221 protein-coding genes and 4 tRNA genes are annotated in these 226,397 nt (G+C 65.5%); 90 read left to right on the forward strand and 135 right to left on the reverse strand.

The window, feature by feature from the left end:
- Positions 1-317: 317 nt before the first annotated feature.
- Complete coding sequence (locus ACTJK0_RS00005; protein WP_223992154.1) at positions 318-1,424, reverse strand: IS110 family transposase; 1,107 nt, start codon at positions 1,422-1,424, stop codon at positions 318-320.
- Positions 1,425-1,835: 411 nt separating this feature from the next.
- On the opposite strand from ACTJK0_RS00005, the gene cpaB (ACTJK0_RS00010) reads away from it, so the two are divergent.
- Positions 1,836-2,564 carry a Flp pilus assembly protein CpaB gene (cpaB, locus tag ACTJK0_RS00010; RefSeq protein WP_440743810.1) on the forward strand — a complete coding sequence of 243 codons (729 nt, stop codon included), beginning with the start codon at positions 1,836-1,838 and terminating at the stop codon, positions 2,562-2,564.
- Positions 2,565-2,624: 60 nt separating this feature from the next.
- On the opposite strand, the gene ACTJK0_RS00015 is transcribed toward cpaB (ACTJK0_RS00010), so the two are convergent.
- From ACTJK0_RS00015 to ACTJK0_RS00045, 7 genes are all read right to left on the reverse strand, one after another.
- On the reverse strand, positions 2,625-6,992 hold the full coding sequence (locus ACTJK0_RS00015) for an AAA family ATPase (RefSeq protein ID WP_440743811.1): 4,368 nt from the start codon (positions 6,990-6,992) through the stop codon (positions 2,625-2,627).
- Between the two features lie 130 nt (positions 6,993-7,122).
- The gene (guaA, locus tag ACTJK0_RS00020; RefSeq protein ID WP_440743812.1) at positions 7,123-8,712 is read right to left on the reverse strand and encodes a glutamine-hydrolyzing GMP synthase; all 1,590 of its coding nucleotides are present in this window, start codon (positions 8,710-8,712) and stop codon (positions 7,123-7,125) included.
- 138 nt (positions 8,713-8,850) lie between these two features.
- The gene (locus tag ACTJK0_RS00025) at positions 8,851-9,357 is read right to left on the reverse strand and encodes a DUF3817 domain-containing protein (protein WP_440743813.1); all 507 of its coding nucleotides are present in this window, start codon (positions 9,355-9,357) and stop codon (positions 8,851-8,853) included.
- The gene (locus tag ACTJK0_RS00030; protein WP_440743814.1) at positions 9,354-10,244 is read right to left on the reverse strand and encodes an SURF1 family protein; all 891 of its coding nucleotides are present in this window, start codon (positions 10,242-10,244) and stop codon (positions 9,354-9,356) included. The genes ACTJK0_RS00025 and ACTJK0_RS00030 overlap by 4 nt, the downstream gene beginning before the upstream one ends.
- A gap of 69 nt (positions 10,245-10,313) precedes the next feature.
- Positions 10,314-10,802, reverse strand: coding sequence for a PTS sugar transporter subunit IIA (locus tag ACTJK0_RS00035; RefSeq protein ID WP_110541249.1), 489 nt, complete (start codon positions 10,800-10,802; stop codon positions 10,314-10,316).
- A gap of 40 nt (positions 10,803-10,842) precedes the next feature.
- A complete protein-coding gene (locus ACTJK0_RS00040) occupies positions 10,843-12,582 on the reverse strand; it encodes a glycerol-3-phosphate dehydrogenase/oxidase (RefSeq protein ID WP_110541250.1) in 1,740 nt (579 codons plus the stop codon).
- Between the two features lie 101 nt (positions 12,583-12,683).
- The gene (locus ACTJK0_RS00045; RefSeq protein WP_110541251.1) at positions 12,684-13,820 is read right to left on the reverse strand and encodes a GuaB3 family IMP dehydrogenase-related protein; all 1,137 of its coding nucleotides are present in this window, start codon (positions 13,818-13,820) and stop codon (positions 12,684-12,686) included.
- A 71-nt stretch (positions 13,821-13,891) separates the two neighbouring features.
- Between ACTJK0_RS00045 and ACTJK0_RS00050 the strand changes: the two genes are divergently transcribed.
- The gene (locus ACTJK0_RS00050) at positions 13,892-14,497 is read left to right on the forward strand and encodes a hypothetical protein (protein ID WP_440743815.1); all 606 of its coding nucleotides are present in this window, start codon (positions 13,892-13,894) and stop codon (positions 14,495-14,497) included.
- Here the strand turns inward: ACTJK0_RS00050 and ACTJK0_RS00055 are convergent.
- Positions 14,494-16,347, reverse strand: coding sequence for an ABC transporter ATP-binding protein (locus ACTJK0_RS00055; protein ID WP_440743816.1), 1,854 nt, complete (start codon positions 16,345-16,347; stop codon positions 14,494-14,496). The genes ACTJK0_RS00050 and ACTJK0_RS00055 overlap by 4 nt on opposite strands.
- Positions 16,348-16,648: 301 nt before the next feature.
- On the opposite strand from ACTJK0_RS00055, the gene ACTJK0_RS00060 reads away from it, so the two are divergent.
- Positions 16,649-19,342, forward strand: a complete 2,694-nt coding sequence (locus ACTJK0_RS00060; protein ID WP_110541254.1) for a GH32 C-terminal domain-containing protein — start codon at positions 16,649-16,651, stop codon at positions 19,340-19,342.
- A gap of 59 nt (positions 19,343-19,401) precedes the next feature.
- On the opposite strand, the gene ACTJK0_RS00065 is transcribed toward ACTJK0_RS00060, so the two are convergent.
- Together ACTJK0_RS00065 and ACTJK0_RS00070 are read right to left on the reverse strand one after the other, a co-directional pair.
- On the reverse strand, positions 19,402-19,695 hold the full coding sequence (locus tag ACTJK0_RS00065) for an antibiotic biosynthesis monooxygenase (protein WP_110541255.1): 294 nt from the start codon (positions 19,693-19,695) through the stop codon (positions 19,402-19,404).
- Between the two features lie 24 nt (positions 19,696-19,719).
- Entirely contained in the window at positions 19,720-20,718 is a 999-nt protein-coding gene (locus tag ACTJK0_RS00070; protein ID WP_110541256.1) for a LacI family DNA-binding transcriptional regulator, read from the reverse strand.
- Between the two features lie 163 nt (positions 20,719-20,881).
- Here ACTJK0_RS00070 and ACTJK0_RS00075 point away from each other — a divergent pair, with 163 nt between their 5' ends.
- The 4 genes from ACTJK0_RS00075 to ACTJK0_RS00090 all read left to right on the forward strand — a co-directional run bounded on the left by ACTJK0_RS00075 (position 20,882) and on the right by ACTJK0_RS00090 (position 24,899).
- Positions 20,882-22,000, forward strand: coding sequence for a substrate-binding domain-containing protein (locus tag ACTJK0_RS00075; protein ID WP_110541257.1), 1,119 nt, complete (start codon positions 20,882-20,884; stop codon positions 21,998-22,000).
- A gap of 24 nt (positions 22,001-22,024) precedes the next feature.
- Positions 22,025-23,074, forward strand: a complete 1,050-nt coding sequence (locus ACTJK0_RS00080; protein WP_440743817.1) for an ABC transporter permease — start codon at positions 22,025-22,027, stop codon at positions 23,072-23,074.
- Positions 23,071-23,865 carry an ATP-binding cassette domain-containing protein gene (locus ACTJK0_RS00085; RefSeq protein WP_110541259.1) on the forward strand — a complete coding sequence of 265 codons (795 nt, stop codon included), beginning with the start codon at positions 23,071-23,073 and terminating at the stop codon, positions 23,863-23,865. Before ACTJK0_RS00080 ends, ACTJK0_RS00085 begins: the two co-directional genes overlap by 4 nt.
- Before the next feature lie 98 nt (positions 23,866-23,963).
- Positions 23,964-24,899, forward strand: coding sequence for a carbohydrate kinase family protein (locus tag ACTJK0_RS00090; RefSeq protein ID WP_440743818.1), 936 nt, complete (start codon positions 23,964-23,966; stop codon positions 24,897-24,899).
- A gap of 63 nt (positions 24,900-24,962) precedes the next feature.
- On the opposite strand, the gene guaB is transcribed toward ACTJK0_RS00090, so the two are convergent.
- Together guaB and ACTJK0_RS00100 are read right to left on the reverse strand one after the other, a co-directional pair.
- Positions 24,963-26,474: an IMP dehydrogenase gene (gene guaB / locus ACTJK0_RS00095; RefSeq protein ID WP_440743819.1), complete on the reverse strand. Its 1,512-nt coding sequence runs from the start codon at positions 26,472-26,474 to the stop codon at positions 24,963-24,965.
- A 204-nt stretch (positions 26,475-26,678) separates the two neighbouring features.
- Positions 26,679-28,757 carry an acyltransferase family protein gene (locus tag ACTJK0_RS00100; protein WP_440743820.1) on the reverse strand — a complete coding sequence of 693 codons (2,079 nt, stop codon included), beginning with the start codon at positions 28,755-28,757 and terminating at the stop codon, positions 26,679-26,681.
- Between the two features lie 117 nt (positions 28,758-28,874).
- Between ACTJK0_RS00100 and ACTJK0_RS00105 the strand changes: the two genes are divergently transcribed.
- Positions 28,875-29,855, forward strand: a complete 981-nt coding sequence (locus ACTJK0_RS00105; protein WP_440743821.1) for a DUF389 domain-containing protein — start codon at positions 28,875-28,877, stop codon at positions 29,853-29,855.
- Between the two features lie 23 nt (positions 29,856-29,878).
- Here ACTJK0_RS00105 and ACTJK0_RS00110 read toward each other — a convergent pair whose 3' ends face one another.
- Positions 29,879-31,402, reverse strand: a complete 1,524-nt coding sequence (locus tag ACTJK0_RS00110; protein ID WP_440743822.1) for an ATP-dependent DNA ligase — start codon at positions 31,400-31,402, stop codon at positions 29,879-29,881.
- Between the two features lie 57 nt (positions 31,403-31,459).
- On the opposite strand from ACTJK0_RS00110, the gene ACTJK0_RS00115 reads away from it, so the two are divergent.
- A complete protein-coding gene (locus tag ACTJK0_RS00115) occupies positions 31,460-32,062 on the forward strand; it encodes a dihydrofolate reductase family protein (RefSeq protein ID WP_440743823.1) in 603 nt (200 codons plus the stop codon).
- Positions 32,063-32,148: 86 nt separating this feature from the next.
- Here ACTJK0_RS00115 and groL read toward each other — a convergent pair whose 3' ends face one another.
- The 3 genes from groL to ACTJK0_RS00130 all read right to left on the reverse strand — a co-directional run bounded on the left by groL (position 32,149) and on the right by ACTJK0_RS00130 (position 34,757).
- A complete protein-coding gene (groL, locus tag ACTJK0_RS00120; protein ID WP_440743824.1) occupies positions 32,149-33,759 on the reverse strand; it encodes a chaperonin GroEL in 1,611 nt (536 codons plus the stop codon).
- A 78-nt stretch (positions 33,760-33,837) separates the two neighbouring features.
- Positions 33,838-34,131: a co-chaperone GroES gene (groES, locus tag ACTJK0_RS00125; RefSeq protein WP_110541265.1), complete on the reverse strand. Its 294-nt coding sequence runs from the start codon at positions 34,129-34,131 to the stop codon at positions 33,838-33,840.
- A gap of 251 nt (positions 34,132-34,382) precedes the next feature.
- The gene (locus ACTJK0_RS00130) at positions 34,383-34,757 is read right to left on the reverse strand and encodes a hypothetical protein (RefSeq protein ID WP_440743825.1); all 375 of its coding nucleotides are present in this window, start codon (positions 34,755-34,757) and stop codon (positions 34,383-34,385) included.
- Positions 34,758-34,809: 52 nt separating this feature from the next.
- Between ACTJK0_RS00130 and ACTJK0_RS00135 the strand changes: the two genes are divergently transcribed.
- Complete coding sequence (locus ACTJK0_RS00135) at positions 34,810-36,054, forward strand: class I SAM-dependent methyltransferase (RefSeq protein ID WP_440743826.1); 1,245 nt, start codon at positions 34,810-34,812, stop codon at positions 36,052-36,054.
- Positions 36,055-36,084: 30 nt separating this feature from the next.
- Here ACTJK0_RS00135 and ACTJK0_RS00140 read toward each other — a convergent pair whose 3' ends face one another.
- Together ACTJK0_RS00140 and ACTJK0_RS00145 are read right to left on the reverse strand one after the other, a co-directional pair.
- Positions 36,085-36,903 carry a shikimate 5-dehydrogenase gene (locus tag ACTJK0_RS00140; protein ID WP_440743827.1) on the reverse strand — a complete coding sequence of 273 codons (819 nt, stop codon included), beginning with the start codon at positions 36,901-36,903 and terminating at the stop codon, positions 36,085-36,087.
- A 43-nt stretch (positions 36,904-36,946) separates the two neighbouring features.
- Positions 36,947-38,395 carry a glycoside hydrolase family 3 protein gene (locus ACTJK0_RS00145; protein WP_440744009.1) on the reverse strand — a complete coding sequence of 483 codons (1,449 nt, stop codon included), beginning with the start codon at positions 38,393-38,395 and terminating at the stop codon, positions 36,947-36,949.
- Positions 38,396-38,769: 374 nt separating this feature from the next.
- Between ACTJK0_RS00145 and ACTJK0_RS00150 the strand changes: the two genes are divergently transcribed.
- Positions 38,770-39,921: a glutamate--cysteine ligase gene (locus ACTJK0_RS00150; protein WP_110541271.1), complete on the forward strand. Its 1,152-nt coding sequence runs from the start codon at positions 38,770-38,772 to the stop codon at positions 39,919-39,921.
- A gap of 86 nt (positions 39,922-40,007) precedes the next feature.
- On the opposite strand, the gene tsaD is transcribed toward ACTJK0_RS00150, so the two are convergent.
- Genes tsaD through ACTJK0_RS00180 form a run of 6 tightly spaced genes read right to left on the reverse strand, consistent with a single transcriptional unit; the run spans position 40,008 to position 45,324 of the window.
- Complete coding sequence (tsaD, locus tag ACTJK0_RS00155; RefSeq protein ID WP_110541272.1) at positions 40,008-41,099, reverse strand: tRNA (adenosine(37)-N6)-threonylcarbamoyltransferase complex transferase subunit TsaD; 1,092 nt, start codon at positions 41,097-41,099, stop codon at positions 40,008-40,010.
- Positions 41,096-41,674 carry a ribosomal protein S18-alanine N-acetyltransferase gene (rimI, locus tag ACTJK0_RS00160; protein ID WP_440743828.1) on the reverse strand — a complete coding sequence of 193 codons (579 nt, stop codon included), beginning with the start codon at positions 41,672-41,674 and terminating at the stop codon, positions 41,096-41,098. Before rimI ends, tsaD begins: the two co-directional genes overlap by 4 nt.
- Entirely contained in the window at positions 41,671-42,342 is a 672-nt protein-coding gene (tsaB, locus tag ACTJK0_RS00165; RefSeq protein WP_110541273.1) for a tRNA (adenosine(37)-N6)-threonylcarbamoyltransferase complex dimerization subunit type 1 TsaB, read from the reverse strand. The genes rimI and tsaB overlap by 4 nt, the downstream gene beginning before the upstream one ends.
- Positions 42,336-42,941, reverse strand: coding sequence for a tRNA (adenosine(37)-N6)-threonylcarbamoyltransferase complex ATPase subunit type 1 TsaE (gene tsaE, locus ACTJK0_RS00170; protein WP_440743829.1), 606 nt, complete (start codon positions 42,939-42,941; stop codon positions 42,336-42,338). The genes tsaB and tsaE overlap by 7 nt, the downstream gene beginning before the upstream one ends.
- The gene (gene alr, locus ACTJK0_RS00175) at positions 42,938-44,176 is read right to left on the reverse strand and encodes an alanine racemase (RefSeq protein ID WP_110541275.1); all 1,239 of its coding nucleotides are present in this window, start codon (positions 44,174-44,176) and stop codon (positions 42,938-42,940) included. Before alr ends, tsaE begins: the two co-directional genes overlap by 4 nt.
- 56 nt (positions 44,177-44,232) lie before the next feature.
- Entirely contained in the window at positions 44,233-45,324 is a 1,092-nt protein-coding gene (locus ACTJK0_RS00180) for a carbohydrate kinase family protein (protein ID WP_110541276.1), read from the reverse strand.
- 90 nt (positions 45,325-45,414) lie between these two features.
- Between ACTJK0_RS00180 and ACTJK0_RS00185 the strand changes: the two genes are divergently transcribed.
- From ACTJK0_RS00185 to ACTJK0_RS00200, 4 genes are all read left to right on the forward strand, one after another.
- Positions 45,415-46,842 (forward strand): family 4 glycosyl hydrolase, encoded by a 1,428-nt coding sequence (locus ACTJK0_RS00185; protein WP_440743830.1) that lies wholly within the window; start codon positions 45,415-45,417, stop codon positions 46,840-46,842.
- Positions 46,843-46,918: 76 nt separating this feature from the next.
- Positions 46,919-48,184, forward strand: a complete 1,266-nt coding sequence (mshA, locus tag ACTJK0_RS00190) for a D-inositol-3-phosphate glycosyltransferase (RefSeq protein WP_440743831.1) — start codon at positions 46,919-46,921, stop codon at positions 48,182-48,184.
- 105 nt (positions 48,185-48,289) lie between these two features.
- On the forward strand, positions 48,290-49,966 hold the full coding sequence (locus tag ACTJK0_RS00195) for a formate--tetrahydrofolate ligase (protein WP_110541279.1): 1,677 nt from the start codon (positions 48,290-48,292) through the stop codon (positions 49,964-49,966).
- A 124-nt stretch (positions 49,967-50,090) separates the two neighbouring features.
- Positions 50,091-51,008 carry an endonuclease domain-containing protein gene (locus ACTJK0_RS00200; protein WP_440743832.1) on the forward strand — a complete coding sequence of 306 codons (918 nt, stop codon included), beginning with the start codon at positions 50,091-50,093 and terminating at the stop codon, positions 51,006-51,008.
- Between the two features lie 80 nt (positions 51,009-51,088).
- Here the strand turns inward: ACTJK0_RS00200 and ACTJK0_RS00205 are convergent, their stop codons facing one another.
- The 7 genes from ACTJK0_RS00205 to ACTJK0_RS00235 form a co-directional block, all read right to left on the reverse strand.
- Positions 51,089-52,174, reverse strand: coding sequence for an inositol-3-phosphate synthase (locus ACTJK0_RS00205; protein ID WP_440743833.1), 1,086 nt, complete (start codon positions 52,172-52,174; stop codon positions 51,089-51,091).
- 167 nt (positions 52,175-52,341) lie between these two features.
- Positions 52,342-53,382 (reverse strand): L-glyceraldehyde 3-phosphate reductase, encoded by a 1,041-nt coding sequence (gene mgrA, locus ACTJK0_RS00210; protein WP_440743834.1) that lies wholly within the window; start codon positions 53,380-53,382, stop codon positions 52,342-52,344.
- A gap of 95 nt (positions 53,383-53,477) precedes the next feature.
- Positions 53,478-55,247, reverse strand: a complete 1,770-nt coding sequence (gene treZ, locus ACTJK0_RS00215; RefSeq protein ID WP_440743835.1) for a malto-oligosyltrehalose trehalohydrolase — start codon at positions 55,245-55,247, stop codon at positions 53,478-53,480.
- Positions 55,244-57,571, reverse strand: a complete 2,328-nt coding sequence (treY, locus tag ACTJK0_RS00220; RefSeq protein WP_440743836.1) for a malto-oligosyltrehalose synthase — start codon at positions 57,569-57,571, stop codon at positions 55,244-55,246. Before treY ends, treZ begins: the two co-directional genes overlap by 4 nt.
- Positions 57,568-59,826, reverse strand: a complete 2,259-nt coding sequence (gene glgX, locus ACTJK0_RS00225) for a glycogen debranching protein GlgX (RefSeq protein WP_440743837.1) — start codon at positions 59,824-59,826, stop codon at positions 57,568-57,570. Before glgX ends, treY begins: the two co-directional genes overlap by 4 nt.
- A 69-nt stretch (positions 59,827-59,895) precedes the next feature.
- Positions 59,896-61,476 carry an NAD(P)H-hydrate dehydratase gene (locus ACTJK0_RS00230; protein ID WP_440743838.1) on the reverse strand — a complete coding sequence of 527 codons (1,581 nt, stop codon included), beginning with the start codon at positions 61,474-61,476 and terminating at the stop codon, positions 59,896-59,898.
- Positions 61,477-61,489: 13 nt separating this feature from the next.
- Positions 61,490-61,837: a holo-ACP synthase gene (locus ACTJK0_RS00235; RefSeq protein WP_013601780.1), complete on the reverse strand. Its 348-nt coding sequence runs from the start codon at positions 61,835-61,837 to the stop codon at positions 61,490-61,492.
- A 615-nt stretch (positions 61,838-62,452) separates the two neighbouring features.
- Here ACTJK0_RS00235 and ACTJK0_RS00240 point away from each other — a divergent pair.
- On the forward strand, positions 62,453-62,641 hold the full coding sequence (locus tag ACTJK0_RS00240) for a hypothetical protein (RefSeq protein ID WP_440743839.1): 189 nt from the start codon (positions 62,453-62,455) through the stop codon (positions 62,639-62,641).
- 59 nt (positions 62,642-62,700) lie between these two features.
- Here ACTJK0_RS00240 and glmS read toward each other — a convergent pair whose 3' ends face one another.
- Complete coding sequence (glmS, locus tag ACTJK0_RS00245) at positions 62,701-64,593, reverse strand: glutamine--fructose-6-phosphate transaminase (isomerizing) (protein ID WP_110541286.1); 1,893 nt, start codon at positions 64,591-64,593, stop codon at positions 62,701-62,703.
- Between the two features lie 117 nt (positions 64,594-64,710).
- On the opposite strand from glmS, the gene coaA reads away from it, so the two are divergent.
- The 3 genes from coaA to mscL are packed head-to-tail and all read left to right on the forward strand — an operon-like array spanning position 64,711 to position 66,995.
- A complete protein-coding gene (coaA, locus tag ACTJK0_RS00250; protein WP_181422323.1) occupies positions 64,711-65,706 on the forward strand; it encodes a type I pantothenate kinase in 996 nt (331 codons plus the stop codon).
- 5 nt (positions 65,707-65,711) lie between these two features.
- The gene (locus ACTJK0_RS00255) at positions 65,712-66,569 is read left to right on the forward strand and encodes a M15 family metallopeptidase (protein WP_440743840.1); all 858 of its coding nucleotides are present in this window, start codon (positions 65,712-65,714) and stop codon (positions 66,567-66,569) included.
- A 24-nt stretch (positions 66,570-66,593) separates the two neighbouring features.
- Positions 66,594-66,995 carry a large conductance mechanosensitive channel protein MscL gene (gene mscL / locus ACTJK0_RS00260; RefSeq protein ID WP_043454711.1) on the forward strand — a complete coding sequence of 134 codons (402 nt, stop codon included), beginning with the start codon at positions 66,594-66,596 and terminating at the stop codon, positions 66,993-66,995.
- Between the two features lie 61 nt (positions 66,996-67,056).
- On the opposite strand, the gene glmM is transcribed toward mscL, so the two are convergent.
- Positions 67,057-68,418, reverse strand: coding sequence for a phosphoglucosamine mutase (gene glmM / locus ACTJK0_RS00265; RefSeq protein ID WP_440743841.1), 1,362 nt, complete (start codon positions 68,416-68,418; stop codon positions 67,057-67,059).
- Between the two features lie 185 nt (positions 68,419-68,603).
- Here glmM and ACTJK0_RS00270 point away from each other — a divergent pair, with 185 nt between their 5' ends.
- Complete coding sequence (locus tag ACTJK0_RS00270) at positions 68,604-69,839, forward strand: glycosyltransferase (protein WP_440743842.1); 1,236 nt, start codon at positions 68,604-68,606, stop codon at positions 69,837-69,839.
- 8 nt (positions 69,840-69,847) lie between these two features.
- Complete coding sequence (locus tag ACTJK0_RS00275; protein WP_440743843.1) at positions 69,848-71,755, forward strand: ArnT family glycosyltransferase; 1,908 nt, start codon at positions 69,848-69,850, stop codon at positions 71,753-71,755.
- 54 nt (positions 71,756-71,809) lie between these two features.
- On the opposite strand, the gene rpsI is transcribed toward ACTJK0_RS00275, so the two are convergent.
- The 3 genes from rpsI to ACTJK0_RS00290 all read right to left on the reverse strand — a co-directional run bounded on the left by rpsI (position 71,810) and on the right by ACTJK0_RS00290 (position 73,143).
- Positions 71,810-72,316, reverse strand: a complete 507-nt coding sequence (rpsI, locus tag ACTJK0_RS00280; RefSeq protein WP_043454698.1) for a 30S ribosomal protein S9 — start codon at positions 72,314-72,316, stop codon at positions 71,810-71,812.
- 39 nt (positions 72,317-72,355) lie between these two features.
- Positions 72,356-72,799 carry a 50S ribosomal protein L13 gene (gene rplM / locus ACTJK0_RS00285; protein WP_015937805.1) on the reverse strand — a complete coding sequence of 148 codons (444 nt, stop codon included), beginning with the start codon at positions 72,797-72,799 and terminating at the stop codon, positions 72,356-72,358.
- 209 nt (positions 72,800-73,008) lie between these two features.
- Entirely contained in the window at positions 73,009-73,143 is a 135-nt protein-coding gene (locus tag ACTJK0_RS00290) for a hypothetical protein (protein WP_440743844.1), read from the reverse strand.
- A 94-nt stretch (positions 73,144-73,237) separates the two neighbouring features.
- On the opposite strand from ACTJK0_RS00290, the gene ACTJK0_RS00295 reads away from it, so the two are divergent.
- From ACTJK0_RS00295 to ACTJK0_RS00390, 20 genes are all read left to right on the forward strand, one after another.
- Positions 73,238-73,762, forward strand: coding sequence for a prepilin peptidase (locus ACTJK0_RS00295; RefSeq protein ID WP_440744010.1), 525 nt, complete (start codon positions 73,238-73,240; stop codon positions 73,760-73,762).
- Between the two features lie 280 nt (positions 73,763-74,042).
- On the forward strand, positions 74,043-74,234 hold the full coding sequence (locus tag ACTJK0_RS00300) for a Flp family type IVb pilin (protein WP_440743845.1): 192 nt from the start codon (positions 74,043-74,045) through the stop codon (positions 74,232-74,234).
- A 29-nt stretch (positions 74,235-74,263) separates the two neighbouring features.
- The gene (locus tag ACTJK0_RS00305; protein WP_440743846.1) at positions 74,264-74,455 is read left to right on the forward strand and encodes a Flp family type IVb pilin; all 192 of its coding nucleotides are present in this window, start codon (positions 74,264-74,266) and stop codon (positions 74,453-74,455) included.
- Positions 74,456-74,627: 172 nt separating this feature from the next.
- Complete coding sequence (locus ACTJK0_RS00310; protein ID WP_110541296.1) at positions 74,628-75,074, forward strand: TadE family protein; 447 nt, start codon at positions 74,628-74,630, stop codon at positions 75,072-75,074.
- A complete protein-coding gene (locus tag ACTJK0_RS00315) occupies positions 75,062-76,078 on the forward strand; it encodes a pilus assembly protein TadG-related protein (protein WP_440743847.1) in 1,017 nt (338 codons plus the stop codon). The genes ACTJK0_RS00310 and ACTJK0_RS00315 overlap by 13 nt, the downstream gene beginning before the upstream one ends.
- A 21-nt stretch (positions 76,079-76,099) precedes the next feature.
- A complete protein-coding gene (gene cpaB, locus ACTJK0_RS00320) occupies positions 76,100-76,840 on the forward strand; it encodes a Flp pilus assembly protein CpaB (RefSeq protein WP_440743848.1) in 741 nt (246 codons plus the stop codon).
- Positions 76,837-78,033, forward strand: coding sequence for an AAA family ATPase (locus ACTJK0_RS00325; protein WP_440743849.1), 1,197 nt, complete (start codon positions 76,837-76,839; stop codon positions 78,031-78,033). Before cpaB (ACTJK0_RS00320) ends, ACTJK0_RS00325 begins: the two co-directional genes overlap by 4 nt.
- Positions 78,030-79,466, forward strand: a complete 1,437-nt coding sequence (locus ACTJK0_RS00330) for a CpaF family protein (protein ID WP_440743850.1) — start codon at positions 78,030-78,032, stop codon at positions 79,464-79,466. The genes ACTJK0_RS00325 and ACTJK0_RS00330 overlap by 4 nt, the downstream gene beginning before the upstream one ends.
- Positions 79,467-79,645: 179 nt before the next feature.
- Positions 79,646-80,410 (forward strand): type II secretion system F family protein, encoded by a 765-nt coding sequence (locus tag ACTJK0_RS00335; protein ID WP_440743851.1) that lies wholly within the window; start codon positions 79,646-79,648, stop codon positions 80,408-80,410.
- 9 nt (positions 80,411-80,419) lie between these two features.
- Positions 80,420-81,328, forward strand: a complete 909-nt coding sequence (locus tag ACTJK0_RS00340; protein WP_110541302.1) for a type II secretion system F family protein — start codon at positions 80,420-80,422, stop codon at positions 81,326-81,328.
- 277 nt (positions 81,329-81,605) lie between these two features.
- Positions 81,606-81,833: a Flp family type IVb pilin gene (locus ACTJK0_RS00345; protein WP_440743852.1), complete on the forward strand. Its 228-nt coding sequence runs from the start codon at positions 81,606-81,608 to the stop codon at positions 81,831-81,833.
- Between the two features lie 841 nt (positions 81,834-82,674).
- On the forward strand, positions 82,675-82,899 hold the full coding sequence (locus tag ACTJK0_RS00350; protein ID WP_440743853.1) for a Flp family type IVb pilin: 225 nt from the start codon (positions 82,675-82,677) through the stop codon (positions 82,897-82,899).
- A gap of 83 nt (positions 82,900-82,982) precedes the next feature.
- A complete protein-coding gene (locus tag ACTJK0_RS00355) occupies positions 82,983-83,372 on the forward strand; it encodes a TadE/TadG family type IV pilus assembly protein (protein ID WP_440743854.1) in 390 nt (129 codons plus the stop codon).
- Positions 83,360-84,391 (forward strand): pilus assembly protein TadG-related protein, encoded by a 1,032-nt coding sequence (locus tag ACTJK0_RS00360; RefSeq protein ID WP_440743855.1) that lies wholly within the window; start codon positions 83,360-83,362, stop codon positions 84,389-84,391. Before ACTJK0_RS00355 ends, ACTJK0_RS00360 begins: the two co-directional genes overlap by 13 nt.
- A 38-nt stretch (positions 84,392-84,429) precedes the next feature.
- The gene (gene cpaB, locus ACTJK0_RS00365; RefSeq protein WP_440743856.1) at positions 84,430-85,179 is read left to right on the forward strand and encodes a Flp pilus assembly protein CpaB; all 750 of its coding nucleotides are present in this window, start codon (positions 84,430-84,432) and stop codon (positions 85,177-85,179) included.
- Positions 85,176-86,372 carry an AAA family ATPase gene (locus tag ACTJK0_RS00370; protein ID WP_440743857.1) on the forward strand — a complete coding sequence of 399 codons (1,197 nt, stop codon included), beginning with the start codon at positions 85,176-85,178 and terminating at the stop codon, positions 86,370-86,372. The genes cpaB (ACTJK0_RS00365) and ACTJK0_RS00370 overlap by 4 nt, the downstream gene beginning before the upstream one ends.
- On the forward strand, positions 86,372-87,871 hold the full coding sequence (locus ACTJK0_RS00375) for a CpaF family protein (RefSeq protein WP_440743858.1): 1,500 nt from the start codon (positions 86,372-86,374) through the stop codon (positions 87,869-87,871). The genes ACTJK0_RS00370 and ACTJK0_RS00375 overlap by 1 nt, the downstream gene beginning before the upstream one ends.
- A complete protein-coding gene (locus tag ACTJK0_RS00380) occupies positions 87,868-88,800 on the forward strand; it encodes a type II secretion system F family protein (protein ID WP_440743859.1) in 933 nt (310 codons plus the stop codon). Before ACTJK0_RS00375 ends, ACTJK0_RS00380 begins: the two co-directional genes overlap by 4 nt.
- 7 nt (positions 88,801-88,807) lie before the next feature.
- A complete protein-coding gene (locus ACTJK0_RS00385; RefSeq protein ID WP_440743860.1) occupies positions 88,808-89,692 on the forward strand; it encodes a type II secretion system F family protein in 885 nt (294 codons plus the stop codon).
- 93 nt (positions 89,693-89,785) lie between these two features.
- Positions 89,786-90,268, forward strand: a complete 483-nt coding sequence (locus tag ACTJK0_RS00390) for an Hpt domain-containing protein (protein WP_440743861.1) — start codon at positions 89,786-89,788, stop codon at positions 90,266-90,268.
- 3 nt (positions 90,269-90,271) lie between these two features.
- On the opposite strand, the gene ACTJK0_RS00395 is transcribed toward ACTJK0_RS00390, so the two are convergent.
- Entirely contained in the window at positions 90,272-91,048 is a 777-nt protein-coding gene (locus tag ACTJK0_RS00395; protein WP_440743862.1) for a response regulator transcription factor, read from the reverse strand.
- 254 nt (positions 91,049-91,302) lie between these two features.
- Here ACTJK0_RS00395 and ACTJK0_RS00400 point away from each other — a divergent pair, with 254 nt between their 5' ends.
- Positions 91,303-92,970 carry a sensor histidine kinase gene (locus ACTJK0_RS00400; RefSeq protein WP_440743863.1) on the forward strand — a complete coding sequence of 556 codons (1,668 nt, stop codon included), beginning with the start codon at positions 91,303-91,305 and terminating at the stop codon, positions 92,968-92,970.
- 48 nt (positions 92,971-93,018) lie between these two features.
- Here the strand turns inward: ACTJK0_RS00400 and truA are convergent, their stop codons facing one another.
- The 8 genes from truA to ACTJK0_RS00440 all read right to left on the reverse strand — a co-directional run bounded on the left by truA (position 93,019) and on the right by ACTJK0_RS00440 (position 98,280).
- Positions 93,019-93,933 carry a tRNA pseudouridine(38-40) synthase TruA gene (truA, locus tag ACTJK0_RS00405; protein ID WP_110541313.1) on the reverse strand — a complete coding sequence of 305 codons (915 nt, stop codon included), beginning with the start codon at positions 93,931-93,933 and terminating at the stop codon, positions 93,019-93,021.
- A 32-nt stretch (positions 93,934-93,965) separates the two neighbouring features.
- Positions 93,966-94,553 carry a 50S ribosomal protein L17 gene (gene rplQ / locus ACTJK0_RS00410; protein ID WP_110541314.1) on the reverse strand — a complete coding sequence of 196 codons (588 nt, stop codon included), beginning with the start codon at positions 94,551-94,553 and terminating at the stop codon, positions 93,966-93,968.
- A gap of 68 nt (positions 94,554-94,621) precedes the next feature.
- Positions 94,622-95,632, reverse strand: coding sequence for a DNA-directed RNA polymerase subunit alpha (locus tag ACTJK0_RS00415; RefSeq protein ID WP_009358719.1), 1,011 nt, complete (start codon positions 95,630-95,632; stop codon positions 94,622-94,624).
- Positions 95,633-95,754: 122 nt separating this feature from the next.
- The gene (gene rpsK, locus ACTJK0_RS00420; protein ID WP_018760435.1) at positions 95,755-96,156 is read right to left on the reverse strand and encodes a 30S ribosomal protein S11; all 402 of its coding nucleotides are present in this window, start codon (positions 96,154-96,156) and stop codon (positions 95,755-95,757) included.
- A gap of 54 nt (positions 96,157-96,210) precedes the next feature.
- Complete coding sequence (gene rpsM, locus ACTJK0_RS00425) at positions 96,211-96,585, reverse strand: 30S ribosomal protein S13 (protein ID WP_003803743.1); 375 nt, start codon at positions 96,583-96,585, stop codon at positions 96,211-96,213.
- A gap of 184 nt (positions 96,586-96,769) precedes the next feature.
- On the reverse strand, positions 96,770-96,883 hold the full coding sequence (rpmJ, locus tag ACTJK0_RS00430) for a 50S ribosomal protein L36 (protein ID WP_009358722.1): 114 nt from the start codon (positions 96,881-96,883) through the stop codon (positions 96,770-96,772).
- A 71-nt stretch (positions 96,884-96,954) separates the two neighbouring features.
- Complete coding sequence (infA, locus tag ACTJK0_RS00435) at positions 96,955-97,176, reverse strand: translation initiation factor IF-1 (RefSeq protein ID WP_009358723.1); 222 nt, start codon at positions 97,174-97,176, stop codon at positions 96,955-96,957.
- A gap of 171 nt (positions 97,177-97,347) precedes the next feature.
- The gene (locus ACTJK0_RS00440) at positions 97,348-98,280 is read right to left on the reverse strand and encodes a P1 family peptidase (protein ID WP_440743864.1); all 933 of its coding nucleotides are present in this window, start codon (positions 98,278-98,280) and stop codon (positions 97,348-97,350) included.
- Between the two features lie 216 nt (positions 98,281-98,496).
- Between ACTJK0_RS00440 and ACTJK0_RS00445 the strand changes: the two genes are divergently transcribed.
- From ACTJK0_RS00445 to ACTJK0_RS00455, 3 genes are all read left to right on the forward strand, one after another.
- A complete protein-coding gene (locus tag ACTJK0_RS00445; RefSeq protein ID WP_440743865.1) occupies positions 98,497-99,456 on the forward strand; it encodes a carbohydrate ABC transporter permease in 960 nt (319 codons plus the stop codon).
- Positions 99,453-100,373, forward strand: a complete 921-nt coding sequence (locus tag ACTJK0_RS00450; protein ID WP_440743866.1) for a carbohydrate ABC transporter permease — start codon at positions 99,453-99,455, stop codon at positions 100,371-100,373. The genes ACTJK0_RS00445 and ACTJK0_RS00450 overlap by 4 nt, the downstream gene beginning before the upstream one ends.
- A gap of 76 nt (positions 100,374-100,449) precedes the next feature.
- A complete protein-coding gene (locus tag ACTJK0_RS00455; RefSeq protein ID WP_440743867.1) occupies positions 100,450-101,796 on the forward strand; it encodes an ABC transporter substrate-binding protein in 1,347 nt (448 codons plus the stop codon).
- Between the two features lie 65 nt (positions 101,797-101,861).
- Here ACTJK0_RS00455 and map read toward each other — a convergent pair whose 3' ends face one another.
- The 23 genes from map to rpsJ all read right to left on the reverse strand — a co-directional run bounded on the left by map (position 101,862) and on the right by rpsJ (position 114,835).
- Entirely contained in the window at positions 101,862-102,689 is an 828-nt protein-coding gene (map, locus tag ACTJK0_RS00460) for a type I methionyl aminopeptidase (protein WP_440743868.1), read from the reverse strand.
- Between the two features lie 72 nt (positions 102,690-102,761).
- Positions 102,762-103,331, reverse strand: coding sequence for an adenylate kinase (locus ACTJK0_RS00465; RefSeq protein ID WP_181422375.1), 570 nt, complete (start codon positions 103,329-103,331; stop codon positions 102,762-102,764).
- Between the two features lie 5 nt (positions 103,332-103,336).
- Entirely contained in the window at positions 103,337-104,647 is a 1,311-nt protein-coding gene (secY, locus tag ACTJK0_RS00470; RefSeq protein WP_110541320.1) for a preprotein translocase subunit SecY, read from the reverse strand.
- 209 nt (positions 104,648-104,856) lie between these two features.
- Entirely contained in the window at positions 104,857-105,342 is a 486-nt protein-coding gene (gene rplO, locus ACTJK0_RS00475; protein WP_013601817.1) for a 50S ribosomal protein L15, read from the reverse strand.
- Positions 105,343-105,549, reverse strand: coding sequence for a 50S ribosomal protein L30 (gene rpmD, locus ACTJK0_RS00480; protein WP_009358731.1), 207 nt, complete (start codon positions 105,547-105,549; stop codon positions 105,343-105,345).
- Between the two features lie 2 nt (positions 105,550-105,551).
- Positions 105,552-106,268 (reverse strand): 30S ribosomal protein S5, encoded by a 717-nt coding sequence (gene rpsE / locus ACTJK0_RS00485; protein WP_043454622.1) that lies wholly within the window; start codon positions 106,266-106,268, stop codon positions 105,552-105,554.
- Entirely contained in the window at positions 106,265-106,648 is a 384-nt protein-coding gene (rplR, locus tag ACTJK0_RS00490; protein WP_018769141.1) for a 50S ribosomal protein L18, read from the reverse strand. Before rplR ends, rpsE begins: the two co-directional genes overlap by 4 nt.
- Before the next feature lie 2 nt (positions 106,649-106,650).
- The gene (gene rplF / locus ACTJK0_RS00495; RefSeq protein WP_110541321.1) at positions 106,651-107,187 is read right to left on the reverse strand and encodes a 50S ribosomal protein L6; all 537 of its coding nucleotides are present in this window, start codon (positions 107,185-107,187) and stop codon (positions 106,651-106,653) included.
- An 18-nt stretch (positions 107,188-107,205) separates the two neighbouring features.
- Positions 107,206-107,604: a 30S ribosomal protein S8 gene (gene rpsH, locus ACTJK0_RS00500; protein WP_110541322.1), complete on the reverse strand. Its 399-nt coding sequence runs from the start codon at positions 107,602-107,604 to the stop codon at positions 107,206-107,208.
- A gap of 82 nt (positions 107,605-107,686) precedes the next feature.
- Positions 107,687-108,268, reverse strand: a complete 582-nt coding sequence (rplE, locus tag ACTJK0_RS00505; RefSeq protein ID WP_110541323.1) for a 50S ribosomal protein L5 — start codon at positions 108,266-108,268, stop codon at positions 107,687-107,689.
- A complete protein-coding gene (gene rplX / locus ACTJK0_RS00510; protein WP_110541324.1) occupies positions 108,268-108,630 on the reverse strand; it encodes a 50S ribosomal protein L24 in 363 nt (120 codons plus the stop codon). The genes rplE and rplX overlap by 1 nt, the downstream gene beginning before the upstream one ends.
- Before the next feature lie 3 nt (positions 108,631-108,633).
- Positions 108,634-109,002, reverse strand: a complete 369-nt coding sequence (gene rplN / locus ACTJK0_RS00515; RefSeq protein WP_003803789.1) for a 50S ribosomal protein L14 — start codon at positions 109,000-109,002, stop codon at positions 108,634-108,636.
- 480 nt (positions 109,003-109,482) lie between these two features.
- A complete protein-coding gene (rpsQ, locus tag ACTJK0_RS00520; RefSeq protein WP_043454607.1) occupies positions 109,483-109,788 on the reverse strand; it encodes a 30S ribosomal protein S17 in 306 nt (101 codons plus the stop codon).
- Positions 109,785-110,114 carry a 50S ribosomal protein L29 gene (gene rpmC, locus ACTJK0_RS00525; protein ID WP_018769136.1) on the reverse strand — a complete coding sequence of 110 codons (330 nt, stop codon included), beginning with the start codon at positions 110,112-110,114 and terminating at the stop codon, positions 109,785-109,787. The genes rpsQ and rpmC overlap by 4 nt, the downstream gene beginning before the upstream one ends.
- A gap of 2 nt (positions 110,115-110,116) precedes the next feature.
- Positions 110,117-110,533: a 50S ribosomal protein L16 gene (gene rplP, locus ACTJK0_RS00530; protein WP_015937848.1), complete on the reverse strand. Its 417-nt coding sequence runs from the start codon at positions 110,531-110,533 to the stop codon at positions 110,117-110,119.
- Positions 110,534-111,364 carry a 30S ribosomal protein S3 gene (rpsC, locus tag ACTJK0_RS00535; RefSeq protein ID WP_110541326.1) on the reverse strand — a complete coding sequence of 277 codons (831 nt, stop codon included), beginning with the start codon at positions 111,362-111,364 and terminating at the stop codon, positions 110,534-110,536.
- A complete protein-coding gene (rplV, locus tag ACTJK0_RS00540) occupies positions 111,365-111,730 on the reverse strand; it encodes a 50S ribosomal protein L22 (RefSeq protein WP_009358304.1) in 366 nt (121 codons plus the stop codon).
- A gap of 38 nt (positions 111,731-111,768) precedes the next feature.
- Complete coding sequence (gene rpsS, locus ACTJK0_RS00545) at positions 111,769-112,050, reverse strand: 30S ribosomal protein S19 (RefSeq protein WP_003803803.1); 282 nt, start codon at positions 112,048-112,050, stop codon at positions 111,769-111,771.
- Positions 112,051-112,062: 12 nt separating this feature from the next.
- On the reverse strand, positions 112,063-112,902 hold the full coding sequence (gene rplB, locus ACTJK0_RS00550) for a 50S ribosomal protein L2 (RefSeq protein ID WP_159631363.1): 840 nt from the start codon (positions 112,900-112,902) through the stop codon (positions 112,063-112,065).
- A gap of 29 nt (positions 112,903-112,931) precedes the next feature.
- Positions 112,932-113,237, reverse strand: a complete 306-nt coding sequence (gene rplW, locus ACTJK0_RS00555) for a 50S ribosomal protein L23 (protein WP_011692807.1) — start codon at positions 113,235-113,237, stop codon at positions 112,932-112,934.
- Positions 113,234-113,854 (reverse strand): 50S ribosomal protein L4, encoded by a 621-nt coding sequence (gene rplD, locus ACTJK0_RS00560; protein ID WP_043454595.1) that lies wholly within the window; start codon positions 113,852-113,854, stop codon positions 113,234-113,236. Before rplD ends, rplW begins: the two co-directional genes overlap by 4 nt.
- Before the next feature lie 4 nt (positions 113,855-113,858).
- Positions 113,859-114,509, reverse strand: a complete 651-nt coding sequence (gene rplC / locus ACTJK0_RS00565; protein WP_110541328.1) for a 50S ribosomal protein L3 — start codon at positions 114,507-114,509, stop codon at positions 113,859-113,861.
- Between the two features lie 17 nt (positions 114,510-114,526).
- Positions 114,527-114,835, reverse strand: coding sequence for a 30S ribosomal protein S10 (rpsJ, locus tag ACTJK0_RS00570; protein WP_003803825.1), 309 nt, complete (start codon positions 114,833-114,835; stop codon positions 114,527-114,529).
- 397 nt (positions 114,836-115,232) lie between these two features.
- Between rpsJ and ACTJK0_RS00575 the strand changes: the two genes are divergently transcribed.
- Positions 115,233-116,669, forward strand: coding sequence for a GH1 family beta-glucosidase (locus ACTJK0_RS00575; RefSeq protein ID WP_440743869.1), 1,437 nt, complete (start codon positions 115,233-115,235; stop codon positions 116,667-116,669).
- A gap of 31 nt (positions 116,670-116,700) precedes the next feature.
- Here ACTJK0_RS00575 and ACTJK0_RS00580 read toward each other — a convergent pair whose 3' ends face one another.
- The 9 genes from ACTJK0_RS00580 to ACTJK0_RS00620 form a co-directional block, all read right to left on the reverse strand.
- Entirely contained in the window at positions 116,701-117,948 is a 1,248-nt protein-coding gene (locus ACTJK0_RS00580) for an Nramp family divalent metal transporter (protein ID WP_440743870.1), read from the reverse strand.
- Between the two features lie 107 nt (positions 117,949-118,055).
- Positions 118,056-118,181 (reverse strand): hypothetical protein, encoded by a 126-nt coding sequence (locus tag ACTJK0_RS00585; protein ID WP_440743871.1) that lies wholly within the window; start codon positions 118,179-118,181, stop codon positions 118,056-118,058.
- A 101-nt stretch (positions 118,182-118,282) separates the two neighbouring features.
- Positions 118,283-119,473 (reverse strand): elongation factor Tu, encoded by a 1,191-nt coding sequence (gene tuf, locus ACTJK0_RS00590; RefSeq protein ID WP_056334246.1) that lies wholly within the window; start codon positions 119,471-119,473, stop codon positions 118,283-118,285.
- 257 nt (positions 119,474-119,730) lie between these two features.
- Positions 119,731-121,845 carry an elongation factor G gene (gene fusA / locus ACTJK0_RS00595; RefSeq protein WP_110541331.1) on the reverse strand — a complete coding sequence of 705 codons (2,115 nt, stop codon included), beginning with the start codon at positions 121,843-121,845 and terminating at the stop codon, positions 119,731-119,733.
- Positions 121,846-121,914: 69 nt separating this feature from the next.
- Positions 121,915-122,385 carry a 30S ribosomal protein S7 gene (rpsG, locus tag ACTJK0_RS00600; protein WP_003803829.1) on the reverse strand — a complete coding sequence of 157 codons (471 nt, stop codon included), beginning with the start codon at positions 122,383-122,385 and terminating at the stop codon, positions 121,915-121,917.
- A gap of 1 nt (position 122,386) precedes the next feature.
- A complete protein-coding gene (rpsL, locus tag ACTJK0_RS00605) occupies positions 122,387-122,761 on the reverse strand; it encodes a 30S ribosomal protein S12 (RefSeq protein ID WP_009358312.1) in 375 nt (124 codons plus the stop codon).
- Between the two features lie 377 nt (positions 122,762-123,138).
- Positions 123,139-127,038, reverse strand: coding sequence for a DNA-directed RNA polymerase subunit beta' (locus tag ACTJK0_RS00610; protein ID WP_110541332.1), 3,900 nt, complete (start codon positions 127,036-127,038; stop codon positions 123,139-123,141).
- Positions 127,039-127,123: 85 nt separating this feature from the next.
- Complete coding sequence (gene rpoB / locus ACTJK0_RS00615; RefSeq protein ID WP_110542084.1) at positions 127,124-130,633, reverse strand: DNA-directed RNA polymerase subunit beta; 3,510 nt, start codon at positions 130,631-130,633, stop codon at positions 127,124-127,126.
- Between the two features lie 317 nt (positions 130,634-130,950).
- Positions 130,951-131,460, reverse strand: coding sequence for a hypothetical protein (locus tag ACTJK0_RS00620; protein WP_440743872.1), 510 nt, complete (start codon positions 131,458-131,460; stop codon positions 130,951-130,953).
- Between the two features lie 261 nt (positions 131,461-131,721).
- Between ACTJK0_RS00620 and ACTJK0_RS00625 the strand changes: the two genes are divergently transcribed.
- Together ACTJK0_RS00625 and ACTJK0_RS00630 are read left to right on the forward strand one after the other, a co-directional pair.
- Entirely contained in the window at positions 131,722-132,921 is a 1,200-nt protein-coding gene (locus tag ACTJK0_RS00625; protein ID WP_440743873.1) for an acetyl-CoA C-acetyltransferase, read from the forward strand.
- Positions 132,921-133,421, forward strand: coding sequence for an aminoacyl-tRNA deacylase (locus ACTJK0_RS00630; protein WP_440743874.1), 501 nt, complete (start codon positions 132,921-132,923; stop codon positions 133,419-133,421). Before ACTJK0_RS00625 ends, ACTJK0_RS00630 begins: the two co-directional genes overlap by 1 nt.
- A 111-nt stretch (positions 133,422-133,532) precedes the next feature.
- Here ACTJK0_RS00630 and rplL read toward each other — a convergent pair whose 3' ends face one another.
- The 9 genes from rplL to ACTJK0_RS00675 all read right to left on the reverse strand — a co-directional run bounded on the left by rplL (position 133,533) and on the right by ACTJK0_RS00675 (position 140,090).
- On the reverse strand, positions 133,533-133,910 hold the full coding sequence (gene rplL / locus ACTJK0_RS00635; RefSeq protein WP_009358316.1) for a 50S ribosomal protein L7/L12: 378 nt from the start codon (positions 133,908-133,910) through the stop codon (positions 133,533-133,535).
- Positions 133,911-133,987: 77 nt separating this feature from the next.
- Entirely contained in the window at positions 133,988-134,569 is a 582-nt protein-coding gene (gene rplJ / locus ACTJK0_RS00640) for a 50S ribosomal protein L10 (RefSeq protein WP_018769122.1), read from the reverse strand.
- A gap of 297 nt (positions 134,570-134,866) precedes the next feature.
- On the reverse strand, positions 134,867-135,985 hold the full coding sequence (locus ACTJK0_RS00645) for a GNAT family N-acetyltransferase (RefSeq protein WP_440743875.1): 1,119 nt from the start codon (positions 135,983-135,985) through the stop codon (positions 134,867-134,869).
- An 8-nt stretch (positions 135,986-135,993) separates the two neighbouring features.
- On the reverse strand, positions 135,994-137,151 hold the full coding sequence (locus ACTJK0_RS00650; protein WP_440743876.1) for an N-acetyltransferase family protein: 1,158 nt from the start codon (positions 137,149-137,151) through the stop codon (positions 135,994-135,996).
- 119 nt (positions 137,152-137,270) lie between these two features.
- Positions 137,271-137,978: a 50S ribosomal protein L1 gene (gene rplA / locus ACTJK0_RS00655; protein WP_110541337.1), complete on the reverse strand. Its 708-nt coding sequence runs from the start codon at positions 137,976-137,978 to the stop codon at positions 137,271-137,273.
- 178 nt (positions 137,979-138,156) lie between these two features.
- The gene (gene rplK, locus ACTJK0_RS00660) at positions 138,157-138,588 is read right to left on the reverse strand and encodes a 50S ribosomal protein L11 (protein WP_018760472.1); all 432 of its coding nucleotides are present in this window, start codon (positions 138,586-138,588) and stop codon (positions 138,157-138,159) included.
- Positions 138,589-138,717: 129 nt separating this feature from the next.
- Complete coding sequence (gene nusG, locus ACTJK0_RS00665; protein ID WP_440743877.1) at positions 138,718-139,536, reverse strand: transcription termination/antitermination protein NusG; 819 nt, start codon at positions 139,534-139,536, stop codon at positions 138,718-138,720.
- A gap of 114 nt (positions 139,537-139,650) precedes the next feature.
- Positions 139,651-139,935, reverse strand: coding sequence for a preprotein translocase subunit SecE (gene secE, locus ACTJK0_RS00670; protein WP_043456061.1), 285 nt, complete (start codon positions 139,933-139,935; stop codon positions 139,651-139,653).
- 82 nt (positions 139,936-140,017) lie between these two features.
- Positions 140,018-140,090: transfer RNA gene (locus ACTJK0_RS00675), tRNA-Trp, on the reverse strand.
- A gap of 275 nt (positions 140,091-140,365) precedes the next feature.
- Here ACTJK0_RS00675 and ACTJK0_RS00680 point away from each other — a divergent pair.
- Positions 140,366-141,583 (forward strand): pyridoxal phosphate-dependent aminotransferase, encoded by a 1,218-nt coding sequence (locus tag ACTJK0_RS00680; RefSeq protein ID WP_440743878.1) that lies wholly within the window; start codon positions 140,366-140,368, stop codon positions 141,581-141,583.
- A gap of 124 nt (positions 141,584-141,707) precedes the next feature.
- Here the strand turns inward: ACTJK0_RS00680 and ACTJK0_RS00685 are convergent, their stop codons facing one another.
- Together ACTJK0_RS00685 and ACTJK0_RS00690 are read right to left on the reverse strand one after the other, a co-directional pair.
- Positions 141,708-142,397 (reverse strand): response regulator, encoded by a 690-nt coding sequence (locus ACTJK0_RS00685; protein ID WP_440743879.1) that lies wholly within the window; start codon positions 142,395-142,397, stop codon positions 141,708-141,710.
- Positions 142,394-143,761 carry an ATP-binding protein gene (locus ACTJK0_RS00690; protein WP_440743880.1) on the reverse strand — a complete coding sequence of 456 codons (1,368 nt, stop codon included), beginning with the start codon at positions 143,759-143,761 and terminating at the stop codon, positions 142,394-142,396. The genes ACTJK0_RS00685 and ACTJK0_RS00690 overlap by 4 nt, the downstream gene beginning before the upstream one ends.
- A gap of 125 nt (positions 143,762-143,886) precedes the next feature.
- Here ACTJK0_RS00690 and ACTJK0_RS00695 point away from each other — a divergent pair, with 125 nt between their 5' ends.
- The 5 genes from ACTJK0_RS00695 to ACTJK0_RS00715 all read left to right on the forward strand — a co-directional run bounded on the left by ACTJK0_RS00695 (position 143,887) and on the right by ACTJK0_RS00715 (position 147,956).
- Positions 143,887-145,464 (forward strand): PspC domain-containing protein, encoded by a 1,578-nt coding sequence (locus tag ACTJK0_RS00695; protein WP_440743881.1) that lies wholly within the window; start codon positions 143,887-143,889, stop codon positions 145,462-145,464.
- Between the two features lies 1 nt (position 145,465).
- On the forward strand, positions 145,466-145,723 hold the full coding sequence (locus tag ACTJK0_RS00700) for a hypothetical protein (RefSeq protein WP_440743882.1): 258 nt from the start codon (positions 145,466-145,468) through the stop codon (positions 145,721-145,723).
- 3 nt (positions 145,724-145,726) lie between these two features.
- Positions 145,727-145,984 carry a PspC domain-containing protein gene (locus ACTJK0_RS00705; RefSeq protein WP_110541343.1) on the forward strand — a complete coding sequence of 86 codons (258 nt, stop codon included), beginning with the start codon at positions 145,727-145,729 and terminating at the stop codon, positions 145,982-145,984.
- A 202-nt stretch (positions 145,985-146,186) separates the two neighbouring features.
- Positions 146,187-147,212, forward strand: a complete 1,026-nt coding sequence (locus ACTJK0_RS00710) for an ATP-dependent 6-phosphofructokinase (protein WP_440743883.1) — start codon at positions 146,187-146,189, stop codon at positions 147,210-147,212.
- 27 nt (positions 147,213-147,239) lie between these two features.
- Entirely contained in the window at positions 147,240-147,956 is a 717-nt protein-coding gene (locus tag ACTJK0_RS00715; protein WP_440743884.1) for a GNAT family N-acetyltransferase, read from the forward strand.
- Here the strand turns inward: ACTJK0_RS00715 and ACTJK0_RS00720 are convergent.
- The 6 genes from ACTJK0_RS00720 to ACTJK0_RS00745 all read right to left on the reverse strand — a co-directional run bounded on the left by ACTJK0_RS00720 (position 147,918) and on the right by ACTJK0_RS00745 (position 153,325).
- Entirely contained in the window at positions 147,918-149,444 is a 1,527-nt protein-coding gene (locus tag ACTJK0_RS00720; protein ID WP_440743885.1) for a DHA2 family efflux MFS transporter permease subunit, read from the reverse strand. The two genes, ACTJK0_RS00715 and ACTJK0_RS00720, sit on opposite strands and share 39 nt — an antisense overlap.
- Positions 149,445-149,496: 52 nt before the next feature.
- Complete coding sequence (locus tag ACTJK0_RS00725) at positions 149,497-149,919, reverse strand: ankyrin repeat domain-containing protein (protein WP_440743886.1); 423 nt, start codon at positions 149,917-149,919, stop codon at positions 149,497-149,499.
- Positions 149,919-151,001 carry a CAF17-like 4Fe-4S cluster assembly/insertion protein YgfZ gene (ygfZ, locus tag ACTJK0_RS00730; protein WP_440743887.1) on the reverse strand — a complete coding sequence of 361 codons (1,083 nt, stop codon included), beginning with the start codon at positions 150,999-151,001 and terminating at the stop codon, positions 149,919-149,921. The genes ACTJK0_RS00725 and ygfZ overlap by 1 nt, the downstream gene beginning before the upstream one ends.
- A 22-nt stretch (positions 151,002-151,023) precedes the next feature.
- Positions 151,024-151,758: a flavodoxin family protein gene (locus ACTJK0_RS00735; RefSeq protein ID WP_110542087.1), complete on the reverse strand. Its 735-nt coding sequence runs from the start codon at positions 151,756-151,758 to the stop codon at positions 151,024-151,026.
- A gap of 17 nt (positions 151,759-151,775) precedes the next feature.
- Positions 151,776-152,384, reverse strand: a complete 609-nt coding sequence (locus ACTJK0_RS00740; RefSeq protein WP_110541349.1) for an FABP family protein — start codon at positions 152,382-152,384, stop codon at positions 151,776-151,778.
- A 173-nt stretch (positions 152,385-152,557) separates the two neighbouring features.
- The gene (locus ACTJK0_RS00745; protein WP_440743888.1) at positions 152,558-153,325 is read right to left on the reverse strand and encodes a permease; all 768 of its coding nucleotides are present in this window, start codon (positions 153,323-153,325) and stop codon (positions 152,558-152,560) included.
- 337 nt (positions 153,326-153,662) lie between these two features.
- On the opposite strand from ACTJK0_RS00745, the gene ACTJK0_RS00750 reads away from it, so the two are divergent.
- From ACTJK0_RS00750 to asd, 14 genes are all read left to right on the forward strand, one after another.
- Positions 153,663-154,361: a winged helix-turn-helix transcriptional regulator gene (locus tag ACTJK0_RS00750; RefSeq protein WP_018769102.1), complete on the forward strand. Its 699-nt coding sequence runs from the start codon at positions 153,663-153,665 to the stop codon at positions 154,359-154,361.
- Between the two features lie 33 nt (positions 154,362-154,394).
- On the forward strand, positions 154,395-155,363 hold the full coding sequence (gene mshD / locus ACTJK0_RS00755) for a mycothiol synthase (protein ID WP_440743889.1): 969 nt from the start codon (positions 154,395-154,397) through the stop codon (positions 155,361-155,363).
- Positions 155,364-155,491: 128 nt separating this feature from the next.
- Entirely contained in the window at positions 155,492-157,741 is a 2,250-nt protein-coding gene (locus ACTJK0_RS00760) for an RNA degradosome polyphosphate kinase (RefSeq protein ID WP_440743890.1), read from the forward strand.
- Between the two features lie 9 nt (positions 157,742-157,750).
- Positions 157,751-158,722: an NUDIX hydrolase gene (locus ACTJK0_RS00765; protein WP_440743891.1), complete on the forward strand. Its 972-nt coding sequence runs from the start codon at positions 157,751-157,753 to the stop codon at positions 158,720-158,722.
- A 76-nt stretch (positions 158,723-158,798) separates the two neighbouring features.
- Positions 158,799-159,737: a hypothetical protein gene (locus ACTJK0_RS00770; protein ID WP_440743892.1), complete on the forward strand. Its 939-nt coding sequence runs from the start codon at positions 158,799-158,801 to the stop codon at positions 159,735-159,737.
- 9 nt (positions 159,738-159,746) lie between these two features.
- Positions 159,747-160,550, forward strand: coding sequence for a thymidylate synthase (locus ACTJK0_RS00775; RefSeq protein ID WP_440743893.1), 804 nt, complete (start codon positions 159,747-159,749; stop codon positions 160,548-160,550).
- Entirely contained in the window at positions 160,547-161,131 is a 585-nt protein-coding gene (locus tag ACTJK0_RS00780; RefSeq protein ID WP_110541356.1) for a dihydrofolate reductase, read from the forward strand. Before ACTJK0_RS00775 ends, ACTJK0_RS00780 begins: the two co-directional genes overlap by 4 nt.
- 4 nt (positions 161,132-161,135) lie before the next feature.
- Positions 161,136-161,354, forward strand: a complete 219-nt coding sequence (locus ACTJK0_RS00785; RefSeq protein WP_440743894.1) for an NF038396 family protein — start codon at positions 161,136-161,138, stop codon at positions 161,352-161,354.
- A gap of 118 nt (positions 161,355-161,472) precedes the next feature.
- The gene (locus ACTJK0_RS00790; protein WP_440743895.1) at positions 161,473-162,504 is read left to right on the forward strand and encodes a hypothetical protein; all 1,032 of its coding nucleotides are present in this window, start codon (positions 161,473-161,475) and stop codon (positions 162,502-162,504) included.
- A gap of 19 nt (positions 162,505-162,523) precedes the next feature.
- Positions 162,524-163,165, forward strand: coding sequence for a hypothetical protein (locus tag ACTJK0_RS00795; protein ID WP_440743896.1), 642 nt, complete (start codon positions 162,524-162,526; stop codon positions 163,163-163,165).
- Positions 163,162-163,572, forward strand: a complete 411-nt coding sequence (locus ACTJK0_RS00800; RefSeq protein WP_440743897.1) for a hypothetical protein — start codon at positions 163,162-163,164, stop codon at positions 163,570-163,572. Before ACTJK0_RS00795 ends, ACTJK0_RS00800 begins: the two co-directional genes overlap by 4 nt.
- A 136-nt stretch (positions 163,573-163,708) precedes the next feature.
- Entirely contained in the window at positions 163,709-164,125 is a 417-nt protein-coding gene (locus ACTJK0_RS00805) for a hypothetical protein (protein ID WP_440743898.1), read from the forward strand.
- A gap of 205 nt (positions 164,126-164,330) precedes the next feature.
- Positions 164,331-164,753: a hypothetical protein gene (locus ACTJK0_RS00810; RefSeq protein ID WP_440744012.1), complete on the forward strand. Its 423-nt coding sequence runs from the start codon at positions 164,331-164,333 to the stop codon at positions 164,751-164,753.
- Between the two features lie 45 nt (positions 164,754-164,798).
- Positions 164,799-165,929, forward strand: a complete 1,131-nt coding sequence (gene asd / locus ACTJK0_RS00815; protein WP_440743899.1) for an aspartate-semialdehyde dehydrogenase — start codon at positions 164,799-164,801, stop codon at positions 165,927-165,929.
- A gap of 58 nt (positions 165,930-165,987) precedes the next feature.
- Here asd and ACTJK0_RS00820 read toward each other — a convergent pair whose 3' ends face one another.
- The 6 genes from ACTJK0_RS00820 to ACTJK0_RS00845 form a co-directional block, all read right to left on the reverse strand.
- The gene (locus ACTJK0_RS00820) at positions 165,988-166,965 is read right to left on the reverse strand and encodes a hypothetical protein (RefSeq protein ID WP_440743900.1); all 978 of its coding nucleotides are present in this window, start codon (positions 166,963-166,965) and stop codon (positions 165,988-165,990) included.
- 149 nt (positions 166,966-167,114) lie between these two features.
- Positions 167,115-168,218: a winged helix DNA-binding domain-containing protein gene (locus ACTJK0_RS00825; RefSeq protein ID WP_440743901.1), complete on the reverse strand. Its 1,104-nt coding sequence runs from the start codon at positions 168,216-168,218 to the stop codon at positions 167,115-167,117.
- A 35-nt stretch (positions 168,219-168,253) separates the two neighbouring features.
- Positions 168,254-169,321 (reverse strand): UDP-N-acetylmuramate dehydrogenase, encoded by a 1,068-nt coding sequence (locus ACTJK0_RS00830; RefSeq protein ID WP_440743902.1) that lies wholly within the window; start codon positions 169,319-169,321, stop codon positions 168,254-168,256.
- A gap of 61 nt (positions 169,322-169,382) precedes the next feature.
- Complete coding sequence (locus ACTJK0_RS00835) at positions 169,383-170,657, reverse strand: MFS transporter (RefSeq protein ID WP_440743903.1); 1,275 nt, start codon at positions 170,655-170,657, stop codon at positions 169,383-169,385.
- 10 nt (positions 170,658-170,667) lie between these two features.
- On the reverse strand, positions 170,668-171,105 hold the full coding sequence (locus ACTJK0_RS00840; protein ID WP_440743904.1) for a MaoC family dehydratase: 438 nt from the start codon (positions 171,103-171,105) through the stop codon (positions 170,668-170,670).
- A 2-nt stretch (positions 171,106-171,107) separates the two neighbouring features.
- Positions 171,108-171,569 carry an FAS1-like dehydratase domain-containing protein gene (locus ACTJK0_RS00845; RefSeq protein ID WP_440743905.1) on the reverse strand — a complete coding sequence of 154 codons (462 nt, stop codon included), beginning with the start codon at positions 171,567-171,569 and terminating at the stop codon, positions 171,108-171,110.
- A 96-nt stretch (positions 171,570-171,665) separates the two neighbouring features.
- Between ACTJK0_RS00845 and ACTJK0_RS00850 the strand changes: the two genes are divergently transcribed.
- A complete protein-coding gene (locus ACTJK0_RS00850; RefSeq protein WP_440743906.1) occupies positions 171,666-172,046 on the forward strand; it encodes an ArsR/SmtB family transcription factor in 381 nt (126 codons plus the stop codon).
- A gap of 11 nt (positions 172,047-172,057) precedes the next feature.
- Positions 172,058-173,728 (forward strand): SulP family inorganic anion transporter, encoded by a 1,671-nt coding sequence (locus ACTJK0_RS00855; protein WP_440743907.1) that lies wholly within the window; start codon positions 172,058-172,060, stop codon positions 173,726-173,728.
- On the opposite strand, the gene ACTJK0_RS00860 is transcribed toward ACTJK0_RS00855, so the two are convergent.
- From ACTJK0_RS00860 to ACTJK0_RS00870, 3 genes are read right to left on the reverse strand one after another with little or no spacing between them, the layout of a single operon-like run.
- The gene (locus ACTJK0_RS00860; RefSeq protein WP_440743908.1) at positions 173,718-173,942 is read right to left on the reverse strand and encodes a DUF3188 domain-containing protein; all 225 of its coding nucleotides are present in this window, start codon (positions 173,940-173,942) and stop codon (positions 173,718-173,720) included. The two genes, ACTJK0_RS00855 and ACTJK0_RS00860, sit on opposite strands and share 11 nt — an antisense overlap.
- A 43-nt stretch (positions 173,943-173,985) precedes the next feature.
- Positions 173,986-174,909: a DUF2797 domain-containing protein gene (locus ACTJK0_RS00865; RefSeq protein ID WP_440743909.1), complete on the reverse strand. Its 924-nt coding sequence runs from the start codon at positions 174,907-174,909 to the stop codon at positions 173,986-173,988.
- A 29-nt stretch (positions 174,910-174,938) separates the two neighbouring features.
- Positions 174,939-175,802, reverse strand: a complete 864-nt coding sequence (locus ACTJK0_RS00870; protein WP_440743910.1) for an HpcH/HpaI aldolase/citrate lyase family protein — start codon at positions 175,800-175,802, stop codon at positions 174,939-174,941.
- A 190-nt stretch (positions 175,803-175,992) separates the two neighbouring features.
- On the opposite strand from ACTJK0_RS00870, the gene ACTJK0_RS00875 reads away from it, so the two are divergent.
- Together ACTJK0_RS00875 and ACTJK0_RS00880 are read left to right on the forward strand one after the other, a co-directional pair.
- A complete protein-coding gene (locus ACTJK0_RS00875) occupies positions 175,993-176,427 on the forward strand; it encodes a VOC family protein (RefSeq protein ID WP_440743911.1) in 435 nt (144 codons plus the stop codon).
- 5 nt (positions 176,428-176,432) lie between these two features.
- Positions 176,433-177,074: a winged helix-turn-helix transcriptional regulator gene (locus ACTJK0_RS00880; RefSeq protein WP_440743912.1), complete on the forward strand. Its 642-nt coding sequence runs from the start codon at positions 176,433-176,435 to the stop codon at positions 177,072-177,074.
- A gap of 71 nt (positions 177,075-177,145) precedes the next feature.
- Here the strand turns inward: ACTJK0_RS00880 and ACTJK0_RS00885 are convergent, their stop codons facing one another.
- Positions 177,146-178,087, reverse strand: coding sequence for an aldo/keto reductase (locus tag ACTJK0_RS00885; RefSeq protein WP_440743913.1), 942 nt, complete (start codon positions 178,085-178,087; stop codon positions 177,146-177,148).
- A gap of 31 nt (positions 178,088-178,118) precedes the next feature.
- Positions 178,119-179,831 (reverse strand): glycoside hydrolase family 13 protein, encoded by a 1,713-nt coding sequence (locus ACTJK0_RS00890; RefSeq protein WP_440743914.1) that lies wholly within the window; start codon positions 179,829-179,831, stop codon positions 178,119-178,121.
- A 113-nt stretch (positions 179,832-179,944) separates the two neighbouring features.
- Here ACTJK0_RS00890 and ACTJK0_RS00895 point away from each other — a divergent pair, with 113 nt between their 5' ends.
- The gene (locus ACTJK0_RS00895) at positions 179,945-181,156 is read left to right on the forward strand and encodes an ROK family protein (protein WP_440743915.1); all 1,212 of its coding nucleotides are present in this window, start codon (positions 179,945-179,947) and stop codon (positions 181,154-181,156) included.
- 91 nt (positions 181,157-181,247) lie between these two features.
- On the opposite strand, the gene ACTJK0_RS00900 is transcribed toward ACTJK0_RS00895, so the two are convergent.
- The 7 genes from ACTJK0_RS00900 to ACTJK0_RS00930 all read right to left on the reverse strand — a co-directional run bounded on the left by ACTJK0_RS00900 (position 181,248) and on the right by ACTJK0_RS00930 (position 187,049).
- The gene (locus tag ACTJK0_RS00900; protein WP_440743916.1) at positions 181,248-181,904 is read right to left on the reverse strand and encodes an SDR family oxidoreductase; all 657 of its coding nucleotides are present in this window, start codon (positions 181,902-181,904) and stop codon (positions 181,248-181,250) included.
- Between the two features lie 4 nt (positions 181,905-181,908).
- A complete protein-coding gene (locus ACTJK0_RS00905) occupies positions 181,909-182,478 on the reverse strand; it encodes a dihydrofolate reductase family protein (RefSeq protein ID WP_110541379.1) in 570 nt (189 codons plus the stop codon).
- Between the two features lie 22 nt (positions 182,479-182,500).
- Positions 182,501-183,298, reverse strand: a complete 798-nt coding sequence (gene yidC / locus ACTJK0_RS00910) for a membrane protein insertase YidC (RefSeq protein WP_440743917.1) — start codon at positions 183,296-183,298, stop codon at positions 182,501-182,503.
- A 93-nt stretch (positions 183,299-183,391) separates the two neighbouring features.
- Positions 183,392-183,465 (reverse strand) — tRNA-Met (locus tag ACTJK0_RS00915).
- Positions 183,466-183,525: 60 nt separating this feature from the next.
- Positions 183,526-183,597, reverse strand: a tRNA-Thr gene (locus ACTJK0_RS00920).
- Between the two features lie 300 nt (positions 183,598-183,897).
- On the reverse strand, positions 183,898-186,000 hold the full coding sequence (locus tag ACTJK0_RS00925) for a DEAD/DEAH box helicase (protein ID WP_440743918.1): 2,103 nt from the start codon (positions 185,998-186,000) through the stop codon (positions 183,898-183,900).
- A 395-nt stretch (positions 186,001-186,395) separates the two neighbouring features.
- On the reverse strand, positions 186,396-187,049 hold the full coding sequence (locus ACTJK0_RS00930) for an MOSC domain-containing protein (protein WP_440743919.1): 654 nt from the start codon (positions 187,047-187,049) through the stop codon (positions 186,396-186,398).
- Between the two features lie 178 nt (positions 187,050-187,227).
- On the opposite strand from ACTJK0_RS00930, the gene ACTJK0_RS00935 reads away from it, so the two are divergent.
- The 4 genes from ACTJK0_RS00935 to ACTJK0_RS00950 are packed head-to-tail and all read left to right on the forward strand — an operon-like array spanning position 187,228 to position 191,759.
- On the forward strand, positions 187,228-187,836 hold the full coding sequence (locus ACTJK0_RS00935) for a Tat pathway signal protein (RefSeq protein ID WP_440743920.1): 609 nt from the start codon (positions 187,228-187,230) through the stop codon (positions 187,834-187,836).
- Between the two features lie 11 nt (positions 187,837-187,847).
- On the forward strand, positions 187,848-189,050 hold the full coding sequence (locus ACTJK0_RS00940) for a glutathionylspermidine synthase family protein (protein ID WP_440743921.1): 1,203 nt from the start codon (positions 187,848-187,850) through the stop codon (positions 189,048-189,050).
- Between the two features lie 13 nt (positions 189,051-189,063).
- On the forward strand, positions 189,064-190,557 hold the full coding sequence (locus tag ACTJK0_RS00945; RefSeq protein WP_440743922.1) for an APC family permease: 1,494 nt from the start codon (positions 189,064-189,066) through the stop codon (positions 190,555-190,557).
- Positions 190,558-190,568: 11 nt separating this feature from the next.
- Positions 190,569-191,759 (forward strand): acyl-CoA dehydrogenase family protein, encoded by a 1,191-nt coding sequence (locus tag ACTJK0_RS00950; RefSeq protein ID WP_110541386.1) that lies wholly within the window; start codon positions 190,569-190,571, stop codon positions 191,757-191,759.
- A 4-nt stretch (positions 191,760-191,763) separates the two neighbouring features.
- Here ACTJK0_RS00950 and ACTJK0_RS00955 read toward each other — a convergent pair whose 3' ends face one another.
- From ACTJK0_RS00955 to ACTJK0_RS00975, 5 genes are read right to left on the reverse strand one after another with little or no spacing between them, the layout of a single operon-like run.
- A complete protein-coding gene (locus tag ACTJK0_RS00955; protein WP_440743923.1) occupies positions 191,764-192,534 on the reverse strand; it encodes an SDR family oxidoreductase in 771 nt (256 codons plus the stop codon).
- 25 nt (positions 192,535-192,559) lie between these two features.
- On the reverse strand, positions 192,560-193,909 hold the full coding sequence (locus tag ACTJK0_RS00960) for an MFS transporter (RefSeq protein ID WP_440743924.1): 1,350 nt from the start codon (positions 193,907-193,909) through the stop codon (positions 192,560-192,562).
- Positions 193,906-194,412 (reverse strand): winged helix-turn-helix transcriptional regulator, encoded by a 507-nt coding sequence (locus tag ACTJK0_RS00965; RefSeq protein WP_440743925.1) that lies wholly within the window; start codon positions 194,410-194,412, stop codon positions 193,906-193,908. Before ACTJK0_RS00965 ends, ACTJK0_RS00960 begins: the two co-directional genes overlap by 4 nt.
- 52 nt (positions 194,413-194,464) lie before the next feature.
- Positions 194,465-195,628 carry a cystathionine gamma-synthase gene (locus ACTJK0_RS00970; protein WP_110541390.1) on the reverse strand — a complete coding sequence of 388 codons (1,164 nt, stop codon included), beginning with the start codon at positions 195,626-195,628 and terminating at the stop codon, positions 194,465-194,467.
- A gap of 29 nt (positions 195,629-195,657) precedes the next feature.
- Positions 195,658-197,043: a cystathionine beta-synthase gene (locus ACTJK0_RS00975; RefSeq protein ID WP_440743926.1), complete on the reverse strand. Its 1,386-nt coding sequence runs from the start codon at positions 197,041-197,043 to the stop codon at positions 195,658-195,660.
- A 59-nt stretch (positions 197,044-197,102) separates the two neighbouring features.
- On the opposite strand from ACTJK0_RS00975, the gene ACTJK0_RS00980 reads away from it, so the two are divergent.
- A complete protein-coding gene (locus tag ACTJK0_RS00980) occupies positions 197,103-198,290 on the forward strand; it encodes an SLC13 family permease (RefSeq protein WP_440743927.1) in 1,188 nt (395 codons plus the stop codon).
- A gap of 18 nt (positions 198,291-198,308) precedes the next feature.
- On the opposite strand, the gene ACTJK0_RS00985 is transcribed toward ACTJK0_RS00980, so the two are convergent.
- Complete coding sequence (locus ACTJK0_RS00985) at positions 198,309-198,716, reverse strand: VOC family protein (RefSeq protein WP_440743928.1); 408 nt, start codon at positions 198,714-198,716, stop codon at positions 198,309-198,311.
- Between the two features lie 135 nt (positions 198,717-198,851).
- On the opposite strand from ACTJK0_RS00985, the gene ACTJK0_RS00990 reads away from it, so the two are divergent.
- Together ACTJK0_RS00990 and ACTJK0_RS00995 are read left to right on the forward strand one after the other, a co-directional pair.
- Positions 198,852-199,835, forward strand: coding sequence for a DNA-3-methyladenine glycosylase family protein (locus ACTJK0_RS00990; protein ID WP_440743929.1), 984 nt, complete (start codon positions 198,852-198,854; stop codon positions 199,833-199,835).
- Positions 199,836-199,956: 121 nt separating this feature from the next.
- Positions 199,957-200,469, forward strand: a complete 513-nt coding sequence (locus tag ACTJK0_RS00995) for a hypothetical protein (RefSeq protein ID WP_110541394.1) — start codon at positions 199,957-199,959, stop codon at positions 200,467-200,469.
- On the opposite strand, the gene ACTJK0_RS01000 is transcribed toward ACTJK0_RS00995, so the two are convergent.
- Positions 200,466-202,142, reverse strand: a complete 1,677-nt coding sequence (locus tag ACTJK0_RS01000) for an AMP-binding protein (protein ID WP_440743930.1) — start codon at positions 202,140-202,142, stop codon at positions 200,466-200,468. The genes ACTJK0_RS00995 and ACTJK0_RS01000 overlap by 4 nt on opposite strands.
- A gap of 104 nt (positions 202,143-202,246) precedes the next feature.
- Here ACTJK0_RS01000 and ACTJK0_RS01005 point away from each other — a divergent pair, with 104 nt between their 5' ends.
- Positions 202,247-202,525, forward strand: coding sequence for an antibiotic biosynthesis monooxygenase (locus ACTJK0_RS01005; protein ID WP_110541396.1), 279 nt, complete (start codon positions 202,247-202,249; stop codon positions 202,523-202,525).
- Between the two features lie 61 nt (positions 202,526-202,586).
- On the opposite strand, the gene ACTJK0_RS01010 is transcribed toward ACTJK0_RS01005, so the two are convergent.
- Positions 202,587-203,012: a thioredoxin family protein gene (locus ACTJK0_RS01010; protein WP_110541397.1), complete on the reverse strand. Its 426-nt coding sequence runs from the start codon at positions 203,010-203,012 to the stop codon at positions 202,587-202,589.
- A gap of 93 nt (positions 203,013-203,105) precedes the next feature.
- Positions 203,106-203,660: a thioesterase family protein gene (locus ACTJK0_RS01015; RefSeq protein ID WP_110541398.1), complete on the reverse strand. Its 555-nt coding sequence runs from the start codon at positions 203,658-203,660 to the stop codon at positions 203,106-203,108.
- Positions 203,661-203,730: 70 nt separating this feature from the next.
- Between ACTJK0_RS01015 and ACTJK0_RS01020 the strand changes: the two genes are divergently transcribed.
- Together ACTJK0_RS01020 and ACTJK0_RS01025 are read left to right on the forward strand one after the other, a co-directional pair.
- Positions 203,731-204,465 (forward strand): potassium channel family protein, encoded by a 735-nt coding sequence (locus ACTJK0_RS01020; protein ID WP_440743931.1) that lies wholly within the window; start codon positions 203,731-203,733, stop codon positions 204,463-204,465.
- Positions 204,466-204,882: 417 nt separating this feature from the next.
- Positions 204,883-205,881 (forward strand): LysM peptidoglycan-binding domain-containing protein, encoded by a 999-nt coding sequence (locus ACTJK0_RS01025; protein ID WP_440743932.1) that lies wholly within the window; start codon positions 204,883-204,885, stop codon positions 205,879-205,881.
- Between the two features lie 87 nt (positions 205,882-205,968).
- Here ACTJK0_RS01025 and ACTJK0_RS01030 read toward each other — a convergent pair whose 3' ends face one another.
- The 3 genes from ACTJK0_RS01030 to ACTJK0_RS01040 form a co-directional block, all read right to left on the reverse strand.
- The gene (locus ACTJK0_RS01030; protein WP_440743933.1) at positions 205,969-206,394 is read right to left on the reverse strand and encodes a CBS domain-containing protein; all 426 of its coding nucleotides are present in this window, start codon (positions 206,392-206,394) and stop codon (positions 205,969-205,971) included.
- A 184-nt stretch (positions 206,395-206,578) separates the two neighbouring features.
- Positions 206,579-206,660 (reverse strand) — tRNA-Tyr (locus tag ACTJK0_RS01035).
- Between the two features lie 153 nt (positions 206,661-206,813).
- Positions 206,814-207,068 (reverse strand): hypothetical protein, encoded by a 255-nt coding sequence (locus tag ACTJK0_RS01040; RefSeq protein ID WP_440743934.1) that lies wholly within the window; start codon positions 207,066-207,068, stop codon positions 206,814-206,816.
- 186 nt (positions 207,069-207,254) lie between these two features.
- On the opposite strand from ACTJK0_RS01040, the gene ACTJK0_RS01045 reads away from it, so the two are divergent.
- The 4 genes from ACTJK0_RS01045 to efeB all read left to right on the forward strand — a co-directional run bounded on the left by ACTJK0_RS01045 (position 207,255) and on the right by efeB (position 211,438).
- A complete protein-coding gene (locus ACTJK0_RS01045) occupies positions 207,255-207,746 on the forward strand; it encodes a YajQ family cyclic di-GMP-binding protein (protein WP_440743935.1) in 492 nt (163 codons plus the stop codon).
- A gap of 234 nt (positions 207,747-207,980) precedes the next feature.
- The gene (gene efeU, locus ACTJK0_RS01050) at positions 207,981-208,841 is read left to right on the forward strand and encodes an iron uptake transporter permease EfeU (RefSeq protein ID WP_440743936.1); all 861 of its coding nucleotides are present in this window, start codon (positions 207,981-207,983) and stop codon (positions 208,839-208,841) included.
- Positions 208,842-208,871: 30 nt separating this feature from the next.
- Entirely contained in the window at positions 208,872-210,068 is a 1,197-nt protein-coding gene (gene efeO, locus ACTJK0_RS01055) for an iron uptake system protein EfeO (RefSeq protein WP_440743937.1), read from the forward strand.
- Positions 210,065-211,438 carry an iron uptake transporter deferrochelatase/peroxidase subunit gene (efeB, locus tag ACTJK0_RS01060; RefSeq protein WP_110541405.1) on the forward strand — a complete coding sequence of 458 codons (1,374 nt, stop codon included), beginning with the start codon at positions 210,065-210,067 and terminating at the stop codon, positions 211,436-211,438. The genes efeO and efeB overlap by 4 nt, the downstream gene beginning before the upstream one ends.
- A 33-nt stretch (positions 211,439-211,471) precedes the next feature.
- Here efeB and htpX read toward each other — a convergent pair whose 3' ends face one another.
- Both htpX and ACTJK0_RS01070 read right to left on the reverse strand, forming a co-directional pair.
- Positions 211,472-212,338 carry a zinc metalloprotease HtpX gene (gene htpX, locus ACTJK0_RS01065; protein WP_110541406.1) on the reverse strand — a complete coding sequence of 289 codons (867 nt, stop codon included), beginning with the start codon at positions 212,336-212,338 and terminating at the stop codon, positions 211,472-211,474.
- A 28-nt stretch (positions 212,339-212,366) separates the two neighbouring features.
- Positions 212,367-213,638, reverse strand: a complete 1,272-nt coding sequence (locus ACTJK0_RS01070; RefSeq protein ID WP_440743938.1) for an MFS transporter — start codon at positions 213,636-213,638, stop codon at positions 212,367-212,369.
- An 80-nt stretch (positions 213,639-213,718) separates the two neighbouring features.
- Between ACTJK0_RS01070 and ACTJK0_RS01075 the strand changes: the two genes are divergently transcribed.
- The 3 genes from ACTJK0_RS01075 (at position 213,719) to ACTJK0_RS01085 (ending at position 216,481) form a co-directional block, all read left to right on the forward strand.
- The gene (locus tag ACTJK0_RS01075) at positions 213,719-214,204 is read left to right on the forward strand and encodes a Fur family transcriptional regulator (protein ID WP_110541408.1); all 486 of its coding nucleotides are present in this window, start codon (positions 213,719-213,721) and stop codon (positions 214,202-214,204) included.
- A gap of 7 nt (positions 214,205-214,211) precedes the next feature.
- The gene (locus tag ACTJK0_RS01080; RefSeq protein WP_440743939.1) at positions 214,212-215,708 is read left to right on the forward strand and encodes a catalase; all 1,497 of its coding nucleotides are present in this window, start codon (positions 214,212-214,214) and stop codon (positions 215,706-215,708) included.
- A gap of 137 nt (positions 215,709-215,845) precedes the next feature.
- Positions 215,846-216,481, forward strand: coding sequence for a DUF2461 domain-containing protein (locus ACTJK0_RS01085; protein WP_440743940.1), 636 nt, complete (start codon positions 215,846-215,848; stop codon positions 216,479-216,481).
- 115 nt (positions 216,482-216,596) lie between these two features.
- Here the strand turns inward: ACTJK0_RS01085 and ACTJK0_RS01090 are convergent, their stop codons facing one another.
- The 8 genes from ACTJK0_RS01090 to ACTJK0_RS01125 form a co-directional block, all read right to left on the reverse strand.
- The gene (locus ACTJK0_RS01090; protein WP_440743941.1) at positions 216,597-218,159 is read right to left on the reverse strand and encodes an amino acid permease; all 1,563 of its coding nucleotides are present in this window, start codon (positions 218,157-218,159) and stop codon (positions 216,597-216,599) included.
- A gap of 223 nt (positions 218,160-218,382) precedes the next feature.
- A complete protein-coding gene (locus ACTJK0_RS01095) occupies positions 218,383-218,790 on the reverse strand; it encodes a DUF779 domain-containing protein (RefSeq protein ID WP_110541412.1) in 408 nt (135 codons plus the stop codon).
- Entirely contained in the window at positions 218,790-219,812 is a 1,023-nt protein-coding gene (adhP, locus tag ACTJK0_RS01100) for an alcohol dehydrogenase AdhP (RefSeq protein ID WP_440743942.1), read from the reverse strand. The genes ACTJK0_RS01095 and adhP overlap by 1 nt, the downstream gene beginning before the upstream one ends.
- A 51-nt stretch (positions 219,813-219,863) precedes the next feature.
- The gene (exaC, locus tag ACTJK0_RS01105; RefSeq protein WP_110541414.1) at positions 219,864-221,387 is read right to left on the reverse strand and encodes an acetaldehyde dehydrogenase ExaC; all 1,524 of its coding nucleotides are present in this window, start codon (positions 221,385-221,387) and stop codon (positions 219,864-219,866) included.
- 115 nt (positions 221,388-221,502) lie between these two features.
- Entirely contained in the window at positions 221,503-222,873 is a 1,371-nt protein-coding gene (locus ACTJK0_RS01110; protein ID WP_440743943.1) for a GAF domain-containing protein, read from the reverse strand.
- A 37-nt stretch (positions 222,874-222,910) separates the two neighbouring features.
- Positions 222,911-224,230, reverse strand: coding sequence for a glycosyltransferase (locus tag ACTJK0_RS01115; RefSeq protein ID WP_440743944.1), 1,320 nt, complete (start codon positions 224,228-224,230; stop codon positions 222,911-222,913).
- A complete protein-coding gene (locus tag ACTJK0_RS01120) occupies positions 224,230-224,820 on the reverse strand; it encodes a TetR/AcrR family transcriptional regulator (RefSeq protein ID WP_440743945.1) in 591 nt (196 codons plus the stop codon). The genes ACTJK0_RS01115 and ACTJK0_RS01120 overlap by 1 nt, the downstream gene beginning before the upstream one ends.
- 84 nt (positions 224,821-224,904) lie before the next feature.
- Positions 224,905-226,365, reverse strand: a complete 1,461-nt coding sequence (locus tag ACTJK0_RS01125; protein WP_440743946.1) for an FAD-dependent oxidoreductase — start codon at positions 226,363-226,365, stop codon at positions 224,905-224,907.
- Between the last annotated feature and the right edge of the window lie 32 nt (positions 226,366-226,397).

Genomic DNA, 226,397 nt, shown 5'->3' on the forward strand with positions numbered 1-226,397 from the left:
CAGCTGATATGTAGATCTCGTTGTCAAGAGTGCATGGATGAGCGGCTCCTGGGTTTGGTTCCCGGGGGCCGCTCATCGTGTGCCGGCCGGTTGTGATGCTGTGGGGGGCGTGGCGAGTCTTTTTCGACTGGGGCAGTGTCAGGCTGACATTCGCGGGTTGGTTACCGCATGACGATTTGTTCGGCTGGAGCGTATCGGTGTCTAGGATCGAGCGTCGATGGTGGTTTGGACCGTCTGCTCATAGCTGAAGCCCGAGTTGGCTCCGGGTGCTGTCATCGCCCCCCGCAACTGCTCACTGTCGGCGGGCAGGTTCCGGGTCAGGCCGCTTTCATGTGTTGTCCTTCCTGGAGCGGGGCGGCCAGTGACCAGCACCAAGCGGCGAGTTCGCGGGCGATCGCCGTGTTGGCCTTCACTGACATTTTGTGGCGTTCATCGAAGTGTTCCCATTTGCGGTGCAGCCGGTGGTTTCCTTCGAGGGCCCGGATGCGGGTTGCCGGCGCGACCAGGTCAAGTTGGCGCAGCAGCCGTTCTCCGGGCCGGGCGTAGGGGCGGCGGTGCTGCCAAGCCGCTTCGATGAGGAGTTTCCGGGCATAGGTGTTGCCGGCTTTGGTGATCGGGCCCTGGTGCCGGGACTGGCCGGAGGATTCTTCGCTGGGGACCAGACCGAGATAGGAGCCGATGGATGAGCCGGTGAAGCGGGTCCAGTCACCGATTTCCACGGCCAGACCGAACGCGGTCGTGAGCTGGATGCCGCGTAAGCACATCAGCGCGTCAATCACTGTTGCGTAGCGGCACGCCGCCGCTGTGATGGTGATCTGTTTGTCGATGCGAGCCAGATGCGCTGCAAGCAGCTCGGCCTGCTCGACATCGGCGTCGTAGGTGAACTGCAGCGCCGGGTCGTGAAAGCTCTGGCGGTGCAGCCACCGACTGTGTTCTGTAGTCCACCTGCTGTCCTTGGGGTAGCGGATCCCGTGCCGGAGCAGGACGGCGTTCACGTGCTGCCGGGCATGCGCGAGGTCTTTGGCGGTGCCCGAGCGCAGCCGGGACAGGTCCCGCAACGCCTCTTCGTCCGGCTCCGGGATGCGGACTTCGGTGACCGAGCCGACCGCGAGCATCTCAGCCAAAACCCGGGCATCCCGCCTGTCGGTTTTTACCCGGTCCCCGGGAGCGCGCAGCAGCTTCGAGGACGCCGCCACCACACAGTTGATGCCCGCGGCCCGCAGGTGCCGGGCCAGTACAAACCCTGTCGGGCCTGACTCATAAACGACCTTGACGGGCGGCTCGAATCGCCGGACCCACTCCAGGATCAGGGCCGGGTCAGCGGCCATCGTGTGGAGACTGATTTCACCAGTGCCTGGGTTCAGCGCATGGCCGACGACATTGACCGCGTGAACATCCAGACCAATGAAAGTATGCTCAAACATAGCCGGGACCTCCCAAACCTCACATGTGGCACTACCATTGCACCCCCAATGAGCCTCGCAGGCCACGGGAGCCGCCAATGGCAACCCACGGACCCTGTGAAACAGAAGGCCCCGGCCCCCCATGCTCCCGCCAGAACCTGCCCTTCCGGGATAAGGGACATCACTGCCGGGAACAGGTCCTGCAGCGGCCAGATCCCTCTCAGGGCCGCCGATCACATCAAGCCGGCGCTGCAGGACCGCCCGGCGATAATGGACCGACCCCGGACGGGCAGGTTCTGTTCCTCTTCATATCGTCTAGGACTGCATCGCCACGACGACGGCGGCCGGCGCCTTCCAGCGCCCGGCCGCCTTTGTCCACATAGGCCCACTTCAGGCTCCCCGGCGTGCCGGCCCGCCCCATAGCGTGGGCGCATGCCGATACTTTCCCGCCATCACCGTGACGGCCCCGGGTGGCCCACGGGCACCCCTCGCCAGGGACGCCGTCCCGGATACCGTCCCTTCCGCTCCCGGTTTGCCGGCTGGCTGAGCCGCAACCGCCGCCTCGGTGCAGCGTTGCTGTTCTGCGCCGCGGCCGCCATCACGGTCCAGCAGCTTACTCCAGCACCGGTATCCACCGTCACGGCCCTTGCCGCTGCCAGGGATCTTCCCGCTGGCACCGCGATGACGCCAACGGACTTCGCCCGTGTCCAGGTGCCGCCCGGGATGATGGCTGCAGGATTCCTCCGGGACGACGCAGCTGCCGCCGGGAAGCAGCTTGCTGCCCCGATGCGCAAAGGCCAGCTCCTCACCGACGCCCAGCTCCTGGGTCCCGGGCTCCTGGCCGGGACGCCTCCCGGCTCCGCCGCCGTTCCCCTGCGCATGGCGGATGCGTCGTCCATCCAGCTGGTGTCCCCCGGCCAGTTGGTCAATGTGGTGCTGACATCCGCCAGCGGGTTCGACCAGCAGGGTCCATCCGAGGTGCTCGCCTCCGGCGTTCCGGTGCTGTGGACTTCGAACAAGGGTGCACAGAGTGGCCAGTGGCTGGGCACCACCGAGACGGACGGACTGATCGTCGTGGCAGCTACGGCGGAGCAGTCCTCCCGCCTGGCCGGTGCCTCCACCCAGGGCAGGCTGTTTTTCGTACTGGTCAGCCCGCCCTAAACCACTGTGGAACCCCTAAGCAGCGGGTCCGGTACCATCTGCACCGGCGCAGGCAGGCCCTCAGCCCCAGTGCGGCGGCCGCTGTTCCTTCAACCAGGTGTCGTGGTCATCGTCCCGGTCACCCCAGCTGCGGGCGTCGTCCTCGGCGGCCTTGCTCGGAAGGATGTCCCCGGTGCCGGCCTTGGCCGTCCGGGCGGCAGGCTCTTCAGAAGCCGGCTTCGCGGAGTCACCTGCGTCACCTTGGGTTTCCGGTCCCGCGGTTCCGTTGCCGTGTAAGGCGTTGTCGTTCACAGTGTTGCCGTTCATCCCGTTCTCGTCCCGGTGTGTTTCGTCCCCGCGCATAAGTCCTCCACCGATCTCGTTGGCGGCCAGGTCTTCCTCCGGCGCGCTGTTCGCTGTTGGGGAGTCTCCAGTCGGGGAAGCCGCTTCCCTGTTGTCCGCGGCGCTGGCCCGGCGTCCCTGGCCGTTCCGGCCGAAGCCGGCGCCGGAGGCGTCCGTTCCCGCCTGGTGCCCGTTCATGCCCGCTTCCTGCTGGCTCCCGCTGTCATTACCCCGGTCTTCGCTGGGCAGGTAGGAAACACCGGCCGGCGAAGAAGCGGCCATTCCATGGAACGCCTGGTCGAAGTCGTCGTCAAGGAATCCCGCAGACGGCGTGGTCCTTGCCGGCAACACCATCTTTTCCAGGCCAAGGTAACCGGCGATGCGGTCCGCGCAGGTCGACGGATCGGTGAAGACCTCGATGGTCCACAGCGGCATGTACCGCCACCCCAGCCGCTCCAGCAGTTGGGGCCGCAGCCGGCTGCGTTCACGGACGCTCATGGTGCGGTACTGAGCGGTGCCGTCGGACTCGATGGCCACGGGCCGCGGCAGGTCCGACTCGTCCTGGCCCATGGTGTTGAGGGGGTCGGCGGCGGCAACAACGTCAATGGCGCCGTCGTACTGGTGCCAAACCCTCGCCCCGCGGGCCCGGAGCCGGTCGCCCAGGTCCGCCACCAACGGATCCGCGCCCAATGCCTGCTCGCTGGCGGCCGCACGGGACGCGGGGGTACCCAGGTCGGTGTTGCCCGAAATTTCCCGGTCCAGCAGCGTGTACAGGTCCACGGCACCGTGCGTGAGCCGGGTGTGGTCCAGGTCCTCGGGACGGAAGCAGGTAAGCACGTGCATGGAGCGGCGTGCGCGGGTCATGGCCAGGGCGAATTTCTCCCTGCCGCCTTCCGCGGAGAGCGGCCCGAAGTTATGCAGCGCCCGGCCGTGCGGGGTCCGCCCGAATCCCGGCGAAAATATGACGTGGTCGCGGACCAGTCCCTGGGCCCTTTCCAGGTCAACCACCCGGAAGGACTCCGGTCCGGCACCGAAGAATCCGGCCAGGCCCGGCTGGTTGGACAGCTGGAGCCGGATGGACTCGCCAATACGCGCTGCGTGCCGGAGGCTGGCGGTGACCACGGCGAGGGAGGTCCGCGGGCGCATGCGTGCGTGCTCGAAGACCAGCTCCACGACGCGGTTGACCTCGGCCACCACGGATTCCACGCCTTCGTGGTCGGCGCTGGGAAGCCCGGTTCCGTCTGGGAGGTATTCCACCAGCAGGGAGCGGTCCAGCCCCGTCGCGGACTGGCCTTCCGGCAGCCGGCGCAGGCCGCCGTCGTAAAAGTTCTTGCTCAGCTGCAGGACGAGGTCCTCGTCCACGGCACGGTACACCACGTTCAGCTGCCACACGGGCAGCACGGCCGACAGGGCCGTGAAGGCGCTCTCGACGCGCTGGTGCGCCGACTCGCCGGGCGCGAGCCGTTCCACGCCCACGGTGAATGTCCGTGGCGTGGCGATGCGGGAATCACCGAAGGCGATGACCTGCCGTGCGCGGGCGATCGAGGGCAGGACCGCCTGCAGGGAGGTGGCCTCGGCGTCGAGGATCACGACGGCGTCGAAGTGCTGTTCCGCCGGAAGCAGGCCCGTCATCAGGTACGGGCTGACGGACCAGACCGGTACCAGGCTGCCGATCAGGTCGGGCGCCTGGGCGGTCAGTGCCGGCAGGGAGACCCGCCCGTCCTTGAGCAGGCTGCGCAGGAGGTCCGCCTGGCGCGGCTGGGCGGCGATGGCGCTGCGCCACCGTTCGGCCAGGTCCCACCGAAGCCGGGCGGCGCCGCTGGCGATGTGGGCGTTGTCGGCCAGCCGGTACTCGGCCTCGAGTTGGCGCAGGGCCTCGCCGTCGGACATGGCCAGGTAGTCGTCGCCGCTGATCATTGCCTCAAGTGCGGACTGCCACCAGGCAAGTTCGAGTTCGGCGGCGACGGAGCCTTCCGGGACTTCCCGTTCCGCGAGGTCGGCGAGGAGTTCCCCGAGGCCGTGTTCGCGCATGTTCTCAATGAGAAGCGTCCGCTCGGGCAGGGTCTTGAGGGTGTCGGTGTCCGCCACCAGGCGCTCAAGCCGTGCCATCAGCCTGGTGTAGGGGACGGTGGCGAGGGATCCGCCGTCTTCCGTGTGCTGCAGGGCCTCGCCGAGCTGTCCGAGCTCGCCGTCCAGGGAGCGGTACATGGCGTTCATCTCGGCAAGGCCGGATGGGACCGCCGGGTGCCGTTGCGTGGTGGCATAACCGGCCCAGAGGGCCCGCTGCTCCTGGACGAGCACCAGCGACGAGTGCAGGTCCGCGATGTGCACGCCGGGGCGGACATATTCCTTCGCAACCCGCCGAAGCCTGGAGCGCTGCATGGCGGTCAACTCGATGCCGCGTTCACGGCGCCAGGCAGACGGCGCCGTGGCGGAGATCAGGTCCGTCACCGGCCGGTCGAAAATGTCCGGGGTGAACTTGTCCAGGCTGCCGCGGACGGCAACGAGCAGCTCCAGCTGCTCGCCCCACTCGGCGAACGATTCGCCCAGGCGGATCTCGGCGTGCTCCGCAACTGCCTCCATCCGGTCGCGAAGGGCGGGCAGGCTCTTCGCCACAGACCGGACCAGGTCCTGGGCTTCCTCGGTTTCCTTGCGGGTCAGCAGCCGGGCACCGTGCCAGGGGCTGGTGGTGGCCGCTTTGCTGAAGCTGCCCAGTTCCGCGGCCCGCCGAAGCCTGCCGGCCAGCTCCTCACGGTCCCTGATGTTGTCCAGGACGCTTCGCTTGAGCCGGACGGTGGTTGCCGGGGCCGGATGGATGGACGTGAGTTCGGCCAGTGACTGCATGGCCTGGTACGGCGAGCAGCCCCACCGGTCCCTGACATTGTGGAGCGACGCCACATGGTCCATGAGCGCATGCCGGTGCTCGGTCAGGGTGGCATGCAGGTTCCCGAGCTGCGGCTCCAGCGACTTTTCGTTGCGGACGATGGCCCGGACCAGCTGGCCCTTCAGCTGCTGGGCGGAAACGTTGCCGGAGAGCTGGAACAGGATGGACTCCAGGCCGAGGGTCTCCAGGTGTCCGGAAACTTCGTTCAGGCTGGCGCGGCGGTCCCCCACCACCAGCACGGTCTTCCCGGCGTCCACCAGCGCGCCGATCGTGTTGATGGCGGTCTGGGTCTGGCCGGTACCCGGCGGGGTGCCGACCACCAGGGAGTCGCCCGCGCGGGCAGCATCAATCACGTACTGCTGATCCGCGTCGGCGTCCAGCAGGAGCAGCTCATCCTTGGGGTGCCTGTTGTCCAGGTGCGGGAAGCGGGAGGGATCCGGCTCCTGCACGTCCACCACTTCACCGCCGGCTGCGGTGGCAAGGGCGGCGACGATGGGATGCGAGTCGTTGATCCAAGGATCGTCGAGGTTTCCGGAGAGGTCGGCGAAAGTGGAAACAAGCAGGTTGTGCTGGGTTTCCGCACCGTGGATGGGCCGGATCAGGGTGGCCAGCCGGTCCAGGACGGGCTGGGGGTCGAACCGTGCGGTGCTGTAGGCAAGGCGGGTGACGGCGTTGACGTCGAAGACGATGCCGTGGATGTTCTTCAGGTGCCGCACCAGCGCGGGGTTGATGTGTGCCTGCTCCGTGAGCTGGAGTTCGAAGTCGTCCTCGCCCGGGCGGACCGTGAGGGAGATGGCGGTCAGCATCACCGGGGCGGACACGCGCTGGGGTTTGCCCCCGACGGCGGACGTCCACACCACCGTGCCCGCGGACAGGTAGCCGGCGTCGATGCCGCGGTCGTTGGCAAGTTCAAAGATCTTGGACCGGATGTTCCGCGATGCCCTGGCCGCCACGACATACTGCTGCCGGTCCCGGATCAGCGTGGACAGGCGGGTACGGCGCCCGGCCATGAGCTGGGCAAGCCCGGAGGGGTGGGCCGAGGTGAGGTCGATGGAGCCTTCGGGGGTCTTGGTAAAGCGCAGCATCGTGTCCGCGCCGGTGACCGGTTTGAGCCCGGACAGCCATTTACGAAGCTCTTCCGAGCCTTCCGGGTGGCCTTGACCAACTGACACTTCTGCCTTCTTTTCTGCGTTTGCACGTGACGCCCTGGACCATACCGGCATAGCTTCGAGAGTAGCCGCTCCGACGCCGGACTTGAGAGACCGCAACACTGGGGCAAGGGAATTTGCGGAGGTTTTCACCGGGAAAAAGCAGTGGCCGGCCCCCGCTGGCGGAGGCCGGCCACTCACACTGCTATTCCCATTCGATGGTTCCCGGCGGCTTGCTGGTCACGTCCAGCACCACCCGGTTGACGCCGTCCACCTCGTTGGTGATCCGGTTGGAAATCCTGGCCAGGAGGTCGTACGGAAGCCGCGACCAGTCAGCGGTCATGGCGTCCTCCGAAGAGACGGGACGGAGCACAATGGGGTGGCCGTAGGTGCGGCCGTCGCCCATCACGCCCACGCTGCGGACGTCGGCGAGCAGGACGACCGGCATCTGCCAAACGTCGTTGTCCAGGCCGGCTGCGGTCAGCTCGGCGCGGGCGATGGCGTCTGCCTTGCGCAGCAGGTCCAGCCGTTCCTTGGTGACGTCGCCGACGATCCGGATGCCCAGGCCAGGGCCCGGGAAGGGCTGGCGGCCAACGATTTCCTGCGGCAGGCCGAGCTGGGCGCCCACTGCGCGGACCTCGTCCTTGAACAGGGCGCGCAGCGGCTCGACGAGCTCGAACTGCAGGTCCTCGGGCAGGCCGCCCACATTGTGGTGGCTCTTGATGTTCGCGGCACCTTCACCGCCGCCGGATTCGACGACGTCCGGGTACAGGGTGCCCTGGACCAGGAACTTAATCTTCTCGCCATGGGCTGCGGCCTCGGCGATGATGGCAAGTTCGGCTTCCTCGAAGGCGCGGATGAACTCGCGGCCGATGATCTTGCGCTTGGTCTCGGGATCGCTGACGCCGGCCAGAGCGGAGAGGAAGCGTTCCTGTTCGTTGGCCACGTACAGCTTCACGCCGGTGGCGGCAACAAAGTCGCGCTCCACCTGTTCGGCTTCGCCTTCGCGCAGGAGGCCGTGGTCCACGAACACGCAGGTGAGCTGGTCGCCCACAGCACGCTGGACCAGGGCGGCCGCGACGGCGGAATCCACGCCGCCGGAGAGGCCGCAGATGACCCGGGCATCGCCGATCTGCTGGCGGATGCGCTCCACCTGCTCTTCGAGGATGTTGCCGGTGGTCCAGTTGGGTTCGATCTTGGCGCAGTTGAACAGGAAGTTCTCGAGCACCTGCTGGCCGTAGGCGGAGTGCTTGACCTCGGGGTGCCACTGCACGCCGAAGAGGCCCTTTGCCTCGTTGGCGAAAGCAGCAACTTCCGCGCCCGCCGTCGTGGCCAGGACTTCGAAGCCTTCCGGCGCCCGGTGGACGGAGTCGCCGTGGCTCATCCAGGTCTTCTGGTGCTGGGGCATTCCCTCCAGCACGGAGCGTCCCTCGCCCAGGATGGTGGTTTCGGTGGATCCGTACTCACGCAGCCCTGTCTTGTCCACCGTGCCGCCCAGGGCGTTGGCCATGGCCTGGAAGCCGTAGCAGATGCCAAAGACGGGGACGCCCGCTTCGAAGAGGTCGGCACCCACGCTGGGGGCGCCGTCGGCATAAACGCTGGACGGTCCGCCGGAAAGGATGATGGCGGCGGGATTCTTGGCCAGGAGCTGCTCGGTGGAGTAGGTATGCGGAACCACTTCCGAATACACATTCGCTTCCCTGACGCGGCGGGCAATCAGCTGCGCGTACTGGGCACCGTAATCAACAACCAGCACCGGCTTCTGGGAAGTTTGGGATGCAGTGGGAGTAGTCACCGTAATAGCCTACTTGGCGCCGTTGCACCGGCGCATCTTGGGACGGCCCGCTGTGACGGAGCAAACGTCCGACGGCGGGTGGCGGGCCGGGCAAACCGGCTGGCCGGGCCCGGGCGGCGGGTTGTGCTGCGCGGTCGGTCAGTAGCGCTGCGGCGCCTGCGGGTTGGCGGCCAGTTCGGCCTCCACCTCGGCGTGGAACTTCTTTTCGACGATGAAGGACAGGAACGGCACCACGCCGCCAAGTGCCAGCAGGACCAGCTTGGGGAAAGGCCAGCGCATCAGCGACCAGAGACGGAAGTTGGAAATCAGGTAGACCACGTACATCCAGCCGTGCACGATCAGCACGGTGACGGAGACGTTCACGCCGTTGAGCACTCCAGGCGGCTCGGCATCGGCGAACCCGAACCCGAACGGCTGGCCGGTCACGGCATTGGTTCCGCCGGCGAACAGGTACTGCCCGAAGCCGTACCGCGCCACGAGTTCGGCGCACAGCAGGAGCAGCATGGTGCCGGTGAGGTAGGCCATGACCTTGTAGAACTTCAGGGCCGACCGGATCTGTGCTTCCGTTCCGCCGAAGCGGCGCTTCTTGGACGTCTTGCCACCCGGGGTCTGGGCGGACGGGGTGGCAGGTTTCGGATCAATCATGGCTGTACCTTTTGTTCGTGCTGGCCAGGCTGCGGGTGCTGTCCAGGCTGCTGTGGAAGCTGGTTCGGGTCGTGCTGGTGCGCTTCGGGGTCGCCTCCGCCTTCGGCCTCGAGTGCTTCCTCCAGGTCGCGGTGGTAGTCGTCCTTGACCAGCCGCCACCAGATAAAGAACGCGAACCCTGCGAAGACCACCCATTCAATGGAGTAGAAGAGATTGAGCCAATTGATGTGCTGCCCCGGCGGCTGCGGTCCGATGTTCAGTGGCAGGAGCTTTCCAGGCACCGCCGTGGCACTGACGTCCTGCCCCGCCACCACCTCGGCCGTGGCTGACACGAACCCGGGGTAACTGCTCACGTCCCAGTAGTTGATGAGCTCCGCCACGGAAACCGCCGTCGCCTCACCAGGCTTGGCCGCTTTTCCGGCCACCGGCGCTTCGGAGGGCAGCAGGCGGCCGGTCAGACCCACCAGGCCGGACGGCGGTGCGGCCGCATCCTGGGGTTGCGCCACCCACCCCCGGGCCACGGGAATCCACGTCTGAGGTGACGCGGCCGCTCCCGTCAGTGTGGGGGCGCCGTTGACGGCGAAGGCCGTGACCACCCAGTAGCCGCTCTTCCCATCATGGAGGCGTCCGGGGACCAGGACCTGCTTGTCCGGGCTGTATGTTCCCTGCGCGGTGACCATCTGGTCCGCGACGCTGCCGTGGAAGAACTCCCCCGGCTGGAGCGTGGCGGTGAGCGGCTGCACCTGCTCGGACGCGGGGTTGACCGGCATCTCGGGCTGCGTGGAACGGCCAAACTGCCACTGGCTCAGCAGCACGAAGACCCCTGAGAGCACGATCGCCAGGACAAAACCGGCGATCCATCGGGGCTTAAGGGCTGTTTTCCACACGTCTTAACCGTACTTCGTACTTCTGTAGAACAACTAAACGCCAGGGACTGCTCCGAACCGCGGTCTGGGCTAATGGTCGAAGAACACGAGGCTGGAATTGATCAGTTCGGCGATGACTTCTGCGTCATAGGCACGCCGCAGGGACTCGCGGAAGGATTCCTTGGAAAGCGAACGGGCCAGCGTGGCCAGCACTTCCAGGTGGTCCGAGAAAGAGCTGGCCGGCGTGGCAATGAGCAGGATGACCGTGGCCGGCCCGTCGGCGGCGCCGAAGTCCAGCGCATGGCCATACTTGGCGATGCCGACGGCGATGGAGGTTTGGGACACGAATTCGCTGCGCGCATGGGGCAGTCCGACGCCGCCCGGGAGCCCCGTTGCCAGCTGGTGTTCCCGGGCGTTGACGTTCTTCAGGAACCCGTCAAGATCCGAGATCCGCCCGGCGGCGTGCAGCCGCCCTGCCAACTGGGTGGTGGCGTCGGCCTTGTCCTTCGCCTCCATCTCCAAGATCACCATGTCGGGGGTGGTGAGGTGGGCGTCATACGGGTCCAGTGGTTCCGCCAAGGCGTATCCCTTCAGTCAGCAGTGCGGGGCAAGCGGCCCCTCAGCGCAAGGGCACGATATCTTCCGCGCCCAGGCGGGCGGCGTCCGCGGATTCGTCGTCCGGCTGTTGCTGGCTAAGGCGTTCGGCTTCCACCCGGGCAATGTAGTGGCGGACCTCGTTTTCACGCTGCGCGTCACTCCAGCCAAGGACGTCACCCATCAGTTTAGCGACAACGGGGGCAGCGGACACGCCGCGGTCCCATGCTTCGATGGAGATGCGGGTGCGCCGGGTGAGGACGTCCTGCACATGGCGGGCCCCCTCATGCGTGGCGGCGTATACGGCCTCCGCCTGGAGGTAGTCGTCGGCGCCCGGCAGGGGCTCCGCGAGTTCGGCGTTCTGCCCGATGATGGCCAGGACCTCCGGTGTCATGGAGCCGTACCGGTTGAGCAGATGCTCGATACGCGCCACGTGGACCCCGGATTCCTCGGCCGTGCGGTTGCGGCGGTTCCAGGCGGCACGGAATCCGCTCGCGCCCAACAACGGGATGGTCTCTGTACAACTGGGCGGCACCCGCTCGTCCATGGTGCGGGTGGCCTCGTCCACTGCGTCCTTGGCCATGACCCGGTAGGTGGTCCACTTGCCGCCGGCCACCACCACCAGGCCGGGAACCGGGTGCGCCACCACATGCTCGCGGGACAGCTTGGCGGTGGAGTCGTTTTCACCGGCCAGCAGCGGCCGCAGGCCTGCGTAGACCCCCTCGACGTCTTCCCTGGTCAGAGGGCGCTTAAGCACCCGGTTGACGTGTTCGAGGACGTAGTCGATGTCCTTGCTGGAGGCGGCGGGGTGCGCCTTGTCGAGGTGCCAGTCGGTGTCGGTGGTGCCGATGATCCAGTGCCGCCCCCACGGAATGACGAACAGCACAGACTTCTCGGTACGCAGGATCAGTCCCACCGTGGACTGGAAGCGGTCGCGGGGAACCACCAGGTGGATGCCCTTGGAGGCGCGGACTTTCAGCTGGCCCCGGTCCGTGACCATGGCCTGGGTTTCGTCGGTCCAGACCCCCGTCGCGTTGATGACCTGCTTGGCGCGGATGCTGAACTGCGTGCCGTCCTCGCGGTTTTCGACTTTGGCTCCGACCACCCGCTCACCCTCGCGCAGGAAGTCCACCACCGCCATTTGGTTTACCGCGTGCGCACCATAGTAGGCAGCGGTGCGGACCAGGTTGGCCACGTACTTCGCGTCATCGACTTGGCCGTCGTAATAGCGGATGGAGCCGACGAAGGCATCGTTCTTCAAACTGGGCGCGGCGCGAAGGGTGCCGCGCTTGCTCAGGTGTTTGTGGAAGGGCACGCCGCGGCTGTGCCCGCTGGAGACGGACATGGCGTCATACAACGCGATGCCGGCCCCCACGTAGGGCCGCTCGATGAAGGGCTTGGTCAGCGGGTAGAGGAAGGGCACCGGCCGGGCAAGGTGCGGGGCAATCTCGGACAGCAGGAGGCCGCGTTCCTGCAGGGCCTCTTTGACCAGGGCGAAGTCCAGCATTTCGAGATAGCGCAGGCCGCCGTGGATGAGTTTGGAGGACCGTGAAGAGGTTCCGGCTGCCCAGTCGCTGGCCTCCACGATGCCAACGCTCAGGCCCCGGGTGACAGCGTCCAAGGCCGCTCCGGTCCCAACGATCCCGCCGCCAACGATCAGGATGTCCAGTTCCCGGCCGGGTTCAGTTGTAGCCCGCAAGCGCTGGATGGCCGCTTCCCTGGCTTCCGGGCCAAGTTCCCCGCCGTTTGCAGGAACACTCTTCATTGAACGCCTCCAGTGCCTAGTGCCGGTAGTAAACCCACAGTACTGGCTCGTGGCGTGCTTTGGGCAGGGCGGCCGCGGTCCGCGCCGCCCTGCCAGCCGCGTCAGTTCCCGGCGTAGGGCGACACCACGACGTCGACCCGCTGGAATTCCTTCAGGTCCGAATAGCCGGTGGTCGCCATGGAGCGACGCAGCGCGCCGATGAGGTTGGACGTGCCGTTGGTGTGGTGGCCGGGCCCGAAGAGGACTTCCTCCAGGGGCCCTACGGTGCCGACGTTGGCGCGGTCCCCGCGGGGCAGTTCGGTGTGGTGCGCTTCCTGGCCCCAGTGCCATCCCTTGCCCGGGGCTTCTTCTGCCCGGGCCAAGGCGCTGCCCAGCATGACGGCGTCCGCGCCCATGGCGATTGCCTTGACGATGTCGCCCGAGGTGCCCATGCCGCCGTCGGCAATGACATGGACGTACCGGCCGCCGGACTCGTCCATGTAATCCCTGCGCGCAGCGGCGACATCGGAGATGGCGGAGGCCATCGGCGAGTGGATGCCCAGGGCGCGGCGGGTGGTGGTGGTCGCACCGCCGCCGAAGCCCACCAGTACGCCCGCCGCGCCGGTACGCATCAGGTGCAGTGCCGGGGTGTAGCCGGCGGCGCCGCCCACGATCACGGGAACGTCGAGCTCATAAATGAACTGCTTCAGGTTCAGCGGTTCGTGGTCCTTGGAGACGTGCTCGGCGGACACGGTGGTGCCACGGATGACGAAGATATCGACGCCGGCAGCCACCACGGTCTTGTAGTGTTCCTGGGTGCGCTGCGGGGTCAGAGAACCGGCAACGGTGACGCCGGCTTCGCGGATTTCGGCAAGGCGGGAGGTGATGAGTTCCGGCTGGATGGGAGCCTGGTACAGCTCCTGCATCCGGCCGGTTACGGCGGGGCTGTTGGTTTCATCCTTTAGTGACGCGATCTCGTCCAGGACGGACTGCGGGTCCTCGTAGCGGGTCCAGAGGCCCTCCAGGTCCAGGACGCCCAGGCCGCCGAGCTTTCCCAGTGCGATGGCTGTCTGCGGCGACATGGCCGAGTCCATCGGGGCGGCGATCACCGGCATGTCGAACTGGTACGCGTCGATCTGCCACGAGACGGAGACATCCTTGGGGTCACGGGTACGACGGTTGGGGACGATTGCTATGTCATCCAGGGAGTAGGCACGACGCCCACGCTTGCCACGGCCGATCTCGATCTCATAAGTCACTGCTCTAGGTTATCCCAGCAGCGCATGGCGCCCGCCCAGCCAGGCCGCGGGCGGTTGGATACAGTGGCTGGATGGGCAGCCGCTGGACGTTTGACGGGCACATCGCCGGCATCGGCACGGCTTCCGGGGTGCGCGCGGTGGTGGGCGTGTGGCAGGACTCCCCCTTTGGAGCGTTCTCCGATGTGATGGTGCAGCAGCCTTCCGGGCAACGCCTGCTGCTGGCGCCGCGGCCGGACGTGGCTGAGTTCATTTCCGCTACCTACAGCTTTGACGAAGTCCGGGTGGTGGACGTCCGGGCATCGCTGGCTGACGGAGCATTGGCGGTCGACGCCGGCCCGCTGGCAATCCGGGCCGTCACCGGTACGAGGACCCTGCTGGGAACAGCGCTTCGGGCCGTGCCACGGCGCCTTGCTGTCCATCCGCGGTGGCTCTCCGCAGTAAGTCCGCTGGCCGCCCTCGCGGCGCCAGGTGCCCGCACTTATGGCACTGCCGGGAGCGGCAGGGCGGAGTTTTACGGGGTGACCGACCTGCACCACCTGACCTCCGCCGTCGTGTCCTGGGAAGGCAAGGACGCAGGAGCGCTGGCTCCCATCCGTCCTGCCGTTACGTTCGGGTTCAGCAGCGTCCCGCCCCGGCCTAGCCTTGCCCGCGTCCGCACAACGGTGGTGGAAGCCTAGGTCCCGGTCGGTTCCTCAACGCTGAGCTGGGATTCGAACATCCGGAAGTAGCGGCCACGCAGGGTCACCAGTTCCTTGTGGGTTCCCTGTTCGACAATGCGGCCGTCCTCCAGCATGTACACGATGTCGGCCTTCTCGATGGTCGCCAGGCGGTGGCTGATGGCGATGATGGTGCTGCTGCGGTCCGCAAAGAGGCGGGTAAAGATCCTGTGCTCAGCCAGCGCATCGATCGCCGAGGTGGGCTCGTCCATCACCATGAAAGACGCGTCCCGGTAGAAGTTCCGGGCCATGGCCAGCCGCTGCCACTGGCCTCCGCTCAGGCCGCTGCCCTTCCGGCCGCGCGGATCCTCCATCCAGTTGCTGACGTGGTTGTCCAGCCCGTTGGGGAGCTTGTTGATGAACTCCAGGGCCTCCGCATCGGCGGCAGCCCTGCGGACGCGGTCATCGTTGCGCGGATTCTGCACGTCGCCGAAGTAGATGTTGTCCGCCGCGGTGGCGAACTCGTACTTCAGGAACTCCTGGCTGAGCACGGCCAGGTGCCGGTGCCAGGAAGTGACGTCGACGGCGGCGAGGTCCACGCCGTCGAGCAGTACCTGGCCTGAATCGGGACGGTAGAGGCCGGCGAGGATCCGGATCAGGGTGGACTTGCCCGCACCGTTCTCCCCCACGATGGCGATGTGCTGGCCTTGTCGGATGGTGAGGCTGATGCCCCTGATCACCTCGATGTCACTGCCCGTATAGGTGAAGCGGATGTCCTTCAGCTCCACCTTTTTCGGCGCTTCCAGGAGGGGCGGGGCGTGTTCCGAGTGCACGGGCATCGCCATGAAGAGCTCGTAGTCGGTCAGGTTGGCCAGGTCCTCGTCGATCGAGCTGAGTGAGGACACCAGGTTGTTGGCGGTGGACAGCGCGCGGCTGACGATTTGCTGGACGTAAAGGAACTGCCCCACCGGGGCTGCGCGGGCAATGATCTGGCCCACCACCCAGATCAGCGACACCACCTCCGCACCGTACTGCAGTGCGTCAGCGGCCAGCTGCCGGGGGATGTAGCGCCGCTGGTAATCCAGGCGGCGCCGTTCGTCCGCGTCCCGGAGGCGGGAGCGAAGGTCCATCAGGAAACGCACGATCCCGTAAAGCCGCATCTCGGCAATGTGCTGCGGCCGGAGAAGGTTGGTTTCGATCATGCGGCGCTGGCGGCGTGAATCCACCTGCGTATTCCAGTGCGCGATCTGTTCCCGGGACAGCTTGAACTGCAGGTAGACGCTGGGGACGATGGCCACCAGGACGATGACGGCGATCCACCAGCTGACCAGCAGCAGCGCCCCAATCGCGAGAATGACCGACACGAGCTGGGTGAAGATTGCGGCGATGCGGTCCAGGACCCGGGCGTAGGAGTCGGAGAACCGCTTGGCGCGGTCGTAAAGGTCCACCGTCTCCTTGTCGTCGTAGCGCCAGAATTCGAGCGCCAGGAAGCGTTCGTACATCTGGTCGCCGACAATGGCGCCCACCTTGAAGCTCATCAGCTGCTGGATATAGCGGTCAACGCTGTTGAAGGCGCCCCAGAAGAGACCGAGAGCGGCAGTGACAATCACATAGATGACGGCAAAGCGGCCCGCCGCGGCGTCTCCTGCATAGGCAGCTGCCAGGGCCGTGGTGGTGAGGGAGGCGAAGAACGTGGTGACCAGGGGCAGAACGGCCGAGATCAGGGAACCCAGCACCTTCATGACCACGGCGCCAGGCGAGGCCCGGAAACTTACCCGAAGGACCTGGGCCACCGCCCTGGCATAGGGGCGCAGGGCAAGCCGCTTCTGCGGATCGTGCTTGGGGGTAACCGGATGGCGCGGTTGGGACATGGCTCAAGCCTAGGGCGCACGGCTTCTTTGCCGTAGCCGGTGAGGCCGTTCCATGCCGCCCGGAACCATTGCCGCTTGGTGCCGCCTGGCCGGTGCCGATATGGGAACCAGTCCTTCCTTGGTACGGGCCAGATGACAACGGTGTCTCATGGCTCGCTGAACCGGCTTCGGCAAGCACGGACACGGCACCGTCAGAAGGGCCTTTACCGGGTTCGTTGACTTGTCTTCCGGACTTAACTTACGCTCCGTCACATATTGACATCGTTGTCTACTACACGCGCGATGAAGGGCGAATCCACAAATGAACAGACCACAAAAGGGAAGACTCCAGGTCCTTTCGGCGCTGACGCTGGCCGGCTTGATACTCGGCGGAGCGTTGGCCGGCGCCGGCCCTGCGATGGCAGGAAAAGGCGACGGGACACCTCCTCCCGGCCCAACCACGGGCAGCGGTTTGGGCCAGGAACCGTACCGGCCGGCCTACCATTTTTCGCCGGCGAAGAACTGGATGAACGATCCCAACGGAATGATCTACCACAAAGGGATCTACCATCTTTTCTTCCAGCACAACCCGTCCGGAAACACCTGGGGCAACATGTCCTGGGGACATGCCACTTCCACTGACCTGGTTCATTGGCAGGAGCAGCCGCTGGCCATCTCCACCGATGACCAGGAGGACGTGTTCTCAGGCAGCGTGGTGGAGGACAAAAACAATTCATCCGGGCTCGGGACTGCGGAGAACCCGCCACTGGTTGCGATTTACACCAGCGCCTACAAAGACGCTTCGCCGCACCGCGGGCTCCAGGCCCAGTCGCTGGCCTACAGCCTGGACGATGGGCAAACGTGGACCAAGTACAGTGCGGATCCTGTCCTCGACCGGAACTCCGCCAACTTCCGCGACCCTAAGGTCTTTTGGTACGGCACTGCCGACGGCGGCGGCTACTGGGTGATGACGGCAGTCGAGGCATTGGACCACAAAGTACTGCTGTATAAGTCAACCAACCTCAAGGACTGGACGGCGTTGAGCGAATTCGGGCCGGCCAACGCCACGGGCGGACTGTGGGAATGCCCCGACCTCTTTCCGCTGGCCGTGGACGGAGACCCGAACAACGTCAAGTGGGTCATGGTGGTCAACATCAATCCCGGCGGAGTCGCCGGCGGCTCCGGGGGTCAATACTTCGTGGGCAGCTTCGATGGCGTCACTTTTACGTCAGAGACCACGAAACCCAGCGATGCGCTGCCCGGCGGCAACCCCGTGGCCGGCTTCAATGACGGGACGTACAACGGGTGGGCCGTCAGCAATGAACCCGGCAACTGGAAGAACGGACCCTTCGCCGACGCTCCGGCAGCGGGAAGCCTGCCGGGCCAGAACCCCGTGGGCGGGTTCGTGGGCGCAGGCCTGGTGAACTCCTTCAACGACGGCGACTGGCCCTTGGGGTCCATGTCCTCCCCTGCATTCACGGTGGACAGCGACTACATCAACTTCCTGGTGGGTGGAGGCCAGCATCCGCGGATTTCCGACAAGCTGGACAACACACCGCCCCCGGGAGACCTGTTGTTCGATGGCTTCGAGGTCCCGGACGGCAGTACCCTCGCAGAAGCCGGCTGGACCGGCACTGGCGACCTCGCGCCGTCGTACCAGCCCGCCACGACTGGAGGCGACTATTACATCGGCGCCAAACGCATCAACACCTTCGAAACAGGCACCGCCCCGGGTGACGACCGGCAAGGCACCCTGACCTCGCCGGAATTCACGCTCTCCCGGAACTTCGTGAGCATGCTGGTGGGCGGCGGGCACCGCAGCCCTGAATCCGGGCAAGTACTGGAGGCCCAGTTGCTGGTGGACGGCAATGTAGTGCGCACCCTGGCCGGGGACGACGCCGGAGCCCTCAACTGGAAGGGCTGGGACGTCTCCGAATTCACGGGCAGGCAGGCACGGCTTCGGATAGTGGACCAGGCGACCGGTGGCTGGGGGCACCTCACGGTTGACCACGTCATGCTGACCGACCAGGCTGCCGTGCCCCGCTCGGACGAAACCACAGTGAACCTGGTGGTGGACGGCAAGGTGGTGCGCACAGCTACCGGCGCGAACAGCGAGGTGCTGGACTGGGCTTCCTGGAACGTGGCGGAATTCCGTGGCCGCGAAGCGCGGATCAGGATCGTGGACAACAACCGCTTCGGGTGGGGACACATCCTGGCTGACGAGTTCACCGCCTCCCCGCAACCGGCCAAGCCGCGGATCGACAGTTATGACTGGCTGGACTACGGCCGGGACTACTACGCCTCGGTCTCGTTCGGCAACATGCCGGAGGATAAGCGCGTCATGCTCGGCTGGATGAACAACTGGGACTACGCCAACAGCATCCCTACTTTCCCGTGGCGCAGCGCCATGTCGCTGCCCCGTGAAATCGGCCTGACGCAAACGCCGGACGGCCCGCGGCTGATACAGCAGGCAGTGAAGCAGGTGGACGGGCTTGGCACCGCGCCCAGTTACCGGGACACCACAGGCGGTGCCATCGCTCCGGGAACGCATCCTCTGCCGTCCCCGGCCTCGGGTGATGTGCAGCGGATCGATGTGACCTTCGCTCCGGGCAGCGCCGCGAAGTCCGGGATCACCGTATTCGGGAACGGATCATCCTCCACAGCCATCGGCTATGACGCCGCCGCAAAAGAGGTGTACATCGACCGCGGGAATTCAGGCAATGTCGGCTTCCACCCGCTGTTTACCTCGGTCGATTCGGCACCGCTCACCGTGGATGCACGAGGAAATGTGACCCTCCGGATCTACGTGGACAGGTCTTCGCTGGAAGTTTTCGCCCAAGGCGGACTGCGGACAATCACGGATCAGGTCTTCCCCGCAGACGGAGCCAAGGAGGTAGCGGTGTTCGCCGAGGGCGGCGTTGCGCAGTTGAAGTCGCTCACCGTCACCCCGATGAAACAGGCCATGTTCCTGGCGTCCCTTAAGGCGGTCAACGCCGGAGGGAAGGCCCGCGGCTGAGCCGGCAGGTTTCGGCAGGCCCNGGCGTCCGGTGGCTGGGCCTGCCGAGGCCAGTGGAACTATTCCACCGGCTGAAGCCAGGTGAGGATCGACCCGTCCTCTTCGATGTGCCCCGCCAGCTCGGCATTGAACGTGGCTCCGTACTCGGCGGTGATGTGCTCCCGGAAAGCGTCGTCGTCCCGGTACACCTCGAAGACGAAGTATTCACGCGGGTTCGATTCCCGGGTATAGGCCAGGAAATGTTCGTTGCCGGGTTCCCGGCGCACGTGCTCCGTCAGTTCCCGCATCATCTCCGCGACGCGTTCTTCGCTTCCGGGCTTGACGGTGAACTCTGCATACAGGGTTTTGGCCATGGTTTTCCTTCTTTCTCTGGTGGGTCAGTTCGACGGCGGGAGCTCGCCCGAGCCGCGCACGATTAGTTCCGAGGGGACAACGTAGGTCTGCGGAGCGCTGTCGTCGCCGTCCATGCGGGCGAGCAACCGCTCAGCGGCGAGTTTCCCGATCCGGTCAGGATGCTGCGCGATGACGGTGATGCCGGGTTCCATCATGTCGGCCAGCGTGAAGTCGTCGAAGCCCACCAACGCGACCCGGTGGTTCGCTGCCCTCTCACGCAGTGCCCTCATCACGCCGAACGTCACGAGGTTCTGGCTGGAGAAGATGGCCGTGGGCGGGTTGCCGGAGGCAAAGAGCTCGTGGGCCGCCTTCCGGGCCGACTCCTCATCATGGAGGCCCTCGCGGACATGGACAGTCGATGTGGCAACACCGGCCCGGGCGAGTTCCTCCATGAATCCCCGTCGCCGCTCCCTGGCGGTCTGGATGTCCGGGCGGTCGCCGAGATAGGCGACCCTGGTGTGTCCATGCTCCAGCAGGTGGGCTGCGGCACGGGCGGAACCGGCTGCGTTGTCCGTCACTACGGCATCGGCGTCGATGCCCACCGGCTCACGGTCGATGAAGACCACGGGCAGGTCGCGGGAGTGCTCCGGGATAACGTACGCCTGGCTCCTTGCAATTGGCGTGACCACCAGGCCATCGACCCGCCGTCCGAGGAAAGCGGCCACCAACGCCTTTTCCCTCTCCGGATCGTCATCGATACTGGCCGCGAAAACCGCGATACCCCTCGCCGTGAGGGCGTCCTCCAACGCGCGATGGATCTCACTGCTGAACGGGTTGGCTACGCTGGGAAGGAGCAGGCCGATGGACAGGGTCTTCCGGCCCGCGCGCCTCAAACTGCCTGCAGTGAGGTCCAGCTGATAGTTCAGCTGCCGGGAAGCTCCCAGGACCCGCTGGCGCGTTGCCTCGGAAACACCGGCCTCGTCATTCATCACCCGGGAAACGGTCTTGATGCCCACCCCCGCCAGGGCCGCCACGTGGCGCATGGTGGGGCGGTTCTTATTCAACTCCAACTGATAACGATCTGACATCGTTGTCACAACCTCGCTCTTCATAATCAATTCTTGCTTGACTCTACAGTGTGATGCTGATTACCTCTTCCTTGACATCGTTGTCAGGCACGGTAAGTGCCCTAATAGAGGAGATTCAATGTTGAGTTCCAAGACTTCACGAACCCCCGCCGCCCGCCTGCTCACAATGGGGGCCGTCCTGACTCTCGGCGCACTCAGCTTGTCGGCATGCGGCGGCAGTTCCTCCGCAGGCGGATCCACCGAGGGAAGTTCCTCGGACAAGATCGGCGTCTCGCTGATCGTCAAGACCACGTCCAACCCCTTCTTCGTCTCCATGCAGGACGGCGCCAAAAAGGCTGCGGCGGCCGACGGCGTGGACCTCAAGCTCGCTGCCGGCAAAGCCGACGGCGATGAGGATACCCAGATCCAGGCGATTGAAAACGCCATCTCCAAGGGTGACAAAGGCATCCTCATCACCCCCAACGGCCCCTCGGTCGTCGATGCCCTGAAGAAGGCTAAGGACGCCGGGTTGTTCGTCATCGCCCTGGACACTCCGCCGGACCCCGCCGACGCTGCGGACATCACCTTTGCCACCGACAACTTCGCCGCGGGTGAGTTGATCGGTAAATGGACTGGCGCCCAGCTTGGCGGGAAGAAGGCCACCATCGCGCTGATCGACCTCTTCGACGACAAGGTTGTCTCCGTTGACTACAACCGCGACCAGGGCTTCCTGAGCGGCCTGGGCATCGACACCGCTGACAAGAAGAAGAACGGCGACGAAGCCAAGACCGGCAAGTACACCGGCGGCAAGGGCGGCGAGTACGAAATCGTCGGGAACCAGGCGTCGCAGGGCGCCGAAGACGGCGGCCGCACGGCCATGGAAACGCTGCTCTCCAAGAATCCGAACATCAACGTCGTCTACACCATCAATGAACCCGCGGCCGCCGGTGCCTTCGAAGCATTGAAGGCGGCAGGCAAGGAAAAGGACGTCCTGGTGGTTTCGGTTGACGGCGGCTGCGCGGGCGTCAACAACGTCAAGTCCGGCGTCATCGGCGCCACCGCCCAGCAGTACCCGGTCAAGATGGCCGAACTCGGAGTTAAGTCGATCGTGGACCTGGCCAAGACCGGCAAGAAGCCGGAAAACTCCCCCGGCCTGGACTTCTACAACACCGGCGTCGAACTCGTGACTGACAAGCCGGCCGACGGCGTCAAGAGCATCACGACGACGGACGCCACCCAGATCTGCTGGGGCAAGTAGGTCAGGAGAGTGACAGGAGCATCGATGACCCAGCAACAGACGGCCGGACCGCCGGCCACAGGACCCGCCACTGACCTCGCCGAGGAATTCCTCGACCGCCAAACCCCGCTCAGCCGTATCCGCAACGTCCTGCACCGCTATCCCGCGCTCAGCCCGGCGATTGTGCTGCTGGTTGCGGTGGTGGTGTTCGGCCTCCTCAACGACCGCTTCCTGCGGTTCGAAAACCTTTCCCTGATCACCCAGCAGGTTTCCGTGGTCGGAACCCTGGCCATCGCCCAGACCCTCATCATCCTCACCGCAGGCATTGACCTCTCCGTGGGCGCGGTGATGATCCTGGCCTCCATGGTGGTGGCGCAACTGGCCGTGAACAACGGGATTCCGGCGCCGCTGGCACTCTTGGCCGGACTCGTCGTCGGGCTCGCCGCCGGGGCGCTCAACGGCTTCCTCGTGACACGGTTCAAACTCCCCCCGTTCATCGTGACGTTGGGAACCTTGAATATCTTCATCGCGCTGACGCTGCTGTACTCGGGCGGGTCCACGGTCCGCGGATCCAGCATGCCGGGCCTGCTCACCTGGATGGGCAGCACCTTCCCGCTGGGCCCGGTCCGCATCTCCACCGGCGTGGTGATGATGCTCCTGCTCTACGTGGCCATTGCCTTCATCCTGGGCAAGACCGCTTGGGGACGCCATGTCTACGCGGTGGGCGATGACAAGGAAGCGGCCCGGCTCGCCGGCATCCCCGTGAACCGCGTCCTGATGAGCGTGTACCTCGCAGCGGGCGCCGTCCTCGCAATCGGGGCCTGGATCCAGATCGGGCGCACCAACGCAGCAAGCCCCAACGGGGGCGTGGACCTGAACCTGGACTCCATTACCGCCGTCGTAATCGGCGGAACCAGCCTCTTCGGTGGCCGCGGTTCAGTCTGGGGCTCCCTCCTCGGCGCCCTGATCGTGGGCGTCTTCCGCAACGGGCTTTCCCTGGCCGGGCTGGACGTACTGTTCCAGACCCTCGCCGTCGGCGTCCTCATCATCGTCGCTGTGTCGATCGACCAGTGGATCCGAAAGGTGAAGTCATGACCTCCACCGGGTTTGAATCCCCCGCCACCGAAACACGACAGCCGATCCTCAAGGCACGCAACCTCGTCAAGACCTTCGGCAAGGTTGTTGGCCTGGACGGCGTCAGCCTGGACCTTTACCCGGGTGAAGTGCTGGCCATCATCGGCGATAACGGCGCCGGCAAGTCAACGCTCATCAAGTGCCTCACCGGGGCCGAAGTCCCGGATTCCGGCGAGCTTGAAGTCTCCGGGAAACAGGTGCACTTCAAGCGGCCGCAGGATGCCCGTGCCCATGGCATCGAGACGGTGTACCAGAACCTCGCCGTCTCGCCCGCGTTGGATGTCGCGTCCAACCTTTTCCTCGGCAGGGAGGAACGCCTGCCCGGACCGCTGGGAAAGGTGTTCCGTGTCCTGGACACCAAGGGGATGCGCCGCAAGGCAAAGGAGGAGCTCACCCGCCTCGGAATTTCGACGCTCCAGGATGTCACCGTCCCGGTCGAAAACCTTTCGGGAGGCCAGCGCCAGGCCGTGGCCGTGGCAAGGGCGGCAGCCTTCGGTTCCAAGGTGGTAGTGCTGGATGAACCGACAGCAGCGCTGGGCGTGCGGGAATCAAACCAGGTCCTCCAACTGGTCCGGGACCTCCGCGACCGCGGCCTTCCGGTCATCCTGATCAGCCACAACATGCCGCATGTGTTCGACGTCGCCGACCGGATCCACATCCAGCGCCTCGGCAAGTGCGCCGCCACCATCACCCCGAAGTCACACAGCATGACCGATGCGGTGGCCATCATGACCGGTGCAGCCACAGCCTGACCGCCGTTCAGCCAATACCCATTCCCCTTCCTGTTCGCGGACCTGCCTGCCTGCCCCGGGCAGCAGGTCCGCGTCCGTCTTCACGAAAGTTTGCCCACATGCCCCAGACCAATGACCCCGGCGCCCACGCCCCCACTCCCGACGTCATCGTGGTTGGCGAAGCACTCGTCGACGTCGTCAGCACTTCCGAAGGCACGGTGGAGCATCCCGGCGGTTCCCCGGCCAACGTGGCCTACGGCCTGGCACGGTTGGGCGTCCGGACCAGCCTCCTGACCTCAATCGGCGACGACGAATACGGCGCCCTGATCAAGCATCACCTTGGCAGCGCCGGGGTTTCACTGCTGCCAGGGTCAAAATCACCAGGCCGCACAGCTTCCGCCACTGCCACCTTGGGCGCTGATGGTTCCGCCAGCTACGAGTTCGACATTTCGTGGGACCTGCCGCCGGTACACCCCGCCGATTTCCCCAAGGTGCTCCACACCGGCTCGATCGCCAGCTTCCTCACGCCCGGAGCCGGTGCCGTCAAAAACCTGCTCGAACGGGCGCACCGGGAATGCCTGGTTTCCTACGATCCCAATATCCGCCCCGCACTCTTGGGCAGCCACGCCGAGGCCCTTGCCGTCTTCGAAGACCTGGCCCCCCTGACGGACGTGGTGAAGCTCAGCGACGAGGATGCCCAGTGGCTCTACCCCGGGCTGGCCTTCGGGGACGCGGCCTCCCGGATCCTGGAACTGGGTGCGGGCCTGGCCGTGATCACCATGGGTTCGGCGGGCTCGCTGCTGGCAACACCGGCCGCCCGGGTGCAGATTCCGTCCGTCAAAACCACCGTGGCGGACACCATCGGGGCGGGCGATTCCTACATGGCAGCGCTGATCTACGGCCTGCTCTGCCGGAGCACCGATGGCTTGGCGCCGTCCGTCCTGGAAACCTTGGGCAGGACGGCGTCGAAGGCTGCCGCGATTACGGTCGGCCGGCCGGGCGCGAATCCTCCCACTCTCGAGGAGCTTGCGTCGGAACTGGAACCGGCAGTCTAGGAATTAAATGCGGAAGGAGGTGGGAAACTCCCCACCTCCTTCCGCTGTATCAAACCAGCAGGATCAGCGCGAGCCGTAGTTCGGCGCCTCGACGGTCATCTGGATATCATGCGGGTGCGATTCCTTGAGCCCGGCCGAGGTGATCCGGACAAACTTGCCGCGGGCCTTCAGTTCGGGAACGGTCGGCGCGCCGGTGTAGAACATGGTCTGGCGCAGGCCACCCACCAGCTGGTAGGCCACGGAGGACAGCGGGCCGCGGTAGGCCACCCGGCCTTCGATGCCTTCCGGGATCAGCTTGTCGTCGCCGGACACGTCGGCCTGGAAGTAGCGGTCCTTGGAGTAGGACGTGTTCTTGCCGCGCGACTGCATGGCGCCCAGCGAGCCCATGCCGCGGTAGGACTTGAACTGCTTGCCGTTGACAAAGATGAGTTCGCCCGGGGACTCGTCGCAGCCGGCGAGCAGGGAGCCGAGCATGACGGTGTCGGCGCCGGCCACAAGTGCCTTTCCGATGTCGCCCGAGTACTGCAGGCCGCCGTCGGCGATGAGCGGCACGCCGGCGGGAATGGCAGCCTTGGCGGACTCGTAGATGGCGGTGATCTGCGGAACACCAACACCGGCAACAACGCGGGTGGTGCAGATCGAGCCGGGGCCCACGCCCACCTTGATACCGTCGGCGCCGGCGTCGATCAGTGCCTGGGCGCCCTCACGGGTAGCAGCCTGGCCGCCGATGATGTCAACGTGTGCGGCCACCGGATCGGACTTCAGCCGGCGGATCATGTCCAGCACACCCTGGGAGTGGCCGTTGGCGGTGTCCACGAACAGGGCGTCGACGCCGGCGTCCACCAGGGCCATGGCGCGTTCCCAGCCGTCACCGAAGAACCCGATGGCGGCACCCACGCGGAGGCGGCCTTCGTCGTCCTTGGTGGCCAGCGGGTACTGCTCCGCCTTGGTGAAGTCCTTGGTGGTGATCAGGCCCTTGAGCCGGCCCTGCTCGTCCACGAGCGGAAGTTTTTCGATCTTGTTGGTGGCCAGCTTGTGCGAGGCTTCCTCGCGGCTGATGCCCACGTGCCCGGTGACCAGGGGCATCTTGGTCATGACGTCGCTGACCAGCCGCAGCGGGAAGTCCGACTCCGGCACGAAACGGGTGTCGCGGTTGGTGACGATGCCCAGAAGGCGGTTGTCCTCATCCACCACGGGGAGGCCGGACACGCGGTAGTGCGCGCAGAGGTCATCCAGTTCCCGCAGCGTGGCTTCGGGGCGGATGGTCAGCGGGTTGGTGATCATCCCGGACTCACTGCGCTTGACCCGGTCCACCTGGTCAGCCTGGTCGGCGATGGAGAGGTTGCGGTGCACCACGCCCAGGCCGCCCTGGCGGGCCATGGCAATGGCCATGCGGGACTCAGTAACCGTGTCCATCGCGGCGGAGAGCAGCGGGGTCTGCACCGTGATCCGCTTGGAGATCCGCGAGGACGTGTCCGCCTCGGACGGGATGACGTCAGTATGGCCCGGCAGGAGCAGGACGTCGTCGTAGGTCAGGCCGATAAAGCCAAAGGGGTTGTGTTCGGGCTCGGTCATGAGTGCGCCTCTTACCTTGGTTGCTGGGTCACGGGTAGGGGTTGCAGCCGATGACCAGCCCGTTATTACGGAACTGGCCTGTGCAGATGATCCTGCGGGAACACCGTGCAGCAGCACGGCGCTCCGGGGGCAGAAAGTATTGAGTAAATATTAGAACCTCCGCGCCGATCCCCCTATTCCGCGGCGCCAATGTGAGCAACCGCACTAGCTCCAGCCAGTTGCCGCCAGCAGCCGCTGTTCGAACATGGGGATCATCGTCTCCACGTACGTCCTGCTGAGGTGGTTGTCGTCCTTGTAGACATACACATTGCCCACCACTGCCGGGCAGACGCCGCGGGCGCAAATGAAGTCGCTCATATCCATCAGGTGCAGGCCCGGCAATTTGCCCCGATAGTTCTCCAGCGGTGACGGTTCCACCAGGGACTCAGCCAGCGGCGGATTGCACGCCGGCGCCTGCGGACCGTTCCGCTGGGCGCACTGCGGCATGTTGAAGGTGAACCGGGGGTTGTCGCGGATGCCCACGATCTCGATGCCGGCGTCCGCAAACGGCTTGACGCCGGCCAGGTATCCCGGCACCTCTGTTTCGAAGGGCGCTTCCTCGTGGGTCAGCGAGGCCACGGTGAACACGGCATCCGGCCGGTGTTCCAGGACGTAAGCGGAACTGGCCCGGTTATAGGCGTTGCATTCCGCGTTCCTGGTTTCCGATTCGGCGCCGAAGCGGCACGCAGGCATGAGCAGCGTGACCAGTTCCCAACCACGGGCGGCCGCAACAGGCGCCAGGGCCGCCAGGTACTGCTGGGCGTGGGAGTCCCCCAGGACCACGATGCGGCGGGTGGCCGGTTCCTCCGGAAGCGCCTGCCGGCAGCCTTCAAGGATTGGCTCGCTGGCGGCATTGGCGCCGGTACAGGGAGTGGTGATACCGGCCCAGTCGTTGTCCAGGGCAGTGGGCCCGGGGATGGTGCGGGCCGCGGGTGCGGGATTGTCCCCGTTCTCCGGCCTGAGCGCCAGCGCTCCCGGCGTGAGCTCACGGGGCTGTGCCGCCGTCGCGCTCTCCTCCGCGGTGAGCGATGTCTGCCAGACAGCGACGGGTCCTGCCAGGACGGCCCCGCAGGCAACAATGACGACGGCGGAACGCCAGGCGCGGAGCTTGGGCCAATGCCACTCGCGCAGCGGCTTTTCGACAAAGCGCGTGGTCAGGATGGCCAACACGATGGAAGCAGCAACGATGCCGAGCCCCTGTTTAAGGTTGGGCGCTTCGACACCGGTGGCCGCGAGCGCCAGCACCAGGACAGGCCAGTGCCAGAGGTACAGGGCGTAGGAGTTGTCCCCCAGGGCAACGGCGGGCCGGCTGCTGAGGAGTCGGTCCACACCGAAGGGGCTGCCGCTCTGCCCCGCGACGATGACGGCGGCCGCGGAAAGCGTCGGCCAGAGGGCCACGTACCCGGGGAAGGAGCGGTCCACGGCGAGCAGAAGGCCGCAGGACACCATGCCCGCGAGCCCGGCCCAGCCCAGCATTACACGCAGCACGCGACCGGGTTTGGCGTAGGGCAGTCCCAGGGCCAGGAGGGACCCCAGGGCGAATTCCCAGAGCCGCGCGCGGGTGTCGAAGTAGGCGTACGCCTGGTTGGTGGCGGTCTGGTCGATGGAGTACGCCAGCGACACCGCAAACACTGCCCCGAACACCACCGCCAGCAGGCCCCGGTACGTCAGCCGGTCCAGGCCGGGAATCCGGCGAAGCCTGTCCAGCAGGGCAGCCGCGGCGGCGAAAATCACTGGCCACAGGATGAAGACCTGGCCTTGGATGGACAGGGACCAGAAGTGCTGCAGCGGGCTGGCTCCGGCATGGTCCTGCGCGTAATAGTCCACGGACAGGTCCGCCAGGAGCCAGTTCTGCTTGTAGAAAAGGGAGGCCCATGCCTCGTTGAGCACCTGCGGCCAGCGGCCCTGCGGAAGAATCAGCCACGTGCCGGCCAGCACCCCCAGGATCACCACGACGGCGGCAGGCAGCAGCCGCTTGAACAGGTGCAGCCAGTGCGCCAGGAGCCGGAAAGGCTGCCCCGACTCCGCTTTGCGGACGAACGACAACGTGAGCAGGAACGCCGAGACCAGCAGGAAGATGTCCACGCCCCCTGACACGCGGCCCAGCCAGACGTGGTAGGCAACAACCATCAGCACGGCAAGGGCGCGGAGCCCCTGGACTTCCGGACGGAAGGTGGCTTTCCGCTGACGGCTGGTGCCCCCGGGCCTGGGTTCGCGCGCCTTCGGGGTCTCCGTAATCGACACAACAACCTCTCACGACGCCCGCCAGCCAAAGCCCCAAGCCTAGCCAACGCGTCATGCAACAGCCAATCAAGCCGTCGGTTCGGACTATGCTGGGCCCAACCATGGAAGGGAGTGGGCGTGGTTGTCCAGCTGCGGATTTGTGTGCCCGGTGAACTGTCCGCCGTGACCTTGAAGACCTGCCGCGAACAGCGGGGAACGGCAGAAATCGCCGTGGTCCCGCGCGCCTCCGTGGTGCCCGAGGGCGACGTCCTTGAAGTCCTGATCGCCCGGGAGTCCGTTGAGGAACTGCTCGAAAAGCTGGAGATCCTCAAGATCCGGGACGTGGGCTCCATTTCGATGGCCGCACCGGAATTCGTCCTGTCCCGGAACGCGGACCAGGCGGAGCGAGACGCCCCGGGTGAGGGCGCGGACGCCGTGATCTGGGAGGATGTTACCCGGCAAACGGGCGAGGACTCCCGGCTGACCTGGAACTTCCTTGCCTTCCTGGTGCTGGCAACCCAGCTCGCCGGGATCGGCATCGTGACCGACTCCCCCATTGCGATTGTGGGCGCCATGGCAGTGGGTCCTGAGTTCGGACCACTGGCCGCGCTCGCTGTCTCGATCGCCACCCGGAAGTGGAGGCTTGGCCGCCGCGCTGCAGTCGCCCTCGCTGTGGGCTTCCCGGTGGCGATGCTGCTGGCGGCGTTGACGGCGTGGCTGTCGATCCCGCTGGGCCTCTTCCCCCGCGACGCCCTGGACAAGGGTTCCGCGGTCGAGTTCATCTACCATCCGGGCCCGTATTCATTTATCGTTGCCATCCTGGCCGGGATCGCCGGGATGCTGTCCATCATCGGCCGGCGCTCCGCAGCACTCATCGGTGTCTTCATCTCCGTGACCACCGTGCCGGCTGCCGGATACGTGGCGGTGGCTTTGGTGCTGGGTGAATACCAAAAGGCCGCTGGATCTGCGCTCCAGCTGCTGCTCAACCTTGTCGGCATCGTGGTGGCCGCTGTCGCCGTCCTGCTCTTCTACCGCATGGTCGCCAGGCGCCTGCCGGATGGTGAAGCCCGGATCCTCAGGCGCCAGCGCAGCGGAAGCCGCAGCGGAAGCCGCAACTGAGGGGGCGCAGCGGATCCTTGCCGCTATGGGCGCAGCAGGGAGCGGAGGGTCTGGATGGTGTCCGCTTCGGCGGCGGCCTTGTCTTCCCGGTAACGCTTGACGCGGGCAAACCTGAGGGCGATGCCGCCCGGGTAGCGCGGCGACTGCTGCACGCCGTCGATCGCGATTTCGACGACCGTAACCGGCTCAACCCAGACCGTACCGGCCGTGCGCCGCACCTCGAGTTCCTGGAATTTCCCGGTTTGCCAGCGGAGGAGCTCGTCCGTGAGCCCCTTGAAGGTCTTGCCCACCATCACATAGGCTCCCGGTTCGCCGAACTCGCCAGCCGGGTCCAGGGCGCCCAGGTGCAGGTTGGAAAGCAGGCCGGTCCGCCGCCCCGATCCCCACTCGCAGGCGAGCACCACGAGGTCATACGTGTGCACGGGCTTCACCTTGACCCAGTTGGAACCGCGCCGTCCTGCTGCATAGGCCGACCCGATGGCCTTTACCACCACTCCCTCATGCCCGGCGGCCAGCGCATCCTGCGACACCCGTTCCGCGACAGCAGGGTCCGCGGTCACCTGCCCCGGGATCCGGTGCGCCGGCGCCACCTGCTGCAGGACTGCAAGACGCGTGGACAACGGTTCATCGAGCAGATCCCGCCCGTCAATGTGCAGCACGTCGAAGAACCACGGATGGAGCAGCGTTTCCCGCACAGCGTCAGCACCGAACCGGGACATGGTCTCCTGGAACGGCCTCGGGCCGCCTTCCTCGTCAAGGGCCAGGGTCTCGCCGTCCAGGATCACGTCCCGCAGCGGCAGCGCCCGCACCACCTCCACCACCTCCGGGAGCCGGTGGGTGACGTCGGCAAGGTTGCGGGTGTAGATGCTGACGTCGTCACCCGCGCGGTGCACCTGGATGCGGGCGCCGTCCAGTTTGTACTCCACCGACGCTTCCCCCGTGGCTTCCAGGGCTGCGCCAACACTGCCCGCCGTCGCAGCAAGCATGGGCTGCACGGGCCTGCCCACCCTCAAGCCGACGGCGTCAAGCTCCGCTTCAGTGCCCGTCAAGGCCAGCAGGGCGGTCTCGCCGAGGTCGCCGGAGAGCATCGCTGCACGCCGAACGGCTTCAAGCGGCTTCTCCGCGGCGCGCGCGACGGCATCCGTCAGGACTCCCTCGAGGGCGCCGGTGCGCAGTTCGCCGAGCAGGACGCCCGCGATGAATGACTGTTCGGAGGTGGTGGCGGCTGCCATCAGGTTGGCGAGGGTGGCTGCGCGCTCCGCCCCGGACCCGGTACCTGCGGTGGCCAGCAGCCGGTCCAGGGCGGCGTCAAAATCCGCCACGGTGAGCCGCGCCTCTCGTGCCGGTTCCTGTTTTGCAGCCGCAATGGCTGCCCATCCCACGCCCACCCGCCCCTGGCGGGGCCTGGCACTGAGCAGGCCAACCGCCGTCGGGATCTCCGCGGGTTCCAGCCGGCGCAGCAAGCGCGCCAGGGCGTCCACCTTTGCCAGCCGGGAGCGGGTCGAGGCGACGGCTTCCGAAGTTTCCACGAGCTCAAGGAGCAGCATGGCACCATCCTGCCACGGGCACTGGACAGCACCCCGGCGCGGGTCCAAGATGGGCGCGTGGGCATCATCATGGCGAATCTGTTCATCACCCTCGACGGCGTGTACCAGGCACCGGGCGGCCGTGAAGAAGACCCCGAAGGCGACTTCGCTTTCGGCGGCTGGCAGGCGCCGGTGTCCGACGACGAGGCCGGCGCCTCGATAGCGGACCAGATCAGCAGGATGGATGCGCTCCTCCTCGGCCGGAAGACCTACGACATCTTCGCGGCGTACTGGCCGCACCAGACAGGCGACATCGCGGATACGCTGAACCGGGTCCCCAAGTTCGTTGTGTCCGGTTCCCTGGCCGATCCGGTTTGGGCAGGCACAACGGTGCTGCCGGATGCTGCGGCGGCAGGCCGGATCCGGGACGAATACCAGCAGGTGCACATGTTCGGCAGCGGCGTCCTCATCCGCTCCCTGCTGGAAGCGGAAGTGCTGGACCGGCTGCACCTCTGGCTGTACCCCGTGGTACTGGGCCAGGGAAAGCGCCTGTTCGACGCCGGAACGTTGCCCTCCACCTTCACGCTGGCCGAGCCGGCCCGCAGCTTCCCCAAGGGTGCGGTGTCGCTGGTGTACGAGCGCGCGGGAGAAGTGGAGACGCAGGAGATGACAGCCACCTAGTCCCACCGTCCCAGACAACAACGCAAAAGGCTGGCCCGGCAGATGCCGGACCAGCCTTTTCAGCGGTAAGCCGCCAGGGCGCAGCGTTAGTGGCTGTGGCCTGCGTGCTCGTCCTCTTCGGCAGGCTTCTCCACGACCAGGGTCTCGGTGGTGAGAACCAGGGCGGCGATGGAGGCCGCGTTGCGGAGGGCTGCACGGGTGACCTTGACGGGGTCGATGACGCCCGCGCCGATCAGATCCTCGTACTCGCCGGACTTGGCGTTGAAGCCGTTGTTGATCTCCAGGTCGGCGACCTTGGAGGTGACCACGTAGCCGTCGAAGCCTGCGTTCTGGGCGATCCAGCGCAGCGGCTGGACCAGTGCGCGGCGGACGATGCCCACCGCAGCGGCGGCGTCGCCTTCGAGTGCCTTGACCGAGGCATCCTCATCCAGTGCCTTGAGGGCGTGGATCAGTGCGGAGCCGCCGCCGGCCACGATGCCTTCTTCGAGGGCAGCGCGGGTGGAGGAAACGGCGTCCTCGATACGGTGCTTCTTTTCCTTCAGCTCGACCTCGGTGGCTGCGCCGACCTTGATGACGCCGATGCCGCCGGCCAGCTTGGCCAGGCGTTCCTGGAGCTTTTCACGGTCCCAGTCGGAATCGGTGCGGACCAGCTCAGCACGCAGCTGGGCAACGCGTGCCGCTACGTCCTCGGCCGATCCGGCGCCGTCAACGATGGTGGTGTTGTCCTTGGTAACCGTGATCCGGCGGGCAGTACCCAGCACCTCCAGGCCCACAGAGTCCAGGCTCAGGCCCAGTTCCGGGGAGACAACCTGCGCACCGGTGAGGGTGGCGATGTCCTGCAGCATGGCCTTGCGGCGGTCACCGAAGCCCGGAGCCTTGACGGCAACGACGTTCAGGGTGCCCCGGATGCGGTTGACGATCAGCGTGGACAGGGCCTCGCCCTCGACGTCCTCGGCGATGATGAACAGCGGCTTGGAAGCCTGCAACGCCTTCTCGAGCAGCGGCAGGAATTCCTGGATCGAGGAGATCTTGCCCTGGTTGATCAGGATAAGGGCGTCCTCGAGGACTGCTTCCTGGCGCTCCGCGTCGGTGACGAAGTACGGGGAGAGGTAACCCTTGTCGAACTGCATGCCCTCGGTGAGGACCAGCTCGGTCTGGGTGGTGGAGGACTCTTCGATGGTGATGACGCCATCCTTGCCCACCTTGCCGAAGGCCTCGGCGAGAAGCTCGCCGATTTCGTCGCTCTGCGCCGAAATGGCAGCAACGTTGGCCACCTGGCCGCCTTCGACCGGGCGGGCGTTCTCCAGCAGGCGGGCTGCCACGGCCTCAACCGCGACCTCGATGCCACGCTTGATCTGGCCCGGAGCGGCGCCGGCTGCCACGTTGCGCAGGCCTTCCTTGACCAGTGCCTGGGCCAGGACCGTTGCGGTGGTGGTGCCGTCACCGGCAACATCGTTGGTCTTGGTGGCGACTTCCTTGGCCAGCTGCGCGCCAAGGTTCTCGTAGGGGTCGTCCAGCTCGACTTCGCGGGCGATGGTCACGCCGTCGTTCGTGATGGTGGGGGCGCCCCACTTCTTGTCCAGGACGACGTTGCGGCCGCGGGGGCCGAGCGTCACCTTGACGGTGTTCGCGAGCTTATCGATGCCGGCCTCAAGGGACCGGCGGGCAGCGTCGTTAAACGCAAGCTGCTTTGCCATGGTTTTGTCCTTTCAAAGACAGAACCCCGCACTGCCGGCCAGCATGAGCGTGGCCGGCGGCACGGGGATCCGAAAGAGTTACTTTACGACGACAGCCAGGACGTCGCGGGCGGACAGCACGAGGTACTCGGTGCCGCCGGTCTTGACTTCGGTTCCGCCGTACTTGGAGTAGATGACGACGTCGCCAACTGCTACGTCAACGGGAACGCGGCTGCCGTCCTCGAAGCGGCCGGGGCCTACTGCAACAACTTCGCCTTCCTGCGGCTTCTCCTGGGCGGAGTCCGGGATGACCAGGCCGGAAGCCGTGGTCTGCTCGGCTTCGAGCGGGCGAACAACAATACGATCCTCAAGAGGCTTAATAGAGACCGACACTCGGACCTCTCCTTTTCGTCAGCAAATTCGTGGACTGGAAAGCTTTCCGCCGTAGCTGGCAAACCGTCGTCGCGGTGCCGGCAGCAGCCTGGCTGGCAGCTCTTCATGTGTTAGCACCCTCCTAGGGAGAGTGCTAATGAAGACTCTATGTAAGGGTTAGCACTCGGTCAAGGTGAGTGCCAACGTTTCGTCCTGGCCGTACGGCTTTTCGCGGTTTGCGACGACGTCCTTCCGGCGCCCGGGCGGCCCCGCTACTGGCCCAGGTCCTCGAAGTGCACGTCCTCGCCGTCGGTGTCGCCGCCCGGTTTCCGTCCGCGGTACAGCATCCAGCCGGCTGCCGCCGCGGCGAGCAGCGCCGCCACCAGGAAGAAGATGCTCCCGGCCCGTGCGCCGTCGTACAGTCCGCGGATGTCCCGCGACTCCTGGGTGTTGTCGTGGATGTCGTTGCCGCCCACGGAGTAGACCGTGGCGTTGAACGTGTCCAGCAGGAAGATGATCACCAGGAGGGCGATGCAGACCACGGCCACCACGGAGGCGGCAATCAGGACAGGACGGGCAAACCTGGCAATGCCGCGGGCCCCTGGCTCGTGGCTGCCGGTGGCCCCGGGGGCTGCGCTCTCATCCATGCTTCAACACTATCCGCATCCCGGCATGCGCTCCTCCACTAGGCTGGAACCCATGGCTCATGCTCCCCAGGACCACATTGCACCGCTGTTGACCCCTGAAGGGTGGGAGTTGCTGGCATCCCTGGGCCCCTACCGGGATGAGGACTCATTCGAGCTCAACGCCGCGCTCCGGAAGGCCGGACATCCCGCGGAACTGGTCTCCGCCGTCCTGACCCAGTCCCGGCTCCGGACCAAAGCGCAGGCAAAGTTCGGCGAATTCGCCCGCCAGATGCTCTTCACCCAGGCCGGCCTGGAGCAGGCCACCCGCCTGAACGTTGCCGCGCACCACGCGCAGCGGTTCGCGGCCGCCGGGATCGGCAAGGTGGCTGACCTGGGCTGCGGGCTCGGTGCCGACTCGCTGGCCCTGGCCTCGCTGGACATCGACGTGACCGCGGTGGAAATGGATGAGACCACTGCCGCGTGCGCCACGGTGAACCTCATCCCGTTCCCGAATGCCACGGTGGTCCACGCCGATGCGGTGTCTGTCCCGTTGGAGGAAGTCGACGGCGTCTGGCTGGATCCGGCCCGCCGGGTCACCTCCACGTCGGGCACCAAGCGGATCTGGGATCCTGAGGCGTTCTCCCCGCCGTTGTCGTTCGTGGAGTCGCTCGCGGCGGAAGGCAAGGCGGTGGGGGTCAAGATGGGCCCGGGCATGCCGCACGACTCGGTGCCCGCCGGCTGCGAAGCGCAGTGGGTGTCCGTGGCGGGGGACGTCACCGAAGTGACGCTGTGGTTCAACGCGGTGCGCCGGCCCGGCGTCCGCCGCGCAGCGCTGGTGCTGGGTCCGCAGGGCCCCGCCGAACTGGGCAGCGCAAACGACTTCGGCGCGGGCCCCTCCGCCCCGGTGGGACCCGTGGAAGGTTACCTCTACGAGCCCGACGGGGCCGTGATCCGCGCCGGCCTGGTGGCGGACGTTGCCCTGCAGTTGGGCGGCCACCTGGTGGATGAGCACATCGCCTACATCTGCGCCCCGGACCTCGTCCAGACCCCGTTCGCCAGGTCGTACAAGGTCCTGCAGGTGATGCCCTACAACGTGAAGGCACTCAAGGCCTGGGTGAAGCAGGAGGGCATCACCGTGCTGGACATCAAGAAGCGCGGCACCGCCGTCACCCCGGAGGAGCTGCGGAAGCAACTGCTGCCCGGCGGTAGGAATGCCGCCAAGAAGGGCGCCGGAAAGACAGCCACCCTGGTCCTGACCCGCATCGGGGAGGACCGGGTGGCCATCGTCGTGGAACCTGTCACGGCCGGGACGGCGTAAGCCCGGTCTGCCGGCACCTGGACCCGGCCGCTACTGGGCGCGCATGAACTCCTCGGCCGCCCGCACCTGCTCGGGCGTCGGCCGCACTCCGGTGTACAGGACGAACTGCTCCAAGGCCTGGATGGTGGCCACCTCGGCGCCGGTGATAACGGGCTTGCCCGCGGCGCGGGCGGCACGGATCAGGGGGGTCTCGGCCGGCAGCGCGACGACGTCGAAGACCAGTCGGGCTGCGTCGATTGCCTCTGCCGGGAAGGACAGAGTTTCCGCTTCGGCGCCGCCGGCCATGCCAATGGGGGTGACGTTGATGATCAAGTCCGCCGTCCCGCCGTCGAGCGCTGAACGCCACCGGAAGCCGTACTGGTCCGCGAGGGCGCGCCCCGCGGCCTCGTTCCGGGCGATCACCGTGACGTCCGTGAAGCCGGCATCCCGAAGGGCGGCAACCGTGGCTTTGGCCATGCCGCCGGCGCCCTGCACCAGCACCGAATAGTCGGTGGGGACTGAATTGGTGGCGAGGAGCTGCTCGATGGCTGTGTAGTCGGTGTTGTACGCCTTGAGGTGGCCGTCGGTGTTCACGATGGTGTTCACCGAATCGATGGCCTTGGCGGACGGGTCCATCTCGTCCACCAGCGCGATGACATCCTCCTTGTACGGCATGGAGATGGCGCAGCCGCGGATGCCCAGGCCCCGGACGCCGGCGATGGCCTGTTCGAGGTTGGTGGGTGCGAACGCCTTGTAGATCCAGTTCAGGTCCAGCTGCCCGTAGAGGTGGTTGTGGAACCTGGTCCCGTTGTTGCTGGGCCGGGCCGAGAGCGAGATGCAGAGGGTCATGTCTTTATTCAGAATGGGCACCAGACCATTAAACGCGTTCCCACGGGTGCGCGGACCAAAGCGGTTACGGGCAGCCGGTTCCTGCGGGAAAGGGCCCGACGGCGGCGGGCAGCGTCCCGGGGGCGGGCGCCTTCCCTGCGAGCACGGCGGCGAGCGCGTCAAAGGCGGTGTCCGTGCGCCCATACAGCGCCAGCTTGACCGGTGCGCTGGAGCCCTGGAGCGGCCAGGGCGCATCCAGGGCGACGGCGATGTCCCCGCCGGCCGGTTTCCCGGCGAACCCGATGAGATTCACCAGCGGACCTGATCCGACACCAAGTCCGGCACGGGCGGCGGCGGCTACGAAGCGCTCGCGGTCACCGGGATCTCCTCCGGCCACGCGCACCGAGCCCGGCACCATGGGCCCGCTGCAGGGGCCGGCCAGGACTGTGATGGCTGACGCCGAAACCTTGGCGGACAGGGCTGCGCCGCTGCCGGCCGGGGCACCCGCGCCTGCTGTTCCCGCCGGCGGCGTGGTGCGGGCACGCCAGATCATCATGGTGGCCACGCGCTGTGCTGCTTCATCCAGGCGGGAAGCGGGAAGGGTTCCCGCCGCCAGTGCCTGGAGGATGGCGGCGTGCGCCTGTTCGACGTCGGCGGGCATCAGCAGCAGGTCCGCGCCCGCGGCGAGGGCTTTCACGGCGGCGGTGCCCGCCGGGTACTGGTTGTCCACGGCACCCATGTTCAACGCGTCCGTCACGGCAACGCCTTTGAATCCCAGGCCGCGCAGGGCGGCATAACTTGGAGCCGAGAGCGACGCCGGGACGCCGGGTTCCAGCGCGGGCACGGCGATGTGCCCGGTCATGACGATGGGGAGCCCGGCATCCACCGCGGCCTGGAAGGGCTTCCAGTCCCGGCCCCGGAGCTGGTCGATGCCGGCGGGCTGGACGGGCAGGCTGAGGTGGGAGTCCGTGGTGACGGAGCCGTGGCCCGGAAAATGCTTCACGGTGGGAAGCACCCCCGAGTCCAGCATGCCCTGGGAGAAGGCCACCCCATGGGCGGCGGCCATGGCCGGATCCGCGGACATGGAGCGGGCACCGATGGTGGGGTCGCCGGGACCGATCGTGACGTCGGTATCAGGGGCGAAGTCGAGGTCGAATCCCAGGGGCACCAGCTCGGCAGCAAGGCCCTTGCCCGCCTCGCGGGTGAGCGCCGGGTTGTTGGCGGCACCGTAGCTCATCGGGGTGGGCCATTCCGTCAGCGGGGCGCCGAGGCGTGCCACGGCGCCGCCTTCCTGGTCCACGCCGATGATTCCCGGCCATCCCCGGCCGTCGGCGGACGTGGCCTGCTGCAGCCGCTGGTTCACCATGGCCATGGCCGCCACATCCACCTCGCCCTGCGGGCCGCGTGGAACGTTGTCGCCCATGATGATGCTGCCGGCCAGGTGCAGCCGCTGGATGAGGGCGGCATGGGCCTCCACCTGGGTGCCCTTGTAGAACGGGAGCAGGACCTGCCCGGCCTTCTCCTCCGGGGTCATGGCCTTGACCGCGGCGGCAGCGGCGTCCTGGTCCCGCTGCTCGGGTCCCCATCCAAGGGGCCGGGAACCCGCGTCAGGTGCGGGGGACGCCGTGGGAGGTGCCGCCGTCGTACTTTCCGGTGCGGAAGGAGAGGCAGTGCCCGCCGCTGTGGAGGGCGACGGCGGTGCGGACGTTGGGGAGGCCGTGCAGGACGCCAAAGCAATGGCCGACAGGGCCAGGAGGAAGGGGAAGGATTTGGCAGGTCTGTGACGCAGCAGGAACGGGGCCATCAATACGATGCTACCCCTGCACTAGACTTGAACCACCCGTTCGCCTGCCGGCAGCAGCCTGTGAGCGGCATGAGCCAGCGGCAAACCGGACAGTAAGGAAGCGTGTGAAGATCGACTTCGCGCCATCGAGGCAGTCAACCCTCGGTGTTGAGTGGGAGCTGGCACTGGTGGACGGAAAGACGGGCGAGCTTGCCTCCGTCGCCAACCAGGTGCTCCGCGGCGTGGCCTCCCGCCACCCGGAACTCAATGAGGACGACGAACACCCGCACATCAAGCAGGAACTGCTGCTGAACACGGTGGAGCTGGTCACCGGCATCTGCGAAACAGCCGCCGAAGCCAAAGAAGACCTCAGCCGTTCCGTCGCCGCGGTCCGCGAGATCACCGATCCCATGGGCGTGGAACTGTTCTGCGCCGGCAGCCACCCGTTCAGCCCGCCGCAGCTCCAGCCGGTGACGGACAAGGCCCGCTACGCCAAGCTCATCGACCGGACCCAGTGGTGGGGCCGGCAAATGGTGATCTACGGCGTCCACGTGCATGTGGGGCTGGACCGCCGCGACAAGGCCCTCCCGGTCCTGGACGGCCTGGTCAACTACTTCCCGCACTTCCAGGCGCTCTCCGCGTCCAGCCCGTTCTGGGGCGGCGAGGACACCGGCTACGCCTCCCAGCGGGCGCTGATGTTCCAGCAGCTTCCCACCGCGGGCCTGCCCTTCCAGTTCACGTCCTGGGAGGAATACGAGTCCTATGTGCAGGACATGACCACCACCGGGGTCATCGACACCATTTCGGAGATCCGGTGGGACATCCGGCCCGTGCCCGCCCTGGGCACCATCGAGATGAGGATCTGCGACGGACTGGCCACGCTGGAGGAAGTGGGGGCGATCGCTGCCCTCACCCAGTGCCTGGTGGATGAGTTCTCCACCACCCTGGACGATGGCGGCACCATCCCCACCATGCCGCCGTGGCACGTGCAGGAGAACAAGTGGCGCGCCGCACGCTACGGCATGGACGCCATCATCATCCTGGACGCTGCAGGCCGGGAGCAGCTGGTCACGGAGCACCTGCTGGAGACGCTGAACCGGCTCGAGCCGGTGGCGGCCAAGCTGCGTTGCTCCGACGAACTTGCCGACGTTGAGAAGATCATCCGCCGCGGCGCCGGATACCAGCGCCAGCGCCGGGTTGCCGCGGAGAACGGCGGGAACCTCCAGGCGGTCGTGCTGGACCTGGTCAAGCAGATGCGCAACGGCCCCACCGCCTGAACCCCTTACTTGCTCTATCAGATATGGCTCCCAAACCGGCGGTTTAGGAGCCATATCTGATAGAGCATCGCAGGGTTTGCCGGGTGTCAGGCCGGGAGGGACACCGACGTGACGGGCATGGACGAGTCCGGGGCAAAGCTGATCCCGCTGGGTTCCACACCGGCCATCACCAGCTGGGCGCCAAGCGCGGCCACCATGGCGCCGTTGTCCGTGCACAAGTCCAGCGGGGGAACGTGCAGCCGGATGCCGGCAGAGGCGCAGCGTTGCCCGGTCACTTCACGCAGCCGGGAGTTTGCCGCCACGCCGCCGCCCAGCAGGACGTCCTTGATGCCGTGCTCGCGGCAGGCCAGGACCGCCTTGGAGGAGATCACATCCACCACAGCCTCCTGGAACGCTGCGGCAATGTCGGCCACCGGAATCTCTTCGCCACGGGCCTCGAACTGCTCCACGCACCGGGCCACGGCAGTCTTCAGGCCGCTGAAGGACCAGTCGTAGCGGTGCGGTCCGGGTGCCTCCGCAGTGCCCATGTACTTGGGCTGGGTGAGGCCCCGGGGGAAGCGGATTGCTTTGGGGTTGCCGGTACGGGCCATTTTGTCGATGGCGGGGCCACCGGGGTATCCCAGCCCCAGGATGCGGGCCACCTTGTCGTAGGCTTCCCCGGCGGCGTCGTCGATGGTGGAGCCCAGCAGCTCCACGTCACTGGTGATGCTATTGATCCGCAGGATTTCGGTATGGCCGCCGGACACCAGCAGGGCGCCCAGGTTTTCCGGCAACTCCTGCTTCCGGCCACTGCCGCGGTCATCCAGGAGCCCCACGCCCACGTGCGCCACCAGGTGGTTGATCGCGTAGAGCGGCTTTCCGGTGGCGACGGCGAGCGCCTTGGCGGCGCAGACGCCCACCATGAGTGCGCCGGCCAGTCCGGGGCCGGAGGTGACGGCAATGGCGTCCACCTCGTCAAGGGTGACGCCGGCGTCAGCGAGCGCCTGCTCGAGGGTTGGGACGAAGGCATCCAGGTGCGCCCTGGAGGCGATTTCGGGGATCACGCCGCCGAAGCGGACGTGCTCGTCCATGGATGAGGACACCGTGTTGGTCAGGAGCGTGGTGCCGCGGACGACGCCCACGCCGGTTTCGTCGCAGGAGGATTCGATACCCAGGACAAGGGGCTCTGTCCGGTTCATGGCTGGCCTGCTTCCGTGGCTTTGTCAGCGTCCGTTCCAGTGGCGCTTGTTCCCTCGGCGCTTGTTCCCTCGGCCCTTGTTCCCTCGGCGCTTGTTCCCTCGGCGCCGGCGAGCTGCAGCCGCATGATGAGGGCGTCTACGCCGTCGCGGTAGTAGCGGGGCCGGACATGGATCTGCTCGAAGCCGAACCGCACGTAGAGCTGTTGCGCGCGCGGGTTGTCAGCCCGGACCTCGAGCAGGACGTCGGCGGCGCCCCGGTGCCGCGCCTCGTCGATCAGCTGCGTGAGCAGCGTGGCGCCGATACCCCGTCCCTCGTAGCCGGGGACGACGGCGATGGTCTGGACGTCCGCGATGGGTTCGATGCACATCAGGCCGGCATAGCCCACGATGCCGTCGCCGGCTTCCGCCACCAGGTAGCGGCGGGTCTCCGGCTGGGAGAGCTCGTCCAGGAACATCTGCACGGGCCACGCATCAATGGGAAAAAGCTGGTGTTCCAGCAGGCCGACGGCGGGCACGTCGTCCAGGGTCATTTCGCGGATGGTGATTCCCGCCATCCGCGGATCCGGGGTGGTCATAAGGCCCGCTTCCGTGGTCCGGGCACCTGGGCGTCCGACTCGCGCAGGTACAGGGGTGTGGAATCCAGCAGGGTGCCGCCGGAGGCCAGCCGGGCCAGGGCAAACTGGCCCAGGTACAGGGCGTCCGGCTGCTCAGTGGCGAACTCCGGATGGGCCCGGAGCACGTCGGCATAAAGGCCGGCGCCTGCCCCGAAGGCAGGAAGGTCAGGCAGGTCGGCGGCGAATCCAACGTGGGGGCCGTCCTCGAGCACGGGCAGCTGGCCGCCGTCCAGGCTGTACCGGGCCCAGTAGACCTCCTTGCGGCGGGCATCCGTCACCACCAGGAACCCGGGTTCGGCGGCGGTGGATTCGGCCACCTCCAGCGCCACGGCGTCAAGGCTCATCAGCCCGTGCAGGGGCTTGCCCCAGACGAAGGCAAGCGTGCGCGCTGTGGCGATGCCTGAGCGCAGCCCGGTGAAGGGACCGGGCCCAACGCCCACCACTATGGCGTCCACGTCCTGTCCACGGACGCCTGCCGAAGCCAGCATGCTGTGGATGCCTGGGGCAAGTACCTCGGCGTGGCTGCGGGTGTCCTCGGTGGCGAAGGCGGCCACCACGCTTTCCGGGGCATCATCCGAGACCAGGGCTGCACTGGCCACGGCGGAGGTGTCGATGGCGAGGATCAGCATGGGGCGTCCCCTTCGCTGCCGGCCAGTTCGGGAGCGGTTGTCCACCGCGGCCCGAACCCGCGCATCACGATGGTGCGCGGCTCGTCGGTGTCTTCCGCGTCGAAGTCGAGGTCTCCCGAAAATCCCGCCAGGGTTCCGGTATCCAGTCCAATGGCACCCAGTCCAATGGCACGGTGCAGGTCGATTTCCAGCCGGCTGTCGCTCAGGTGTTCCACCCGGTCGTGGCCCCATTCCACCACGGTCACCGATGAGTCCATGGTGTTTTCGAGGTCGATGTCGTCCACCTCCGCGGCCGAGCCCAGCCGGTAGGCATCCACGTGCACCAGGTCCGGGCCGCCGGGGCGAGGGCCATCCGGCAGGTTGGGGTGGATCCGGACCAGGACGAACGTGGGCGAGATGATGCCGTCGCGGACACCCAGGCCCTCACCCAGGCCCTGGGTGAAAGTGGTCTTCCCCGCACCCAGCTCGCCGGACAGCACCAGCAGGTCCCCGGCCTGCAGTACCTCCGCCAGGCGCCTGCCGAACGCGTGGGTCTGGTCCGCCGTCGTCGCCGTGAACGTCTTTTCCCAGTTGGCAGCCAGCTGTTCCGCCGCGCTCATGCGGCCCCCGCCCGGCCCGGCGTGCCCACCAGGCCCTGGCCGGTGCCTGCCGGGTCGTCCTCGTTGATAAAGCGGCGCGGCACGCGGGGGCTGATCCGGGTCACGATCTCGTAGTTGATGGTTCCGGCGGCGCGTGCCCAGTCGTCAGCCGTGGGACCGCCGTCGGCCCCGTTGCCGAACAGCTCGGCTTCAGCCCCGTGCAGGTCGGTGCCGGAAGCTTCCGGGCCGAGGTCGATGACCATCTGGTCCATGGCGATCCGACCCACCACGGGGTACGTCTTCCCGGCCACCCGTACAGGCCCGCCGGTGCCGATGCGGGGGACGCCGTCGGCGTAGCCCATCGGAATCAACGCCAGGGTGCTCGCTTCCCTGGTGCGGTAGTGCAGTCCGTAGGAGACGCCCTGCCCCTCGGGAACCTGCTTGCACTGCGAGACCAGGGTGCGCAGCGTCATGGCGGGGCGGAGGCCGAGCTCCGCGGAGGTCTGCCCGTCGAACGGCGAGAGCCCGTAGATGCCCAGGCCGACCCGGACCAGGTCGAAGTGGGTGTCCGGCCGGGACAGCGTGGCCGGGGTGTTGGCAAGGTGCCGGACCTCCGGGTCCACGCCGGCGTCCCCGGCGATGGCCAGGGCCTCGCGGAATGCCGCAACCTGCTGGTCCGTTTCGGGGCGCTCCGGTTCATCCGCCACCGCAAGGTGGGAGAAGATGCCCACTACGCGCAGCAGGCCCTGGTCCTGGTACTCCACGGCCTCACCCACCAGGCGGTCCCAGGTTTCGGGCGTTGCGCCGTTGCGGCCCAGACCGGTGTCCACCTTCAGATGCACCCGCGCCGGCCGCTCCTGCTCACGGGCCGCGGCCACGATGCGTTCCAGTTCCCATCCGGAGCAGCCGATGTCGACGCCGGCTGCTACGGCGGCGCCGAAGTTGCTGTCCGTGGTGTGCAGCCAGGCGAGGAGTGGCGCGTCGATGCCGGCGGCACGCAACGCGAGGGCTTCAGAGATGTGGGCGACACCCAGCCAGGAGGCGCCGGCCTGCAGGGCCGCGCGGGCCACGGGAACCGCACCGTGCCCGTACGCGTCGGCTTTCACGACGGCCATGACTTTCGCGGGGGATGCAGCGTCGGCGAGCCTGCGGACGTTGTGCCGGATGGCGTCCAGGTCGATCACTGCGGATCGCTCATGGCGGGGGTCCGGCCCGGAGGCAGCGCTGAATTCACCTGTTGTTGCGGGGTAGGTCACCTAAGTGATTCTAGTGCGGGCACTTGGCGCCGAATAATCGGCGCCTCCACGGCTCCTCAGGCGTCCGAGAGGTGGGCGATGGTGGCGGCCGCCCTGCGCTGGGCTCCGGGCGGCACGTCTTCGATGATGTCCGCCAGGAAACGGAAGCGGCGCAGCCACTGGCTCATCTGCCGTTCCGGGCGGGCGTTGGCCCGTTTCCACCAGTCTGCGATGTCCCCCCAGCCGGGGGCGGCCAGTGACCCGCCCACCTCCTGCACGGCAAGCGATGCGCACAGGTTGGCGAACCGCAGCCTGTCCCCGAGCGGCCAGCCGGCCAGGGTTCCGACAATGAATGCCGCGTCGAAGCAGTCGCCGGCACCGGTGGGGTCGTGGGCCTTGACCGGAAGCGACGGTACCCACTCTTCCTCCCCGGTTTCCGAGTCCACCGCCATGGCACCCTGGGCACCCAGCGTCACCACAGCCACGGGAACCCGGTCCGCCAGCGCGTAAAGCGCGCTCCACGGATTGTCCTTGCCGGTGAACGCCATGGCCTCCCGCTGGTTGGGCAGGAACGCGTAGAAGTACTGCAGGTTGTCGAGCCTGACCGGCGCCCATTCCCCGCTGGGGTCCCATCCGATGTCCCCGAAGAGCTTCACTCCGGAGGCGTGGGCTGATTTGGCCCAGGGCTCCATCTCCAGGCCAACCTCCGCGATGCCTGCGAGCGCCGTGGGCGGTTCGCCGATGAGTTCGGAGCTTGTCACCGGTGCGGAGTGCCCGTGGGTGACCATGGAGCGGTCCTGTTCGACGCAGAGCGACACTGTCACCGGCGAGTGCCATCCGGGCACGCGGCGGGAAAGGCTGAGGTCAACATGTTCCTGGCCGGAGAGGATCTTCCAGTTGAAGTCCCCGTAGCCGTCGTCACCAAAGGCAGCGGCGAGTCCGGTCCGCAACCCCAGCCTGGCTGCGGCGATGGCTTGGTTGGCCACCCCGCCGGGGCAGCTGCCCATGCCGTCGCTCCAAACTTCCGTGCCGGGTTCGGGTCCGTGGGGCAGCCCTGTGAAGATGATGTCCTGGAACACGGTGCCGGCCAGCAGCAGATCGAATCCCGGCTCGCGGGCGGACCGGACGGCAGCCAGCGGATCGAAGGGGCGTGCTGGGGTGGCGTCCATAGTGCGCAGGATACGCCGTGGCGCAGGGCCGCGGTAGGGCCTTCGGAACTGCCTGTGCGCAGTGTCGGGGGCTGGTCCTAGACTGCATGCATGCGGCTATTGATTGCCGGCGGCGGGGGTTTCCGGGTGCCGTTGATATACCGGGCCCTGCTGTCCGGAAGCTTTTCCGGGCTGGTCACCGGGCTGGTGCTGTACGACGTCGATCTCTCCCGCCTCGCTGCGGTCGCCGCCGTATTGAGGAGTATGCCCGGGGGCCACAGCGGGCGGGTGCCTTTTGAGTGCACCACCGATCCTGCCGCTGCCCTGGACGGTGCCGGCATGGTTTTTGCCGCCATCCGCCCTGGCGGGACTGCCGGCCGGGTGGCCGACGAGAAGGTGGCGCAGGATCTTGGGCTGCTGGGCCAGGAGACCACCGGGGCCGGGGGGATCTCCTACGCGCTCCGGACCATTCCGCCGATGCTGGACCTGGCCCGGCTGATGCGCGAACATTGCCCGGACGCGTGGCTGATCAACTTCACCAACCCCGCGGGCATGGTGACCGAGGCGCTGCTCCCTGTCCTGGGGCAGCGGGTCATCGGGATCTGCGATTCGGCCGGTGGCCTGGTTCACCGGGCAGCGCGGGCGGCCGGCGTCCCCTTGGCTGGGGGACGGCTCGACGGCGTGGGCTACTACGGACTGAACCATTTGGGCTGGTTGTACCGGCTGGAGCCCGGCGGCCGCGATGTGCTGCCGGACCTGCTTGCGGACGCGGGCGCCCTGCAGCGGTTCGAGGAAGGCAGGCTCTTCCCGCAGCCGTTCCTGGCGGAGCTGGGCATGCTGCCCAACGAGTACCTGTATTACTACTACCGGCGCCAGGAAGCCCGGGCGGCGATGCAGGGCATGGCGCAGACGCGCGGCGAGACGATCGACAGCCAACAGCGGGAGCTGTATCCGCGGCTGGCCGCTGCAGGGCAGGAGGCCTACCGGCTTTGGGAGGAGGCACGGCGGTCCCGCGAGGAGGGATACCTTGCCGAGGCCCGGCAGGACGGCGGGAGCCGGGACGAGGACGACCTGGCCGGTGGCGGCTACGAACGGGTGGCGCTGGCGGCCATGCGGGCGTTGGCCGGCGGCGGAGACGCCCAACTGATCCTCAACACCTGCAACACGCTGCCATCCAGCAGCGGGCCGGCTGGCCAAGCACCCCTGCCCGCCACGGCAGACCCAACCGCCGCCCGGGCCGCCATTCCCGGCCTTCCCGCGGACGCCGTCGTCGAAGTCCCTTGCATGGTTACAGCCGACGGCGCCGTCCCGCTGCCCCAACAGGCACCGGCCGGCACGCAGCTGGAACTGCTGCAGCGGGTCAAGGACGTGGAACGGCTCACCGTCCTGGCCGCCACAACCGGCAACCGTGCAGCCGCCCTCGAAGCCTTCGCCCGGCATCCGCTCGTGGACTCCCCCGAACGTGCCGCGCTGCTCCTGGCCGGTTATGAGCAGGCATTCCCCGATTTGGGGAAGATGTGGAAGGGCGGCGCGCGTTAGGGGAAGGAGTAGTGTTTTATCGAATGCGCATTGAACCGGCTCCCCTGACGCGCGCCGGCGGCCGGAAGGAGGTCCCGTGGCACTGATCCGCAGGGTCGCTTTGCTTTCCCTCCATACCTCCCCCATGGAACAGCCCGGCTCCGGTGATGCGGGCGGCATGAACGTGTACATCCGTGAGCTGGCGTCGGCGCTGGCCGAGGCCGGCGTGGAGGTGGAGATCTTCACCCGCGCCACCTCCGCCGACCAGCCCGCCGTCGAGCATCCCGACCCCGGGGTGTGCGTGCACAACGTCCTTGCCGGCCCGCCCAGGAAGATCCCCAAGGAGGAGCTGCCCGGTCTCCTGCACGCGATGGTGGCCGAGATAGAGCAGATCCGCCGCCGCCAGCCGCACGGCCGGTACGACGTCATCCATTCCCATTACTGGGTGTCCGGAATAGCCGGGCTGGAGCTGTCCGAACTGTGGGGCGTGCCGCTGGTGCACACCATGCACACCATGGCCAAGGTCAAGAACCTGCTGCTCGAATCCGGTGAAAAGCCGGAGCCCCGGCGGCGCGAGCTGGGCGAACACCGGATTGTCGACGGCGCTGCCCGCCTGATCGCCAACACCAGCTCCGAGGCTGCCGAACTGGTTTCGCATTACGGCGCCACGTACGACCGGATCGACATTGCGCCGCCCGGGGTGGACCTGGCCACGTTCACGCCCGCGTTCCGGGCGCGTTCCAGGGCCGGGCACGGCATCAGCCCGGACACGTTCCACCTGGTGTTCGCCGGCCGCATCCAGCGGCTGAAAGGCCCCCAGGTCCTGGTGAAGGCCGCCGCGCTGCTGCGGAAACGCCGGCCGGACATCGACCTGAAGGTCACCATCCTGGGCGCCTTGAGCGGCAACAAGGAATTTAATCTGCGCTGCCTGGTGGCGGAGGCAGGAATGGACGACGTCGTCACGCAGCTGCCGCCGGTGAAGGCACCCGAGCTGGCGGACTGGTTCCGCGCGGCCGACGTCGTGGTGATGCCGTCCTTCAGCGAATCCTTCGGGCTGGTGGCACTCGAGGCCCAGGCCTGCGGCACTCCCGTGGTGGCCACGCGCGTCGGCGGCCTGTCCCGGGCCATCTTCCACGGCCGCACCGGGCTCCTGGTCGACGGCCACCACGCCGCCGACTGGGCCGACGCCCTGGAAGCCCTGTACGACGACCCCGCCACCCGGGAGGACCTTGGCCGCGCCGCCGCCATCCGTGCCCAGAACTCCGGATGGCAGCGCACTGCCGCCATCACGCTGGAGAGCTACCATGCCGCCGTCGACAACTTTGTAAGTCCGCGCCTCGCCCCGGCGGTTCCCGCCTCCTGATTCTTCGCTGTTGAAGGCACTTGTTCTGCTTTTCCTTCATCCCCTGCCAGGGTGCTGTTAGCTTTAGGGCAGATGCCGGCGCTGCCCGTGCAGGAAAGGACAACGATGTCTGCTCTCCCTTCTGATCTTCAGATAGCCCGTGCTGCGCGGATCCGGCCCATTGCGGATATCGCGGCGGCCGCCGGGATCAACCCCGAAGCCCTGGAGCTGTACGGGCGGTACAAGGCGAAGATCGACCCCGCACGCCTGGACGCGCCGCCCCCGGCCGGAAAGCTGGTGCTGGTGTCCGCCATGTCCCCCACCCCGGCCGGCGAAGGGAAGTCGACCACCACGGTGGGGCTGGCAGATTCCCTGGCCCGCGCGGGCCACAAGGTGATGATCGCCCTGCGGGAACCGTCACTTGGCCCGGTGCTGGGCATGAAGGGCGGTGCCACCGGCGGCGGCTACTCCCAGGTACTCCCCATGGATGAGATCAACCTGCACTTCACCGGGGACTTCCATGCCATTACGTCGGCGAACAACGCCCTCATGGCCCTGGTGGACAACCACATCTACCAGGGCAACGCCCTGAATATCGACCCGCGGCGGATGACCTTCAAGCGGGTGCTGGACATGAACGACCGTGCCCTTCGGGAAGTAGTGATCGGCCTGGGCGGCCCTTCCCAGGGTGTCCCGCGCCAGGACGGGTTCGACATCACGGTGGCATCCGAGATCATGGCCGTCTTCTGCCTGGCCACGGACATCGCTGACCTCCGGGAGCGCCTGGGCCGGATCACCTTCGGCTACACCTACGACCGCATGCCCGTCACCGTGTCCGACCTGGGGGTGCAGGGCGCCCTGACCCTGCTGCTGAAGGAAGCCATCAAACCGAACCTGGTGCAGACCATCGCGGGCACCCCGGCCCTGGTGCACGGCGGCCCGTTCGCCAACATAGCCCACGGCTGCAACTCCCTGATCGCCACCCAGACCGCCCGGCGGCTGGCGGACATCGTGGTTACCGAGGCAGGATTCGGCGCAGACCTGGGGGCGGAGAAGTTCATGGACATCAAGGCCCGGGTCGGCGGCCTGGCCCCCTCTGCTGTAGTGGTGGTGGCCACGGTGCGTGCGCTGAAGATGCAGGGCGGGCTGGCCAAGGCCGAGCTGACCCGGCCGGACCTGGCCGCGCTTGAAGCCGGCGTGGAGAACCTGCGCCGGCACATCCGCAACGTGGAGAAGTTCGGCGTGGTCCCCGTGGTGGCCATCAACAAGTTCTCATCCGATTCGCCCGAGGAACTGGACTGGCTGCTTGCCTGGTGTGCGGCTGCGGGCGTGCCGGCGGCCGTTGCGGATGTGTGGGGCCGGGGCGGTGGCGGGGACGGCGGTGACCAACTCGCGGCTTTGGTTGCCGAGGCGGTCGCCGGGCCGAACAGCTTCCGGCACCTCTACTCGCTGGGTCTGTCCATTGAGGACAAGATCAGGACCATTGTGCAGGAAATTTACGGCGCGGACGGTGTGGACTTCTCTGTGCCGGCCCTGAAGAGGCTCGCCGATATTGAGCGGAACGGATGGAGTTCGCTGCCCGTCTGCATGGCCAAAACGCAGTACTCCTTCACGGACGACGCCTCCCGCCTGGGTGCGCCCAAGGGCTTCACCATCCATGTCCGCGACCTGCTGCCCAAGACCGGCGCCGGCTTCATCGTGGCTCTGACGGGTGCGGTGATGACCATGCCGGGCCTGCCCCCGGTCCCGGCGGCGCTCCGCATGGACGTGGACGCGGACGGCAATCCTGTGGGCCTCACCTGACCCGACGCGTTGCTCTATCAGATCTGGTCCCTAAAACGCCGGGTTGGGAACCATATCTGATAGAGCAACGCGAGGTGTGGATAAGTTCTGCGGGGTAACCGGCTTCCGGTGAACAATGTTCCCCATGCGTCTTGTTTCGCCGCTGCCAGCCCACCTCGAAGCCGTTCCCTTCACGGTCGCTGAAGCGCGGGCGGCAAACCTCAGCCGGGGCCGATTACGCTCTTCCGATCTGGCTTCGGCCGGACGCCTCCTGTATCTGCCGGTAGGGCGGGACTTCCAGCTTCCCGCAATGGCACGCGCCCTCTCCGCGGCGACTCCCGGAGCGTGGATATCGCACGTAACGGCCGCTGAATTGTTGGGGCTCTGGCTCCCGCCGTGGCTCCAGGACTCCCGGGACCTCCATCTCAGTAAACCTCGAGCGTTGCCGCAGGTTCGACGGAAGGGCGTCGTGGGGCATACCGTGCTGGCCTATCAGGACGAGACCATGGATTGGCAGGGCATTCGCATCTCGACAGCCTCACGGACGTGGCTGGACCTTTGTCGCCAGCTTCCCATGGAACATGTGGTGGCAATGGGCGACCAATTGGTCCGACAGCCGTACGACGGACTTGAGCTTCGGACTAAGCCCTGGGCAACGGTTCAAGAACTGCGGGAGATGCTGAAGCGGCATCCAAAGATGCAGGGCATTGTGAAAGCCCGGGCCGCCGTCGAACTGATCCGTGTAGGTGCTGATTCCGCACCCGAAACCTTTCTGCGCCTTGCTCTGGTTGACGCCGGATTGCCGGAACCTGAGCTACAGGTTCGGGTTGACGCCGGTAATCCACACTCCCCTGCTGCGGACCTGGGCTACAGGCGGCGGAGGATCGGCATCCAGTACGACGGCGGCCATCACCTGACACGCGAACAGCAATCCCGCGACAACCGCCGGGATGCATGCTTCCACTCCGCTGGCTGGAAGTACTTCAAATTCAACGCTGATGATCTTGCAAACGACTTCCGGCGCGCGGCCGGTCTGGTCCGTGCAGCGCTGCGGGAGCCTTAAACGCCAGTTGCTCCATCAGTTTTGGTCCCTAACGGGGAGGTTTAGGGGCCAAAACTGATAGAGCAACCAGGGGTGAGGGGTTAGCGGTCCAGGTCGCCGCGGATGAAGGCTTCGACCTTTTCGCGGGCGAGGTCGTCGTTGAACTGCTCCGGCGGGGACTTCATGAAGTAGCTCGACGCGGACAGCAGCGGGCCGCCGATGCCCCGGTCGAGGCCGATCTTGGCCGCACGGATCGCATCGATGATCACACCGGCAGAGTTCGGGGAATCCCAGACCTCCAGCTTGTACTCCAGCGACACGGGCGCGTCACCGAAGTTCCGGCCCTCCAGGCGCACGAACGCCCACTTGCGGTCATCCAGCCACTGCACGTAGTCGGACGGGCCAATGTGGACATCCTTCGCCGCGAGCTCAGCCTCGACGTTGGAGGTTACGGCCTGGGTCTTGGAGATCTTCTTGGACTCCAGCCGGTCACGCTCGAGCATGTTCTTGAAGTCCATGTTCCCGCCGACGTTCAGCTGGTAGGTCCGGTCCAGCGTCACGCCGCGGTCCTCGAACAGCTTCGCCATGACTCGGTGCGTGATGGTGGCACCGATCTGGCTCTTGATGTCATCGCCCACGATCGGCACCCCGGCGGCGGTGAACTTGTCCGCCCACTCCTTGGTGCCGGCGATGAACACCGGCAGGGCGTTCACGAACGCCACACCGGCGTCGATCGCAGCCTGGGCGTAGAACTCGGCGGCCTGCTGGGAACCAACGGGTAGGTAGCAGACCATGACATCGACCTTGGCGTCCTTGAGGGCCTGGACCACGTCCACAGGCTCTTCGGTGGACTGCTCGATGGTCTCAAGGTAGTACTTGCCCAGGCCGTCGAGGGTGTGGCCGCGCTGGACCGTGACACCGGTGGGCGGAACGTCGGCAATCTTGATGGTGTTGTTCTCGCTGGCCGTGATCGCGTCGGCCAGGTCAACGCCGACCTTCTTGCCGTCGACGTCGAACGCGGCGACAAACTCAACGTCGCCCACGTGGTACGGGCCAAACTCAACGTGCATCAGGCCAGGGATGGTCTCGTTGGGGTCAGCGTCCTTGTAGTACTGGACGCCCTGCACCAGCGAGGCGGCGCAGTTGCCCACGCCCACGATTGCAACACGGATGGGATGTGAAGACACGGAACTCCTTTGGGGACAAACATTCGCCCGCCGGAGGGGCCTTCGCAGAAATAACGACGGCGGCCGGCTGGCACAGCGCCGCGCGGCGCCTTTTCATACTACCCAACTGGCCGGGTCCGGGAATTGTTCCCCGGATCCCCGGCGCCCGGGTGGCGAAACATTAAGTCTTAGGCGTTCTGCTTCCAGAGGTTGATGTCCGATTCCACCGCGAATTCATCAATGGCGGTCAGTTCGTCGTCCGTGAAGCTGAGGTTGTTGATGGAGGACAGGGTGTCCTCCAGCTGGCGGACGCTGGACGCGCCGACCAACGCTGAAGTCACGGGCGAGCCCTTTGGTTGGTCCCGCAGGATCCAGGCGATGGCCATCTGAGCCAGGGACTGCCCGCGGCCCTCGGCGATCTTCCGAAGCCCCCGGACCCGGTCCAGCTTCTCCTCCGTAATGGACTCCTCCGAGAGGAAACGGGCCTTGGCCGCCCGGGAGTCGGCGGGAATGCCGTGGAGGTACCGGTCGGTGAGCATCCCCTGCGCCAGGGGCGAGAAGGCGATGGAGCCGGCGCCGACCTGGTCCAGCACCTCGTACAGGTTGGGTGAGCCGTCCTCGGTCCACCGGTTGAGCATGGAGTAACTGGGCTGGTGGATCAGCAGCGGCGTGCCCAGTTCCTTGAGGATGCGGGCCGCCTCAAGCGTCTGCTCCGGTGTGTAGGAGGAAATGCCCGCGTACAGGGCCTTGCCGGACCGTACGGCGTAGTCCAGGGCGCCCATGGTTTCTTCCATCGGCGTTTCGGGGTCGGGCCGGTGGCTGTAGAAGATGTCCACGTAGTCCAGGCCCATGCGCTGCAGCGACTGGTCCAGGCTGGAGATCAGGTATTTTCGCGATCCCCATTCACCGTACGGGCCGGGCCACATGTAGTAGCCGGCCTTGGTGGAGATGACCAGTTCGTCACGGTAGGGCTTGAAGTCGTCCTGCAGGTGCCGGCCGAAGTTGGTCTCGGCAGACCCGTCCGGAGGTCCGTAGTTGTTGGCGAGGTCGAAGTGGTTGACGCCGAGGTCGAAGGCCCGGCGGAGGATGTCGCGCTGCTCGTCGAAGCGCTTGTCGTCGCCGAAGTTGTGCCACAGGCCCAGGGAGATGGCCGGGAGCTTGAGGCCGCTGCGGCCCACGCGGCGGTAGGGCATGGATTCGTAGCGGTTGTCCGCTGCTGAATAAGTCATGGGGTCAATCCTGCCAGCTGTGACCCGCGCTACATGGGGTGTTAGCGCTCAGCAGAAAAGTTACGCCGCGGGCTCCCCCGCGGCGTAACCACTGCCTAGGACTTCAGGACGGCCGCACTCCAGGGCGCCAGGTCGAGCGAACCGCCGTCCAGGCCGGTCCCTTCGTCCGTGGCCAGGAGAACCGTGCCGGCAGCACCGTCAAGCCGGACCTTCGAGTCGGAGAAGTTCACCAGCACTTCGACGGAACCGCGCCGGAAGCGCAGCCAGCCCGCGTCGTCGTCGAACGAAACGTCTGTCCCGTCAAAGCCAAGCCCGGCCAGGTCCGGATGGGAGCGGCGCAGCGCCGTCAAGGACCGGTACAGGTCCAGGAGCCGCGCATGGTCGCCCGTAGAGGCCTCGGCCCAGTCCAGCTTGGACCGGCGGAAGGTTTCCGGATCCTGGGGATCGGGCACGACGGCGGGATCCCACCCCATGCGCTCGAATTCCTTGATGCGCCCTTCCGCGGTGGCCTTTCCGAGCTCCGGTTCGGGGTGCGAGGTGAAGAACTGCCACGGTGTGGAGGCCCCGTATTCCTCGCCCATGAACAGCATCGGCGTGAACGGCGAGGTCAGCGTGAGCACCGCGGCGACGGCGAGCTGCCCGTAGGACAGCGACTGGGAGAGCCTGTCCCCCGTGGCGCGGTTGCCGATCTGGTCGTGGTTCTGGTTGCAGACCACCAGCGCCGCCGGGTGCACCAGCGAGGCGTTGATGGGGCGTCCGTGGTGCCGGCCGCGGAAGCTGGAATAGCTGCCGTCGTGGAGGAACCCGTCTTTGAGGACCTTGGCCAGCACGGCGAGGGATTCGAAGTCCGAGTAGTAGCCGGTGGTTTCGCCGCTGACGCTGACGTGGACCGCGTGGTGGAAGTCGTCGCTCCATTGCCCGGCCAGGCCGTACCCGTTCACGTCCCGGGGGTAGATCAGGCGCGGGTTGTTAAGGTCCGATTCCGCAATAAGGGTTTTGGGCAGCCCGGTTTCGGCCGAAATGGCGTCGCCCAGGGCCCCCAGGTCCTCCAGGATGTGCACGGCCCGCTCGTCCCGCAGCGCGTGCACAGCGTCCAGGCGGAGCCCGTCCACGTGGTAGTCGCGCAGCCACAGGGCGGCGTTGTCCAGGATGTATTCACGCACTACGTCCGAGCCGGGACCGTCCAGGTTCACCGAATCGCCCCACGTGTTGGCGTCGCCCTGTTTCAGGTACGGGCCGAACTTGGGGAGGTAGTTGCCGCTGGGTCCCAGGTGGTTGTACACCACGTCCTGGATGACGCCCAGTCCTGCAGCGTGCGCGGCGTCAACGAACCGCTGGTAGGCAGCGGGGCCGCCGTAGCCTTCGTGCACGGCGTACCACTGGACGCCGTCGTAGCCCCAGTTGTGGGTGCCGTTGAAGCCGTTGACCGGCAACAGCTCCACGAAGTCGATGCCCAGGTCTGCCAGATAGCCCAGCTTCTCCACGGCGGCGTCAAGGGTTCCTTCAGGGGTGAAGGTGCCCACGTGCAGTTCGTAGATGACAGCGCTCTGCAGGTCCTTGCCGCGCCAGCCGGAATCCCGCCACGCGTAGGCGGCGGGATCGTAGGTCCGGGACTGTTCATGCACACCCGAGGGGAGCCGGCGGGACCGGGGGTCCGGAACAGGGGTTGCGTCCCCGTCCAGCAGGTAGCCGTAGTCCACATCCCCGTCGGCCGGGGCGTCAGGTGCAGTCCACCACCCTTCGGAACCGGGCGCCGTGTCCTTCTTCCGCATGGAATATCGCCGGCCATCGGCCAGCAAAACCACCGATGAAACGTCCGGCGCCCACACATCGAAACGCTCGGGTCCTACGTTGACCAGGGTCATGCCTTTTCTCCATCCACAGGTGCCAGCAGGGCCACGGGGTAGGTACCCAGGACCTCTGCCACCGAAACCTGGCCGGGGCCAAAGCTGGCTCCAGTGAGTTCGTCACGCATGGCAGTGGAAAGGTCGACGGCGGTGTCCCGCCACCCGCCGGCAGCTTCCAGCCCGGCGGGAAGCCGGGTGGCAAGCGTCAGGGCACCGGAGGTTGCATCGGTTCCGCGGGTGAACGCGAGCAGGTGACCGGCTGCGGCACCGGTGGCCGCCACCGGCGTGTAGCCCTGGAACAGCTCCGGACGGTCCCGGCGCAGGCGCAGTGCCCGCGAGGTGACCAGCAGCTTGCTGGCCTCTGTGCCCGCGTCCGGCAACGCGCCGGCGTCGAGCTTTCCAAGCTCCGCCCGCCGAGCGTCGAAGTCCACGGGCCGGCGGTTGTCCGGGTCCGTCAGCGACCGTTCCCAGAATTCGCTGCCCTGGTAGACATCCGGCACGCCCGGCATGGTCAGCTGGACCAGCTTTGCCGAAACCGAGTTCGCTGCGGAGAACGCATCGATGCGGGACACGAAGTCCTCCACTGCCTTGGTCACCCTGGCGTCATCGAAGACGGCGTCCACTGCCGCCTTCACCTTGGCTTCGAAGTCCTCGTTGGGATCGGTCCACTTGGTGGAGTTGCCGGCCTCCCGCGCCGCCTTTTCGGCATAGCCCTGCAGCCGCTCCCGGCTGGCAGGCCACGCTCCCACGATGGCCTGCCACAGCAGGTTCTCGTACGGACCGTCGGGAATCGGCGCCAGTCCATGGAGTGTCTCCAGCGTCCCAGCCCATTCCTGCGGCAGCTCGGCGATGACGGAAATCCGGGCCCGGGCGTCCTCGCTGCGTTTGGTGTCGTGCGTGGACAGGGTGGTCATGGACAGCGGCAGGTCCTGCTGGCGCCGCTGCATCCGCCGGTGGAATTCCGCCGGCGCCACCGCGAAATCGGTGGGCTCAGCGCCGACCTCGGTCAGGGTGCCCAGGCGGGTGTAACGGTAGAACGCCGTGTCCTCCACGCCCTTGGCCATGACCATGCCGGAGGTCTGCTGGAACCGGATGGCGATGGGATTCGCGGGATCCAGCAGCAGCGGAAGGAGGGTGCCCACCGCCACGTCCAGGTCCGGCCGGTGCGCAGCCGCCGACTCGCAGGCCTCCTTGAGGACGTCCGCGCCCACCGGCAGGTAGGACCGGTACACCGGGAAGGATGCGATGATCTCGGCGATGGCATCGGCTGCCTGCTCGAGGGACAGTCCGCGGGAGTCGGGGACCAGACGGGCCAGCCGGAGCACCTCGGAACGCAGGATGCCGTCGGCGATCATGCGCTTGGTGCCGCGGATCATTTCGGCGTAGTCAGCGGGTTCGGAAGCTCCCCGGAGAGAGGCGTCCAGTGCGTCCAGCGCCTGCTCGCCTGCCGGGTCCACGAAGACCCGGTCCACGTCCGCCAGTGCGTCGTATCCGGTGGTGCCTTCGCAGGCGAAGTCCTGCGGGAGCACTTCGCCTGGTTCCAGGATCTTCTCCACCAGGACGTAGGCGCCACCGCTGAGGTCCTTGAGCCACCGCAGGTATCCTGCGGGATCGGCCAGCCCGTCCGGGTGGTCCACGCGCAGCCCGTCGACCAGGCCCTCGGTGAACCAGCGGCCCACCTCGGCATGGGCCTTTTCGAACACGGACGGCTCCTCCACCCGGATGCCGGCGAGGGTGGTGACCGCGAAGAAGCGCCGGTAGTTCAGCTCGGCATCCGCGCGGCGCCAGTCCATCAGCTGGTAATGCTGCCGGCCGTGCACGTCCTGCGGGGAGTCACCCTCGGTGTATGTGCCCTCGGCCAGGGGGAACCGGTGGTCGTAGTAGCGCAGTTCGCCGTCCTTGACCTCCAGCTTGTCCAGGTCCGCGTCCGAGCCCAGCATGGGAAGCCGGACCTTTCCGCCGCCAAGGTCCCAGTCGACGTCGAACGCTTCGGCGTAGGGCGAATCGCGGCCTTCCTTGAGAAGGGACCACCACCAGGGGTTCTGTACGGGGGTGGCCACGCCAACGTGGTTGGGCACGATGTCCACGAGGACACCCATCCCGTGTTCGCGGGCTGCCTTTGAGAGGGCCAGCAGGCCTTCCGGGCCGCCGCGGTCCGGGTCCACGGCGGAGGGATCGGTCACGTCATAGCCGTGGTCCGAACCCTTCTCCGCGGTGAGGATGGGCGACAGGTACACCCAGTCCACGCCAAGGTCCTTCAAATACGGAACTGTGGCGGCGGCGTCAAACAGGGTGAAGCTGCTACGGATCTGCAGGCGGTAGGTGGAGACCGGGGTCCTCATGCCTTGGCTTCCTCGTCGGTGCCTGTTGCCCTTGCCTCGCTTGCTTCCGCTGCCTTGGTCTGGGCTTCCACCATCTCCTCCTGGGCTTCCTCGTGTTCCGCCCTGGACGCCAGGGAGGCGGCTGCGGAGGTGTCTATTTCGGCCTCCGGGCCGGAGTAGGCGCGCAGCACCACCATGGACTTGGCATCCAGGGTCAGGGTGGCCTTCGCCTTGAGCGGCTCGTACGCGTCAGCCTGGGCGGCGGTGTCGATCAGGACCTCCCAGTACTGGGAGTACTCCTCGTCCGGCAGGCAGAACTCCACGGTGTCGTCGTGGGCGTTGAAGGCCATGATGAAGCTGTCGTCGGTGATGCGCCGGCCGCGTGCATCCTGTTCCTGGATGCCGTCGCCGTTGTAGAAGACGCCGATGGTGCGGCCGAAGCCACTCCCCCAGTCCTCGGGCAGCATTTCCGTGCCGTCGGTCTTCAGCCAGACGATGTCCGGCAGCTTCTCGCCTTGGCCACGCCGTACCGGGCGACCGTCGAAGAATCGGCTGCGGCGGAAGGTGGGGTGGTCGTGCCGGAGTTTGTTCACGAAGGCCGTGAATTCCACCAGCGGCTGGTCCATGGCCTCCCAGTGGATCCAGCTGAGCTCGGAGTCCTGGCAGTAGGTGTTGTTGTTGCCCTGCTGCGTGCGGCCGAGTTCGTCGCCGTGGAGCAGCATGGGCACGCCCTGGGAGAGCAGCAGCGTTGCGATGAAGTTCCGTTGCTGGCGGGCACGCAGGGTCAGCACCTTGTCGTCGTCCGAGTCGCCTTCCACGCCGCAGTTCCAGGAGCGGTTGTGCGATTCGCCGTCGTTGTTGCCTTCGCCGTTGGCCTCGTTGTGCTTTTCGTTGTAGGAGACCAGGTCCCGCATGGTGAAGCCGTCGTGCGCGGTGACGAAGTTGATGGAAGCCACCGGGCGGCGGGCCGAGCTTTCGTACAGGTCGGCGGAGCCTGTGAGCCGGGACGCGAATTCGCCCAGCGTGGAGGGTTCACCGCGCCAGAAGTCACGGACGGTGTCGCGGTACTTCCCGTTCCATTCGGTCCACTGCGGCGGGAAGTTGCCCACCTGGTAGCCGCCGGGACCCACGTCCCAGGGCTCGGCGATGAGCTTGACCTGAGAGACCACCGGGTCCTGCTGGATGAGTTCGAAGAAGGTGGAGAGCTTGTCCACGTCGTAGAACTCGCGGGCCAACGTGGAGGCGAGGTCAAAGCGGAAGCCGTCCACGTGCATCTCGGTGACCCAGTAGCGCAGGGAGTCCATGAGCAGCTGGAGGGAGTGCGGGTGCCGGACGTTCAGGGAGTTGCCGGTGCCGGTGTAGTCCATGTAGTGCTTGAGGTCACCGTCCACCAGGCGGTAGTAGGCCTGGTTGTCGATGCCCTTGAAGGACAGCGTGGGGCCGAGGTGGTTGCCTTCGGCGGTGTGGTTGTAGACGACGTCGAGGATGACTTCGATGCCGGCGCGGTGGAGGTCGCGGACCATGGCCTTGAATTCCTGGACCTGGTGCCCCACGTCGCCGGTGGCGCTGTAGGTGTTCTGGGGGGCGAAGAAGCCGATGGTGTTGTAGCCCCAGTAGTTGCTGAGGCCTTTATCCACCAGGGTGCCGTCGTTAACGAACTGGTGGACGGGCATGAGCTCGATGGCGGTGACGCCGAGCTTCTTGAGGTGCTCGATGACGGCAGGGTGCGCCACGCCGGCGTAGGTGCCGCGCTGCTCATCGGGGATCTCGGGGTGCAGCTCGGTGAGGCCCTTGACGTGCGCCTCGTAAATGACGGACTCGTGGTACGGGATCTTCAGCTGGCGGTCGCCGTCCCACTCAAAGAAGGGGTTGATGACCACGCCGTGCATGGTGTGCGGGGCTGAATCGGCGTCGTTGCGGGAATCGGGGTCGCCGAATTCGTAGGAGAAGAGTGCTGGGTCCCAGTCAATCTGGCCCTGGATGGCCTTGGCGTAGGGGTCCATCAGCAGCTTGTTCGGGTTGAAGCGGTTGCCGCTCGCCGGATCGTAGGGCCCGTGGACACGGTAGCCGTACTTTTGGCCGGGCTGGATGTGGGGCAGGTAGCAGTGCCACACGTAGCCGTCCACCTCGGTCAGTTCGATCCGGGTTTCTTTCAGGTCGTCGGCCAGGAGGCAGAGTTCGACCCGCTCGGCCCGCTCGCTGAACAGGGCGAAATTGGTGCCGGTGCCGTCAAAGGTCGCTCCCAGCGGGTAGGCAGTTCCAGGCCAGACTTCCATCGTGCTCCTCATTTTTTGGTCAGCAGCAGAGGGCATCGGAACGCCCCTGCTGCTGGTGCGAACTAATGCCTACCGTAATGGTTGGCTGTGACTATTACGTTTCCGCGCTCCGTCGTTACTAAGCATGCTGACTTTACCCCAAACTTCAGGTAGGGCATCTGCAATTCCGCCAGCGGCGATCGGCCCGCCCGAAACTGCCTCCGAGGCTGCCCTACCGGCCCGTCCGTGCAAGGCGGCTCCCAGTGCGGCGATGGCGGCCCACCGCACGTCCGCGTCGATGCCCACTTCACTGAAACGGCCGACGTCGGGCCCGGCCTGGGCGAGCAGCGCACCGATGACGCCTGCCAGGACGTCGCCGCTGCCGGCCGTGGCGAGCCACGGTGTGCCCTCCGCCTGGCTGAAGATGCTGCCCGAGGGTGCGGCCACGAGGGTGGTGGCCCCCTTGAGGAGGACGGTTGCTCCCGTGCGGTTGGCCGCCTGGCGGACAGCGTCGAGCGTCCCGGCCTCCACAGCATCCCGGTCCTCTCCGCCGCCCAGGCGCTGGAAGAGCGATGCAAGCTCGCCCGCGTGCGGCGTCAGCACCACGTGCGGGGCAAGCGTGTCGGGAAGTGCCGGCAGCGCCCCGGCGTCGGCCACGACCGGAAGGCCGCAATCAAGGGCGTCCCGTGCGCGCTCGAGCTGGTCGTGGTCCTCCGGCCCCATGCCCGAGCCCACCAGCCACGCCTGCACCCGGTTGTCCGCCACCTTTCCCGTGCTGCAGACCACCTCGGGGCAGGATTGCCGGACCAGGTCGGCCACGGATGGAGGGCCCAGGTACCGGACCATGCCAACACCCGCAGCCAGCGCGCCACGGCAGGCCAGGACAGCTGCACCGGGGTAGTCTTCGGATCCCGCCACCACTCCCAGCACCCCGCGTGAATACTTGTGCGCCCGCCGGGGCGGGTGCGGCAGGAGGTGGGCGATGTCGGCGTCCTCGAGCCGGCGCAGCGGAGCCTGCGGCAGGTGCTCCTCGATCCCGATTGGCACCACCAGGACCCGTCCGGCGTAGTCGGCGCCGGGGTCGGCCATGAGTCCGGCTTTAGCGGCCCCAAACGTTACCGTCACGTCCGCCGGCAGGACCGGACCGGTGGCCTCGCCCGTATCGGCATCGACGCCGCTTGGAAGGTCGCAGGCCACCAGCACGCCCCGCCTGTCCGCATTCACAGCCTTGACCAGCTCGGCCGCGCTTTCCCGCAACCCGCCCTTGGCGCCGGTCCCCAGCACGGCGTCAATGACGACGTCGGCCCGGGCCGTTTCCGCGGCCAGTTCCGGAAGTGCCGCGTCACCGAGCCTGTGGACGCGTCCGCCGGCCCGCTCAAGTGCGGCCAGGCCGGCCGGATGGGCCGCGTCCCCGGTAAGGACCGCCGTCGTACGCATTCCACGCGCGGCGAGGAAAGCGCCGGCGTAGAGGCCGTCGCCGCCGTTGTTGCCCTTGCCGGCCAGCACCACCACGCGGGCGCCGTTCAGGCGGGTGCCCCGCGCGGTGAGTTCACGGACGACGGCGGTGGCGAGCCCGTGCGCGGCGCGCTGCATGAGCACGTCCCCGAGCCCGACGGCGAGGAGCGGTTCTTCGGCTGCGCGGACCTGCGTTCCGGTGTAGGCGCTGATCATGCGGCCGCCTGGCTCAGCCCTCGGCCAGGACCGTGGCGGTGGCGATGCCGCCGTCGTGGCTGATGGACAGGTGCCAGCGCTTGACGCCCTTGGCCTCGGCAACCGCAAGGACGGTCCCCTTAACCTGGACGGTGGGTCCATTGTGGTCCAGGCCGATCCAGCAGTCCTGCCAGTTCATGCCGGCGGGCGCACCCAGTACTTTGGCCACGGCTTCCTTTGCGGCGAAGCGGGCAGCCAGGGAGCGGGTGTTCAGTTCCCGTTCGGCAGGCACGAAGAGCCGGTCCCTCAGGCCCGGCGTCCGCTCCAGCTGGCGGCCGAACCGCTCGATGTCTACTACGTCTACCCCGATGCCAACGATCATGCGGTTCATTCTACGGTGGGGTTCCGGCAGGAAGGCGGCGCACGCCGGTCATCACTGCTGTCCGCCATCAGCGGAAAAGCGTGACTTTTAGGCTCGCCGCGCGGAGCGCACGCTGAAATCCCGGGAGCCACCTAACGCGATGGCGCCAAAAGTTGCACAAACCCGTTCGGCCCGAGGTGTGATGCCGCATCCCCGGCATGTAGGGGCTCAGGTTCCACCCGTCCTGCGATGTGCCGGTCATGACACCGTGAGCCTCGGCTGTACGTTTCTCCATTTGCTGGAGATAATGCTTCATGGACACAAGAAAGAGTCCCCACCCGGCACCAAAGAGAAGGCCTTGGCGAGGTGCCCTTAAAGGAACCCTGATCGCGCTGGCTGTGATCGCCACGGCGCTACTGCTTTTCCAGGCGTCGTACGTGCTGGGAACGGCCCGGATGGTCTCTGTCGCGGACAGGCTCCGCCCGCTGTCGGGGTGGGAGGCGGATGGCGATAACGTCAGCGGCGGCATCTTCTGCATTGGTGTCGACGTGCCTTGTGACAGCATGTGGCGCCAGTACAGAACTCAGCGGGCCCGTGTTGGCCAGCGACATTCGCCGAATAAGCGTGGAGGCGGGGTTGACCGGGCAGGTGGATGGGGACTGTAAAACGTCGCCTCTTCCGCCGAATGTCACATCGCTGTACGAAGCGTGTTCGGCGAAGGGTGTCATTGACGGTTATGACGTGGAGGTCCGGGTGCTGAAGCACTCGGAAGACGACCCTGAGGGCATCATCCAGTTCCAGCTGAGCAGCACCAAGAACCGCTAGGCAAAACAGAAGCCCCGGGCCGTGAGGGCGCGGGGCTTCCGTTGTCTAAACGGGCCGGCTTATTCGACGGTGACGCTCTTGGCGAGGTTGCGGGGCTGGTCCACGTCGTAGCCCTTGGCTGCTGCCAGTTCCGCGGCGAAGATCTGCAGCGGCACGGTGGTGAGCAGGGGCATGAGCAGGGTGGGGGTCTCCGGGACGTAGAAGACGTACTCGGCGTAGGCCTTGACGGCTTCGTCGCCTTCCTCGGCGATGACCAGCGTCCGGGCGCCGCGGGCGCGGACTTCCTGGATGTTGGAGACCACCTTGGAGTGCAGCGAATCGCGGCCGCGCGGGGACGGGACCACCACGAACACCGGCTGGCCTTCATCGATCAGGGCGATGGGGCCGTGCTTGAGCTCGCCGGCGGCGAAGCCTTCGGCGTGGATGTACGCGATCTCCTTGAGCTTCAACGCACCTTCCAGAGCCACGGGAAAGCCCACGTGCCGGCCCAGGAACAGGACGGACTTCTCGTCCGCCATGCTGCGGGCCAGTTCGCGCAGCGGCCCGGCGTTGTCCAGAATGGTCTGGATTTTGGCGGGGATCTTGTTCAGGTCCGCCAGGACGTCCTTGATCTGGCCGGAGAAGATGTTCCCGCGCAGCTGCGCCAAGTACAGGCCCAGCAGGTACGCGGCGGTGATCTGGGCCAGGAACGCCTTGGTGGACGCCACCGCGATCTCCGGGCCGGCGTGCGTGTACAGCACGGCGTCAGACTCACGCGGGATGGTGGAGCCGTTGGTGTTGCAGATGGAGATGGTCTTGGCGCCCTGCTCGCGGGCGTACCGGACGGCCATCAGGGTGTCCATGGTCTCGCCGGACTGGCTGATGGACACCACCAGGGTCTTTTCGTCCAGGATCGGGTCGCGGTAGCGGAACTCGTGTGCCAGCTCCACCTCCGTAGGAATCCGACACCAGTTCTCAATGGCGTACTTGGCCACCATGCCGGCGTACGCGGCCGTGCCGCAGGCCAGCACGATGATCTTGTTGACCTGCTTCAGCAGCTCGGGATCGATCCGCAGCTCATCCAGGGTCAGCTTGCCCTTGATGTCCGACCGTCCCAGCAGGGTCTGCGCCACCGCATCGGGCTGGTCATGGATTTCCTTCTCCATGAACGAGGAGAAGCCGCCCTTTTCGGCCGAGGCCGGGTCCCAGTCAACGTGGTATTCCTTGCCCTGGGCCGGGTTGCCGTAGAAATCGGTGATCTCCACCGAGTCCGCCGTGATGGTGACGATCTGGTCCTGGCCCAGCTCCACCGCGCGGCGGGTGTAGTCGATGAACCCGGACACGTCCGAGCCCAGGAAGTTCTCGCCCTCGCCCAGGCCCACCACCAGCGGGGAGTTGCGGCGGGCGGCCACGACGACGTCGGGCTGGTCGGCGTGCACGGCCAGGAGCGTGAAGGCGCCCTCGAGCCGCTGGCAGGCCAGCTCCATGGCATGGGTCAGGCCACCATTCGCCGTGTCACCGCCCAGCTTGTTCCGCAGGATGTCGGCCAGCAGTGCCGCGGCGACCTCGGTGTCCGTCTCGGACAGGAAGGTCACGCCCTTTTCCAGCAGCTCGAGCTTGAGCTCGGCAAAGTTTTCGATGATGCCGTTGTGGATCACGGCGAGCTTGCCGTCATCAGCCAGGTGCGGGTGCGCGTTGCGGTCCGTCGGTCCGCCGTGCGTGGCCCAGCGGGTGTGGCCGATGCCGGTCACCGCCTCCGGCAGCGGGCGCGCCTCGAGCTCCCCAATCAGGTTGCTCAGCTTTCCGGACTTCTTCCGCGACTCGATGGCCCCCTGGGACACCACCGCCACACCCGCAGAGTCATAACCGCGGTACTCCAGGCGGCGCAGTCCCTCAAGGACAACGTCCAGCGCACTGTGACCGTTAATTGCACCGTCAGTCGAACGGCCTACGTAACCCACGATTCCACACATAGGCACAAGACTATCGGCAGCGTGCCTGTTGCTCTAAACCGGCTGGCCGGCGTGTGGGGCGTCCGGCGGGGCTTCCGAGACGGATGCCGCCGCGCTGAGCAGGGGCGTCATTTCGCGATGGGCCGGACGCGGGGCAGAATCTTTAGCGTGACTTCGCAACGCAATGAAGCGAACGGGGAGGGTGCCTCGCCGTTCGTGGAGCTGGACCGGCAAACCTGGTCCCGGCTCGCAGCCCAGATGGAACAGCCCCTTAATGAAGAGGATGTGCTGCGCCTTCGCGGGCTCGGCGACCCCCTGGACATCAAGGAAGTCAGGGATGTCTACCTGCCGCTGTCCCGGCTCCTCCACCTGTACGTCGAGGCGGCAGGACAGCTGCATGCGGCCACCACCACGTTCCTGGGCGAGCAGACCCAGCGGACCCCGTTCGTTATCGGCGTTGCCGGGTCCGTAGCCGTGGGAAAGTCAACCATCGCCCGCGTCCTGCGCGAAATGCTCCGCCGCTGGCCTGGCACCCCCAATGTGGAGCTCATCACCACGGACGGTTTCCTCTATCCGCTGGCCGAGCTGAAGCGGCGGCAACTGCTGGACCGGAAGGGTTTCCCGGAGTCCTATGACCGCCGGGCACTGCTGCGTTTCGTGAGCGAGATCAAGGGGGGCGCCGAGGAAGTGCGGGCGCCCTGGTACTCCCACGTCACCTACGACATCGTGCCCGGCAAGGAAGTGGTGGTCCGCCGCCCGGACGTGCTGATCGTGGAGGGCCTGAACGTCCTGGCGCCGGCCCGGCCCCGGCATGACGGCCGGCAGGGCCTGGCGCTGAGCGATTTCTTCGACTTCTCCATCTACGTGGACGCCAAGACTTCCTATATCGAGGAGTGGTACGTGGACCGGTTCCGGAAACTGCGGAGCACCGCGTTCGCGCAGCCGGAGTCCTACTTCCACCGCTACGCCACCCTCTCGGACGACGAGGCGGAGAGCACCGCCCGGGACATCTGGAAGCGGATCAACGAGCCCAACCTGGAGGAGAACGTGCTTCCCACCCGGGGCCGGGCGCAGTTGGTCTTGACCAAAGAGGCCGACCATTCCATCCGCCGCATGCTGCTCCGGAAGGTGTAGCACAGGTGTGCTATCACTGCGGTTCCCCCAGCCGGCGCAGCTTCGCCCGCTTCCTCGCTGCCGGGGCCGGGCTGACCGTCCTGGCAGGCTGCACACCGGAGGCACCCAAGGACGTGCCGCCGTCGTCCGCTGCTCCCTCCGGGTCCCCCTCCCCCGCTGCCGCCACCGTCTCGGCAGGCCCGACGGCGGAAACGGCCACGGTGGGCCAGCCGCCGGAGACGCCGTCCCCCACACCGTCCCCGTCGGCAACCCTGGCGCGGCAGTTTTCCCTCGATGACCCGGCCAGCCAGTGGGTCATTGTGAACAAGCACCGGCCGTTGAAGCCGGCCGACTATGTGCCCGCTGACCTGGTGCGTCCCGCCGTCGCCATTTCCGCGGCGGGCGAGGCTGCGCTGCTGAACAGCACGACGGCTGCCGCCGCCGAGGCGATGTTCGCTGCGGCGGCCGGGGACGGCGTGGAGATGGTCCTGGCCAGCGGCTACCGCTCGTACACCACCCAGGTGACCACCTACAACGGGTACGTCGCAGCCCGGGGGCAGGCCGATGCCGACACGGCCAGCGCGCGCCCAGGCCACTCGGAGCATCAGACGGGGTGGGCCTTTGACATCGCGGACGGCGGCGGCGCGTGCAGCTTCCAGCCGTGTTTCGCGGACCAGCCGTCGGCGGCGTGGGCGAAGGCCAACGGGCACAGGTTCGGGTTCGTGGTGCGGTACCAGTGGATGCTGCACCCCATCACGGGGTACTACTACGAGCCGTGGCACCTGCGGTACGTGGGCGTGGAGGCGGCCACGGACATGCTGAACCGCGGGATCGCCACGCTGGAGGAATACTTCGGCCTGGAGGCGGCGCCAACATACCTGTAACACGGGTGCGCTAGGTTGGTTTCCATGCTTAGTGGATTCAAGAATTTCATCATGAAGGGCAACGTCGTTGACCTTGCCGTCGCTGTTGTCATGGGTACTGCATTCGGCGCGGTGGTCACGGCGCTGGTAAACAAGGTGCTCATGCCGTTCGTCTCCGGCCTGGTGGGCGCACCCAACTTTGACAGCTTTGCCAGGGTGGAGCTGAATGGCAACGCCATCGAGTTCGGGGTGCTGTTGACCGCGGTGGTTAACTTCCTGCTGATCGCGGCAGCCATCTACTTTGTGGTGGTGATGCCGATGAACATGATGATCGAGCGCCGCAACCGCCGGCTGGGGATCAACAAGGACGTCAAGAAGGATGCTGCCGAGGATCCTCAGGTTGCGCTGCTGACCGAGATCCGGGATGCGCTGAAGGACCGCGTTTAGTCCCCCTGTTCAACCGCAAGTGGCCCGCCTCCNTCGGGAGGCGGGCCACTTTTTTGTGCTGCTAGTTCGAGGCCAGTTCCAGCGCGAGCTCGGTCCGGACCACCTGGGCCAGGTGTTCGGCGATGGACTGCGCGGTCTCTTCGTCTGCGGCTTCCACCATCACACGGACAACGGGCTCCGTCCCGGAGGGGCGGAGCAGGACGCGGCCGGTCTCACCGAGCGCCGCCTCCGCTGCTGCCACGGCCTGGGCTAGGACGTCGCTGCTGCCGACCCGGCTCCGGTCCACGCCTTTGACGTTGATAAGGACTTGCGGGAGTTTGGTCATGACGGTGGCCAGCTCCTTGAGCGGCTTCCTGGTCAGGGCCACCTGGGCTGCGAGCTGCAGCCCGGTGAGGAGGCCGTCACCGGTTGTCGCGTGGTCGGCGAAAATGACGTGGCCCGACTGTTCGCCACCGAGGTTGTAGCCGCCGTCGCGCATGCCTTCCAGGACGTAGCGGTCCCCCACGGCGGTTTCCACGATGGTGATGCCGGCGTTGCGGAGGGCGATCTTGAGTCCAAGGTTGCTCATGACGGTGGCAACCAGGACGTCATCCTTGAGCTTGCCGGACTTCTGAAGGGCGGTGGCCAGGATGGCCATGATCTGGTCGCCGTCCACTTCGTTGCCCTCGTGGTCCACGGCGAGGCAGCGGTCCGCGTCGCCGTCGTGGGCGATGCCCAGGTTGGCACCATTCTTGACCACGGCTTCCTTGAGCGGGCCGAGGTGCGTGGAGCCGACGCCGTCATTGATGTTCAGGCCGTCCGGATCGGCGCCGATGACGATAACGTCGGCGCCGGCGTCCTTGAAGAGCTGGGGCGAGCAGCCGCTGGCGGCACCGTTGGCGCAGTCGAGCACCACGGTGAGTCCGTCGAGGCGGTGCGGGAGGGTGCGGAGCAGGTGGACGATGTAGCGGTCCTCGGCGTCGGAGAAGCGCTGGATGCGGCCAACATCGGCGCCCGTGGGCCGGACGGCTTCCTTGCCCATCTGGGCTTCGATGGCGTCCTCCACCTCGTCGGGCAGCTTCTGGCCGCCACGGGCGAAGAACTTGATGCCGTTGTCCGGCGCCGGGTTGTGGGACGCGGAGATCATGACGCCGAAGTCTGCGTCCAGGTCCGCCACCAGGTACGCGGCGGCGGGGGTAGGCAGGACACCGGCGTCGTAGACGTCGATGCCCGAGCTGGAGAGGCCGGCTTCCACGGCGGCGGCGATGAACTCACCGCTGGCACGCGGGTCGCGGGCCACCACGGCGCGGGGCCTTGTGCCAGCGGAGTTGCGGTCGTGGCCGAGCACGACGGCGGCCGCCTGGGCCAGCTGCAGGGCCAGTTCTGCTGTCAGCAAGCCGTTGGCCAGCCCCCGGACACCATCAGTTCCAAATAATCTAGACACCGGTCAAGTGTAGAGGATGGGGCGCAGGAGGACCTGCGTAGGCGGCTCTTCCTGACTTGGACCTACTTGGTGAGTACCTGCCAGCTGCTGCGGCAAATTACTGGGACTACCTGCTTTTTTCCGTTGCTACCTGTCTTTGCTCTAAACCCTCGCCACGCCTATTTAGCGGCCCCTACGATCCATGCATGACACCTAGCTATGGGGGCTTGGCGCTCGAAATTGTAGTACCGGTCTACAACGAAGAAGCGGTACTCGAACGCAGCATCACAAGGCTCGCCGAATATCTGACGAATGACATGCCGTCGACGTGGAAGATTACGATCGCCGATAATGCAAGCACTGACCGGACACCGATGATCGCCGCGCGCCTCAGCGACCACATTCCAAACGTGGAGTACCGGCGTCTCGAGGTGAAAGGACGCGGGTACGCGCTCAGAGACGCCTGGTCTACTTCCGATGCCAAAGTCCTGGCCTATCTGGACGTCGACCTCTCCACCGATCTGGCAGCGCTTCCACCTTTGGTGGCCCCGCTGCTGTCCGGGCATTCTGATATTTCGATCGGCACTCGTTTAGGCCAAAGCTCACGGGTGAGCCGGGGCCCGAAACGGGAATTCATTTCCAGGTCCTACAATTTCCTGCTGCGGCGCACAATGCAGGTGCGGTTTTCGGACGCCCAGTGCGGTTTCAAAGCCATCCGAGCCGACGTGGCAAAACGTTTGCTCCCGCACGTTGAGGACAACGGTTGGTTTTTCGACACCGAGCTTTTGATAATCGCTGAGCGTTCAGGGCTTCGCATTCACGAGATTCCTGTCGACTGGGTGGATGATCCGGACAGCCGGGTGGACATCAAGCAGACGGCTCTAGATGATCTCAGAGGGATGGTGCGCGTTGCCGGCTCGCTGGTAAATGGTGTGATTCCCGTTCAAGCTCTTTATGCGGAGCTCGGACGTCGACCGATCGTGCCCCGGGGCCGTCCAAGCTTCTTTGGTCAAGTACTCCGTTTCGGGCTTGTGGGGATTGCATCCACCGTGGCGTTCGCGCTGCTCTACCTCATCTTGCAAGGCCCATTTGGATCCCAGGAAGCGAACTTCCTGGCACTGCTGTTGACCGCCACCGGAAACACGGCAGCCAACAGGCGGTTCACGTTTGGCATCAGCGGGCCGGAGAAGCTGTTCACCCAGCAATTCCAGGGCTTCATAGTGTTCCTCCTGGCATGGACGCTTACGTCGTCGTCGTTGGCAATGCTTCACTCGATGCATGCCGACGCCGCCCCGAACCTGGAGCTTCTGGTCCTCACCGCGGCCAACGTACTCGCTACATTGATGAGGTTTGTTTTGCTGCGGGTTTGGGTCTTCAGGGCCCAGCGGGTTAGAAACCATACACGCCGCGCTCTGCTCCCAGTTGGAAACACGGTCAGGTGAGTCCCTCCATGACACAAATTGGGGTCAAACCTGTATCAGATCCGGCGCGTGCACTGAAGGCGAGGGTACGCGTCCTCACCCTCTTGAATACAGGCAGGACCCCGTGGGAACGACCAGCGCTGCTGTCGCTGCTGCTGCTGACGGGACTATTGTATTGCTGGGGCCTGGACATAAACGGGTGGGCAAACGCGTACTACTCCGCGGCTGTCATGTCCGGGGCACAGGATTGGACAGCCTTCTTCTACGGCTCGTCGGATCCGGCCAATTCCATTACCGTCGACAAGCCCCCGCTCAGTATCTGGGTGATGGCCCTGTCCGTTCGACTCTTTGGACTCAGCAGCTGGAGCATCCTCCTGCCGCAGGCACTCATGGGAGTCTTGACGGTCTTCCTGCTCTATATCCTTGTGCGAAGGTACGCCGGGGTGTACACGGGACTCCTGGCTGCAACATTCATGGCGGTCACGCCCGTGAGCACGGTGATGTTCCGCTACAACAATCCTGATGCGCTGCTGATCCTGATTATGGTTGGCTGCGCATTGGCGACGGTCACCGCCATCGATCGGCAGCAACCCTTGCTCTTGACGGCGGCGGGGGCGATGGCTGGCGCAGGCTTTCTCACCAAGCAATTGCAGATTGCGCTAATCCTCCCCGCGCTCGCCATCACCTACGTGGTCTTCGCCTCCGCAACCTGGCGGCGGCGACTGCTGCATCTGATCTGCGCGTTCCTTTCTGCTGCCGCAGTGGCCGGTTCGTGGTTGCTGGCGGTGCAGTTGACTGCTCCGACCAGCCGTCCTTTCATCGGCGGCTCCCGGACCAACAGCGCTCTCGAACTCGCTCTCGGTTACAACGGCCTGCAACGCCTGACGGGCGAAGACGCGGTGCGCTCTACTCCCACTGACGCTCTCGACGGAGACTTCACTGGTGGATTCCAGCGTTTCCTTGAGCCACAATTCGCGAGTCAATGCGGCTGGTTCCTGCCCCTGTCCCTCGTTGGCATGTCCCTGGCCGCTGTTTGGATTGCGAAGCGCGAAGGGAGACAAGGTACCCGGGCGCTGTTGCTGTTATCTGGCACATGGTTGGTCACATCCGCCACGGTGCTGGCTTTTATGTCCGGAATCCTGCACCCGTATTACTGTCTCACCGCCGTTCCTCCGCTTTGTGTGTTGAGTGCCGTAGGTCTCCGTTATCTTCTCAAGTCGCGGAGTCGCAAGAGCAGGGTGCTTCTGCTGTTGACACTGGTAGCAGCTATGACCATGGCCTATGTATCCGCGCTCCGTTCGATCCAGGACTTCCCCGGCCTTCCACTCATCCTGCTCGTTCTCTGGGCTGTCGCAATTGCCCTCCAGTTCATGCCCGGAATCCGCCGGCCTGTCGCCCGCGCCGCTTCTGCCGGACTGATAGCCGTGATACTGGCCGGACCTGTCATATGGTCCCTCAATACCGTCCTCAGCCCTCATGTAGGCGCCGGGGTGATAGCCGGACCAAGTATCCTGGGCTACCGAAGCGACCACCCTGACAAGCAGCACTTGGGAGACCACGTGATTCCCGGCCAGGTTGCGCTGATGTTCGGCGACAGTACCCAGCCCGCAGTTGTTGATGCCCTACGAGAAATTCCTCCGTCGGTTACCTGGGTAACAGCCACGATCGGCTCCGAAACTGCCGCTAACTACCAACTGGAAGTGGGCCGCAGCGTCCTTCCAATTGGCGGCTTCGACGGCACCGATCCCTTTCCCAGTTTGGAACAGTTCCAGGCCCTGGTTGCCGGCGGAAGAGTGGGGTCCTTGGTTATCAAGGATTTGCCGCCCTTGACGTTGGAGGGGAAGGGAGAATCAGCACGAATTGTCAATTGGGTTCGCACCAGCTTTGCACCCGAGCCAGGCGTCGGGGCCGAATTTTATCTGTTGCGCCAGCCTTAACAACAGAAAAGCCCACCCCGCCAAATGGCGGGGCGGGCTTCTGCGCAAGCGGATTTAGCGCTTGGAGTACTGCTGAGCCTTACGGGCCTTCTTGAGACCGGCCTTCTTACGCTCGATGACACGGGCGTCGCGGGAAAGGTAACCGGCCTTCTTCAGGGTCGGGCGGTTGTTCTCGACGTCAATCTCGTTCAGCGACCGGGCGATGCCGAGGCGCAGGGCGCCGGCCTGGCCCGAGATGCCGCCACCGTGGATGCGGGCAATGACGTCGTATGCGCCCTCGAGATCAAGGATCTTGAAGGGCTCGTTGACGTCCTGCTGGTGCAGCTTGTTCGGGAAGTAGTTCGCCAGCTCGCGGCCGTTGATGGTCCACTTGCCGGAGCCGGGCACAACGCGGACGCGTGCAACGGCTTCCTTGCGGCGGCCAACAGCTGCGCCGGCAACGGTCAGGGCCGGGCGCTCCTTCTTGGGAGCAGCTTCAGCAGCTGAGCTCTCAGAGGTGTAGCTGGTCAGGTTTTCCTCGGCCTCGGGGGCCTCGGTGGTCAGTTCTTCGTTCTGAGCCACGATTCTCCTTGTATTAAGTAAGTTGTTTGGTGGCCAGGACTACTGGGCGACCTGGGTGATTTCGAAAGTCTTGGGCTGCTGGGCGGCGTGCGGGTGCTCAGCACCGCGGTACACCTTCAGCTTGCCGAGCTGCTGGGCAGCCAGGGAGTTCTTGGGGAGCATGCCCTTGATGGCCTTCTCAACGGCGCGGACCGGGTTGGATTCCAGCAGTTCCGCGTAGTTGACGGAGGTCAGGCCGCCCGGGTAGCCGGAGTGGCGGTATGCACGCTTCTGCTCCAGCTTGGCGCCGGTCAGGGCTACCTTCTCGGCGTTGATGATGATGACAAAGTCGCCCATGTCCATGTGGGATGCGAAAGTGGCCTTGTGCTTGCCGCGCAGCAGGATTGCGGTCTGGCTTGCAAGACGACCAAGGACAACGTCGGTGGCGTCAATGACGTGCCACTGGCGGTTGATATCGCCGGGCTTCGGGGTGTACGTACGCACGGTGTTTGCCTCGTTCTTGTTCTGGCGTTCTTGTTTAGGTGTCACTAACTCGTGCACCTACTGTCTGCGCGCTACCGGAACAGAGGTGAGGGCTCCATGTAACCAGTCATCCTGAAGTTCCGAATGTGCACGTTGAGTAGTTATCCTGCAACCGGATCCTCAAGCGGGCACGCACCATCGGAATAGGACACGCACAACGACTACCAAGATTAGCGCGTCAGGTGGTCCAGGGTCAAAATGGGGGTAGTCGGAGGCCGCTGGGGCTTGGCCGGCCCATCTACCCAGGGGGATGCAGTGTTGTCAGCGGTGAACGGGGACTCCACGAGCATGCTCTTCTTAGTCATCGGCGCCGCGCTCCTAGGTGGCGCTCTATCACCCCTCGCAGAGATCCTGATCGCGAAACTGCTTCCGAGACTCGGCGGAGTGCCTGGCGTGAAGATGCGAATTGCGACGGCGGCCCTTACCGCTGTCGCAAGTGTCGCCTTTGCGCTGCATTTTGGCATTAAAGCCAGCCTCCCTGCCTTTATCTTTCTTGCGATAATCGGGGTACAGCTGGCCCGGATTGATGTGGCACTCCACCTACTGCCCAATCCCCTGGTGCTGACTCTTCTCGCCGGCGGTCTTTTATTGCTTTTACTTCCTGCACTCCTTGATAAGCAATCTGACCAGTGGCTACGAGCGGCCCTTGGAGCTGTTATTTTGTTTGCCGCGTATCTGATTATGGGACTTATTTCCCCGGGCGGCATCGGTATGGGCGACGTAAAGCTAGCTGCCCCGGTTGGCCTCTACTTGGGGTACCTGGGCTGGACGCAGCTCCTCTACGGCGGCTTGCTGGGCTTTGTCCTCAACGGGGTGGTCACATTGCTTGTCCTGCGGAGAAAGGGCCGTAAACAAGCCACGGAAGTGCCGCACGGCCCCTCTATGCTAGGTGCTTTGGCAGCCCTCGCACTCTTCACCAGTTAGGCATCTGCGCCTCAACTCATCGGGCCTACCAAGGCTAGCCAGCGTCAGCCTCCAAGTAGCCAACAGATTACCTACGTTCACTTCTGAGTACTGCCAGCTGCTTTCGAGTACGCACTTTTGCCTTGCCCGCCAAAAGTCGAGTACCACTACGCATTGTTGGTCAATAGCATCCAGTGACAATCTCTTCTTAGCGAAGTCCAGCCGCTAAGGATTTATGGGGGCAGCTGGAAATTCGTTGAAATTATAAATTCATTCATTTCACCGAATTAAGGACAATAAAATGACTTCTCTCATGGTCTCGATGATGGCTTTCGTCGCCGGCGTCAAGGATCGCTTCTCCTCCGAAAAGGGTGCCACAGCCGTTGAATACGGCCTCCTGGTCGCCCTCATCGCCGCAGTTATCGTCGGAATCGTTGCCACGTTGGGCGGACAAATCAACACCGCCTTCACCACGATCTCAAGCAAGCTCTAGCGGCATACGACTGTCGAAGAGGGGGGAAAATGTCAGCTCTCATGATTCCGGTTCTTGCCTACATCTCAGGAATCAAAGAACGGTTCACCTCGGAAAAGGGTGCAACAGCAGTTGAATACGGTCTCTTGGTAGCGCTGATCGCAGCAGTAATCATTGCGATCGTGGCGACACTCGGCGGCCAGATCAACACCGCTTTCAACGCGGTTTCCAGCCAGTTGTAAAACGCATATCACTATCGGAGGCCCAGGGGCGGGGCGGGAGGTGGAGCCAAAGCTCGCCAGTTCCCGTCCCGCCCCTGGGCATTCCAGATTCAGTCTTCACCACTCTCGCACCAACATTCTTGTCTCGGCCGGCGTCCATCAGAACCGGCCTTCTTAGAACTCGGGTACCAACATGAAGCAAAAACTTAGCCAGCGGAGACGGCGATTCCGAAACGCGCGGGAAGCGGGCGCGGTTGCTGTCGAATTTGCCCTGGTTCTACCAATTTTCCTTGCGCTCGTCCTTGGCATTGCTGAGATGGGCAGAGCATTCAACATTCAGGTGTCCCTTAGCGAAGCGGCACGCCAGGCTTCGCGCTACGCGGCCGTCCATTGCTCGGAAGCCGGCTACTCCCCGGCGAGCGCCCAGGCAGCGGGTGTAGCGGCTGCTCCATCAGTGGCTTTGACGAACTCAAACATTGCCATCACCTACACAGGGACCGGCTCGTGCGCGGACGGCAATGACGTCTCGGTCAGCGTCAGCTACACAACTCCATGGATGACAGGCTTTCCCAACCTGATCCCTGGAATGCCGGCCGGTCTCACCATTCAAGGCAAAGGGGTCATGCGATGCAACGCATAGGCGCAAGGGGATCGGAACGCGGCGTGGTCGCCCCAATGACCGCACTCATCATGGTGTTCCTGTTGGGCATGTCGGCCTTCGCCATCGACGTTGCCACCATGTACTCAGAGCACGCGCAACTTCAAAATGGTGCCGACGCTTCGGCTCTCGCCATCGCCAAGCAGTGCTCCAAGTCGCCAACGCCCTGCGCCGCCAATCAATCCGCTGCAGCTGCCGGGTACGCGAACGGCAACGCTTTGGACGCGCACAGCAATGTTCTGAGCGCCGTAGCGGATGCCACCGCGGGAACCATAGACGTTACCCTGCAGTCGCAGGAGCCTGACGGCAGTAACCACTTCTCTCTGCAATTCGCCAGGGCTATAGGGATATCGACAACAGACATCCAGGCGTCCGCGAGCGCGAAGTGGGGATACCCGAGCAGCGGCAAAGGATTCCCCCTGGCGTTCTCGCAGAGTTGCTGGAACTTGGGCCCGGCAACACCCGCAGGTGGGGATGTGCAGAAAATCACCTGGAAGCCGGGAACACCCTCGTGCACCAATTCTTCAGGTCTCACCATTCCGGGGGGATGGGGTTGGCTGGACGATGCGTCAACTGATCCCTGCACGGCCGTGACATCAGTCGGAAACTTTACCACCAGCAACCCGGGAAACAATCCGCCTACCACTTGCGAAACCATCCTCCAGGGCTGGAAGAACACGCTTCTGGCGGGTGGGACGGTAAAGGTCACGTTCCCCATCTTTGACACCGCCTCCGGCACCGGGAACACGGGGGTATTCCACATCGTGGGTTATGCAACGTTCAGCATCTGGGGCTGGCATTTCGGAAACTCTTCAGGCCCATACGAATTCCGCGACAGTTCCACTGACCCTGGCATGAACGCCAGCTTGGCCTGTTCTGGTGGAAATGACCGCTGCATCATCGGCCAATTCGTCGAATACACAACCTCCGTGGGGGGAAGCGGCGGATCGGACTTCGGGACAGACAGTGTCTCACTCATCAAATAGGAACCAAGTTAGGGGCTTAAATTGAAAACTCGCCTTCTGGGAGGCATCGTTGCGCTCGTGCTCGCAGTAGTCGGCACGTTGCTTCTCATCTCATACGTTCAAGGCTCTGAAGCAAGGGCCCAAGCAGACCTTCAACCCATCGACGTTCTGGTGGTAGAAAAGCAGATCCCACAGGGTTCAACCCTGGACCAGGTCAAGTCAGCAGTAAAGCTCACCTCTCTTCCGTCAGCTTCAGTGCCCAATGGAGCCCTGAAAAGCCTCGATGGTCTCGATGGGAAAGTAACCTCCGCCGACCTGGTTCCAGGCGAACCACTTCTCGGAGTCCGCCTCGTGGACCCGACAAGTCTTGCAGCCCCGGGCTCCGTTCCGGTGCCTGCCGGCATGCAGGAGATTTCGGTTCAGCTCGACGCACAGCGGGTAGTCGGTGGACGGATCGCGGCGGGCGACACCGTGGGTGTCGTTGCCCTATTCGCTGGAGATGGCCCCGATGGCGCAACCGCACAGCAGATCTTCCACAAGGTTTTGGTCACGAGCGTCCAGCGCGCAGTCACCCAAAACTCCGGGGGCAACCAGGCGTCCAGCGAACAGGCAAACACGCAACTGCCAACGGGCCAGTTGCTGGTGACCTTCGCCCGTGGCGACGCCGACGCCCAGAAGATCGCCTTCGCCGCAGAGTTCGGAAAGCTCTGGCTCACGAAGGAGCCGGCGTCAGCTACGGAAAGCGCTCCGAGCATCATCAAGAAAGTGGAGCTGATCAAATGAGCAGGTTCGTGTTGATCACCCAGGACAGCAGCTTCACCCAGCGGACCAAGCAGGCTGCGAACAGCCTGCATGGTGCCTTGCAGACTCTTCAGGCCGACTACCTCCCTCCCAGCCCGGAAGACATCCTTCGTGCAATCAATGGGGATCCGGCGGAAGTCATTCTCCTTGGGCCCGGGCTTCCAACAGATGACGCGATCCGGCTCGCCAGTCTATTCGACCTCCAGTTTCCGGAGATCAGCGTAGTTCTAGTGACCGACGGCGGGTCCGAAGTGGCCCTGCCTGCCATGCGCGCCGGCATCCGTGACCTGCTCAACCCCAACGCACCAGTTGATGACATACGGGCAATGCTGGAACGGGCCAGCCTGGCATCTGCCGGACGCCGGCGGGGACTGGGAGCGTCGGTAGCCGAGGGACCCACTGGGACACGCATCATCGCTGTGATGTCCCCCAAGGGCGGGGTCGGCAAGACGACTGTGACGACCAACCTGGCGGTGGGCTTGGGCAAAGTTGCGCCGAGCAGCGTCGTGGTTGTGGACCTGGACCTCCAGTTCGGAGACGTCGCGTCAGGCCTCATGCTGGAACCTGAGCGCACCTTGGCTGATGCCGTCACCGGAGCTGCAGTCCAAGACAGCATGGTTTTGAAGTCCTACCTCACGCTCCACCAGTCCGGGGTCTACGCTCTCTGTGCACCACTAAACCCGGCCCAGGCGGACCAAATCAGCGGAGAGCAGGTAGGGCACCTCATCTCCCAGCTCGCCACCGAGTTCCAGTATGTCGTGGTCGACACGGCACCGGGCCTTGGCGAACACGTCCTTGCCACGTTAGATCGTGCAACGGACGCAGTGTGGGTATGCGGCATGGACATTCCCAGTATCAGGGGCCTGCGGACTGGTTTCCGCATCCTGGACGAATTGAACCTGGTGCCTGAAAACCGGCATGTTGTGCTCAATTTTGCAGACCGCAGAAGCGGTCTGACGGTTCAGGACGTGGAAGCAACTATCGGGTGCCCCGTGGACATAGTCCTGCCACGCTCGCGGGCCGTTCCCTTTTCCACCAATAAGGGCGTGCCGCTCCTACAGGACGGCAGCCGGGACAGCGCAGCCCGTGGCCTGGCCCAGTTGGTGGACCGTCTCAGGCCAGATTGGAAGGAAAAACAACACAAGAAACTTCACAGAAGGGCGGTAGTGCAATGAGTCTGGCACGAAGGCTGGAGGCGGCCCGGGGGAACAACGAAGCAAACGACGGTGCCGTCGTAAGCGCCCCGGCAGCCCCATGGAATCCCGCCGCCGCTTCCACATCCGGTGGCGTCGCCTCACCGAGCTATGCGAGCGAGCCCAACGAGGCACTTAGCGCCGTCAAGGAACGTGCCGGAGTTGCACTTTATGAGCGCATGGGCAGCCGGATCACGGACTCTTCGATAGACGACGCCGAGCTTCAGCAGTACGTCAAGGATGAGCTGAAGAAGATCATCGAGGAAGAGGACATCCCGCTGACGCTCACCGAGCGAAACCGGCTTGTCCAGGAAATTATTGACGATGTGCTGGGGCTCGGTCCGATTGAAAAGTTTCTCAAGGACGGCGAGATCACGGAGATTATGGTCAACGGGCCCGACAAGATTTATGTGGAACGGCAGGGAAAGCTCGGAATCACGGGCTCCCGGTTCAACGACGAGGATCATCTGCGAAAAGTCATAGAGCGGATCGTCACAAAGGTCGGTCGGCGCATCGACGAGTCTTCACCTCTCGTGGATGCGCGCCTGAGCGATGGATCCCGTGTCAACGCCATCATCCCGCCCCTGGCGGTCAGTGGCTCCTCCCTCACCATCCGCAAATTCGGACAGGTGCCACTGACGGTCAATAACCTGATTTCCTTGGGCTCCATGTCTCCGGAGATCGCCGAACTCCTCCACGCCTGTGTCCGGGCCCGGCTGAACATCATCGTTTCGGGCGGCACCGGTACGGGCAAGACGACCATGCTCAACGTACTGTCGTCCTTCCTTCCTGCCGACGAACGCATCGTCACCATCGAAGACGCGGTGGAACTCCAACTGCAGCAGGAACATGTGGTTCGACTGGAAAGCCGCCCGCAGAACATCGAGGGCAAAGGTGAGATCACCATCCGTGATCTCGTTCGTAACTCCCTGCGCATGCGGCCTGATCGGATTGTCATTGGTGAAGTCCGTGGAGGGGAATCGCTGGACATGCTGCAGGCGATGAACACCGGCCATGATGGCTCGATATCAACCGTCCATGCGAACTCACCCCGTGATGCTATTTCCCGGCTCGAAACATTGGTCCTCATGGCAGGCATGGACCTTCCGCTTCGTGCCATCCGCGAGCAGATCGCCTCCGCGGTGAACCTGATCGTCCACATTTCCAGGCTTCGTGATGGTTCCCGGCGCATAACGCACGTTACCGAAGTCCAGGGTATGGAAGGCGACATCGTGACACTGCAGGACGCCTTCGTGTTCGACTACAGCGCCGGCGTGGACGCCAACGGGAAGTTTCTCGGCAGAACGGTACCAACCGGGGTACGTCCCCGTTTCGTGGATCACTTTGCTGAACTCGGCATTCCGCTTTCTCCGGCAGTATTTGGTACCACACCAGTAGGAGGTGTCTTCCGGTGACGGTCACGAACCCGGTGTTCCTGGCACTCGGAGTTGCACTGTGCTTGTCAGCTGCGGCCGTCCTCTTCCTCGTTACATTCAAAAGCAGACGGGATGAGATCGCTCTCTCCCGTAGAAGGCCGGGAGTAGCCAACGGGCCCACTTTGCTTACGCGGGCAGCCGAGTCAGCTACTGCGTTCTTGGAAAAGAACGTCAGCAAGAATGCAACTTTCGGAAGCCGTGCATCCTTGGAGCAGGCAGGCGCGAAGATTCGCCAGGCAGACTTCCTGTTGCTGGTTTCCTGCAGCGCTGTCACCGCCGGCTTTATTGGATTCATTTTGTGGGGGCTCGTCGCCGCGTTTCTCTTCGTGGTGGCAACACCCTTTGTTGCCATGCTGATCCTGAATGTGCTTTCTTCGCGGCGCCGTTCAAAGTTCGAAGCACAACTGGGTGACACCCTGCAAATGCTCTCAGGCGGCCTCCGCGCGGGGCACAGCCTTCTCCGTTCCGTGGACGCAGTGTCAAAGGAGGCGGAGGCACCCACCTCAGAGGAGTTCGCAAGGCTGGTGAACGAGAACCGGCTTGGGCGGGACCTGAAGGACTCAATGCTGGATGCTGCCCGCCGTATGAGAAGTGAAGACTTCGAGTGGGTAGGCCAGGCAATCGAAATTCACCGCGAAGTTGGTGGAGACCTTGCGGAAGTCCTGGACCAGGTGGGGGAAACCATCCGGGAACGCAGCCAGATCAAAGGCCAGGTCAAGGCTCTCAGTGCAGAGGGAAGACTGTCCGCCTACATACTCGTGGCCCTGCCCATCGGAATGTTCCTCTATATGTCGGTTGTCAACACGGCGTACATCGCAACCCTTTACACCAGCTTGATCGGATGGATCATGCTCGGAGTGGCTGTACTCATCCTGGTGGTGGGGTCGTTCTGGCTCAGCCGCGTCGTGAAGATCAAGTTCTAGGAGGAAGATATGACAGCAATGGCTTGGCTGATAATCGGCCTGATTGTGTTTCCCGTTTCCTTTATGGCTTGGTCCTTCCTCTCCGTGGATAGAAGGGGATTCGCAGCAGTTCGGAGCAATCTGGGCCGGGGCATCCGCCTTATAGAGACCGGGGTGCCGGGAACGGGCATGGCGGCCACTGCGGACGCCAAACCCTCAGTCCCGCTGGGACTGAGGGTCACGCCGAAGGGTTACGTCGCATGGCTGGATAAGCTGCTTGCCAGGGCTGGCCGGCCCGCACAGCTGCCCTTGCCGCGGCTGTTGATTGCAAAGCCGGCGTTGGCGCTCCTCGTCGCGGTGCTAGGGATCCTTATCATCAGCAAGGATCCCACACCAGCTGCTTGCCTGTTCGTAGCGCTGGCGGCCATCCTCGCCTACTTCGTTCCCGACATCCTGGTTCACGGCAGGGGCGCCGAACGCCAGAAAGCAATCGAACTCGAACTGCCAAACACACTCGACCAGATGCTGATCTCCGTTGAGGCCGGCCTGGGTTTCGAGATCGCCATGGCGCGGGCGGGCCAGAACGGCAAGGGTCCCCTGGCCTTTGAGCTCATGAGAACCCTCCAGGACATGCAGGTTGGCAGGAGCCGACGGGACGCTTACCTCGCTTTGGCTTCACGGACAGATGTGCCGGATCTGCGGGCCTTTGTACGGGCCGTTGTCCAGGCGGACATCTATGGAATTGCAATCGCGAACGTACTCCGGACACAAGCGAAGCAAATGCGCATCAAGCGGCGGCAAAGGGCCGAGGAGAAGGCCATGAAACTGCCAATCAAGGTTCTCTTCCCACTGATGTTCTGCATCCTCCCAGCCCTGTTCATAGTCATCATGGGTCCTGCGGTTATCAATGTCATGAAGAACTTCGTAGGCGCTTTCTGACTCTCCCGCAGTCATTCCTTCAGGCCCGCCCAACGCGGCGGCGCCCCAAAGACCGGACCCCCTCGGAACCCAGAACCGAGGGGGTCCATTTTTGCGCCCCTACTGGCGGAAACCCACTAAAGACACAGGAGAAACGCAGTAAAAGCTCAGGGTCAGGGCATCCGGTAAAGCCTTTGCGCAGGATGTTGCAAGATCCGGTCGATCTCGGATCAAGCGTTGGTAACTTCATCGGAGCGCTGGTGCAGGGCCAGCCAATCCGTCTCGCTCAGGAGTCAAAATGCTTTCTCTCTACACCAACCTTTCGGTTCGCCTTCGCAGCGAAAAGGGCGCCACCGCCGTCGAATACGGCATCATGGTCGCACTCATCGCCGTCGTCATCATCGCCGCCGTCACCCTCCTTGGCGGTCAGCTCAATGGCATGTTCCAAAGCGTTGGCTGCCAGATCAAAGGCGGCACCTGGACCGCTGCAACATCCGCTGCAGCGGGCAGTTGCTCCGTGAGCTAATTAAAGAAACTTAGCGTTCCCGGTTTCCTGCCATTCCTAACCGGTATCAGCCCTCACTGGCGCTTGTGGTGCACGACCTGTGTCCACGAGTTGCTGATGAGGGCATTTATCGTGCAGGAAACCAAGGTCAAAACGTCCTGCTTCTAATCCTGTGCGGCCCTGCCTACGTGTTTGCTGCCTCACTTCGACTAGAAGCACTTCGCATCCAAACACGAATAATAAGTCTTCATCGCTCTCATGAGACGCCGAGAGCAGCCCGATGTATCCTGACGGGCGGCAGCGCCTACACCTTCGCCGCTGCCGAGAAGGTCTCACCCCTTCGGCCCCCAGCGCATCGGTCGGGCCGGCGCCCTATACGAATCAGCTCAGATTCAGCCTTGCCACAAAGATTCTCCTCGTTGTGTTCCCTTCACTGCACGGGCAGGCACCTCGAGTAGCTAAACGTGTTGAGGTGCGAGTAAAGGTGCTTTCCCCGTGCGCACCCGGGTCTAGGCGCGGCGGATCCTCCCTATCCGCGTCCGGTGCGACTTCAACAGGTAATGGCCCAACTTTGCTGGATCCCCACACCCGGCATATGAGTGCCGCCGTATCACAGGCTCAGGTAAAAGCGCTGAGTCACCGGTTGGGTTCTAAATCGCCGGAAGACAGATAAAAAGCCGGACAGGAAGCCCCCTTTCCCACAGTCAGCACAGAACAGACCCAGCAAAAACGCAGGAAAAGGCCACCCGGGAAAGCCTTTACGCAGGATGTTGCAAGATCCGGTCAATCTCGTATCAAGCGTTGGTAACTTCGTTGGAGCGCTGGTGCAGGGCCAGCCAATCCGTCTCGCTCAGGAGTCAAAATGCTTTCTCTCTACACCAACCTTTCGGTTCGCCTTCGCAGCGAAAAGGGCGCCACGGCCGTCGAATACGGCATCATGGTCGCACTCATCGCCGTCGTCATCATCGTCGCCGTCACCACCCTTGGTGGTCAGCTGAACACAATGTTCCAGACCGTTGGCTGCCAGATCAAGGGCGGCACCTGGACCGCTGCAACATCCGCTGCAGCCGGCAGCTGCTCCAAGTAGTCCCGACTTTCTGGCCAACGCGTGGCGGCGGGAATACAACCGCCGCCACTGCCATGATCGGTCCCCCAGCGAAAGGCGAAGTAATGTCAAGGGCATCCGAACGCGGCGCTGCTGCTGTCGAATTCGCGATCGTGGTGCCCGTGCTCGTTACGTTGCTCCTTGGCATCATGGAGTTTAGCCGCGCCTACAACGCCCAGGCTTCCCTCTCCGCGGCGGCGCGGGAGGGCGTCCGTGTGATGGCCATCTCGAATGATCCCACGGCGGCCAGGTCCGCTGCCGAGAACACCGGGGTGTCTCTCCAGCCCGGATTAGTGGACAGCAACATTGCCTTCAAAAACCTTGATACAGGTACGGCGACTTGCGCGAGTGGTAACCGCATGACGGTCACCATCACCTACACCCTATCCACTATGACCGGTATCGCCGGACCTTTCACTATGACCGGCCAAGGAGCAATGCTGTGCGGCGGCTGATGCTGGCTAATGGAAATCACCAGGACGAAAGGGGCGCTGTAAGCGTCATTGTCGCGATGCTGTTGGTAGTTCTATTGGGCTTCGGCGCCATGGCTGTCGATGTAGCAATGATGTATGCAGAACGCACTCAGCTTCGAAATGGGGCCGACGCCGCCGCGCTGGCAATCGCTCAAAAGTGCGCCAATAGCCTGACAGACTCGGACTGCTCGGCCACGTCCTCGTTGGCTGCGAATCTGGCGAACAACAACGCTAATGACAGCCTGAGCAACCTAAAGTCTGTGGCCCTGGATACACCCAATCGTAAAGTGACCGTCTCGGTCGCATCCCAGGAAGCAGGCCACACGCCAAATCAGGTGTCTCTCTTGTTCGCACGCGTCCTGGGACTGAACACCGCGGAGGTCAACGCCCCCGCCACGGTCCAGTGGGGCAGCCCAAGCAAGGGGCTTGCCGCCTTTCCCATCACAGTTTCCATTTGCCAGGTACGTGGACAGACTGGCGTACTGCAATTGCTTCAGCTACACGGAACCGGTGCCAACCCAAGCTGCAATTATGGTCCTTCCGGCGCTGCGGTTGAAGGCGGCTTTGGAGGACTAAAGCAGGATCCCTCTGCTTGCGGAGCCACCATCGACATCTCGAAGAGCACCGCCGGCGGCGACACTGGAAACAATCCTCCGCCTTACTGCGACACGCTCTTGAATTCGTGGGCGTCCGATATGACGGCTGGCAAAGACGTCATAGTTTTGATTCCCGTCTTCAATGCCGTGACCGGTACCGGAACCAATGCCGTTTTCGGCCTCACCACCTTTGCCGCCTTCAAGGTATCCGGTTGGAAGTTCGGCCCGACGGGCCTCCCATACACATTCCACAACAGAACGCCCGACGTGCCTGCCTCGGTACAGTGCCGTGAACCGTGCCGCGGAATTATCGGCACTTTCGTCAAGTACGTATCCCTGGCCAGCGGCTACGCCTTGGGTCCGGTAAACCCGGATGGCGCCACCATCGTGGCACTCGCAAGTTAGATGGCAACACGCCTTAGTGAAACAAACAGGAGCAGTCAGTGAAGTCTCGTATGTTGGCCGGTGTATCAGCAGTGGTGCTGGCCATCATCGGAGCGGTTCTCATCGTCAGTTACGCCCAAGGCGCCGATCAGCGGGCCATGAAGGACTTGGATCCCACCGGCGTACTGGTGGTGACTAAGGCCGTTCCGGCAGGTTCGTCCCTCGACGTTGTGCAGGCCTCAGTGACGGTACAGCAGGTCCCGGCTACCGCTGTCTCCAAGACAGCCCTCAAAAACCTCGATGACGCAGCTGGAAAAGTCGCGGCCGTAGACCTGGTCCCCGGCGAGCAGCTCCTCGCCGAACGCCTTGTCGCCCCTCAGGACGCCAACACCGGCGGAGCAGCGAAGGTGCCCGCCGGCCTGCAGGAAATCACCTTTGAACTGGAGGCCAAACGAGTGGTTGGGGGCCGCATCGAGGCCGGTGATCATGTCGGCATCGGATTCAGCTTCGGAGCTGGTGCGGACAAGAGTAAACCAGGCGAAGGAACAACCCAACTTACCCTCCGCAAGGTCCTGGTCACCGCAGTCCAGAGGGCACCGCAGCCGATGGCCAAGCCCACGGACGGGACAAACCCGCAGGACACCACCCTCCCCCAGGGATCCTTCATGGTGACAGTGGCCGTGAACGACATCGACGCCACCAAGATCATCTATTCCTCAAACAACGGCGACCTCTGGCTCACCAAGGAGCCCCTCGACGCCCAGGACAACGGCGGCTTCATCGCCAGGAAGGACACGGTGTACAAGTGAGCCGCTTCGTCCTCCTCTCCCCCAACGCCGAGTTCGACCAGAAACTCCGCGCCGCCGTCGCCCACGGCCTGCGCGGCACGGTGCAGACCATCTCAAGCGACATGCTCCCCGCCGGCCCGGCGGAACTCTTCGCCCTCCTCAACCAGGAACAGCCGGAGGTCCTCATCATCGGCCCGGACGTTCCCTACGAAGAGGCATTGCGGTTCGCCAAGGTCTTCGACGTCCAGCTTCCAGGCCTCAGCCTGGTCCTGGTCAGCGACGTGCAGCCGGAGTTCCTGCTCCAGGCCATGCGCGCCGGCATCCGGGACATCCTCAGCCCGCAGGCGGACGCCGCCGAAATCAGGGTGCTGCTGGAGCGCGCCTGCCAGTCCTTCGCCACCAGGCACCGCGGCCCCGAATCACAACAGGCGGAAGCAAACAGCAAGGGCCTGGTCATCGGCGTCTTCTCCCCCAAGGGCGGCGTCGGCAAAACCACCCTGGCCACCAACATCGCCATCGGCCTGGGCCAGATCGCCCCCATGAGCGTGGTCATCGTGGACCTCGACCTCCAGTTCGGCGACGTCGCCTCGGGCCTGTACCTCAACCCCGAACACACCGTCACGGACGCCGTCACCCCCGCCGCCGCCCAGGACTCCCTGGTCCTCAAGGCCTTCCTCACCGTCCACCCGGCCGGCATCTACGCCCTCTGCGCGCCGCCCAACCCGGTGGACGCCGACAACATCACCCCGGACCAGGTCAGCCGGCTGCTCGAACAGCTCGCCCAGGAGTTCCAGTACGTCGTGATCGACACCGCCCCCGGTATGCCCGAAATCGGCCTCGCCGCCATGGAGCAGTGCACGGACGTGGTGTGGGTCAGCGCCATGGACATCCCCAGCCTCCGCGGCCTCCGCTCCGGCCTGGAAGTCCTCCGCCAACTGGAAATCATGCCCGAATCCCGCCACGTGGTCCTGAACATGGCCGATGCCAAGGCAGGCCTCAACGTGCAGGACGTCGAATCGACCATCGGTGCACCGGTGGACGTCAGCGTCCCCCGCTCCCGCGCCGTGGCCCTGTCCACGAACCGCGGCATCCCTGTCCTGCAGGAATCGAAGAAAGACCCCGCCGTCAAGAGCCTCCGCCAACTGGTGGAGCGCTTCAACCCGGCCTGGCGCACGCAAACACAGCGGAAGCTTCACCGAAGGGTGGTCATCTGATGAAACTCTCCGAACGCATCAACGCGGTCCAGGACCGCAACCAGGCAGCCGGCACGGGGACTGCGCTGCTGGAACCGCCCCGTCCCGCGGTTCCGGCGGCCACCACGGAAAGTGCGGAGCGGCACCTTCCCACGCACGCCGCCGTCGTGCATTCAATGCACGACGCCGGCACAGCGCAGGTGCCCAGCTCACCAAGGGTGGACGTCTTCGCAGCCATGAAGGACAGGGCGGCCACCGCACTTTTCGAGCGGATGGGCACCCGCTTCAATGACGCTGCGGTCAGCGAAAAGGAACTGCGCAGCACCGCCAAGGAGGAACTCACCCGCATCATCGACGCCGAACAGGTGCCGCTGACCCCGGAGGAGCGCACCCGCCTGGTCCGCGACGTTGCCGACGATGTGCTGGGCTATGGCCCCCTCCAGCGCCTGCTGGACGATCCCGCCGTCACCGAAATCATGGTCAACCGGATGGACCAGATCTACGTCGAACGCAAAGGCAAGCTCACGCTCACCGAGTCACGCTTCAGCTCGGAGGAACACCTGCGGAAAGTCATCGAGCGGATTGTATCCAAGGTGGGCCGCCGCATCGACGAGTCCTCTCCCCTGGTGGACGCCCGCCTGGAGGACGGCTCGCGCGTCAACGCCGTCATCCCGCCGCTGGCCGTGGGCGGTTCCTCCCTGACCATCCGTAAATTCAGCAAGACACCGCTGACGGTCCGCAACCTCATCGACTTCGGAACCCTGACGCCCGAAATGGCCGAACTGCTAAACGCCTGCGTCAAGGCAAAGCTGAACATCATCGTTTCCGGCGGTACCGGCACGGGCAAGACCACGCTCCTGAACGTCCTGTCCTCGTTCCTTCCGCACGATGAACGCATCGTCACCATCGAGGACGCCGTGGAACTGCAGATCCAGCAGGAACACGTGGTCCGGCTGGAAAGCCGCCCGCCCAACACCGAAGGCAAGGGCGAGGTCACCATCCGCGAACTCCTCCGCAACTCCCTCCGCATGCGCCCGGACCGCATCGTGGTGGGTGAGGTCCGCGGCGGCGAATCCCTGGACATGCTGCAGGCCATGAACACCGGCCACGACGGCTCCCTCTCCACGGTGCACTCCAACTCGCCCCGCGACGCGGTGGCCCGCCTGGAAACCCTGGTGCTCATGGCCGGCATGGACCTGCCGCTGCGCGCCATCCGTGAACAAATTGCCTCGGCCGTGAACCTCATTGTCCAGATCTCCAGGCTCCGCGACGGCTCCCGCCGCATCACCCATGTCACCGAGGTCCAGGGCATGGAAGGCGACATCGTCACCCTCCAGGACGCCTTTGTCTTCGACTACTCCGCGGGCGTCGACGGCCAGGGCCGGTTCCTGGGCAGGCCGGTGGCCACGGGCATCCGGCCACGGTTCATCGACCGGTTCGAGGACCTGGGCATCCATGTGTCCCCGGCCGTATTCGCCGGGCCGCTCTCTTCGGGCGCGAAGCAGGGACCACACTCATGATCATCGCCATCGGAAGCGTCATCCTGCTGGCGGCCATCTGCCTGCTCGGCGTGGCCGTGCTCCTGCCCAGCGCCCCCTCGGTGCCGCTGGACCGCCGTCGTCCGTTTGAACCCGAGCCGCCGTCCTCCATCTCCCGCCTGGCAACGTCCGGCGTCCGGTCCTTCGAGCGGCTGCTCGCCGGGCGGAACGTCAAACTCTTCAACCGGGCTGAGCTGGAGAACGCGGGCCTGCGCCTCAGCCAGGCGGAGTTCTTCTTGCTGGTGGGAATTGGCGCGTGCGTGGGCATGCTGGTGGGCCTGGTGACCGTCGGTCTTCTGGTCGGGCTGCTCCTCGCCCTGCTGGCACCGTTCGTGGGCAAACTCGTCCTCGGGTTCCTGGCCGGCAGGCGGCGTGGCGCCTTCGACAGCCAGCTCGGCGACACCCTTCAGCTGCTCTCCGGCGGCCTGAGGGCCGGGCACAGCATCCTGCGTGCCATCGACGCCGCGGCCACCGAATCCCAAAAACCGACGTCGGAGGAGATGCGCCGCGTGATCACCGAGACCAGCCTGGGCCGTGACCTGCTGGCTGCCCTGAACGACACCGCCGACCGGATGAAGAACGAGGACTTCGTCTGGATCTCCCAGGCCATCCAGATCAACCGGGAGGTGGGCGGCAACCTGGCGGAGGTGCTGGACCAGGTGAACGAGACCATCCGCGAGCGCGCCGAAATCAAGGGCCACATCAAGGCCCTGGCGGCGGAAGGAAAGTTCTCGGCGTACATCCTGATTGCCATGCCGTTCGGCATCGTGGCCATGCTGCTTACCGTGAGCCCCAGCTACATGAACTCCATGTTCACCCACCCCCTGGGCTGGGTGATGATCGGGGCCTCGTTTGTCCTGATGACCATCGGTGCGCTGTGGATGCGCAAGATCATCGACCTGAAGTTCTGAGGTCCCCATGAACCTGATCGTCCTCCTGTCCGTACTGCTGGTCTGCATCCCCCTTGCGGCGCTGGCCTGGTCCATCCTCACGGTGGACAAGCAGGGCCGTGTAGCTGTCTCCGATCTGCTCTCCCGCGGCGCTCCGCCCGTTGCCGCTGCGCCCGCCTCCAAGCCGGGCCTGCTGGAAGGGATCGGCAGGCGGCTGACTCCGCCCGCGTACGTCGCTTTCCTTGACCGGCTGCTGTCCCTCGCCGGCCGGCCCGCCTCAATGCCCCTGGGAAAGGTGCTGGGGTCGAAGCTCGGCCTTGGCCTGGCAGGCGCGGCGGTGGGCCTCTACCTGACCTCCATCGGCAGCTCACCGATTATGAAACTCGCGGGTCTATTTGTCCTGGTCCTCGGTTACTTCATCCCGGACCTCCTCCTGTACAGCAAGGGCCAGGAGCGGCAGAAGGCCATGCAGCTGGAGCTGGCCAACACGCTGGACCAGATGCTCATCTCCGTGGAAGCCGGGCTCGGTTTTGAAGGGGCCATGGCCCGGGCCGGAGAGAACGGCAAGGGCCCGCTCGCTGAGGAACTGGTGCGCACCCTGCAGGACATGCAGGTGGGACGCAGCCGCCGGGAGTCCTACATCGCCCTGGCGGAAAGGACCAGCATCCCGGAACTGCGCAGCTTTGTGCAGGCCGTGGTGCAGGCCGACACCTACGGCATCGCGATCAGCCGGGTGCTGCGCGTCCAGGCCAAGGTCATGCGCGTCAAAAGGCGGCAACGGGCGGAGGAAAAGGCCATGAAGCTGCCCGTCATGATCCTTTTCCCGCTGTTGTTCTTTATCTTCCCGGTCCTCTTCATTGCCATCCTGGGACCGGCAGTCATCAATGCAGTGATGACCTTCAGCGGCCAGTAAAGATACTCAGTACGGCGGCAAGGTTGCCTCAAGGTTTACACAGAATGAGAAGAAATAGGACACCAGAGGATTTCCAGGAAGTAGCCTTGAACAATGAAAAGTCCCGATCCCGGTTCCGGCGGAAAGAGCCCCGCTGCGGACTCCCCGCTGTCCGGGGTCGCGTCTCCCGCCGCGTCCGTTCCGCCCGCCGGCCCGGCCCCCTCACTGGAAGCAGCCGGTCTCTTGCCGTTGATTGATGCAGCAGTCCTGGAAGAACTTGAAGACGAACTGGCAGGGTCGGGCCTGGCCCAGCGCTTCGTTCGCGACTACGCCGCCATGTGGGACCTGCGGCTGGCCCGGCTGGGATCGGCAGTGGACAGCCAGGATGAGGCCTCAGCCCTGGACGCGGTGATCAGCCTCAAGATCAGCTCCGCGATGGTAGGCGGGGTACGGCTCGCCAAGCTCGCCGAACTCCTGGAAGGCCTGATCCGGCGCGGCGATTTCGCCCAGGGCCAGGCACTGATGGCAGGCGTGGCCGTGGACGGGGCCCGCACCGTATCCGAACTGCAGTCCACCTACATCCTGGAGAATGGCTAGCAGTCAGGCATCATCCGGCCGCCGCGGCGCCAGCCGGTAGCCCACCCCCCGGACCGTCTGCAGCCAGCGCGGCGACAACTGGTCTTCCTTGAGCTTGCGCCGCAGGTTGCCCACATGCACCTCGACGGCCCGCTCGTCCGCCTCGCTGATATACGTATCCCGGTCGTAGAAGTCGCCCCTCACCGCACGGACCAGGTCAGCCCTGGTGCAGACGGCGCCGCCACCCTTCAACAGCACATGGAGCAGGTCGAACTCGCTGCGGGTGAGGCCCAGCGGCTCCCCTTTGATTTCCACAGTGCGCGTCCGGTGGTTCAGCAGCAGGCCGTTATGCTGCAGCACCCCGGGTTCCACCTTGGCAGCCGCCGCCTCCCCCCACTGCGGCTGCGACGGCTTCTGTCCCGTCACCTCATGCCTGGGCCGGCGCATCATCGCCGCCACCCGCGCCCGCAGTTCCCGGGGCCGGAAGGGTTTGGCGATGTAGTCGTCCGCGCCTGCGTTCAAAGCACCGAGCAGGTCCGGTTCGTCCGTCCGGCCGGTCAGCATCACCACGTAGGCATTGCTGAAGTTCCGGATCCGGCGTAGAACCTCAAACCCGTCAATGTCGGGCAGGCCGATGTCGAGCGTGACAACGTTGGCCTGCTTGCTGCGGACCACCTCAACTCCGGCCCGTCCATCTACAGCTGTATGCACTTCAAAGCCGGCCTGGGTGAGCACTCCTTCAAGGAGGTTGCGCACATCCGCGTCGTCTTCAATTACTACAGCTACACCAAGATCGTCCATTGCTATCCCTGCGCCAGGCGGAGATGGCCCCCCATTGGCCCAGCGCCAATGCCATTCCCGCTCCAACCATTTATACGCTACTAGTAAGCCGGGCTGATGACATCTGAATCGGCACCGAAAATTGAAAAGTCAATTATTATGACAAGACATGTGCATTAATCAGAGGAAAGGGCGGATGCCAAGGTAACTGGGGGAAATCAATACACCTTGGCGCGCGCCCGCTTTCCACGTGTAAAGGGGTACGAGTCAGAACCATGGCTGAGCCGTTGTTCCACCGGGGACCCGGCCGCATCTTCCGCCGGCTGGGCACCCGTGCCCAGGTGGCGCTGTGCCAACTCCCCCTCACGGTAATCGTGGCTGCAATTGCGGTGGCCACGCCTTTCGCCTGGCCCTCCCTGGTGGACAGCCCGCTGTACGCCGCCGGGATCGTCCTGCATGGAATACTGTTCCTCGGCTGTTTCCTGGTCCCGTGGGAGCGCTTGGCACACCGCCCGTACCTGCTCATCCCGGTTCTGGATTTCGCCGCCATCGGATTCCTCCGCAACGGTGCTGCACCCCTCCTGCCGGGTCTGGCGGTGCTGGTCATCTTCCCGGTCATCTGGCTCTCGGCCTCCGGGATGCTGGCGCGCAGCAGCCTGGTCCTCAGCTTCGTAGGGCCGCTCCTGATCATGCTTCCCACCGCAGTGCCCCACTTCCCGGCCCTCACGGCCTCGGACATCACCAGCGCCGTCCTCTTCCCGGTAATGATGCTTGCCGTCTCCCTGGCTATCCGCTTCGCCAGCGTCAGCCTGCGCCAGCAGCAGGCCGAACTGGCGGACAAGGACCGCGAACTCCGGGACTTGCTGGCGGCAAGCCGGGAACGGGAAAAGCTGCTCGAGACAGTACTGGACGCAACCGACGTCGGTATTGCCGCCGTCGACCGTTCCGGGCACTTCCTGGTATCCAACAGCCGCCAGCGCAACTTCCGCCGTGCCACCGGCGCGGACGACGCCGTCCCCGGCCAGGGCCACCAGCTGATCTTCGGCCAGGACCGCAGCACCCTGCTTCCGCAGGACCGCCGGCCTATCAACCGGGCCATGGCAGGTGAGTCCTTCGCGGACTACCTGGTGTGGGCCGGTGAAGGACCGGACCAGCGGGCCGTCTCCACCGCTGCCCGCCCCCTGGTCAGCGAGGACGGACGCCTTACCGGTGCCGTGGTGGTCTACACCGACGTCACCGGCTGGGTGGAGTCCCTGGCGGCGAACCACGAACTGGTATCCAACGTGTCGCACGAATTCAAGAACCCGCTGAACTCGATCCTGGGCAACGTGGACCTGGTGCTGGACGATGCTGACGGCCTTCCGCCGCGCGTGGCCCAGCGCCTTACGGTGGTCCAGCGCAACGCCGAACGGCTGCTGGACCTCGTGGCCGACCTGACGGCCTCTGCCTCCACTATGCTGAACGTCCATCCCAAGCGGACGGACCTGGCCAGCCTGGTGGAGACCAGCATCAGCTCCGCCCAGGCCTCGGCGCAGCGGTCCCATGTGGAGATTGCCGCGGACGTGCCGTCGCCGCTGTGGGCCTACGCGGATCCGCTCCGCATCGGCCAGGTGCTGGACAACCTGGTCTCCAACGCCATTAAGTACTCCCCCGACGGCGGCCAGGTCAGCATCAGTGCCACGGCGGACCGGCAGTGGGTCCGCCTCAGCGTCAGGGACACCGGAATGGGCATGACCGACGAGGACGCGGCCCGGGTATTCAACCGCTTCTTCCGGACCGAGTCAGCGCAGAAGGCCGACATTCCGGGTGCAGGGCTCGGGCTTTCCATCACCCGGATGATCGTGGAGCGGCACGGCGGCAGCATCCAGTGCGAGAGCGGAGCGGGCCAGGGCAGCACCTTTACGGTGACCCTGCCGGCAGAAGGTCCCCCGCCCGCTTTCTAAAATCATCGACTGCCGGGTAAATGCCGTTTTGACGCCTGAAAACGGCAGTTACGGAGCAATCGATGGGGGCTGATGCTCCCGGAGGGCCCGCGTCTGTTCCGCACGGGCCAGCAGTTCGCTGTCTGACGGGTACGCCACTTCCTCCAGCACCAGGGGGTGGGGCGCCGCAAGCACGGATTTTGCGTCCCGCTTCTGCAGCAGGAGCCGTTCGTACAGCCAGCCGGGCGGCACTGTCCCCTCACCCACGTACAGGGCGGAACCAATCAGCGCGCGCACCATGTTGTGGCAAAAGGCATCCGCCTGGACGGTGGCCACGATGGCGCCGTCCTCGCCGCGCCGGAACTCGAAGCGCTGCAGTTCGCGCACGGTGGTGGCGCCCTCGCGCGGCTTGCAGAAGGACAGGAAGTTCTGAAGCCCCAGCAGCTGCGAGGCCCCCTTGTTGAGGAGGTCGACGTCCAGCGGGTTCTTATGCCACAGCGTGAAGTAGCGCTCCAGCGGATCCCACAGCGCCGGGCCATCCGCGATCCGGTAGCTGTAGCGCCGCCAGAGGGCCGAGAACCGCGCATCGAAACCGTCAGGGGCCAGCGAGGCCGCGTGGATCTCCACTGCGCCGGGCAGGTCCCCGAGCACCCGGTTCAACGCACCGCGGAGCCGCCGCAGCATGGCGACGGCGGGATCGAGTTCGTGCCCGCGCGGCATTGCCTGCCACTCGGCTTCGGTAAGGTCCAGGTGGACCACCTGGCCACGGGCGTGGACGCCGGCATCGGTGCGGCCGGCGACGGTGACCCGGACCTGGCGGCGGACCAGGAGTGCAATCGCTTCCTCCAGGACGCCCTGGACCGTGCGCAGGCCAGGCTGCACTGCCCAGCCACTGAACGGGCCGCCGTCGTAGGAAAGATCGAGCCGGATACGCAAAAACCCGCCGCCCCCTGGAACGGGGGCCGCGGGTTTTTGGTGGTTCACAGACCTAAGTCTATAAGAAGCCGGTCAGCGAATTACTTCGCTTCCTTCTCCTCGGCAGCCGGAGCGTCGGCAGCTTCCTCAGCGGCCGGAGCCTCTTCGGTTGCAGCTTCCTCAGCAGCAGGCGCCTCTTCGGTTGCAGCAGCTTCCTCAGCGGCCGGTGCTTCTTCAACAGCAGCCTCTTCAGCGGGAGCTTCCTCGGCGGCCGGGGCAGCCTTGGCAGCAGCCTGGGTAGCCTCGGCTACGACGGCCTGCTTGGCGGAAACCGGCTCGAGGACCAGTTCGATGACAGCCATGGGAGCGTTGTCGCCCTTGCGGTTGCCGATCTTGGTGATGCGGGTGTAGCCGCCGTCGCGGTTCTCCACAGCCTGGGCGATGTCGGTGAACAGCTCGTGGACGATGCCCTTGTTGCTGATCAGGCCGAGCACGCGGCGGCGGGAAGCGAGGTCGCCACGCTTGGCGAAGGTCACCAGGCGCTCTGCGTACGGCTTCAGGCGCTTGGCCTTGGTCACCGTGGTGGTGATCCGCTTGTGCTCGAACAGGGATGCTGCCAGGTTCGCGAGCATGAGGCGCTCGTGAGCCGGGCCGCCGCCGAGGCGCGGACCCTTAGTGGGGGTAGGCATAATTGTTTCTCCTCATGTGGAAGCCGTGGGCCGCACTCCATGGTGCTGCCCGCCGGCCAAGGTCTGGTTTAGAGTTCGTCGTCGCCGAAGGCGGCGTCGTCCTCTTCGATTGCTGCGGCGCGTGCTGCGAGGTCAAAACCGGGAGGCGAATCCTTGAGGGACAGGCCCAGTTCAACCAGCTTTGCCTTGACCTCGTCAATGGACTTGGCACCGAAGTTGCGGATGTCCATCAGGTCAGCCTCGGAGCGTGCAACGAGTTCACCCACGGTGTGGATGCCCTCACGCTTGAGGCAGTTGTAGGAACGGACGGTGAGGTCCAGATCCTCGATCGGCAGTGCCATGTCGGCTGCCAGGGCAGCGTCGGTGGGCGACGGGCCGATCTCGATACCTTCAGCTGCGGTGTTCAGCTCACGGGCCAGACCGAACAGTTCCACCAGGGTGGTGCCTGCGGAAGCAACGGCATCGCGCGGGGCGATGGCCTGCTTGGTCTCGACGTCGACAATCAGCTTGTCGAAGTCGGTGCGCTGCTCAACACGGGTTGCTTCCACGCGGAAAGTAACCTTCAGCACCGGCGAGTAGATGGAGTCGACCGGGATGCGGCCGATCTCTGCGTCGCCGGACTTGTTCTGAGCTGCCGAAACGTAGCCGCGGCCGCGCTCGATGGTCAGTTCGAGTTCGAACTTGCCCTTCGAGTTCAGCGTGGCAATGTGCAGATCCGGGTTGTGGAATTCGACGCCGGCCGGCGGAGCGATGTCCGCGGCGGTGACGACTCCGGGGCCCTGCTTGCGCAGGTAAGCAACGACAGGCTCGTCGTGCTCGGAGGAAACCGACAGGTTCTTGATGTTCAGGATGATCTCGGTGACATCTTCCTTGACACCCGGAACCGTGGTGAACTCGTGCAGCACACCATCGATCCGGATGCTGGTTACGGCAGCACCGGGGATGGAGGAGAGCAGGGTACGGCGGAGGGAGTTTCCGAGGGTGTAGCCGAAGCCCGGTTCGAGCGGTTCAATGACGAAACGCGAACGGTTTTCGGACACGACCTCTTCGGAGAGGGTGGGGCGCTGTGCAATGAGCACTTAGGTTTCCTTTCGGCGAGCATCCGCTATATGACGCAACACAGGTGGTGGAAATTCGGTCTGAAGACTTAACGCGCTGGGCTTGCCCGGANGGTCCGGGCAAGCTCCTGCTGCGGAAAGAATTAGACGCGGCGGCGCTTCGGCGGGCGGCAGCCGTTGTGGGCTGCCGGGGTAACGTCCTGGATGGAGCCAACCTCGAGGCCAGCGGCCTGCAGCGAACGGATCGCGGTCTCGCGTCCGGAACCCGGGCCCTTGACGAATACGTCGACCTTGCGCATGCCGTGCTCCTGCGCACGCTTGGCAGCGGCTTCAGCAGCCATCTGGGCAGCGAACGGGGTGGACTTGCGCGAGCCCTTGAAGCCAACCTCACCCGAGGAAGCCCAGGAGATAACAGCACCGCTGGGATCCGTGATGGAAACGATGGTGTTGTTAAAGGTGCTCTTGATGTGCGCCTGGCCAAGCGCGATATTCTTCTTGTCCTTCTTACGCGGCTTGCGAACCGCGCCACGAGTCTTCGGGGGCATTTTTTCTCCTACAGAAAGTTATTGGGGAAAGTCCGTAAATCCCGGGCGGGGATTTTAACGGGCCTTCTTCTTGCCGGCGACGGTACGCTTCGGCCCCTTGCGGGTACGTGCGTTGGTCTTCGTACGCTGACCGCGTACGGGCAGGCCCTTGCGGTGGCGCAGGCCTTCGTAGCTGCCGATTTCCACCTTGCGGCGGATATCTGCTGCTACTTCGCGGCGAAGGTCACCCTCAACCTTGTAGTTGCCTTCAATGTAGTCACGCAGCTCAACCAGCTGGGCGTCAGTCAGGTCCTTGACGCGAACGTCAGCGCTGATGCCCGTGGCAGCCAGGGTTTCGTGTGCACGGGTCTTGCCCACGCCGTAGATGTAAGTAAGCGCAATTTCCAGCCGCTTTTCGCGGGGAATGTCTACGCCAGCGAGACGAGCCATAGTGGCAGTACTCCTTGATAAACCGGAGGTCGTAGGCAGTACACCCGCATGTTCCATGCGGCCCCAGCCTCCGACCGGGGGTTAGCTGTCCGGACTCTTTCGAGCTCAATGTTCCAGATCAGCTTGTGCTGCCTTTATTTACTTGCGTGGGTTAGCAACCCAGGATTTCCTTCAGGGAAGGAAATTAGCCCTGGCGCTGCTTGTGGCGCGGGTTCTCGCAGATCACCATGACCCGGCCATTACGGCGGATCACTTTGCACTTTTCGCAGATCTGCTTGACGCTCGGCTTGACCTTCATGGCATTCCTTTGCGTGTAGCAGTGTGGTCAACTGGAGCAGCATTCAGTTCGCACTGATGCTGCCCAGCAATTTACTTGTAGCGGTAGACGATACGACCACGGGTGAGGTCGTACGGGCTCAGCTCCACCACTACGCGGTCCTCAGGGAGGATTCGGATGTAGTGCTGACGCATCTTTCCAGAGATGTGTGCCAGAACGATGTGCTTGTTGGTGAGCTCAACGCGAAACATCGCGTTAGGCAGCGCCTCGGTCACAACGCCTTCGATCTCAATGACCCCGTCCTTCTTGGCCATACCCTCCGCTAACTGTTGTTGCCGCAGCCCCGCCGGATTGCACCGGGCATGACCACGAACGTTTTTGTTGGATCGATTGCCTTCCCCAGGCCCAAAAGGGCGTGGCAGTCCAGACAACCAACAAGCAACACTACCCTGTCAGGCGGTAAAAGTTAAATCGGCCATAGTAGCCTACGCGGTGCGGTAAGCACCATATTCGCCGGCGGGGGTGCTGACGCTGTCCGCGCCGGCCACGCCGTCAAGGATCGCCAGACGTACGACGTCGGCTGCCGCACTTTGGAGCGTGATAAGGCTGACCTGCCGGGCGGCTGCGTCCGACCGGTCGAGTGCCACGGCACCGGTTGCGAGGCAAAAGACGGTGTCCCCGTCGGCAAGCGTGTGGCTGGGATTCAAGGCCCGGGCGATCCCGGCATGGGAAGCAGAGGCAGTCCTTTTACACTCGGCCACATCAAGAACGGCGTTGGTAGCAACAACGACAAGAGTGGTGTTAAGGGGCGCGCCGTGGCTGGCTTCCGACCCACCAGCCGAAGTGCCAAACGGAAGTCCGAGGGCGTTGACTATGGCCAGCGCTCCGACTACCACCCCGTTCTCGAGCGTGGCCGACGCCGTCCCCACTCCCCCTTTGAACTGTCCCCGTCCGATGAGTGCCCCGGTGCCTGCACCCACGTTGCCGCGTCCGACGTCGTGCCCTTCCTTGTGTGCAGCTGCGGCAGCCGTTGCCGCGTAGCCCATGTCCGGCGTCGGCCGTGCGGAGAAGTCGCCGCCCCTGCCAAGGTCGAAGATGGCGGCGGCGGGGACGATCGGCACCACTCCCCCGGGCACGGCAAAGCCGCGGCCGTTTTCCTCGCACCAGCGCTGGGCGCCTGCGGCGGACGCGAGTCCGTACGCGCTTCCGCCGGTGAGGACCACGGCGTCCACGGCGCTGACCAGCGTGGTGGGGTCCAGGGCATCCGTTTCGTGGGTGGCCGGACCGCCGCCCTGGACGTCCACGGAGCCCGTGGTGCCCGGCGGCGGCAGGACCACCGTCACCCCGCTGAGCCAGCCGTCGGTGTCTCTTTGGACGTGCCCCACGCGGATGCCCGGGACGTCGGTGATGGTTCCCATGCCCCTATTCTCCCCTTAGCGGGGCGTGCCCCTGCCGCAGCAGCGAACTTTGTGCGAGACTGCATCCAACACAGCGTTAACGGGCGACGAAGCCTTGGATAACAGTCCCCTGGCAAGGGCATATGCGGGTTTCAACCCTCTGACGGTCTGGTGTAGTAGTCCCTAGATCCAGCCAGGGCCGGCCACGAGCAGGCTCCCAACCCGGGAGAGAAACGCATGACCCGTCAACTCGCCCCGCATCCTTCCGCCAAACCCAAACGGCCGCCGGGCCAGGACGGGAAGGTGCCCAAGCGGCGGTGGACCGCACGGACGCGCCGCGACTTCCTGGTTTTCCTGGCCATGGCTTTGCCGAACCTCGTGCTCATCGCCGTCTTCACCTACCGTCCGCTGTTGAGCAACATCTATTACTCGACGCTGGACTGGACGCTCGGGTCCCCCACCGCGACAGTAGTGGGCCTGGCCAACTACGCCACCTTCTTCAACAGCAACGATGCGCCCAAGGTGCTGGGCACCACCGCTGTCTTCACGCTGGTGACCGTGGGCGGTTCGATGATCCTGGGTTTGCTGGTGGCCCTGGCCCTGAACGCGAAGGTCCGGGGAACCACGTTCGCCCGCTCCGCCGTCTTCGCACCCTATGTGCTCTCCGGTGTCGGCGTGGGCCTGGTCTGGCTGTTTATCTTCGACCCCGGCTACGGCGTCCTGGCATGGCTGCTGAGGGGTTTCGGCCAGCAGAGCCCGCAGTGGATCAACGATCCCCAACTGTCTCTGGTCATGGTGATCCTGGTGTACGTCTGGAAGAACCTGGGTTACTGCGCGGTGGTATACCTCGCCGGGCTCCAGTCGCTCCCGCAGGAGGTCATGGAGGCGGCGTCGCTCGACGGCGCCAACGGATTCCGCCGCTTCGTCAGCATTTCGCTGCCGCTGCTGTCCCCCACCACGTTCTTCCTCCTGATCACCACCATGCTCAGTTCCCTGCAGGCCTTCGACCTGATCCGGATCATGACGCCGCTGGGCACGGGCACCAGCACCCTGATCTACGAGGCCTACCTCCAGGCCTTCGGCGCCTACAACAGGGCCGGCTACTCGGCGGCCATCTCGGTGGTCCTGTTCGCCATCCTCCTGGTGATCACCGTGCTTCAGCTGAGGTTCGTTGAACGAAAGGTGCACTACTCGTGACCTCCCTGTCCCCGGTGAACCCGGATCCCGCCGCACCCACCACCGCTGCCCCGGAACCAGACCTTCGACGCGACCACCCGTTCTCCCGCCGCAACCTGGTCCGGACCGTGATGGGCGGTTACCTGCCGCTGCTCGTGGCCACCCTGGTGGTGTTCCTGCCACTGCTGTGGATGGTGCTGAGCTCCTTCAAACAATCCGGCGAAATCGTCACCACAGACCTGAAGATCCTTCCGGAAAGCCTGAACCTGGAGAACTACCGGACCGCCATGACCACGGTGCCGTTTGGACAGTTCTTCCTGAACAGCACCATCGTTACCCTGTCCGGGGCCACCATCAAGGTGCTGCTGGCGATCCTGACGGCATACGCCCTGGTCTTTGTCCGCTTCCCGTTCCGGAACTTCATCTTCCTGCTGATCCTGGTGGCCCTCATGGTGCCGCCGCAGGTGTCCATCCTGCCCAACTTCATCCTGATCGCAGGTATCGGCGGGAAGAACACCCTGTGGGGCATCATCCTGCCCGGTCTTGGCACCGCGTTCGGCACCTTCCTGCTGCGCCAGCACTTCCGGACCCTTCCGGCCTCCATCCTCGAATCGGCCGAAGTGGACGGTGCCGGCCATTGGCGCCGTTTGTGGCAGATCGTGGTCCCCGTCTCCATCCCGTCCATCGCCACCGTGGCACTGGTCACCATCGTGACCGAATGGAACGACTACATCTGGCCGCTCATCATCACGGACCGGCCGGAAACAATGACCCTGCCGGTGGGCCTCACCCTGCTGCAGAACAACGAAAGCAACGCGGCGGGCTGGGGAGTCCTCATGGCCGGGGCCGTCCTGGTCATCGTGCCGATCCTGATCATCTTTGCCGCCCTGCAGCGTTACATCGTCGCGGGCCTCACCCAAGGCAGCGTCACCGGCTAAGCCGCCGGCCGCCGTCGTACTTCATACCGTGCAGTACATTCCGACCTTCCACTGGCAACAACCGAAAGGAACCGTCATGACACACCTGGACCGGAGGCACTTCCTGGGCCTGGCAGGGGTAACCGCCTCTGCCGCCGCCCTGGCCGCATGCGGCGGCCCCTCAACGAGCGGCGGGGGCCAGGCCACGTCCCAGGCCGCCGAGATCGACTTCAACGGCGTGAAGCCGGCGGCCAAGATCGACTTCTGGTCCAGCCACCCCGGGCAGTCGCAGGACGTGGAGAAGAGCCTGATCGACAAGTTCCACGCCAAGAACCCTGACATCACCGTCAACCTGGTCACCGCGGGCGCCAACTACGAGGAAATCGCGCAGAAGTTCCAGACCGCACAGGCGGCCAAGTCCGGCCTGCCCGGCGTCGTGGTGCTGTCCGACGTATGGTGGTTCCGCTACTACACCAACGGCAGCATCATCCCCGTGGACAGCCTGACCAAGAAGCTCGACATGAAGATGGACGACTTCCAGCAGTCACTGGTGAACGACTACAAGTACGACGGCAAGCAGTGGGCCCTCCCCTATGGCCGGTCGACGCCGTTGTTCTACTACAACAAGGACCACTTCGCGGCGGCCGGGCTTCCCGACCGGGCACCGAAGACCTGGGATGAGTTCGCCGGCTGGGCGCCCAAGCTCAAGGCAAGCTCCGGCGCGCAGTACGCGTACATCTACCCGGCCCTGGCCGGGTACGCGGGGTGGACGCTGCAGAACATGCTGTGGGGCTGGGGCGGCGGGTGGTCCAAGGAATGGGACATCACCTGCGACTCCACAGATTCCGTAGCTGCGCTGCAGTGGGCCCAGGATTCGATCTACAAGGACAAGTGGGCCGGCGTCTCGTCAAAGGAGGCCGCGGATGATTTCTCGGCAGGGCTGACCTCCACCACCATCTCCTCCACGGGTTCGCTGCTGGGGATCCTGAAGTCCGCCAAGTTCAACGTAGGCGTAGGTTTCCTCCCGGGCGGCCCGAAGGCACAGTCCAACGTGTGCCCCACCGGCGGCGCAGGCCTCGGCATTCCCAGCGGCATCACCAAGGAGGAACAGCTTGCCGCCGGGATGTTCCTGGACTTCGTCAGCCAGCCGGAAAGCACCGCCGAGTTCTCGGCAGCCACCGGCTACATGCCCATCCGCAAGTCCGCGGACATGACAGCCGTCCTGGCCAAGACACCGCAGATCAAGACAGCGATGGACCAGTTGGCGGTCACGAAGGTCCAGGACAACGCCCGCGTCTTCCTGCCCGGCGCCGACCAGGAGATGGCGAAGGCAGCGGCGAAGATCCTCACCCAGCAGGGCGACGTCAAGGCCACCATGACCGACTTGAAGAACACGCTGCAGTCCATCTACGACCGGGACGTGAAGCCCAAGCTGAAGTCGTAGGAGGTACGGTGGCTGAGCCTGTCGAAACCCGGGATGTGGATGGCGACAGGCTCAATCACCAAGCTCTACGGAATCGGCACCGGGGTGACGCCGAGGGGCACCAGGTGCTCCGCGCCGCCGTCGGGCGCGGACAGCACCCAGATGCCTTTTTCATGCACGGCCACGGAGTGCTCCCACTGGCAGGAACGCTTCCCGTCGGTGGTCACCACTGTCCAGTCATCCTCCAGGACCGCGGTCTCGATGCCGCCGCGGACCAGCATGGGCTCGATGGCAAGGCAGAGGCCGGGCCTGATCTTGGGGCCCCGGTGGCTGGTGCGGTAGTTCAGGACGTCCGGTGCCATGTGCATTTCGGAACCGATGCCGTGGCCCACATAGTCCTCCAGGATCCCCAGCGGCTTCCCGGGGACTGACGAGACGTAGTCATCGATGGCGGCGCCGATATCACCCACGTGCTTGCCGGAGGCCAGGGCAGCGATTCCCCGCCACATGGCTGCCTGGGTGACGTCGGAGAGGCGCTGGTCCTCGGGATCGGCTGTTCCCACAATCACGGTGCGTGCAGAATCGGAGTGCCAGCCATCGACGATCGCGCCGCCGTCGATCGAGATAATGTCGCCGTCCTGCAGGACCCGGCTGCCCGGGATACCGTGGACCACTTCCTCGTTGACGGACGTGCAGATGGTGGCCGGGAAGCCGTGGTAGCCCAGGAAGTTGGACTTGGCGCCCGCGTCGTTCAGGACGGCGGCGAAGACGTCATCCAGATGCTTGGTGGTAACCCCCGGCACGGCGGCGGCAACGGCGGCGTCCAGCGCACGGCTGAGCACCAGGCCGGCTTCGTGCATGGTGCGCATCTGGGCGTTGTTCTTGTATTCGATGCGGGGCTGGCCGAAGGCCATGGTGTTTCCTTTCAAATGGCTGAGGCTCCTCCCGGATTCCGGGAGGAGCCTCGATAAACCGGGCGCCTGTGGTCAGGCTGCCTGTGCGGCCTTGATGGCCTGCATCACGCGGTTGGTCACTTCATCGATGGGACCGATCCCGTCGACCTGGGTGAGGATGCCGCGCTCGGCGTACTTCGCCACCACGGCTTCCGTCTGCTCGTGGTACAGGTCCAGGCGGTGGCGGATGACGGCTTCGTTGTCGTCGCTCCGGCCCGTTTCCTTGGCCCGGCCCAGGAGGCGGTGAACCAGTTCTTCGTCGTCGGCGGTCAGCTGGAGAACCACGTCGAGCTTCTCGTCGCCGTCGGCGAGGATCTCGTCAAGGTAATCCACCTGCGCGGTGGTGCGCGGGTAGCCGTCCAGCAGGAAGCCGTTCTCGACGTCGGATTCGCCCAGCCGGTCGCGGACCATCTTGTTGGTCACGCTGTCCGGGACGAAGTCACCGTTGTCCATGTACTTCTTTGCCTCAATGCCGAGCGGGGTTTCGCCCTTCACGTTGGCCCGGAAGATGTCGCCGGTGGAGATGGGCACAACGCCGAGGCGTTCTGAGATCCGCTCCGCCTGCGTTCCTTTTCCGGAACCGGGAGGTCCAATAATCAGCATTCTCGTCATCGCAAAAGCCCTTCGTAGTGACGTTGTTGTAGCTGCGCATCAATCTGCTTGACGGTCTCCAGGCCAACGCCCACCATGATCAGGATCGAGGTGCCACCGAACGGGAAGTTCTGGTTTGCGTTGATCAGCACCAGTGCCACCAGCGGAATCAGTGCCACGAAGCCCAGGTACAGGGCGCCGGGGAGCGTGATCCGTGAGAGCACGTACTGCAGGTAATCAGCGGTCGGCCTGCCGGCGCGGATACCTGGAATGAAGCCGCCGTACTTCTTCATGTTGTCTGAGACTTCTTCAGGGTTGAAGGTAATCGCGACGTAGAAGTAGGTGAAAAACACGATCAGGACGAAGTAAACCGCCATATAGATCGGGTGGTCACCGCGGGTCAGGTTGTTGTTGATCCACTCAACCCACGGCTGCATGGGCTCACCGTTCCGGGGCTGGTTGAACTGCGCGATCAACCCGGGAATGTAGAGCATGGAGGAAGCGAAAATCACCGGAATGACACCGGCCATGTTCACCTTGATGGGGATGTAGGTGCTGGTGCCGCCAACGGTACGCCGGCCAATCATCCGCTTGGCGTACTGCACGGGAACGCGCCGTTGCGACTGTTCCACGAAGACCACCAGCGCCACGGTCAGCAAGCCCACCACCAGGACGAGGAAGAACGTTCCCGGTCCCTGCGAGGTCCAGATGGCACCCAGCGATGTGGGGAACTGGGCCGCGATGGACGTGAAGATGAGCAGCGACATGCCGTTGCCCACGCCCTTCTCGGTGACGAGTTCGCCCATCCACATGATCAAGCCGGTACCGGCCGTGAGGGTGATGATGATCAGGACTGTGGTGATGATGCTGCTGTTGGGAATGATCGGCAGCTGGCAGCCGGGAAGCAGCTGACCGGAGCGGGCCAGGGACACCAGGGTGGTCGCGTTCAGCAGGCCGAGTGCAATGGTGAGGTAGCGGGTGTACTGGGTCAGCTTGGACTGTCCCGACGCGCCCTCGTCGTACAGCTCCTGGAACCGGGGAATGACCACCCGGAGCAGTTGCACGATGATGCTGGCCGTGATGTAGGGCATGATGCCCAGGGCGAAGATGGACACCTGCAGCAACGCACCGCCGCTGAAGAGGTTAACGAGCTGGTACAGCCCGCCGGCGGTCTGACCGTTATGCAAGCATTGCTGGACATTCTGGTAGTTCACACCTGGCGAGGGAATGAAAGCACCCAAGCGGAAAATGGTGATGATTCCCAGCGTGAACAACAACTTGCGTCGCAGATCAGGCGTGCGAAAGGCCCGGCCAAATGCGCTAAGCAAGCGTCCTCCTGTGGTGTCAATAAGGGTGGGTGGCGGAATTTGATAAATCCCGACAACCGAGTCTAACGGGTGGATGCGCCATGCGAACAATCCGTCCCCGCGCTCATGCGCCGGATGGCGGGAAATAGTCGCCCGGCGGATGCGAAAAACTCCCGGTATCCGGGGCCGAAGCCCGCGGATACCGGGAGTTCAACAGCTGGCGCCGTCCGTTACAGGGCGGTAGTGCTTCCGCCTGCTGCAGCGATCTTTTCAGCGGCGCTGGCCGAGAATGCGTGGGCGGTGACGTCGACCTTGACGGTGATGTCGCCGGTGCCCAGCACCTTGACGGGCTGGTTCTTGCGAACGGCACCCTTTTCGACCAGGTTCTCCACGGTGACTGCGCCACCTTCCGGGAACAGCTCGTTGAGCTTGTCCAGGTTTACAACCTGGAACTCGACCCGGAACGGGTTCTTGAAGCCACGCAGCTTCGGCAGGCGCATGTGCAGCGGCAGCTGGCCGCCGGCAAAGCCAGCCTTCACCTGGTAGCGGGCAGCAGTACCCTTGGTACCGCGACCGGCGGTCTTACCCTTGGATGCCTCACCACGACCAACACGGGTCTTGGCGGTCTTGGCACCCGGAGCGGGACGCAGGTGGTGAACCTTCAGGGCGTTCTGCTTCTCAGCAGCCTGTGCCTTATCAGCAGTGTTCTCTGCCATTTACTTCGCCTCCTCTACCTTTACCAGGTGCGGAACCGTGTTGAGCATTCCAACGGTCACGGCGTCGGCGGTGCGGACAACGGTGTGTCCGATCCGCTTCAGGCCGAGGGACCGCAGGGTGTCGCGCTGGTTCTGCTTGCCGCCAATGGCGGACTTGATCTGAGTGATTTCCAACTGAGCGTCGGAGGGGACCAGGTTCTTAGCCATGACTAAACACCTGCCTTCGGAGCCAGGAGGGCCTTCACCAGTGCCGGCGGAGCGATTTCGTCCAGCGGCAGGCCGCGGCGTGCTGCCACGGATGCCGGCTCTTCGAGGCGCTTCAGGGCATCAACGGTCGCGTGGACGATGTTGATGGCGTTGGAGGAACCGAGCGACTTGGAGAGGATGTCGTGGATGCCCACGCACTCCAGTACTGCACGGACCGGACCACCGGCGATAACACCGGTACCGGCAGAAGCCGGACGCAGCATTACGACGCCGGCAGCGGCTTCACCCTGAACGCGGTGCGGGATGGTGTTGCCAACGCGGGGAACGCGGAAGAAGGACTTCTTGGCCTCTTCAACGCCCTTGGCGATAGCAGCGGGAACTTCCTTGGCCTTGCCGTAGCCCACGCCGACCATGCCGTTACCGTCACCAACGACGACCAGTGCGGTGAAGCTGAAGCGACGACCACCCTTGACGACCTTGGAAACGCGGTTGATGGTGACAACGCGCTCTACGAACTGGTTCTTTTCGGCTTCACGGCCACCGTCGCGGCCGCCACGGCCACCGCGGTCGCCGCGGCCCTGGCCGCGGTCGCCACGCTCGCCGCGACGGGCGCCACCACGGCGGTCCTCGGCAGCGGGGGCAGTGGTCTCAGCAGCTGCGGCTTCGGGAGCCTTCTGATCTGCAGACACAGTGTCCTTTTCCTTGTTTGCTTCGGTCACAGTGACAGCCCACCTTCGCGTGCACCGTCGGCGACGGCGGCAATCCGGCCGTGGTACTTGTTACCACCACGGTCGAACACGACGGCTTCGACGCCGGCAGCCTTGGCACGTTCGGCAACGAGCTCGCCGACGCGCTTGGCCTTGGCAGTCTTGTCACCGTCGAATGCACGGAGGTCAGCTTCCAGAGTGGACGCGCTTGCTACGGTCTGGCCAATGCTGTCGTCGACAACCTGCACAAATACGTGGCGTGCAGAGCGGTTGACCACCAGGCGGGGGCGGGCAGCCGTACCGGCAATGCGCTTGCGGATACGAAGCTGGCGGCGGCTGCGGGCAGCAGCCTTGCTCTTGTTCGTACGCTTCTTGTTAATGGAGATGGCCATGGTTACTTACCAGCCTTTCCGACCTTGCGGCGGATGACTTCGCCGGCGTAACGGATGCCCTTGCCCTTGTAGGGGTCAGGCTTCCGCAGCTTGCGAATGTTGGCAGCAACTTCGCCGACCTGCTGCTTGTTGATTCCTGAGACAGAGAGCTTGGTCGGTCCCTCTACTGCAAAGGTGATGCCGGCCGGAGCCGAAACGTTGACCGGGTGGCTGTAGCCCAGAGCGAACTCAAGGTCAGATCCCTTGGCCTGAACGCGGTAACCGGTACCGACGATTTCAAGCTTCTTCTCGTAGCCTGCGGTAACGCCCTGGATCATGTTGGCGATCAGGGTGCGGGTCAGGCCGTGGAGCGAACGCGAGGCGCGCTCGTCGTTCGGGCGGCTGACGGTCAGGGTGTTGTCTTCCAGGGCAACCTCGATGGGGCTGGCCACAGTGTGGCTCAGCTCGCCCTTGGAACCCTTGACGCTGACGACAGAGCCGTCAACCTTGACCTCAACGCCGGCAGGAACGGTGATGGGGAGACGTCCAATACGTGACATTATTCTCTTCCTTTCCCGTTACCAGACGTACGCGAGGACTTCGCCGCCCACGCCCTTCTTGCCGGCCTGCTTGTCAGTCAGGAGGCCGGAAGAGGTGGACAGGATTGCGATACCCAGGCCACCGAGCACGTGAGGCAGGTTGGTGGACTTCGCGTAAACGCGGAGACCCGGCTTGGAGATGCGGCGTACGCCGGCGATGGAACGCTCGCGGTTCGGACCGAACTTGAGTTCGAGGGTCAGCTTCTTGCCAACCTCGGCTTCCTCTTCCTTCCAGCCGGCGATGAAACCTTCGGCCTTGAGGATGTCGGCAACGCGTGCCTTGAGCTTGCTGTAAGGCATAGACACGGTGTCGTGGTATGCCGAGTTTGCGTTACGCAGGCGCGTAAGCATATCTGCGACAGGATCTGTCATTGTCATGTGGGCTCATGCCCTTCCTCGTAACGGTTTCCGCCGTCCCGTCCTTTGCGGAGCGGAGCGGCCGGACCTTTTACGTAGTTAATTAAGCTTCGGTTTTGAACGGGAAACCAAGCGCCTTGAGCAGCGCGCGGCCTTCGTCATCGGTCTTGGCAGTGGTGACGACCGTGATGTCCATACCGCGGACGCGGTCGATCTTGTCCTGGTCGATTTCGTGGAACATAACCTGTTCGGTCAGACCGAAGGTGTAGTTGCCGTTGCCATCGAACTGCTTGCCGCTGAGGCCGCGGAAGTCGCGGATACGGGGCAGTGCCAGGGTGACCAGGCGGTCCACGAATTCCCACATGCGGTCGCCACGCAGGGTTGCGTGTGCACCAATGGGCATGCCTTCGCGCAGCTTGAACTGTGCGATCGACTTGCGGGCCTTGGTGACCTGCGGCTTCTGGCCGGTGATCTGGGTGAGGTCGCGGACAGCGCCGTCGATCAGCTTGGAGTCCTTGGCGGCATCTCCAACACCCATGTTCACAACAACCTTGACCAGACGGGGAACCTGGTTCACGTTGGCGTACTTGAACTCATCCTGGAGCTGGCCCTTGATGGTTTCGGCGTACTTGGTCTTCAGACGAGGAACGATCTTCGTTGCCGGAGTCTCGAGAGTCTCAGTCATTAGATGTCCTTCCCGGAGCTCTTGGACACGCGGATACGGACGGTCTTCTTGACGCCGTTCTTCTCCACAGTGTCGAGGCGGAAGCCCACACGGGTCGGCTTCTTGGTCGACGGGTCAACCAGGGCCACGTTCGAAATGTGGATCGGGGCCTCTACGACCTCGATGCCGCCGGTCTTGGTGCCGCGCTGCGACTGTCCAACACGGGTGTGCTTGGTGACGCGGTTGACGCCTTCAACCAGCACGCGGTTGGTGTCGGTGAAGACGCGCAGAACCTTGCCCTGCTTGCCACGGTCGCCGCCGCGCTCAGCCTTGGCGCCAGTGATGACCTGAACCAGGTCACCCTTCTTGATCTTTGCAGCCATGGACTAGAGCACCTCCGGAGCCAGAGAAACGATCTTCATGAACTTCTTGTCACGCAGTTCACGACCAACCGGTCCGAAGATACGGGTACCGCGGGGGTCACCGTCGTTCTTCAGGATCACAGCTGCGTTCTCGTCAAACTTGATGTAGGAACCGTCCGCACGGCGGCGTTCCTTCTTGGTACGGACGATGACGGCCTTGACCACATCGCCCTTCTTTACGTTGCCGCCCGGGATTGCATCCTTGACGGTGGCGACAATGACGTCACCGATGCCTGCGTAGCGACGGCCGGATCCACCGAGAACGCGAATGGTAAGGATTTCCTTAGCACCCGTGTTGTCGGCGACCTTCAGTCGCGACTCCTGCTGAATCACTATTTACTCCTTGCGTCGCGCCGGTTCTCAGGCCGTGATCTTGCTACGGAATGAGCCTTGCGGAACGGTTGATCGGGGTGTCTCTTGACCTGCCTGGATTTTGCCAGACCAGGCCTAAACGCCCGTGCCAGAAGCAGTTGCTCCCATCCGGTCCGGGACGGATCCCGGGCGCACAGGGGCACTATGCTGTGGCACGCTTGTTTACGAGGTTGATGATGGCGCGCGAAAGGCGCCATACAAACTCAATATCTTAGCACGTTTTCCGCCGGTCCCCATATCACCACCATCCCCTGCCCTGCAAGACGGACGACGGCGTCACGCAGGGCAGCCTTTCGTCCCACCCAGGGTGCCGCTCCCCCGCCACGCCGGGCCCCGCCGTCGTCCGCTGTCACCAAAGGATGCACAGCGTGACGTGCCGTTTAAGCGAGGAAGCCCCCGCTCCCGGAAAGGGAGCAGGGGCTTCCAGCAAAGCAGCAGGTGCTACTTGGCCTTTTCGAGGATTTCCACGAGCCGCCAGTTCTTCGTGGCGGACAGCGGACGGGTCTCGGCGATGACAACGAGGTCGCCGATGCCGGCGGTGTTCTCTTCGTCGTGTGCCTTGACCTTGGAGGTACGGCGGATGACCTTGCCGTACAGTGCGTGCTTCACGCGGTCCTCAACCTCGACAACGATGGTCTTTTCCATCTTGTCGGAGACCACGTAACCGCGACGGGTCTTGCGGTAACCGCGCTGCCCAGCCTTGGCTTCGGTAGCAGTTTCGGTCACGTTCTGGTCCTTTTCACTCACTTGGCGTCCTCCTCGGTCTCAGCCTTTTCAGCCTTGTCGGCCTTCTTGGTTGAAGCCTTCTTGGACTTCTTCTCTTCCTTGGCTTCCACAACCGGTGCGGCAACCTCGGCACGAATGCCCAGCTCGCGTTCGCGGAGAACGGTGTAGATGCGTGCGATGTCCTTCTTTACCGCGCGCAGGCGACCGTGGTTCTCCAGCTGTCCGGTGGCGGACTGGAAACGCAGGTTGAACAGCTCTTCCTTGGCCTTGCGGAGTTCTTCAACGAGACGCTCGTTGTCGAAACCGTCCAGCTGTGCGGGAGCCAAATCCTTGGATCCTACTGCCATTTCTACTCACCACCTTCGCGACGCACAATGCGTGCCTTCAACGGCAGCTTGTGGATTGCCAGGCGCAGGGCCTCGCGAGCTACCTCTTCATTGACACCGGAGAGTTCGAAGAGAACCCGGCCCGGCTTGACGTTGGCGACCCACCATTCCGGTGAACCCTTACCGGAACCCATGCGGGTTTCGGCCGGCTTCTTGGTCAGCGGACGGTCCGGGTAGATGTTGATCCAGACCTTACCGCCACGCTTGATGTGGCGGGTCATGGCGATACGGGCGGACTCGATCTGGCGGTTGGTAACGTATGCCGGGCTCAGAGCCTGGATACCCCACTCGCCAAACGAAACCTCGGTGCCGCCCGTAGCAGCGCCGGAACGACCCGGGTGGTGCTGCTTACGGTGCTTTACTCGACGTGGGATAAGCATTTAAGCCTGTCCTCCTTCTACAGCGGCCGGAGCCGCCTCAGCTGCCGGGGCTTCGGCAGCAGGAACTGCGTCAGCGGCCGGGCGGTCGTTGCGACGACGGCGGTCACCACGGTCAGCGCCACCCGGACGGCCGGGACGCTCGCCACGGCCACCGCGGGACGGTGCTGCGGCAGCCTGTGCGGCCAGTTCCTTGGCGGTGACGTCACCCTTGTAGATCCAGACCTTCACGCCGATGCGGCCGAAGGTGGTCTTGGCTTCGTAGAAGCCGTAGTCGATGTTCGCGCGGAGGGTGTGCAGGGGCACACGGCCTTCGCGGTAGAACTCCGAGCGGGACATTTCAGCGCCACCCAGGCGGCCCGAGCAGGCGATACGGATGCCCTTGGCACCGGCACGCTGTGCGGACTGCATGGCCTTCTTCATCGCACGGCGGAATGCCACGCGGGAAGTCAGCTGCTCTGCAACACCCTGGGCAACAAGCTGGGCTTCCATCTCGGGGTTCTTGACCTCGAGGATGTTCAGCTGGACCTGCTTGCCGGTGAGCTTTTCGAGCTCGCCGCGGATGCGGTCTGCTTCTGCTCCACGGCGGCCGATGACGATGCCGGGACGGGCCGTGTGGATGTCCACGCGGACACGGTCACGGGTGCGCTCGATCTCGACCTTGGCGATACCGGCGCGCTCCATGCCCGTGGACATGAGCTGGCGGATGCGGATGTCTTCGCGAACGAAGTCCTTGTACCGCTGGCCGGCCTTGGTGCTGTCAGCGAACCAGTGCGATACGTGATCGGTGGTGATGCCGAGTCGGAACCCGTGCGGGTTTACTTTCTGTCCCACTTAGCGAGCCTCCTCTTTCTCCGGGGTAGCGACTACCACGGTGATGTGGCTGGTGCGCTTCTTGATCTGAAATGCACGACCCTGGGCACGCGGCTGGAACCGCTTCATGGTCGGGCCTTCATCAACAAACGCTTCGCTGATGATGAGGTCGCCTTCGTCAAACGCCACGCCGTCGCGGTCCGCGAGGACCCGGGCGTTGGAGATTGCTGACTGAACTACCTTGAATACCGGCTCCGAAGCTGCCTGGGGGGCAAACTTCAGAATTGCCAGAGCCTCATTCGCTTGCAATCCACGAACAAGGTTGACGACGCGCCGGGCCTTCATAGGCGTTACGCGGATGTGGCGCGCAATTGCCTTGGCTTCCATTGCTTTCCTTCTCTCGTCTTTGACGTAAACGCAGGCGCCTAGCGGCGCTTGCCCTTACGGTCGTCCTTGACATGGCCGCGGAATGTCCGCGTGGGAGCGAATTCGCCGAGCTTGTGCCCGACCATCGACTCAGTGACAAACACCGGGATGTGCTTGCGTCCGTCGTGTACGGCGATCGTGTGTCCGAGCATGTCGGGGATGATCATCGAACGGCGGGACCAGGTCTTGATGACGTTCTTGGTGCCCTTTTCGTTTTCCCTGGCTACCTTCACAAAGAGGTGCTGGTCAACGAAAGGACCTTTTTTCAGGCTGCGTGGCATGTGTCCAGGCTCCTATCGCTTGTTCTTGCCAGTACGACGGCGACGAACAATAAGCTTGTCGCTCTCTTTGTTGGGGCGGCGGGTGCGGCCTTCACGCTTACCGTTCGGGTTGACGGGGTTACGTCCACCGGACGTCTTACCCTCACCACCACCGTGCGGGTGGTCAACCGGGTTCATGGCGACACCACGGACGGTCGGGCGGACGCCCTTCCAGCGCATGCGGCCGGCCTTGCCCCAGTTGATGTTCGACTGCTCGGCGTTGCCGACCTCGCCGACGGTTGCGCGGCAGCGCACGTCAACGTTGCGGATTTCGCCGGAAGGCAGACGCAGCTGGGCGAAGCGGCCTTCCTTGGCAACGAGCTGGATCGATGCGCCGGCGGAGCGGCCCATCTTGGCGCCGCCACCCGGGCGCAGTTCAACTGCGTGGATTACGGTACCTACCGGGATGTTGAGCAGGGGCAGGTTGTTACCGGGCTTGATGTCAGCACCGGCACCTGCCTCGACAACGTCACCCTGGGAGAGCTTGTTGGGAGCGATGATGTAACGCTTGGTGCCATCAACGTAGTGCAGGAGGGCGATGCGAGCCGTGCGGTTCGGATCGTACTCAATTTCAGCAACGCGGGCGTTGACGCCGTCCTTGTCGTGGCGACGGAAGTCGATCAGACGGTACTGGCGCTTGTGGCCACCACCCTTGTGACGGGTCGTGATCTTACCGGAGTTGTTACGGCCACCCTTTTTCGGGAGGGGACGTACCAACGACTTTTCCGGCGTCGACCGCGTAATTTCGGTGAAGTCCGCTACGCTCGAGCCACGACGGCCCGGGGTAGTCGGCTTGTATTTACGGATTCCCATAATTTATTTCCTCGTTAAAGTGGTCTCCGCTACGCGAGCGGACCGCCGAAGATGTCGATGGTGCCTTCTTTGAGGGTGACAATCGCACGCTTGGTGTTCTTGCGGGTACCCCATCCGAATTTGGTGCGCTTGCGCTTACCGGCACGGTTGATGGTGTTGATCGATTCGACCTTGACGGAGAAGATCTTCTCCACGGCCAGCTTGATCTCGGTCTTGTTCGAACGGGGGTCCACCAGGAAGGTGTACTTGCCCTCGTCGATCAGGCCGTAGCTCTTTTCCGACACGACGGGTGCAAGCACGACGTCGCGGGGATCCTTGATGGTGGCTGCACTCACTTGGCATCCTCCTCGTTCTTTGCTGCCTTCGCGGCAACGAATGCGTCGTAAGCAGCCTTGGTGAAGACAACGTCATCGGAAACGAGAACGTCGTAGGTGTTCAGCTGGTCTGCGTACAGAACGTGAACGCCGGCGAGGTTGCGCACGGACAGTGCAGCAACGTCGTTGTCCCGCTCGATGACGACCAGCAGGTTCTTGCGCTCGGAAACGCCGCGAAGCGTCGCCAGGGCAGTCTTGGACGACGGCTTGTCGCCTGCAACCAGCTCGGAGACAACGTGGATGCGGCCGTTGCGGGCCCGGTCAGACAGTGCGCCGCGCAGTGCAGCAGCAATCATCTTCTTGGGGGTCCGCTGGCTGTAGTCACGCGGGGTGGGACCGTGGACAATGCCACCGCCGGTCATGTGCGGAGCACGGATGGAACCCTGACGGGCGCGGCCGGTGCCCTTCTGCTTGAACGGCTTGCGTCCTGCACCGGAAACTTCAGCGCGGGTCTTGGTCTTGTGGGTTCCCTGGCGGGCAGCAGCGAGCTGGGCAACGACAACCTGGTGCAGCAGCGGCACGTTGGTCTGAACGTCGAAGATCTCTGCAGGCAGGTCAACCTGGACAGTGTTAGCCATTGAACTAGGCTCCCTTCACGGCGGTACGTACGAAGACGACCTGGCCGCGGGCGCCGGGGACGGCACCCTTGATCAGGAGCAGCGACTTCTCGACGTCAACCGCGTGGACCGTGAGGTTCAGCGTGGTGTGACGAACGGCGCCCATGCGGCCGGCCATTTTCATGCCCTTGAAGACGCGGCTCGGGGTGGATGCGCCACCGATTGAACCGGGCTTACGGTGGTTCTTGTGGGCACCGTGGGAAGCTCCAACGCCGTGGAAGCCGTGACGCTTCATAACACCGGCGAAGCCCTTACCCTTGGTGGTGCCGATGACGTCGATCTTCTGGCCGGCTTCAAAGAGCTCTACGGAGAGTTCCTGGCCCAGCTCGTACTCTGCAGCATCTGCGGTACGGAGTTCGACGACGTGGCGGCGAGGCGTGACGCCTGCCTTCTCAAAGTGACCAGCCAGCGGCTTGGTGACCTTGCGGGGATCGATCTGGCCGTAGCCGATCTGAACGGCGACGTAGCCATCAACTTCTGCGTTGCGCAGCTGGGTGATGACGTTCGAGTCTGCCTGGACCACAGTGACGGGGATGAGCTTGTTGTTCTCGTCCCAGACCTGGGTCATGCCGAGCTTCGTGCCCAGCAGGCCCTTTACGTTACGGGTTGCGGTCATAGTTTCTCAGCACCTCCCTACAGCTTGATTTCGATGTTCACGTCAGCCGGCAGGTCGAGACGCATGAGCGAGTCGACGGCCTTCGGCGTGGGATCGATGATGTCGATAAGACGCTTGTGCGTGCGCATTTCGAAGTGCTCGCGGCTGTCCTTGTACTTGTGCGGAGAGCGGATTACGCAGTACACGTTCTTCTCCGTAGGCAGCGGCACGGGGCCAACTACCGTTGCGCCTGCGCGCGTGACCGTCTCAACGATCTTCCGTGCTGAAACGTCAATGACCTCGTGGTCGTATGACTTCAGCCGGATGCGGATTTTTTGTCCCGCCATGTCGCCTGACTCTCTTTCAGTCTGTGCTTCCCCGGTTTAGGGCTGCCCTGTTCACTTACTCGTTGTATGGCTGCCGAAGCATTTGAGGTCGTAACCACCATCCGCCGCACAAACTGAATCCGGATGAATCCGGGTTCCTCACCTTGCCGGCGTAACCGACCCCCGCGGTCGGGCGTGTCGCGCTGGGCGCACATATAAATCCGCAGTTCCTTGGGGGTGGGTTATGTTTGGTCTTCAGCTTGGACCCTGCACCCGGCATTATCCGGATCGGGACGCGAAGAAGCGCTTGAACAACTCATCTAGTATGCCGGAAATCCACGGCAGATGCGAATCGGCTCCGGTTCCCGGCCCTCCGGGGGCATTGCCGCGGACGGGGACCCGGCTGGATGATAGGGGCATGACCCTGGAGAGCACCGAATCGGTGACTGAACTGGCCCGACGCGTACCGCCGTCGTTCACGCTTGGTGTCGCGGCAGCGGCGTTCCAGATCGAAGGCGCACTCAAGGCAGGGGGCCGTGGACCGTCGGGATGGGATGCCTTCGCAGAGAAGCCGGGCGCAATTCTGGACGGCCACTCCCCTGCCGTGGCGTGCGACCACTACAACAGGTTGCCTGAGGACGTGGCACTGCTGAAGGAGCTGGGCGTTGACTCCTACCGGTTCTCCCTTTCCTGGCCGCGCATCCAACCGGGCGGCCAGGGTGCCTTCAACGCCGAGGGACTGGACTTCTACGACCGCCTGATCGACCAGCTCCTTGAGGCCGGCATCTCCCCCATGGCCACCCTTTACCACTGGGACACACCCCTGCCGCTGGAACACCGGGGCGGCTGGCTCAACAGGGAAACGGCGGAACGGTTCGGCGACTATGCCAAGGCGGCGGGCGAACGTTTCGGCGACCGGGTGGCGCAGTGGGTGACCCTCAACGAGCCCGTATCGGTCACACTGAACGGGTATGCACTGGGCGTGCACGCCCCGGGCCGCCGGCTGATGTTCGACGCCCTTCCCTCGATCCACCACCAGCTCCTGGCGCACGGGCTCGGCGTGCAGGCGCTGCGGGCGGCTGGCGTCAAGGGAGAGGTCGGCCTGACCAACCTGCATTCGCCGGTAAGGCCTGCCACGCGCAGGCTCGGCGACCGGCTCGTGGCGAACCTTTACGATCTGCTGGCGAACAGGGTCTATGCCGATCCCGTGCTGCTGGGCCGGTACCCGTCCCTGCCGTTGTACGCAAGACCCTGGCTGCGTTTCATTGGCAGGATTTCCGACGCCGACCTCCGGACCATCCACCAGCCGCTGGACTTCTATGGGCTCAACTATTATTTCCCAGTCAAGGTTGCCCTGGGGCCGGGCATCACTCCCCTGCCCGCGGACATGCACAAGGAGCTTGCCAAGCTGCCGTTCCACGAGGAGGGCTATCCGGAATACGGCAGCACGGGGTTTGGCTGGCCTGTGGCGCCCGGGCATCTGGGGGTGCTGCTGCAGGAGATGCGGGACCGGTATGGCGACGCCCTCCCTCCGGTATACATCACTGAGGGCGGCGCCAGCTTTCCTGAGCCGGACACCGTTTCGGGGACCTTGGAGGACGCCGAGCGCGTGGAATACCTGGCCTCCCACCTCGGAGCTGCCCTGGAGGCCACCGCACCCGGCGGGATAGCCGAGGGCGTGGACCTGCGCGGTTATTACGTATGGACGCTGATGGACAACTTTGAGTGGGCCGCCGGCTACTCCCAGCGCTTCGGCCTGGTGCACGTGGACTTTGACACCCTGGAAAGGACGCCCAAGCGCTCCTTCTACTGGTACCAGGCACTCTCCCGCGCCCGTCGCCCCGGCCAGGAGTAGGCACCGCACTGACAGAGGCAGCCCGGGGCCGTTAGCCGCCGAGCACCGTCAGGAAGATCAGGACGCAATTCAGGCCGATGATCAGCGTGGCGCTGGTCCACCCTGCGATCCGCAGGGGCTTCGAATCGGCATGGATGCCCATCACCTTCCGGCTGCCGGTCAGCCTGATCAGCGGAATCAGCGCGAATGGGATGCCGAAACTCAGCAGCACCTGGCTGAGGACCAGCGCGAGCGTAGGTTCGACACCCGCCCCCAGGACCACCAGTGCCGGGACCAGGGTTAGGGTCCTGCGGACCAGCAGAGGCACCCGCAGCTTAAGGAGTCCGCCCATAATGGTGGCGCCGGCGTAGCAGCCCACCGAGGTGGACGCCAGTCCCGAGGCCAGCAGGCCGATGGCAAAGACGACGCCGATGACCGGCCCGAGTGCCGACGTGACGGCGGCATGTGCACCGGCGATGGTATCGGTCCCCTCCACACCGCGGAGGCTGGAGGCAGCCAGCAGCAGCATGGCGATATTGACGATTCCGGCCAGCAGCAGGGCGCCTGCAACATCCACGCGGGTGGCCCGGATGAGCCGCGTCCTGACCAGCGGGTCCGGCGAAAATCCGTGGCGGTCCCGGGCGAGGGCCGAATGCAGGTAGATGGCATGCGGCATTACCGTGGCGCCGAGCATGCTGGCGGCGAGCAGGACGGTGTCCGTTCCCTCGAACCGCGGCACGAGCCCGGCCAGCGCACTGCCACCGTCGGGCGGCTTGACGAACAATCCCGAGACGAAGCCGACGGCGATGACCCCCAGCAGGGTCAGGATGGCGAGTTCGAAGGCCTTCTGGCTGCGGTGTGACTGCAATGCCAGCAACAGCATGGAGGCCAGCCCGATGATCACTCCGCCCTGGAGCAGAGGAAGGCCAAACAGCAGGTTGAGGGCCACTGCCCCGCCGATCACCTCAGCCATGTCAGTGGCACCGGCCACCACCTCCGCCTGGACCCAGAAGGCACGGCGGCCCCGGGTCCCCAGGCGCTGGCCAAGGATCTCGGGCAGGCTCATGCCGGTGGCGAGCCCAAGCTTGGCCGACTGGTACTGGATCAGGACGGCCATGGCGTTGGCGGCCACGAGGACCCAGACCAGCAGGTACCCAAAGCTTGCGCCGGCGGTCAGGTTGGCGGCGACGTTGCCTGGATCCACGTATGCGATGGCGGCGACGAACGCCGGGCCGAGCAACAGGAGGCGCGACCAGATGCCCGGGGTGGCGGTTTTCGCCGTCATCGTTGAAGCAGCCATCACGTGTCCTCGTCGTCGCGGGCGTCAGTACAACGAGGATAGCGCAGATTTAGGCATACCGAAAAGTAGGAGTAAGGGCTCCCTGCACCCCTGTTCCGGCGTTCCGGCTACTGGTTCCTGTTGGCCCTGCTGATGCGCTTCGCGCGGTCAATCTCGTGCCGGAAGTTCCTCCTGGCCCAGATCACTCCGGCTACAACGGCGACCGCAATGATGAGGAAAATAAGCCATCCCATGATGCTCTCCTTTCAGTGCTGCAACAGTATCAGGGGGCCTTTAACGAAAAAGGACAGCCCCGCTGCTTTCGCAGCGGGGCTGTCCTTCAGTTCAGCAAGTATTACTTGATGATCTTGGTAACACGTCCCGAACCAACGGTGCGGCCGCCTTCACGGATAGCGAAGCCGAGGCCCTCTTCCATAGCGATCGGCTGGATGAGCGCAACGGTCATCTCAGTGTTGTCGCCAGGCATAACCATTTCCGTGCCCTCGGGCAGGGTGATAACGCCGGTTACGTCCGTGGTACGGAAGTAGAACTGCGGGCGGTAGTTGGAGTAGAACGGGTTGTGACGTCCGCCTTCGTCCTTGGACAGGATGTAGACGTTGGCCTCGAAGTCGGTGTGCGGGGTGATGGAACCCGGCTTGACGACAACCTGGCCACGCTCGACATCGTCGCGCTTCAGACCGCGGAGCAGGAGGCCACAGTTCTCGCCGGCCCATGCTTCGTCGAGCTGCTTGTGGAACATCTCGATACCGGTAACCGTGGTCTTCTGGACCGGGCGGATGCCGACGATCTCGACCTCGGAGTTGATGGCGAGGGTTCCACGCTCGGCGCGGCCCGTAACAACGGTGCCACGGCCGGTGATGGTGAAGACGTCCTCGATCGGCATCAGGAACGGCTTGTCGCGGTCACGTACGGGGTCCGGAACGGACTCGTCGACAGCGGCCATCAGGTCCTCAACGGACTTGACCCACTCGGGGTCGCCTTCCAGGGCCTTGAGGCCGGAAACGCGGACAACCGGAGCTTCGTCACCGTCGAAGCCCTGCGAGCTCAGGAGCTCACGAACTTCCATTTCAACGAGGTCCAGCAGTTCCTCGTCGTCGACCATGTCAGCCTTGTTCAGCGCGACCAGCAGGTAGGGAACACCAACCTGGCGGGCGAGCAGAACGTGCTCGCGGGTCTGGGCCATCGGGCCGTCAGTAGCAGCAACCACCAGGATTGCGCCGTCCATCTGGGCAGCACCGGTGATCATGTTCTTGATGTAGTCAGCGTGGCCGGGGGCGTCTACGTGTGCGTAGTGACGCTTCTCGGTCTGGTACTCCACGTGGGAGATGTTGATGGTAATACCGCGCTGACGCTCTTCGGGTGCAGAGTCGATCGACGCGAAGTCACGCTTCTCGTTGAGATCCGGGTACTTGTCGTACAGCACCTTGGAAATGGCGGCCGTCAGCGTCGTCTTACCGTGGTCAACGTGACCAATGGTGCCGATGTTGACGTGCGGCTTAGTCCGCTCGAACTTTGCCTTTGCCACAGGTTCCTCCTAGAACGTTTTCAAATAGCTTGCCCTCCAGCCGCGCTTATCGCGGTAGAACTCAGGCAAGTCTACTTGGGGGGCTTTGGATTGGTGAAATTGCAGATTCAGGAACTAATACTAATCCCCTGAGCCTGTTCGTGCAGAGGCCGGACCGGCTTGCCGGTTGATTCCGGCCGGCCAGGCCACCTGCACCGGCTGTGCTGTCCGCTGGCGGCCAGCACAGCCGAGGGTGTTCGCTTTGAAAGTCCGAAGGACTACTCGCCGCGGGACTTCTGGATGATCTCGTCGGCGACAGCCTTCGGGACCTCGGCGTAGCTGTTGAACGTCATGGAGTACACAGCGCGGCCCTGGGTCTTGGAGCGCAGGTCACCGATGTAGCCGAACATGCCGGACAGCGGAACGTGCGCACGGATGACCTTGACGCCCTGTGCATCTTCCATGGACTGCATCTGGCCACGGCGGGAGTTGAGGTCACCGATAACTTCACCCATGTATTCCTCAGGGGTGCGGACCTCGACATCCATCAGCGGTTCGAGCAGAACGGGATTCGCCTTGCGTGCAGCTTCCTTGAAAGCCATACGGCCTGCGATCTTGAAGGCCATTTCCGAGGAGTCAACATCGTGGTAGGCGCCGTCGATCAGCGTCGCCTTGATGCCCACAACCGGGTAGCCGGCCAGGACGCCGTCGTTCAGCGCATCCTGGATGCCCGCGTCGACGGACGGGATGTACTCGCGCGGAACGCGGCCACCGGTGACCTTGTTCTCGAACTCGTACAGCTCGCCCTCGGCGGTGTCCAGCGGCTCGATCGCGATCTGGATCTTTGCGAACTGGCCCGAACCACCGGTCTGCTTCTTGTGCGTGTAGTCGTGGCGTTCGACGGCGCGCTTGATCGTTTCGCGGTAAGCAACCTGGGGCTTGCCCACGTTTGCCTCGACCTTGAATTCGCGGCGCATGCGGTCCACCAGGATGTCCAGGTGGAGCTCGCCCATGCCGGCGATGATGGTCTGGCCGGTGTCTTCGTTGAGGGACACCTGGAAGGTGGGGTCCTCAGCGGAGAGTTTCTGGATGGCCGTGGAGAGCTTCTCCTGGTCACCCTTGGTGTTCGGCTCGATGGCAACCGAGATCACGGGCTCCGGGAAGCTCATGGACTCGAGAACGATCTGGTTGTTGGCATCACACAGGGTGTCACCCGTGGTGGTGTCCTTCAGGCCGATGGCTGCGTAGATGTGGCCGGCGGTAGCGCCCTCAACGGGCATTTCCTTGTTGGCGTGCATCTGGAAGAGCTTGCCGATGCGCTCCTTCTTGCCCTTGGTGGAGTTGACCACCTGCGCGCCTGCTTCCACGTGACCGGAGTACACGCGGATGAAGGTGAGCTGGCCGAAGAAGGGGTGTGCCGCAATCTTGAACGCCAGGGCCGAGAACGGCTCTTCAGCGGAAGGCTTGCGGGTCAGTTCCTTCTCTTCGTCGCGGGGATCGTGGCCGACCATCGGGGGGACATCGAGCGGGTTCGGCAGGTAGTCCACCACTGCGTCGAGCATGGGCTGAACGCCGCGGTTCTTGAAGGCGGAACCGCAGAAGATCGGGTACAGCTCGGAGTTGATCGTCATCTTGCGGATGCCGGCCTTGAGCTCGTCGATCGAGATCTCTTCACCCTCGAGGTACTTCTCCATGAGCTCTTCGGAAGACTCAGCGACGGTCTCAACGAGGTTCGCGCGGTATTCCTCAGCCTTTTCCTGGAGGTCAGCCGGGATCTCGCGGATCTCGTACTTGGCACCCATGGTGACGTCACCCTTGGCATCGCCGGGCCACACCAGGGCACGCATGTAGAGCAGGTCGACGACGCCGATGAAGTCGTTCTCAGCACCGATGGGCAACTGCATGACCAGCGGCTTGGCGCCGAGGCGGCTGATGATGGTGTCTACGGTGAAGTAGAAGTCAGCACCGAGCTTGTCCATCTTGTTGACGAAGCAGATACGCGGGACGTTGTACTTGTCAGCCTGGCGCCATACGGTCTCGGACTGCGGCTCAACGCCTTCCTTGCCGTCGAAGACGGCAACTGCACCGTCGAGGACGCGCAGGGAGCGCTCAACCTCAACCGTGAAGTCCACGTGGCCCGGGGTGTCGATGATGTTGATCTGGTTGTTTTCCCAGAAGCAGGTCACGGCGGCAGACGTGATGGTGATGCCGCGTTCCTTTTCCTGTTCCATCCAGTCAGTGGTCGAAGCGCCGTCGTGCGTTTCGCCGATCTTGTGGTTCACACCCGTGTAGAACAGGATGCGCTCGGTTGTGGTGGTCTTGCCGGCATCGATGTGGGCCATGATGCCGATGTTGCGGACCTTACTAAGGTCAGTAAGCACGTCCTGTGCCACGGGGTCTCCTTTTGGGATGGACTACACGTTCGCCGCCGGCTCGGTTGAGCCGGCGGCGCCCGGGGAGTATTACCAGCGGTAGTGTGCGAAGGCCTTGTTGGACTCGGCCATCTTGTGGGTGTCTTCGCGACGCTTCACAGCGGCACCGAGACCGTTGGACGCATCCAGGATTTCGTTCTGGAGGCGCTCGGTCATCGTCTTTTCGCGGCGGGCCTTGGAGTAGCCAACCAGCCACCGCAGGGCGAGTGCGGTGGAGCGGCCCGGCTTAACCTCAACCGGAACCTGGTAGGTGGCGCCACCGACACGGCGGGAGCGGACCTCGAGGGAAGGCTTGACGTTGTCCATGGCCTTCTTCAGGGCTGCAACGGGGTCGCCGCCGGACTTGGCGCGGGCACCTTCGAGTGCACCGTAGACAATGCGCTCTGCCGTGGACTTCTTGCCGTCAACGAGCACCTTGTTGATGAGCTGGGTTACCAGCGGGGAACCGTATACCGGATCCGAAACGAGCGGCCGCTTGGGGGCCGGACCCTTGCGAGGCATATTACTTCTTCTCCATCTTTGCGCCGTAGCGGCTGCGGGCCTGCTTACGGTTCTTCACACCCTGGGTATCGAGGGCGCCACGGACGATCTTGTAGCGGACACCCGGGAGGTCCTTCACACGACCACCGCGAACGAGCACAATGGAGTGCTCCTGCAGGTTGTGGCCAACACCGGGGATGTAGGCGGTAACTTCCACGCCGCCGTTGAGGCGCACACGTGCCACCTTACGCAGAGCCGAGTTCGGCTTCTTCGGGGTGGTGGTGTAGACGCGGGTGCAGACACCGCGGCGCATGGGGCTGCCCTTAAGCGCGGGAGCCTTGGTCTTTGAGACCTTAGGCGTGCGGCCCTTGCGGACCAGCTGGTTAATCGTAGGCACTCTCGTGTTCTCCGTTTTATCCGGAGTGGCTGTTTCCCGCCACTCTCTTGTTGCGATGCCCCGCCGCCCGGGCCACGAAGATGATCTCCAAGGCGGCGAAGGCGAAGCCTTAATAGTCGGATTGCAATACATGGGAACCGGTTCAGGACCAATGTTCCCTAGGCATGCAAAAATGTGGCATACGTTGCACAAGAACCCTGCAAACCGGAAACGTCGCTCTGGTCCAGCTTTTCAGCCAAGACCGGCGCACTCATCCACTGCCACAATAACAATTGGTAACAAGTCTAGCATGGACAGGCTCCATGCCTTAATCGATGGTTAAACGGGGATGGTCCCCCACCTTGCGGTGCGGGACCATCCGTCGTCAGGCTTCCGAATTAGCGGAAGTCGTTGCCCAGGTCGTAGTCATCCAGCGGGATGGCGTGGAACTCGGGAGCTCCGTCTCCACCCAGGGTGTCGTACGAGAAGTCACTGAATGCGCTGGGGCCGGTGAACAGGTTGGCCTTTGCTTCCTCAGTGGGCTCCACGGTGACCTCGGTGTAGCGCGGGAGGCCCGTGCCGGCCGGGATCAGCTTACCGATGATCACGTTCTCCTTGAGGCCCAGCAGCGGATCGCTCTTGCCTTCCATGGCCGCCTGCGTCAGGACGCGGGTGGTCTCCTGGAAGGAAGCTGCGGACAGCCAGGACTCGGTGGCCAGTGATGCCTTGGTGATGCCCATGAGCTCGGGACGTCCGGAAGCCGGAGTCTTGCCCTCGGACACGACGCGGCGGTTCGCTTCCTCGAACCGGCTGCGTTCGGCGAGCTCGCCGGGCAGCAGGTCCGATTCACCGGACTCGATGACCGTGACGCGGCGCAGCATCTGGCGCACGATAACCTCGACGTGCTTGTCGTGGATACCGATGCCCTGGCTGCGGTAAACGCCCTGGACTTCGTCCACCAGGAACTTCTGTGCCGCACGCGGGCCCATGATGCGCAGGACCTGCTTGGGGTCCACCGGGCCGTTGATCAGCTTCTGGCCGACGGAGACGTGGTCTCCGTCCTCGATCAGCAGGCGTGAACGGCGCAGCACCGGGTAGGCGATCTCTTCCGAGCCGTCATCCGGGGTGATGACCAGGCGCATCTGGCGCTCGGACTCTTCGATGGCGATGCGGCCGGCTGCTTCAGCAATCGGGGCAACACCCTTCGGAGTACGGGCTTCGAAGAGCTCCTGGATACGGGGCAGACCCTGAGTGATGTCGTCGCCGCCGCCGGCCGAGACAGCACCACCGGTGTGGAACGTACGCATGGTCAGCTGGGTACCGGGCTCACCGATGGACTGTGCGGCGATGATGCCGACGGCCTCGCCGATGTCAACGGTCTTGCCGGTGGCCAGCGAACGGCCGTAGCACAGGGCGCAGGTGCCAACGCTGGACTCACAGGTGAGGACGGAGCGGACCTTGACCTCGGTGATGCCTGCCTTGAAGAGCTCGTCGATGACCACGTCGCCGCAGTCGGTGCCGGCGGCTGCGAGGACATTGCCCTCGGAGTCGACGACGTCGACGGCCAGCGTCCGTGCGTAGGCGCTGTTCTCGACGTTCTCGTCCAGGACCAGCTCACCGTTGGAGTCGGCGACGGCGATGGGCGTGACCAGGCCGCGCTCGGTGCCGCAGTCCTCTTCACGGACGATGACGTCCTGCGAGACGTCCACCAGACGACGGGTCAGGTAACCCGAGTTGGCGGTACGCAGAGCGGTATCGGCCAGGCCCTTACGGGCACCGTGCGTGGCGATGAAGTATTCCAGCACCGACAGGCCCTCGCGGTAGGAGGACTTGATGGGGCGCGGGATGATCTCACCCTTCGGGTTGGCCACCAGGCCACGGATACCCGCGATCTGGCGGACCTGCATCCAGTTACCACGTGCACCGGAGGACACCATGCGGTTGATGGTGTTCATCGGGGACAGGCTTTCACGCATCACCGACGCGATGTCGTTGGTTGCCTTGTTCCAGATCTCGATGAGTTCCTGGCGACGCTCGTCGTCGTCGATCAGGCCCTTGTCGTACTGGCCCTGGATCTTGGCGGCGCGCTCTTCATAGCCGGCAAGGATTTCCGGCTTGGCGGCCGGGACCTCGATGTCGGAGATGGCGACGGTGACGCCTGAACGGGTGGCCCAGTAGAAACCGGCATCCTTCAGGTTGTCCAGCGTGGCAGCCGTGACGACCTTCGGGTAGCGCTCCGCGAGGTCGTTGACGATGCGGGACAACTCGCCCTTGTCGGCAACGGCTTCAACCCAGGGGTAGTCCTCGGGCAGGGTCTCGTTGAAGAGGACCTGGCCCAGGGAGGTCTGGACGAGAGCCGGCTGACCCTGTTCCCAGCCTTCCGGAGCTTCCCAGCCGGCGTACGGCACGAAGCCTTCGAGGCGGATCTTGACCTGCGAGTTCAGGTGCAGCTCGCGGGCGTCGAACGCCATGATGGCCTCGGAGACCGAACCGAAGATGCGGCCTTCACCGGCTGAACCCTTGCGCTTGGTGGTCAAGTGGTACAGGCCGATGATCATGTCCTGCGAAGGCAGGGTGACCGGACGTCCGTCGGAGGGCTTGAGGATGTTGTTCGAGGACAGCATCAGGATGCGGGCCTCAGCCTGTGCCTCAGGGCTCAGCGGCAGGTGCACTGCCATCTGGTCGCCGTCGAAGTCGGCGTTGAAGGCGCCACAAACCAGCGGGTGAAGCTGGATGGCCTTGCCTTCAACAAGCTGCGGCTCGAAGGCCTGGATGCCCAGGCGGTGCAGGGTAGGTGCACGGTTGAGCAGCACCGGGTGTTCGGTGATGATCTCTTCGAGCACATCCCAGACCTGCGGGCGGTAGCGCTCCACCATCCGCTTTGCCGACTTGATGTTCTGGGCGTGGTTGAGGTCAACCAGGCGCTTCATCACGAACGGCTTGAAGAGCTCCAGGGCCATCTGCTTGGGCAGGCCGCACTGGTGCAGCTTCAGCTGCGGGCCGACGACGATCACCGAACGGCCGGAGTAGTCGACGCGCTTGCCGAGGAGGTTCTGGCGGAAACGGCCCTGCTTGCCCTTGAGCATGTCGCTCAGGGACTTCAGCGGACGGTTGCCCGGTCCGGTGACCGGACGGCCGCGGCGGCCGTTGTCGAAGAGGCTGTCAACAGCTTCCTGAAGCATGCGCTTCTCGTTGTTGACGATGATCTCCGGAGCGCCCAGGTCAAGCAGGCGCTTGAGGCGGTTGTTGCGGTTGATCACGCGGCGGTACAGGTCGTTGAGGTCGGAGGTCGCGAAACGGCCACCGTCCAGCTGGACCATGGGGCGCAGTTCCGGCGGGATCACCGGGACGGCGTCGAGGACCATGCCAAGCGGGCTGTTGTTGGTGGTCAGGAATGCGTTGACCACCTTCAGGCGCTTGAGGGCACGGGTCTTGCGCTGGCCCTTGCCGTTGGCGATGACATCGCGGAGGGACTCGGACTCGGCCTGCATGTCGAAGTTCTCAAGGCGCTTCTTGATGGCTTCGGCACCCATGGAGCCTTCGAAATACATGCCGTAGCGGTCGCGCAGTTCGCGGTACAGGCCTTCGTCACCTTCGAGGTCGGCGACCTTCAGGTTCTTGAAGCGGTCCCAGACCTGCTCGAGGCGCTCGATGTCGGCGTCGGCGCGCTTGCGCACGTTGGCCATCTGGCGGTCGGCGGAGTCGCGGGCCTTCTTCTTGTCGGCAGCCTTGGCGCCTTCGCCCTCGAGGCGGGCGATTTCGCCTTCGAGGTCGCGGGCGATCGCGGCGATGTCGGCGTCCCGGTTGTCGATCAGCTGCTTCTTCTCGATGTCGTGCTCAACCTGCAGGTTGGGCAGTTCCTCGTGGCGTGCAGCTTCGTCAACGCTGGTGATCATGTAGGCAGCGAAGTAGATGACCTTTTCGAGGTCCTTCGGTGCCAGGTCAAGGAGGTAGCCCAGGCGGGAGGGAACACCCTTGAAGTACCAGATGTGCGTGACCGGGGCGGCCAGTTCGATGTGGCCCATGCGCTCACGGCGGACCTTGGCGCGGGTGACTTCGACGCCACAGCGCTCACAGATGATGCCCTTGAAGCGCACGCGCTTGTACTTGCCGCAGTAGCATTCCCAGTCGCGGGACGGGCCGAAGATCTTCTCGCAGAAGAGGCCGTCCTTCTCGGGCTTGAGCGTGCGGTAGTTGATGGTTTCCGGCTTCTTAACCTCGCCGTACGACCAGCCGCGGATGTCTTCCGCGGTGGCGAGGCCGATCTGCATGAGGCCGAAGGAGGATTCGCTGGACATATGGTCCCTGTTCTCTCTTGTTCTCTAAATTCTGAAGTCTTAGGTGCGGGATGAGGGAGGTGGCGTTNNNNCGAACGCTTGCCTTCTAGACCTCTTCTACGGAACTGGGCTCTGCACGAGACAGATCGATGCCCAGTTCCTCCGCAGCCGTGAAGACTGCGTCATCAGAGTCACGCATTTCAATCGTGGTTCCGTCCGTGGAAAGAACTTCCACGTTCAGGCACAGCGACTGCATTTCCTTGATCAAGACCTTGAAGGATTCGGGAACGCCCGGCTCGGGGATGTTCTCGCCCTTGACGATGGCTTCGTAGACCTTCACACGACCGTGGATGTCGTCAGACTTGATCGTGAGGAGTTCCTGGAGCGTGTAGGCGGCGCCGTAAGCTTCGAGCGCCCACACTTCCATTTCACCGAAGCGCTGGCCACCGAACTGTGCCTTACCACCCAGCGGCTGCTGCGTGATCATGGAGTACGGGCCGGTGGAGCGTGCGTGGATCTTGTCGTCCACCAGGTGGTGGAGCTTCAGGATGTACATGTAGCCGACCGAGATCGGATCCGGGAACGGCTCGCCGGAGCGGCCGTCAAACAGGCGGGTCTTGCCCGAGGAGTTGATCAGGCGGTCACCGTCACGGGTCACGTTGGTGGAATCCAGCAGGCCCGTGATTTCCTCTTCGCGGGCGCCGTCGAACACCGGCGTTGCAACAGTGGTGGGACCACTCTCGCGCGGCAGGTTCGGCAGCTGCTTGACCCACTCGGGCTCGCCTTCGATCTTCCAACCGGTCTTGGCAACCCAGCCAAGGTGGGTTTCGAGCACCTGGCCCACGTTCATACGGCCCGGAACACCCAGCGGGTTCAGGACGATGTCAACGGGGGTGCCGTCGGCAAGGAAGGGCATGTCCTCGATCGGGAGGATCTTGGAGATAACACCCTTGTTGCCGTGGCGGCCGGCGAGCTTGTCGCCGTCGGTGATCTTGCGCTTGGCGGCCACGTAGACGCGGACCAGCTGGTTCACGCCCGGGGGGAGCTCGTCGTCGTTGTCGCGGTCGAAGACGCGCACGCCGATGACGGTGCCGGACTCGCCGTGGGGCACCTTCAGGGAGGTGTCGCGCACTTCACGGGACTTCTCGCCGAAGATGGCGCGCAGCAGGCGCTCTTCCGGGGTCAGCTCGGTTTCACCCTTCGGGGTGACCTTTCCGACCAGGATGTCGCCGGCTTCGACCTCGGCACCTATGTGGATGATGCCGCGCTCGTCCAGCCCTGCCAGGACTTCCTCGGACACGTTGGGGATGTCACGGGTGATTTCCTCGGCACCAAGCTTGGTGTCGCGGGCATCGATCTCGTGCTCCTCGATGTGGATGGAGGAAAGGACGTCCTCGGCAACAATGCGCTGCGAGAGGATGATGGCGTCCTCGAAGTTGTGGCCTTCCCATGACATGAATGCCACGAGCAGGTTCTTTCCGAGGGCGAGCTCACCCTGGTCCGTTGCCGGGCCGTCGGCGATGATGCCGCCGACTTCCAGGCGCTGGCCTTCATTCACCAGTACGCGGTGGTTGTAGCAGTTGCCCTGGTTGGAGCGGGCGAACTTGTTGATGCGGTAGTTGGTCTCGGTACCGTCGTCGTTGAGCATGATGACGAGCTCGGCGGAAACCTCGGTGACCACACCGGCCTTCTTGGCAATAACAACGTCGCCGGCGTCAACAGCTGCGGCGCGCTCCATGCCGGTGCCCACGAAGGGGGCCTCGGAACGGACCAGCGGCACGGCCTGGCGCTGCATGTTGGCGCCCATGAGTGCACGGTTGGCGTCGTCGTGCTCCAGGAACGGGATCAGGGCGGTAGCCACGGACACCATCTGGCGCGGGGAAACGTCCATGAACTCGACGTCCGCTGCGGGCACGAGCACAGGCTCGCCTCCACCACCACGGGCACGGACCAGGACGGTGTCCTCGGCGAACTTGTTGTTCTCATCCAGCGGCGCGTTGGCCTGGGCGATCAGCACCTCGGCCTCGTCGTCGGCCGTGAGGTACTGGACGTCGTCGGAAACAACGCCGTCCTTGACCAGGCGGTACGGGGTCTCGATGAAGCCGAACGGGTTGATGCGTCCGTAGGATGCCAGCGAACCGATCAGGCCAATGTTCGGGCCTTCAGGGGTTTCGATGGGGCACATGCGTCCGTAGTGGGACGGGTGCACGTCACGGACTTCCATGCCGGCGCGGTCACGGGACAGACCACCGGGGCCAAGCGCGGACAGGCGGCGCTTGTGGGTCAGGCCCGAGAGCGGGTTGTTCTGGTCCATGAACTGCGACAGCTGGGACGTTCCGAAGAACTCCTTGATGGCTGCAACCACGGGGCGGATGTTGATCAGGGTCTGCGGCGTGATGGCCTCAACGTCCTGCGTGGTCATACGCTCGCGGACAACGCGCTCCATGCGGGACAGGCCGGTGCGGACCTGGTTCTCGATGAGCTCGCCGACGGCGCGGATGCGGCGGTTGCCGAAGTGGTCGATGTCGTCGATCTCGACGCGCAGGTCCACTTCCTGGCCATCGCGGGTGCCCTTGATGGTCTTCTCGCCGGCGTGCAGCGCGACGAGGAACTTGATCATGGCAACGATGTCTTCAACGTGCAGGACAGAAGCTTCCTTGTCGCCAAGGGAGCGGTCGATGCCCAGCTTGCGGTTGATCTTGTAGCGGCCAACCTTGGCCAGATCGTAGCGCTTGGAGTTGAAGTACAGGTTGTCCAGCAGGGACTGGGCAGCCTCGACGGTGGGCGGCTCGCCCGGACGCAGCTTGCGGTAGATGTCCAGCAGGGCGTCTTCGCGGGTTTCGGTGGCGTCCTTCTCCAGGGTTGCCCGCATGGAGTCGTACTGGCCGAACTCTTCGAGGATCTGGCCTTCAGTCCAGCCAAGGGCCTTCAGCAGCACGGTGACGGACTGCTTGCGCTTGCGGTCGAGGCGGACACCGACCTGGTCGCGCTTGTCGATCTCGAGCTCGAACCATGCACCGCGGGACGGGATGATCTTGGCGGTGAAGATGTCCTTGTCGCTGGTCTTGTCAGCGGCGCGCTCGAAGTAGGCGCCCGGTGAACGGACCAGCTGGGAGACGACGACACGTTCGGTGCCGTTGACGACGAAGGTGCCCTTCTCGGTCATCAGCGGGAAGTCGCCCATGAACACGGTCTGCTGCTTGATTTCGCCCGTGTTGTTGTTCATGAACTCGGCCTTGACGTACAGCGGAGCCGAGTAGGTGGCGTCCCGGTCCTTGCACTCAGCCATGGTGTACTTGGGGTCAGCGAACTCCGGATCGGAGAAGCTCAGGGACATGGTGCCCTGGAAGTCCTCGATCGGGGAGATCTCTTCGAAGATGTCCGACAGGCCGGACGTGGTGGCGACGCTGAGATCGTTTTCTTCGACAGCCTTTGCCACTCGTGCCTGCCAGCGCTCATTGCCGACCAGCCAGTCAAAGCTGTCCGTCTGCAGGGCAAGCAGATTCGGAACGTCAAGAGGTTCGTGAATCTTTGCGAATGAGAGCCGGCGAGTGGCACCATCAGTGCTGTCGGCAGTGTTAGCGGTTTCGTTATTAGAGGTGCTCGAGGCGACCAAGAGGGATCCTTCCACAGACCTTCAGGCGTTTTCAGATCTCCCCCGCTGTGCACCCTGCGGAGTGACTCCGCAGCGCTACCATCCGGTTCCGCTATATGACCCGGGACCTGGACCGGCTATGCTGTGACCGTTGTTGGGCACGTTGATTGCCAGCTGCCAGGCGAAGCCCACCGCTATATGAAGGCTGAAGGTAAACAGGGAAGACGCAAATATCTACGATACGGCAAAATAGCCTACGTGTCTACCCCACATCCTGCCGGATTGCAAGCACTGTTTTTGACTGCCCGGCGGGGCGTCCCCTGCACTCGCCCACGGGCTCAGAGGCGAAGCGTCACCCCTTCGGCAGTGCAGGCTGCGGAGTTCGCGAACACGGCGTCCCGTACCGCGTCCTGGGACTCCTTCGCGGGCCTGCCGCCGGTCTCAGCGGCCGCGGAGTGGTCGATGGCGAGCAGGCCCAGCGAGGCGAACAGTCCCTGGAGGTCGCCGGAAACCGCGTCCTTGGCATCCTGCGCCTGGAGATAGACGTCCTCGTACCCCTTGGAATCAGTGGGTGAAACGGCGGCGTAATCGGCCACCAGCTTGTTGAAGAGTTCGCAGGCCTCCTTGGTTTCCTTGGTCCCGGCGGCAGGGTTGCGCCTGTCCGTTTCACGGGCCTGGGCCGGCGGGGCGCTGGCATGCTGCGTACTGGCTGGCACCGTTGCACTGGCTGGCACCGTTGCCTGGGCCGGCTCCGGCGGAGCCGGGGTGGACACCGAACAGCCGGAAAGCGCACCGCCTGCCAGTGCCGCCATGGCGGCGATGGCCGCCGCGGTAACTGAATTCTTCAACGTCGTCGCCCCGTCCTTCCCGGCTTTCGGACCTGGCTGTCCCCTGCAAACCGTCTCCCCCTGCGAAGCCTCGCCGTCCACCCTACGCAAGCTGCCGCCGTCGTGCACATGGCGCCGATGGGGACCTCTCCCCCGCCGGCCGACGGCGGGGGCCGGACAATGCAGGAATGCACATAGTGGTTCCGGCGTTTGAATAAATAGGTGACCAGGCTCACGATAGCCTTGGTGGCTTACACCGGAACCGGATTGAAAGTGGTAACCATGGCCAACTCTCCTGACAGCAACGACGTTGTCATCCTTGGGGCAGCGCGGACTCCGCAGGGCCGGATCAACGGCCAGCTGTCCAGTCTCACGGCAGTGGACCTGGGCGCCCACGCCATCAGGGCCGCCCTGGACGGAAGTGGCGTCGACGCCGCCGACGTGGAAGCCGTCATCATGGGCCAGGTGCTGCAGGCAGGTGCCGGGCAGAACCCGGCGGGGCAAAGCGCCATCGGCGCGGGCATCGGCTGGAACGTCCCTGCAGTGACGGTCAACAAGGTATGCCTCTCCGGCCTGACCGCCGTGATCGACGCAGCCCGCATGATCCGCGCCGGCGAAGCCGCAGTAGTGGTGGCTGGCGGCCAGGAGTCGATGAGCCGGGCACCGCACCTGCTCCCCGGCTCACGCCAGGGTTGGACCTACGGCTCCATCCAGGCGCTGGACGCTGCAGCGCACGACGGCCTGACCGACGCCTTTGACGGACAGTCCATGGGCCTGTCCACCGAGACATGGAACCTTACGCTCGGCATCGACCGCAGCTCACAGGACAACGTGGCCGCGCAGTCGCACCAGCGCGCCGCACTGGCGGCAAAGAACGGAACGTTCGACGGCGAGATCGCGCCGATCAGCGTGAAGCAGCGTAAAGGCGAGCCCTTGGTGGTGGCGACCGACGAGGGCGTCCGCCCCAATACCTCGGTTGAGTCGCTGGCGGGGCTGCGGGCGGCGTTCGTGACCGACGGAACCATCACTGCCGGCAACTCCTCTCCCCTTTCGGACGGCGCCGCTGCGCTGGTGCTCGCCTCCCGTGGCTATGCGGAGGAGCGCGGGCTGGACTATCTTGCGGTGGTTGGAAAGCCCGGTCAGGTGGCCGGGCCGGACAACTCGCTGCATTCCCAGCCGTCCAACGCGATCATGAACGCGCTCGGCAAGGCTGGCTGGAGCACCGCGGACCTTGACTTCATCGAGATCAATGAGGCGTTCGGGTCGGTGGCAGTACAGTCCCTGAAGGACCTGGACTACCCGCTGGAGAAATGCAACATCCACGGCGGAGCCATTGCCCTGGGCCACCCGATCGGAGCGTCGGGCGCACGGCTTGCTGCCCATGCCGCGCACGAGCTTATGCGCCGCGGGACCGGCAAGGCCGCGGTCTCCCTTTGCGGCGGGGGCGGGCAGGGCGAGGCCCTCCTGCTGTACCGCGACTGATGGCGGGCGGAACCGGAACAGCAACAGACGGCGTCGGGCGGGAGCGTTTCCTGGCCGACGCCGCGGCCCGCGGGCTTCACGTGGAGGTTGTGGAACGTCCCGCTGCGAAGAGTCTCGAGGAAGCCGCGGGGATCCTGGGAATCGACCCGGCGGACATCGTGAAGTCGCTGGTGGTCAAGCATAAGGACGGCACGTTCCTGTTTGCCCTGATCCCGGGTGACCGGCAGATCTCCTGGCCCAAACTGCGGGCCCTGGTGGGCGTTAACAAGCTCTCGCTGCCCCCGGCTGACGTGGCCTTGGAGGCAACGGGCTACGAGCGGGGCACCATCACGCCGCTGGGGAGCACCGGCACCTGGCCGGTCTACGCGGACGCCACCATCACCGGGCGCCGGATCTCCATGGGCGCCGGTGCCCACGGCTACAGCGCGTTCGTTGACGCCGACGCCCTGACTGAAGCTTTGCACGCCGTGGTGGCCGACATCAGCGACCCCTCGGGGTAGCGCCAACAGTCGTTCTGCCACCCAAAACGACAGTTCACCTGCTACCCAGCTCACTTAAACGGGAAAACCCCGCCCACCGAAGTGGACGGGGTTTTCCGGGAAAAGGCGTTGTTACTTGAGGGTAACGGTAGCGCCTGCAGCCTCGAGCTGCTCCTTGGCCTTCTCGGCAGCTTCCTTGTTGGCGCCTTCGAGGACAGCCTTGGGGGCACCGTCAACCAGGTCCTTAGCTTCCTTGAGGCCGAGGGAGGTGATGGCGCGAACTTCCTTGATGACTGCGATCTTCTTGTCACCGGCAGCTTCGAGGATGACGTCGAAGTCAGTCTTCTCTTCAGCCTCTTCAGCAGCGCCACCGGCAGCGGGGCCGGCAACAGCTACAGCAGCAGCGGTAACTTCGAAGGTCTCTTCGAAGAGCTTGACGAACTCGGAGAGCTCGATGATGGTCAGTTCCTTGAAAGCTTCAATGAGCTCTTCGTTGCTGAGCTTCGCCATGGTAGGCGTCCTTCCTGTTGTGGTATCCGAACGGCGCAGGGCCGTGCCGGAACCGGAGTCTGGTGGGGGTAAGAGAATTAGTTCTCTTCGGCAGCGGGAGCTTCGGCGGCAGCTTCAGCTTCAGCGGCAGGGGCTTCTTCAGCGGCGGGCGCTTCGGCAGCTGCCGGTGCACCGTTCTCTTCTTCAAGCTTGAGGCGCAGTGCGTCGATGATGCGTGCAGCAGCGGCGGCAGGTGCCTTGAGGACGCCTGCAACCTTGGCGAGCTGCAGCTCACGGGACTCGAGGGCAGCCAGTGCGGCAACCTCGGTGGCGTCCAGCGCCTTGCCCTCGAAGTAACCGGTCTTGATGACCAGCTGCTTGTTGGCCTTGGCAAAATCCGTCAGGCTCTTGGCAGCGGCAACTGCGTCACCCTTGATGAACGCGATTGCAGTGGGGCCGGCAAGCTGGCCGTCGAATGCTTCGACGCCGGCTTCCTTGGCTGCAATTGCGGTCAGGGTGTTCTTGACGACCGCGAACTTGGTGTCCTGGCCGAGAGAAACACGCAGCTGCTTGAGCTGTGCAACGGTGAGCCCGCGGTATTCGGTCAGGACAGCGGCGTTCGATTCCTTGAAATCGTTAGTGATCTCAGCTACTGCTGAAACCTTGGTAGGCGTTGCCATAACCCTCCTTCCGGGGATAGTGCCGGTATTCGACGGTCCCCGCTCAAGAGAGCTAAAACTAAAAACGCCCCGCGCAGATGCACGGGGCTTGGCTCAACACGGTTCAACCGTGGAGCTTTGCTTCGTTCACCTGCGCCGGCCGCCCTGCGTTGAGGGTCCTTCGTCCGGAAAGCCACTGTGGTCCCCGGAGCACAACTGCAGAGTTGAGCCATGTTCAGGAGAGTGGATTTCCAACAACCGACGGTCTTTGGTACTCCAAGCTTACGGGAGGCGTTGCCGGTCCGCCAAATCGGGCCGTCAGCTGGTGCTGGTATGCCGCGTGGGAAGCTCCTTTTGCCAGATCCCGGTCACCCCGGCGGTCTGGAATCCGAGCTGCCTGTTGACCGTCAGGAGGTACCGGTTTTCGGGCGCGTTCCACGTGTAGATGATGCGCGCGTCCGGGAACTGCTCGCTGAGCCGCACCATGTTGGCCACCTTGATCAGCAGCCCCAGCTTGTTGCCCCGGTGCTCCTGCAGGACCAGGGTGTCGTCCTGAAAGACGACATCGGCCCGGTGGGCCAGCACGGTGATGGTTGTCAGTCCTACCAGCGAACCGGTGGCGACGTGCTCCACGGCGGTGACCACGGTCCTGCGGCCCTGCGCGATGGCGACGTCTTCGGCCTCCCGCAGGATGCCGCCGTCGAACACCATGTCCTGCTCGATGGGCGGGTCCAGTGACGGGTCGACGTCCGCCCCCGCCTGGTTCTCCAGGACGGCCACGGCCTCCAGCCAGCGGTCCGGGCAGCGGTCCGTCCAGTGGTGCAGCCGGTACCTGCCGTTGTTGGCCTCCTCCGCCTCAGCCTGGAGGTCGGCCACCAGTTTGGAGTCCAGGGGCAGCAGGCAGGAGCTGAACTGCTCGATGTGCTGCAGCGTGTAGCCGGTCTTCTGGGCGAACTCCACTTCGCGGCTCTCCAGGGGCACGAATCCCTGGCCTGAACCGGGTACCAGCTGCGCCTGTTCAAATTCATGCAGCGACGCGCCGGGATGGTTCGTATCCACCAGGATCATGCTCCGGCCTTCGCCGCGGGCCAGCTGTTCCGCGGCCTCAAGCAGCCGCCGCCCGACGCCCTGGCGCTGGAACTCCGGCAGGATGTCCAGCGTGAGCTCAGCCAGGTCAAGGTGGTCCGTCAGTGGCAGCGCAATGTCCACCGTGCCAATGATTTCGCCGTCCACCTTGGCCACCAGGATGAGCTGACGTTCATACGGGTCTGCGAATTCGAGGAGCTTTTCCATCGGACCGTAAGCGAGGTCATCGCTGCCCCACGTGGCCATGCGGACTTTGCGGCCCACTTCGACGGCGGCGAGGAAGTCCATTGCGTCGGGGGTGTCCAGTGAGTCGGGGATCCATAGCTGCTCGATCTTCACGTCTTTTGCCATACGGGGCATCATCCCAGCCGTTTCTGCCACTCACCTTCATAGCCAGCGGGCTTGAATCCAAGTGCGGTATTTATCGCCAGCATATGCTGGTTTTCGCTGGCGTTCCATGTCAGGACCGAGCGCGCGCCGGGCCACTTCTCCGAAATCCGGCGCAGGTTGGCCGTCTTCACGAGCATGCCCAGGCGGTGGCCGCGGTGTTCCCCTGCCACCAGGGTGTCCTGCTGGATGACTGATTCAGGCACCTCCGCGCGCCACGTCAGGACGCTGTAGGCGGCCAGCTCACCCGTGGCCCGGTGCAGGGCGGCCGCCACCGATGACTGGACGCCGGCGCGGACCAGTTCCTGCTCGTCCTCCCGCACCCGCACGGCGTCCCAGTCCTCACGCTCCCAGTCCATGCCGGCGGTGGGCGCGTCCGTGCTCATCCTCGCCCTCAGCCCCGCGTAGCCGGCAAGGAATCCGTCCGGGCAGTGGCCGTCCCAGCCCGTCAGGACGTAGTCTCCCGCGTGGCGGCGGACGTCGGTCTCCAGCCGCTCCAGCAGTTGGCCGGGCACGGGCAGCGTGAGCCGGCTGGAGCGTTCCACCTGCTCAAGCTCATACCCGTGGACCAGGGCAAAGGCGGTGGCCGGATCAGCCAAAGGCAGGGCACCTGCCCCGGACTTTGCCGTGACCAGGCGGGCTCCGGGCGGCACCGCCTCAAGGGGCAGTTCATGGAAGCCTTCGAGCGATGAACGCCCGCGCTTCCGGGCCACGGCTTCCGCCTGATCCAGCAGCGCCCGTCCCACTCCCCTGCGCCGCCAGCGCGGGTCCACCAGGACGTCGATCCCGGCGGTGGCCCGGTTCTCGCGCAGGGGCAGCGCGACCGAACACAGCCCCACTGCTTCCCGGCCGGCCCGGGCAAGGAACAGATGCCGTTCCTCGTACCGGTTGCCGCGCCAGTACTCCAGTGCCTCGGCCAGTGTGGGGCATCGCTCCAGGCTCCCCCAGACGTCCATTGCGTGGGCTTCCTGCAGGGCCTGGCAGGCAAAGAAATCCGCAAACCGTCCAGCGGCCGCGCTTGATGCATCCCGGCTGGCGTGCACGCCCCGCGGTGGAATTTCGACGGCGGCTATCACCACATCGGGGTGCGGCCGGGAGGGCAGGGGGCCGGTTGGCACGGGCTGGTCCATGGGGCCAGCTTAGGCACAGTTTGCGGGCACAAAAGAAGACCGCCCCCGGCGCATACGCGCGCCGGGGGCGGTCTTCGGGTGCTCCGGAATCAATCCGGGGCAGGAACACTTATCGGGGACTATGCCTCGGTGAGCACCTTGGTGACGTTGGGGTCAACGGAGATGCCCGGGCCGAACGTGGTGGCCACGGTGGCCTTCTGGATGTAGCGGCCCTTTGCTGCGGACGGCTTGAGGCGCAGGACCTCTTCCAGGGCAGCGGCGTAGTTCTCGGCGAGCTTCAAGGCGTCGAAGGAAACCTTGCCGATGATGAAGTGCAGGTTGGAGTGCTTGTCGACGCGGAAGTCGATCTTTCCACCCTTGATGTCGTTGACAGCCTTGGTGACGTCGGGGGTCACGGTGCCCGTCTTCGGGTTCGGCATCAGGTTACGGGGGCCCAGGACCTTACCGAGGCGGCCAACCTTGCCCATGAGGTCAGGGGTGGCAACGGCGGCGTCGAAGTCGGTCCAGCCGGCGGCGATCTTCTCGATCAGGTCGTCGGAACCAACGAAGTCGGCGCCGGCTGCGATTGCGGCCTCAGCCTTGTCACCCGTGGCGAAGACCAGAACGCGGGCAGTCTTACCGGTGCCGTGGGGCAGGTTGACGGTGCCGCGGACCATCTGGTCAGCCTTGCGGGGGTCGACGCCGAGGCGGAATGCAACCTCAACGGTGGCGTCGAACTTGGACGGGTTGGTGTCCTTGGCCAGCGTTACTGCCTCGAACGGTGCGTAGTGCTTGGTTGCATCGATCTTGGCGACTGCTGCCTCATATGCTTTGCTGCGCTTTGCCATGCTGCTTATTTCTCCTTGTGCAGTTGTGGTCTGCGGACCGCGCTGGGCCCTGCCACAGTCGGCAACCCGGTTCGTTATCCGGCCCGGATGGCCAACATTTCAGTTTTTAGGTGCCGGTATCCCGGCGGTGCGGCCCGTCGTCGTCAAGTACCCTGACGCGGGACAGCGGTAGGGGTGGTCAGCCCTCGACGGTGATACCCATGGAGCGGGCGGTGCCGGCGATGATCTTGGCTGCGCCTTCGAGGCTGGTGGCGTTGAGGTCTTCCATCTTGGTGGAGGCGATCTCGTTGACCTGGGCCTGGGTCAGCTTGGCAACCTTGACGGTGTGCGGGGTGGATGAACCCTTGGCGACGCCTGCAGCCTTCTTGATGAGCTCTGCAGCCGGCGGGGTCTTGGTGATGAACGTGAAGGAACGGTCCTCGTAGACCGTGATTTCCACGGGGATGACGTTTCCGCGCTGGGCTTCCGTCGCAGCGTTGTACGCCTTGCAGAATTCCATGATGTTGACACCGTGCTGGCCAAGCGCAGGACCGATCGGCGGGGCCGGGTTGGCGGCACCTGCCTGGATCTGCAGCTTGATGAGGCCGGTGACCTTCTTCTTGGGAGCCAATGTAGGGTCCTTCTCTCAATAACGTCCTGGGGCACAGGAGCGTGCCTCAGGTTTGTGGCCGCCATGGCGAGGCGGCCGGCCGTTCCGGTGCCGCTAAGCGGGCGGTGCCGGGACGAAATCTTTGGGTTGTCAGATCTTGGTGACCTGGTTGAACGCCAGGGTAACGGGCGTTTCGCGCTCGAAGATGGAGACCAGTACCACGAGGGTCTGGGACTCGGGCTTGATCTCGGAGATCGTGGCCGGGAGGGTCTCGAACGGACCTTCCTTGACGATGACGGACTCGCCCACTTCGAAGTCCACGGCCACGGGAGCCTGGTTCTGCTTGTTGACCGGCTTGCCCTTCTCGGCCTGCTCTTCTTCGAAGACAGGGGCGAGCATGGAGAAGACCTCGTCCAGGCGCAGCGGGACCGGGTTGTGGGCGTTGCCCACGAAGCCGGTGACACCGGGGGTGTGGCGGACGGCGCCCCAGGAGGCGTCGGTCAGGTCCATGCGGACCAGGACGTAACCGGGGATGCGGACGCGGTTGATCACCTTGCGCTGGGCGTTCTTGATCTCCACGACTTCCTCCATGGGCACCTGGATCTCGAAGATGTAATCTTCCATGTCCAGGGTCTGGATGCGGGTTTCAAGGTTGGCCTTCACGCGGTTCTCGTAACCGGCGTAGGAGTGGATGACGTACCAGTCACCTTCCTGGCGGCGCAGCTTTGCCTTGAACTCCTCAGCGGGGTCCGCGGCTGCGGTGGCTGCTGCGGCGGCAAGGGCGTCGTCGGCCCCTTCTTCGCCGTCGGCATCAGAAGAGTCGGCGTCGGCTGCCTCTGCGTCGTCGGAGGCGGCGTCGTCGGATTCGGGCGTGGAGGACTCCACCTCGGACTCCGTACCGGCTTCTGCCGCGACGTCCGGGGATTCTTCCAGCCCAGTCTCGGTTACCTCGAGCTCCTGCTCAGACACTTGGTCTCCTGCTTCCTCATTGCCTAACATGCCTATTTAAATGGCTCAATTCCGCACGCCGCGCTTCCCTTCCGGTTCCCCGGGCGGAGCACGCGGCCTGCGGACCGTGCAGCCTTAGCTGTCCGTGGGGCCGGTTCCGCCGAAGATCCAGCCGACAGCGGTTCCGAAACCAATGTCCAGCAGGCTGACGATGACCATCATGATGGCCACGAAAACCAGCACCACGAGCGTGTAGTTGATCAGTTCCTTGCGGGTGGGGGCAACAACCTTCTTCAGTTCGCCGATGATCTGGCGGACAAAGAGTGCGATGCGGGCGAAGAAGTTTGCCTTGGCTTCCTTCTTAGCTGGGCGGCCCTTGGAGCTGCTGGCAGCTGTTTCGGTCACCTGGTCCTCGCTCATCTTTGCAATGGTGGATTACCCGGCCCTGATCAGAACCATGGTTGCTGCGCCTGTTCCGGGCTCTCGCCCGGAACAGCTTGCGCAGGGCAGACAGGACTCGAACCTGCAACCTGCGGTTTTGGAGACCGCTGCGCTACCAATTGCGCCACTACCCTATGGAGTGAATTCCACTCTTTGAAGACCGACCGACAGTTTGAACTGGGGCGCACGTCATCATCCGTGTTTCAACACCGGTGAACCAGTCTACGCAAGAACGTCCCGTAGGTAAAACCGGCTCTCCCGGCCCAGCCGCAGCCCGGCCTGAAACGTACTGCGCAGGGCAGTCATAAATCAAAACCGGCACCCCGGTGGGTCCGGTGAACAGCATAGAGTAGAACTCGTCGAATCCCACATTCCAGCCTCCCGGCTGCAAGCGAAGAACGGACCTGCCATGTCTGCCGCCCGCGTTTCCCAACGCATTTCCGCAATTGCCGAATCCGCAACCCTGGCAGTCGATGCCAAGGCCAAGGCGCTGAAGGCAGCTGGCCGGCCGGTCATTGGCTTCGGCGCGGGCGAGCCCGACTTTCCCACCCCGGACTACATCGTCCAGGCCGCCATTGAAGCTGCAGGCCAGCCCAAGTACCACCGGTACTCCCCCGCCGGCGGCCTGCCCGAGCTGAAGAAGGCCATCGCCGAGAAGACCTTGCGCGATTCCGGCTACCAGGTGGACCCTGCCCAGGTGCTGGTGACCAACGGGGGCAAGCAGGCGGTCTACAACACGTTCGCCACCCTGGTGGACCCGGGTGACGAGGTCATCGTCCCCACCCCGTTCTGGACCACCTACCCTGAAGCCATCCGGCTGGCCGGCGGTGTGCCCGTGGAGGTTTTCGCCGGGCCCGAACAGGATTACCTGGTGACCGTTGAACAGCTCGAAGCAGCCGTTACGGACCGGACCAAGATCCTGCTGTTTGTTTCGCCGTCGAACCCCACCGGCGCCGTCTACTCCCCCGAACAGGTCGCCGAGATCGGCAAGTGGGCTGCTTCGAAGGGCCTGTGGGTGGTCACCGACGAGATCTACGAGCACCTGACCTACGATGGCGTGCCGTTCACCTCCATCGCCACCGCCGCCCCCGAGCTGGGCGACAAGGTTGTCATCCTGAACGGTGTTGCCAAAACCTACGCCATGACCGGCTGGCGTGTGGGCTGGATGATCGGCCCCACCGACGTCATCAAGGCGGCCACCAACCTGCAGTCGCACGCCACGTCCAACGTCTCCAACATCATGCAGGTGGCCGCCCTCGCCGCCGTGTCCGGGCCCCTGACGGCCGTGGACGAGATGAAGGTGGCCTTCGACCGCCGCCGCAAGGCCATTGTTGCCGGCCTGAACGCCATTGACGGGGTGGAATGCCCGACGCCGAAGGGCGCCTTCTACGTGTACGCGGACGTCCGTGCGCTGCTGGGCAAGGAATTCCCGACGGCGTCAGGCACCGCCACCCCGCAGACGTCAGCTGAGCTGGCGGCCCTGATCCTGGACGAGGTTGAGGTGGCAGTGGTCCCGGGCGAGGCGTTCGGCCCGTCAGGTTTCGTGCGCCTCTCCTACGCACTGGGCGACGACGACCTGGCCACCGGCGTGCAGCGCCTGCAGGACTTCCTGGGCAAGGCCCAGTAGGACGCCTCATCACCTTTCGCAGGAAGACGCCTAACGCCCCATCACCTTGTGATGGGGCGTTAGGCGTTAATGCGCGAAAGGTGATGGGGCGTTGGAGATTGAACGGCAGGATCTGATGGGGCGTCTAGAGGAGGCGGCGCTCGGCGGCCCACTTGGTGAGTTCGTGCCGGCTTGAGAGCTGGAGCTTCCGCAGCACGGCGGAGACATGGGTTTCCACCGTCTTGATGCTGATGAAGAGCTCCTTGGCTACTTCCTTGTAGCTGTAGCCGCGGGCGATGAGCCGCATGACCTCCAGTTCACGGGCGGAGAGCTTGTCCAGTTCGTCGTCGGCGATGTCCGCCGGAGCGGTTCCAAAGGCATCCAGAACGAACCCGGCCAGGCGGGGTGAGAAAACAGCGTCCCCGCCGGCCACCCTGTGCACGGCATCGGTAATTTCGGCCCCGGAGATGGTCTTTGTGACGTAGCCCCGGGCGCCGGCACGGATCACTGCCACCACGTCCTCCGCCGCGTCTGACACGCTCAGGGCCAGGAAACGGGTGTCGGGCAGGAGGGCAGCGGAGCCGGCGATGACTTCCCGCCCACCACCGCCCAGCCCGCCGGGCAGGTGCACATCGAGGAGCACCACGTCGGGCCGCTGCTGGGCAATGACCGCGATGGCCTGTTCGACGGTCGCAGCCTCCCCCACCACCTGGATGCTGGCGTCCAGGTCGGCTTTCAGCCCGGACCGGAAAATGGCGTGGTCATCGACGATGACCACGCGCACGGTTCCGGGCCGCCCGGCGCTTCCCGCAGCTGTTCCCTGGGTGGTGTTCATGATTTTCCTTCCGCGTGTTCTGCTGCCGCCGGCAGCCTGAGGCGCACTTCGGTACCGTTGCCGGTGCTGAGGATGGCAGCCGAGCCGCCGTGCCGTTTCATCCTGCCGATAATCGATTCCCGGACACCGAGCCTGTCCGCGGGCACGTCCCCCAGTTCGAACCCGGGTCCCCTGTCCTTGATGAAGACCTCGGCCTGCCCGTCCGAGGCCTCGAGATAGACCGAGACAGTCCCGCCGCCATGCCGGGAGGCGTTGACCATGGCCTCGCGGCTCGCCTGGACCAGGGCCTCGTGCGCCTCGGTCATGGTGGCGTCGCCAACGCTGACCACCTCCACGGCATTGCCCAGCAGGTCTTCCACCTCGGCGGCGACGGCCTTGATCCGGTCCGAAAGCTGTCCGCTTTCGCGGCCCGGGTCCTGGAACAGCCAGCCGCGCAGCTCGCGTTCCTGGGCACGGGCCAGCCGGACAACGTCGTGCTCGTTGCCGGCACGCCGCTGGATCAGCGCCAGGGTCTGCAGGACGGAGTCATGGAGGTGGGCGGCGATCTCTGCCCGCTCCGTCTCCCGGATCCTGCCGGCGCGCTCCGCTTCCAGGTCACGCCAGAACTTCAGGGCCCACGGCAGCAGGACCAGGACCACGCCGCCCAGGACGGCGACGGACGCCAGCAGCGCCAGCCAGGTCTGTTCCCAGGAGCCGGAGCCGGACACCATCACAAGGACACCGGCCACCACCAACGCCAGCCCGGCAGCCAGCCGGCCCCAGCCGCCGGCCTGGTCCGCCTTGGTCTTGTCCACCAGCCCCGCACGCCGGGTTTCGTCCAGCTGCATCCACGCGATCGACGCACCGCCGAGTACGGCAGCGGCGGGGATAAGTGTCCCCAGGGACACGTCCACACCCAGCATTTGGGCGATCATGATGCCCGCCACCAGCAGGAGTCCGGAGCCGAGCAGGATTTCCTTGCCGTACCGCATGCCGCGCACCTTGAACCACGGCGCACCGCCCGTGCCGCCGGTGCCGTGCGTGCCTGCTGTGCCGGCTGGGACGGAACCGGCGGGACCAGCGGATGTCCCGCCGTCGGACATTATTGCCTGCGCCGGCACCTGCCCGGGCTGGCTTACGGCGGGGGCAATGGGCGACGCCGGGCGGCGGGCATTGCGGCGTGCGGCCTCGTCCGCGGTGGGCACCATGATCCAAAGCCAGGCGTAGAAGAGCAGCCCTGCCCCGCCGGCGAATGAGGCGAGGACCATGGCCAGGCGGACGTTCTTAACCGGCCAGCCAAGGTGTACTGCGAGGCCCGAGCAGACACCGGCGATGACGCGGTCGCTGCTGCGCGCCAGTGGCGGCCGCGCCGGGAGGGTTGTCATGATCCAATCCAAACATGGATCACGGTTACCCGGACTGCTTCACGGCCGTTCCCGGGGACAGCTCAGGGACCGTTCAGGGTTTCCCCCAGTAGAGCGCCGGCCGGCGCGAACGGCAGGATCGAGGTATGAACTCGCAGAACCCCTCCCCCGACGACGAACACCCTGCAGTGCCCGTACCCGCTCCGGACAGCGGACAGCCGACCCAACCGCTGCCATCCGCCGGTTCCAACCCCACTGGCCCAAACCGCGCTGATTCGCCTCCCGCTGATTCGACCTTCGGTCCTGGCGAGGAAACGGATGGCCAGGCTGGTGGTCCCGCCGGTAGTTACGCCTTCCAGGGCCGCCAGGCACCGTCACCTTCCACGGACTTCTTTGGCTGGGTGCGCAGCCACGGCATCTCCCGTGGCGGCGACCGGTGGATCGGCGGCGTCTGCAGCGGAATCGCCCATCGCCTCAACGTGGACCCCATCATCATCCGCGGCGCCGCGGTGGTCCTGACCCTCCTGGCCGGCATCGGCGTGCTGCTGTACGGCCTGGCATGGGCCTTCCTTCCGGAACCTGACGGCAGGATCCACGTCCAGGAAGCCGGTGCGGGCCGCTGGTCCAGCGGCATGACCGGTTCCCTGATTGCCAGCGTCCTTGGACTTACCGGCCTCGGCGGAGGCTACTGGGGCTGGAGCCATAACGGCCTCAGCGGCCTGCTCTGGACCCTCTTCTGGGTGGGCGGCGCCATCTTCCTGGTCTACTACCTTTCCCAGCGCAATAAGGCCCACCCCACCGCTGCCGGCCACACGTCCCCTTCCGCTTCGGCCTACCCGGCGGCCCGCTCCACCACGGTGCCCACGTCGTCCTTCTCCACGGGCACCGCGTCCGGGCGCACGACGGAATTCCCGCCGGCGCCCCTGTACGGCGGCGCACCCGTGGGTCCCGGCGCCGGAACATACGGCCAGCCCGGCTACACCGCCGGCGGCACGGGTTCAGGCGGAGTGGGTACTGGCGGCACGGGCACCGGGAGCGGGGTCCCCGGCACCGGCGGTTACCCGGCACCTTGGGTCCCGCCCAAGCCGCCAAAGCCCCATCCGGCCGGCCCCGGCGCCCCAGCCGTTGCCATCGCCACGGGCTCTGCCCTGCTGGTGGGCGGCGGACTCAAAGCTCTCGATGCCGCGAACATCGTCGACCTCGGCGGCTCCGGCAATGCCATCGTGTGGGCCAGCGCCGCAGCAGTCCTTGGCCTGGGCATCCTGGTAGCCGGGTTCCGTGGCCGGACTTCGGGCATCCTGAGCCTGTTCGCGGTCATCGCCCTGGTCACCGGCGGCATCTACAACACTCTGGATGACGGCCGGATGCGTTTCCAGCAGGTGGACTGGAACCCGGCCAGCGTCGAGGAAGCGCGCGGCGGCATCGACATCACCGCCGGCCGGGGAACTGTGGATCTCACGGGCCTTTCCCCCACCGCCCCCCTGACCTCCGACGTCCTGGTCCCCCTCGACATCACCGCCAGCAACGTCACCGTGGTGATCCCGCAGAACGTGCCCGTGGACATCAAGGCGGACATGACCATGGGGAACCTGAACGAGGCAAGCGGACAGCGCGGCGGCACCACCACGCGTGAAAGCACTTACAACACGGACAAGCCAGGCAACCACTTGGTGGTGCAGATCGACGGCACCTTCAGCAATGTCACGATCCAGGAAGGCAACTGACATGGACAGCAGCAACATTCCGACGACGGCGGGCCAGGACAGCCAGGGTCCGGCACCTGCCAGGGTGGGGACGGTGGTGTGGGGACTGATCGTGCTGGCACTGGCGGCGCTCATCATCGTGGCGCAGCTGGGCATCGTCACCCTCAACGGCACCTACGTGCTGATCGGGCTCATGATCGGCGCCGGCGTTGCGCTGGTGGTGGGCGGCCTGCTCTCGGCCCGGAAACGTGACAACGAACCAACGACAGGGAAGTCTTGAACCATGGATAAGTTCTTCAGCATCGTCAGGGGCCTCGGCCTGAAGCGCGGACCGGAACGGTGGCTCGGCGGAGTCTGCGGCGGCATTGCAGCCAAGCTCAATGTGGACGTTGCGTTCGTCCGGATCGCCTTCCTGCTCTTCGCACTGCTGCCAGGGCCGGCTTTCGTCTTCTACCTCCTGGCCTGGGTGATCCTCCCGGACCAGCGCAATGAGATCGTGCTCCAAACCTTCCTGGACAGGCGCTCCATCGACCGGCCCTGACAGGCACTGCTCCCGAACCGCCAAGAGCCCCCGCCCGTGAATCCGTTGTACTGGGCGGGGGCTTTTGCCTGCCCATGTTTCCGCTCGTTCAGGCACCTGCATGTAACCGGTTTGTGTCGTACCCCACACACCCCATTACACTTCTAGGTGAGCTCAGCGTGGCGCTCTGCCTGTAAACCTTCTTCTAGGATTTGAGCCGAACATGAAAATTGGAATCCTCACCAGCGGTGGCGACTGCCCCGGATTGAACGCCGTCATCCGCGGCGCCGTGTTGAAGGGCATCGCCATCCACGGCCAGGAATTCGTCGGGTTCCGCGACGGCTGGCGCGGCGTGGTGGAGGGCGACATCATCGACATCCCCCGCACCATGGTCCGCGGCATCGCCAAGCAGGGCGGCACCATCCTGGGCACGTCCCGCACCAACCCGTTCGAAAACGGCGGCGGCCCCGAAACCATCAAGGCCCACATGGACCGGCTCGGCATCGACGCGATCATCGCCATCGGCGGTGAGGGAACGCTCGCCGCGGCCAAGCGGCTCACCGACGCGGGCCTGAAGATCGTCGGCGTGCCGAAGACGGTGGACAACGACCTCGACGCCACGGACTACACCTTCGGGTTCGATACCGCCGTGCAGATTGCCACCGAAGCCATCGACCGCCTCCGCACCACGGGCGAATCCCACCACCGCTGCATGATCGCCGAAGTGATGGGCCGGCATGTGGGCTGGATCGCCCTGCACGCAGGAATGGCCGCCGGCGCGCACGCCATCCTCATTCCGGAGCAGAAGGTCAGCATCGAGCAGATCACCGAGTGGGTGAAGGAAGCCCACGCCCGCGGCCGCGCGCCGCTGGTGGTGGTGGCCGAAGGCTTCGTGCCAGATCACATGGAAAGCCCGCACTCCGAGCGCGGCCTGGACACGTTCGGCCGTCCCCGCCTGGGCGGCATCGCAGACCAGCTGGCCCCCGAGCTCGAGGCACGGACCGGCGTCGAAACCCGTGCCACCATCCTGGGCCATATCCAGCGCGGCGGCGTCCCGTCCGCCTTCGACCGGGTCCTGGCCACCCGGCTCGGCATGGCCGCCATCGACTCGGTGGTGGAAGGCTACTGGGGCACCATGGTGGCACTGAAGGGCACGGACATCCGCCACGTGGCCTTCGAGGAAGCCCTGGGCCAGCTGAAAACCGTTCCGCAAAACCGCTACGACGAAGCCGCGGTCCTGTTCGGCTAAGCCAGCGGGCCGCCCTAGGCTGGGACCATGACACTCGATCCCGGCTCTGCGGCCATCATCCAGCTGGCGTGGGCACGCCGGCTGGGCCTTGACGACGACGCATTCGGAGACGCGCTGGCCTCTGGCGAACGGATAGTCCGCGCCGACGAATCAGCCCGGACCGTGGAGTTCGTGCGGTTGTTCGGAAGCTCCGCACTGGTGGGCCCGCAGGCCGTCATCGACGCCGCAGCGGACATCCCCGACGAGGAAATGGCCCACCACGTGACCCTCCTGAAGCTGACCCGGGAGCGGGGCGGCCACGGGCTCGGGGCGGCAGCCCTGTTCTTCGCGGACGACCTGCCGCTGCAGCAGCCGTCCGAAGAACTGACGGTCTCGCACGGAAACCCTGAGGCGATTGAACTGGAGGGCCGCTGCCCGCCGGACGACGTCAACGAAGTGGGGCTTTCCGACCTCGAAAACCGGTACACCATCGTCCATGAAGTCGATGGCAGGCGGGTCCCCCTCGCCTGTGGAGCTTATGGCGAGTGGGAAGGCCTGCTCGGCAACATGGGGGTCCTGGTGGATCCTGAGTGGCGGCGGCAAGGTCTTGGGGGCCTGGCGGGATCCATCGCCGCCCACGAGGCACTGGCGGCCGGGCTGACGCTGCAATGGCGTGCAGACGTCAGCAACACCGGCTGCCTTGCCCTCGCCCGGAAACTGGGGCTCTCAGCCGGCGGAATCCAGACCAGCGTCCACCTTCGGTGACGCCTGGCCCTGCCCCGGGCCTCCCCAGTTCTGGACCGGCTTGGGCTTGGCGAAGAACAGCGCAACGGCTGCCGCAACCAGCACCACTGCGGCGGGTAGGAGGATCGACTGGGCCATCGCCGTCGAAAACCCTGTGTGCAGGAACTCCGGAAGCGTACCGCCGCCCATGCCCATGCCCTCACCGGATGGACCGCCCGGGCCGCGGGACGGGAGTTCGGCCGCCAGCCGCGACTGGATAAGGACAGCGATCGCCGCGCTGCCCAGCACGGCACCGAACTGCCGGGTGGTGTTGTAAACGCCGGAGCCCGCACCGGCCTGGCGCGGCGGAAGGTTCCGGGTTGCGGTGGTGCTCAGCGGAGCCCAGATGCCGGCGTTGGCGAAGCCCAGCACGGCGCTGGGAAGTAGGAACAGCAGGATGGGGGTGTCCGGCTGCATCAGCAGGCCGTTCCACACCAGTGCCACCGCCATGAGCGTCAGCCCGGCGGCGGCCAGGTATTTGGGGTTGACCCGGTCCACGATCTTGCCCACCACGGGTGCCATGCCACCCGAGATCAGCGCCATAGGCACCATCAGCAGTGCCGACTGGGTGGGCGTCAAGCCACGGACCAGCTGGTAGTAGAAGATCAGGGGCAGGCTGAAGGACGTCACGGTGAAGCCCACCATGGTGATGCCCAGATTGGCGAGGGAGAAGTTCCGGTCACGGAACAGTCCAAGGGGAAGCAGCGGCTCGCCCTTGTTGAACCGCTGCCACGCCACGAAGGCCGCGAGGATGACAAGGCCGGCGATGATGAGGCCCCACACACTGATCGGCCCGGTGATGGTGCCCCAGTTGTAGGTCTCGCCTTCCTGGATGCCGAAGACCAGCAGGAAGAGCCCGACGGCGCTCAGCAGCACGCCGGGGATGTCAAACCGGTGTGGGTGGGTGCTCAGGGCCGGGACGTTCCGCATGGCCAGGATGAAGCCGACGACGCCGATGGGAACGTTGATGAAGAAGATCCACTCCCAGCCCAGGCCGTCCACCAGGACGCCACCCAGGATGGGCCCCACCAGGGTTGCCATTCCGGCGGTGGCACCCCAAATGGCCATGGCGGCGCCGCGGCGGTCGGGCGGGAAGATGCGGGTGATGACAGCCATGGTCTGGGGCGTCATGACCGCCGCGCCGATACCCTGCAGCACGCGCGCCACGATAAGGGTTTCCACGTTCTGGGCCAGGCCGCACCACAGGGAGGCGAGCGTGAACACCACCAGTCCCAGCAGGTAGAGCCGCTTGGGCCCAAACCTGTCACCCAGCCGGCCGGTAATGAGCAGCGGCACGGCGTAGGCCAGCAGGTAGGCGCTGGTCACCCAGATCACCGAGTTGATATCGGCGTTCAGGCCCTCCATGATCCGGGGATTGGCGACGGACACAATGGTGCTGTCGATCAGGATCATGAAGAACCCGATCACCAGGGACCACAGTGCCGGCCAGGGCTTTTCTACGTCTTCCATCCGCTCATCCTTCTGAAGTTTTGTTGAAGAGCCGGGCAGGGCCCGGGTGGCGTTAGCCCAGGAGGTCCAGAATTTCCGTGCGGGCGAACATTTGCGCGGCGGCCCGTGCCGATGGCGCACCGGCGTCCGGATCCGCGCCGGAATCCAGCAGGACCCTGGCCACGTCCGTGTAGCCCTTGAATGCCGCGCCGGCCAGCGGGGTCTGTCCCCGGTCATTGGCGGAGTTGGCGTCGGCACCGTGCCGCAGGAGCAACTGAACGGTGCCGGCGTGCCCGTGGTAGGCGGCGAGCATGAGCAGTGTGTCCCCCGCGGAGTTTGTCAGGGTGGCGGGAACTCCTGCGTCCAGGTAGGCACCCAGCATCCCGTCGTTGCCCTCGCGGGCCGCCTGGAAAAGCGTGTGGGCCAAGGCCAGGGCGTCGTCGTGCCCTTCCCCTGCGCCCGTCTGCCCGCCCTCGGTTCCGGCGTTCTCAATCATCAGCGTGGCCCCCTCAGGAATCCGGTTTGGCGCCCCACAACCTGGCCGGCGTCCGGGGCGACGATGAGTTCCTGGGCGGCGGGATAGGGTTCATCGCCGTCCAGGACCGTCAGTATCTCATCCGGGGCAACGGAACGCTTTATGACTGCCAGGGCAACGGGACCCATCTCGTAGTGCTGGGCGACGGACGTCACCGTTCCCACCTTGCGTTCCCCAGCCATGACCGGACTTCCGGCCGCGGGCAGGGTGTGCTGCGAGCCGTCGAGCTGCAGGAACACCAGCCGGCGCGGCGGGTGGCCCAGGTTGTGGACGCGGGCAATGGTTTCCTGCCCCTTGTAGCAGCCTTTGGCCAGATGGACGGCGGTGCGCAGCAGGTCCAGCTCGTGCGGGATGGTCTTGTCGTCCGTCTCGGCGCCGATACGGGGGCGCCAGGCGGCGACCCGGAGGGCCTCGGCGGCGAGCATGCCGGCCAACGCGCGCCCGGCGACGGCGTCCTCAAGCCCGGCGGCGGGGATGAGGTACTCGAACCAAGGGCGCTCAAGCCCGGGATGGTTCTCCTCGGAGACGGTGGCGTAGGAGAATCCGCCGGCGGAGACGTGCGGCCACGGGTCCTGCCAGGCGAGGTGGCCGGACCATTCGGGGACGGCACGTGTGCTGCCCACGACGGCCCAGTCCGCCGAGACGTCGGCGATCTCCACCCGCAGCATGAACTTCATGCGGTTGAGGTACTCGGCAAGCGGGGCGGCTTCGGCAGCCTCCACGATCAGCCAGGTGGTCCCGCCGTCGTCCACCACCCGCGCGTCGAACTCAATGCGGCCCTGGACACTGAGGAGCAGCAGTTCGCTGGACTCGCCGGACTGCAGGCCTGCCACCTGCTGGGAGGACAAGGTGTTCAGCCAGCTCAGCCGGTCCGGACCCGTGACGGTGACCACGCCGCGGTGGGCAAGGTCGACGACGGCTGTTCCGGCGGCGAGGGCACGCTGCTCGCGCAGGGGCTCACCGTAGTGGGCGGCAACACCGGCGTCAGGGCCGGTGGCCTCGACGGCGCCGGGGCGCGACAACAAAGGGCTGGGCGTAGTCATATGTAGTAGAAGTCCTTGGAAGCTAACGGTATTCCGGGTTTTCGAAACCGAAATGCGTGCCGGCCTTCCACTCGTTCGGCAGGTTGCCGTAAGCGGGGTAGCCGCCCGCGTCCTTCAGTGTCCTGGCCAGGTGCAGGAGGTTCCAGGTCATGAAGGTGGTGTTGCGGTTGGTGAAGTCGGACTCCGGGCCGCCGGACCCTTCATCCAGGTAGCTGGGGCCGGGTCCCACGGGACCAATCCAGCCGGCGTCCGCCTGCGGCGGGATGCTGAAGCCGATGTGCTGCAGGCTGTAGAGGATGTTCATCGAGCAGTGCTTGATGCCGTCCTCATTCCCCGTGATCAGGCAGCCGCCCACCTTGGGATAGAAGGCCCACTGCCCCTTCCCGTTCAGCTCACCGGAGTGGGCGTAGAGCCGCTCGATCAGTTTTTTGGTCTGGGACGAGTTGTCACCGAGCCAGATGGGGCCGGCCACCACCACGATGTCTGCGTCCTTGACGGCGGGATAGAGTTCCGGCCATTCGTCAGTGGCCCAGCCGTGCTGCGTCATGTCCGGGTAGACGCCGCTGGCGATGTCGTGGTCCACGGTACGGATCACCTTGGTGCTGACACCCTGTTTTTCCATGATCCGGCGGCTGATTGCGATCAGGCCGTCCGTGTTGGATGTCTGCGGTGATTTCTTAAGGGTTCCGTTGAAGAAGACGGCTTTCAGTCCGCTGTAGCCGCCTGGCGTTCCTGCTGGTTCCGTGCCGTCTTCCATCATGGGCCCTTTCCGGATCAGGAGACTCTGTGCAGGAAAGCGGAGGCGTGTGCCTCCAGCCCTTTTCCGCCTTCTCCCCCAGTAGCAACGTCCCACCGCCACAAAAGGTTGCCGTCCACCAGGCCGAAGATCCGGGTGGCGGCACTGTATTCCTTCGAGTGGCTGCCGCGCATCACCATGTCGGTGCTCAGCTGGATCTGTGGGCCCTTGATCTGGCCGTAGTACAGCTCCGTGATCCCGCCGGGATGCGCGATGGAGACGGAGATGTCGAAACCGCCGTCCTTGTTGCGCAGCGCTTCGACCTCGTCGGCACTCTTCAGCACCGGCACGATGTCCGCAGGCACCAGCCCGGGGCCGCCGTCGGCATCGAGCTGCTTGCGCTCGAGCGCCCAGAACCCCGTCTCGACGGTGAGCGGCCGCAGGCGGGTCCCTTCGTCGTCGGTCAGCCAGCTTTCGGCGCGGTACTGCAGGTACGGCAGGCCGTTGTGCGTGAAGGAGACGTGCTGCAGGAAGTGTTCCGAGTCCTCGTCGCCGCTGCCCAGCCGGCCGCGGCCCTCCCACTCACCGATGAGCCACGAGAGGGGGACGAGTTCGGGAGTCAGATCTGTTGGAATCTCAATGGGCATTGGCATTACCTCGAGAAACGGGCGACCCTGCGAAAGGGGTGGCTACTTCTGGCCCTTGAAGAGGCGGTAGACCACAAAACCGGCGAACCAGGCCATGGACAGGCTCGCGATGCCGAGCAGGACAAGGAAGAAGATTTCAAAAGCAAGTACGGACATGGTGCCATCCTAACCCGTTAGTAGATGAGTAGTTTGTCTATGAAGTACGCGAGGGACCCCACGGCCGAAACCGGTGCAAGGCCCATGCCGAGGGCGGCCAGGATGTCCAGCGGTGCGCCGCGAAGCGTGGCAAGCCTGCGGAAGCTGGCCAGGACCGCGCCGACTATGACCCCGAACACCGCAGCGGGCAGGACGGCGATGTCCGACAGGACCAGTCCGGCGAGGGGTCCGGCCAGGCCGGCAAGGACAATTCCCAGCGGCGCGATGATGCTGTCAGGCCACCGGATGAGCCCGGCCAGCAGGGCCACGGCCGCGCTGACCGCCGCTACCAGCAGCATTTCGCGGACCCCGTTGAAGCGGGCGCCGGCGATCCAGCCTGCGCCGAGGCAGGACAGCAATACACCGGCGCAGCATCCGAGGGTGGATTCAAGGCGTTGCGCCTGGCCGGTGCCGCGGATCAGCTGCACCACGAAGACGGCCATCATGCCCAGGGCCACGAAAGCCGGCGTCCAGTCAAGGTAACCGGGAGCAGGGGTCAGCGCCGCAGCCACCGCGGCAGCGGCGCCGGGCAGCGCTATGACAGCCGCGAGGGTCTTCCTGGCCGGAATGCGAAGGAAATGGGGCCACCCGATGCCAACGGCCGCGGCGATCAGGATGCCAACCACCACAAGCGCCTCCGGCGAGGCATAGACCCCGGCGATGATGGCGATGAGCCCGGCAATTCCCACGGCACCCACAGTCCAGGAACCGAGCGAGCGCGCAGGTGCCTGCAATTCCGCGGTCATGCGGGGCCCGCCCTGTGCTTCGTCGGTGCACTCACTGCGCTTTTTCCCATCCTGGCGTCGGCCGGAAGGCTGGTCCGCCCCCCGTGGCAGGGCTGGTGGGCCCTGGTTCAATCCTGCCTTATATGAACCTCATATGTCGCAAAACGGCCCCGTCCGCGGCGCGGATCTGTGGTCCGGAGGACCCCGCCGGGTATACTCAAAGTTCAGCTAAGCTCCCTGCCGGGGCTGCTGTCCGACGGCCTGCTGTCGGACCTCAATTCCCTGCAGGAAGCCAGTACCGGCCGGTGAGAATCCGGTTCAGTCGCCCAATGATGCGCGGACGGCCCTTGGAGGAACAATGTCGCACATCCTGTTACTGACCAACAGCACCGGATCTTCGGTCGACATCCTGCCTGCCCTCGAATTGCTGAACCATCGGGTCCATATCCTCCCGGCCGAGCCGACTGCCCTCCTTGAGACGGACCCCTGCGACATCGTCCTGCTGGATGCGCGCAAGGACCTGGTGGGCGCCCGCTCCCTTACACAGCTCCTGAAAGCCACCGGCCTCAGCGCGCCGCTGGTCCTGATCCTGACCGAAGGCGGCATGGCTGCCGTTTCCTCCGCGTGGGCGGTTGATGACATCGTCCTCGACTCCGCGGGACCCGCTGAGGTGGAAGCCCGCATCCGGCTGTCCGTTGCCCGCGCGGTGCCCGAGCAGGAAGACGCACCCAGTGAGATCCGTGCCGCCGGCGTGATCATCGACGAGGCAAGCTACACGGCACGGGTCAACGGGGCGCCGCTGAACCTGACGTTCAAGGAGTTCGAGCTCCTGAAGTACCTGGCACAGCACCCGGGCCGGGTGTTTACCCGCCAGCAGCTGCTGACGGAAGTCTGGGGCTACGACTACTACGGCGGCACCCGGACGGTGGACGTCCATGTGCGGCGCCTGCGCGCCAAGCTCGGTGCGGACCACGAGAACCTGATCAGCACCGTCAGGAACGTCGGTTACCGCCTGACTCTGGTGCGCCAGCAGGAAGACGAGCTCACCGAGGCCTGAGCCTGGACCGCCAGCGGCGTATAGCCTTGGCTCATGACTCCAGCGCATCCGCAGAAGTGGCCCGTCCAGGTTGTCCGGGGCGGGGTTGACCAGCAACTCCTGAAGGACTGCCGCGGTGTGCTCGCCGCGGCTGAGGAATCGGACGGCAACCCGTCCATCTCCGAACAGACCCTGGTGACCATGCGGGCCGGTGATGCCGGCGCCCACACACTCCTGACGCTGGCCCTGTATGCCCCTGACGAGGACTCAGACCCGTCCACAGGCCAGGACCTGGCGGGCTTCGCCGTCGTGGTTGACGAGCCGGACGGCAACGGGGTCCTGGAGATCGCGGTGCATCCTTCGTACCGGAACCAGGGCGTTGCCGACCGGCTGGTGGGTGCCCTCAAGGAGGTCCGCGGCTTTGACGGCCTGAAGGCATGGTCCCACGGCAACCACGAGGCCGCGGCCGACCTTGCCGCCCGGTACGGCTATGCGCCGGTGCGTGAGCTGTGGAAGATGCGCATGACGACGGCGGGCGCGGACCTTCCCGACGCCGTTCTTCCGGATGGGGTGGCAATCCGCACCTTTGTGCCAGGCCGGGATGAGGACGCCTGGCTGGCTGCCAACCGCGCGGCGTTCGCCCACCACCCGGAACAGGGGAACCTGACACGGCTCGACCTTGAGGCGCGCATGACGGAGGACTGGTTCGATCCTGCGGGGTTCTTCCTGGCCGAGGACCGGGATGGCCGCCTGCTGGGCTACCACTGGACCAAGGTCCATCCCCGGCACGGCGAACACCCGGCGATCGGCGAAGTGTATGTTGTGGGCGTGGCCCCGGAGGCCCAGGGCATGGGCCTGGGCCAGGCGTTGACCATCGCCGGTATCAAGCACCTGCGCGACTCGGGGCTGAACGCGGTCATGCTCTACGTGGATGCCGATAACGCCGCGGCGGTGGCCCTGTACCGGCGGCTGGGGTTCACCCGCTGGGATATGGACGTTATGTACGGCCCGGCCGGCGCCTAGGCAGGGCCGCGGGAACATTCCCGGCCCGGTGTAAAACAAGGGCCGGGGGCCGGGGAATGCTTGTAAGGTTGAAACCGGACCATGCGGGGCGGAAACGCCGGCACAGAGCGCCAGCTAAAGGAGAAGTCATGAACCCGGAAGCCACCGGAACAGCCACGTCCAAGGATGTTGCGGTGCCAGTACGGGCCCGCTTCGGCTCATCCGAAGTACCTGCGTCCAGGGCCACCCAGGACCGCATCGACATTCCGGAGTTCGCCCCGAACCTGCAGCCGGAGGGTGACATCCGGCCCGACCGGTTCCTGGACCGCGAATTGAGCTGGCTCGCCTTCAACTCCCGCGTTCTGGAGCTGGCGGAGGACCCCACCCTGCATCTGCTGGAGCGGGTCAGCTTCCTGTCCATCTTTGCGTCCAACCTGGACGAGTTCTTCATGGTCCGCGTGGCCGGTCTCAAGCGCCGCATCGCCACGGGCCTCGCGGTGCCCTCCCCCGCAGGCCTGAGCCCGGTTGAGGTGCTCGAAAGGATCAGCGAGGAAGCCCACCGGCTGCAGGAACGGCACGCGCAGGTCTACGCCGACCAGATCCGCCCGGCCCTTGCCTACGAACACATCCACCTCATGCACTGGGAGGAGCTGGACGACACCGCCCGGCAGCAGCTCAGCGTCATGTTCGCGGAGAAGGTCTTCCCCATCCTTACTCCCCTGGCGGTTGACCCGGCCCACCCCTTCCCCTATATCTCCGGCCTGTCGCTGAACCTTGCCGTCGTGGTCAGGAACCCCGTCAGCGACAAGGAGCTGTTCGCCCGCGTCAAGGTCCCGGACCAGCTCCCGCGCCTGATCTCCATCGACGGTCCGCGGGCCGGCGCGGTCCCCGGCCGGGTGGCCCGCTTCATCGCGCTTGAGGAAGTCATCGCCGTCCACCTGGACAAGCTGTTCCCGGGCATGGAGGTCCTGGAGCACCACACCTTCCGCGTCACCCGCAACGAGGACGTGGAGGTGGAAGAGGACGACGCCGAGAACCTCCTGCAGGCATTGGAAAAGGAACTCCTTCGGCGCCGCTTCGGCCCTCCGGTCCGGCTGGAAGTCACCAACGACATCAATCCCAACATCCGGGCACTGCTGATCCGCGAACTGGGTGTGGAGGAGTCGGAGGTGTATTCGGTGCCGGCTCCGCTGGACCTCCGGGGCCTGTCCGTGATTGCCGCGATCGACCGCGCGGACCTGCACTACCCCAAGCACGTCCCGCACACCTCCCGGTACCTGAACGAATCCGAAACGTCCAAGGCCGCCAACGTTTTCGCCGCTATGCGCCGCCGGGACATCCTGCTCCACCACCCGTACGATTCGTTCTCCACCTCGGTGCAGGCGTTCCTGGAACAGGCGGCATCCGACCCCAAGGTCCAGGCCATCAAGCAGACCCTCTACCGCACCTCCGGCGACTCCCCCATCGTGGACGCCCTGATCGACGCCGCCGAGGCCGGAAAGCAGGTCCTGGCCCTGGTGGAAATCAAGGCCCGCTTCGATGAGCAGGCCAACATCTCCTGGGCCCGCAAGCTGGAGCAGGCGGGAGTCCACGTGGTGTACGGCATCGTGGGCCTGAAGACGCACTGCAAGCTTTCACTGGTGGTCCGCCAGGAAGTGGACGGGCTCCGCCGCTACTGCCACATCGGCACCGGCAACTACCACCCCCGCACGGCCCGGTATTACGAGGACCTTGGCCTGCTGACAGCCAACGACCAAGTGGGCGAGGACCTCTCCAAGCTCTTCAACCAGCTCTCCGGCTACGCACCAAAGTCCACCTTCAAGCGGCTGCTGGTGGCGCCCCGGTCGGTCAGGTCCGGGCTTATCGACAGGATCGAGACGGAGATCCGCAATGCCCGGGCCGGTGTGCCGGGACTGGTGCAGATCAAGGTGAACTCCATGGTGGACGAAGCCATCATCGATTCCCTGTACCGCGCCTCCCAGGCCGGGGTGAGGGTGGATGTGGTGGTTCGTGGCATCTGCTCCTTGCGCCCGGGCGTTCCAGGCCTCAGCGAGAACATCACCGTCCGCTCCATCCTGGGCCGCTTCCTGGAGCACTCGCGCGTGTTCGCCTTTGCCAATGGCGGCGATCCTGTGGTGTACATCGGTTCGGCCGACATGATGCACCGCAACCTGGACCGCCGGGTGGAGGCCCTGGTGCAGCTGGCCAGCCCTGACGACATCACCTACGTCCTGGACCTCCTGAAGCGGTACATGGACCCGGAAACCTCCAGCTGGCACCTCGACAACGAGGGCCGCTGGATCCGGCACCATCTCTCCGAAGACGGGAAACCGCTTGAAGATGTCCAGTCCTGGCTGCTGGCGTCCCGGCCGCGGCAACGCAGCCTGAGCCGGCGATAGGCAGCCGCTTTGTCGAGTGATGCACTTGTAGCCGACCAGACCGACCACCCCGGGGAACCCGTAGCCGTGACCGCTGCGGGTGCCATCCCCTGGCGCGTCAACAAGGACCGACTCGAAGTCCTGCTGATCCACCGGCCCCGCTATGACGATTGGTCCTGGCCCAAGGGAAAGATCGACGCCGGCGAGACCGTCCCCGAATGCGCAGTCCGCGAGGTGTGGGAGGAGATTGGCCTCCAGGCACCGCTGGGGATACCGCTGCCGCCCATCCATTACCACGTGGCCTCGGGCCTGAAGGTGGTGTACTACTGGGCCGTCAGGGTCACCAACGGCACCACGCTGGTACCGGACGGCAAGGAAGTGGACAGCGTCATGTGGTGCGCGCCGGAAAAGGCGGCCCGGCTGCTGTCCAACCCCTCCGACGTCGTACCCCTTGAATACCTGCGGGACGCGCATGACCAGGGCACGCTGGACACATGGCCCCTGCTGGTGCTCCGGCATGCCAAGGCCAAGCCGCGCTCGTCCTGGAGCAAGGCGGAAGGCGAGCGCCCGCTGGCGGCCACCGGAAGCAGGCAGGCGCAGGCCGTCGGACGGCTCCTGCAGGCCTGGAAGCCGATGCGGGTGGTCACCAGCCCGTGGCTGCGCTGCGTTGCCACCGTGGCACCCTATGCCAAGGCCAGCGGCGCGAAGGTGAAACTGGCGGAGGGGTTGACCGAACACAAACACCAGCGCAGCCCCAAGAAGACGGCGGCCGTGATCGAAACACTTTTCGACAAGCAGCGGGCCGTGGTGGCCTGCACACACCGGCCCGCCCTGCCCACCGTCCTCAGGCAGCTGGCCACGCACATGCCGGCACACCTGGCGAATCTCCTGCCCGCCCGCGAGCCGTACCTGTCGCCGGGCGAGGTGGTGGTCTGCCATGTGGCCTGCGGTGGAAGGAAACAGGTTGTGGCAGTGGAGCAGTTCAAGCCGTTCGACGACTAGGCCGGCACCAACGCCTTGACCCGGGCGCCTTATCAGCCTTGACTTAGGGAACGACGCACAGTTCTGGGGGGATAACGTGCCGGCTTCCACGACCACTGATGTTTTTGATGTTCCACCAATAGCGGTCCTGTGGCCGATCCTGCTCGCCGGCGGGGTGTACCTCGTGCTCCGATCCCTGATCCGCGGCGCCCGGGGCCGGGTCTTCCCCGCAACAGCGTCCCGGCATGCTCTTTGCGTCGGAGTCATTGGCTGGCTGGTAAGTTCACTGCTGCCGGCTGCCAACGCAGGCATCCTTCCGGTTCCGGGAATTCCCAAGGCGGCTGTTGAGATCCTGCCCTCGCTCGCCTGGCCGGTCCTGGGCTGCCTGGCTGTACACAGCCTTGGGCAGCTGAGCTACCCTCGACCGAAGTCGCTGCCCGGGCAGCCGCCCGGACAGGCGCCCCGGATCCGCGATTTCCTGCCCCTGCGGCTCGCCTGGACGGCAGCCGCCATCTTCGCTGTAGCCGCTGCCCAGATCGTGTGGACGTCCAGTCTGCCAGGTTTCGCGCCTCAACCTTACGGGTCACGTCCGGACGGCGAAGGGGGCTTTGCCACCTATGGCGGAGAAGGCCGGGTTGCTGGGGTGGAGCTGGCGATGTACCTGGGCGGGGCGTTGTTCGTCCTGGCTGTGGGAACCCTCGCCGTACTGCTGCTGATCAGCCTGCGCCCGCCGGTGGACGGACTCACGCCCGGACTTGACGGCGTCCTGCGGACCATCGCCATGAACCGGTTGCTCCGCACGGTTGCCACGATCGCCTCCGGACTGGCCGCCATTGCGGGGAACCATGCTGCGCGGCCCGATCCTGGTTCCGGGATCGCCGGCTGGATCAACCCTGCCGGAGCCCTGAACCTGGCAGTCCTGCTGGTGATGCTCCTCTGGCCGCCTCCCAAACTGGCGGCCCCGCAGCCACAGCGAAGGGCACTGGCTCCCGGCGCGGCGGCGTATCACCGCCGGCCAAACTTCTTCAGACAGTAGACTTGGGGCGTGAGCATCCCAACGCCTTATGAAGACCTCCTGCGCGATGTCCTGGCCACCGGCACCCATAAATCGGACCGTACGGGCACCGGAACCACCAGCGTTTTCGGGCGCCAGATCCGCTTTGACCTTTCTAAGGGCTTCCCGCTGATCACCACCAAGCGGGTCCACTTCAAGTCCGTGGCAGTGGAGCTCCTGTGGTTCCTGCGCGGAGAGACCAACATCAAGTGGATGACGGACCAGGGCGTGACCATCTGGAACGAGTGGGCAGACGAAGACGGCGACCTGGGCCCGGTCTATGGCGTGCAGTGGCGCAGCTGGCCCACCCCGGACGGCGGCCACATCGACCAGATCGCTGAACTCATCGAGAACCTGAAGTCGAATCCGGATTCCCGCCGGCACATCGTCTCCGCGTGGAACGTCTCCGAGCTCAACGACATGGCACTCCCGCCCTGCCACGCGTTCTTCCAGTTCTACGTGGCCAACGGCAAGCTCTCCTGCCAGCTCTACCAGCGGTCCGCTGACATGTTCCTGGGCGTACCGTTCAACATCGCCTCCTACGCCCTGCTTACGTGCATGATCGCCCAGCAGGTGGGCCTTGAACCCGGCGAATTCGTCTGGACCGGCGGCGACGTGCATATTTACGAGAACCACATGGACCAGGTCCTCAAGCAGCTCGAACGCGAGCCCTACGAATACCCGCAGCTGAAGATCACCCGCAAGCCCGCGTCCATCTTCGACTACACAGTGGAGGATTTCGACGTTGTGGGCTACCGGCACCACCCCACCATTAAGGCACCGATCGCCGTATGAGCACCGAAAACTTCACTGATCCGCAGTCCTTCTCGGAGGAACTGGCCGCATCGATCACCGGCGTCGGGCTGGTGTGGGCGCAGACGTCCGACGGGGTCATCGGCAAGGACGGGGACATGCCCTGGCACCTGCCCGAGGACCTGAAGCACTTCACCCGGCTCACCACCGGGCACCCTGTCATCATGGGCCGCAAGACCTGGCTGTCCTTCCCGGACAAGTACCGTCCCCTTCCGGGGCGCACGAACATCGTGATCACCCGGCAGAAGGACTGGGCAAACACGCCTGAAGCGGAGGGCGCCGTCGTGGTCCCCTCCCTGGATGACGCGCTCCTTGAGTCGCAGTTCGTCGACGGCGGCGAGACGGTGTGGATCCTGGGCGGCGGCGACGTCTTCAGCCAGTCCACAGACCTCGCCAACGTTGCGGTGGTCACCACCATCGACGTGAAGGCCGACGGCGATACGTTCGCCCCGGAGCTTGGCCCCACATGGGAGGCCTCCGCTTCCGTCCCGCCGGACGGCTGGCTGACGGCCGACAACGGCACACGCTACCGATTCACCAAATGGACCCGGACGGAGGGCTAGGAACATGCTGAAGAAACCGGAAACCCTGTTCGTCCTGGGCTACATGCTGCTGCCGCTCCTCGCGCTGCTGTCCGCGATCGTGGGGCTCACCATGATCCTGGGCGGCAACAAGATCGCCGGCGCGATCGTGCTGGTTGTCGTCACCCAGGTCTTCACGTTCGGAGCGTTCTTCGCGCTGCGCGCGCGGAAGGCCGCCGTGCTGGAGCAGTCGGAGCAGCGTTAGCTCCACCCGGCTGGTTCGTTGCATGGGGAGACCGCCCCATCGCGGCCGGCCCGCTGCTGCCCTAGGCTGGGGCACCCAGCACACTGGGGGCTGTTGAAAGAATATTGGGGGAATCCTGGTGGCAGGAACTTTGTGGGGCGCCGACGTCGAGCAACTTCGGACCCTCGCGCAGCAGTTCAGCAAGACGGCGGACCTGCTGCAGCAGCAGTCGACGCAGCTGAGCAGCCAGATCAACAACAACCCGGCCTGGAAGGGCGCAGACGCCCAGCGGTTCCGGTCTGACTGGAACACCAGCCACCGGGCCCTTCTTCAGCAAACCGCCTCCCGGCTGCAGCAGGAATCCAAGCTGCTGCTGAAGAACGCTGACGAGCAGGAGAAGGCGAGTACCAACGGCTCCGGCGCAGTTCCAGGCTCCGGCAGTGATGGATTCCCGGCCGGTCCTGCCGGCACGCCTTACGCGCCCAACCCATGGGGCCCGGACTGGCTGGCCAAGGGTTCTCCGTTCCGCGACGGATGGGGCCTGCGCAGCCAGGTCAAAGCAGGTCTGGATCTTCCAAAAAGCGTTTTCGGTTTGGCGACGATGGCGTCTAAAGGGTTGGACGACTTCACTGATGCGGCACGCTGGGCCAAGCTCCCAGCCAACAGCGTCACCTATAACCTGCTTGATTCAGGGACAGACCTACTTGGGCTGAAGAATCTCCAGAAATACGTCCCGGCGCTCAATCAGTTCGACGGATTCTTCAAGGAAAGCACCTGGCTGTTCAAGGGGCAGGGACCGGTCCTGGAAAGCCTTGGGAAGAGCGGATTGGGCCGTGGCCTGGGGTGGGCCGGGGTGGGCCTGAACGCGTTCGACACTGTCGGTGCCCTTGCCGCGGGAAAGACCGATGCTGCCTTGTGGTCCGGCGCGAAGACGGCGCTTGGTGTAGCCTGCTTCCTTCCGCCGCCAGCTGGTACGGTCTGCACGGTAGTCAGTGCAGGAATCGCAATTTATGAAATACCCGCGGTCAAGGAATTCGTAAATGGCGCGGCCAGTAACGTCGCGGACACGGCGGCCGGTGCGGTTATGGACCCCGGAAAGTTCGTCCAGGACACCGGAAAGAATCTGGCGGAGCTTGGCAAGTCAGCGGCCAGCTTCCTCGGCTTTGGCTAAATCAATCGAAGGACAACTCGTGACAACCAGCACCGCCTCCACCGGATCTTCGGACACAGCTGTCGGTTTCGGCTTCGCCGAACTGGCCTACATCATCAGAAGGTTTGATACCGATGCCGCGGGAAAGTCGGCTGAGGTCCTTCGGCTCCAAGAGGAAGTCCAGTCCGATCGGATATGCGTTGCCGGAGGTTCTTCCCTTTTAGCCCGGGGTTTTGCGAGCGTTGGTGAGGATCTGGAATTGGAAGGCCCGGCGGCGCCCACGGCGTATGCATTGTCCAAGGCGGACCGCTGGACCGAGATCAGTCTTGTTGACGATAGGAAGACCGACACCGTTGTGCACGTGGAATCCGACAAGGTGTCGCTGCTGATGCAGCCCAGAACCCTTGGTACGTGGTTCATCTTCGCCCAGGACCCCGACATCAATGGTGCGGACGCCCAGCTTTCCCTCATCGAGGAGCACATCCGGAACCATCCGGAGGGCACCGCATTTATCCGGGTGAAGTCGATCTCCCGCGAAGACCACCTTCTCATCAGGCCCGATGGCTCGGGCTGGGCGGTCGCCAAAGTCGTCGATCCAACAGCGGACGTCGAAGAAACCACGGGCCTGGACACGGCAGCGCTGCTTGCTTCGATTCGGCAAACGCGTGGAGAAACGCGATGAGCGACAAGACATCCGAAAATCAGCCTCCGGCCCGGCGCAAGGGATACTACAGGCGGCAGATCGAGCACGAAGCCGCCAAGCAGGGACTCACTGTCGAGGAATACGGGGTCTACAAGGGCGACGCCGGAAGTGCCGTCAAACCCGTCAATTCCGCGGGCGGACTGCTGTTCCTCGCCGTCCTGATATCGCTGTTCTCCGCCGTCGTCGTCGGCGCCGCCATCATTCTCCTCAGCGGCGAGGGAGTCACCAACTGGGTGGAATTCGTCGTCGGTTGCACGATTGCACTGGTCCTGGTGCCAACATCGTGGGCTTATTACTTCAAGGAGCGCAAGGCAGCGCGCCTGAGGAAGGCGGCAGGAAAGACCCTTCAGCCGCCAACCCGCCGCTCGAGCAGGCCGGACTGGTAGGAAGACTGGAAATGGAGGTATCGATTTGGAATCCAGCAAACATCGCCATCACCCGCGAACACTTCCCCGAGAGCACGCACCCGTTTACTGGGAGGCTTCGCCGACGCCCCCGCCAACAACAAGGACGTAAGCGGCCTTGATTTACAGCTCAGACCAGGAGCGGCACAACGATACGGTCTACGCCGAGCACAAGGCAGCGCTCGCACGGGGCGAGAAGCGCGTTCTGCGCAGGACAAGTACGGGTCAGCTGCACAGCTATCCCGGCGACGAGATCGGCTTTTCTCCGGGCCGGGGCCAGGCACAGGTCCGGAGCTGGTGGGGCATGGGAATTGTGTCCGCCTTTCTCGGGCTGATCTTCATTGGCTCCATGGTGCTGTTCATCGCCTCGTTCAGGCAGGGCACGGCCCCTGAGTGGGGCGCACTGTTCGCAATTGCCCTGGGTGGCTTCGGGGCTTGGTACACGTTTGGCTTGGCCAGGGACGAGTACCGGGCCAAGAAGTTGCGCAAGGAGCGCAATGCACCAGAGCCCGGCGCAGGACATGTGAACCAGTGATTCCCCGAACAGGCTCCGGCTGCCTGCGGCTTCCCGATACTGCACAAGTCATCTAGGCAATGGTGGACCGTCCGTACTTCTACGCAACCGGCATGGGCGCGCGGTCCACGCCTATACGAAGGACGAATGGGGTATCGGCGTCTCCCAGCCATCCGGAAACTACTCGGTCCATACGGCCACAGGGCTCGTTGTCGTGACGGCCCTCATGACCATTCCAGCCCTCGGCGCACCCCTGATGCTGATCGTCGCACTTGCCAGCCTCAACGTAATTATTGTCATTTTCGGACTCCTGGGTACGGTCCTCTTCACCGGAGGCTGGCTAATGGGTGTCCGCAGCCTTCGCCGCGAACTGCGGGCGTCCAAAAAGCGCAAGCTGAAAGGGCCAGGCTCCATCCACTCAAGCGCCAGCAGAAGAGCCGAGGCTTTGATTTACAGCTCAGACCAGGAGCGGCACAACGATGCCGTCTACGCTGAGCACAAGGCTGCGCTTGCACGGGGTGAAAAACGGGTGCTGCGAACCACCAGCACGGGCGAACTGCACAGCTACCCCACGGGCCCCGCAGCGGCGCACCGCCGACCGCCCGGGTATGTGCCGCCGTCGTACCTTGCCGACCTGCCCGGGGCGTGACGTAACCGACTGCGTCCTGCCGGATGCGAAGTCTAAACTGGACCAATGACTACAGCAGCTACCCCTTCCGTCGGCCTGGTCGGATGGCGCGGCATGGTCGGTTCCGTCCTCATGCAGCGCATGCAGGACGAGGGCGACTTCGCCAACATCAACCCGGTGTTCTTCTCCACCTCCAACGCGGGAGGTGCCGCGCCGTCGTTCGCTGACGGCGCCGGCAAGCTCGAGAGCGCGTTCGACCTCGACACCCTGGCCAAGCTGCCCATTATCGTCACCGCCCAGGGCGGCGACTACACCAAGCAGGTCCACGGCGACCTCCGCAGCCGCGGCTGGGACGGCCTCTGGATCGACGCTGCCTCCACCCTGCGCATGAACGATGACTCGATCATCGTGCTGGACCCTATCAACCGCGACGTCATCGACAAGGGCCTGGTCAACGGCACCAAGGACTTCATCGGCGGCAACTGCACCGTTTCCTGCATGCTCATGGGCCTGGGCGGCCTGTTCAAGAACGGGCTGGTGGAGTGGGGAACCTCCATGACCTACCAGGCTGCCTCCGGCGGCGGCGCCCGGCACATGCGTGAGCTCCTCAGCCAGTTCGGCACGCTCAACGCTGAGGTCAGCACGGAACTGGACGACCCGGCGTCGGCCATCCTGGACATTGACCGCAAGGTCCTGGCCCACCAGCGGACCGACATCGACGCCACCCAGTTCGGCGTCCCCCTGGCCGGCTCGCTGATCCCCTGGATCGACGCGGACCTGGGCAACGGTCAGTCCAAGGAAGAGTGGAAGGCCGGGGTCGAAACCAACAAGATCCTGGGCACCTCCGAGGAAAACCATGTGATCATGGACGGCCTCTGCGTCCGCATCGGCGCCATGCGCTCCCACTCCCAGGCCCTGACGCTGAAGCTCCGCGAGGACCTGTCCGTGGCCGAGATCGAAAAGCTGCTGGACGAGGACAACCAGTGGGCCAAGGTGGTTCCGAACACCAAGGAAGCCTCCATGGCCGCGCTGACCCCGGTGGCCGCCTCCGGCACCCTGGACATCCCGGTGGGCCGCATCCGCAAGATGGAAATGGGCCCGCAGTACATCAGCGCCTTCACCGTGGGCGACCAGCTCCTCTGGGGCGCCGCCGAGCCGCTGCGCCGCATGCTCAACATCGCCACCGGCAACCTGTAACCCTACAGCTGCCTCACGAGCGGCCCTTGCCCGCATAACCGTTGCTGCCCGGCACCGGTTATGCGGGACGGGGCCGTTTCTGTGTTCCGGGGTGCCCCGCCAGGAACGCATGCAGCCGGTGCCGCAGCTCTCCTGGCCGGTCCAGGTGATTCCAATGGATCCGGAAGATGGCCCATCCGAGCTCCTGCAATGCATTCTCCCGGCGCCGCTCCGCGAGCAGCACGTCGGCAGCCGGCTTGTAGTCCGTGTACTTGGCTGCCCCGTCGAACTCGATGATCACCTGGGCCTCGTGGTCGGCGAAATCTGCCCGGAAGAGGCCCTCACGGGTGGGGATCTCGACTTGCGGTTCGAACATACCCAAGCCGAAGGACCGAAGCAGCAGCCTGGTCCGTGTCTCCCCCGCAGATTCGGATCGTGCATCCAGGACATTGAGCAGATCAGTGGCACGCCTGCCACCGCGCACCGTGGGGCTTTCGTCCAGCAAGTGCCGCATTGTGTCAATGGATGCGCCTTTGCGGAGCGCGTAGTCACCGATAACGGCTGCCTTGTCGAGGGGCAGGATCCGGGCGCAGTCCAGGACTGTTCTTTCCATCGAGGTGGTCAGGATCTCCCGGCCGTCAGGTGTCCACAATGAGGCCAGCTCGTGTTCCGTGAGCGGGAATCGGTGAGTCCGGACGTCCCGGCCCGCACTGGATCTCGAGTTGGAATACTGCGTTGTCACGTGGACCAGCGCCCCACTCGCCCAGACGGTGCAGCAATGCAGCAAAGCCGCGCTAACGTGGCTGTACCGGGAGGCGCCCCCGGTCGACTCGAAATGCGCCATGACGCGGAGCTTGTCACGGTCCCACGGCTTGAGGGCATTCCAGTGCGCACTGCGGACGTAGGCTCCCCGCCGCAACCGGAGCAGGCCACCGCTCGTGACGGCCGCCGTCACCACCCGGTCGTCCAGCCCAGCAGCCGCCAGCTGGTGCGTTGACGCAACCACTCGATCGGGCCATCGATCATCTACCAGGGCCCGCGCAGCATTGGAGTTCATCCCTCAAGGGTCGGCGGCGGACACCGGCAGCGGCAGCATCGGACCCCGCTATGTGGATGGCCACCAAGATGAGCGGCCCATGCCCGCATGACCGTTGCTGCCCGGCACCGGTTATGCGGGCAAGGACCGGTTATGCGGGCAGGAGCCAGTCAGGTGGCCAGGAATCTCGTGTACCGGCTGGCGGCCTTGGCCAGGGCGGCCTGCGCTGCCGGACCAAGGGGACGGGCTTCATCGAAGAGTTCGGGTACGACGGCGGCACGCGGCCCGGTGCCCTGCAGCGCCCAGGTGCCCACCACCTTTCCCGCCGCGACCACCGTCTTCTTGAAGACGCCGTTCCCGCCGGGCACGATCAGGTCGGAGTGCTCCGGTGCCAGGACGAGGCTGCGGTCCGTGTAGCCGAGGACGAACTCATCGAAACCGGGCAGCAGGTGGACAGACCGCGCACCCGGAAGGCCGGAGTCCAGCAGGGCCGCCACCTCCGCTGACAGCCAATAGCTGGTCCCCTCGAACTCCAGCTCCACCAATTCGTCACGGACATACTCAAACGCAGCGCGCACCTCGGTCAGCGGCAGCTGCGTCCACCAAGCGAAGTCGTGGAGGGTGGCCGGCCCATGGCTCCGGAAGTAACGCCTCAGGAACTCGGCCAGGGCCTCCTCCCGCTCCAGGCTCCGGGACGACGGAATCCACTCATCAAAGGCCGCGATCAGCTGCTGGTTGCCGGCCAGGGGCCCCAGGACCAGCCAGCCGTGCCGGCACAGCGAACCGAGAAGGTGGATACCCCGCTGGCCCTGCGTCGGCTGGCCGCCGTCTTCGAAAACCTTGAACAGCCCCGCCCTGCTGATGGGTCCGTCCGCAAGGATGCGGTCCAGCGCCAGGTCCCGGGCCTTCTCTACATCCGCCCACGTAATCTCCAGCTGCCGGTGGCGCGCCGCGATACTTCTGGTGAGCCGTTCCGCGGTCAGGTCCAGCATCCACCGCAGGTCCTCGGGGGCCACCAGGTGCAGGGTGCCGCGCATGGGCCAGGAGCGCACCACTGTCCCGGCATCGATGGCAGCCCGGACATCGGTGATTCCCGCGCCCGGGACGCGGACACCCACCGCCCACAGGGCCGCGGGCAGGTCCTGCGCCTGCATGGCAGTCATCCACCGGATCAGCTCCGGCACTGAGGCGGCACCGTCCCCTGCGAGCCGCTGGGAGGACAGCCGGAGCCGTCCCATCATCCTGCCGTCGCGGAGGGAACCATGTGCAGCCATGGGCCCATCCTAGGCCCGGTTACGGCCTCGGGTGACTAGAGTTCCAGGCCGATGAGCAGCGGCTCGGGGTGGAGCCGGATGCCAAAGCGGTGTTCGACGCCGGCCCGCACTTCCCGCGCCACCGCCACCATGTCGGCGGCGCTGGCGGAGCCCCTGTTGGTGATGGCCAGCGTGTGCTTGGTGGACAGGGAGGCCCGGCCACCGGCCACGCCGCCCGGTTCCAGGCCGAAGCCCTTGCCGAAACCTGCCTGGTCGATAAGCCAGGCGGCGGAGAGTTTCACCATCCCGTCGCTGCCGGCCGGGTAGCGTGGTGCCGTTTCCGGCAAGCTGTCCGCGACGCCTGCGGGCACGATGGGGTTGGTGAAGAACGATCCGGTGGAGTAGGTATCCCGGTCGGCGGTGTCCCAGACCATGCCCTTGGAGGCGCGCAGCCGAAGCACTTCCCGGCGGACGTCGTTGGCGTAGGCGCGCTTGCCCACCTCCACGCCGAGCGAACGGGCAAGTTCGGCATAGCGGATGGGTGCGCTCATCCGTCCCAGGGGCAGCTGGAATTCCACGGTGAGGACCACGTACCGGGGCGAACCGTTGACGGTGGTCTGCTTGAGGATGGAGTCCCGGTAGCCGAACTTCAGCTCCGAGTTGGTGAAGGTCTGGACGGCGTTGCGCTCACGGTCCCAGGTGCGGACGGCCGCGATGGTCTGGGAAACATCTGCCCCGTAGGCGCCCACGTTCTGGACAGGCGTGGCACCGGTTGACCCGGGGATGCCGGACAGCGCCTCGATTCCGGACCAGGCGTGACGTACCGCGTGCTCCACCAGCCTGTCCCAGTTGTGGCCGGCCTGCACCACCACGGCAACTCCCCCGCATGAGTCCTCGGCGTTGACGGTGAACCCCTCAGAGGCGATCCTGATGACAGTCCCGGGGAACCCGTCGTCGGACACCAGGAGGTTGGAGCCGCCGCTGACGATCAGGACCTCTTCACCGGCCGCATCCGCGGAGCGGACCGCGTCGATGATCTCAGCCTCGGTGCGGGCCTCGATGTACTTGCCGGCAGGGCCGCCGACGGCGGAGGTGGTCAGGGAGGAAAGGAGCGTGGAAGTCACCTGTCCACGTTACTTGAAAAGTTACTGCGTTGTACTGTGCGGACGCAGTACAACGCAGTAACTAGGCCAGCTTCCGGGCCACCGGGGACAGCACGAAGCTCACCGCGAGCATCACCATCACCGCAAGCAATGAATGCAGGATACCCACATGCTCGGCCAGCAGCCCAAGCAGCGGCGGACCGCACAGGAACGCGGCATAGCCGATGGTGGACACCACGGACACCCGGGCGGCAGCCATGGCGGGGTCGTCGGCCGCGGCGGACATCCCCACCGGGAATCCCAGGGATGCTCCCAGGCCCCACACGGCGAGCCCTACGTAGGCAAGCCACGGCACCGGCGCAAAGACGAAGACGCCCAGTCCCAACACGGCCATGGCAGCGCACCAGCGCATCACGGGAACCCTGCCGAACCTGTCCAGCATCACCGTCCCGGCGAACCGGCCTATGGTCATGAACGTGACGAACAGCCCGTAGCCCGCGGCACCGGCAGCATCGCTCTGCCCGTGGCCGTCCGCCAGGGCCAGGGCCACCCAGTCCCCCGCGGCGCCCTCGGCCAAAGCCAGGCCGAGCACCAGAACGCCGAGCAGCAGGGTCCGGCGGTCCCGCCATGCCTGGGCAATCTTGCGCTTGTTGTCCAGCGGCACCTCCGCCGCACCTGCAGCCGGGATCACGGGGATGGGCCCGGTGCTCGGGTCCTCGAAGTTGTCCGGGGAGTAGGCGCGCTCCCCCGCCACGGGAGTGATGTCTGCCCGGAACCAGGACGCCGCGGTAGCCACGGACACGGAAACGACGGCGCCTGCCGCGGCCAGGTGCCAGAACACCGGCAACGATAAGGCGGCAGCGGCGGCACCCAGTCCCGCGCCTGCCACGGTTCCCAGGCTGAACGCCCCGTGCAGCCGGGGCATGATGTGCCGGCCCACCGCGCGTTCCACCGCGGCACCTTCCACATTGGACGCGGTGTTCCAGCTTCCGGTGCCCAGGCCGATGATGGCGAGGCCGATTGCGGTGGCCACCGGGCTAGCCAGCACAGTTGTGCCAAAACCGGCGGCCAGCAGGCCGACGCCCACCATGATGCTCCCGGTCCGGATGGTGCGCTTGGACCCCAGCCGCAGGACGATCAGCCCGGAGGCAGAGACGGAGGCAAAGGAGCCCAACGTCATGCACAGCAGGATGACGCCGATGTTGCCCGGGCTGAGGTCCAGGGCATCCCTAATGGCGGGAAGCCTGGACACCCAGGAAGCGAATGCCAGGCCACTGGCCCCGTAGGCCACTACGACGGCGTTGCGCCAGTGGGTGACCTGGGCGGCAGTTGCGGTGGTGGCTGCAGGAGTGGTCAAAAGTTGCGGCTCAGGACAGTTTGACGAGGGCCTGGGCCTTCATCAGGACCTTTTGCCCCGCCGCAACCACGGTGAGGTCGACGCGCGCAGTGCCCGCATCGGCGTCGAGCTTTCCGATGGTTCCGCTGACCTCGATGGTGGCCCCGGGCTGGCCGGTTCCGGTGGTGTCGGTGACCAGGACCGGCTTGGTAAAGCGGGTCTGGAAGTCGACGACGGCGGCCGGGTCGCCTGCCCAGTCAGTCACCAGCTGGACGGCCGAGCCCATGGTGAACATGCCGTGCGCGATGACGCCGGGCAGTTCCACGCCGGTGGCGAAGGCCTCGTTCCAGTGGATGGGGTTGAAGTCCCCGGAGGCGCCGGCGTACTTGACCAGGTCGGTGCGCGTGACGTCGATGGTGCGGCTGCCGATTTCCTGGCCGGCGCTGAGTTCGTTGAAGCTGGGGCTCATGGTTACTGTCCCTCTCCGCGGACCAGGATGGATGACGTGGTGGTGGTGACGGGTTCCCGCGAATCACCGGAACCAAGGGCGAAGATCTCCGAACGCGTGGTGATCATGGCGCCGCCGCCCATGGCCCGGACTCCGTCGACATGCAGTTCCGCGACGAGGCGGTCCCCGGCAACAATGGGCCGGTGGTGGGTGAAGCGCTGGTCGGCGTGGACCACCCGGGAGAAGTCGATCCCCGCGTCCGGATCCTCGATGAGCTGGGCGTCGGCCCGCTGGGCGATGATGATCGCGAAGGTTGGCGGTGCCACCAGGTCCGAGTGGCCCAGTGCCTTGGCTGCGTCCACGTCGAAGTGCGCCGGGTGGGTGGCCTTCACGGCGCGGGCGAACTCACGGATCTTCTCGCGGCCGACGTCGTAAACCTCTGCGGCAGGGTAGCTACGGCCCTGCAGGTCCGGATTGATAGTCATGGATTCCAGCCTATCGCCGGCCGTAGCTGAACAAGTTGCGCAACCCGCTGGTATGATGGATTCATCATTCCATCAAGCCGCTAGGAGTTCCCTCCTTTGCTGTCTTCAGCCCAAGCCCCGCTGTACGAGATCAAGGCAAACCTCTTCAAGGGCCTGGCGCACCCGGCCCGTATCCGGATCCTTGAACTCCTTGCCGCAGCTCCGGAGGAAACCGCGGCCGTCAGTTACCTCCTGGCCGAGACCGGCCTCGAAGCCTCGCACCTCTCCCAGCACCTTGCCACGCTTCGCAGGCACAAGGTGGTGACCTCCGTGCGCACCGCCAATGCCGTGACCTACCAGCTGGCGCACCCGGGAGTTTCGCAACTGCTCGCAATTGCCCGGACCTTCCTCCTGGACAGCCTGTCCGAATCGAACGAACAGCTCCGGCTGGCACAGCAGCTGCCGGCGGAGCACCTCTCACGCGGGTCAGACTCGTGATTGCGGACTCCATGCCGGCCACCCCCCGGGCCGGAACAAGGTTTGCCCGGTTCCTCCCGTCCAGCCAGGATTACACCGGTCTCGGCGCATCGTGGCGCACCGACCTGCTGGCGGGCATCACCGTGGGCATCGTCGCCCTCCCTCTGGCCCTCGCGTTCGGCGTCAGTTCGGGGGTAGGCGCCGAGGCTGGCCTTATCACCGCCATCGTGGCGGGGTTGGTGGCAGCCCTCATGGGAGGGTCATCGGTGCAGGTTTCCGGTCCTACCGGCGCCATGGTGGTGGTCCTCGCACCCGTGGTGGCGGTCCACGGTGCGGGCAGCGTGGCACTGCTCTCGCTCATGGCAGGGCTGCTGGTGTGCATTATGGGATTCAGCGGCCTGGGCAGGGCCGTCGCGTTCATCCCCTGGCCCGTGGTGGAGGGCTTCACCCTGGGGATCGCGGCCATCATCTTCCTCCAGCAGATTCCGCTCGCAACGGGCACGTCCGGCGTCCCCGGACACAACACCGTCATCGCTGCCGCTGAGGCTGCGTCCGCCGCGCAGGCTCCCACCGTCCTGCTGACGCTGGCGCTCGTGGTGCTGGTCGCCGTCGTGATGTTCCTGCTGCAAAAGCCGCTCCGTGCCGTTCCGGCAAGCCTGGTCGCGGTCCTCCTGGCGACGGCGTCAGCCGAATTCCTCCAGCTGGACGTCCCACGGATCGGCCCACTGCCGCATGCCCTCCCGGCACCGGCACTGCCCATCCTGGACCTGGCCTCTGTGGGCAGTCTTGCCATGCCCGCCGCAGCAATTGCCGTCCTTGCCGCCATCGAATCACTGCTGTCGGCCAGGGTGGCGGCGGGGATGGCAGGCCCGGACGGCAGGCCCACCGGGCCCTACAGCCCGGACCGTGAATTGACCGGACAGGGCCTGGCTTCCATCGCCGCCGGCATGTTTGGCGGCATGCCGGCCACCGGGGCCATCGCCAGGACCGCCGTCAACGTACGTTCCGGCGCTCGTACCCGCCTTGCCGCGGCTGTCCACGCCGTCGTCTTGCTGGGCATCACCTACCTCGCGTCCGGAATGGTCAGCCGCATTCCTTTGGCAGCACTGGGCGGGGTCCTGATGGTCACGGCGGTCCGGATGGTTTCCCGCCGCACCGTCGCCGCCATCCTGCGCTCAACGCGGGCCGACGCCGCAGTCTTCGTCCTCACGGCGGTTATCACCGTAGCCTTCGACCTGATTGTTGCCATCCAGATCGGCCTTGCCGCGGCGGCGCTCTTCGCGCTGCGGAAATTCGCCTCCCTCAGCGGCGTCCAGCGGGAATCCATCCCCGGGCCTTCGGCCGAAGGGGATGAGCACATCGCCGTCCTAAGGCTGGACGGAGCGATGTTCTTTGGCGCCGCCGAGCGGATCCTGCAGGAGATCAGCCAGGTAAGGGACGTCCAGGTGGCGATCATCCGGCTCTCGCAGCTGCGGATGCTTGATGCTACCGGCGCCCACGCCCTGGTGGAGGTCATCGCGGCGCTGGAACTGCGCGGCATCACCGTCCTGCTCAAGGGTGTACGGCCGGACCACCTGGCCCTGGTCACCAACGTGGGCGTGATCCGTTCCCTGCGGCACCACAAGCACCTCTTCGAGCAGCTTCCTGATGCTGTGGAGCACGCCCGCAGCCACGTCCTGCGGAACGCGGCAGCTAGCGCCTGAGATTCTTGCGAATCGACTGGCCGCGGACCACAATGCCGACCACGTGCAGGACAAGGCCCAGGCCGATGAGGGGCAGCGACGCCATCGCCAGGGCCTGGTTGCCCCCGGTGTTGCCGATGAGGTTGAGGATGATGCCGACGGCGATCAGTCCCATCGCGCCGAAGACCAGGACTTTGTAGCGGGTTGGCGCGGTGGCCCAGAATTCGTTCAGCACCGTCCAAGTCTACCGGCCGCGGCCGGCCGTACCCGTGCGGTGATCAGAACAGGGACTCCTGCACCGCCGGTACTTCCGAGGAGAAGCTGCCCAGCGTGATGGTTCGGGCGGCCAGTTGCGACAGGTTCACCACGAACTCGGCGTCCGTGCCGTCCAGCCGGGCCAGCGCGTTCGCCCCGCTCAGGGCCGCGATCTCAAAGCCATGCCGGCCCTGGTCCAGGGCGTGCGGGTAGGCGTGACGTGGGCTGCCGCCGTAGAGGCGGTCAGCGGGCGCCGGCCTGGCCCACTCTTCCTCCACAGTTTCAAAACCGTCGACGGCGGCGCGGGCCAGCAGCGCCCGAACGTCACCGGCGGCGCGGGCGTTAACGGCGTCCATCGCCTTGGCGGGGAGGGGCAGCAGCAGCGCCTCCGCTTTGGCGGCCGGGCGCACCTGCTGGGTCAGGCCGAGGTCGGCTGTTACCAGGTCCTCCAGGATCCGCACCACGCGGCCGTCCTGCGCCTTGGCAACGTACCTCGCCACCGCCGCCCCCTGTTCGGCGAGCCGGGTCCACTTGCTGGTACGGGACGCCGTCCCCACCTTGGTGGCACCGCCGGCGAAGGTGGCCACGTAAAGCCAATGTTCCTGCATCAGGTAGTCCCGCAGGCCCGGAGTAACCCTGCCGCCGCGGTGGAAATCGTGCATCAGCCGGGGCTCATCCAGCACGAAGCACCGCTCGCACTGCTTGCCCCGGGTAGCGGGAGCACTGGAGGTGCAGGGCACGTGCCTGCGCGAGCCGGCAGATTGGACTTGGACGTGGCCAAGGCAGAACCGGCCGGAAGCCACCACCTGGAAGCCAAAACGTTCGCCTGGGCTGAGGCTGGCCTTGCAGAAATCCCCTTCAGGGGACTGGAGCCGCAAAACCGGGCCGCCGTCGTCGTCCGTTGCATGCCACGAGACCCCGTGGACCAGATAGCGGGTATCGGTCAACGGGGTCTCCTGGACGGTTGGCTGGGGCACTACAGTGCGGGCTGCACCCCAAAGGCCACCGCGAGCTTCATGATCTTCTCGGCGCGGCCCAGGCGGGGCAGGTCGGAGCCGTCACGGATGACGCGGCCGTTGGCTTCGAAATCGTTCATGAAGTCCGTGGCCCAGGCGACGTCGGACGGGGTGGGGCTGATGACCTCGTTGATCACCGGAGTCTGGTCAATGGCCAGGCAGAGTTTGCCGGTCATGCCCATCATCACGGTGATGCCGGTCTGCTCGCGCAGGATGGGGTGGTTGGTGCCCACGGTGGGGCCGTCGATGGGGCCTGGCAGGTTGCCCACGCGGCTGGCGACGACCAGCTTGGCGCGGGGGTAGGCCATGGCCTCCGGGGTGGCGGCCATGCCCGTGTCGCGGCGGAAGTCGCCGGAACCAAAGGCCAGGCGGAACGCGCCCTGGGCCTTGGCGATGTGGTTGGCTTCCTCGATGCCGATGGCGGATTCCACCAGGGGGATGACGGGGGTCTTGCCGTCCATCCGGTGGAAGCTTTCCGTGACCTGGTCCGCCGATTCGGTCTTGGCGAGCATGACGCCCAGCAGGCCCGGAGTGCCGCGGAGGCCCGCGAGGTCGTCAGCCCAGAAAGGACTGGTGGCGTCGTTAATCCGGACCCAGGCCTTGCCGCCGGCGGTCAGCCAATCGATCACGTTGCCGCGGGCCTGGTCCTTCTGCGACGGGTCTACGGCATCTTCAATATCCAGGATGATCGAGTCGGCGCGCGAGACGGCCGACTGGTCAAACAATTCCGGCTTCATGGCATTGACCAGCAGCCAGGAACGGGCGATCTCTGCGGGGATATTGCGTTCCGGCCTAACAGTTTCGGCGGCGATGGTAGACGTCATGCTTTCTACAGTATCCGGCCCGCAAGCGGCACGGCGAAGAAAACGGCCAGCTTGTGAGGATCAATACGAACTAAACGCCTTGTGACTGCATCAGCGATCCGAGCGTTGCCAGTAACCGGACCCTTGACCTGCTACTTGTTTTTTGCAAGTGTTACTTACGTCACCATGCAAACCTGGGAAAGAGACCACCATGACTGCTATTTTCGTCAACCTGCCGGTTACCGACCTGGAGCGCGCCAAGGCGTTCTACACGGCCCTCGGTTTCAGCATCAATCCGAACTTCACGGACCATAACGCTGCCTGCGTCGTCGTTGAGGACGGCCACAGCTACTTCATGATCCTGGTGCGGGACTTCTTCCAGACCTTTACCGACCGTCCCATCGGGGACCCGGCACAGGCTGTCTCCGCGGCAACGGCCATCTTCCTGGACAACCGGGAAGCGGTGGACGCCGCCATGGCATCCGGCCTTGCCGCGGGCGGCTCCGAGGACCACCCCGCCACGGACCTTGGCTTCATGTACCAGCGCCAGCTCACGGACCCGGACGGCAACGTCCTGGAGTTCGGCTACATGCACCCGGCCGCAGCCGAAAAGGGCCCAGGGGCCTTCGTCAACCAGCAGTCCTGAGGCTGATGGCGGCACGGGACTACGGGCAGTACTGCGGCGTCACACGGGCCCTCGAACTCGTGGGCGAACGCTGGGCCATGCTCATCGTGCGCGATCTCCTCGTTGGACCGCGTCGCTACGGAGAACTCGCTGGCGGACTCCCACGGATCCCGAGCAACATCCTGGCGGCACGGCTCAAGGAACTGCAGTCCGCCGGCATCCTTCGCCGGGTGCCGCATTCACGGGTGGTCGTCTACGAATTGACGCCGTACGGCCGCGAGCTTGAACCGGTGGTCCTGGCGCTTGGCGCCTGGGGTTTCAAGGCGATGGGCGAGCCACGCGAGGACCAGGTTGTCACCCCCGATTCCATGACCATGACGCTGCGCACCGCCTTCCGCCCGGAGGCGGCCGAACGGTTCCCGGCAACTTCCTATGCCGCCCATTTCGGGCCTGATTGCCTGCTGGTGCGCGTGGACGGGCCGAACCTCGACGTAAAGCGGGGGGAGGGCCCGGCCGACCTCGCCTTCTCTGCGGGACCCGGTATCCGCCGGCTCATCTCCGGCGAGCTGGCGCCGGGCCGGGCCATCACCACGGGCGTGGTGGAACTGCTGGCAGGCCGGGGCGACCTCCTGGCGCGGTTCGCGGAAACGTTCCACCTTGCCGCCTGAGGCTCTCCCTCCAGTCACCCCTGCCCCGGACGGCCGCGATCTGCGTCGGGGCCGTCCGGGACCGGCCTCCGTCAGGGGATGTTGCTGCCCCGTGCGCTGATCCAGATCTTGTACCAGTCGGTGCGGGTCAGCTGCGTGGCCACCCGGGCGGCATCAGCGCAGGCACGGATCCGTCCGGGGTTGACCGTTCCGATCACCGGCGCGATTCCGGCCGGATGCTTCATCAGCCAGCCCAGGAGGACGGACTCGCCCGAGGTGCCGTACTCCCCCGCAAGCTCCGCCACCAGTTCCGCGGTGGCTGCCTCCGCAGAGGTGGGGTTCTCCTGCCCGGCACCGGTGTAGACGCCCTTGGCCAGCGAGCCGTACGCCTGCAAGGTGATGTTGTTGCGGGTGCAGTACTCCAAGGTGCCGTGCGGAAAGCTGTAGTCCAGGTGCTCCTGATGGTTGACCAGGACCTGGCTTTCCAGCCAGGACCGCTTGAGCAGGCTCATCTCCAGCTGGTTGGCCACCACAGGGGTCTCCAGCCGGTCCTGGAGCACTTCGATCTGCGCGGCGGACATGTTGGAGACGCCCACCTGCCTGATCTTCCCTTCTGCCAGGAGGTGCCCGACGGCGGACGCCACCTCGGCGGGGTCCGCCAGGGGGTCCGGACGGTGCAGCAGCAGGATGTCCACATAGTCTGTCCGGAGGCGTTTCAGGCTGCCCTCGACCCGTTCCAGGATGGCGTCCCGGCTAAGGTCGTAGTGCGTCTGCAGGCCGCGCTCGTTAAGCCGGATGCCGCACTTGGTTTGCAGCCGGATCCGCTCCCGCAGACCCGGCGTTCCGGCCAGGACCTCACCGAACACCGCCTCGGACTTGCCGCTGCGGTAGATGTCCGCGTGGTCGAACAGCGTGATGCCCGCGTCCAGGGCTGCCTGGACGGCAGCGGCTGCCTGTTCCACATGGTCGGCACCATGCGGTTCATCAGACCAGCTGCCGCCCAGGCCCATGCATCCGTAGATGACTTCCTGCATCAGGACGCCCCGCCAGGCCGGACAGCCGGCATCAGCGCAACCATGCGGTGGTGTTGGCTGGCAGCTTGCCGTCTTCCAGCGGCGCGCTGGTGACCAGGACCGTGCCGGCGGGAAGGTCGACGGCGGTGTTCCCGAAGTTGGTCACGGACTGCCAGCCGTTGGGGCGCTTGAAGTGCAGGACGTCCGGTTTGCCGGTTTCAACCCATTCGAGTTCCTCGCCGGTCTGCAGTTCGCGGCGCAGTTTCAGGGCCTTGCGGTAGAGCTCAAGGGTGGAGCCTTCGGTTCCGTCCTGGGCCTCCACCGCATACTTGCTGAACCAGTCCGGCTGCGGCAGGTGCGCTCCGCCATCGCCGAAGCCGAAGGAGGTGCCTTCCACCTTCCACGGCAGCGGCACGCGGCAGCCGTCGCGGCCGATTTCGACGCCCTTGTTGCGGAAGAAGGACGGATCCTGCCGTTCCGATTCCGTGATCTCTGCCACTTCCTGCAGGCCAAGTTCCTCGCCCTGGTACAGGTAGGCGGAGCCGGGGACAGCCAGCATCAGCAGGGTGCCAGCGCGGGCGCGGCGTTCGCCGAGTTCCACGTCCAGCTGGTCCTTGGGGCCGCCGGCGAGCAGCCAGTCCTTGCCGTCCTGGCCCTTCGCGCCGGCCTTCTCCTTCGCGACCTGCGGAAGGCCGTAGCGGGTGGCATGCCGGACAACGTCGTGGTTGGAAAACACCCAGGTGGAGGAAGCTCCGGTGGCAGTGGCCTCGGCGAGGTTGCGGGTGATGATCTCCTTGTACTCGGCGGCGTCGAAGTCGGCCTGCAGCAGGTCGAAGTTGAACGCCTGGCCCAGCCCCTGCGGGCTGGCGTAGCGGGCACGCCGGGTAGCGTGCACCCAGGCTTCGGCGACGGCGGTGCGGGGCGGGTTGTATTCGTTGAAGACTTCGCGCCACTCGGCATAGATCTCATGGACTTCGTCACGGTCCCAGAACGGGTGCGTTCCGTCGTCGAATCCGTCCACGCCGGTGTTCGCGGCGCTCAGCTCGAGCTTGGACAGCAGCGGCTCGGTGAGGTCCTTGGTGAGGGCGTGCGCCACGTCAACGCGGAAGCCGTCCACGCCCCGGTCGGACCAGAAGCGCAGGGTCTTGAGGAAGTCGTCGCGGATTTCGCGGTTGGACCAGTTCAGGTCGGGCTGCTCCTTGGCGAAGATGTGCATGTACCACTGGCCGGGGGTTCCGTCCGGTTCGGTGATGCGTTCCCAGGCGGGTCCGCCGAACACCGAGTCCCAGTCCGACGGCGGGAACTCGCCGTTGGGGCCCTTGCCGTCCCGGAAGATGTACCGGTCCCGGGCCGGGGATCCCTTGGGCGATGCCAGCGCCTCCTGGAACCACTTGTGCCGGTTGGACGAGTGGTTGGGCACGATGTCGGCAATCAGCTTGATGCCGGCCTGGTGCAGGGCCTGCGCCATCTCGTCGAAGTCGGCAAGCGTGCCCAGCTTGGGGTCGACATTGCGGTAGTCGTCCACGTCGTAGCCGCCGTCCGCCAGCGCGGAGGGATAGAACGGGCTCAGCCAGACGGCGTCGATCCCCAGCGACTTCAGGTAGGGGACCTTGGCGGTGATGCCCTTCAGGTCGCCGATGCCGTCGCCGTTGGAGTCCGCGAAGCTGCGGGGATAGATCTGGTAGACGGAGGCCTGGCGCCACCAGTTGGGGTCGGCCAGGCGGTCGGAGTCGGACAGGGTTGCCAGCGTGGCAGTGGTGGACAAGGACTGACCCTTTTCTTCAGTGCGGTTATTACTTGAGTGCGGCTATATTTATATTGATTCTAAATTTACTTCTCCAAGTATTATCTGGTGCTTTGTACAGGAAGGTCAACACCATGGCAGAACTGGTTCCGGCGACCCCCCAGCTGCTCCGGCGGGTCAGTGCCGGCGCAGTGCTGGAGTTCATGCGCGCGTCGGGGGCGGTGACCGTCACGGACGTCATGGCAGCCACCGGCCTGACGCGCGCCACTACCATCGCCGTCTGCGAGGACCTCGTTGGGCGCGGCTGGATCCTGGAGCGGGAGAACCAGCGCGAGTTCGGCGGGTACCAGAAGGGCCGGCCGGCCCGCCGGTTCGAACTCAACGAACGCGCAGGCGTGGTCCTCGGCATTGATATTGGCTATGCCAAGGTCACCGCGGTTGCCTCGGACCTCCGGGGTACCGCCCTGGGGCGCTCCAGCTTGCCCTTCCAGGCCGGGGAGGTGGGCTCCCGCGAACGCATCGCCTTCATCGATGAGGTGGCCATGGCGGCGCTGCAGGCGGCCGGAGCTGAGCCCGCGCAGGTATTGGCCGTCTGCGCCGGAGTGGCCGCGCCGGTGGACCGGCACGGGGAGGTGGTGGCGACGCAGAAATTCTGGGGGCTCTTCGACCTGGGGCTTCGCCCGGCGCTGAAGGAAACCCGGGGCTGGACCGTGCTGCTGGAAAACGACGCCAACCTCGCCGCACTGGGTGAGCGGTGGCAGGGTGCAGCCGCGGGGATTGACGACGTCGTGGTCATCCTGGCCAGCGAACGCCTGGGTTCCGGCATCGTGGAGGGCGGCCGGCTGGTCCACGGCACCCAGGGCAGCGCGGGCGAGCTTGCCTACCTGGACCTGGTGGAAGGCGTAGGAGACACCTACGGCATCGCCTACTTGGCCAGGAAGTGGGCCGCTGAAGCCCTTGCCACGCCTGTCCCCACCGCCCTCCGGGACGGCCGGCACGGGCGCGTGGAGGCAGAGCAGGTCTTCGCCGCCGCGGCCAGCGGGGACGCCGTGGCGACGGGCATCCTGGACAGGCTTGCGGACAGGATGGCACGGGTGGTGGGGACCGTCGCCACCTTGCTGAATCCGGAGCTGGTGGTGATTGGCGGCGGCGTGGCCCAATCGGCGGATGTCCTCCTCGCCTCGATCACCGAGCGTCTGGAGGATTTCACCGCTACCCCGGCACGGGTGGCAGTGTCCCCGCTGGGCGACTCGATCGTCACGGTGGGCGCGGTGCGCTGCGCGCTGGACTACGTGGAGAAGAACTCCCTGGACCTGGAACTGCCTGCGCCGGTCATTTCGGCATAGGACCGATCACTCCGCCATGGCCACGGTGCGCAGGTCAGCTCCCGGAGTACCCAAGGGCGGGTTGATCCACCGGCATCTTCCACCCCCGCCGCTATGGGCGGGGGTCCAGTGCCGCCGCCACCGGAAGCCTGCCGTCGCAGAACTGGATGGTCCGCCCCGCGGTGTGCGGCAGGTCCAGCACGGCCGCGGCCACGATCGCTGCATTGACCCGCGACGTGTCGGCTTCCTCTTCGGGCGAGGGGTCCACATGGATCCGCCCGGTTCCCGGGCCGTCGGTCAGCGCGCTGGGGCCAAGGATGGTCCACGCCAGGCCTGAGTTCCGCAGGTGCTCGTCAGCGGCCGCCTTCGCTTCGGCATAGGCAAAGAAGCTGTTGCTTTCCGGAACCCCGTGGTCCTTGCCGGCGCCGAAGTAGGACACCATGACGTAGCGGTCCACCCCGGCCTGCTCCGCGGCGTCCATGGAACGGATGGCGGCATCACGGTCCACTGCATACGTGCGCTCGGGATTGCCGCCGCCGGCGCCGGCTGACCAGACCACGGCGTCGTGGCCCTTGAGCGCTTCGGCGATGTCCGCCGTCGTCGAATTTTCCAGGTCCAGGACCTCGGGGACAGCACCGGTGGCAGCGACGTCACCGGAGTGGTCGGGGTTCCGGATGAACGAGGTGACCGAGTGGCCTTCGCCGGTGAGGAGCTCGGACAGGAGGAGGGCCACTTTGCCGTGGCCGCCGATGATGGCGATGCGTGTCATGACTTCATTCTGCCTGCTGGGTCGAACATCTGTAACGCAGGTACACCACGCCGTTCCCGAAGCGGCGCTCCGCCAGCAGGTCCATCCGCGCCTCCAGCCCGTCGGGAAGGAAGCGCAGGCCTCCGCCGACGGTAACCGGTGTGATGAACAGCTGGCATTCGTCCACCAGCCCCGCCTTCAGCGCGTGGGCGGCCAGGGTTGGGCCGCCGATGCTGATGTCCCTGTCAGCGGAATCCTTCATCTTCCGCACGGCCGCCGGGAGGAACTGCCGTTCCAGACGGGTCCGGGCGGTGGTGACGGTGCCCAGCGATGTGGAGTACACCACCTTGTCCGCGGCGTCCCACAGGCGGGCGTAGTCCTTGATGACCTGAGGGTCCTCCGGCGTCCCCATGGTTTCCCACACGGACATCACCTCATACATCCTGCGCCCGAACAGGTAGGTCCCGGTATCCCGCTCCAGGTCGTTGATGAAGGCATGGACCTCCTCGTCCGGCGCAGACCACTCGAACTTCCCGTCCCGGTCGGCCGTGTAGCCGTCGAGGGACATGATTGCGGAGTAGATCAGCTGCGCCATGCGCCCATTCTGCCGCCCGGCATCATGCCCGTACAGGCCTTTCGGCAGCCAGGAACTGCTGCCCTAGGGTCCAGAGGTTGGAGACCGTCCAGTACACCAGGACGCCGATGGGAAAGAAGATCCCGCCGGCACCGAAGACCAGCGGCAGAACGTAGAGGAGAACCTTCTGCTGGCGCACCAGGGGGCTGTCGCTGTCCTGGCCGGCCATGGTCCGGGCGGCCACCAGCCTCTGCGTCATGAACTGGCAGGCGGTCATCACCAGGATCATGGCGACGGCGAGCACGGCCACAGCGGTCACGTCACCGCTTCCGTGCAGCAGGGAGGCAGACAGCGGCGCCCCGAAAATGCTGGACGAATCGAACTGCTCCACCTGGTCCGGGCGCATGATCCCGATGCCTGCGCCCTGGCGTGCAGCGCCGGAGATCCCGGACAGCACCTGGAACAGGGCCAGGAAGAACGGGGCCTGGATCAGCAGCGGCACGCAGGCGGAGAACGGATTGGTGCCATGCTTCCGGTACAGGGCCATCTGTTCCTGGGCCATGGCCTGCCGGGACGCCTGGTCGGTCCTGCCCCGATACCTGTCCTGCAGCTCCTTCAGGTCCGGCTGCAGGCGCTGCATCCGGCGCTGGGCGCGCACCTGAGCCAGGAAGACCGGGATCAGGGCGGCACGGATCACCAGCACCAGCCCGATGATGGACAGCGTCCAGGTCCAGCCACTGCCAGCCGGCATGCCCGCACCGGCGAGGAAATCGTGGAAGGCGACCATGATGGCGGACACGAGCCACCGGAAAGGCTCCATCACCGCTGTTAGAAAGTCCACGACCCCCCCCATCCGCCGGTTGGTGCCAAGCTACTGTGAATCGGGAAAACAGGAAAGCCCCCGGGATCAGTACGATCCCGGGGGCTTAGCCTGTAGCGGTGGGGAGGCTCGATCTCCCGACCTCACGATTATGAGTCGTGCGCTCTAACCAACTGAGCTACACCGCCACGAATGAGAAAAACCTGCGTCAAGCCGGTCAAACCGCCTTGACGCAGGCCCTCATTCAGAGCCCCCCACCGGAATCGATCCGGTGACCTCGTTCTTACCAAGAACGCGCTCTACCACTGAGCTAGGGGGGCAACGAGTAAATACTCTACCGGAAGATTTCCGCACCAACAAATCGGCGTCCAGCCCCTCCCCGGGCTGGGAATTGCACCCGCCGCCGGCGCCGCGCACGCGGCATTTTCCGCGGAATTCCGGGGCTGAACGGGCATGGACAGCGGAGCGGCGGACGCCGGTAAGCGCCTTTCTAAGGCACGTTCCCTATATGCCGGGGCTGGAATGTGTCCAGGCACACATTGGGCTTCCGGTTAAATGCCGATGGGCCGGCTCGAAAGCCGGCCCATCGCCGTCGTCAGTTATTCAACGGTCGCGAAGGTTTACCACTTGCCCTTGCGGTTGAAGTCGCGGTGTCCGCTGTCGCCGCCGCTGCGGGGCTTGCGGGAGCCATCGCCGTGCCCGCCGAAGCGGGAGTCGCCCGCCTGGCCACGGTCGCTGAAGGAACGCTCGCTGTACGAACGGCCGCCGCGGTCAGCGGAGGACCGCTCGCCGTCGTTCTTGCGGAATTCCTTCTTGAACCCGCCGTTGCCCTTGAAGTTGCCGCCACGGTCGCCGCCGCGGTTGCCCTGGTAGGCGCCCCGGTCACCGGAGGGCTTGCGGCCGTTGTCCAGTTCGAGGTGGATCAGCTCGCCGCCGATCCGGGTGCGGGACAGGGCACGCAGCTGCTCGGCGCTCAGGTCCGCCGGCAGTTCCACCAGGGAGTGGTCCGAGCGGATGTCAATGCCGCCGATCTGGGCGGAGGAGATGCCGCCCTCGTTGGCAATGGCACCAACGATGGAGCCGGGCATGACGCGCTGGCGGCGGCCCACCGCGATGCGGTAGGTGGCGTTACCCTCGGTCAGCGCACGGGTCGGCCCACGGGAGCCGAAGCCGTCCTTGGAGCGTTCGCGCTTCTGGAACTCGGGAGCAGCGGGCAGTTCCTTGACCAGCAGCGGCTGCCCGCCCTGGGCCATGACGGCCAGCGCCGCAGCGATTTCTGCTGCCGGCACCTTGTGCTCTTCCTCGTAGGAAGCGATCAGGTCGCGGAACATTGAGACGTCCTCGGATTCGAGGGTCTCGGTGATGCGCTCGGCGAACTTGCCCAGGCGCAGCGAGTTCACAGTCTCGGCGGTGGGCAGGTGCATCTGCTCCACCGGCTGGCGGGTGGCCTTTTCGATGGCGCGCAGCAGGTACTTCTCCCGCGGCGTCATGAACAGGATCGCCTCACCGCTGCGGCCCGCGCGGCCCGTGCGGCCGATCCGGTGCACGTACGACTCGGTGTCGTGCGGGATGTCGTAGTTGACCACGTGGCTGATGCGCTCCACGTCCAGGCCACGGGCGGCGACGTCGGTGGCCACCAGGATGTCGATCCGGCCTTCCTTCAGCGCGTCCACAGTGCGCTCACGCTGCTGCTGCGGGATGTCGCCGTTGATGGCGGCAGCCTGGAAACCGCGGGACTTCAGCTTGTCAGCCAGGTCCTCGGTGGCCATCTTGGTGCGCACGAAGGCGATGACGCCGTCGAACTCCTCCACCTCGAGGATGCGGGTCATGGCATCCAGCTTGTGCGGGCCCATGACCTGCAGGTACCGCTGGCGGGTGTTGGCGCCGGTGGTGGTCTTGGACTTGACGGAGATCTCGGCCGGGTTGTTCAGGTACTGCTTGGACATGCGGCGGATCTGGCTCGGCATCGTGGCCGAGAACAGCGCAACCTGGCGGTCCGACGGGGTCTGCTGGAAGATCTGCTCCACGTCTTCGGCGAAGCCCATGCGCAGCATCTCGTCAGCCTCGTCCAGCACCAGGTACTGGAGCTCGGACAGGTCCAGGGACCCCTTGGAGATGTGGTCGATTACGCGGCCGGGGGTACCAACAACAACTTGTGCACCGCGGCGCAGGCCGGCGAGCTGGGGGCCGTAGGCGGAGCCGCCGTAGACGGGCAGCACGGTGAAGTCATCGATGTGCTTGGCGTAGGAGGTGAACGCCTCAGCCACCTGGAGCGCGAGCTCACGGGTGGGGGCCAGCACCAGGGCCTGGGTCTTGCGGGACGGGCCGTTGAGGTCGTGGAGTTCGGCCAGACGGGACAGTGCCGGCACTGCGAATGCTGCAGTCTTGCCGGTACCGGTCTGGGCCAGGCCCACCACGTCGCGGCCTTCCAACAGCAGCGGGATGGTGGCTGCCTGGATGGGGGACGGCTTTTCGTAGCCGACATCCTGCAGGGCAGCCAGGACACGGCCGTCGATGCCGAGATCGGCGAAGCGCACGCCGTCTTCTTCATCCCCGTCAACCTTGGGTGAGGGGGTTTCTTCGGCGTTGGCTGCGGGAGCGGCCGGGGCAACTTCGGGAGCTTCAGCCGTTACTGCTGCGGCCTCTGCTGCGGGGGCAGCGGGCTCGGTGAACTCGACGGCTGCGGCTGCTTCGGTGGTGGTTTCGTTCAGGTTTTCGGGCATAGGGAGATGTTCCTCATCCATAGGGGGCCAGGCGGCACTACCCGAGGTGAGCGGAGCCGCAGTACACGTGCCGATGGTGCCGGGCAAACGTTGACCGGCCGGTCACAGAAGTCCGGCGCTTTCGCAATCCCATGGCAGGACTTCGCGCTGCATCTCTTGGCTGCTATCCCAGCAGTCTGTACAGCGTTTTCTTTAGCCGGCTCTCCCTATGAAAATGCCCGCATCGCTTGCGCGGGCCCCAACACTTGCCAGTCCTGCCTCAAAAATTGGGCAGGAATAAGGGATTTCCGGAGTGGGGGATGTTTCAAGTGTAAGGCACGCAGGCGCCCCGGTGCCAATCGGGCGGACGACGGCGGCGGTGAGCTTGCGCACATGGGCCGCCCAGGGCGGGGCTGCTACAGCCCCAGCCGGCGCAGCAGTACCCCGAACTTGGTGTGGTATTCGTCCTGGAGCCGGATCTCGCCGTCGGCCTCCGCTCCGCGCAGTGCGGCGACCACGTCCGCGTCCGGCTCACTGAACCACCTGCCGATCGTGATGCCGTGGCGCGGGACGAACGTCCGCTCGATCGGGTCCCCGGCCTGGATGCTGCCGGTGCGGATCACCCGCAGGTACGCCCCCACCCGGCCTTCCTCGGTGAAGCGCTTCACCCACTGCGGTTCCTTCATCCGCCGCTGGAAGGTGGCGCAGGGAACCCGGGGCGACGTGACCTCCAGTTCGACGTCGGCCCCCACCTTCCAGCGCTCCCCGATCACGGCGTGGGTGGCTTCGATTCCGGAGACCCGGAGGTTTTCCCCGAAGATCCCCGGCGGCAGCTTGCGCCCCAGGGCGCCGGCCCAGAAGTCGGCGTCGTCCTGGGAATAGGCGTAGACCGCCTGGTCTTCTCCTCCGTGGTGCACCCGGTTGGCCTGGACGTCCCCGCGAAGGCCCAGCTTGTGGACCTTGACGGGACCCTTGACCGGACGTTTGTCGATGGCCGTGACGCCCACGCTGCCCTGGTCACCGAGGAGCTGGTGGACGCGGCAGACGGCAAGCACAGAACCTGATTCCATGGCATCAGTCTAGGGTTTCCGCCGCACCCCCGGCCGGCACCTGCCATGGGCACCTCTCCCCCGCTGCCGGGCCGGGTTCCTGCTCGCGGGCCGCACTGCCAGGGACTACGCTGATTCGAGACTTGCATTTGGCGGTGCAGTGCTGCGCCCAGACCGTTTAACAACTGAGGGGGACGCTGTGGACTCGGACGGGAAAGGCCCGGAAAAGGATCCGGGAAGCGGGCCCGACAACGCGGACAACATCAGCGGCGGGAGCGCCGCGAAGCCACCGCCCTGGCAGGTCCCCAAGCCGGAGCTGCGTCCGGAGCTCCTCAACGGGCCGGTTACCCCCGTGGATCCGTTCGCGCGCGAGCGGGAGAAGCAGCTCAACGAGGCGGCAGCCCGGAAGAAGCGGTCCCAGCGGCGCACCGTGGTGGTCGGACTCGGCGTGACGGCATTGCTGGCAGGAACCATTACGGCCGTGGTTGCCAGCAACGAGGACGACCCCGAGTACGCGCAGGTGTGCTTCAACGACGAAACCGGCGAGCGCGTGGCGGACACCAACTGCGACAGTTCGGCCGGACGCAGCGGCGGCTTGTATGCCTGGTATTTCTACTCCCGCGGAGCAAGTGTTCCGCCGATCGGGCAGAACAGGTCCACCGCGCCCAATTACACCCGGACCATCCCCGGCGGGGCCAAGGCGTCCACGGGGTACAGCAGCACCGGCGGCCCGGTGAGCCGGGGCGGCTTCGGCACCAGCGCCAAGAGCGGGTCGAGCGGTGGCGGCGGCAAGGTCTCAGGGGGTTAACGGTGAAGCGGATGTCCTCTGAGCCCCGCCCGGGCTGGAAGCAGAAGATCGAAGAACAGGGCCTGGTGTTTTCCACCACCACGATGGACGACGGCCGGAAGATCGAGTACTGGAACGAATCGGCCTACTACGAGTTCACCATGGACGAGGTGGAAACGCTCGAGGAGACCGCGGAGGAAATGCACCGGATGTGCCTGGAGGCGGCCAGGTTCCTGGCCACCGGCGCGATGGGCAGCATCGGCATCGGCCCCCAGGCTCTGGAGCTGGCCGCGGCATCCCTGCAGGCCGGCGACGTGGACGTGTACGGCCGGTTCGACTTCATCTACGACGGCCGGGGCGGGCCGGCCAAGATGCTCGAATACAACGCCGACACCCCCACCGGGCTCATAGAGGCCGCCGTCGCCCAATGGTTCTGGCTGCAGGACATCCACCCGGGGAAGGACCAGTGGAACGGCATCCACGAGGCACTGATCCGGCAGTGGAAGAAGTTCCAGTACCGGACAGGCATGAGCACCCTGCACGTTGCCCATTCGGAAGTGGAGGAATCCGGCGAGGACTGGATGACGGCCGCCTATATGCGGGACGTTGCCAGCCAGGCCGGCTGGACCACCATCGGCATCAACATGTCCGATATCGGCTGGGATCCCAACCTGAACCGCTTCGTGGACCTGGACAATTTTCTGATCAGCACCATCTTCAAGCTGTATCCCTGGGAACTGATGATGAAGGAGCCGTTCGGCCACCGGCTGCTGGAGCGCGCCCACAACCCGCGCTGGGTGGAACCGGCCTGGAAGATGCTGCTCTCCAACAAGGCGCTGCTGGCCGCGCTCTGGCACCTGTACCCGGACCACCCCAACCTGCTGCCTGCGTACCTCTCCGACCCGGGGCCGCTGAAGGAATGGGTGGGCAAACCCCTGCACGGCCGCGAAGGGGACAACATCCGGATCCACGCCGACGGCATCAGCCTGGAGCAGCCCGGCGGCTACGGCCGCGAGGGCTGGTGCTACCAGCAGTACCACGCCCTGCCGGACTTTGACGGCAACCATCCTGTCCTGGGCCTCTGGGTGGTGGACGGCGAATCCGTGGGCTGCGGCATCCGCGAGTCGGACGGGCCGGTCACGGACTACTTCTGCCGCTTTGTGCCCAACACCATTGACGCACCGGCGCCGCTTTCGCCGGTGACCAACTCCACCAAGGCAGGTATCGCGATATGACACCGGGAGCAGCATGAGCACGGACATGACGACGACGGGCGGCCCCGGAGGGACGCCCGGAACCCCGGTGCCCGCAAAGGGACTGCGCGCCGGAATCCTCGACCTGGGCGATTCGGTGATGCTGGGGCTGGCCTCCACAGCGCCGGTGTACTCGCTGGCCGCCACGCTGGGCCTCATCGTCGCCGTCAACGGCGACTACACCCCCCTGGTCCTGGTGCTGGGCTTCATCCCCGTCCTGTTCATTGCCTACGCGTTCCGCGAGTTGAACAGCGCGATGCCGGACTGCGGCACCACTTTCACCTGGTCGCGCCGAGCCTTTGGCCCCTGGGCGGGCTGGTTGGGCGGCTGGGGCGTGGCACTGGCCGGGATCGTGGTGCTTGCCAACCTGGCCCAGGTGGCGGGGAAATACCTTTGGCTCCTGGTGGGTGACGGTTCGCTGGCGGACAACAAGCTGCTGGTCACCGGCACCGGCGTCCTGTTCATCGTGCTGATGACGCTGGTGAACTACCGGGGTATCCGGCTGGGCGAGCACGTCCAGCGGGTGCTGACGTATGTGCAGTACATTGCGCTGGGCATCTTCGCGCTGGCCATCGTTTTCCGCATCGTTGGTGGTCCGCCGGAGGGCCAGGCCTTCGATGTGGAGTGGTTCAACCCTGTGGGTGCGTTCACCGACCCGGGAGCCGTGGTGCACGGGGTGCTGCTGGCCCTGTTCATCTACTGGGGCTGGGACACGTGCCTGGCGGTCAATGAGGAGACCGAGGACCCAACAACCACTCCGGGGCGCGGTGCCGTCATCTCGGCGTTCGTGCTTGTGGCGATCTATGTTTCCGTGGCGCTTCTGGTGATGATGTACGCCACCGTCGGGTCCGAGGGGATCGGCCTGGGCAACGAGGCCAACCAGGACGACGTTTTCCTGGCCATGAAGGACGTGGTGCTCGGCCCATGGGGCTGGCTGATCGTCGTCGCGGTGTTGGCGTCGGTCCTGTCCTCGACGCAAACCACCATCCTGCCCACCGCCCGCGGGACGCTTTCCATGGGTGTCCACGGCGCGCTGCCCGCGAGGTTCGCCGAGGTGCACCCCCGCAACCAGACCCCCGGGTTTTCCACCCAGGTGATGGGCGGCGCGGCCGCGGCCTACTACGTGGCCATGAGTTTCCTGAGCGAGAACCTGCTGGCGGACTCCATCAGCGCCATCAGCCTGTTCATCGCGTTCTACTACGCCCTGACCGGGTATGCATGCTTCTGGTACTTCCGGGGAACGCTGCGTGCATCGGCCCGGAACCTGTGGTTCCGCGGCATCCTCCCCCTGCTTGGTGCGGTGCTCCTGACGGCTGCGTTCTTCATCTCGGCCGTGCAGATGTGGGACCCGGCCTACGGCGACACACAGATCTTCGGCATCGGCGGCGCCTTCGTGAGCGGCGTGGTGCTGCTGGCGCTCGGTGCGGTGCTCGCCGTCGTGTGCCGGTTCCTGCCCTCCACCCGCGGATACTTCCTGGTAAAGAAATGACAGGCGAAGAAATGACTGGTGAAGCCACCACCGCCGGCCGGTCCGACGTCCTGGACCTCGATTCCCTGCTGTCCGCTGAGGAACTGGACCTCCGGCAAAAGGTCCGCGACTTCACCCGGCAGCGGATCAAACCGGACATTGCCCGCTGGTACGAGGACGCCGTCTTCCCCTTGGAACTGGCTCAGGAACTGGGTGAACTCGGGGTCCTGGGGATGCACCTGGAAGGCTATGGCTGCCCGGGCCGCTCCGCCGTCGAGTACGGCCTGGCCGCGATGGAGCTGGAGGCCGGCGACTCCGGCATCCGCACCTTTGTCTCCGTTCAGGGCTCGCTGGCCATGACCGCCATCCACACCTGGGGCTCCGAAGAGCAGAAGGAGGAGTGGCTGCCGCGGATGGCCGCGGGCGAAGTCATCGGCTGCTTCGCCCTGACCGAGCCGACCGCGGGATCGGACCCGGCCTCCATGGCCACCTTCGCGGTCCGGGACGGCGCCGGGGACGACGCCGGCTGGGTGCTTAACGGCGCCAAGCGCTGGATCGGACTGGCTTCGGTGGCCGGGGTCATGGTGGTGTGGGCCATGACGGACGACGGCGTGCACGGCTTCCTGGTGCCCGCCGGAACGCCCGGTGTCACGGCCACGCCCATCACAAACAAACTGTCCATGCGCGCGTCGATCCAGTGCGATGTGGTGTTCGACGACGTCCGGCTGGGTCCCGAGGCCCTGCTCCCGGCAGCGCGGGGCCTGCGCGGGCCGTTCACCTGCCTGAATGAGGCCCGGTACGGGATCGCCTGGGGTGCCATGGGCGCCGCCCGGGATTCCTATGAGGCGGCGCTGGCGTACTCGTTGGACAGGCTGCAGTTCGGCAAGCCGCTGGCCGGTTACCAGCTCACCCAGGACAAGCTGGTGAACATGCTCCTGGAAATCCAGAAGGGCACCCTGCTCGCGCTGCACCTGGGCCGGCTCAAGGATGCGGGAACGCTCCGGCCGGAGCAAATTTCCCTGGCAAAGCTGAACAACGTCCGCGAGGCGATTGGCGTGGCGAGGGAAGCCCGGTCCATCCTGGGCGGCAACGGCATCACCTTGGACTATTCACCCCTGCGGCATGCTGCCAACCTTGAGTCGGTGCGGACCTATGAGGGCACCGACGAGGTGCACACCCTGATCCTCGGCCGGCACATCACGGGCCTCAACGCCTTCCACTGACCCGTCAGGCGGAGAAGCCGCCGTCCGCCTTGATCAGCTGCCCGGACACCCAGCGGCCGGCCGGGGAGAGCAGGAACGCCACGGTCCCGGCGACGTCCGCCGGGGTGCCCAGCCGGCCGGTTGGCTGCTGCGCCGTCAGGGCCGAGCGGACCCCGTTATCCATCCAGCCGGTGTCCACCGGACCCGGGTTCAGGACGTTCGCCGAAATACCCTGCGGGCCCAGCTCGCGGGCGGCCGCAATTACGATCCGGTCCAAGGCGCCCTTGGAGGCGCCATATGGAAGGTTGAACGCTGTGTGGTCGCTGGTCAGCGCGACGACCGCGCCGCCGTCGTCCGTTGCCTGCCGGGCGAAGGCGGCAATCAGTTGCCAGCTGGCGCGGGTGTTCACGGCGAAGTGCCGCTCAAAGGATTCCAGGCTGGTGTCCAGGACGCCCGAGTCGACAGACTCCGCGTGGCTGAGCACCAGGCCCTGCAACGGCCCGGTCAGCTGCACGGCGTCGGCGACGAGCTGGTCCGGCACGGCGGCCTCCTGTAGGTCAGCGGGCAGCGCATGGACCTTGGCACCGATGGCTTCGAGCTCGGCCGTCAGGCGGAGGACGTCATCGGGTTCGCTCCCCCACGGCATGCGTGTGTCGTAGCCGGCCCAGTAGGAGATGACCAGGTCCCAGCCGTCCGCGGCCAGCTGCCGGGCGATGCCGGCGCCGATGTTCCCCAGCCGTCCCGCACCGGTGACCAGGGCAACGGGGCGGGCAGGGATGGTTTCCACGGGTTCCATCCGCCAAGCCTAGCTGCGGGCCGCCTCAGGCCGCTGCCGGCTCCGCTTCCCGCGAACTCCGGTTCCTGCGGATGCTGGCACTGATCACCGCGGCGATGGTGCACATGGCCGCGGCGCCAAACCAGGCGTAGTTGTAGTGGCCGGTGGCATCGCGCAGCGCGCCGGCGATGATGGCGGCAGCTGCGGCGCCCAGCTGGTGGGCGGCGAAGACCCAGCCGAAGACAACGCTGCCGTCCGCTCCGAAGGTTTCCCGGCAGATCGCCGCCGTCGGCGGGACGGTGGCCACCCAGTCGAGTCCGTAGATCACCACGAACACGATCATGCTGGGCTGGACCTCTGCGTTCAGCAGCAGGGGAAGCACCAGCAGGCCGATGCCGCGGAACTGGTAGTAGACGGCGAGCAGGACGCGGGGGTTGAAGCGGTCGGTGAGCCAGCCGGAGGCGATGGTCCCCACGATGTCGAAGATTCCGACGACGGCGAGAAGGCCCGCGGCGGTGGTTTCGGGCATGCCGTGGTCGTGGGCGGAGGGGATGAAGTGGGTGCCGATCAAGCCGTTGGTGGTGGCGCCGCAAATGGCGAAACCGGCTGCGAGCGCCCAGAACGTGCGGACCTTGCTGGCCCGGCGGAGCACCTGCAGGGCACGGACGGCCGCATTGGGGCGGTCACCTGCTTCCGCGGCCGGCTGTTCTTCAGCCCTACCCCCGGCGGGCGCGGCGCCGTACGGCAGGACGCCGACGTCGGCAGGCGAGTTCTTGAGGAACTTCAGCACCAGCGGGACAACGGCGAGCGCGCCTGCGGCGATCAGCAGGGAGGCCTGCCGCCAGCCGGGGTCCTGCGCCAGGATGGCAATGAACGGCAGGAACACCAGTTGGCCCGCGGCGCTCCCGGCCGTGAGGATGCCGATCACCAGTCCGCGGCTCCTGCTGAACCAGGTGTTCGCGATAGTGGCGGCGAAGACCAGCGCCATGGAACCTGTGCCCAGCCCGATCAGCAGCCCCCACGTGAGCAGGATCTGCCAGGACTGGTTTACCAGCACGGTCAGCGCGCTGCCCATGCCGATCAGGACCAGGGCCGTGGCTGTCACGGCGCGGATGCCGAAGCGTTCCATCAGCGCCGCGGCAAACGGCGCCGTCAGCCCGAACAGGACGAGGTTGATGCTGACCGCCGCCGAGAGGACCGTGGTGGACCAGCCGAACTCCTGCTGCAGGGGCACCATGAGGACGCCCGGGGCGGCCCGGAAGCCGGCTGCCCCCACCAGGGCGAGGAACGCCACGGCGGCCACGGTCCATGCCGGGTGCAGGCGGCGGCGTGGTCGGCGCGGCTGGAAGTTTTCAGCCGCAGGAATCCTGGCTGCTTCGTCCGGCAGGGTGCTCACTGGGCTGCTTCCTTTCCAAAGGCGGTGGACAGCCGGATGGGCTGGTCGGACCGGGACCGGCTGTGCCAGCTGGTGTTGGCAGCCGTGAGCCGTTCGCCGCACTCGGTGCAGGTGTCCGCCGAGGCGGTGGGCTTCCCGCAGCCGGCGTGGATCACGTACAGGTGCGCCTGGTCCGAGGGCGCGGGCAGGTGCTTTTCCGCCCAGATCGTGACCGCATTCAGGACCGGCAGCGCGTCTTCACCCTTCTGGGTGAGGACGTACTCCTGGCGGGTGCGGCCGCCGTCGTCGTATGCCCTCTTCGCCAGCAGCCCGGACTCCACCAGGCCGGCCAGGCGCTTGGTGAGCACGGAGTCCGCCACTTCAAGCCGGGCCTTCATGGCATCGAAGCGCCCATTGCCGAAGAAGACTTCGCGCAGGACCAGGATGGACCAGGGGTCACCCAGGATGTCCAGGCCGCGGGCCATGCTGCAGCTGCGTTGGGACCAGTCAGAGCGAAGAGGCATGCCTGAACCCTAGCTGACTTCTTTGAACAAAGCCAGCAATCCCGCTCAGGTTTTACGGGATGGCGGAGAACGCCTGGTCCAGGTCCGCGACCAGGTCCTCCACGTCCTCGATGCCGCAGGAAAGGCGCAGCAGGTTCACCGGGACGGCAAGCTCGGTGCCCTTGACCGAGGCGTGCGTCATCTCTGACGGGTAGTTCATGAGCGATTCGATGCCGCCCAGCGATTCCGCGAGGGTGAATACGGAGGTGGATTCCGCCACTTTCCGGGCGGCTGCCTCACCGCCCTTGAACTGGACCGAGACCATGCCGCCGAAACTGCGCATCTGCCTCTTGGCCAGCTCGTGGCCCGGGTGCGTGGGCAGGCCCGGGTACAGGACGGCCTCGACTTCGGGACGCTCCAGCAGCCATTCGGCCACGGCCTGGCCGTTCGCACTGTGCCGGTCCATCCGGACCCCGAGGGTCTTCAGGCCGCGGGTGGTGAGGAAGGCATCCATCGGGCCGGACACGGCGCCGACGGCGAACTGGACGAACCCGATCTTGTCGGCCAGTTCCGCGTCCTTCACCACCACGGCGCCGCCCACAACGTCGGAGTGGCCGCCGATGTACTTGGTGGTGGAGTGGACTACGACGTCGGCACCCAGGGCGAGCGGGTTCTGCAGGTAGGGGGACGCGAAGGTGTTGTCGACCACCAAAAGGGCCCCGGCGTCGTGCGCTATGCCGGCGAGCGCGGCGATATCGGTGATCTTCATCAGCGGGTTGGACGGCGTCTCCACCCACACGAAGCGGGTCTTGTGGGCGGCGACGGCGCTGCGGACGGTGTCCAGGTTGGCCATGTCCACCGGGGTGTTGCCGATGCCCCAGTCCCCCAGCACGCGACTGATCAGCCGGTAGGTGCCGCCGTAGGCGTCGTTGCCGAGCACGATGTGGTCACCGGGGCGGGTCAGCGCCCGGATCAGGGCGTCTTCCGCTGCGAGCCCCGAGCTGAAGCTGTAGGCATGGGTGCCGAGCTCCAGCGCCGCGAGCTGTTCCTGCAGGGCATCGCGGGTGGGGTTGCCGCCGCGGCCGTACTCGTAGCCGCTGCGCAGCCCGCCGATGCCGTCCTGGGCATAGGTGGAGCTGAAGTGCAGCGGCGGCACCACCGCTCCCGTGCGGGGTTCGAAGGCCTGTCCGGCGTGGACGGCACGGGTGTTGAAGCCTTGGTTTTCGGAGGCGGACATGGTGCTCCTTTGCGGGGAAACTTGGGGGGTCAGTTGCTGAGGTAGGCCAGAAGGTCGTGCCGGGTCAGGATGCCCACGGGTGCGCCCACGAAGGTGACCATGAGGGTATCCGAGTCCGAGAGCAGTTCCCTGGCGGCGGAGATGGTTTCCAGCGATCCGATCACGGGCAGCTTGGGGCCCATGTGCTCGGAGATCTTGTCCGTCAGCTTTGCTTCGCCGCGGAACAGTTTGGCAGTCAGGGTGCGTTCGTCCACGGCGCCCAGGACCTCGCCCATGACAACCGGCGGTTCCTGTGAGAGGACAGGGATGTGGCTGACGCCGAACTCGGTCATGATGTTGATGACGTCGCGCACCGACTCGTTGGGGTGGATGTGCACCAGGTCCGGCAGCTCGCCGTTCTTGGACTTGATGACCTCCCCCACGGAGGTTTCCTCACCGCCGGAGAGGAAACCGTAGGACCGCATCCACTGGTCGTTGAAGATCTTGGCCAGGTAGCCGCGGCCCGAGTCGGGCAGGATGACGACGACGACGGCGCTTTCCGGCAGGTCGCGGGCCGCCTCCAGCGCAGCCACCACGGCCATGCCCGAGGAGCCACCCACCAGCAGGCCCTCTTCCCGGGCCAGCCGCCGGGTCATGGTGAAGGAATCAGCGTCGCTGACCGCGATGACTTCGTCCGGGACGGACTTGTCGTAGTTGGCCGGCCACATGTCCTCGCCTACGCCTTCAACGAAGTAGGGCCGTCCGGTGCCGCCCGAGTAGACCGAACCTGCGGGGTCCGCGCCGATGATCCGGACCACGCCGCCGTCGGACTCCGGCCGGTGCGCCGAAACCTCCTTCAGGTAGCGGCCCGTGCCGGTGATGGTGCCGCCGGTGCCGGCACCGATGACGCAGTGGGTCACCTTGCCGTCGGTGTCCCGCCAGATTTCGGGACCGGTGGTCTTGTAGTGGCTGCCCGGCGCGGCCGGGTTGGAAAACTGGTCCGGCTTGTAGGCGCCCGGCGTCTCCCGGGTGATCCGGTCCGACACCCCGTAGTAGCTTTGCGGGCTGTCCGGCGGAACCGAGGTGGGCGTCACCACCACTTCGGCCCCGTAGGCCTGCAGCACGGCACGCTTGTCCTCGCCCACCTTGTCCGGGACCACGAAGACGCACTTGTAGCCCTTCTGCTGGGCCACGAGGGCCAGGCCTACGCCCGTGTTGCCCGACGTCGGTTCCACGATGGTGCCGCCCGGCTTCAGCTTGCCCTCGCGTTCAGCGTCCTCGATCATCTGCGCCGCGATGCGGTCCTTGATGGAACCGCCCGGGTTCAGGTACTCCAGTTTGACCAGGACGGTGGCCCTGATGCCCTCGGTGACGTGGTTGAGCTTGATGAGCGGGGTGTTGCCGATGAGGTCCAGGACGGACTGGGCGTACTTCATAGGTACAAAGCTACCGCTTCCTGCAGGGCGTTCCCTGCCCCGGGTGCGAGGATAGGCCGGTGAAGCAGTTCGCATGGCTGAAAGCCGCCCGGAGCTACGTGCTGCCCGGCGTTGCCCTGGCCGCAGGCGCGGCCACCCTGGCTGCCGGGGCGCTCCCTCTCCCTGCCTTCGGGGAGCTGGCGTCCCGGACCATCCCCATCCTGGCGTTCGTGCTGGCGATGTCCCTGGTGACCGAACTGGTGGACGAGGCCGGGTTGTTCAAGGTGTTGACGGACCGGCTGGCCGCCTTAGGCCGTGGCCGGGTCTTCTCCCTGTGGCTGCTGGTGGTGGCCGTGGCGGCGGTCTCCACCGTGTTCCTGTCCCTGGACACCACCGCCGTGCTGGTCACCCCCGTTGTGGTGCTCCTGGCTGTCCACGCCCGCATCCCGCCGCTGCCGTTCGCCCTGACCAGTATTTGGCTGGCAAACACGGCGTCCCTGCTGCTTCCGGTATCCAACCTGACCAATCTTCTGGCCCAGGACCGGCTGGGCCTGAACGCGTTGCACTTCGCGGGCCTGGTGTGGGGTCCCGCGCTGGTGGGACTGCTGGTTCCGGTAATGCTGCTGTGGCTGGCGTTCCGGCGGGACCTCCGGGGAACGTACGGTCCGCAGCCTGCGCACCCGGTGGGCGACCGGGTCCTGCTGCGGGCTGCGGCAGGCACATTGCTGGTACTTCTGCCCGCCCTGGTGTCCGGGGTTCCGGTCCAGTATCCGGCGCTGGCGGCCGCGGCCGTCCTGCTGGCCGTCTTTGTGTGGCGGCGTCCGGCGGTCCTGCGCTGGTCAATGGTGCCGTGGCGCCCGCTGATGCTGACCGTCGGCCTGTTCATGCTGATGGAGGCGCTCCATGCGCACGGGCTGACCGACCTGCTGGCGGGGGTGGCGGGGGCCGGGGACAGCCTGCCGGCCCTGTTGCAGCTGGCCGGGCTGGGAACGGCGGCGGCCAACGCCGCAAACAACCTGCCGGCCTACCTTGCCCTGGAACCGCTGGCGGGATCCCCTGCACGCCTTGCCGCACTGCTGATCGGAGTGAACCTCGGGCCGCTGGTGAGCCCCTGGGCATCCCTGGCCACGCTGCTCTGGCATGAGCGGCTGCGGGTACTGAATGTTCCCATCAGGTGGGGCGGGTTCGCCCTCGCGGGGCTGGTGGCCGTTGCCCTGACGGTTCCGCTGGCCGTCCTGGCGCTCTGGCTGGCGTCCGGGATGCCCTGACCGTACCCGTCAGCTGCGTCAGCTGCCCGGGGCCGCGTCCCCTTCGCCGGCGGGAAGGTTTTCCCAGAGACCCAGCACGTTTCCCTCCGGATCCTTGAAGTAGGCGGTGAAGCCCATACCGGGAATCTCATTCTTGGGCACCACCACCGAGCCGCCCAGCTCCTCAACGTTCCTGAGGGTGGCGTTAATGTCCGGAACGTCGACCGTGATGACCGGGCCGGTGATCTGCCCATCCCTGGCCATCATCCCGCCGTTGATGGCCCCGGGGGTTGTTGACTGGCCGGCGTCGTCCATGTCCGTGGTGATGACCATGTTGTAGTCCATCCCCGGCACCGGTTCGATCCGCCAGCCCAGCGCCTCCCGGTAGAACTTCCTGGCCCGGTCCTGGTCGTCGGCGGGGATCTCGAAATGCACTACTCCACCCATGGTGGCCCTCCTTGTTTATTGCACGGCATTTTTGCACCGCATTCTTTGCAGCGCGGCGATCGTAAACCCTTGTTTTCAAGCGGAGAAGGGCCGATGGTCCCGCCGCTGTCGGTGGTCCGTGGGACGATTGAAGGCATGACGATCGCAGAGGCACCTCCCCGGCTGGCGGCCGCGGCGGACGTGTCGGTGCGGTGGTATCCGGAGGCCCCGTACAGCCTTTCCCGTACCTTGGGACCGCTCCTGCGCGGCAACAGCGACCCCTCCTTCTGCCTGCAGGGCGACGTCATGTGGAATGCGTTTACGACGCCGGCAGGCCCGGCAACGCTGCGGCTCGCCCCCGCCGGTAGTGAAGCGGGCGGCCCGCTGGTGGACGTCCAGGCGTGGGGCCCTGGTGCCGCGGCGGCCGTGGCGGCGGCGCCACGCCTCCTTGGGGCCGACGACGACTGGCAGGGTTTCGATGAACCGTCCTTCCATGCCACGCTCCCCCGGATGGTCCGCGATGCGCGGCGGCGCAGCATGGCCGTCCGGCTCCCCGCGAGCGGACGCATGGTGGACCAGCTGGTGCCGATCATCCTGGAACAAAAGGTGACGGTGATCGAGGCACGGCGTGCCTACCGGTACCTGGTGCACCGTTTTGGATCACCGGCGCCCCGGGCCGGCATGTCCACGCCGGCCGGGCTGCTGGTGCCGCCCACCGTGGCGGGGTGGCTCCAGGTTCCCAGCTGGGAGTGGCACAAGGCGGGGGTGGGGCCGCAGCGCTCGGCCACTGTGATGCGGGCGCTGCGTTCTGCCGCGGCGCTCGAACGCCTCGCCGCGCTGCCGGCCGCGCTGGCAGCGGAAAAGATGCAGGTCATTCCGGGCATCGGCGTCTGGACTGCTGCCGAGGTGGTGCAGCGCACCCACGGCTGCCCGGACTCCATTTCCGTGGGCGACTACCACCTCGCTGCCTACGTGGGAGCCGCGCTGACCGGTCGCAGGACGGACGATGCCGGCATGCTCCGGCTGCTGGAACCGTGGCGGGGGCACCGGCAGCGCGTGGTCCGGATGATCCAGGCCACCGGTTTCCGCAAGCCCACCTTCGGCCCCCGGATGACCATCCAGGACCACCGCGGGCACTGACCGATGCCTGATCGGCGCCCTCTCCCGGGCACCCGCGCTTGATTCTCCCCGCGATGGGTACGGCCAAAGGTGACAGCCTCCCGGCGGGGCAGAGTGCGGCACCACGATGGAAAGGACTCCAATGGCTTCCCCTTCAGGCAGCACGGACCCGGCAGCGGATGAAAAAGTGCGGCTCCAGCTGGCCATCTTCGAGGTCACCCGGGAGGCGGACGGAAAAAGCATGGCGGAGATCCGCGGGATGCTGCGCGCCGCGTTCTCCCGGCATGGCGTGGATGCCCCGCCCGCAACCTGGGTGGAATCGGTGGCGTCCTCGGCGTTCTACGGTGAGCCGTACATCGTGGATCTTTCCGCGGCGGTGGCGGCCGACGCCCTGGTGCCTGCCCCCGATGGTGACGTCCGGGAGAGGCTGGCTGCCCGGCGCGAACTCCAGCAGGAGAAGCTGCCGGCGGAAATCTTCCCGGCGCCCTCCGAGTGGAACATCCCTGCCACCCAAACCACCAGCGGCAGCACCCGCACGGTCTCACTGACGAGGTGGGACAGCAGCGTTGTCCTGGCTGCTGCGGCGCTGGCGGCTGCGGTGGTGGCCGTCATTGCTGTCCGCGCAGGCACATCCCGGCGCAGGGCGCCGGCCTAAAGCCCCAGCCGGGCCACGGCCTCCTCGCGCATCTGGACTTTCCGGACTTTCCCGGAAACGGTCATGGGGAAACTTTCGCGGACCTCCACGTAGCGGGGGATCTTGTAGTGCGCCAGCTTCCCGCGGCAGAACTCCGCGAGCGCCGCAGCGTCCAGCGGTTCAGCTCCGGGCTTGAGGATGATGCAGGCCATGAGCTCCTCGCCGAACTTGGGGTCCGGAACGCCGATCACCTGCACGTCCTGGATGGCGGGGTGGGTGTAAAGGAACTCCTCGATTTCCCGGGGGTAGATGTTTTCACCGCCCCGGACCACCATGTCCTTGATCCTGCCCTCCACCACCACGTAGCCGTCCCCATCCATCCGGGCGAGGTCGCCGGTGTGCATCCACCCGTCTGCATCAATTGCCTCTGCGGTCTTGTCCGGCTGGTTCCAGTACCCGGCCATTACCGCGTAGCCGCGGGTGCAGAGCTCACCGATCTGCCCGCGCTCCAGCTCCCCGCCGGTGGCGGGGTCCACGATCCGGCTTTCCAGCTGCGGCATGGTGCGGCCCACCGTCTCCGTGCGCTGCCGCAGGGTGTCGCCCTTGCGGGTCATGGTGGACACCGGGGAGGTCTCCGTCATGCCGTAGCAGATGGCCACGTCCACCATGTGCATTTCCGAGATCACCCGGTTCATCACCTCGATGGGGCACAGGGATCCCGCCATGACGCCGGTCCGGAGGGTTGAGAGGTCATAGGAGGCGAAGTCCGGCAGCGCGAGTTCGGCGATGAACATGGTGGGCACCCCGTACAGCGATGTGCCGCCGAAGTCCTGCACTGCCTCCAGGGCGGCGGCCGGCGAGAAGCCACGGCCCGGAATGATGGTGGCGGCACCGTGGCTGAGCGCGTTAAGGTTTCCGATCACCATGCCGAAGCAGTGGTAGAAAGGCACCGGGATGACCACGCGGTCCCGGTCGGTGTACCCCAGCAGCTCACCGATGGCGTAGCCGTTGTTGAGGATGTTGTGGTGGGTCAGGGTGGCGCCCTTGGGGAATCCCGTGGTGCCGGAGGTGTACTGCAGGTTGATGGGGTCATGCGGGTGGAGCTCAGCCATGCGGGCTTTCAGGACGGAATGTCCAACGGCGTCAGCACGCTTGAGCAGCTCGGCGTACGTCAGTTCCGCGTCACCTTGGGGGTTTCCGGCTGCCAGGGTGTCCAGGCCGTGGTCCGGGAGGAAGACGAGCTCCTGCAGGTCCGGGCAGGTCAGGAGTGCCTGGCGCGCCATGGCCACGTAGTCGCTGTTCCGGTCCGATGGCGCCGTGAACAGCATGCGCATGCCGTTCTGCTTGACCACGAACTCGAGTTCGTGGCTGCGGTAGGCCGGGTTGACGTTGACCAGGATGGCGCCGGCCTTGGCGGTGGCGTACTGCAGCAGCGTCCACTCGGCGCAGTTGGGGCTCCAGATGCCCACCCGCTCCCCCTTGGCCACCCCCACGGCGAGGAGCGCCCGTGCCAGCCGGTCGACGTCGTCGTTCATCTTCGTGTAGCTCCAGCGGCGCGCATCCGCACCCGGGACCGGGGCGGCCTCGATCATGGCGTCATGCAGCGGGAACTGCGCGGCCACGCGTTCAAAGTTCGCGCCAATGGTTTCCTCCAGGAGCGGGACGTCAGTGTCCCCGGCTGTGTAAGCACGCATGCTGGCACGCTACCAACCGGATGGCGGCAGGAGAAGGAGGACGGGGCCGGAAGCGGGGCGCAACACGGCCGGAAGGCCACGCGGCGCCCGGTATTGTGAAATCCATGAGTGCACCCATTGACCTTGTAGCAACGTTCATCCCCAACGAGGGCGAGTTCTTCCGCGTGAAGCTGGCCCTGGAAATCGCGATCGATGAGGTGGTGCAGGAGCCTGGCTGCATCCGTTACGAGCTCACCGAAGCAACGGAGGAGAAGCTGGTGCTGACCGAACAGTGGGCGTCCGAGGAGGACCTGGACAAGCACTCGAAGGGCACCGCCGTGCAGGACCTGAACGAATCCCTCAGCGCGCTGCTGGCCGAACCGGTCAAGGTGGAACGCGTCTGACACAGACGCAAAAAGTGCAGGACCTCCGGTGGGAAGTCCTGCACTTTTGCTTTAAGGAGTCTTAGAAATCGGGGATCTGCGTGCCGTCCTGGTTCCCGGCCGGCTTGCCGGCGGCAGCCGCCGCTTCTTCCCGCTGGCGGGCCACATGGGCGTGGACTTCTTCCATGTCCAGCGCCTTCACGGCGTCCACCACCTGTTCCAACTGCTGGGCGTTCAGCGCGCCGGGCTGGGAGAACACCAGGACCTTCTCGCGGAAGGCCATCAGCGTGGGAATGGAGGTAATACCTGCCTCCGCCGCGAGCTGCTGCTCGGCTTCGGTGTCCACCTTGGTGAAGAGGACGTCCGGGTGCTTCTCGGATACTGCCGAATAGGTGGGGCCGAACTGCTTGCAGGGGCCGCACCATTCTGCCCAGAAATCGACCAGGACAATGTCGTTGCCTTCGATCGTCGATGCGAACTGTTCACCTGTGATGTCAAGGGTAGCCATGTGTCCACGGTACGCGTCCCGCCCCGGGCCTGTCGCGGGTGTTCGCTCCCCGCGTCATCGGGAATACGGGTAAGGACGACGGCGCCACCGGGTTCAGGCGGTTGCATCCCAGAGATGCGGGGCGGGTGTGCGGCTGCCGGGCAGGGCGCTGGAGGCGCGCCACTCGTGGATCCATTCCGGGAGCACCAGGTCAGCCGGAGGGGCGCCGAATTCGGCCACGATGTCCTCCTGGCTGACCGGGCCGGCCCTGGTGACCAGCCGGGTGGCAATGTAGGCACGCGCGTACATCTCGCCGTCGGCCACCATGCGCTGCTCGAAGTGGATCGCCTTGGTATCCAGCCCGATGATGCGGGTTTCGATCGTGTATTCCTGCCACAGCTGGAGGGATTTGCGGAAGGAGATGGTTTCCGCGGACACCACCGGGCTCCAGCCGCGGCGGCGCATCCGCTTCCACACTCCGCTGCGGACCATCAGGTCGAACCGGCCCAGGTCCATCAGCGACAGGTACATGCCGTTGTTGACGTGCATGGCGATGTCGATGTCCGTGGGCAGGACGCGCAGCGGCAGGGAAGCCGGGTCCCACACTGCCAGTGGCCGGCGCCGGCGGGAGCGGAAGAGCATCAGGAGGGTTCTCAGGAGCAGGTGCATGCCTCAATGTTACCCATCAGTAACATTTTTCGGGAGGGTCGCCTGCCTCCCTCCCCGTAGGATTTCCTGCATGACGCAGCAACGTTACCGGGCCTTGGCAGAGTGGCCCCTCATGGCTACGGCGCTGGTTTTCCTCAGTGCGTACGCGTGTCAGGTGATCGGCCGGGTTGAGGGCAGCGGGGCGGACTGGCTTGAGGGCCTCATGTGGGCAACCTGGTGCGTCTTCGTCCTGGACTACGCGGTGAACCTGTGGCTGGCGGAGAACCGCCGGCAGTGGTTCGTCCGGAACCTTCATGAGCTGCTGATCGTGGCGCTGCCGTTCTTCCGGCCCCTGCGCCTGCTGCGCCTGGTGACGTTGTTGTCGGTTCTGCACCGGACCGTCGGCGAAACGCTTCGCGGCCGGGTGGTGACCTATGTGGCATCCTCCGCCGCGCTGCTGGTTTTTGTTGGTGCACTGGCGGTGCTGGATGTGGAGCAGTGGGCTCCGGACGCCAGGATCACCACGTTCGGCGACGCCCTCTGGTGGGCCACGGCCACGATCACCACGGTCGGCTACGGGGACATGTATCCGGTCACGGCAATCGGGCGGTTGGTGGCCACCGCACTCATGATGAGCGGCATCGCCGTGCTGGGTGTGGTGACCGCGTCCATTGCGTCCTGGCTGGTCCAGCGGGTGGAGGACACGGCCGAAACAGTGGCCGAAGCCGTGGAAGAGCCGCTGCGCATCGAGGTAACCGAACTGGTGGCCGAGATCGCTTCGCTCCGGCGCGAGATCGCCGAACTGCGGGAACGCCGGACGCTGTAGCCGGATACCCCCCCTGCCTCCCCAGGCTGAATGCGTGCCGCAGTTGGACGCGGGGCGGTTGGAAGGTCGCGCAGGCGGCAAGTATCCGGCAGTCCCAGGCCTGAGTAGCGGGACTGCAGCCGGCGGGTAGCGCAGCCGAAAACTCGGGTAATTCCTACTGGTGCCCGCGCTGCGGCGTCGTTCCTAGACTCGGGATTCCTAGGACCAACACGCACTGGCGGGTCCCCCGGGTAGCTTCCGGGAAACCCGCCTTCACGCGGAGCTCCGCATTTTCTGGGTATGCGGATGCCTCCAATCTGTGCCGCCTGCGGCTTCGGCAGATGCCGGTGCCGGCGGCGCATCACATCTCGATCCGTCCGGCGACCTGGCATGCCCCAAAGGCACGCCTGGCCGGACCGTCCCCGGATGGGCCTACCCATGAAACAGAAAGAATTCACCTCACCCGACGGCACGAGCAGAAGCTTCGTCACCGACGAACCCCGGACGGACCTTAACACCGTCCGCCCGGCCATTAGCAACAAGTTGTGGGCCGGCATGGCAACAGCGGCCGTGGTGGCCGCAGTGGGAGTGGGCGCCATGGCAGCGCCTCCCGCCACCTTCAGCGGTGGAGCCACGGCGGCGGCCCAGGTGGCAGAGGCTGCCCCACCGCCGCCAACGAGCACGCCTTCCGATCCGGGCGCATCGTCCGGCGCCGGCAGCCAAAGTGAGCAAGCTGCGGCACCGGCCGCCGCAGTTCCGGCGGCCGAAGCAGCGCCGGCACCGCCGGACCCGGCCCCCGCCCCCGCACCGGAACCGGCCCCCGCTCCGGCACCCGAACCAGCCGGTGACCCCAACCTGTACACGGTGGCGCCGGGCGATACCGTCGGCGCGATCGCCGCAGGCCACGGCGTGGACATGAATGCGATGCTGGCGGCCAACGGCCTCAGCGCCTACAGCATCATCTACCCGGGCCAGACGCTCCTGCTGACCGGACCCCCGGTAGCGGTGGCAGCACCTGCCCCTGCTCCGGTTGCTGCCGCACCGGCAGCGGCTCCGGCACCTGCCGCCGCTCCGGCCCCGGCTCCCGCGCCTGCACCCGCAGCGCCTGCCATCCGGACCATCTACGTTGCCGGCTCCGGGGGCCAGGCCATGGTGGACGCCTGCATCGGGCCGATCCACTTCACGCCCAACGACGGATACTCGCTGTTCATCACGGAGCACGATTTCTGCGGCGGGTGGGCACGGTTCTCCGGCATCGGCGTGGGCGAGACGGTGAGCATCCCCGGCTATGGCACCTATACGGTGACCGGCCGCGGAACAGTTCCCAATCCAGGCACCACCAACGATGTGATTGCGGTCTTCGGCGGCTTCCCCCGGGCCATCCTTCAGACCTGCATTCCGGGCACCAGCCAGATGCTCCTGATCGCACTGAACTGATCCGCCCAGTCAGCACTTAAAAGCTTGTCCGCGGATCCGGGCCCCAGGGGGTGGATCCGCGGACAAGGCCACGATGCGCCGCAGGCGCTACACGCCGTGCCGCTCCGAGATGTGTTCAACCAGTTCGCCCACGCGCTGCTCGGAGTAGTTGCGCGCGATGTCACCCTGGCTGATGATGCCCACCAGCCTGTGGTCCGAGATCACGGGAAGGCGGCGGATCTGGTGCTTCTCCATCATGTCGATGGCAGCGTCGACATTGGCGTCGGCGTCGATGCAGTACGGCTTGCCCGAGGCGAGGTCACGCGCCATCATCTGGCTGGGATCGCGGCCGGCGGCGACGCACTTGAGCACAATGTCGCGGTCGGTAATCATGCCCTTCAACTTGCCATCGTCCCCGCAGATGGGCAGGGCGCCGCAGTCGAGGTCCATCATCATCCGGGCCGCGTCCACAAGGGACTCGCTTTCACGGATGCATCGCGCATCCGTGGTCATGAATTCACGTACAGCACTCACTGGCTCCTCCTTCATCGATGGATTATCGACGCAGGGCATCGGGCGCGTGCGCCGATTCTGCCAGACTACGCCCGGACCACCATGGTGTCGACGGCGTTTTGCGGCTCCCCGAGGGGCACCTGCCATGGGTGCCGGACAACAAAAAACCTCCGGAACCTGGTGGTTCCGGAGGTCTTTCCTTGGGTGGCAGATGAGGGATTCGAACCCCCGTAGGCGTTGCCAGCTGATTTACAGTCAGCCCCCTTTGGCCGCTCGGGTAATCTGCCGAACTTCAAAGAAGTACCCGCCGATGCAGTGTTCGGAGCGTCCGTTTCCGGTCCATTCCGCTTCAGTAACCGCGGGCAAGACAACTTTACAGAACTTCCGCCGAAGAATCGAATCGGGCTCCGGGNCCCGCGCCGGCGCGGAAAACCCGACGGTCAGGAGCCGCCGAGGATCCGTCCGGCCAGCTTGGCCTCGAAGCTCAGGGCCTGTTCCTCGGTGATCTGATTCAGCTGCACGGCCCTCTGCAGGTCCGCCCGCACCCCGTCCATCCTCGAAGACGCATCCGCCACCGGACTGAAGATGATGGAGGCCGCCACAGCAGCTGCGGCCACGGACGTTGCCGCCGTGGCCACCGCCCCGGCTGCTGCTGTCGTGGTGCGGGTGACGTAACCGGCGGCTTTGCTTTGCATGGTGTTCCCTTCGAACTGCAGTACAACTGCTCCAACTCTGGCCAGCGCTCCTTCGTTCCTTCGGGGTGTCCGCTGAGAGGGAACTGTGAATCCCGCACCCCCACCGGTCCGCGCATCCGTACTAGGCTGGATGCCAGTGATTTAGGCCCTGTTCCCGCACAGGGCTCCCATCAACAAAGGAGAGTCATGGCAGGCGAGTCAACGTTCGACGTCGTAAGCAAGGTGGACAAGCAGGAGGTCGCCAACGCCCTCAACCAGTCGCAGAAGGAAATTGCCCAGCGCTACGACTTCAAGGGCGTCGGCGCGGAGATCGACTTCAGCGGCGAGAAGATTCTCATGAAGGCCAACTCGGAGGAACGCGTCAAGGCTGTCCTGGATGTCTTCCAGTCCAAGCTGATCAAGCGCGGCATCTCGCTCAAGTCCCTGGACAGCGGCGAGCCCTTTGCTTCCGGCAAGGAGTACCGCCTGGAGGCCTCCATCAAGGAGGGCATTGCCCAGGACCTGGCCAAGAAGATCAACAAGCTCATCCGGGACGAAGGCCCCAAGTCGGTCAAGTCCCAGATTCAGGGCGACGAGCTGCGCGTCTCCTCCAAGTCCCGTGACGACCTGCAGGCGACCATGGCACTGTTGAAGGACTTCGACGAAGCCGACCTGCAGTTCGTGAACTTCCGCAGCTAGGACCATCCCTGCCGTTTCGACGCGCAAAGAGTTTCCCGCTGCAGCTGAAGGCCGGCGCACCCCGCATTGTGGGTGCGCCGGCCTTTTTGCGCGTCGGGGCCGCCCAGGGTGGACGAAACTGCGCATGTAACAGGCAGCGGATTACGGCACATTTAGTTTGCGTAATCCGCAGCGGCAGGTAACCTCTTCCTTAGGACTGCCTAAGTAAGGGCAGGCTGAGCGAAAGAACACTCCATGACTGCCAACTTCCTGATAGGTCTGCGCGAAGGACTCGAAGCCACCCTGGTGGTGGTCCTGCTCATGGCCTACCTGGCCAAAACGGACCGCCGCCACCTCATTCCCAGGCTCTGGGTGGGGGTGGCAGCCGCGGTTGCCGTGTCCGTCGCCTTCGGCGCCCTGCTCACCTTCGGGCCCAAGGGCCTCACCTTTGAGGCGCAGGAAGCGATCGGGGGCACCTTGTCCGTTGCCGCCGTCGGCCTGGTGACGTGGATGGTCTTCTGGATGGCCCGCACCGCACGGACCCTGGGAAGCGACCTGAAATCCCGCGTGGACAAGTCAGCGGGCGGAGCAGGCTGGGGCCTGGCCCTGGTAGCTGCCATTGCCGTCGGCCGTGAAGGCCTGGAAACGGCCCTCTTCCTCTGGGCGGCCGCCAAGGCCACCGGCGAGTCCACCCAGCCACTGATTGGCGCCTTGCTCGGCCTGGCCGCGGCGGCAGCGTTCGGCTACCTGCTCCACCGGGGCGTGCTCAAGGTCAACCTTTCCCGCTTCTTCACCTGGACGGGCGCGGCCCTGATCGTCATCGCCGGCGGCGTCCTCTCCTACGGCATCCATGACCTCCAGGAAGCCCGCATCCTGCCGGGACTGCACACCCTGGCCTTTGACATCAGCGGCGCCGTCCCGCCGTCGTCCTGGTACGGCACCCTGCTCAAGGGCACCCTCAACTTCTCCCCCGCCACCACCTGGCTGGAAGCCGGAGCGTGGCTCCTCTACGTGCTCCCCGTGCTGTTCCTGTACCTCCGCACCAACCGCAAGGCACCGTCCAGACCGGCCGGCTCCGAAAACAACACCGCCGTCAAGGCCGTGGCAGCCGCTTAAATCCCCCTCACCCGCACCAAAGGAATCCCCATGCCCTGCTTCACCCTGCCCAAAAACGCCGGCACCACCGGCCCACGGAAGACGGTTCTCGTGGCCGCCGCCGTCCTGTCCGTCCCCCTGGTCCTGACCGGCTGCACGGACAACACCAAGGCGGCAGACACCTCCGGCGGAGCCATCAACGTCGTCAGTTCAAACTCCGAATGCAAGGTCTCTGCCACCAGCGTGCCCAGCGGCAACCTCACGTTCTCGGTCAAGAACGAGGGCACCGAAGTCACCGAGTTCTACCTCCTGGCAGCGGACGGGCTGCGCATCCTGGGCGAAGTGGAGAACATTGGCCCGGGACTGAGCCGCAACCTGGTGGTCACCGCCCCGCCAGGCACCTACACAACAGCCTGCAAGCCTGGCATGGAGGGCGACGGGATCAGGGCCGCCCTGGAAGTGACCCAGTCCGGAAACCAGCCCTCGGCCGACGCGGATTTCCAGCACCTCCTGGATACCGCCACCACGCAGTACGGGTCCTACGTCAAGGACCAGAGCGAACAACTGCTCACCGGCACCGAGCAGTTCGCGGCGGCCTTCAAGGCCGGCAACGCGGAGCAGGCGCGCTCGCTCTACGCGGCCACGCGCCAGCACTGGGAACGGATCGAGCCTGTGGCAGAGTCTTTCGGTGACCTCGACCCGCAGCTTGATGCCCGTGAGGCCGACCTTGAACCGGGCCAGGAGTGGACCGGCTGGCACCGCGCCGAAAAGGACCTTTTCCCGCCCGCCGGCTACACAGCCATGGCGCCGGCCGAACGTTCCGCCATTGCAGACCGCATGGTCGCCGACACCAAGGACCTGGTGGAGCGCACCCGCACGCTTGAGATCTCCGCAGACATGCTGGGCAACGGAGCCAAGGAGTTGCTGGATGAGGTTGCCACCGGGAAGGTGACCGGCGAGGAAGAGATCTGGTCGCACACGGATCTCTGGGACTTCCAGGCGAACGTCGACGGCGCCCGCATCGCCTTCGAGAGCCTGAAGCCCGCCCTGCAACAAAAGGATTCCGCCCTGGCCGCCTCGCTCGATGAGAAGTTCGCCGCGCTGCAGGCTGAGCTGGCCACGCACGCCCAGGGTTCCGGCTTCACCTCCTACGACAAGCTGGCGCCGGAGCAGGTCCAGAAGCTGGCATCCCTGGTGGACGCGCTCGGGGAACCGTTGTCCCGGCTGACCGCTGCGGTGGTCCTGTGACCGGCTGTCCCTTTGGCGGCCGGCCGCCGGAAACGTCCGCGCCCCAGGATGATGCCGCCGCTGAACAGCAGCGGAATGCCCTGGACAATGGACAGCCGACGGCGGGAGCGCGCCTGAGCAGGCGCGGCCTGTTTGGCATCGCCGGGCTGGGCGGTGCCGCCGCGGGCCTTGCCGCAGGCTTTCTGGGGCACGACGCCGTGGCCGCCTCCGCCACCCCGCCGGCTGCGGACAGCCCCGTGGTTCCCTTCCATGGGGAGCACCAGGCGGGAATCACCACCCCGGCCCAGGACCGCCTGCACATGGCCGCGTTCGACGTCACCACCACCAAGCGCGACGAACTCATCCAGCTGCTCAAAGACTGGACGCAGGCCGCGGAAGCCCTGACCCAGGGCCGTCCGGCCGGCGCAACCGGCGCGGTGGACGGCCCCTACGGAGCCCCTCCCGAGGACACCGGCGAAGCGCTGGGCCTCAATGCCGGAAAACTGACCCTGACCTTCGGTTTCGGTGCCGGCCTGTTCGAAAAGGACGGGACGGCCCGCTTCGGCCTGGACGGCCGGAAGCCTGAAGCCTTGATCGACCTGCCGCACTTCCCCGGCGACGACCTGGACCCGGCCCGCAGCGGCGGCGACCTGGTGGTGCAGGCCTGCGCCGATGACCCGCAGGTGGCCGTGCACGCGATCCGGAACCTGGCCAGGATCGGCTTCGGCAAGGTGCGGGTCCGCTGGTCCCAGCTTGGCTTCGGCCGGACCTCCTCCACGTCCCGGGCCCAACAGACACCGCGGAACCTCTTCGGGTTCAAGGACGGCACCAACAACCTCAAGGTCGAGGATGAGCAGCTGCTGGACCAGCACGTGTGGGCAGCCGCGGCCAGGCCCCAGGATGCCTGGATGGCCGGCGGCAGCTTCCTCGTGGCCCGCCGGATCCGGATGCACATCGAGATCTGGGACCGTACCTCGCTAGGCGAACAGGAGGGCCTGATCGGCCGGACCAAGGGCTCGGGCGCGCCCCTGTCCGGCGGCGAGGAGTTCACCGAACCCGATTTCACCCGTCAGGGCAAGGGCGGCAAACCGCTGATTCCGCTCGATTCACATGTGCGGATGGCCCACCCGAACCAGAACAGCGGAGTGCGGATGCTGCGCCGGGGCTACAACTACACTGACGGTTCCGACGGCGTGGGGCACCTGGACGCCGGCCTGTTCTTTATTGCCTTCGTCACCGATCCCCGGACGCACTACGTCCCCATGCAGATGGCGATGGCCAAGGGCGACACCCTGGCCGTGGAGTACCTGAAGCACACGGGCTCCGGACTGTTCGCGGTACCCCGCGGCGTGAAGCCGGGCGGCTTTATCGGCGAGGGGCTCTTCACGTAGCCGGCCCCGTCCGGACCGACGCCGCGTTCCCGGCTAGGGCTGCCGGCCGGCCATCCGCTCCAGCCGGGCGATCCGGTCCCGCATGGGCGGGTGGGTGGCGAACAGCTTGTTGATGGCGCCGCCGCGGAACGGATTGGCAATCATCAGGTGGGACGCGTTGACCAGCCGCTGGTCCTGCGGCAGGGGCGCGATGCTGACGCCGCGCTCGATCTTGGCCAGGGCTGAGGCGAGCGCCAGCGGATCGCCGGTGAGCTGTGAACCGTCCTCGTCGGCGTCGTACTCCCTGGTCCGGGAGATGGCCATCTGGATCAGGGATGCCGCGAACGGCGCCAGCAGGGCCATGGCAATCATGGCCAGCGGGTTGGCGTTGCGCCGGTCGCCGCCGCCGAAGAACAGCAGCATCTGGCCTACCGAGGTGATCACGCCGGCGACGGCGGCGGCCACGGATGAGGTGAGGATGTCGCGGTTGTAGACGTGCATGAGTTCGTGGCCCAGGACGCCGCGGAGTTCGCGTGCATCCAGGAGCTGCAGGATGCCCTCGGTGCAGCAGACCGCGGCGTTCTGCGGGTTGCGTCCGGTGGCGAACGCGTTGGGGTTCATGGTGGGCGACACATAGATGCGCGGCATGGGCTGGTTGGCGCGCATGGAGAGCTCGCGGACGATCTGGTAGAGCTGCGGGGCCTGGGCTTCGGTGACCGGGAAGGCCTGCATGGATCGGATGGCGATCTTGTCGCTGTTCCAGTAGCCGTAGAACGTGGTGCCGACGCCGATGAGGGCCATGATCCAGATGGGCGCCGAGCTGCGCGTCCCGATGCCGATGAGCCCGCCAAGGCCCAGCAGCACGGCCCACAGCACGCCGAACAGCGCGGCCGTCTTAAGGCCATTGTGGTGGTTGTGCACGTTTCCTCCTCATTACAGGAACGGCTTGCTAGGGCAGCGGGTTCCGCGCATCGTACAGGCGGAAGCCCGGCTGCAGCTTCGCCGCCAGCCATGCCCCCGCGATGCACAGCACACCGCCGAACAGCAGGACCCAGCCCTCACTCAAAATCTTAGTCGCGCCGCCCGCCAGCAGGTCGCCGATCCTCGGGCCGCCGGCAACCACCACGATGAAGACGCCCTGAAGCCGGCCCCGCAGGTGGTCGGGTGCTGCGGCTTGCAGGATGGTGTTCCGGAAGACGCTGCTGATGGAGTCGGCGATGCCGGCCAGGGCGCAGCAGACGGCGGCCGGTACGAGCCACGGGGTCATCCCGCCATCCGGAGCGGGGCCAGCGAGCAGCACCACCAGCCCGAACGCCGCAATGGACGCGCCCCACCCCATCACCGATACCACGACGGCGGTCCCCTGGCGCCGCACGCTGCCCAGGGGCCCGGAGAACAGGCCGGCAAGGAACGCGCCCACGGCGGTGCATGCCAGCAGGATGCCCACGGTGGCTTCGCCGCCGCCCAGCATGAGGGCCGCGACGGCGGGCAGCAGCGCCCGCGGCTGGGCCAGGACCATGGCGACGAGGTCAATGATGAAGGTCATCCGGAGGTTGGGCCGGGTGCCGAGAAAGGCGAACCCCTCAATGACGGAGCGGACCCCTGCCTTGTGGCTGCTCCCGGTGGGTGCCATGGGCGGGAGCCGGTACACGGCCCAGAGGACGAAGGCGAAGCTGGCGAAGTCGATGGTGTAGGTCCAGCCAAATCCGAGCCAGGCCACCAGGAGGCCCGCCAGCAGCGGCCCCGCAGTCATGGCAAGCCCCAGGGACAGCATGCTCAGGGCGTTGGCGGCCGGCAGGAGTTCCTTGCGCAGGAGCATGGGGATGATGGCGCTGCGGGCCGGCTGGTTGATGGCCTGGGCCCCGCTCTGCAGCGCCACCAGCAGGTACAGCACCCACACGCTGCCCAGGTGCACCCAGGCCTGCAGCGCGATCAGGCCCGTGGTCAGCCACAGGACGGCGGTGGCCAGCAGGGCGATCCGCCGGCGGTCGTGCGCGTCCGCGATGGAGCCGCCCATGAGGCCGCCCACTACCAGGGGTACCAGCGCGAAAATGCCCAGCAGCCCCACATAGAAGCTGTCCTGGGTCAGCCGGTACACCTCCAGGCTCACGGCCACCAGCGTGAGCTGGCTGCCGACGGCGGAAACCGCCGATCCCAGCCAGAGCCGGCGGAATGCGGGGCTTTCCTTCAGCGGTGTGACATCGGCAAGTAATTTCCCCACCCCGTAACAGTAATGGGCGACACGGAAAGGTTAGCCCCGCCTTATTGTGAGTTGATCAAAATAAGTGTTTCAATGGAGTCATGACGGAGCACTTTGACGGCCAGGACGCATGGGCCGCAGCCCTGCGGGCCCACGGCCGCAGGGTGACCAGGCAGCGGCTGGCCGTGCTGGCCGCCGTCGAACGCCACCCCCATTCCCCCGCCGAAAGCATCCTTGCCGCCGCCCGGGCGGAACTGCCCGAACTGACGGCCCAGTCCGTCTACGTTGTCCTGGGTGACCTGACGGACCTGCACATGCTGCGCCGCTTCGAGCCTCCGCACTCCCCCGCACTGTACGAAACCCGGGTAGGCGACAACCACCACCACGCCATCTGCATCAGCTGCGGCCGCGTGGAGGACGTGGACTGCGCCGTCGGCCACGCCCCGTGCCTCACGCCGCACTGGAACCCGGACGCCAAGCCCATGACCATCCAGATCGCGGATGTCATGTACCAGGGCATCTGCCAGGACTGCCAGCAGGCCCAACAACTTCCTCCCCACAGTCCCTCGCAAGAAAAAGAGAAATAGGAGAACAATGACTGCCGTTTCCACAACCCAGTCAGGTGCGCCGGTTACGTCCGATGCACACTCGAAGTCAGTTGGTGCCGACGGTGCCATCATCCTGACCGACCACTACCTGGTTGAAAAGCTCGCCCAGTTCAACCGTGAGCGGGTTCCGGAGCGCGTTGTGCACGCCAAGGGCGGCGGTGCCTTCGGCACGTTCAAGACCACCGAGGACATCTCCAAGTACACCAAGGCCGCATTCCTGCAGCCGGGCGTCGAAACCGAGATGCTGATCCGCTTCTCCTCCGTCGCCGGTGAGAACGGCTCCCCGGACACCTGGCGCGACCCCCGCGGTTTTGCCGTGAAGTTCTACACCACCGAGGGCAACTACGACCTCGTGGGCAACAACACCCCCGTCTTCTTCATCCGCGACGGCATCAAGTTCCCGGACTTCATCCACTCGCAGAAGCGCCTTCCGGGCACCCACCTGCGCGACGCCGACATGCAGTGGGACTTCTGGACCCTGTCCCCCGAGTCCGCCCACCAGGTCACCTGGCTCATGGGTGACCGCGGCCTGCCCGCCTCCTGGCGTGAAATGCAGGGCTACGGCTCGCACACCTACCAGTGGATCAACGCCGAGGGCGAGCGGTTCTGGGTCAAGTACCACTTCAAGTCCAACCAGGGCGTGAACTCCATGACGGGCGAGCAGGCCGAGCAGCTTGCCGGTTCAGACGCGGACTTCTACATCCGCGACCTGTCCGAGAACATCGAAGCCGGCAACTTCCCGTCCTGGGACCTGCACGTGCAGGTCATGCCGTACGAGGACGCCAAGACCTACCGCTTCAACCCGTTCGACCTGACCAAGGTCTGGCCGCACGCGGACTACCCGCTGATCAAGGTGGGCACCATGGAGCTGAACCGGAACCCGGAGAACTACTTCGCGCAGATCGAGCAGGCAACCTTCGCCCCGTCGAACTTCGTGCCCGGTATCGCCGCCAGCCCGGACAAGATGCTGCAGGCCCGCATCTTCTCCTACGCGGATGCACACCGCTACCGCGTAGGCACCAACCACGCGCAGATCCCGGTGAACCAGCCCAAGAACCAGGTCAACAACTACAGCCAGGACGGCCAGGGACGTTTCCTCTTCAACGCCCCCTCGGTTCCGGTCTACGCCCCCAACACCTTTGGCGGCCCGGCTGCAGTTGAGCCGCAGAACGCTGCGGGCGGCTGGGAGAACGACGGCGAGCTCACCCTCGCCGCGCACTCCCTCCACGCCGAGGACGGCGACTTCGTCCAGGCCGGCGCGCTGTACCGCGAGGTCTACAACGAAGGTGAAAAGGCCCGCTTCCTGGAGACAATCACCGGCGCCGTGGGCGGCGTGAAGCGCTCCGACATCAAGGAACGTGCCATCCAGTACTGGACCAACGTCGACGCCGAGCTGGGCGCCAAGCTGCGGGCCAACCTCGGCGCCGGTGCAGCCCCGTCGGCTCCGGCTTCGGATGCTGAGTCCGCCAACAAGATCGGCTGATCAGGCTTCCTGTCTGCTGAATTGAAAGAACACCCCGTCACGGGCTTCCGTGGCGGGGTGTTCTGCTGTCCAGCCGCTTTTGCACATACGGCGGCGGGGATCTGGCCGGTTGCGGCCGGCAGACCTAGGCTCCGTAGATGAACACTTTCGCAGGCATTCCCCTCGAAGCCTTCCGCTTCTACGCGCAGCTGGAGGACAACAACAATCGCGACTGGTGGCTGGAACACAAGGCAACGTACGACAAATCAGTCAAGGAACCGCTCACCCTCCTGCTCTCCGAGCTGGAGCCCGAGTTCGGACCTGCCAAGCTTTTCCGGCCCAACCGGGACGTGCGCTTCTCACTGGACAAGTCACCATACAAAACTGCCCAGGGAGCATTCGCTGCACGCCAGGAAGGCGTGGGTTTCTATCTACAAATCAATGCCGACGGACTGTTGATCGGTGGCGGCTACCACTCCCATACTCCCGCCCAGCTGGCACGGTTCCGTGCGGCCGTCGACGCTTCCGCCAGCGGCGCCGCCCTGCAGGAGATTGTTGATGCCGTGGCGGGCGCCGGTTTTGACATCGAGGGCGAGAAGCTGAAAACCGTCCCGCGGGGATTCGACAAGGACCATCCCCGCGGCGAACTGCTCAAGCACAAGTCGCTGTCCGCGGGAGTCGAGGTGGGCCAGCCGGACTGGGTCACCACGGCCGTTGCGAAGGAGCAGGTCGCGGAACGGTGGCGGCAACTTCGGCCGCTGGTGGAATGGGTGGGACGGTACGCGGCGCCGTGACGGGCCAGGAGCATTGAACAGCGGGCACGCCGGCGGCAACCCTGGACAGCCGGGAAATGCGGCTGCCCGCCTGGCGCGGGCCGGGCGGGCAGTTCAACTGTGGGAGTTGCGGCCGTCAGGTCCGGCTCATTGCATCTTCGTCATCAGATTCCACGTCCGTCACGGACGCTGTACGGGCAGTGCCGTTGACGCTGGCGTTGGCCTCGGCGAAGCGCTCATTGAGCCGGGAATGCCGCTGCCCGTAAGCGAAGTAGATCGCCAGGCCCAGGACCAGCCAGAACGCGAAGAAGATCCAGGTCTCCACGGCAAGGTTGGTCATCAGGTACAGGCAGAGGACTGCGGAGACGATGGGCAGCACCTTGCCGAACGGGACACGGAAGGCCGGCTTCAGGTCCGGGCGTTTCCGGCGGAGCACCAGAATGCCCAGGCTCACCACAACGAACGCGGACAGAGTGCCGATGTTGATCATTTCCTCAAGCAGGTCCACGTTGGTGAGTCCTGCCACCAGGGCTACGGCGGCACCGCAGATGATCTGGAGGCGGACCGGTGTGGAGCGCTTGTCGCTGGTCTTGGACAGTGCCCGGGGCAGCAGGCCGTCGCGGCTCATGGCCAGCACCACGCGGGACAGACCCATGAGGAGCACCATGATCACGGTGGTCAGGCCCACCAGGGAACCGAAGGCGATAACCTTGGCGGCGGATGTGTCCCCCACGGCTTCGAAGGCGGTGGTGAGGGTGGGGCTCTTGGCCTCGGCAAGCTGGGTGTAGGACACCATGCCGGTCAGGGCCAGGGAAACGAGGATGTAGAGCAGCGTCACCAGGGCCAGGCCGCCGAAGATGCCGCGGGGCAGGGTCTTCTGCGGGTTCTTGACTTCCTCCGCCGAGGTGGCCACCACGTCGAACCCGATGAAGGCAAAGAAGACCAGGGCGGCACCGGCGAAGATGCCCATGGTGCCGTACTGGGCGGGCGCGGCACCGGTCAGGAAGCCGAAGAAGGACTGCTTGAGGACGTCTGCGGCGCCGGTGCCTGCCGTGGGCTCGGCAGCGGGAACGAACGGGCTGTAGTTCTCGAACTTCACGTAGGTGAAGCCCACCACGATCACGAACAACACGACGGCGATCTTGATGAGGGTGAAGATGTTACCCACCCGGGCGGAGAGCTTGGTGCCCAGCACCAGCAGCACGGTGAAGATGGCCACGATCAGGAAGGCGCCCCAGTAAAGGTCGACGCCGCCCAGGGAGATGGCGGGGGGAACGTCCAGGCCGGTGAGCGCAAAGACCTTGCTCAGGTAGATGCCCCAGTACTTGGCGATCACGGCAGCAGCCGTGAACAGTTCGAGGATCAGGTTCCAGCCGATGATCCAGGCCAGGAGTTCGCCCATGGTGGCGTAGGTGAAGACGTAGGCGGAGCCGGCCACGGGGATGGCGGTGGCGAACTCGGCGTAGCACATGATGGCCAGCGCGCAGGTGACGGCGGCGATCGCGAAGGACAGCGTAACGGCGGGGCCCGCGAAGTTGGCGGCGGCCTTGGCCCCAACGGAAAAGATGCCGGCGCCAACAGCAACGGCGACGCCCATGATCATGAGGTCCCAGGTGCTGAGGGAACGCTTGAGCTTGCGTCCGGGCTCATCGGCGTCGGCGATCGACTGCTCGATGGATTTTGTCCGCAGAAGGTTCATAGGGGTTCACAATCCTGGTTTGTGATGGAAACAGACCTATCAACGATAGTGTCCATCCACTGGACGGCCCCAATCGTCCCGAATAGTGAGACAGCCGATCGGCCGAACTTTGTTCTGCCAAAACACGTGGGGCCCTCCTTTTGGAGGGCCCCACGTGCCTTTGGCCGAACGTCGCGGATGGCTGGAACGGGCCGGAATCAAACCCCGGCCCGGGGTGCCGGCCCTAGCCCGGCCAGTCCATCAAGGTGGACCGGATCAGGAACCGTTTGCCTTCCGGCGCTTCCACCGAGAAGCCGCTGCCCCTTCCCTGGACCACGTCAATGGTCAGGTGCGTGTGGCTCCAGTAGTTGAACTGCTCCCGGGACATCCAGAATTCCAGCGGCAGGGGCTGCAGCCCGTCCGCCAGGTCGAACAGGCCCAGCAGGACGTCCGAGTCGCCCGTGATGAACTCCCCCGCCGGGTAGCACATGGGCGAGGACCCGTCGCAGCAGCCCCCGGACTGGTGGAACATGAGTGGGCCGTGCCGGTCCCACAGCATCCTCAGCAGGTCCACGGCAGCAGGCGTGAGCGCCACCCGGGAAAAGTCTTCCCCGGGCAGCGTCACGGCGGCATCAAGCCGGTCGGCGGCCATCAGAACCTCAGGACCACGCGGCCGTCGATCTTGGCGTGCTTCATCTCATCGAGGACCGCGTTGACCTCGGCCAACTCCCGGACGGAGACGGTGGGATGGATCTTCCCCTGGGCATAAAAGTCCAGTGCCTCGTCCATGTCCTGCCGGGTGCCCACGATGGAACCGCGCACCGTCAGGCCCTTGAGCACGATGTCGAAAATCGGTGCCGGGAAGTCGCCCGGCGGCAGGCCGTTGAACACGATGGTTCCGCCCCGGCGCGCCATGCCGATCGCCTGTCCGAATGCGGAGGGGTGAACCGCCGTCACCAGGACGCCGTGGCAGCCGCCGGTTTCCCGCTGGATGACCTCCACCGGGTCCTCGTGCAGGGCGTTGACCACCACTTCGGCGCCGTGTGCCTTGGCCAGGGCCAGCTTGTCATCCGCAATGTCCACGGCAGCAACCCTCAGGCCCATGGCCACCGCATACTGGACGGCGATGTGGCCCAGGCCGCCGATGCCCGAGATGGTGACCCATTGCCCGGGCCTCGCCTCTGTCATCTTCAGGCCCTTGTAGACGGTGACGCCGGCGCAGAGCACCGGCGCCACTTCGACGGGGTCGGATCCCGCCGGTATGCGCGCCGCGAAGCGCGAGTCCACGAGCATGTACTCCCCGAAGGAGCCGTCAACGCTGTAGCCGCCGTTCTTCTGCGCCTCGCACAGTGTTTCCCAGCCTGTGCGGCAGTACTGGCAGTCCCCGCAGGCGGACCAGAGCCAGGCGTTGCCCACCAGGTCGCCCACGGCGAGGCTGGTGACGCCGTCGCCGAGTGCCACCACCTCCCCCACGCCTTCGTGCCCGGGGACGAACGGCGGTGCGGGCTTGACCGGCCAGTCCCCCTCCGCGGCGTGCAGGTCCGTGTGGCAGACGCCGGTGGTGAGGACCTTGACCAGGGCTTCACCCGGTCCAGGCGTCGGGATGTTGAGGGTCTGGACCTGCAGGTCCTTGCCGAATTCGGTTACTACAGCTGCTTGCATTGTCGTCGTCATTGGCGATCCTTGCGTTGTGGTGGTGGGTGGGGATGGGGTGTGCTGCGCAGCTTAGAAGAAGCCCAGCTTGTTTTCGTCGTAGCTGACCAGCAGGTTCTTGGTCTGCTGGTAGTGGTCCAGCATCATGGCGTGGTTCTCGCGGCCGATGCCGGAGGACTTGTAGCCGCCGAAGGCCGCACCTGCCGGGTAGGCGTGGTAGTTGTTGACCCAGACACGGCCGGCCTGGATTTCCCGGCCGGCGCGGTACGCCACGTTGCCGTTGCGGGACCAGACGCCGGCGCCCAGGCCATAGAGGGTGTCATTGGCGATGCCCATGGCGTCGTTGTAGTCACTGAACTTCGTCACTGCCACCACGGGGCCGAAGATCTCCTCCTGGAAGATCCGCATCCTGTTGTGGCCCTCGAACACGGTGGGCTGGACGTAGAAGCCCCCGGCCAGGTCGCCGGGAAGTTCCGCGCGGGCGCCGCCGGTGAGCACCTTGGCGCCCTCCTGCTTTCCGATGTCGATGTAGGACAGGATCTTTTCCAGCTGGTCGTTGGAGGCCTGGGCACCGACCTGCGTTTCGGTGTCCAGAGGGTTGCCCTGGATCATCTTCTCCACCCGGGCCACGGCGTCAGCCATGAAGGACTCGTAGATGTCCTCCTGGACCAGGGCCCGTGAGGGGCAGGTGCAGACTTCGCCCTGGTTGAAGGCGAACAAGGCAAAGCCCTCCTGCGCCTTGTCATAGAAGGCGTCGTTTTCCTGGGCAACATCATTGAAGAAGATGTTGGGGCTCTTGCCGCCCAGTTCCAGGGTGACGGGGATGAGGTTCTGGCTGGCGTACTGGCTGATGAGCCGGCCGGTGGTGGTTTCGCCGGTGAAGGCGATCTTCCGGATCCGGGGGCTGGATGCCAGCGGCTTGCCGGCCTCGACGCCGAAGCCGTTGACGACGTTGAGCACGCCGGCGGGCAGCAGGTCCCCGATAAGTTCCATCAGCACCAGGATGGAGCTTGGCGTCTGCTCGGCGGGCTTGAGGACCACGGTGTTGCCGGCGGCGAGGGCGGGCGCCAGCTTCCAGACGGCCATCAGGATGGGGAAGTTCCAGGGGATGATCTGGCCCACGACGCCGAGCGGTTCGTGGAAATGGTATGCGGTGGTGTTGTCATCGAGCTGGGACAGGCTGCCCTCCTGGGCGCGGACCGCGGAGGCGAAGTAGCGGAAGTGGTCCGAGGCCAGCGGCAGGTCGGCGTTGAGGGTTTCGCGGACGGGCTTGCCGTTGTCCCAGGTTTCGGCCACGGCGAGCATTTCGAGGTTTTCGTCGATACGGTCGGCAATTTTGTTCAGGATCGCCGCCCGCTCGGCCACTGAGGTCTTGCCCCAGGAAGGTGCCGCCTTGTGCGCCGCGTCGAGCGCCAGTTCGATGTCCTCCGCGGTGCCGCGGGCCACCTGGCAGAATGCCTTGCCGGTCACGGGGGTGATGTTGTCGAAGTACTGGCCCTTGACCGGGGCCACCCACTCGCCGCCGATCCAGTTTTCGTAACGGTCCTTGAAGGTGACCTTCGAACCGTCGGTTCCCGGCTGTGCGTAAACAGTCATGTGCTGAGCTCCTTTGCTGTGCAGAAGGCTGGCCCACAAGGGTGCCTGCCATTGCAGAAAGCGTAGGAGCGGGGAGGTTGCAGCTAGGTTGCAACAGTTGGGTCAGCCAACGGACTTAGGCGCCGAGTTCGGCTTCCAGCCTCTCGACGTCTGCCACCACGGCGGCGCGCTTGGGCGAGCGCGGCGGCAGGAGGCGGAGCGCTGCGCGGCGGATGCCGACGTCGTTCCTTGCCTCGGGCAGCGCAGCGTACTTGAGCAGGGACTCGGCGCTGCCGTCCGTCAGGACCGCTTCCCGGAGCAGGGATGACACCCTGTTCCTCAGGTCGATGATGCCCGGCGCCTCGGAACGTGGCAGCACCCCGCCCCGGTAGATCTCCAGGGCGATCCGGTGCGCCCCCCGCTGCAGGCAGCTGAGCACCTGGCCCGTGTCCGGCACCAGGTCCACGGGGAGCCGGTAGGGGCGGGAGCCGGGGACGGCGTCCGGGCTGAGCTGCTGGACCACCTTGCGCAGGCGGACCATCTCCGCCCGCAGGGTGATGGTGGAGCCCTCCCCGGGGTACAGCAGCAAGGCGAGTTCCTCGGCAGTGACGCCCTCCGGGTGGGTGCTGAGCAGGGCGAGGATCTCGCTGTGCCGGGCGGACAGGGTGACCGTTCTGCCGCCGAGGCTGAGCAGGGCCTGGTCGCGGCCCAGCAGCTGCAGGCTGTTCCGGTAGAGGCTGCCTTCCGCGGCACCCCCGCGGTGCCCGGCGCCGGCAGCCGGGGACCGCCGTCGTATTGGTTTCCTGGCGAGCTCCGCGGCGTGCTGCAGGCGCTCCACCCGCAGTTGCGCCTGTGCGGCGGCCACCGTGGCTTCGACCAGCGACAAGGTATGGGGCGCCACCGCGGTGTCCGTGCCGGTGATATCCACGACGCCGAGCACCGCACCGGAGTCGGGGTCGTGGAAAGGCACTGCGGTGCAGCTCCAGGGATGGACGGCGCGCTGGTAGTGCTCTGCGCCGGCGATCTGGATGCCGCGGCCCAGGGCGAGTGCTGTGCCGGGCGCGCTGGTGCCGACGCTTGCCTCGGACCAGTCCGCACCCGGAACGAACATCATGCCTTCGGCGCGGCGCTGGAGGGTGGGGTCGCCGTCCACCCACAGCAGCCTGCCCACTTCGTCCCCCACGGCCACCAGGAGGCCGCTGTCGTGGCTGGGCTGGACCAGGAGCTTGTTAATCACGGGCATGATCGCGGCCAGGGGGTGCTGCCGGCGGTAGTCCTCAAGCTCGGCCCAGTCCAGGGCCAGCGGCGCTGCCGGGTTGTCAGGGTTGGCCCTGAAGCCCGCTGACCGCTGCCAGGATTCACGGATGAGTTTGCGGAGCCCGGGGATTTCAGGGGTATCGCCGCCGAAACCATCGTCCGGGCCGGGGTTCGGGCCAAGGCCACCCAGGCGCTCGTGGCCAGCCAGCGCGGCACGCTGGCGCGGTTCGGGCTGGAGCAGGTTCGTCATCGAACTCCCGGGAAAGTGCAGGGGTGTGGCGGCTATTCTAGCCCTGCCCCGTGGCCGGTGGCACGGCCCCGGGCTCCCCGGCCTTGCGGGGCAGCCGGACCAGCTGCTCCAGGGCGTCTGCCCCCGCGGCAGCGCCGCCCGCGGCCGCATATCCTTCGGCAACCCGCCGGGCTCCGGGTGTTTTCGTCAGGGCCTGCTGCACGGCGGCCCTTAGTCCGTCCGGCGTGAGGCGCTTGCGGCCCAAGCGCACACCGGCGTCTGACGCCACCACCCGTGCTGCTACCTCGTGCTGGTCCCGGCCGAACGGGACCACCACCACCGGCACGCCTTTCGACAGCGCCTTTTGGGTGGCCCCCATGCCGCCGTGGGTGATGGCGACGGCGGCGCGGTCAAGGACCGGGCCGTGCGGTACGAAGTGTTCCAGGCGGCCGTTCGCCGGGACCGGTCCGAAGGCTTCGGTGCCGGAAGCCCGGTGGGCCCCGGCGGACCCGGTGTGTGCAGCGGGCAGGGTGGCGACGACGGTGAAGGGCTCGGCGGCCAGGCCGGCCAGCGCCGTCCGGACAATGACCTCGTCCGCCTGGTATTCGGAGGACGTGGTCACCAGGACCAGGGGTGCCGTGCTGTCCCGGAGCCATGCGGGCGGCTCTGCGGGCGGTTCCCATTCAAGGGCGCCGATCATCCGCACGTCCGGAGCCCAGTCCGGGTGGGGATACTCGAACGGCCGGGAGGTGGTAACGAGCATCAGCGGCGCCGTGCGGAACATCTCGTCGGCACCGCTCACCGGTGGGAGCGTTCCGCCGGACAGGTCGGCGCGCAGTGAGTTGATCCGCGGCAGCATCAGCTTCTCCACCGCGCCGATCACCAGGCGGCGCACCACGGCGTCGCGGAGTGTCCCCAGCGGCCCGGGCATCGGGAGCAGCCCGGGACCGAACGGAGGAGTTCCGCGCGACTGCAGCGGCGGGGTGTACGGGCTGAACGTGGCCCAGGGCAGGCCGGATTCCTCGGCGGCTATTCTGGCTCCCCAGGAATTGATGTCCACGAGGAGCAGGTCCGGGCGCACCTCCCCGATTGCCAGGCGGAGGTCGGGGGCGTCAAACCAGGCCCGCGCCGTGAACGTGTCCACACTTGAGGCGAGGGCATCCTTGGTTGAGGCGGCCGTATAGTCGTCGGCTTCGATGTCCATGAGCCGGCTGTCCACGGGGCCGGCGTTCAGCCCAAGCGCGGACAGGGTGGGAACGTGCTTCGGGATGGTACGGACGTGCACATCGTGGCCGCGGGCCTTCAGCTCCAGCAGCAGCGGGACCATTGGGAACAGGTGGCCGATGGCGGGCGAGGTGTAGGCAAGGACGGTGGACATCAGGGCCTCCGGGTGAAGGGCTCAAGCATTTCGATCAGGGAGAGTGCCACCTGGTCGCGGCTGAGCCCGGCATCGAGGCGCAGCAGTTTCCAGGTGTAGACGTCGCAGATGGCGACGAACTGGGCCAGCCGGCGGTCGCGGTCCGGGGTGCCCGCCGGGGGTTCGAGGAAGGGACCGAAAACCCGGCCACACCATTGCCGGTGCAGGTCCCGCCCGGCCGCGGTGATGCTGGCCAGGACCGGGGAGGTTTGTTCCTCGGCCAGCATTTTCAGGGCCAGGGTGCCGGTAGTCTCATAGTGGTCCACGAGGTTGGCGACGGCGGCACGGACGTCGCCGGCAGGGGCGGCGCCGCGCTGGCCTGCCACCCGCTTGGAGACGGATTCAGCAGTCGCGTTGATCAGTCCCAGCCGGTCGCCGAAGCGGCGGATCACCGTCTGTACTGTTACGCCGGCTTTCGCCGCCACAGCGTTCAGGGTGACGTCCGCAAGGGGCCCTTCCATGAACAGGTCCTCGGTGGCCTGCAGGATGCGCCGGCCGGTTTCGGCCGCCGCTGATGCCCGTTTGCGGGTGTCGTAGGGTCGGCTTTTCACGCCGTCCATATTCATGTTAATAATACTAACTCGAATATAGGCGGCCCAACAGGGCTGTGGCGGCTCTGCCGGCTGCAGGGAGGGTCAGCCGCGGGAGATGCGGATCATTTCCTCGCGCGGGACCACCTTGATCCGCTCGCGGACCACATGGTCCAGCCCCTCCGGGCCGGTCCAGGCGGCGCCGAGTCCTGCCTCGTGGGCGTCGAGCTTGTTCCACCCTTCCCACGTGGTGTATTCGATGCCGCGCTCTTCGAGCAGGTCAATGATGGCCTGCGGGTCCGGGTTTTGTGCCGCCGGCAGGTTCAGCCGGTCCTCCAGCAGGAAACCGATGGTCTCCAGCGCGTCCCCCTTGGTATGCCCGATCAGGCCCACCGGGCCGCGCTTGATCCACCCGGTGGTGTAGATGCCCGGAACGGGATTGCCCTCGGCATCCAGCACCCTGCCGCCTTCGTTGGGAATGACGCCGCGCTTGGCGTCGTATTCCAGTTCGTCCAATGCCGAGCCGTGGTAGCCGATGGCGCGGTAGACGGCCTGGACCGGGTACTCGACGTACTCCCCCGTGCCTTTGGCGTTGCCGGTTCCGTCCAGCTGCATCCGTTCGAATTTGATGGCGCCCACCTTGCCCGTACCGTCGTCGAGCAGTTCAACGGGGCTGTGCAGGAAGTGCAGGTGCAGCCGGCGGGAGGAGGGGTTTTCCGACTCGGCGTGCTCTTCCACCAGCCAGTTGGTCAGGGTATTCACCATTGTCTTGACCTGGTTGTTGGTGCGGATGGCCTCATCCGAAGCCTCGTCGAACTCGAAGTCCTCGGGGTACAGGACGATGTCGACGTCGTCCATGTGGCTGAGTTCGCGCAGCTCCAGCGGGGTGAACTTGACCTGCGCGGGGCCGCGGCGTCCGAAGACGTGCACGTCCGTCACCGGCGAGGCCTTCAGCCCCTGGTAGACGTTGTCGGGGATCTCGGTGCTGAGCAGTTCTTCAGGATGCTTGACCAGCATGCGGGCAACGTCCAGGGCCACGTTGCCGTTGCCGATGACCGCGATCTCCTTCGCGTCCAGCGGCCATTCGCGGGGCACATCCGGGTGCCCGTCGTACCAGGACACAAAGTCAGCGCCGCCGAACGAGCCCTGGAGCGTGATGCCGGGGACGTCAAGCTCCGCGTCCTTTATGGCGCCGGTGGAGAAGATCACTGCATCGTAGAACGCCCGGAAATCGTGCAGGGTGAGGTCCCGGCCATAGGTCACATTACCCAGGAACCGGATGTCGCCGCGGTCCAGGACCTTGTGCAGTGCGTTGACGATTCCCTTGATGCGGGGGTGGTCCGGGGCCACGCCGTACCGGATCAGGCCGTAGGGCGCGGGGTAGGCCTCGAAGAGGTCGATGCTGACCTGGAAGTCTCCGTCCTTGACCCCGCTGGACTTGGTGAGGATGTCCGCAGCATAGACTCCTGCCGGTCCCGCGCCGACGATGGCGACGCGGAGGGGACGGTTGGCGGCGGTTTCGCTCTGATTGGACACCGGGAGCCCTTCTGCACTGGTCCTGCTCATGATCCATGAGGGTGCGCGGCATGGCGCCCCGC

Source organism: Paenarthrobacter sp. 22069 (assembly GCF_052046035.1).
Taxonomy (GTDB): domain Bacteria; phylum Actinomycetota; class Actinomycetes; order Actinomycetales; family Micrococcaceae; genus Arthrobacter.

Bases quoted from the DNA above. Each gene is read 5' to 3' on its own strand.
- ACTJK0_RS00710 (WP_440743883.1), top strand. From the start codon at position 146,187: ATGAAAATTGGAATCCTCACCAGCGGTGGCGACTGCCCCGGATTGAAC.
- ACTJK0_RS00845 (WP_440743905.1), bottom strand. From the start codon at position 171,569: ATGACTATCAATCCGGACCTGCAGGGCCGTAGCTACCCTGCCGCAGAG.
- ACTJK0_RS01110 (WP_440743943.1), bottom strand. From the start codon at position 222,873: ATGACGAACCTGCTCCAGCCCGAACCGCGCCAGCGTGCCGCGCTGGCT.
- ACTJK0_RS00820 (WP_440743900.1), bottom strand. From the start codon at position 166,965: ATGAACTCCAATGCTGCGCGGGCCCTGGTAGATGATCGATGGCCCGAT.
- rplO (WP_013601817.1), bottom strand. From the start codon at position 105,342: ATGGCAGAGAACACTGCTGATAAGGCACAGGCTGCTGAGAAGCAGAAC.
- adhP (WP_440743942.1), bottom strand. From the start codon at position 219,812: ATGACGACGACAATGCAAGCAGCTGTAGTAACCGAATTCGGCAAGGAC.
- ACTJK0_RS00080 (WP_440743817.1), top strand. From the start codon at position 22,025: ATGACCCAGCAACAGACGGCCGGACCGCCGGCCACAGGACCCGCCACT.
- ACTJK0_RS00385 (WP_440743860.1), top strand. From the start codon at position 88,808: ATGAACCTGATCGTCCTCCTGTCCGTACTGCTGGTCTGCATCCCCCTT.
- ACTJK0_RS00825 (WP_440743901.1), bottom strand. From the start codon at position 168,218: ATGGCTGCACATGGTTCCCTCCGCGACGGCAGGATGATGGGACGGCTC.
- rpmC (WP_018769136.1), bottom strand. From the start codon at position 110,114: ATGGCAGTAGGATCCAAGGATTTGGCTCCCGCACAGCTGGACGGTTTC.
- ACTJK0_RS00465 (WP_181422375.1), bottom strand. From the start codon at position 103,331: ATGCTGATTATTGGACCTCCCGGTTCCGGAAAAGGAACGCAGGCGGAG.
- ACTJK0_RS01095 (WP_110541412.1), bottom strand. From the start codon at position 218,790: ATGGCCGCCGACCGGCTTGATGCCGCCGTGACGCTGCCCGGGGAAGAC.
- ACTJK0_RS00060 (WP_110541254.1), top strand. From the start codon at position 16,649: ATGAACAGACCACAAAAGGGAAGACTCCAGGTCCTTTCGGCGCTGACG.
- ACTJK0_RS01075 (WP_110541408.1), top strand. From the start codon at position 213,719: ATGACGGAGCACTTTGACGGCCAGGACGCATGGGCCGCAGCCCTGCGG.
- ACTJK0_RS01025 (WP_440743932.1), top strand. From the start codon at position 204,883: ATGAAACAGAAAGAATTCACCTCACCCGACGGCACGAGCAGAAGCTTC.
- ACTJK0_RS00720 (WP_440743885.1), bottom strand. From the start codon at position 149,444: ATGGAAGACGTAGAAAAGCCCTGGCCGGCACTGTGGTCCCTGGTGATC.
- ACTJK0_RS00195 (WP_110541279.1), top strand. From the start codon at position 48,290: ATGTCTGCTCTCCCTTCTGATCTTCAGATAGCCCGTGCTGCGCGGATC.
- ACTJK0_RS01045 (WP_440743935.1), top strand. From the start codon at position 207,255: ATGGCAGGCGAGTCAACGTTCGACGTCGTAAGCAAGGTGGACAAGCAG.
- efeU (WP_440743936.1), top strand. From the start codon at position 207,981: ATGACTGCCAACTTCCTGATAGGTCTGCGCGAAGGACTCGAAGCCACC.
- ACTJK0_RS00610 (WP_110541332.1), bottom strand. From the start codon at position 127,038: ATGTCCAGCGAATCCTCCTTCGGCCTCATGCAGATCGGCCTCGCCACC.
- ACTJK0_RS00350 (WP_440743853.1), top strand. From the start codon at position 82,675: ATGCTTTCTCTCTACACCAACCTTTCGGTTCGCCTTCGCAGCGAAAAG.
- mgrA (WP_440743834.1), bottom strand. From the start codon at position 53,382: ATGACTTATTCAGCAGCGGACAACCGCTACGAATCCATGCCCTACCGC.
- efeO (WP_440743937.1), top strand. From the start codon at position 208,872: ATGCCCTGCTTCACCCTGCCCAAAAACGCCGGCACCACCGGCCCACGG.
- ACTJK0_RS00130 (WP_440743825.1), bottom strand. From the start codon at position 34,757: ATGGATGAGAGCGCAGCCCCCGGGGCCACCGGCAGCCACGAGCCAGGG.
- tsaE (WP_440743829.1), bottom strand. From the start codon at position 42,941: ATGAGCGCGGCGGAACAGCTGGCTGCCAACTGGGAAAAGACGTTCACG.
- ACTJK0_RS00380 (WP_440743859.1), top strand. From the start codon at position 87,868: ATGATCATCGCCATCGGAAGCGTCATCCTGCTGGCGGCCATCTGCCTG.
- ACTJK0_RS00880 (WP_440743912.1), top strand. From the start codon at position 176,433: ATGGCGGCACGGGACTACGGGCAGTACTGCGGCGTCACACGGGCCCTC.
- ACTJK0_RS00575 (WP_440743869.1), top strand. From the start codon at position 115,233: ATGACCCTGGAGAGCACCGAATCGGTGACTGAACTGGCCCGACGCGTA.
- ACTJK0_RS00750 (WP_018769102.1), top strand. From the start codon at position 153,663: ATGTCGCACATCCTGTTACTGACCAACAGCACCGGATCTTCGGTCGAC.
- rplL (WP_009358316.1), bottom strand. From the start codon at position 133,910: ATGGCGAAGCTCAGCAACGAAGAGCTCATTGAAGCTTTCAAGGAACTG.
- rpsJ (WP_003803825.1), bottom strand. From the start codon at position 114,835: ATGGCGGGACAAAAAATCCGCATCCGGCTGAAGTCATACGACCACGAG.
- ACTJK0_RS00180 (WP_110541276.1), bottom strand. From the start codon at position 45,324: ATGGACGCCACCCCAGCACGCCCCTTCGATCCGCTGGCTGCCGTCCGG.
- ACTJK0_RS01115 (WP_440743944.1), bottom strand. From the start codon at position 224,230: ATGTCCACCGTCCTTGCCTACACCTCGCCCGCCATCGGCCACCTGTTC.
- ACTJK0_RS00455 (WP_440743867.1), top strand. From the start codon at position 100,450: ATGACACACCTGGACCGGAGGCACTTCCTGGGCCTGGCAGGGGTAACC.
- ACTJK0_RS00015 (WP_440743811.1), bottom strand. From the start codon at position 6,992: ATGCCGGTATGGTCCAGGGCGTCACGTGCAAACGCAGAAAAGAAGGCA.
- infA (WP_009358723.1), bottom strand. From the start codon at position 97,176: ATGGCCAAGAAGGACGGGGTCATTGAGATCGAAGGCGTTGTGACCGAG.
- ACTJK0_RS00075 (WP_110541257.1), top strand. From the start codon at position 20,882: ATGTTGAGTTCCAAGACTTCACGAACCCCCGCCGCCCGCCTGCTCACA.
- ACTJK0_RS00940 (WP_440743921.1), top strand. From the start codon at position 187,848: ATGTCCTCTGAGCCCCGCCCGGGCTGGAAGCAGAAGATCGAAGAACAG.
- rplF (WP_110541321.1), bottom strand. From the start codon at position 107,187: ATGTCACGTATTGGACGTCTCCCCATCACCGTTCCTGCCGGCGTTGAG.
- secE (WP_043456061.1), bottom strand. From the start codon at position 139,935: ATGAGCGAGGACCAGGTGACCGAAACAGCTGCCAGCAGCTCCAAGGGC.
- ygfZ (WP_440743887.1), bottom strand. From the start codon at position 151,001: ATGACTACGCCCAGCCCTTTGTTGTCGCGCCCCGGCGCCGTCGAGGCC.
- ACTJK0_RS00025 (WP_440743813.1), bottom strand. From the start codon at position 9,357: ATGATTGATCCGAAACCTGCCACCCCGTCCGCCCAGACCCCGGGTGGC.
- ACTJK0_RS00725 (WP_440743886.1), bottom strand. From the start codon at position 149,919: ATGATTGAGAACGCCGGAACCGAGGGCGGGCAGACGGGCGCAGGGGAA.
- map (WP_440743868.1), bottom strand. From the start codon at position 102,689: ATGGCCTTCGGCCAGCCCCGCATCGAATACAAGAACAACGCCCAGATG.
- ACTJK0_RS00740 (WP_110541349.1), bottom strand. From the start codon at position 152,384: ATGCCCATTGAGATTCCAACAGATCTGACTCCCGAACTCGTCCCCCTC.
- rpsK (WP_018760435.1), bottom strand. From the start codon at position 96,156: ATGCCCCCGAAGACTCGTGGCGCGGTTCGCAAGCCGCGTAAGAAGGAC.
- ACTJK0_RS00330 (WP_440743850.1), top strand. From the start codon at position 78,030: ATGAGTCTGGCACGAAGGCTGGAGGCGGCCCGGGGGAACAACGAAGCA.
- ACTJK0_RS00315 (WP_440743847.1), top strand. From the start codon at position 75,062: ATGCAACGCATAGGCGCAAGGGGATCGGAACGCGGCGTGGTCGCCCCA.
- rpmJ (WP_009358722.1), bottom strand. From the start codon at position 96,883: ATGAAGGTCAAGCCGAGCGTCAAGCAGATCTGCGAAAAGTGCAAAGTG.
- ACTJK0_RS00065 (WP_110541255.1), bottom strand. From the start codon at position 19,695: ATGGCCAAAACCCTGTATGCAGAGTTCACCGTCAAGCCCGGAAGCGAA.
- ACTJK0_RS00230 (WP_440743838.1), bottom strand. From the start codon at position 61,476: ATGATCAGCGCCTACACCGGAACGCAGGTCCGCGCAGCCGAAGAACCG.
- ACTJK0_RS00695 (WP_440743881.1), top strand. From the start codon at position 143,887: ATGAACTCGCAGAACCCCTCCCCCGACGACGAACACCCTGCAGTGCCC.
- tsaB (WP_110541273.1), bottom strand. From the start codon at position 42,342: ATGCTGATCCTCGCCATCGACACCTCCGCCGTGGCCAGTGCAGCCCTG.
- ACTJK0_RS00650 (WP_440743876.1), bottom strand. From the start codon at position 137,151: ATGGACCAGCCCGTGCCAACCGGCCCCCTGCCCTCCCGGCCGCACCCC.
- ACTJK0_RS00055 (WP_440743816.1), bottom strand. From the start codon at position 16,347: ATGTCCCAACCGCGCCATCCGGTTACCCCCAAGCACGATCCGCAGAAG.
- ACTJK0_RS01020 (WP_440743931.1), top strand. From the start codon at position 203,731: ATGACGCAGCAACGTTACCGGGCCTTGGCAGAGTGGCCCCTCATGGCT.
- ACTJK0_RS01080 (WP_440743939.1), top strand. From the start codon at position 214,212: ATGACTGCCGTTTCCACAACCCAGTCAGGTGCGCCGGTTACGTCCGAT.
- rplQ (WP_110541314.1), bottom strand. From the start codon at position 94,553: ATGCCTACCCCCACTAAGGGTCCGCGCCTCGGCGGCGGCCCGGCTCAC.
- exaC (WP_110541414.1), bottom strand. From the start codon at position 221,387: ATGACTGTTTACGCACAGCCGGGAACCGACGGTTCGAAGGTCACCTTC.
- ACTJK0_RS00745 (WP_440743888.1), bottom strand. From the start codon at position 153,325: ATGACCGCGGAATTGCAGGCACCTGCGCGCTCGCTCGGTTCCTGGACT.
- rpsH (WP_110541322.1), bottom strand. From the start codon at position 107,604: ATGACAATGACAGATCCTGTCGCAGATATGCTTACGCGCCTGCGTAAC.
- ACTJK0_RS00625 (WP_440743873.1), top strand. From the start codon at position 131,722: ATGGCCAACTCTCCTGACAGCAACGACGTTGTCATCCTTGGGGCAGCG.
- ACTJK0_RS00305 (WP_440743846.1), top strand. From the start codon at position 74,264: ATGTCAGCTCTCATGATTCCGGTTCTTGCCTACATCTCAGGAATCAAA.
- ACTJK0_RS01125 (WP_440743946.1), bottom strand. From the start codon at position 226,365: ATGAGCAGGACCAGTGCAGAAGGGCTCCCGGTGTCCAATCAGAGCGAA.
- glgX (WP_440743837.1), bottom strand. From the start codon at position 59,826: ATGGAAGTCTGGCCTGGAACTGCCTACCCGCTGGGAGCGACCTTTGAC.
- rplC (WP_110541328.1), bottom strand. From the start codon at position 114,509: ATGACCGCAACCCGTAACGTAAAGGGCCTGCTGGGCACGAAGCTCGGC.
- ACTJK0_RS00135 (WP_440743826.1), top strand. From the start codon at position 34,810: ATGGCTCATGCTCCCCAGGACCACATTGCACCGCTGTTGACCCCTGAA.
- ACTJK0_RS00390 (WP_440743861.1), top strand. From the start codon at position 89,786: ATGAAAAGTCCCGATCCCGGTTCCGGCGGAAAGAGCCCCGCTGCGGAC.
- ACTJK0_RS00290 (WP_440743844.1), bottom strand. From the start codon at position 73,143: ATGACTAAGAAGAGCATGCTCGTGGAGTCCCCGTTCACCGCTGACAAC.
- ACTJK0_RS00785 (WP_440743894.1), top strand. From the start codon at position 161,136: ATGCTGAAGAAACCGGAAACCCTGTTCGTCCTGGGCTACATGCTGCTG.
- ACTJK0_RS00310 (WP_110541296.1), top strand. From the start codon at position 74,628: ATGAAGCAAAAACTTAGCCAGCGGAGACGGCGATTCCGAAACGCGCGG.
- rpsM (WP_003803743.1), bottom strand. From the start codon at position 96,585: ATGGCTCGTCTCGCTGGCGTAGACATTCCCCGCGAAAAGCGGCTGGAA.
- ACTJK0_RS01015 (WP_110541398.1), bottom strand. From the start codon at position 203,660: ATGCACCTGCTCCTGAGAACCCTCCTGATGCTCTTCCGCTCCCGCCGG.
- ACTJK0_RS00585 (WP_440743871.1), bottom strand. From the start codon at position 118,181: ATGGGATGGCTTATTTTCCTCATCATTGCGGTCGCCGTTGTAGCCGGA.
- guaB (WP_440743819.1), bottom strand. From the start codon at position 26,474: ATGACCGAGCCCGAACACAACCCCTTTGGCTTTATCGGCCTGACCTAC.
- ACTJK0_RS00400 (WP_440743863.1), top strand. From the start codon at position 91,303: ATGGCTGAGCCGTTGTTCCACCGGGGACCCGGCCGCATCTTCCGCCGG.
- ACTJK0_RS00715 (WP_440743884.1), top strand. From the start codon at position 147,240: ATGACACTCGATCCCGGCTCTGCGGCCATCATCCAGCTGGCGTGGGCA.
- mscL (WP_043454711.1), top strand. From the start codon at position 66,594: ATGCTTAGTGGATTCAAGAATTTCATCATGAAGGGCAACGTCGTTGAC.
- rpmD (WP_009358731.1), bottom strand. From the start codon at position 105,549: ATGGCTAAGAACCTGGTCCCCTCCGACGCTCAGTTGGAAATCACTCAG.
- ACTJK0_RS00975 (WP_440743926.1), bottom strand. From the start codon at position 197,043: ATGAAGTACGCCCAGTCCGTCCTGGACCTCATCGGCAACACCCCGCTC.
- groL (WP_440743824.1), bottom strand. From the start codon at position 33,759: ATGGCAAAGCAGCTTGCGTTTAACGACGCTGCCCGCCGGTCCCTTGAG.
- ACTJK0_RS00855 (WP_440743907.1), top strand. From the start codon at position 172,058: ATGCCGGCCACCCCCCGGGCCGGAACAAGGTTTGCCCGGTTCCTCCCG.
- ACTJK0_RS00945 (WP_440743922.1), top strand. From the start codon at position 189,064: ATGAGCACGGACATGACGACGACGGGCGGCCCCGGAGGGACGCCCGGA.
- ACTJK0_RS01090 (WP_440743941.1), bottom strand. From the start codon at position 218,159: ATGAACCTTCTGCGGACAAAATCCATCGAGCAGTCGATCGCCGACGCC.
- ACTJK0_RS00955 (WP_440743923.1), bottom strand. From the start codon at position 192,534: ATGGAACCCGTGGAAACCATCCCTGCCCGCCCCGTTGCCCTGGTCACC.
- ACTJK0_RS00145 (WP_440744009.1), bottom strand. From the start codon at position 38,395: ATGACCCCGGAGGAGAAGGCCGGGCAGGTCCTGCTCCCGTTCTACAAG.
- ACTJK0_RS00085 (WP_110541259.1), top strand. From the start codon at position 23,071: ATGACCTCCACCGGGTTTGAATCCCCCGCCACCGAAACACGACAGCCG.
- ACTJK0_RS00995 (WP_110541394.1), top strand. From the start codon at position 199,957: ATGGCTTCCCCTTCAGGCAGCACGGACCCGGCAGCGGATGAAAAAGTG.
- ACTJK0_RS00780 (WP_110541356.1), top strand. From the start codon at position 160,547: ATGAGCACCGAAAACTTCACTGATCCGCAGTCCTTCTCGGAGGAACTG.
- ACTJK0_RS00005 (WP_223992154.1), bottom strand. From the start codon at position 1,424: ATGTTTGAGCATACTTTCATTGGTCTGGATGTTCACGCGGTCAATGTC.
- rpsS (WP_003803803.1), bottom strand. From the start codon at position 112,050: ATGCCACGCAGCCTGAAAAAAGGTCCTTTCGTTGACCAGCACCTCTTT.
- ACTJK0_RS00700 (WP_440743882.1), top strand. From the start codon at position 145,466: ATGGACAGCAGCAACATTCCGACGACGGCGGGCCAGGACAGCCAGGGT.
- ACTJK0_RS00375 (WP_440743858.1), top strand. From the start codon at position 86,372: ATGAAACTCTCCGAACGCATCAACGCGGTCCAGGACCGCAACCAGGCA.
- ACTJK0_RS00885 (WP_440743913.1), bottom strand. From the start codon at position 178,087: ATGCAGGAAGTCATCTACGGATGCATGGGCCTGGGCGGCAGCTGGTCT.
- ACTJK0_RS00685 (WP_440743879.1), bottom strand. From the start codon at position 142,397: ATGAACACCACCCAGGGAACAGCTGCGGGAAGCGCCGGGCGGCCCGGA.
- glmS (WP_110541286.1), bottom strand. From the start codon at position 64,593: ATGTGTGGAATCGTGGGTTACGTAGGCCGTTCGACTGACGGTGCAATT.
- ACTJK0_RS00395 (WP_440743862.1), bottom strand. From the start codon at position 91,048: ATGGACGATCTTGGTGTAGCTGTAGTAATTGAAGACGACGCGGATGTG.
- asd (WP_440743899.1), top strand. From the start codon at position 164,799: ATGACTACAGCAGCTACCCCTTCCGTCGGCCTGGTCGGATGGCGCGGC.
- ACTJK0_RS00040 (WP_110541250.1), bottom strand. From the start codon at position 12,582: ATGAAGAGTGTTCCTGCAAACGGCGGGGAACTTGGCCCGGAAGCCAGG.
- ACTJK0_RS00275 (WP_440743843.1), top strand. From the start codon at position 69,848: ATGACACAAATTGGGGTCAAACCTGTATCAGATCCGGCGCGTGCACTG.
- ACTJK0_RS00990 (WP_440743929.1), top strand. From the start codon at position 198,852: ATGACGATCGCAGAGGCACCTCCCCGGCTGGCGGCCGCGGCGGACGTG.
- ACTJK0_RS00295 (WP_440744010.1), top strand. From the start codon at position 73,238: ATGCGAATTGCGACGGCGGCCCTTACCGCTGTCGCAAGTGTCGCCTTT.
- rimI (WP_440743828.1), bottom strand. From the start codon at position 41,674: ATGACCACCCCGGATCCGCGGATGGCGGGAATCACCATCCGCGAAATG.
- ACTJK0_RS00185 (WP_440743830.1), top strand. From the start codon at position 45,415: ATGCGGCTATTGATTGCCGGCGGCGGGGGTTTCCGGGTGCCGTTGATA.
- ACTJK0_RS00965 (WP_440743925.1), bottom strand. From the start codon at position 194,412: ATGCCTCTTCGCTCTGACTGGTCCCAACGCAGCTGCAGCATGGCCCGC.
- rplA (WP_110541337.1), bottom strand. From the start codon at position 137,978: ATGGCAAAGCGCAGCAAAGCATATGAGGCAGCAGTCGCCAAGATCGAT.
- ACTJK0_RS01040 (WP_440743934.1), bottom strand. From the start codon at position 207,068: ATGCAAAGCAAAGCCGCCGGTTACGTCACCCGCACCACGACAGCAGCA.
- ACTJK0_RS00895 (WP_440743915.1), top strand. From the start codon at position 179,945: ATGGCAGAACTGGTTCCGGCGACCCCCCAGCTGCTCCGGCGGGTCAGT.
- ACTJK0_RS00950 (WP_110541386.1), top strand. From the start codon at position 190,569: ATGACTGGTGAAGCCACCACCGCCGGCCGGTCCGACGTCCTGGACCTC.
- rplX (WP_110541324.1), bottom strand. From the start codon at position 108,630: ATGGCTGCAAAGATCAAGAAGGGTGACCTGGTTCAGGTCATCACTGGC.
- treZ (WP_440743835.1), bottom strand. From the start codon at position 55,247: ATGACCCTGGTCAACGTAGGACCCGAGCGTTTCGATGTGTGGGCGCCG.
- ACTJK0_RS00200 (WP_440743832.1), top strand. From the start codon at position 50,091: ATGCGTCTTGTTTCGCCGCTGCCAGCCCACCTCGAAGCCGTTCCCTTC.
- rplB (WP_159631363.1), bottom strand. From the start codon at position 112,902: ATGGGAATCCGTAAATACAAGCCGACTACCCCGGGCCGTCGTGGCTCG.
- ACTJK0_RS00340 (WP_110541302.1), top strand. From the start codon at position 80,420: ATGACAGCAATGGCTTGGCTGATAATCGGCCTGATTGTGTTTCCCGTT.
- tsaD (WP_110541272.1), bottom strand. From the start codon at position 41,099: ATGAACCGGACAGAGCCCCTTGTCCTGGGTATCGAATCCTCCTGCGAC.
- ACTJK0_RS00680 (WP_440743878.1), top strand. From the start codon at position 140,366: ATGTCTGCCGCCCGCGTTTCCCAACGCATTTCCGCAATTGCCGAATCC.
- ACTJK0_RS01085 (WP_440743940.1), top strand. From the start codon at position 215,846: ATGAACACTTTCGCAGGCATTCCCCTCGAAGCCTTCCGCTTCTACGCG.
- ACTJK0_RS00440 (WP_440743864.1), bottom strand. From the start codon at position 98,280: ATGGGAACCATCACCGACGTCCCGGGCATCCGCGTGGGGCACGTCCAA.
- ACTJK0_RS00905 (WP_110541379.1), bottom strand. From the start codon at position 182,478: ATGGCGCAGCTGATCTACTCCGCAATCATGTCCCTCGACGGCTACACG.
- ACTJK0_RS00840 (WP_440743904.1), bottom strand. From the start codon at position 171,105: ATGAGCCCCAGCTTCAACGAACTCAGCGCCGGCCAGGAAATCGGCAGC.
- ACTJK0_RS00110 (WP_440743822.1), bottom strand. From the start codon at position 31,402: ATGCTGCTCCTTGAGCTCGTGGAAACTTCGGAAGCCGTCGCCTCGACC.
- ACTJK0_RS00930 (WP_440743919.1), bottom strand. From the start codon at position 187,049: ATGGAATCAGGTTCTGTGCTTGCCGTCTGCCGCGTCCACCAGCTCCTC.
- cpaB (WP_440743810.1), top strand. From the start codon at position 1,836: ATGCCGATACTTTCCCGCCATCACCGTGACGGCCCCGGGTGGCCCACG.
- ACTJK0_RS00355 (WP_440743854.1), top strand. From the start codon at position 82,983: ATGTCAAGGGCATCCGAACGCGGCGCTGCTGCTGTCGAATTCGCGATC.
- coaA (WP_181422323.1), top strand. From the start codon at position 64,711: ATGGGCCGGACGCGGGGCAGAATCTTTAGCGTGACTTCGCAACGCAAT.
- rplJ (WP_018769122.1), bottom strand. From the start codon at position 134,569: ATGGCAACGCCTACCAAGGTTTCAGCAGTAGCTGAGATCACTAACGAT.
- rpsG (WP_003803829.1), bottom strand. From the start codon at position 122,385: ATGCCTCGCAAGGGTCCGGCCCCCAAGCGGCCGCTCGTTTCGGATCCG.
- ACTJK0_RS00985 (WP_440743928.1), bottom strand. From the start codon at position 198,716: ATGGGTGGAGTAGTGCATTTCGAGATCCCCGCCGACGACCAGGACCGG.
- ACTJK0_RS00580 (WP_440743870.1), bottom strand. From the start codon at position 117,948: ATGGCTGCTTCAACGATGACGGCGAAAACCGCCACCCCGGGCATCTGG.
- ACTJK0_RS00300 (WP_440743845.1), top strand. From the start codon at position 74,043: ATGACTTCTCTCATGGTCTCGATGATGGCTTTCGTCGCCGGCGTCAAG.
- ACTJK0_RS01005 (WP_110541396.1), top strand. From the start codon at position 202,247: ATGAGTGCACCCATTGACCTTGTAGCAACGTTCATCCCCAACGAGGGC.
- treY (WP_440743836.1), bottom strand. From the start codon at position 57,571: ATGAGGACCCCGGTCTCCACCTACCGCCTGCAGATCCGTAGCAGCTTC.
- ACTJK0_RS00870 (WP_440743910.1), bottom strand. From the start codon at position 175,802: ATGACGTCTACCATCGCCGCCGAAACTGTTAGGCCGGAACGCAATATC.
- ACTJK0_RS00645 (WP_440743875.1), bottom strand. From the start codon at position 135,985: ATGGCAAAAGACGTGAAGATCGAGCAGCTATGGATCCCCGACTCACTG.
- ACTJK0_RS00690 (WP_440743880.1), bottom strand. From the start codon at position 143,761: ATGACAACCCTCCCGGCGCGGCCGCCACTGGCGCGCAGCAGCGACCGC.
- rplE (WP_110541323.1), bottom strand. From the start codon at position 108,268: ATGACTGAGACTCTCGAGACTCCGGCAACGAAGATCGTTCCTCGTCTG.
- ACTJK0_RS00235 (WP_013601780.1), bottom strand. From the start codon at position 61,837: ATGATCGTTGGCATCGGGGTAGACGTAGTAGACATCGAGCGGTTCGGC.
- ACTJK0_RS00090 (WP_440743818.1), top strand. From the start codon at position 23,964: ATGCCCCAGACCAATGACCCCGGCGCCCACGCCCCCACTCCCGACGTC.
- ACTJK0_RS00070 (WP_110541256.1), bottom strand. From the start codon at position 20,718: ATGCGCCACGTGGCGGCCCTGGCGGGGGTGGGCATCAAGACCGTTTCC.
- ACTJK0_RS00970 (WP_110541390.1), bottom strand. From the start codon at position 195,628: ATGTCCGCCTCCGAAAACCAAGGCTTCAACACCCGTGCCGTCCACGCC.
- rplR (WP_018769141.1), bottom strand. From the start codon at position 106,648: ATGGCCATCTCCATTAACAAGAAGCGTACGAACAAGAGCAAGGCTGCT.
- ACTJK0_RS00875 (WP_440743911.1), top strand. From the start codon at position 175,993: ATGACTGCTATTTTCGTCAACCTGCCGGTTACCGACCTGGAGCGCGCC.
- ACTJK0_RS00735 (WP_110542087.1), bottom strand. From the start codon at position 151,758: ATGGAAGACGGCACGGAACCAGCAGGAACGCCAGGCGGCTACAGCGGA.
- ACTJK0_RS00325 (WP_440743849.1), top strand. From the start codon at position 76,837: ATGAGCAGGTTCGTGTTGATCACCCAGGACAGCAGCTTCACCCAGCGG.
- ACTJK0_RS01000 (WP_440743930.1), bottom strand. From the start codon at position 202,142: ATGCGTGCTTACACAGCCGGGGACACTGACGTCCCGCTCCTGGAGGAA.
- ACTJK0_RS00345 (WP_440743852.1), top strand. From the start codon at position 81,606: ATGCTTTCTCTCTACACCAACCTTTCGGTTCGCCTTCGCAGCGAAAAG.
- mshD (WP_440743889.1), top strand. From the start codon at position 154,395: ATGACTCCAGCGCATCCGCAGAAGTGGCCCGTCCAGGTTGTCCGGGGC.
- rplV (WP_009358304.1), bottom strand. From the start codon at position 111,730: ATGGAAGCCAAGGCAATTGCGCGCCACATCCGCGTAACGCCTATGAAG.
- ACTJK0_RS00760 (WP_440743890.1), top strand. From the start codon at position 155,492: ATGAACCCGGAAGCCACCGGAACAGCCACGTCCAAGGATGTTGCGGTG.
- ACTJK0_RS00270 (WP_440743842.1), top strand. From the start codon at position 68,604: ATGACACCTAGCTATGGGGGCTTGGCGCTCGAAATTGTAGTACCGGTC.
- rplP (WP_015937848.1), bottom strand. From the start codon at position 110,533: ATGCTTATCCCACGTCGAGTAAAGCACCGTAAGCAGCACCACCCGGGT.
- ACTJK0_RS00050 (WP_440743815.1), top strand. From the start codon at position 13,892: ATGGGCAGCCGCTGGACGTTTGACGGGCACATCGCCGGCATCGGCACG.
- ACTJK0_RS00900 (WP_440743916.1), bottom strand. From the start codon at position 181,904: ATGACACGCATCGCCATCATCGGCGGCCACGGCAAAGTGGCCCTCCTC.
- ACTJK0_RS00800 (WP_440743897.1), top strand. From the start codon at position 163,162: ATGAGCGACAAGACATCCGAAAATCAGCCTCCGGCCCGGCGCAAGGGA.
- ACTJK0_RS00705 (WP_110541343.1), top strand. From the start codon at position 145,727: ATGGATAAGTTCTTCAGCATCGTCAGGGGCCTCGGCCTGAAGCGCGGA.
- ACTJK0_RS00810 (WP_440744012.1), top strand. From the start codon at position 164,331: ATGACCATTCCAGCCCTCGGCGCACCCCTGATGCTGATCGTCGCACTT.
- ACTJK0_RS00630 (WP_440743874.1), top strand. From the start codon at position 132,921: ATGGCGGGCGGAACCGGAACAGCAACAGACGGCGTCGGGCGGGAGCGT.
- ACTJK0_RS01010 (WP_110541397.1), bottom strand. From the start codon at position 203,012: ATGGCTACCCTTGACATCACAGGTGAACAGTTCGCATCGACGATCGAA.
- rplD (WP_043454595.1), bottom strand. From the start codon at position 113,854: ATGGCTAACACTGTCCAGGTTGACCTGCCTGCAGAGATCTTCGACGTT.
- ACTJK0_RS00925 (WP_440743918.1), bottom strand. From the start codon at position 186,000: ATGCCCGAAAACCTGAACGAAACCACCACCGAAGCAGCCGCAGCCGTC.
- ACTJK0_RS00445 (WP_440743865.1), top strand. From the start codon at position 98,497: ATGACCCGTCAACTCGCCCCGCATCCTTCCGCCAAACCCAAACGGCCG.